Origin of the sequence: Mesobacillus subterraneus (assembly GCF_003937825.1) — a bacterium.
GTDB classification, from domain to species: domain Bacteria; phylum Bacillota; class Bacilli; order Bacillales; family Cytobacillaceae; genus Mesobacillus; species Mesobacillus subterraneus.
Map to the genome: position 1 here is coordinate 1 of NZ_RSFW01000006.1, position 230,686 is coordinate 230,686.

Annotated in this window: 249 protein-coding genes, 1 tRNA gene, 6 pseudogenes and 3 riboswitches (1 of these 259 cut by a window edge); of the genes and pseudogenes, 56 read left to right on the top strand and 200 right to left on the bottom strand. The window is 40.9% G+C overall.

What is annotated here, in order from left to right; all coding sequences use genetic code 11:
* The first annotated feature begins 140 nt into the window (after positions 1-140).
* The 3 genes from EJA10_RS03055 (at position 141) to EJA10_RS03065 (ending at position 3,393) form a co-directional block, all read left to right on the top strand.
* On the top strand, positions 141-977 hold the full coding sequence (locus EJA10_RS03055) for a hypothetical protein (protein ID WP_246017662.1): 837 nt from the start codon (positions 141-143) through the stop codon (positions 975-977).
* Positions 978-1,028: 51 nt separating this feature from the next.
* Complete coding sequence (locus EJA10_RS03060) at positions 1,029-2,024, top strand: DUF3231 family protein (protein ID WP_125478544.1); 996 nt, start codon at positions 1,029-1,031, stop codon at positions 2,022-2,024.
* A 178-nt stretch (positions 2,025-2,202) separates the two neighbouring features.
* Positions 2,203-3,393 (top strand): thermonuclease family protein, encoded by a 1,191-nt coding sequence (locus EJA10_RS03065; RefSeq protein ID WP_125478545.1) that lies wholly within the window; start codon positions 2,203-2,205, stop codon positions 3,391-3,393.
* A gap of 177 nt (positions 3,394-3,570) precedes the next feature.
* On the opposite strand, the gene EJA10_RS03070 is transcribed toward EJA10_RS03065, so the two are convergent.
* Entirely contained in the window at positions 3,571-4,968 is a 1,398-nt protein-coding gene (locus EJA10_RS03070) for an LVIVD repeat-containing protein (RefSeq protein WP_125478546.1), read from the bottom strand.
* Positions 4,969-5,213: 245 nt separating this feature from the next.
* On the bottom strand, positions 5,214-6,173 hold the full coding sequence (locus EJA10_RS03075; protein ID WP_125478547.1) for a tetratricopeptide repeat protein: 960 nt from the start codon (positions 6,171-6,173) through the stop codon (positions 5,214-5,216).
* Positions 6,174-6,294: 121 nt separating this feature from the next.
* On the opposite strand from EJA10_RS03075, the gene EJA10_RS03080 reads away from it, so the two are divergent.
* Positions 6,295-7,578: a M20/M25/M40 family metallo-hydrolase gene (locus tag EJA10_RS03080; protein WP_125478548.1), complete on the top strand. Its 1,284-nt coding sequence runs from the start codon at positions 6,295-6,297 to the stop codon at positions 7,576-7,578.
* An 81-nt stretch (positions 7,579-7,659) separates the two neighbouring features.
* On the opposite strand, the gene EJA10_RS03085 is transcribed toward EJA10_RS03080, so the two are convergent.
* Both EJA10_RS03085 and EJA10_RS24010 read right to left on the bottom strand, forming a co-directional pair.
* Positions 7,660-8,142 (bottom strand): hypothetical protein, encoded by a 483-nt coding sequence (locus EJA10_RS03085; RefSeq protein ID WP_125478549.1) that lies wholly within the window; start codon positions 8,140-8,142, stop codon positions 7,660-7,662.
* Between the two features lie 14 nt (positions 8,143-8,156).
* Positions 8,157-8,999: a nucleoside triphosphate pyrophosphohydrolase gene (locus tag EJA10_RS24010; protein WP_342773873.1), complete on the bottom strand. Its 843-nt coding sequence runs from the start codon at positions 8,997-8,999 to the stop codon at positions 8,157-8,159.
* A 90-nt stretch (positions 9,000-9,089) separates the two neighbouring features.
* On the opposite strand from EJA10_RS24010, the gene EJA10_RS03100 reads away from it, so the two are divergent.
* On the top strand, positions 9,090-9,326 hold the full coding sequence (locus tag EJA10_RS03100; protein WP_125478550.1) for a hypothetical protein: 237 nt from the start codon (positions 9,090-9,092) through the stop codon (positions 9,324-9,326).
* Between the two features lie 48 nt (positions 9,327-9,374).
* Here the strand turns inward: EJA10_RS03100 and EJA10_RS03105 are convergent, their stop codons facing one another.
* From EJA10_RS03105 to EJA10_RS03195, 18 genes and pseudogenes are all read right to left on the bottom strand, one after another.
* On the bottom strand, positions 9,375-11,849 hold the full coding sequence (locus tag EJA10_RS03105; protein WP_125478829.1) for a restriction endonuclease-like protein: 2,475 nt from the start codon (positions 11,847-11,849) through the stop codon (positions 9,375-9,377).
* Complete coding sequence (locus tag EJA10_RS03110) at positions 11,821-14,409, bottom strand: McrB family protein (RefSeq protein ID WP_246017663.1); 2,589 nt, start codon at positions 14,407-14,409, stop codon at positions 11,821-11,823. The genes EJA10_RS03105 and EJA10_RS03110 overlap by 29 nt, the downstream gene beginning before the upstream one ends.
* 491 nt (positions 14,410-14,900) lie before the next feature.
* The gene (locus EJA10_RS03115) at positions 14,901-16,193 is read right to left on the bottom strand and encodes a hypothetical protein (protein WP_246017664.1); all 1,293 of its coding nucleotides are present in this window, start codon (positions 16,191-16,193) and stop codon (positions 14,901-14,903) included.
* 191 nt (positions 16,194-16,384) lie between these two features.
* Positions 16,385-19,840, bottom strand: coding sequence for a DUF6079 family protein (locus tag EJA10_RS03120; RefSeq protein ID WP_125478551.1), 3,456 nt, complete (start codon positions 19,838-19,840; stop codon positions 16,385-16,387).
* 14 nt (positions 19,841-19,854) lie between these two features.
* Positions 19,855-20,715 (bottom strand): DUF4007 family protein, encoded by an 861-nt coding sequence (locus tag EJA10_RS03125; protein ID WP_125478552.1) that lies wholly within the window; start codon positions 20,713-20,715, stop codon positions 19,855-19,857.
* Positions 20,716-20,894: 179 nt separating this feature from the next.
* Positions 20,895-25,124: a hypothetical protein gene (locus EJA10_RS03130; RefSeq protein ID WP_125478553.1), complete on the bottom strand. Its 4,230-nt coding sequence runs from the start codon at positions 25,122-25,124 to the stop codon at positions 20,895-20,897.
* Positions 25,125-25,182: 58 nt separating this feature from the next.
* Positions 25,183-26,019 (bottom strand): DUF4007 family protein, encoded by an 837-nt coding sequence (locus EJA10_RS03135; RefSeq protein WP_125478554.1) that lies wholly within the window; start codon positions 26,017-26,019, stop codon positions 25,183-25,185.
* The gene (locus EJA10_RS03140; protein ID WP_125478555.1) at positions 26,016-31,256 is read right to left on the bottom strand and encodes an ATP-binding protein; all 5,241 of its coding nucleotides are present in this window, start codon (positions 31,254-31,256) and stop codon (positions 26,016-26,018) included. Before EJA10_RS03140 ends, EJA10_RS03135 begins: the two co-directional genes overlap by 4 nt.
* Positions 31,257-31,260: 4 nt before the next feature.
* Entirely contained in the window at positions 31,261-32,766 is a 1,506-nt protein-coding gene (locus EJA10_RS03145) for a hypothetical protein (RefSeq protein ID WP_125478556.1), read from the bottom strand.
* A gap of 13 nt (positions 32,767-32,779) precedes the next feature.
* On the bottom strand, positions 32,780-34,036 hold the full coding sequence (locus tag EJA10_RS03150; RefSeq protein ID WP_125478557.1) for a hypothetical protein: 1,257 nt from the start codon (positions 34,034-34,036) through the stop codon (positions 32,780-32,782).
* A gap of 74 nt (positions 34,037-34,110) precedes the next feature.
* The gene (locus EJA10_RS03155) at positions 34,111-34,536 is read right to left on the bottom strand and encodes a hypothetical protein (protein WP_125478558.1); all 426 of its coding nucleotides are present in this window, start codon (positions 34,534-34,536) and stop codon (positions 34,111-34,113) included.
* A 353-nt stretch (positions 34,537-34,889) separates the two neighbouring features.
* On the bottom strand, positions 34,890-35,153 hold the full coding sequence (locus EJA10_RS03160; protein ID WP_125478559.1) for a hypothetical protein: 264 nt from the start codon (positions 35,151-35,153) through the stop codon (positions 34,890-34,892).
* Positions 35,154-35,179: 26 nt separating this feature from the next.
* Positions 35,180-35,488, bottom strand: coding sequence for a helix-turn-helix domain-containing protein (locus EJA10_RS03165; protein ID WP_246017665.1), 309 nt, complete (start codon positions 35,486-35,488; stop codon positions 35,180-35,182).
* Positions 35,489-35,683: 195 nt separating this feature from the next.
* The gene (locus EJA10_RS03170; protein ID WP_125478560.1) at positions 35,684-36,352 is read right to left on the bottom strand and encodes a DUF6946 family protein; all 669 of its coding nucleotides are present in this window, start codon (positions 36,350-36,352) and stop codon (positions 35,684-35,686) included.
* 23 nt (positions 36,353-36,375) lie between these two features.
* On the bottom strand, positions 36,376-36,720 hold the full coding sequence (locus EJA10_RS03175) for a hypothetical protein (protein WP_125478561.1): 345 nt from the start codon (positions 36,718-36,720) through the stop codon (positions 36,376-36,378).
* 444 nt (positions 36,721-37,164) lie between these two features.
* Positions 37,165-37,344: a hypothetical protein gene (locus tag EJA10_RS03180; protein WP_125478562.1), complete on the bottom strand. Its 180-nt coding sequence runs from the start codon at positions 37,342-37,344 to the stop codon at positions 37,165-37,167.
* A 660-nt stretch (positions 37,345-38,004) separates the two neighbouring features.
* Entirely contained in the window at positions 38,005-38,943 is a 939-nt protein-coding gene (locus tag EJA10_RS03190) for a DNA/RNA non-specific endonuclease (RefSeq protein WP_211340523.1), read from the bottom strand.
* 304 nt (positions 38,944-39,247) lie between these two features.
* Positions 39,248-39,376: pseudogene (locus EJA10_RS03195) on the bottom strand (excalibur calcium-binding domain-containing protein); the annotation flags it as partial.
* Between the two features lie 243 nt (positions 39,377-39,619).
* Between EJA10_RS03195 and cspC the strand changes: the two are divergent.
* Positions 39,620-39,820: a cold shock protein CspC gene (cspC, locus tag EJA10_RS03200; protein WP_044394619.1), complete on the top strand. Its 201-nt coding sequence runs from the start codon at positions 39,620-39,622 to the stop codon at positions 39,818-39,820.
* A gap of 350 nt (positions 39,821-40,170) precedes the next feature.
* On the opposite strand, the gene EJA10_RS03205 is transcribed toward cspC, so the two are convergent.
* The 4 genes from EJA10_RS03205 to EJA10_RS03220 form a co-directional block, all read right to left on the bottom strand.
* Positions 40,171-41,034, bottom strand: coding sequence for a nitroreductase family protein (locus EJA10_RS03205; RefSeq protein ID WP_125478563.1), 864 nt, complete (start codon positions 41,032-41,034; stop codon positions 40,171-40,173).
* 325 nt (positions 41,035-41,359) lie between these two features.
* Positions 41,360-41,902: a GNAT family N-acetyltransferase gene (locus EJA10_RS03210; protein WP_125478564.1), complete on the bottom strand. Its 543-nt coding sequence runs from the start codon at positions 41,900-41,902 to the stop codon at positions 41,360-41,362.
* A 38-nt stretch (positions 41,903-41,940) separates the two neighbouring features.
* Positions 41,941-42,579, bottom strand: coding sequence for a PAQR family membrane homeostasis protein TrhA (gene trhA / locus EJA10_RS03215; RefSeq protein WP_125478565.1), 639 nt, complete (start codon positions 42,577-42,579; stop codon positions 41,941-41,943).
* A gap of 201 nt (positions 42,580-42,780) precedes the next feature.
* The gene (locus EJA10_RS03220; RefSeq protein ID WP_246017666.1) at positions 42,781-43,044 is read right to left on the bottom strand and encodes a hypothetical protein; all 264 of its coding nucleotides are present in this window, start codon (positions 43,042-43,044) and stop codon (positions 42,781-42,783) included.
* 777 nt (positions 43,045-43,821) lie between these two features.
* On the opposite strand from EJA10_RS03220, the gene EJA10_RS03225 reads away from it, so the two are divergent.
* Positions 43,822-44,172 (top strand): DUF2200 domain-containing protein, encoded by a 351-nt coding sequence (locus tag EJA10_RS03225; RefSeq protein WP_125478566.1) that lies wholly within the window; start codon positions 43,822-43,824, stop codon positions 44,170-44,172.
* A gap of 56 nt (positions 44,173-44,228) precedes the next feature.
* Here the strand turns inward: EJA10_RS03225 and EJA10_RS03230 are convergent, their stop codons facing one another.
* Together EJA10_RS03230 and EJA10_RS03235 are read right to left on the bottom strand one after the other, a co-directional pair.
* Positions 44,229-44,648 (bottom strand): hypothetical protein, encoded by a 420-nt coding sequence (locus EJA10_RS03230; protein WP_125478567.1) that lies wholly within the window; start codon positions 44,646-44,648, stop codon positions 44,229-44,231.
* A gap of 97 nt (positions 44,649-44,745) precedes the next feature.
* Positions 44,746-45,186: a DUF4275 family protein gene (locus EJA10_RS03235; protein WP_125478568.1), complete on the bottom strand. Its 441-nt coding sequence runs from the start codon at positions 45,184-45,186 to the stop codon at positions 44,746-44,748.
* Positions 45,187-45,460: 274 nt separating this feature from the next.
* Here EJA10_RS03235 and EJA10_RS03240 point away from each other — a divergent pair, with 274 nt between their 5' ends.
* The 9 genes from EJA10_RS03240 to EJA10_RS03280 all read left to right on the top strand — a co-directional run bounded on the left by EJA10_RS03240 (position 45,461) and on the right by EJA10_RS03280 (position 56,903).
* Positions 45,461-47,611 (top strand): MMPL family transporter, encoded by a 2,151-nt coding sequence (locus EJA10_RS03240; RefSeq protein WP_125478569.1) that lies wholly within the window; start codon positions 45,461-45,463, stop codon positions 47,609-47,611.
* Between the two features lie 41 nt (positions 47,612-47,652).
* The gene (locus tag EJA10_RS03245; RefSeq protein WP_125478570.1) at positions 47,653-48,324 is read left to right on the top strand and encodes a response regulator transcription factor; all 672 of its coding nucleotides are present in this window, start codon (positions 47,653-47,655) and stop codon (positions 48,322-48,324) included.
* Positions 48,321-49,715, top strand: coding sequence for a sensor histidine kinase (locus tag EJA10_RS03250; protein ID WP_125478571.1), 1,395 nt, complete (start codon positions 48,321-48,323; stop codon positions 49,713-49,715). Before EJA10_RS03245 ends, EJA10_RS03250 begins: the two co-directional genes overlap by 4 nt.
* Before the next feature lie 4 nt (positions 49,716-49,719).
* Positions 49,720-50,112 carry a hypothetical protein gene (locus EJA10_RS03255; RefSeq protein WP_125478572.1) on the top strand — a complete coding sequence of 131 codons (393 nt, stop codon included), beginning with the start codon at positions 49,720-49,722 and terminating at the stop codon, positions 50,110-50,112.
* 405 nt (positions 50,113-50,517) lie between these two features.
* Positions 50,518-50,685 carry a DUF4083 family protein gene (locus EJA10_RS03260; RefSeq protein ID WP_246017667.1) on the top strand — a complete coding sequence of 56 codons (168 nt, stop codon included), beginning with the start codon at positions 50,518-50,520 and terminating at the stop codon, positions 50,683-50,685.
* A gap of 358 nt (positions 50,686-51,043) precedes the next feature.
* Positions 51,044-52,705 carry a sigma-54 interaction domain-containing protein gene (locus EJA10_RS03265; protein WP_246017668.1) on the top strand — a complete coding sequence of 554 codons (1,662 nt, stop codon included), beginning with the start codon at positions 51,044-51,046 and terminating at the stop codon, positions 52,703-52,705.
* Positions 52,706-52,873: 168 nt separating this feature from the next.
* Entirely contained in the window at positions 52,874-54,025 is a 1,152-nt protein-coding gene (locus tag EJA10_RS03270; RefSeq protein ID WP_125478573.1) for an iron-containing alcohol dehydrogenase, read from the top strand.
* Between the two features lie 17 nt (positions 54,026-54,042).
* Positions 54,043-55,434 (top strand): hypothetical protein, encoded by a 1,392-nt coding sequence (locus tag EJA10_RS03275; RefSeq protein ID WP_125478574.1) that lies wholly within the window; start codon positions 54,043-54,045, stop codon positions 55,432-55,434.
* Between the two features lie 50 nt (positions 55,435-55,484).
* Positions 55,485-56,903, top strand: a complete 1,419-nt coding sequence (locus tag EJA10_RS03280; protein WP_125478575.1) for an NAD-dependent succinate-semialdehyde dehydrogenase — start codon at positions 55,485-55,487, stop codon at positions 56,901-56,903.
* A 133-nt stretch (positions 56,904-57,036) separates the two neighbouring features.
* On the opposite strand, the gene EJA10_RS03285 is transcribed toward EJA10_RS03280, so the two are convergent.
* Positions 57,037-57,786: a phosphatase PAP2 family protein gene (locus EJA10_RS03285; RefSeq protein WP_125478576.1), complete on the bottom strand. Its 750-nt coding sequence runs from the start codon at positions 57,784-57,786 to the stop codon at positions 57,037-57,039.
* A 174-nt stretch (positions 57,787-57,960) separates the two neighbouring features.
* On the opposite strand from EJA10_RS03285, the gene EJA10_RS03290 reads away from it, so the two are divergent.
* The 3 genes from EJA10_RS03290 to EJA10_RS03300 all read left to right on the top strand — a co-directional run bounded on the left by EJA10_RS03290 (position 57,961) and on the right by EJA10_RS03300 (position 60,285).
* Positions 57,961-58,770, top strand: a complete 810-nt coding sequence (locus tag EJA10_RS03290) for a leucine-rich repeat domain-containing protein (RefSeq protein ID WP_125478577.1) — start codon at positions 57,961-57,963, stop codon at positions 58,768-58,770.
* Positions 58,771-58,917: 147 nt separating this feature from the next.
* The gene (locus EJA10_RS03295; RefSeq protein ID WP_125478578.1) at positions 58,918-59,301 is read left to right on the top strand and encodes a hypothetical protein; all 384 of its coding nucleotides are present in this window, start codon (positions 58,918-58,920) and stop codon (positions 59,299-59,301) included.
* Between the two features lie 417 nt (positions 59,302-59,718).
* Positions 59,719-60,285, top strand: a complete 567-nt coding sequence (locus EJA10_RS03300; protein WP_125478579.1) for a dihydrofolate reductase family protein — start codon at positions 59,719-59,721, stop codon at positions 60,283-60,285.
* Between the two features lie 55 nt (positions 60,286-60,340).
* On the opposite strand, the gene EJA10_RS03305 is transcribed toward EJA10_RS03300, so the two are convergent.
* The 13 genes from EJA10_RS03305 to EJA10_RS03360 form a co-directional block, all read right to left on the bottom strand.
* Complete coding sequence (locus EJA10_RS03305) at positions 60,341-61,171, bottom strand: STAS domain-containing protein (protein ID WP_170169050.1); 831 nt, start codon at positions 61,169-61,171, stop codon at positions 60,341-60,343.
* Between the two features lie 136 nt (positions 61,172-61,307).
* Positions 61,308-61,754, bottom strand: a complete 447-nt coding sequence (locus tag EJA10_RS03310) for a DMT family transporter (protein WP_125478581.1) — start codon at positions 61,752-61,754, stop codon at positions 61,308-61,310.
* A gap of 27 nt (positions 61,755-61,781) precedes the next feature.
* Positions 61,782-62,480, bottom strand: a complete 699-nt coding sequence (locus EJA10_RS03315; protein WP_125478582.1) for a Crp/Fnr family transcriptional regulator — start codon at positions 62,478-62,480, stop codon at positions 61,782-61,784.
* A gap of 22 nt (positions 62,481-62,502) precedes the next feature.
* Positions 62,503-62,931, bottom strand: coding sequence for a DMT family transporter (locus tag EJA10_RS03320; RefSeq protein ID WP_125478583.1), 429 nt, complete (start codon positions 62,929-62,931; stop codon positions 62,503-62,505).
* 223 nt (positions 62,932-63,154) lie between these two features.
* Positions 63,155-64,174, bottom strand: coding sequence for an STAS domain-containing protein (locus EJA10_RS03325; RefSeq protein ID WP_125478584.1), 1,020 nt, complete (start codon positions 64,172-64,174; stop codon positions 63,155-63,157).
* A 147-nt stretch (positions 64,175-64,321) separates the two neighbouring features.
* The gene (locus EJA10_RS03330; RefSeq protein ID WP_246017669.1) at positions 64,322-64,504 is read right to left on the bottom strand and encodes a hypothetical protein; all 183 of its coding nucleotides are present in this window, start codon (positions 64,502-64,504) and stop codon (positions 64,322-64,324) included.
* A 134-nt stretch (positions 64,505-64,638) separates the two neighbouring features.
* Entirely contained in the window at positions 64,639-69,531 is a 4,893-nt protein-coding gene (locus tag EJA10_RS03335; protein ID WP_170169051.1) for a DUF4132 domain-containing protein, read from the bottom strand.
* An 18-nt stretch (positions 69,532-69,549) separates the two neighbouring features.
* Complete coding sequence (locus EJA10_RS03340) at positions 69,550-69,972, bottom strand: hypothetical protein (protein WP_246017670.1); 423 nt, start codon at positions 69,970-69,972, stop codon at positions 69,550-69,552.
* 188 nt (positions 69,973-70,160) lie between these two features.
* Positions 70,161-71,516, bottom strand: a complete 1,356-nt coding sequence (locus tag EJA10_RS03345; protein WP_246017671.1) for a vanadium-dependent haloperoxidase — start codon at positions 71,514-71,516, stop codon at positions 70,161-70,163.
* A gap of 3 nt (positions 71,517-71,519) precedes the next feature.
* Positions 71,520-71,684 carry a hypothetical protein gene (locus tag EJA10_RS23710; RefSeq protein WP_246017672.1) on the bottom strand — a complete coding sequence of 55 codons (165 nt, stop codon included), beginning with the start codon at positions 71,682-71,684 and terminating at the stop codon, positions 71,520-71,522.
* 278 nt (positions 71,685-71,962) lie between these two features.
* Positions 71,963-72,805, bottom strand: a complete 843-nt coding sequence (locus tag EJA10_RS03350; RefSeq protein WP_125478586.1) for an STAS domain-containing protein — start codon at positions 72,803-72,805, stop codon at positions 71,963-71,965.
* 466 nt (positions 72,806-73,271) lie between these two features.
* The gene (locus EJA10_RS03355) at positions 73,272-73,511 is read right to left on the bottom strand and encodes a hypothetical protein (protein WP_125478587.1); all 240 of its coding nucleotides are present in this window, start codon (positions 73,509-73,511) and stop codon (positions 73,272-73,274) included.
* Between the two features lie 68 nt (positions 73,512-73,579).
* Positions 73,580-75,073 (bottom strand): PstS family phosphate ABC transporter substrate-binding protein, encoded by a 1,494-nt coding sequence (locus tag EJA10_RS03360; protein ID WP_170169052.1) that lies wholly within the window; start codon positions 75,071-75,073, stop codon positions 73,580-73,582.
* 216 nt (positions 75,074-75,289) lie between these two features.
* Here EJA10_RS03360 and EJA10_RS03365 point away from each other — a divergent pair, with 216 nt between their 5' ends.
* The 4 genes from EJA10_RS03365 (at position 75,290) to EJA10_RS03375 (ending at position 77,443) form a co-directional block, all read left to right on the top strand.
* Positions 75,290-75,535 carry a DUF2164 domain-containing protein gene (locus EJA10_RS03365; protein WP_125478589.1) on the top strand — a complete coding sequence of 82 codons (246 nt, stop codon included), beginning with the start codon at positions 75,290-75,292 and terminating at the stop codon, positions 75,533-75,535.
* Positions 75,536-75,707: 172 nt separating this feature from the next.
* Complete coding sequence (locus EJA10_RS23220) at positions 75,708-75,851, top strand: hypothetical protein (protein WP_170169053.1); 144 nt, start codon at positions 75,708-75,710, stop codon at positions 75,849-75,851.
* Between the two features lie 13 nt (positions 75,852-75,864).
* Positions 75,865-76,044 (top strand): hypothetical protein, encoded by a 180-nt coding sequence (locus EJA10_RS03370; RefSeq protein WP_125478590.1) that lies wholly within the window; start codon positions 75,865-75,867, stop codon positions 76,042-76,044.
* Complete coding sequence (locus EJA10_RS03375; RefSeq protein WP_125478591.1) at positions 76,037-77,443, top strand: amidase; 1,407 nt, start codon at positions 76,037-76,039, stop codon at positions 77,441-77,443. Before EJA10_RS03370 ends, EJA10_RS03375 begins: the two co-directional genes overlap by 8 nt.
* Positions 77,444-78,119: 676 nt before the next feature.
* Here EJA10_RS03375 and EJA10_RS03380 read toward each other — a convergent pair.
* The 3 genes from EJA10_RS03380 to EJA10_RS03390 form a co-directional block, all read right to left on the bottom strand.
* Positions 78,120-80,711: a polynucleotide kinase-phosphatase gene (locus tag EJA10_RS03380; RefSeq protein ID WP_125478592.1), complete on the bottom strand. Its 2,592-nt coding sequence runs from the start codon at positions 80,709-80,711 to the stop codon at positions 78,120-78,122.
* A gap of 3 nt (positions 80,712-80,714) precedes the next feature.
* On the bottom strand, positions 80,715-82,061 hold the full coding sequence (locus EJA10_RS03385) for a 3' terminal RNA ribose 2'-O-methyltransferase Hen1 (protein ID WP_125478593.1): 1,347 nt from the start codon (positions 82,059-82,061) through the stop codon (positions 80,715-80,717).
* 240 nt (positions 82,062-82,301) lie between these two features.
* Positions 82,302-82,898 carry a YdcF family protein gene (locus EJA10_RS03390; RefSeq protein WP_125478594.1) on the bottom strand — a complete coding sequence of 199 codons (597 nt, stop codon included), beginning with the start codon at positions 82,896-82,898 and terminating at the stop codon, positions 82,302-82,304.
* A gap of 190 nt (positions 82,899-83,088) precedes the next feature.
* Between EJA10_RS03390 and EJA10_RS03395 the strand changes: the two genes are divergently transcribed.
* The gene (locus EJA10_RS03395) at positions 83,089-83,415 is read left to right on the top strand and encodes a hypothetical protein (protein WP_125478595.1); all 327 of its coding nucleotides are present in this window, start codon (positions 83,089-83,091) and stop codon (positions 83,413-83,415) included.
* Between the two features lie 77 nt (positions 83,416-83,492).
* On the opposite strand, the gene EJA10_RS03400 is transcribed toward EJA10_RS03395, so the two are convergent.
* From EJA10_RS03400 to EJA10_RS03415, 4 genes are all read right to left on the bottom strand, one after another.
* On the bottom strand, positions 83,493-83,942 hold the full coding sequence (locus EJA10_RS03400) for a hypothetical protein (RefSeq protein WP_125478596.1): 450 nt from the start codon (positions 83,940-83,942) through the stop codon (positions 83,493-83,495).
* Positions 83,943-84,013: 71 nt separating this feature from the next.
* Positions 84,014-84,229 (bottom strand): hypothetical protein, encoded by a 216-nt coding sequence (locus EJA10_RS03405; protein ID WP_125478597.1) that lies wholly within the window; start codon positions 84,227-84,229, stop codon positions 84,014-84,016.
* Between the two features lie 64 nt (positions 84,230-84,293).
* Positions 84,294-84,725, bottom strand: a complete 432-nt coding sequence (locus EJA10_RS03410; protein ID WP_125478598.1) for a DUF4829 domain-containing protein — start codon at positions 84,723-84,725, stop codon at positions 84,294-84,296.
* A gap of 53 nt (positions 84,726-84,778) precedes the next feature.
* Positions 84,779-85,213 (bottom strand): hypothetical protein, encoded by a 435-nt coding sequence (locus EJA10_RS03415; protein ID WP_125478599.1) that lies wholly within the window; start codon positions 85,211-85,213, stop codon positions 84,779-84,781.
* A 330-nt stretch (positions 85,214-85,543) separates the two neighbouring features.
* Between EJA10_RS03415 and EJA10_RS03420 the strand changes: the two genes are divergently transcribed.
* Positions 85,544-86,956, top strand: coding sequence for a PQQ-dependent sugar dehydrogenase (locus EJA10_RS03420; protein ID WP_125478600.1), 1,413 nt, complete (start codon positions 85,544-85,546; stop codon positions 86,954-86,956).
* Positions 86,957-86,982: 26 nt separating this feature from the next.
* On the opposite strand, the gene EJA10_RS03425 is transcribed toward EJA10_RS03420, so the two are convergent.
* From EJA10_RS03425 to EJA10_RS03490, 15 genes and pseudogenes are all read right to left on the bottom strand, one after another.
* The gene (locus EJA10_RS03425; protein WP_125478601.1) at positions 86,983-87,546 is read right to left on the bottom strand and encodes a hypothetical protein; all 564 of its coding nucleotides are present in this window, start codon (positions 87,544-87,546) and stop codon (positions 86,983-86,985) included.
* A 199-nt stretch (positions 87,547-87,745) separates the two neighbouring features.
* Complete coding sequence (locus tag EJA10_RS03430; RefSeq protein WP_125478602.1) at positions 87,746-88,123, bottom strand: cupredoxin domain-containing protein; 378 nt, start codon at positions 88,121-88,123, stop codon at positions 87,746-87,748.
* Between the two features lie 216 nt (positions 88,124-88,339).
* Complete coding sequence (locus EJA10_RS03435) at positions 88,340-89,434, bottom strand: MBL fold metallo-hydrolase (RefSeq protein WP_125478603.1); 1,095 nt, start codon at positions 89,432-89,434, stop codon at positions 88,340-88,342.
* Between the two features lie 77 nt (positions 89,435-89,511).
* Positions 89,512-90,108: a class I SAM-dependent methyltransferase gene (locus EJA10_RS03440; protein WP_125478604.1), complete on the bottom strand. Its 597-nt coding sequence runs from the start codon at positions 90,106-90,108 to the stop codon at positions 89,512-89,514.
* Between the two features lie 187 nt (positions 90,109-90,295).
* The gene (locus EJA10_RS23640) at positions 90,296-90,634 is read right to left on the bottom strand and encodes a DUF1048 domain-containing protein (protein ID WP_211340529.1); all 339 of its coding nucleotides are present in this window, start codon (positions 90,632-90,634) and stop codon (positions 90,296-90,298) included.
* Between the two features lie 6 nt (positions 90,635-90,640).
* Positions 90,641-90,973: pseudogene (locus tag EJA10_RS23645) on the bottom strand (PadR family transcriptional regulator); the annotation flags it as partial.
* A gap of 253 nt (positions 90,974-91,226) precedes the next feature.
* The gene (gene ilvA, locus EJA10_RS03450; protein ID WP_125478606.1) at positions 91,227-92,435 is read right to left on the bottom strand and encodes a threonine ammonia-lyase; all 1,209 of its coding nucleotides are present in this window, start codon (positions 92,433-92,435) and stop codon (positions 91,227-91,229) included.
* Positions 92,436-92,571: 136 nt separating this feature from the next.
* Positions 92,572-93,591, bottom strand: a complete 1,020-nt coding sequence (locus EJA10_RS03455) for a thiazole biosynthesis adenylyltransferase ThiF (RefSeq protein WP_125478607.1) — start codon at positions 93,589-93,591, stop codon at positions 92,572-92,574.
* Positions 93,588-94,355 carry a thiazole synthase gene (locus EJA10_RS03460; RefSeq protein ID WP_125478608.1) on the bottom strand — a complete coding sequence of 256 codons (768 nt, stop codon included), beginning with the start codon at positions 94,353-94,355 and terminating at the stop codon, positions 93,588-93,590. Before EJA10_RS03460 ends, EJA10_RS03455 begins: the two co-directional genes overlap by 4 nt.
* Position 94,356: 1 nt before the next feature.
* Positions 94,357-94,560, bottom strand: coding sequence for a sulfur carrier protein ThiS (gene thiS, locus EJA10_RS03465; RefSeq protein WP_125478609.1), 204 nt, complete (start codon positions 94,558-94,560; stop codon positions 94,357-94,359).
* Positions 94,557-95,687 (bottom strand): glycine oxidase ThiO, encoded by a 1,131-nt coding sequence (gene thiO, locus EJA10_RS03470; protein WP_125478610.1) that lies wholly within the window; start codon positions 95,685-95,687, stop codon positions 94,557-94,559. Before thiO ends, thiS begins: the two co-directional genes overlap by 4 nt.
* Positions 95,688-95,689: 2 nt before the next feature.
* On the bottom strand, positions 95,690-96,295 hold the full coding sequence (locus tag EJA10_RS03475; protein ID WP_125478611.1) for a thiamine phosphate synthase: 606 nt from the start codon (positions 96,293-96,295) through the stop codon (positions 95,690-95,692).
* 92 nt (positions 96,296-96,387) lie between these two features.
* Positions 96,388-98,174 (bottom strand): annotated as a pseudogene (gene thiC, locus EJA10_RS03480) (phosphomethylpyrimidine synthase ThiC).
* Positions 98,175-98,299: 125 nt separating this feature from the next.
* Positions 98,300-98,414: riboswitch (TPP riboswitch) on the bottom strand.
* Positions 98,415-98,799: 385 nt separating this feature from the next.
* On the bottom strand, positions 98,800-99,369 hold the full coding sequence (locus EJA10_RS03485) for a hypothetical protein (RefSeq protein WP_125478612.1): 570 nt from the start codon (positions 99,367-99,369) through the stop codon (positions 98,800-98,802).
* A gap of 715 nt (positions 99,370-100,084) precedes the next feature.
* A complete protein-coding gene (locus tag EJA10_RS03490) occupies positions 100,085-100,579 on the bottom strand; it encodes a CBO0543 family protein (protein ID WP_125478613.1) in 495 nt (164 codons plus the stop codon).
* 209 nt (positions 100,580-100,788) lie between these two features.
* Between EJA10_RS03490 and EJA10_RS03495 the strand changes: the two genes are divergently transcribed.
* The gene (locus EJA10_RS03495; protein WP_125478614.1) at positions 100,789-101,349 is read left to right on the top strand and encodes a CBO0543 family protein; all 561 of its coding nucleotides are present in this window, start codon (positions 100,789-100,791) and stop codon (positions 101,347-101,349) included.
* Between the two features lie 112 nt (positions 101,350-101,461).
* Here the strand turns inward: EJA10_RS03495 and EJA10_RS03500 are convergent, their stop codons facing one another.
* The 8 genes from EJA10_RS03500 to EJA10_RS03535 all read right to left on the bottom strand — a co-directional run bounded on the left by EJA10_RS03500 (position 101,462) and on the right by EJA10_RS03535 (position 107,761).
* Complete coding sequence (locus tag EJA10_RS03500) at positions 101,462-101,869, bottom strand: SMI1/KNR4 family protein (protein ID WP_170169054.1); 408 nt, start codon at positions 101,867-101,869, stop codon at positions 101,462-101,464.
* Between the two features lie 262 nt (positions 101,870-102,131).
* On the bottom strand, positions 102,132-102,659 hold the full coding sequence (locus tag EJA10_RS03505) for a P-loop nucleotide/nucleoside kinase family protein (RefSeq protein WP_125478616.1): 528 nt from the start codon (positions 102,657-102,659) through the stop codon (positions 102,132-102,134).
* A gap of 440 nt (positions 102,660-103,099) precedes the next feature.
* Positions 103,100-104,107, bottom strand: a complete 1,008-nt coding sequence (locus EJA10_RS03510) for a DUF3231 family protein (protein ID WP_125478617.1) — start codon at positions 104,105-104,107, stop codon at positions 103,100-103,102.
* Positions 104,108-104,378: 271 nt separating this feature from the next.
* Positions 104,379-104,588, bottom strand: coding sequence for a helix-turn-helix domain-containing protein (locus EJA10_RS03515; protein WP_125478618.1), 210 nt, complete (start codon positions 104,586-104,588; stop codon positions 104,379-104,381).
* Between the two features lie 10 nt (positions 104,589-104,598).
* Positions 104,599-105,078, bottom strand: a complete 480-nt coding sequence (locus EJA10_RS03520; RefSeq protein ID WP_125478619.1) for a DUF2975 domain-containing protein — start codon at positions 105,076-105,078, stop codon at positions 104,599-104,601.
* 263 nt (positions 105,079-105,341) lie between these two features.
* A complete protein-coding gene (locus EJA10_RS03525) occupies positions 105,342-106,265 on the bottom strand; it encodes an AEC family transporter (protein WP_125478620.1) in 924 nt (307 codons plus the stop codon).
* 126 nt (positions 106,266-106,391) lie between these two features.
* Complete coding sequence (locus EJA10_RS03530) at positions 106,392-107,264, bottom strand: LysR family transcriptional regulator (RefSeq protein WP_125478621.1); 873 nt, start codon at positions 107,262-107,264, stop codon at positions 106,392-106,394.
* A 170-nt stretch (positions 107,265-107,434) separates the two neighbouring features.
* On the bottom strand, positions 107,435-107,761 hold the full coding sequence (locus EJA10_RS03535; protein WP_125478622.1) for a hypothetical protein: 327 nt from the start codon (positions 107,759-107,761) through the stop codon (positions 107,435-107,437).
* Between the two features lie 211 nt (positions 107,762-107,972).
* Between EJA10_RS03535 and EJA10_RS03540 the strand changes: the two genes are divergently transcribed.
* The 3 genes from EJA10_RS03540 (at position 107,973) to EJA10_RS03550 (ending at position 109,442) form a co-directional block, all read left to right on the top strand.
* Positions 107,973-108,125, top strand: coding sequence for an aspartyl-phosphate phosphatase Spo0E family protein (locus EJA10_RS03540; RefSeq protein WP_125478623.1), 153 nt, complete (start codon positions 107,973-107,975; stop codon positions 108,123-108,125).
* Between the two features lie 71 nt (positions 108,126-108,196).
* Positions 108,197-108,712, top strand: a complete 516-nt coding sequence (locus tag EJA10_RS03545) for a hypothetical protein (RefSeq protein ID WP_125478624.1) — start codon at positions 108,197-108,199, stop codon at positions 108,710-108,712.
* Between the two features lie 406 nt (positions 108,713-109,118).
* On the top strand, positions 109,119-109,442 hold the full coding sequence (locus EJA10_RS03550; RefSeq protein WP_125478625.1) for a hypothetical protein: 324 nt from the start codon (positions 109,119-109,121) through the stop codon (positions 109,440-109,442).
* Positions 109,443-109,452: 10 nt separating this feature from the next.
* On the opposite strand, the gene EJA10_RS03555 is transcribed toward EJA10_RS03550, so the two are convergent.
* Entirely contained in the window at positions 109,453-110,142 is a 690-nt protein-coding gene (locus EJA10_RS03555) for a DUF421 domain-containing protein (RefSeq protein ID WP_125478626.1), read from the bottom strand.
* Between the two features lie 130 nt (positions 110,143-110,272).
* Here EJA10_RS03555 and EJA10_RS03560 point away from each other — a divergent pair, with 130 nt between their 5' ends.
* Positions 110,273-110,851, top strand: a complete 579-nt coding sequence (locus EJA10_RS03560) for a CBO0543 family protein (protein WP_246017673.1) — start codon at positions 110,273-110,275, stop codon at positions 110,849-110,851.
* 165 nt (positions 110,852-111,016) lie between these two features.
* Entirely contained in the window at positions 111,017-112,015 is a 999-nt protein-coding gene (locus EJA10_RS03565) for a DUF3231 family protein (RefSeq protein ID WP_125478627.1), read from the top strand.
* A 106-nt stretch (positions 112,016-112,121) separates the two neighbouring features.
* On the opposite strand, the gene EJA10_RS03570 is transcribed toward EJA10_RS03565, so the two are convergent.
* The 4 genes from EJA10_RS03570 to spxA are packed head-to-tail and all read right to left on the bottom strand — an operon-like array spanning position 112,122 to position 113,547.
* On the bottom strand, positions 112,122-112,451 hold the full coding sequence (locus EJA10_RS03570; protein WP_125478628.1) for an IDEAL domain-containing protein: 330 nt from the start codon (positions 112,449-112,451) through the stop codon (positions 112,122-112,124).
* A gap of 60 nt (positions 112,452-112,511) precedes the next feature.
* Positions 112,512-112,925: an RrF2 family transcriptional regulator gene (locus tag EJA10_RS03575; protein WP_125478629.1), complete on the bottom strand. Its 414-nt coding sequence runs from the start codon at positions 112,923-112,925 to the stop codon at positions 112,512-112,514.
* Between the two features lie 48 nt (positions 112,926-112,973).
* Entirely contained in the window at positions 112,974-113,129 is a 156-nt protein-coding gene (locus EJA10_RS03580) for a BA3454 family stress response protein (protein WP_125478630.1), read from the bottom strand.
* Positions 113,130-113,151: 22 nt separating this feature from the next.
* Positions 113,152-113,547, bottom strand: a complete 396-nt coding sequence (spxA, locus tag EJA10_RS03585; RefSeq protein WP_125478631.1) for a transcriptional regulator SpxA — start codon at positions 113,545-113,547, stop codon at positions 113,152-113,154.
* Between the two features lie 247 nt (positions 113,548-113,794).
* Here spxA and EJA10_RS03590 point away from each other — a divergent pair, with 247 nt between their 5' ends.
* The 3 genes from EJA10_RS03590 to EJA10_RS03600 all read left to right on the top strand — a co-directional run bounded on the left by EJA10_RS03590 (position 113,795) and on the right by EJA10_RS03600 (position 116,133).
* Entirely contained in the window at positions 113,795-114,511 is a 717-nt protein-coding gene (locus EJA10_RS03590) for a 3-ketoacyl-ACP reductase (protein WP_125478632.1), read from the top strand.
* Between the two features lie 72 nt (positions 114,512-114,583).
* Positions 114,584-115,171 (top strand): HAD-IA family hydrolase, encoded by a 588-nt coding sequence (locus EJA10_RS03595; RefSeq protein ID WP_125478633.1) that lies wholly within the window; start codon positions 114,584-114,586, stop codon positions 115,169-115,171.
* A gap of 83 nt (positions 115,172-115,254) precedes the next feature.
* Positions 115,255-116,133, top strand: a complete 879-nt coding sequence (locus EJA10_RS03600) for a LysM peptidoglycan-binding domain-containing protein (protein ID WP_125478634.1) — start codon at positions 115,255-115,257, stop codon at positions 116,131-116,133.
* A 379-nt stretch (positions 116,134-116,512) separates the two neighbouring features.
* Here EJA10_RS03600 and EJA10_RS03605 read toward each other — a convergent pair whose 3' ends face one another.
* The 5 genes from EJA10_RS03605 to EJA10_RS03625 all read right to left on the bottom strand — a co-directional run bounded on the left by EJA10_RS03605 (position 116,513) and on the right by EJA10_RS03625 (position 119,860).
* Entirely contained in the window at positions 116,513-116,707 is a 195-nt protein-coding gene (locus tag EJA10_RS03605) for a hypothetical protein (RefSeq protein WP_125478635.1), read from the bottom strand.
* 163 nt (positions 116,708-116,870) lie between these two features.
* A complete protein-coding gene (locus EJA10_RS03610) occupies positions 116,871-117,371 on the bottom strand; it encodes a GreA/GreB family elongation factor (RefSeq protein WP_125478636.1) in 501 nt (166 codons plus the stop codon).
* A gap of 150 nt (positions 117,372-117,521) precedes the next feature.
* A complete protein-coding gene (locus EJA10_RS03615; RefSeq protein ID WP_281274472.1) occupies positions 117,522-118,859 on the bottom strand; it encodes a TrkH family potassium uptake protein in 1,338 nt (445 codons plus the stop codon).
* A gap of 92 nt (positions 118,860-118,951) precedes the next feature.
* A riboswitch (cyclic di-AMP (ydaO/yuaA leader) is annotated at positions 118,952-119,103 on the bottom strand.
* 110 nt (positions 119,104-119,213) lie between these two features.
* Positions 119,214-119,477 (bottom strand): hypothetical protein, encoded by a 264-nt coding sequence (locus EJA10_RS03620; RefSeq protein ID WP_125478638.1) that lies wholly within the window; start codon positions 119,475-119,477, stop codon positions 119,214-119,216.
* 14 nt (positions 119,478-119,491) lie between these two features.
* On the bottom strand, positions 119,492-119,860 hold the full coding sequence (locus EJA10_RS03625) for a YhfM domain-containing protein (RefSeq protein WP_125478639.1): 369 nt from the start codon (positions 119,858-119,860) through the stop codon (positions 119,492-119,494).
* Between the two features lie 113 nt (positions 119,861-119,973).
* Between EJA10_RS03625 and EJA10_RS03630 the strand changes: the two genes are divergently transcribed.
* A complete protein-coding gene (locus tag EJA10_RS03630) occupies positions 119,974-120,615 on the top strand; it encodes a glycosyltransferase (RefSeq protein WP_125478640.1) in 642 nt (213 codons plus the stop codon).
* Between the two features lie 39 nt (positions 120,616-120,654).
* Here EJA10_RS03630 and EJA10_RS03635 read toward each other — a convergent pair whose 3' ends face one another.
* From EJA10_RS03635 to EJA10_RS03730, 20 genes and pseudogenes are all read right to left on the bottom strand, one after another.
* Positions 120,655-121,902, bottom strand: coding sequence for a cysteine desulfurase-like protein (locus EJA10_RS03635; RefSeq protein WP_125478840.1), 1,248 nt, complete (start codon positions 121,900-121,902; stop codon positions 120,655-120,657).
* Positions 121,903-122,463: 561 nt separating this feature from the next.
* Positions 122,464-122,718 carry a hypothetical protein gene (locus tag EJA10_RS03640; protein WP_125478641.1) on the bottom strand — a complete coding sequence of 85 codons (255 nt, stop codon included), beginning with the start codon at positions 122,716-122,718 and terminating at the stop codon, positions 122,464-122,466.
* Between the two features lie 100 nt (positions 122,719-122,818).
* Positions 122,819-123,571, bottom strand: a complete 753-nt coding sequence (locus tag EJA10_RS03645) for an alpha/beta hydrolase (protein WP_125478642.1) — start codon at positions 123,569-123,571, stop codon at positions 122,819-122,821.
* Between the two features lie 197 nt (positions 123,572-123,768).
* The gene (locus tag EJA10_RS03650) at positions 123,769-124,734 is read right to left on the bottom strand and encodes a quinone oxidoreductase family protein (RefSeq protein ID WP_125478643.1); all 966 of its coding nucleotides are present in this window, start codon (positions 124,732-124,734) and stop codon (positions 123,769-123,771) included.
* A 367-nt stretch (positions 124,735-125,101) separates the two neighbouring features.
* The gene (locus EJA10_RS03655; protein WP_125478644.1) at positions 125,102-125,857 is read right to left on the bottom strand and encodes a hypothetical protein; all 756 of its coding nucleotides are present in this window, start codon (positions 125,855-125,857) and stop codon (positions 125,102-125,104) included.
* Complete coding sequence (locus EJA10_RS03660) at positions 125,841-126,368, bottom strand: RNA polymerase sigma factor (protein ID WP_125478645.1); 528 nt, start codon at positions 126,366-126,368, stop codon at positions 125,841-125,843. The genes EJA10_RS03655 and EJA10_RS03660 overlap by 17 nt, the downstream gene beginning before the upstream one ends.
* Positions 126,369-126,528: 160 nt before the next feature.
* On the bottom strand, positions 126,529-126,990 hold the full coding sequence (locus EJA10_RS03665) for a hypothetical protein (RefSeq protein ID WP_125478646.1): 462 nt from the start codon (positions 126,988-126,990) through the stop codon (positions 126,529-126,531).
* A gap of 131 nt (positions 126,991-127,121) precedes the next feature.
* Positions 127,122-127,454, bottom strand: a complete 333-nt coding sequence (locus EJA10_RS03670; protein WP_125478647.1) for a hypothetical protein — start codon at positions 127,452-127,454, stop codon at positions 127,122-127,124.
* Between the two features lie 121 nt (positions 127,455-127,575).
* Positions 127,576-127,941: a hypothetical protein gene (locus EJA10_RS03675; protein WP_125478648.1), complete on the bottom strand. Its 366-nt coding sequence runs from the start codon at positions 127,939-127,941 to the stop codon at positions 127,576-127,578.
* A gap of 651 nt (positions 127,942-128,592) precedes the next feature.
* Positions 128,593-128,937 (bottom strand): hypothetical protein, encoded by a 345-nt coding sequence (locus EJA10_RS03680; RefSeq protein WP_125478649.1) that lies wholly within the window; start codon positions 128,935-128,937, stop codon positions 128,593-128,595.
* Between the two features lie 173 nt (positions 128,938-129,110).
* On the bottom strand, positions 129,111-129,368 hold the full coding sequence (locus EJA10_RS03685; RefSeq protein ID WP_125478650.1) for a hypothetical protein: 258 nt from the start codon (positions 129,366-129,368) through the stop codon (positions 129,111-129,113).
* A 505-nt stretch (positions 129,369-129,873) separates the two neighbouring features.
* Positions 129,874-130,122, bottom strand: coding sequence for a hypothetical protein (locus tag EJA10_RS23225; protein ID WP_125478651.1), 249 nt, complete (start codon positions 130,120-130,122; stop codon positions 129,874-129,876).
* A gap of 134 nt (positions 130,123-130,256) precedes the next feature.
* A pseudogene (locus EJA10_RS03695) lies at positions 130,257-130,418 on the bottom strand (GNAT family N-acetyltransferase); the annotation flags it as partial.
* 95 nt (positions 130,419-130,513) lie between these two features.
* Positions 130,514-130,612: a preprotein translocase subunit Sec61beta gene (locus EJA10_RS03700; protein WP_170169055.1), complete on the bottom strand. Its 99-nt coding sequence runs from the start codon at positions 130,610-130,612 to the stop codon at positions 130,514-130,516.
* A 121-nt stretch (positions 130,613-130,733) separates the two neighbouring features.
* Positions 130,734-130,997, bottom strand: a complete 264-nt coding sequence (locus EJA10_RS03705; RefSeq protein WP_125478653.1) for a hypothetical protein — start codon at positions 130,995-130,997, stop codon at positions 130,734-130,736.
* A 68-nt stretch (positions 130,998-131,065) separates the two neighbouring features.
* Complete coding sequence (locus EJA10_RS03710; protein WP_125478654.1) at positions 131,066-131,419, bottom strand: hypothetical protein; 354 nt, start codon at positions 131,417-131,419, stop codon at positions 131,066-131,068.
* Between the two features lie 704 nt (positions 131,420-132,123).
* A complete protein-coding gene (locus EJA10_RS03715) occupies positions 132,124-133,665 on the bottom strand; it encodes a SagB family peptide dehydrogenase (RefSeq protein WP_125478655.1) in 1,542 nt (513 codons plus the stop codon).
* Positions 133,666-133,676: 11 nt separating this feature from the next.
* Complete coding sequence (locus EJA10_RS03720; RefSeq protein ID WP_125478656.1) at positions 133,677-135,623, bottom strand: TOMM precursor leader peptide-binding protein; 1,947 nt, start codon at positions 135,621-135,623, stop codon at positions 133,677-133,679.
* Positions 135,620-137,500 (bottom strand): putative thiazole-containing bacteriocin maturation protein, encoded by a 1,881-nt coding sequence (locus EJA10_RS03725; protein WP_125478657.1) that lies wholly within the window; start codon positions 137,498-137,500, stop codon positions 135,620-135,622. Before EJA10_RS03725 ends, EJA10_RS03720 begins: the two co-directional genes overlap by 4 nt.
* Positions 137,501-137,651: 151 nt before the next feature.
* Positions 137,652-137,939: a heterocycloanthracin/sonorensin family bacteriocin gene (locus EJA10_RS03730; protein ID WP_342773878.1), complete on the bottom strand. Its 288-nt coding sequence runs from the start codon at positions 137,937-137,939 to the stop codon at positions 137,652-137,654.
* A 367-nt stretch (positions 137,940-138,306) separates the two neighbouring features.
* Here EJA10_RS03730 and EJA10_RS03735 point away from each other — a divergent pair, with 367 nt between their 5' ends.
* Positions 138,307-138,567 (top strand): hypothetical protein, encoded by a 261-nt coding sequence (locus EJA10_RS03735; protein ID WP_125478658.1) that lies wholly within the window; start codon positions 138,307-138,309, stop codon positions 138,565-138,567.
* A 344-nt stretch (positions 138,568-138,911) separates the two neighbouring features.
* Positions 138,912-139,331, top strand: coding sequence for a hypothetical protein (locus EJA10_RS03740; RefSeq protein ID WP_125478659.1), 420 nt, complete (start codon positions 138,912-138,914; stop codon positions 139,329-139,331).
* Positions 139,332-139,477: 146 nt separating this feature from the next.
* Here EJA10_RS03740 and EJA10_RS03745 read toward each other — a convergent pair whose 3' ends face one another.
* The 6 genes and pseudogenes from EJA10_RS03745 to EJA10_RS23715 form a co-directional block, all read right to left on the bottom strand.
* Positions 139,478-140,776, bottom strand: a complete 1,299-nt coding sequence (locus EJA10_RS03745) for an FtsW/RodA/SpoVE family cell cycle protein (protein ID WP_125478660.1) — start codon at positions 140,774-140,776, stop codon at positions 139,478-139,480.
* A gap of 7 nt (positions 140,777-140,783) precedes the next feature.
* The gene (locus EJA10_RS03750; protein WP_125478661.1) at positions 140,784-141,191 is read right to left on the bottom strand and encodes a PadR family transcriptional regulator; all 408 of its coding nucleotides are present in this window, start codon (positions 141,189-141,191) and stop codon (positions 140,784-140,786) included.
* Positions 141,192-141,728: a sigma-70 family RNA polymerase sigma factor gene (locus tag EJA10_RS03755; RefSeq protein WP_125478662.1), complete on the bottom strand. Its 537-nt coding sequence runs from the start codon at positions 141,726-141,728 to the stop codon at positions 141,192-141,194.
* Positions 141,729-141,875: 147 nt separating this feature from the next.
* Positions 141,876-142,085 (bottom strand): hypothetical protein, encoded by a 210-nt coding sequence (locus EJA10_RS03760; protein ID WP_125478663.1) that lies wholly within the window; start codon positions 142,083-142,085, stop codon positions 141,876-141,878.
* Between the two features lie 61 nt (positions 142,086-142,146).
* The gene (locus tag EJA10_RS03765) at positions 142,147-143,163 is read right to left on the bottom strand and encodes an STAS domain-containing protein (protein ID WP_125478664.1); all 1,017 of its coding nucleotides are present in this window, start codon (positions 143,161-143,163) and stop codon (positions 142,147-142,149) included.
* A 109-nt stretch (positions 143,164-143,272) separates the two neighbouring features.
* A pseudogene (locus EJA10_RS23715) lies at positions 143,273-143,597 on the bottom strand (SDR family NAD(P)-dependent oxidoreductase); the annotation flags it as partial.
* Between the two features lie 102 nt (positions 143,598-143,699).
* Between EJA10_RS23715 and EJA10_RS03775 the strand changes: the two are divergent.
* Positions 143,700-144,212, top strand: a complete 513-nt coding sequence (locus EJA10_RS03775; protein ID WP_125478665.1) for a hypothetical protein — start codon at positions 143,700-143,702, stop codon at positions 144,210-144,212.
* Positions 144,213-144,222: 10 nt separating this feature from the next.
* Here the strand turns inward: EJA10_RS03775 and EJA10_RS03780 are convergent, their stop codons facing one another.
* From EJA10_RS03780 to EJA10_RS03800, 5 genes are all read right to left on the bottom strand, one after another.
* Positions 144,223-145,149: a GNAT family N-acetyltransferase gene (locus tag EJA10_RS03780; RefSeq protein ID WP_125478666.1), complete on the bottom strand. Its 927-nt coding sequence runs from the start codon at positions 145,147-145,149 to the stop codon at positions 144,223-144,225.
* A 186-nt stretch (positions 145,150-145,335) separates the two neighbouring features.
* Positions 145,336-146,352: a gamma-glutamylcyclotransferase family protein gene (locus EJA10_RS03785; protein WP_125478667.1), complete on the bottom strand. Its 1,017-nt coding sequence runs from the start codon at positions 146,350-146,352 to the stop codon at positions 145,336-145,338.
* Between the two features lie 92 nt (positions 146,353-146,444).
* Positions 146,445-146,993 carry a signal peptidase I gene (gene lepB / locus EJA10_RS03790; RefSeq protein ID WP_125478668.1) on the bottom strand — a complete coding sequence of 183 codons (549 nt, stop codon included), beginning with the start codon at positions 146,991-146,993 and terminating at the stop codon, positions 146,445-146,447.
* 84 nt (positions 146,994-147,077) lie between these two features.
* Entirely contained in the window at positions 147,078-147,623 is a 546-nt protein-coding gene (locus tag EJA10_RS03795) for a hypothetical protein (RefSeq protein WP_125478669.1), read from the bottom strand.
* 123 nt (positions 147,624-147,746) lie between these two features.
* On the bottom strand, positions 147,747-147,989 hold the full coding sequence (locus EJA10_RS03800; protein ID WP_125478670.1) for a hypothetical protein: 243 nt from the start codon (positions 147,987-147,989) through the stop codon (positions 147,747-147,749).
* Positions 147,990-148,128: 139 nt separating this feature from the next.
* Between EJA10_RS03800 and EJA10_RS03805 the strand changes: the two genes are divergently transcribed.
* Both EJA10_RS03805 and EJA10_RS03810 read left to right on the top strand, forming a co-directional pair.
* Positions 148,129-149,001 (top strand): patatin-like phospholipase family protein, encoded by an 873-nt coding sequence (locus EJA10_RS03805; RefSeq protein WP_125478671.1) that lies wholly within the window; start codon positions 148,129-148,131, stop codon positions 148,999-149,001.
* A complete protein-coding gene (locus EJA10_RS03810) occupies positions 148,988-149,743 on the top strand; it encodes a nucleotidyltransferase domain-containing protein (RefSeq protein ID WP_125478672.1) in 756 nt (251 codons plus the stop codon). The genes EJA10_RS03805 and EJA10_RS03810 overlap by 14 nt, the downstream gene beginning before the upstream one ends.
* 19 nt (positions 149,744-149,762) lie before the next feature.
* Here the strand turns inward: EJA10_RS03810 and EJA10_RS03815 are convergent, their stop codons facing one another.
* The 4 genes from EJA10_RS03815 to EJA10_RS03835 form a co-directional block, all read right to left on the bottom strand.
* A complete protein-coding gene (locus tag EJA10_RS03815) occupies positions 149,763-149,945 on the bottom strand; it encodes a hypothetical protein (protein WP_125478673.1) in 183 nt (60 codons plus the stop codon).
* A gap of 103 nt (positions 149,946-150,048) precedes the next feature.
* Positions 150,049-150,825, bottom strand: coding sequence for a TerC family protein (locus tag EJA10_RS03820; protein WP_125478674.1), 777 nt, complete (start codon positions 150,823-150,825; stop codon positions 150,049-150,051).
* Between the two features lie 651 nt (positions 150,826-151,476).
* On the bottom strand, positions 151,477-151,824 hold the full coding sequence (locus EJA10_RS03830) for a hypothetical protein (protein ID WP_125478676.1): 348 nt from the start codon (positions 151,822-151,824) through the stop codon (positions 151,477-151,479).
* Between the two features lie 141 nt (positions 151,825-151,965).
* The gene (locus EJA10_RS03835; protein WP_125478677.1) at positions 151,966-152,199 is read right to left on the bottom strand and encodes a hypothetical protein; all 234 of its coding nucleotides are present in this window, start codon (positions 152,197-152,199) and stop codon (positions 151,966-151,968) included.
* 205 nt (positions 152,200-152,404) lie between these two features.
* Here EJA10_RS03835 and EJA10_RS03840 point away from each other — a divergent pair, with 205 nt between their 5' ends.
* Both EJA10_RS03840 and EJA10_RS03845 read left to right on the top strand, forming a co-directional pair.
* Positions 152,405-153,700: a DPP IV N-terminal domain-containing protein gene (locus EJA10_RS03840; RefSeq protein WP_125478678.1), complete on the top strand. Its 1,296-nt coding sequence runs from the start codon at positions 152,405-152,407 to the stop codon at positions 153,698-153,700.
* Entirely contained in the window at positions 153,693-153,989 is a 297-nt protein-coding gene (locus EJA10_RS03845; RefSeq protein ID WP_125478679.1) for a hypothetical protein, read from the top strand. Before EJA10_RS03840 ends, EJA10_RS03845 begins: the two co-directional genes overlap by 8 nt.
* A 33-nt stretch (positions 153,990-154,022) precedes the next feature.
* On the opposite strand, the gene EJA10_RS03850 is transcribed toward EJA10_RS03845, so the two are convergent.
* Entirely contained in the window at positions 154,023-154,574 is a 552-nt protein-coding gene (locus EJA10_RS03850; RefSeq protein ID WP_125478680.1) for a DUF3231 family protein, read from the bottom strand.
* Positions 154,575-154,676: 102 nt separating this feature from the next.
* Positions 154,677-154,868 (bottom strand): twin-arginine translocase TatA/TatE family subunit, encoded by a 192-nt coding sequence (gene tatA, locus EJA10_RS03855; protein WP_125478681.1) that lies wholly within the window; start codon positions 154,866-154,868, stop codon positions 154,677-154,679.
* A 138-nt stretch (positions 154,869-155,006) separates the two neighbouring features.
* On the opposite strand from tatA, the gene EJA10_RS03860 reads away from it, so the two are divergent.
* Positions 155,007-155,528: a ferritin-like domain-containing protein gene (locus tag EJA10_RS03860; protein ID WP_125478682.1), complete on the top strand. Its 522-nt coding sequence runs from the start codon at positions 155,007-155,009 to the stop codon at positions 155,526-155,528.
* 537 nt (positions 155,529-156,065) lie between these two features.
* Here the strand turns inward: EJA10_RS03860 and EJA10_RS03865 are convergent.
* Entirely contained in the window at positions 156,066-156,539 is a 474-nt protein-coding gene (locus EJA10_RS03865) for a hypothetical protein (protein WP_125478683.1), read from the bottom strand.
* A 147-nt stretch (positions 156,540-156,686) separates the two neighbouring features.
* Here EJA10_RS03865 and EJA10_RS03870 point away from each other — a divergent pair, with 147 nt between their 5' ends.
* Positions 156,687-157,496 (top strand): DODA-type extradiol aromatic ring-opening family dioxygenase, encoded by an 810-nt coding sequence (locus EJA10_RS03870; protein ID WP_125478684.1) that lies wholly within the window; start codon positions 156,687-156,689, stop codon positions 157,494-157,496.
* Positions 157,497-157,548: 52 nt separating this feature from the next.
* On the opposite strand, the gene EJA10_RS03875 is transcribed toward EJA10_RS03870, so the two are convergent.
* From EJA10_RS03875 to EJA10_RS03890, 4 genes are all read right to left on the bottom strand, one after another.
* Positions 157,549-157,776, bottom strand: a complete 228-nt coding sequence (locus EJA10_RS03875) for a hypothetical protein (RefSeq protein WP_125478685.1) — start codon at positions 157,774-157,776, stop codon at positions 157,549-157,551.
* Positions 157,777-158,121: 345 nt separating this feature from the next.
* Entirely contained in the window at positions 158,122-158,493 is a 372-nt protein-coding gene (locus EJA10_RS03880) for a hypothetical protein (RefSeq protein ID WP_125478686.1), read from the bottom strand.
* Between the two features lie 406 nt (positions 158,494-158,899).
* Positions 158,900-159,829 (bottom strand): DMT family transporter, encoded by a 930-nt coding sequence (locus tag EJA10_RS03885; RefSeq protein ID WP_125478687.1) that lies wholly within the window; start codon positions 159,827-159,829, stop codon positions 158,900-158,902.
* Positions 159,830-159,887: 58 nt separating this feature from the next.
* Entirely contained in the window at positions 159,888-160,076 is a 189-nt protein-coding gene (locus tag EJA10_RS03890) for a hypothetical protein (RefSeq protein WP_125478688.1), read from the bottom strand.
* A 181-nt stretch (positions 160,077-160,257) separates the two neighbouring features.
* On the opposite strand from EJA10_RS03890, the gene EJA10_RS03895 reads away from it, so the two are divergent.
* Positions 160,258-161,574: a DUF3238 domain-containing protein gene (locus EJA10_RS03895; RefSeq protein WP_125478689.1), complete on the top strand. Its 1,317-nt coding sequence runs from the start codon at positions 160,258-160,260 to the stop codon at positions 161,572-161,574.
* A gap of 44 nt (positions 161,575-161,618) precedes the next feature.
* On the opposite strand, the gene EJA10_RS03900 is transcribed toward EJA10_RS03895, so the two are convergent.
* Positions 161,619-162,008, bottom strand: a complete 390-nt coding sequence (locus EJA10_RS03900; protein ID WP_125478690.1) for a thiol-disulfide oxidoreductase DCC family protein — start codon at positions 162,006-162,008, stop codon at positions 161,619-161,621.
* Positions 162,009-162,164: 156 nt separating this feature from the next.
* Here EJA10_RS03900 and EJA10_RS03905 point away from each other — a divergent pair, with 156 nt between their 5' ends.
* The gene (locus EJA10_RS03905; RefSeq protein ID WP_425462061.1) at positions 162,165-162,917 is read left to right on the top strand and encodes a YqcI/YcgG family protein; all 753 of its coding nucleotides are present in this window, start codon (positions 162,165-162,167) and stop codon (positions 162,915-162,917) included.
* Positions 162,918-162,946: 29 nt separating this feature from the next.
* On the opposite strand, the gene EJA10_RS03910 is transcribed toward EJA10_RS03905, so the two are convergent.
* Positions 162,947-163,519 (bottom strand): isochorismatase family protein, encoded by a 573-nt coding sequence (locus EJA10_RS03910; protein WP_125478691.1) that lies wholly within the window; start codon positions 163,517-163,519, stop codon positions 162,947-162,949.
* A 147-nt stretch (positions 163,520-163,666) separates the two neighbouring features.
* Here EJA10_RS03910 and EJA10_RS03915 point away from each other — a divergent pair, with 147 nt between their 5' ends.
* Positions 163,667-165,079: a vWA domain-containing protein gene (locus EJA10_RS03915; protein WP_125478692.1), complete on the top strand. Its 1,413-nt coding sequence runs from the start codon at positions 163,667-163,669 to the stop codon at positions 165,077-165,079.
* A gap of 57 nt (positions 165,080-165,136) precedes the next feature.
* On the opposite strand, the gene EJA10_RS03920 is transcribed toward EJA10_RS03915, so the two are convergent.
* The 27 genes and pseudogenes from EJA10_RS03920 to EJA10_RS04045 all read right to left on the bottom strand — a co-directional run bounded on the left by EJA10_RS03920 (position 165,137) and on the right by EJA10_RS04045 (position 187,279).
* On the bottom strand, positions 165,137-165,508 hold the full coding sequence (locus tag EJA10_RS03920; protein WP_125478693.1) for a hypothetical protein: 372 nt from the start codon (positions 165,506-165,508) through the stop codon (positions 165,137-165,139).
* Positions 165,509-165,622: 114 nt separating this feature from the next.
* On the bottom strand, positions 165,623-166,600 hold the full coding sequence (locus EJA10_RS03925) for a DUF4179 domain-containing protein (RefSeq protein WP_125478694.1): 978 nt from the start codon (positions 166,598-166,600) through the stop codon (positions 165,623-165,625).
* 5 nt (positions 166,601-166,605) lie between these two features.
* Positions 166,606-167,136: a sigma factor-like helix-turn-helix DNA-binding protein gene (locus EJA10_RS03930; protein ID WP_125478695.1), complete on the bottom strand. Its 531-nt coding sequence runs from the start codon at positions 167,134-167,136 to the stop codon at positions 166,606-166,608.
* Positions 167,137-167,306: 170 nt separating this feature from the next.
* Positions 167,307-167,600 carry a hypothetical protein gene (locus EJA10_RS03935; protein WP_125478696.1) on the bottom strand — a complete coding sequence of 98 codons (294 nt, stop codon included), beginning with the start codon at positions 167,598-167,600 and terminating at the stop codon, positions 167,307-167,309.
* Positions 167,601-167,680: 80 nt separating this feature from the next.
* Positions 167,681-168,226 (bottom strand): hypothetical protein, encoded by a 546-nt coding sequence (locus tag EJA10_RS03940; RefSeq protein WP_125478697.1) that lies wholly within the window; start codon positions 168,224-168,226, stop codon positions 167,681-167,683.
* A 531-nt stretch (positions 168,227-168,757) separates the two neighbouring features.
* A complete protein-coding gene (locus EJA10_RS03945; RefSeq protein ID WP_125478698.1) occupies positions 168,758-169,765 on the bottom strand; it encodes an ATP-grasp domain-containing protein in 1,008 nt (335 codons plus the stop codon).
* A gap of 67 nt (positions 169,766-169,832) precedes the next feature.
* Positions 169,833-170,882: an LLM class flavin-dependent oxidoreductase gene (locus EJA10_RS03950; protein WP_125478699.1), complete on the bottom strand. Its 1,050-nt coding sequence runs from the start codon at positions 170,880-170,882 to the stop codon at positions 169,833-169,835.
* A 142-nt stretch (positions 170,883-171,024) separates the two neighbouring features.
* A riboswitch (SAM riboswitch) is annotated at positions 171,025-171,131 on the bottom strand.
* An 83-nt stretch (positions 171,132-171,214) separates the two neighbouring features.
* Positions 171,215-172,396, bottom strand: a complete 1,182-nt coding sequence (locus EJA10_RS03955; RefSeq protein WP_125478700.1) for an LL-diaminopimelate aminotransferase — start codon at positions 172,394-172,396, stop codon at positions 171,215-171,217.
* Positions 172,397-172,542: 146 nt separating this feature from the next.
* Positions 172,543-173,814, bottom strand: a complete 1,272-nt coding sequence (locus tag EJA10_RS03960; protein WP_125478843.1) for a YjiH family protein — start codon at positions 173,812-173,814, stop codon at positions 172,543-172,545.
* 191 nt (positions 173,815-174,005) lie between these two features.
* Positions 174,006-174,239, bottom strand: a complete 234-nt coding sequence (locus tag EJA10_RS03965; protein ID WP_170169056.1) for a hypothetical protein — start codon at positions 174,237-174,239, stop codon at positions 174,006-174,008.
* Complete coding sequence (gene clpP / locus EJA10_RS03970; protein ID WP_125478702.1) at positions 174,214-174,795, bottom strand: ATP-dependent Clp endopeptidase proteolytic subunit ClpP; 582 nt, start codon at positions 174,793-174,795, stop codon at positions 174,214-174,216. The genes EJA10_RS03965 and clpP overlap by 26 nt, the downstream gene beginning before the upstream one ends.
* A gap of 20 nt (positions 174,796-174,815) precedes the next feature.
* A complete protein-coding gene (locus EJA10_RS03975) occupies positions 174,816-175,478 on the bottom strand; it encodes a sigma-70 family RNA polymerase sigma factor (protein ID WP_125478703.1) in 663 nt (220 codons plus the stop codon).
* A 115-nt stretch (positions 175,479-175,593) separates the two neighbouring features.
* The gene (locus EJA10_RS03980; protein ID WP_125478704.1) at positions 175,594-176,307 is read right to left on the bottom strand and encodes a hypothetical protein; all 714 of its coding nucleotides are present in this window, start codon (positions 176,305-176,307) and stop codon (positions 175,594-175,596) included.
* 112 nt (positions 176,308-176,419) lie between these two features.
* Positions 176,420-176,884 (bottom strand): DUF5381 family protein, encoded by a 465-nt coding sequence (locus EJA10_RS03985; protein WP_281274468.1) that lies wholly within the window; start codon positions 176,882-176,884, stop codon positions 176,420-176,422.
* Between the two features lie 115 nt (positions 176,885-176,999).
* Positions 177,000-177,518 carry a DUF5381 family protein gene (locus EJA10_RS03990; protein WP_125478706.1) on the bottom strand — a complete coding sequence of 173 codons (519 nt, stop codon included), beginning with the start codon at positions 177,516-177,518 and terminating at the stop codon, positions 177,000-177,002.
* Positions 177,508-178,179, bottom strand: coding sequence for a hypothetical protein (locus EJA10_RS03995; protein WP_125478707.1), 672 nt, complete (start codon positions 178,177-178,179; stop codon positions 177,508-177,510). Before EJA10_RS03995 ends, EJA10_RS03990 begins: the two co-directional genes overlap by 11 nt.
* Before the next feature lie 125 nt (positions 178,180-178,304).
* Complete coding sequence (locus EJA10_RS04000; protein ID WP_125478708.1) at positions 178,305-179,543, bottom strand: glycine zipper domain-containing protein; 1,239 nt, start codon at positions 179,541-179,543, stop codon at positions 178,305-178,307.
* Between the two features lie 237 nt (positions 179,544-179,780).
* Positions 179,781-181,571, bottom strand: coding sequence for a gamma-glutamyltransferase (gene ggt, locus EJA10_RS04005; RefSeq protein ID WP_125478709.1), 1,791 nt, complete (start codon positions 181,569-181,571; stop codon positions 179,781-179,783).
* A 159-nt stretch (positions 181,572-181,730) separates the two neighbouring features.
* Entirely contained in the window at positions 181,731-182,627 is an 897-nt protein-coding gene (locus EJA10_RS04010; RefSeq protein ID WP_281274469.1) for a DMT family transporter, read from the bottom strand.
* Between the two features lie 77 nt (positions 182,628-182,704).
* Complete coding sequence (locus EJA10_RS04015; protein ID WP_125478710.1) at positions 182,705-183,499, bottom strand: aminoglycoside 6-adenylyltransferase; 795 nt, start codon at positions 183,497-183,499, stop codon at positions 182,705-182,707.
* Between the two features lie 52 nt (positions 183,500-183,551).
* Entirely contained in the window at positions 183,552-183,968 is a 417-nt protein-coding gene (locus tag EJA10_RS04020; protein WP_125478711.1) for a hypothetical protein, read from the bottom strand.
* Positions 183,947-184,126, bottom strand: coding sequence for a hypothetical protein (locus EJA10_RS23230; protein ID WP_170169057.1), 180 nt, complete (start codon positions 184,124-184,126; stop codon positions 183,947-183,949). The genes EJA10_RS04020 and EJA10_RS23230 overlap by 22 nt, the downstream gene beginning before the upstream one ends.
* A gap of 148 nt (positions 184,127-184,274) precedes the next feature.
* Complete coding sequence (locus EJA10_RS04025) at positions 184,275-184,799, bottom strand: cysteine hydrolase family protein (RefSeq protein WP_125478712.1); 525 nt, start codon at positions 184,797-184,799, stop codon at positions 184,275-184,277.
* A gap of 15 nt (positions 184,800-184,814) precedes the next feature.
* Positions 184,815-185,506: pseudogene (locus EJA10_RS24045) on the bottom strand (AlkZ-related protein).
* A 92-nt stretch (positions 185,507-185,598) separates the two neighbouring features.
* A complete protein-coding gene (gene rpiA / locus EJA10_RS04035) occupies positions 185,599-186,264 on the bottom strand; it encodes a ribose-5-phosphate isomerase RpiA (protein WP_125478713.1) in 666 nt (221 codons plus the stop codon).
* A gap of 173 nt (positions 186,265-186,437) precedes the next feature.
* Positions 186,438-186,797: a YolD-like family protein gene (locus tag EJA10_RS04040; RefSeq protein WP_125478714.1), complete on the bottom strand. Its 360-nt coding sequence runs from the start codon at positions 186,795-186,797 to the stop codon at positions 186,438-186,440.
* Between the two features lie 113 nt (positions 186,798-186,910).
* Entirely contained in the window at positions 186,911-187,279 is a 369-nt protein-coding gene (locus EJA10_RS04045) for a hypothetical protein (RefSeq protein ID WP_125478715.1), read from the bottom strand.
* Between the two features lie 171 nt (positions 187,280-187,450).
* Between EJA10_RS04045 and EJA10_RS04050 the strand changes: the two genes are divergently transcribed.
* A complete protein-coding gene (locus tag EJA10_RS04050) occupies positions 187,451-188,863 on the top strand; it encodes a glycoside hydrolase family 18 protein (protein ID WP_125478716.1) in 1,413 nt (470 codons plus the stop codon).
* 35 nt (positions 188,864-188,898) lie between these two features.
* On the opposite strand, the gene EJA10_RS04055 is transcribed toward EJA10_RS04050, so the two are convergent.
* The 6 genes from EJA10_RS04055 to EJA10_RS04085 all read right to left on the bottom strand — a co-directional run bounded on the left by EJA10_RS04055 (position 188,899) and on the right by EJA10_RS04085 (position 193,456).
* Positions 188,899-189,075 carry a hypothetical protein gene (locus EJA10_RS04055; protein ID WP_246017679.1) on the bottom strand — a complete coding sequence of 59 codons (177 nt, stop codon included), beginning with the start codon at positions 189,073-189,075 and terminating at the stop codon, positions 188,899-188,901.
* A 567-nt stretch (positions 189,076-189,642) separates the two neighbouring features.
* Positions 189,643-190,623, bottom strand: a complete 981-nt coding sequence (locus EJA10_RS04065; RefSeq protein WP_125478718.1) for an ABC transporter permease subunit — start codon at positions 190,621-190,623, stop codon at positions 189,643-189,645.
* Positions 190,616-191,527 carry an ABC transporter ATP-binding protein gene (locus EJA10_RS04070; RefSeq protein ID WP_125478719.1) on the bottom strand — a complete coding sequence of 304 codons (912 nt, stop codon included), beginning with the start codon at positions 191,525-191,527 and terminating at the stop codon, positions 190,616-190,618. Before EJA10_RS04070 ends, EJA10_RS04065 begins: the two co-directional genes overlap by 8 nt.
* Positions 191,528-191,539: 12 nt before the next feature.
* Positions 191,540-192,316, bottom strand: coding sequence for an SGNH/GDSL hydrolase family protein (locus EJA10_RS04075; protein WP_125478720.1), 777 nt, complete (start codon positions 192,314-192,316; stop codon positions 191,540-191,542).
* Positions 192,317-192,469: 153 nt separating this feature from the next.
* Positions 192,470-192,979, bottom strand: coding sequence for a cell wall hydrolase (locus EJA10_RS04080; RefSeq protein WP_125478721.1), 510 nt, complete (start codon positions 192,977-192,979; stop codon positions 192,470-192,472).
* Between the two features lie 129 nt (positions 192,980-193,108).
* Positions 193,109-193,456, bottom strand: a complete 348-nt coding sequence (locus tag EJA10_RS04085) for a hypothetical protein (protein ID WP_125478722.1) — start codon at positions 193,454-193,456, stop codon at positions 193,109-193,111.
* A gap of 139 nt (positions 193,457-193,595) precedes the next feature.
* Between EJA10_RS04085 and EJA10_RS04090 the strand changes: the two genes are divergently transcribed.
* Positions 193,596-194,561 carry a M20/M25/M40 family metallo-hydrolase gene (locus EJA10_RS04090; RefSeq protein ID WP_125478723.1) on the top strand — a complete coding sequence of 322 codons (966 nt, stop codon included), beginning with the start codon at positions 193,596-193,598 and terminating at the stop codon, positions 194,559-194,561.
* 35 nt (positions 194,562-194,596) lie between these two features.
* Here the strand turns inward: EJA10_RS04090 and EJA10_RS04095 are convergent, their stop codons facing one another.
* A complete protein-coding gene (locus EJA10_RS04095; RefSeq protein WP_246017680.1) occupies positions 194,597-194,866 on the bottom strand; it encodes a DUF1450 domain-containing protein in 270 nt (89 codons plus the stop codon).
* On the bottom strand, positions 194,866-195,171 hold the full coding sequence (locus EJA10_RS04100; protein WP_170169058.1) for a DUF3817 domain-containing protein: 306 nt from the start codon (positions 195,169-195,171) through the stop codon (positions 194,866-194,868). Before EJA10_RS04100 ends, EJA10_RS04095 begins: the two co-directional genes overlap by 1 nt.
* A 120-nt stretch (positions 195,172-195,291) precedes the next feature.
* Here EJA10_RS04100 and EJA10_RS04105 point away from each other — a divergent pair, with 120 nt between their 5' ends.
* Positions 195,292-196,059, top strand: coding sequence for a DUF3891 family protein (locus EJA10_RS04105; protein ID WP_170169059.1), 768 nt, complete (start codon positions 195,292-195,294; stop codon positions 196,057-196,059).
* 256 nt (positions 196,060-196,315) lie between these two features.
* Positions 196,316-197,173, top strand: coding sequence for an LCP family protein (locus EJA10_RS04110; protein WP_425462064.1), 858 nt, complete (start codon positions 196,316-196,318; stop codon positions 197,171-197,173).
* A 129-nt stretch (positions 197,174-197,302) separates the two neighbouring features.
* Here the strand turns inward: EJA10_RS04110 and EJA10_RS04115 are convergent, their stop codons facing one another.
* From EJA10_RS04115 to EJA10_RS23235, 4 genes are all read right to left on the bottom strand, one after another.
* A complete protein-coding gene (locus EJA10_RS04115; protein WP_211340524.1) occupies positions 197,303-199,693 on the bottom strand; it encodes a M14 family metallopeptidase in 2,391 nt (796 codons plus the stop codon).
* Positions 199,694-200,166: 473 nt separating this feature from the next.
* A complete protein-coding gene (locus EJA10_RS04120; RefSeq protein ID WP_125478726.1) occupies positions 200,167-201,285 on the bottom strand; it encodes a DUF4362 domain-containing protein in 1,119 nt (372 codons plus the stop codon).
* A 284-nt stretch (positions 201,286-201,569) separates the two neighbouring features.
* Positions 201,570-202,382, bottom strand: a complete 813-nt coding sequence (locus EJA10_RS04125; protein WP_125478727.1) for a VOC family protein — start codon at positions 202,380-202,382, stop codon at positions 201,570-201,572.
* 360 nt (positions 202,383-202,742) lie between these two features.
* A tRNA-Sec gene (locus EJA10_RS23235) sits at positions 202,743-202,839 on the bottom strand.
* A 138-nt stretch (positions 202,840-202,977) separates the two neighbouring features.
* Here EJA10_RS23235 and EJA10_RS04130 point away from each other — a divergent pair.
* Positions 202,978-203,409 (top strand): DUF2621 domain-containing protein, encoded by a 432-nt coding sequence (locus EJA10_RS04130; RefSeq protein WP_125478728.1) that lies wholly within the window; start codon positions 202,978-202,980, stop codon positions 203,407-203,409.
* A gap of 38 nt (positions 203,410-203,447) precedes the next feature.
* On the opposite strand, the gene EJA10_RS04135 is transcribed toward EJA10_RS04130, so the two are convergent.
* The 6 genes from EJA10_RS04135 to EJA10_RS23240 form a co-directional block, all read right to left on the bottom strand.
* Positions 203,448-204,167 (bottom strand): DUF421 domain-containing protein, encoded by a 720-nt coding sequence (locus tag EJA10_RS04135; protein WP_125478729.1) that lies wholly within the window; start codon positions 204,165-204,167, stop codon positions 203,448-203,450.
* Positions 204,155-204,865 (bottom strand): LbetaH domain-containing protein, encoded by a 711-nt coding sequence (locus EJA10_RS04140; protein WP_125478730.1) that lies wholly within the window; start codon positions 204,863-204,865, stop codon positions 204,155-204,157. The genes EJA10_RS04135 and EJA10_RS04140 overlap by 13 nt, the downstream gene beginning before the upstream one ends.
* Positions 204,866-204,950: 85 nt before the next feature.
* Positions 204,951-205,469 carry a YhcN/YlaJ family sporulation lipoprotein gene (locus EJA10_RS04145; protein ID WP_125478731.1) on the bottom strand — a complete coding sequence of 173 codons (519 nt, stop codon included), beginning with the start codon at positions 205,467-205,469 and terminating at the stop codon, positions 204,951-204,953.
* A gap of 66 nt (positions 205,470-205,535) precedes the next feature.
* Positions 205,536-205,958, bottom strand: coding sequence for a FosM family fosfomycin resistance protein (fosM, locus tag EJA10_RS04150; protein ID WP_125478732.1), 423 nt, complete (start codon positions 205,956-205,958; stop codon positions 205,536-205,538).
* A gap of 50 nt (positions 205,959-206,008) precedes the next feature.
* Positions 206,009-206,527: a P-loop NTPase family protein gene (locus EJA10_RS04155; protein WP_125478733.1), complete on the bottom strand. Its 519-nt coding sequence runs from the start codon at positions 206,525-206,527 to the stop codon at positions 206,009-206,011.
* A gap of 11 nt (positions 206,528-206,538) precedes the next feature.
* On the bottom strand, positions 206,539-206,715 hold the full coding sequence (locus tag EJA10_RS23240) for a hypothetical protein (RefSeq protein WP_170169060.1): 177 nt from the start codon (positions 206,713-206,715) through the stop codon (positions 206,539-206,541).
* Positions 206,716-206,785: 70 nt separating this feature from the next.
* Here EJA10_RS23240 and EJA10_RS04160 point away from each other — a divergent pair, with 70 nt between their 5' ends.
* Positions 206,786-207,076 (top strand): hypothetical protein, encoded by a 291-nt coding sequence (locus tag EJA10_RS04160; protein WP_125478734.1) that lies wholly within the window; start codon positions 206,786-206,788, stop codon positions 207,074-207,076.
* A 29-nt stretch (positions 207,077-207,105) separates the two neighbouring features.
* Here the strand turns inward: EJA10_RS04160 and EJA10_RS04165 are convergent, their stop codons facing one another.
* The 15 genes from EJA10_RS04165 to EJA10_RS04235 all read right to left on the bottom strand — a co-directional run bounded on the left by EJA10_RS04165 (position 207,106) and on the right by EJA10_RS04235 (position 217,958).
* Positions 207,106-207,327: a hypothetical protein gene (locus tag EJA10_RS04165; protein WP_125478735.1), complete on the bottom strand. Its 222-nt coding sequence runs from the start codon at positions 207,325-207,327 to the stop codon at positions 207,106-207,108.
* Between the two features lie 560 nt (positions 207,328-207,887).
* Positions 207,888-208,619 carry a class I SAM-dependent methyltransferase gene (locus tag EJA10_RS04170; RefSeq protein ID WP_425462062.1) on the bottom strand — a complete coding sequence of 244 codons (732 nt, stop codon included), beginning with the start codon at positions 208,617-208,619 and terminating at the stop codon, positions 207,888-207,890.
* Between the two features lie 33 nt (positions 208,620-208,652).
* Positions 208,653-210,830: a PAS domain-containing protein gene (locus tag EJA10_RS04175; protein ID WP_170169061.1), complete on the bottom strand. Its 2,178-nt coding sequence runs from the start codon at positions 210,828-210,830 to the stop codon at positions 208,653-208,655.
* 87 nt (positions 210,831-210,917) lie between these two features.
* A complete protein-coding gene (locus tag EJA10_RS04180; RefSeq protein WP_125478737.1) occupies positions 210,918-211,349 on the bottom strand; it encodes a GyrI-like domain-containing protein in 432 nt (143 codons plus the stop codon).
* 19 nt (positions 211,350-211,368) lie between these two features.
* A complete protein-coding gene (locus EJA10_RS04185) occupies positions 211,369-212,124 on the bottom strand; it encodes a phosphotransferase (RefSeq protein ID WP_125478738.1) in 756 nt (251 codons plus the stop codon).
* A gap of 14 nt (positions 212,125-212,138) precedes the next feature.
* Complete coding sequence (locus EJA10_RS04190) at positions 212,139-212,699, bottom strand: AAA family ATPase (protein WP_125478739.1); 561 nt, start codon at positions 212,697-212,699, stop codon at positions 212,139-212,141.
* An 11-nt stretch (positions 212,700-212,710) separates the two neighbouring features.
* Complete coding sequence (locus tag EJA10_RS04195; RefSeq protein ID WP_211340525.1) at positions 212,711-213,136, bottom strand: hypothetical protein; 426 nt, start codon at positions 213,134-213,136, stop codon at positions 212,711-212,713.
* Entirely contained in the window at positions 213,133-213,537 is a 405-nt protein-coding gene (locus EJA10_RS04200) for a VOC family protein (protein WP_125478740.1), read from the bottom strand. The genes EJA10_RS04195 and EJA10_RS04200 overlap by 4 nt, the downstream gene beginning before the upstream one ends.
* Before the next feature lie 103 nt (positions 213,538-213,640).
* Positions 213,641-214,909, bottom strand: coding sequence for a histidine--tRNA ligase (locus EJA10_RS04205; protein WP_125478741.1), 1,269 nt, complete (start codon positions 214,907-214,909; stop codon positions 213,641-213,643).
* Positions 214,910-215,134: 225 nt separating this feature from the next.
* Positions 215,135-215,575 (bottom strand): hypothetical protein, encoded by a 441-nt coding sequence (locus tag EJA10_RS04210; RefSeq protein ID WP_125478742.1) that lies wholly within the window; start codon positions 215,573-215,575, stop codon positions 215,135-215,137.
* Between the two features lie 52 nt (positions 215,576-215,627).
* Complete coding sequence (locus EJA10_RS04215; RefSeq protein ID WP_125478743.1) at positions 215,628-215,942, bottom strand: hypothetical protein; 315 nt, start codon at positions 215,940-215,942, stop codon at positions 215,628-215,630.
* 83 nt (positions 215,943-216,025) lie between these two features.
* Positions 216,026-216,394: a DUF2500 domain-containing protein gene (locus EJA10_RS04220; protein WP_125478744.1), complete on the bottom strand. Its 369-nt coding sequence runs from the start codon at positions 216,392-216,394 to the stop codon at positions 216,026-216,028.
* 102 nt (positions 216,395-216,496) lie between these two features.
* Positions 216,497-216,955, bottom strand: coding sequence for a GyrI-like domain-containing protein (locus tag EJA10_RS04225; protein ID WP_125478745.1), 459 nt, complete (start codon positions 216,953-216,955; stop codon positions 216,497-216,499).
* 31 nt (positions 216,956-216,986) lie between these two features.
* On the bottom strand, positions 216,987-217,481 hold the full coding sequence (locus EJA10_RS04230) for a GNAT family N-acetyltransferase (RefSeq protein ID WP_125478746.1): 495 nt from the start codon (positions 217,479-217,481) through the stop codon (positions 216,987-216,989).
* Positions 217,482-217,493: 12 nt separating this feature from the next.
* Positions 217,494-217,958 (bottom strand): 8-oxo-dGTP diphosphatase, encoded by a 465-nt coding sequence (locus EJA10_RS04235; protein ID WP_211340526.1) that lies wholly within the window; start codon positions 217,956-217,958, stop codon positions 217,494-217,496.
* A gap of 203 nt (positions 217,959-218,161) precedes the next feature.
* On the opposite strand from EJA10_RS04235, the gene EJA10_RS04240 reads away from it, so the two are divergent.
* Positions 218,162-218,638, top strand: a complete 477-nt coding sequence (locus EJA10_RS04240) for a hypothetical protein (RefSeq protein ID WP_425462063.1) — start codon at positions 218,162-218,164, stop codon at positions 218,636-218,638.
* A gap of 89 nt (positions 218,639-218,727) precedes the next feature.
* On the opposite strand, the gene EJA10_RS04245 is transcribed toward EJA10_RS04240, so the two are convergent.
* The 5 genes from EJA10_RS04245 to EJA10_RS04265 form a co-directional block, all read right to left on the bottom strand.
* Positions 218,728-218,964, bottom strand: coding sequence for a DUF3977 family protein (locus tag EJA10_RS04245; RefSeq protein WP_125478748.1), 237 nt, complete (start codon positions 218,962-218,964; stop codon positions 218,728-218,730).
* Positions 218,951-219,364, bottom strand: a complete 414-nt coding sequence (locus EJA10_RS04250; protein WP_125478749.1) for a VOC family protein — start codon at positions 219,362-219,364, stop codon at positions 218,951-218,953. Before EJA10_RS04250 ends, EJA10_RS04245 begins: the two co-directional genes overlap by 14 nt.
* A 92-nt stretch (positions 219,365-219,456) precedes the next feature.
* The gene (locus tag EJA10_RS04255; RefSeq protein WP_125478750.1) at positions 219,457-220,023 is read right to left on the bottom strand and encodes an MEDS domain-containing protein; all 567 of its coding nucleotides are present in this window, start codon (positions 220,021-220,023) and stop codon (positions 219,457-219,459) included.
* A 67-nt stretch (positions 220,024-220,090) separates the two neighbouring features.
* On the bottom strand, positions 220,091-220,669 hold the full coding sequence (locus EJA10_RS04260) for an NUDIX hydrolase (RefSeq protein WP_125478751.1): 579 nt from the start codon (positions 220,667-220,669) through the stop codon (positions 220,091-220,093).
* Positions 220,670-220,769: 100 nt separating this feature from the next.
* Positions 220,770-221,930, bottom strand: coding sequence for an FAD-dependent monooxygenase (locus EJA10_RS04265; protein WP_125478752.1), 1,161 nt, complete (start codon positions 221,928-221,930; stop codon positions 220,770-220,772).
* 111 nt (positions 221,931-222,041) lie between these two features.
* Here EJA10_RS04265 and EJA10_RS04270 point away from each other — a divergent pair, with 111 nt between their 5' ends.
* The gene (locus EJA10_RS04270) at positions 222,042-222,530 is read left to right on the top strand and encodes an NUDIX domain-containing protein (RefSeq protein ID WP_125478753.1); all 489 of its coding nucleotides are present in this window, start codon (positions 222,042-222,044) and stop codon (positions 222,528-222,530) included.
* A gap of 277 nt (positions 222,531-222,807) precedes the next feature.
* Here the strand turns inward: EJA10_RS04270 and EJA10_RS04275 are convergent, their stop codons facing one another.
* From EJA10_RS04275 to EJA10_RS04305, 7 genes are all read right to left on the bottom strand, one after another.
* Complete coding sequence (locus EJA10_RS04275) at positions 222,808-223,290, bottom strand: NUDIX hydrolase (protein ID WP_125478754.1); 483 nt, start codon at positions 223,288-223,290, stop codon at positions 222,808-222,810.
* Positions 223,290-223,736 (bottom strand): NUDIX hydrolase, encoded by a 447-nt coding sequence (locus EJA10_RS04280; RefSeq protein ID WP_125478755.1) that lies wholly within the window; start codon positions 223,734-223,736, stop codon positions 223,290-223,292. Before EJA10_RS04280 ends, EJA10_RS04275 begins: the two co-directional genes overlap by 1 nt.
* 194 nt (positions 223,737-223,930) lie before the next feature.
* Positions 223,931-224,467 carry a hypothetical protein gene (locus EJA10_RS04285; protein WP_125478756.1) on the bottom strand — a complete coding sequence of 179 codons (537 nt, stop codon included), beginning with the start codon at positions 224,465-224,467 and terminating at the stop codon, positions 223,931-223,933.
* A 28-nt stretch (positions 224,468-224,495) separates the two neighbouring features.
* On the bottom strand, positions 224,496-225,155 hold the full coding sequence (locus EJA10_RS04290; protein ID WP_125478757.1) for a class I SAM-dependent methyltransferase: 660 nt from the start codon (positions 225,153-225,155) through the stop codon (positions 224,496-224,498).
* 178 nt (positions 225,156-225,333) lie between these two features.
* Positions 225,334-225,825: a CcdC family protein gene (locus EJA10_RS04295; RefSeq protein ID WP_125478758.1), complete on the bottom strand. Its 492-nt coding sequence runs from the start codon at positions 225,823-225,825 to the stop codon at positions 225,334-225,336.
* A 109-nt stretch (positions 225,826-225,934) separates the two neighbouring features.
* Positions 225,935-226,294: a response regulator gene (locus tag EJA10_RS04300; RefSeq protein ID WP_125478759.1), complete on the bottom strand. Its 360-nt coding sequence runs from the start codon at positions 226,292-226,294 to the stop codon at positions 225,935-225,937.
* A gap of 162 nt (positions 226,295-226,456) precedes the next feature.
* Positions 226,457-227,164 (bottom strand): cytochrome c biogenesis CcdA family protein, encoded by a 708-nt coding sequence (locus tag EJA10_RS04305; RefSeq protein WP_125478760.1) that lies wholly within the window; start codon positions 227,162-227,164, stop codon positions 226,457-226,459.
* 291 nt (positions 227,165-227,455) lie between these two features.
* Between EJA10_RS04305 and EJA10_RS04310 the strand changes: the two genes are divergently transcribed.
* On the top strand, positions 227,456-227,626 hold the full coding sequence (locus EJA10_RS04310; protein WP_125478761.1) for an aspartyl-phosphate phosphatase Spo0E family protein: 171 nt from the start codon (positions 227,456-227,458) through the stop codon (positions 227,624-227,626).
* A gap of 48 nt (positions 227,627-227,674) precedes the next feature.
* On the opposite strand, the gene EJA10_RS04315 is transcribed toward EJA10_RS04310, so the two are convergent.
* Together EJA10_RS04315 and EJA10_RS04320 are read right to left on the bottom strand one after the other, a co-directional pair.
* On the bottom strand, positions 227,675-229,468 hold the full coding sequence (locus EJA10_RS04315; protein ID WP_125478762.1) for an ABC transporter ATP-binding protein: 1,794 nt from the start codon (positions 229,466-229,468) through the stop codon (positions 227,675-227,677).
* Positions 229,469-229,471: 3 nt separating this feature from the next.
* Positions 229,472-230,686 carry the 3' portion of an ABC transporter ATP-binding protein gene (locus tag EJA10_RS04320; RefSeq protein WP_125478763.1) on the bottom strand. 534 nt of this gene lie beyond the right edge of the window, so only the last 1,215 of its 1,749 coding nucleotides appear in the window; its start codon lies beyond the right edge, outside the window; its stop codon occupies positions 229,472-229,474.

Consider the following 230,686-nt stretch of genomic DNA (forward strand, 5'->3'; position numbering starts at 1 on the left):
TCGTGTGCGATTTAATCGTAACAGATTCAATAGCTACTTGCAAAAATAACACATGACACAAAACAGACACAACATACCCTGCCCTACCCTGCCCCTTTTGCCCGCCCTTCTGTATATAGACAGTGAAAGGGTGGTGCAAAATGATGACAATCAGATCTGGGGTCATTGAAAATTTTGAAGGGTATTCACAGTTCATTTCGCTGGAGGAATTCAATACGCATTTGGAGATGTGGCTATCGCTGCATAAGCATGATTTTACAAAAGGTGAGGTAGTCGGTTTGAAGCGGCTGGCTCGTTTTGCTGCGAAAATACCAGGTGTAAGCAACGCTAAAATCGGTACTGTGCTAAAAGCGATTCATGAGGAGTACAACGAGCTGGGCATCTCCCGCTCTACTTTTAAAAGAATGATCATGAAGGCAAGCGGTCTTGGCATTTTCACGGTGCATGAAACAGAACGAAAGAACGGCTCACAGTCCAGCAATCTCTATGTATTCAATCGGTTTCACCAAAATGAGCCACCGAAAAGGGAAATACTGAACCACCATAATAAAACTATCATTCCTTCTAAAACAAACATTATAAAGAATAATAAACGTGAAGATATGGCTACTGGTTCAACAAATTTTGAAGAAGCACCTGAAGACCATCTGTTTGTCAGCGACAGGATTCCAAAGCCATTCGTACAGTTAGCGAAATACTTCTTTCCTGACGCAAAAGCCATTGAGGAATTCTGGAGAATGACGATCATTTCTGCCTATAAAAACAACCAGGAAACGAACCAGGACGCGATGCTGGCCGTCTCCCTGGATTCTTTTAAACAGCTTGTCCGCAAGCTTAAGTCAATGGTAGCTGTCAAAAATCCGATCGCGTATTATACAGGTATTCTAAATAAGAAGTTCCAGGAGCTTTATTTTAGCCAGTTATTTGAAATGGGCTTCTGTACACGCCCTGAAAATGCAGACATGCTAATGGAATAAAATTGTACATTCTTCACACCCTAACTCTAAAAAGATTAGGGAGGATTACAAATGCCTGAGAAAGCTCCGATCACATCATCCGAATTAGCAACGTTATGGCTCACCTATCAGGAAAAGACGATGAAACTGCGCATTCTGGAATACTTTATCGAGAAGGCGGATGACACTGAAGCCAGGGACATTATGACTAGCTTACATGTTGAAATTGAAGGTTTCGTCGGCAAGATCGTGGAAATCTTTGAACAGGAAGGTGCTGTCGTTCCTGCTGGATATTCAGCACAGGATGTAAACAAGGAAGTCCCGAAATTATACGATAACGGCTTTGATATCATGTTTGTCCGCTTATTAGCAGAAATCAGTATGGGTTTGCATGCTTTGAATTTAACAATGACATTCCGGGATGACATCAATATCTTATTAACTGACTTCACGGCCCTTTCCCAGAAGTATTTCAGGATTTGTTCGCAATATTTACTTGAAAAAGGACTCCTGGTTCGCACACCTTATGTTTCGATGCCAAAAACAGTGGAGTTCGTTAAGGACAATGAATATTTAGGCGGTCTCGCCATCAATCCGTTTAACCAGAAAAGGACACTGAATACGGTAGAGGTAGCCCATCTGCATAAGGGGATGGAGTCGAACCTTACTGGCTTGCAAATGATTTTAGGCTTCGCGCAGAGTGCCCATGACCAAGAAGTTAAGAAGTTCTTCTATGAAGGTGCGGAGCTTGCAAAAGGGATCATAAAAGAAATAAGTGAATTAATGATTCAGGATAGCCTCCCGATTCCCCAAACACCTGGAGGAAATGTTACTGAATCAACCCTGGCTCCATTTTCAGATAAGCTGATGATGTATTGTACCAGTCTATTTTGCAGCTTTTCACTGGGCAGCAACTCACTCGGAACAGCTTTCAGTCTACGGAATGATCTGCCTTTAAAAATGACCATCTTTACAAAGGATGTATTTGAGTATGCTCATAAAGGTGCGAAAATCCTGATTAAAAATGGCTGGATGGAAGAGCCCCCGCAAGTGGCCGAACATAAATAAATGGTGTAAAGCCGGTATAATCCGTTTTTTTGGGTCTCTCCTTCTCACTCAAAAGCAACTCGCTTTCCTGCTCGATGGTTTTTAATTTTCTGTGTTTGGACGAAATCTCAATTTTCGCCCCCTAATTCCCAATAAACTGGTATACTTGTTTTGGGAAAATATAAGGGGGAAAGAAAAAATGAGAATCATCAAGCTTATACTTATGGTCGCAGTGCTTTTGCTGATGTTGATCCTTTCAATAGCTGCACCAATCGCTTTGATCGGTGTCGCGATTTTTGCTGTCGGCATGTGGCTGTCAAACCAAAAATATAAAGGCAAGAGCTATAAAGAGAAGCCATGGATGTTCCTGACAGCCGGATTCATCACGACCTTTGTCTTGTTCGGCATTTTCGTTGAGGACGTTCCAGAAGACACAGCCTCAGACGTAAAAACAGAGCAGCAAGCCAAAAAAGAAGCTGAAAAAATCAAGAACGAGCAAATAGAGAAAGAGAAGAAAGAAAAAGAATTAGCTGAGCAAAAAGCCAAAGAGGAAGCTGAAGAAAAGGCGAAATTAGAGGCTGAGGAAAAAGCAAAGGCTGAGGCTGAGGCGAAGGCGAAAGCTGAAGAAGAGGCAAAAGCGAAAGCCGAAGCGGAACAAAAAGCATCAGAAGAAGCGCTTATTTCCAGCCTTGGACTTGAATCGGTAACGGTTGGCCGTGTCGTCGATGGCGATACGATTGAAACAACAGATGGCCGTAAAATCCGTCTGATCGGGGTGAACACACCTGAATCTACTACGCGAAAAGAAACGTATGGCAAGGAAGCCAGCAACTACACTACTTCCAAGCTCAACGGCAAGAAAGTCTGGATGCAAAAAGACGTCAGCGACACTGACCGCTACGACCGTCAGCTGCGCATCATCTGGCTGGCAATCCCGACAGATGACATGAACGAAAGCGAAATCCGATCCAAGATGTTCAATGCTGAATTGGTGCTGAATGGCTATGCCGAACCATCCACCTTCCCGCCTGACGTAAAATACAGCGAATACTTCACAAAATTCGCAAGAGAAGCGCGCGAAGCAGGCACCGGTCTCTGGGCATTCGGCGTAAACGGAACAACAAAAGGCGATCTCGATCCAAAAGAGACCGCCCAAAAACCGGCTTCAACAAGCACCAGCAAACCAGCAAGCACCACAACAAGCAAACCAGCAGCTAGCACATCACAACCAGCACCAAGCACATCCGCACCAGCAAGCAGCGGACAAACAGAAAACTTCGCAAACTGCACAGAACTAAGAAAAGTATATCCAAACGGAGTTCCATCCACCCACCCGGCGTACCAGTCCAAGATGGACCGGGATAAGGATAACTTTGCTTGTGAGAGATGATGAAAAGAGCCTGTTATGTGCAGGCTCTTTTTTGTCTAGTTAGATGCTTAATTTCCCTGTTATTTGTATTTGATAGAATTACATCTATTACTAATAACCACTGCAGAACTACTTGATTCAGCTGGATCCCAAATAAAAAAGCAGTATAGCCATTAAAGCCATACTGCTTCTCCCACTTTATCTCAATCCGCTTCCAACCTTCTGAAGAACCTTCAATCCCTGACCCATATCTGAAGCAAGGATATAATTCCGGTCTACGAATACTCCCCAAACATTTGCCTTATCGGATACATAAGAACCGACTTCAACTGGGTTGCTTGGATCGGTAAGGTCGACCATTCGGATACCATCTGAGTAATGAGACAGGTAAAGGGTGTTTCCTCTAACTTTTGGATCGTGAACTGTATAGGTTCCTGGCTGTCTTTCGCCTGCCTTAATTTGGACAGCTGAATTTAACGTACGGAATGTGCTGAGCAAGACCGGGTTGCTCTTATCCTTAATATCATAAACCCTGACATAGCCCCATCCTCTTTCGAATGCTGGATCATGTGGATCAGGATTGAATACTTCCCTTGTTTCGATGAGAATATTTCCTCCATGGGCAAGTGCTGCTGAATGAGCCGCTCCCTGGACATCGCGTTCGAATTTGGTACGGCCAACAAATTTTGGATTTGCTGGATCTTCAATATTTAAAATGATCGTTCCCAAATCCCAATAAGACAGATACGCATATTTACCGGTTTCGTCAGCAATTACACTATGAAGGAATGCAGTCCGGGAGGCTCCTGTTTCATCCTTATATGTATAATTGCCATCAAAGGCACCCCCTACCTCAGTTGGGTCCCAATTGGCCAAATCTTTCGGCTGAGATGGATCCGTTACATCCACAATGGAGAAATCATTCACTTCTACTCCCTGCTCTTTATATCTTGCGGCTTGATAGTTGGTTGCGAGCAGCAACAAACGATTGTTTTGTTTAGTCAGCCAGAATTCATGCGTACCAGTCGGCAGCTCTGAAGGAGTTTTCCAGAAACCTAATTTCTTTGGTGAGGCAGGGTTTGTCACATCATAAAAGACTACACCGCCATTTGGAGAAGTTTCCCCTTCATAGCCATATCGTTCCTTATCAACCCTTTGAACACTGATTGCAGCAATATCTCCTTTGAAAGATGGAGTACTGACAGATTGTACAATGACTTTCTCCTGCCAGGTTCCCGGAATATCATTTCCGATGACAGCTACTTCCTTAGGATTAGCCGGGTCCTTCAAGTCAAAAATCCTGACACCCTCGTTTGTCATCTGTCCCCTGTGGGTACCAAGATAGGCAAATCCTTTATGGGCAAAAACGTCAGCAGTGGTCGCCGGAGATCCCTTCAATTCCTTTAAAGACACGGCAGCTGTTTCCTGCAAATTCATGAAGTTTTTGGTGCCTTTCACAAGAGGAATTCCCCCAAACGTGGAAGCCCCAGCTTCAATATAACTCTTCTGCCCATCCTCGCAGGCCCAGGCAATACTTGTTCCTGCCAGAGTAATAGCAAGAGTTCCGGCAAGAACTTTTGACGATAATTTAAACATAGTAAAAACCTCCTTTTCTTATCTATTTACTAAGAATATAGTAGAATTAGAGGCTGGAAAAGTTTACAAAGAACTAATTTGATTATTTTGTAAAATTAGGAAACCTCTCCTAAAAATCGATTTAATGAACTTTAAACAATTCAATTTGACTTATTTTTATTGGGAAATTTGAAAACTAGTTTTTAGCTATGTCGTTTAACGGTTATTCACCTCAATTAGTAATTCGTCGCCTATAACAGATTCTATTAGTACTCCCCCGGCAGAACTTCATCCCCTCTGCATAAAATGCATGAACTGAATCCTTCCACCAATTTAAAAGCAACCACTTGCCTGTTGGTATCAGGATTAACTACTCGAGTAGAATCGATGATTTGGTTCCATACGGGGATACTCCTGGAGAGTCGGCTGATAATTTGACGGATATAGTCTTCGTTAACTTCCATTTCACTCCACAGCTGGATTTTGACTTTTATGTCACGGTATGTCAAAGGGATATCAGTCGATAAAAAGGCATAGAACATGTAAAATGCAACAGGGTTCAAATCATAATTCAAACCACCAGGAAGAATCAATTCTCTTCCTTTGTCGGAGATTTTCAATAATACTTGTTTACCCTCTGGGTGGTATGTCCCAAATTCTATATCATTTATCCTTGTCTCTACCCCATCCTCAATTTTTTTATAAAACATCCTTTCAAAAATACCCTCGTCTAATACAAGTACTTCTTTCCGATACTTTTCTATCCTTTCCTGCTCTAGGTCGGAGTAGAAGTTCTCTTCAATACTTTGTACTTCCTGAATCGATTCCTTTGCAATTCTGATCCCGCAATTCACCAAAAACATATTGGCCAGCAGAGCTTGTGTATCATTTAAGCCTTCAGTTTCGGATCCGTCGAGTGCCCGTTCAAAATGAAGAATGGCTCTGGCAAACTCCTTATTACGATAAAATAAATAACCTAGCCGATAGTTCGCTACAGGATGGTCAACCTGGATACGAACAGCTTTTTGGAGATATTTCATAGCAATGTACGGATCGGGCTTTTCCGCCATTTTGAAGTATTCAGCCTGGGAAACATAGAGCTTAACCAGTTTGCCCTCAATGATGCGCTGCTTATCACGATCCCTGTTATTCCTGGCTTTTGTTAATTCATCTCTTAGCCTTCTTTCCTCATCTGCAGGATACAAATCCCTTTCTCTTATCTCCACAGTGAATCACCTCAATAAAAGTTTCAACTTCCTTCCCCAAAATCCCTCTTTTTGTACTGTGACACCGAGTCACGACACTCTTGCTAAAATTAGCTTACCAAAACAAAGGGAGATGATTTAGATGGAAAACAACATTTTATTAGCAAGACACGGTTTACAAAAGGAAGATTGCATTACTTCACCTCGAGGGAATGCTGCACAATTGTTGTTCAGACTGACTCCTGGCTCATTAGAAAATGATTTATCATTGGTGAAAGGTATAAACGAGGCTAGCCAAGAAATAAACTCACCTGGACCTGGTATGTTGATTGATCCCATTAAAGGTGATTTGCCACTATCTGATATAGACCCTTACATTCGTGGTGCAGTTCGCTGGCTGAACGAGTTAGGAATTTATACTTTTGGTTCTTGTGATGGGCACGGAAAAAGGTCTGCATTCATTTTCTTAAAGAAATATCCAAACAGCAAACAAATTGAACTAATTAAAGCGGCAGTCCCAGCTAGTATAAAATGCAGGATTGAAGGTAAGAATTTCCGCCTTGCCTATGCGCAAGAAAACCAGAGGGTACTTCTGGAGTTCGCTGAAAATTTATATCAAGTCTATAAGAATCCTGGTTACCTAAAGAATCTTCAAGCAGAAAACTTTAAGTCTTCTTTAATAGAGTTGCTCAATATTCCCGGTGTAAGCACAGATGAAAGAGCCGTTCGCTTAAGTTTAAGGAATAAGGTAAACCGCCTGCTTGACCACTCCTTCATTGATAGAAAAGGAAACTTGCTTGGTTTTATGGAATGCGGTACCGGTCCAACCATCCTCCTTTCAGCCCATATGGATACTGTTGAAGAGATTGTTGCTGGCCGCAAAATCATAGAGGAAGGCACCAATTTAAGAAGCTCTGAAGGAATCCTGGGAGCAGATGACCGCGCGGGAATTGCTGCAATCCTTTCTATACTAAAAAGAATCCGTAAGACCTCTTTCAACGGCACAATTAAGGTCGCTTTTACAGTAGAAGAAGAAATTGGCTGCCGCGGATCACGTGAAATCGACAAGGATTTTCTAGAAGATGTAGATGCAGCAATCGTAATAGACCGCAGAGGAAAAAGAGATATTGTCACTTCAAATGGAGGGTTCTCCTTCTGTCCTGAAGAATTCGGTATGCTCTTTGAACAAGCAGGAAGACTAGCTGGCATGGAGGATTGGCGAATCACACCAGGAGGGTTAAGTGATGCCAAAGTTTTTGCACAACACGCAATTCCTTCTGTTAATCTTTCAGCTGGGTATCAAAATGAGCATACTGATTTTGAAACAGTTGACTATTTGGCTACGTTTGAGACAATTCTTTTGGTGGAAGCATTATTGCATCATAACTTAATTCAAAAGAAATTCACAACCAACTTAGCAATTTAAAAGTTTTTAAAAAAACTATAGCTTTCATCCTTACACCAGAGGAAAAGAGGAAGCACAGAAAAAATTTTTCTGTGCTCCTTTCTAAAGTTCCTCTGCCCACTTAATGAATTTGGTTTTATTTCTCTCATACCAATCGTTACAAACGAGATATTTTTCATTGTTGATTGTAATTGGGTTCGCCCAGAAACGGGAATAGCCATTCACCAATCTTTGTTCTAACAGAGAAGATCCATTTGTTACTTTTTTAAGCAAAGGATAATTGATGTCAAATAGATTTTTGCAGTGTCGTGCGTCCTGCAAAACACGGACCCTATCAGAATTAAGTAATTGTTTACGAATAATCTTGTCTAAAGTTGTTCTTACCAATTCTCCTACCTTTTTTGAATTATCTAGAGGTGTAGTATGATCGGTAGTTTGTGGTTTTTCCAAGGTGGTTTGTTCTAACTGCTCATATTCTTTGATCCATTTTTTCATATACTTTATTTTCTTTTCATTTGGGATCCCATCCACCTGTTCCTCTAACAATCTATTAAAACTTGTTTTAAAGGTTCTCTTATCCATCATTCCTGCCCCTTGTCCTATTCCTCAACATTTATCAAATAAATCTTGTCTTTAAAACCGCCTCTATCCAATTCCTTTTGCTTTCGAATTTCTTCAATCTCACTAAAAGAATAGCCATGAATTTCTGCTAACGAGTACATTACCTCTAGCAAGTCCGCCAGTTCTTCCCCTGCTTCTCCCCTGGTAGTACTGTTCTTAAATTCATTCAGTTCTTCTTCCGCTTTATTTTTCAGTTCCTTTATGTATTCCTCATTGGTCAATTGCCTGATCGTTAGTGTTTTCCCTGACTCCCTGATGATCTCAGGAATCCGATCTCTAACTAACTTATTATAAACTATTGATTTCCCTGTCTTTGGGCCATTAACCCAATCTCTTAAGAAATCCCAATCTCGAACAGTTCCATCCTCATTCAAAACACCAAGGTACGTACCATCTCCCTTTCCTACCTGCCAAATAGCCTGGGCGGAATTGAGTTTATCAGTGATATTGCTTTTCATTACATATTCAATAAACGCCTGCTTCCCTGGCTTAATGTTTTCAGCAACATAGGCAACCAGGTAGATATCCATGCAGCTTGCACCGAAATCTGTGGGTTCACCATTTAAAATATGCTGTTTAATTAGCTTTACCCTGGCTTCTTTGGTAGGAGCATTCATCAGTTCAAGTTTAATCTTACTAATTTGATAGGCCGTATAACTCCGTTTCTCCCATTGTTTTAATTGATTGAGGTCTCCCTCTGCCATTATTAGTTTATCGATCATATTCTTAAGGTTCGACACTGTAGGGATCACATTGTTATGTATACTTCTGCCTCTCACATTTCTTGGCAATTCAAATTTCCCCTGAGTTAAAGCTGGCATTTCTTTTCCCTCTATTCAGATTATTTTAGTTAAATTATACCATTTAGGGATCGATGGTGATATATTCATAGAAAAAGGGAGGTTTATTATATGGCAATTAAGATGTTTGCTGAATTGCTAAAGTATCCTTATGTCGTTGTTTATGATTATGCAACCGGAAATAAACTTCACAGAACCAGCTGTTCCTATGTGACAAAGAAGAACTTTGATCTGAAAGTCCTCATTAATGCCGAGAAAAATGGATACTATCAGCCAATCGAGATTCTTGATGAAGTGACTGATCCAACTGTGGTGCCTTGTAAGATATGTAAGCCGGACACAAGGTAATACATAAAGAAGGCAGACCTGTAACTGATGGTCTGCCCTCTTAATTGATTAGGTTTGAAGTAACTTCATAAGTTTTTTAAATACTCCGGATGGATTTTCCTCTAAGTCCGTAACAGGGAGAGCTTCTTCTTTCTCGCCCTTTGAAAAAGTAACACTTCTTTCAGCGTGGTTCATAACAACCTTTATATCTTTAATATTGTATTCCGCTACTCCGCTTGCATGGTTAAGGTCCTGATTATCAAGGTTAATCTTAATGCGGTCTGACACCCGTCTTAGCATCCTCCAGATGACCATTTCTTCTTTAGATTTCATAAATAACTCCGGAAGCTCTTTTGCTTCCTTCATGGTGTTCAAGGTGGTCAAAATATAGCTTGATATTCCGTAATGCACTGGCTTAATGACTTGTGGTACATTTCTCCAGGACTCGACTTTGAAACGCATATATTCTTTAGAAACATCGAGATATGGTTTTACCTCTTGGATCTTTCCGTACCAATGAACACCATTGTTCCTCCCTAATGAGCTGTTCCCATATAGTGCAATATATTTTGCCTGCTGCCATCCGTTTCTTAATTGACTGACAGGAATGTCATATACTCCTTCGCTCATAAACAGAGTAAATTCGTCCTGATGAGAAACCAGGCCTACAAAAACCATTTCATCTAAGCTGGATTGCCACTCTTTTTCTGCACCCCTTGGCAGGATTCCTTCCTTTTGAATTTCTTCTGGACTTTTATCAATCAGTCTTTCGACAAAGCGTTCCACCAGCGTTGTAGCATTTGGAAGAAACGGCAATCCGCCTATATTCACCTTATCAATACTTTTGTAAAATGGATGCTTTTTGTAACTGTCTTCATCAAACCAGGGAAACAATACATACGCTCCGAATGATTTCCTCTCATAAAGCTTATCATTTGCAGCAACAATTGAATCACGATATCGATGCATCGTATTGATGTCATCTTCCATCGGTCCAGGTGTTTTGTAACGGTTCTTGTAGTAGCTGTCATTCTGAGCATAATCAATTCGATACTTTGCATCAAAAATATAATGGTATTTATAGTCCTTACCCTTCTTTTCAATACTGAGCATCGTATCAGGCATTTGCGAAACTGTCGGCAGGTTATCCTCTTTTTTCTGATAAGCTAATATAATCTCCTCATTGGTAACAGGATGTTTAAAAATCCGTTTCGCCATTTTGTTCGCTTCCAGGTTAACAAATAACCCTTCTCGATTTACTCGCACAATATCCTGGCTGATCAATTTATATTTTTTCCCGAGGATCTGGCCAAGTTTTAAAAAGGTCCAGTATTCATAAAGCGTAGCTACATCTTTTACAGACATTCGATACAGTTTTCCCTGTAGCATAAGACCCTTTGAAACCGTTAGAAAGATTTGAAACGCATCACGGTATCCAGGAGCCATTTGAAGGACCAGGCTCATAACAGAACGATCGAGTTTGCCGACGGTTCTCCAGAATGAACTTCGCAGTTTGGATGTTAACTGCTTGGTCATAGATTCGATCTTTTCGACTAAATCGTAATCAGGCTTCTCTCTGGACCAGCGATTTTGGCTAACGACTGAATTCAGCAGGTCATCAAGCTTTGTGATCAAACGCTGCATCATCCATTTAACATACCGATTTTCTAGTGTATCAAATGTCAGCTCTTTTTTAATCCGCAAACCTTCAGTAGGCATGACGGTTCTTCCCTGGATGGAAATGCCTTTCGCTACATCTGCAAACACGTTTGCCTTTTTGCGCAAATAACTTCTGCTCGTGGAATCAAGCTTTCTTAACTGATCTCCTCTGGTTTGTTCATAAGTCTTCTCCAGCTTATGATGAGGCTGATATTCAATTCTTGTAACTGCCTGAAGGAACTGGTTAAAATGCTCACTGATCAATCGGTAAAACTCCGCTTTAGTCGGATTCCCTTCAAGCTTTAATTTTGCTCCATGATAGGTTTTCCGGATAAAGTGAAAGGCCAGATTATAGATTTCATCATTAACCTCTTCTAACAGCTTTTGATAATCCTGTTTGTAATCCAGCTTAACAGGGAAAATCTCCAGCGTTACTTCCAGCATCACCTTGTCATTTGATCGTATTTCAAAAGTCGTATAGCCTACCTCGTTCTGGAAGTGAAGATTTCCCATGAGGATCCTCTGGCTGCCGATTAGTACCGGTGAAACAGCATTTCTTAATAGAGGATACTCATGATAAAAAGTTAACTCCGCCTCATTCTTCGGTACGACGATCAATTGATAGACGCCATTTTCAAAAAAGATCGGACGCTGGTTTGTTGGCTGTACCATTTCCTTTATGGAAATATCATAGACATGAATGTCTTGAATGCCCTCTCCGTTCACGGAAAAATCCATGACATCATGCCGGTCCATTGCTCTGTATTGCATGAGACCTTCATACCGCACGTGATAAGGTTTGCCCTTGATTACCAGTGACAAATCATTGGTTTCAATCTTTACTAGTTCAACATCCTCACGAGATCCAGAAGGAAGTAAAGCCATCACTACTTAACCTCCCAAGCATTTCAGCAACCTTAGCAGCACTTCGAGGGTATTTAACTCCATTCACGTCAGAGAGATTCTGCCCTTCTACGAATTCTCTGTTCGTAAATTGACGATAGAGCCCCTGAAGCAATTGTTCAACTCTAGAATCACTTCCCGCGATACGAGGGAGGATTTTTTGAAGGATGCAATGATCAAAAGCAGCATCAAAAGAAAGTAATTTCGATTCCTCATTATATGCAAGGTAAAAACAAATCTCATCACGTACACGATATCCCACATGGGCATTCAACAATTGAAGTGAATGATTGATATTTACCAGCTCAGCCGTAGCCTTATTAACCAAGTCCCCATGCTTACTATAAACATCTTTAAGATGAAGGTATGTTGAGGCAAATTGATCTTGATGGATTCGTTTCGGTTCCACCTCTTCCAGGTCAGTTAAGAAGGCAAGATTGCCTAAGTTCACCCGGTTAAACTCGATCGTATTCGCACGGTCCAAAACCTTTTTACTAAACGGATGAGTCGTCTCGTCCATGTTAACCGTTCCGATAATATAAAGATTATTCGGGAGGGTAAGCTCCTCACCCAAAATGTCACTGGAAAGAAGAGAAGAAGAAACAATTTCGCCGTTAACACGTTTACGGCTTTCCATCACACTCAAAATATCACTAAAATAATACTCTACACGAGCAAGGTTCATTTCATCCAAAAGGACAAAATGCGGCAACTCCGGATTCTGTTTTGCGTTCTTAATCACTTTCGTTAAAGGCCCTTCTTTAAAATCTCCCTTAATATCAACATAACCAAGCAAATCAGAGCCATCATTCCAGTCAGGGCGGATTGGGATTAAACTAAATTGCCCATTTTCTTCTGTTGCTCCTACACTCTCAGCAAACCATTGAACAATTTTCGTTTTCCCGGTTCCGGAAATACCAGAGATGATGACGAAGGGCTTGGTTTTAAGGGATAGGAAAAGGTTGATGATTTCTTCTTTTTCGTAGTAGAAGCCTTTACTTTTAATGTAATGATCAATATAGTCAATAATTTGTTTCGAAGATAAATACTCAGGTTTCTTCTCATTCACTGTCATCGCATTCGTATTACTGACATAACTACTCAAGATACCATTTACCTCCATAGGAACTCTCTCTTCAAACCTTTTTAAAAGTTCATAAGCAAATTGTTCAGTAACTGAGAAAAAATACCCTTGCTTCAAATTGCCATTAACATCAAACGGACCACTTTCGTTTCGTCTCCATTCTTCAGGTATTTCTTCTTTTTCGATTGGAGGAACAAAATCGTAATAAGAAAGCTTTAATAAATAGCCTTCTTCCTGCCATTCATGGTTTGCCATTTCAGTTGGTTTAGGTGCTTCAATAGCTGCTTCCTGAACGACCCCGATAGATTTTAATTCTCTTGCTGAATAGCAAAAAACTATATCTCCAGGTTTCGAATTGACCAAATTAACATGGTGGGCCAGAGGTCTTCCTAGCTTTGATTTCTGAGGAGCCCAAAGAAAACTACCTTCTTTCTCTTGCTTGTATGTCTGGCCTTGATTCACCCACCAAAACTTTTTAACCTGTTCTTCAAGACCATTAATAAAGAGATTTTCCCTATATTCTTTATCAAAAACTGCTCTGGCTAATTGATCGTTGCTACTATCTTTATATTGAGATTTAAGCTGATTTTCGAATCTACGTTTAATAAATTCGAGCGTTCTGTCTAAAACCTGCCAGACTTCTTCATTTTCCATTAATTTTTTATATTCAAAAGTTACGGTAAAGACTTCTAATTCATCATCATTCTTTTTAGTAAACGCTTGCTTGGATAAATAATCAAATTCATTAAGTGTCTCAACAAAAGTGCCAAGCAAAGGGATTCTGTATTTTAACCCTCCTCCTTCTGAACGGTAAAAACCTAATATAATCCAGCCACCAAAATTAATATGTAGGCCTTTCATGTCTTTACGATAAGTAATTGAGAACCTTTCATCTTTTGATTTTTCAACACCTAGCTTATTTAATGTAGTACTAATAAAATCGAAAGCTTGATTAGCAGCTTCGAAAGTATTGAATATTTTTTTAAAAGGTTCCGCGAGAATCTTTTCATTTATTGGTTTTAATACTACTCGATATACAAAAGGTTTGTCCGTTTCATAGAATTCCATATACTCAGCTTCATTGTCAGGAAGAGTAACTGTCTTATTATCGTTGTTAATCCTGAAATTGAAAATAAAATTATAGGTGTATTTAAAAGTATCGTGAAGTAAATCTTTTAGTCCTTTATTACTGTCATATCGTATCTGTAAATAATCTGATTGCCCTTGTTTTCGATCAATATTAACTAGACGAGCATCATATAATTTATCATCTATTACCAGAGTTACATTACGTTTCTCTCCCTTTGATAAATGCTTTCCATGATTAGCTCTTATAAAATCCTCGTGTAACTCAAAAGGTATAGGTGTACCGTTTGAGAAAATAGACCAGTCCACCTTTTTAATACCTATTAACCCAGGTTTATTTACTTTTGACCAACTATGGATTTTTGTTTGCATATTATCTCCTATCTACTATCCTTACGAGTTTAAAAAACATTTAAGTAAAAATAACGGTGAATCCAATATAAACAACTTAAAAGGAATTTTTTAGTTTTATATTTGGATTAGGACTAAATATAATTTTCATTAGCTTTCTTCATGTAAAATTATACTATAAATGGATATTGCCTAGAAGGCATTAGCTGATTATCTTCTATTTGAAGCCTTAATTAATGATTATGAAAATATTGCAACATAATGTTAAAAAACAAAATGGTATTAATTTATTTATAAAAAAAAAGCTGCCACTGGCAGCTATAATTCAGTTAAAAATCATTGTAGGAAAGAACACCTTTTATTCATTTTATCTTAAGTCATTTTCCTTCATTTTTCTAAGTCTAAAGTGAAAGCAGGAATACATGATATTTTGGTCCAAAAGTACAATTAATGCATTAAAACATTTTTTTACTTATGACTTTTTATTTTTCCATGCTCTATAAAAATATTTTTCAGGAGAACGAACATACACATGGAATCGTATCGTCTGATTGGAATAGATACTTCTCTACGCCATCGGCTTCCATATCTTCACGATATTGTTTTAAGGTATATGAGCCACCATTTTTTTTTAAGATTGAAACATTTTTGTCAAAATGCTCACGGAATCGCCTTTCCATATCTTCTTGTTCTCTATACTGATCTGGCCAAATAGCATAAAGTGTTGCATAGTGTTGGAATCCACCTCGTACACATCGACCTCCACAGTTTGCATGTGAGAATCCATTAATACCTCTCGCTACGAGTTTTTGTGCTAATACATTTTCTTCTAATTTAGCAGCTTCTATTGCAGCTGTGTACATTCGAGGCAACTTTATACCCCATTCATATTGAATAATCCCTTTCGCATTAATATCTTCACGTAATGTTTCAATAAGTGGGAAACGGGTTTCAATTGGCTCTATTGGAAAATGAGCATAAAATGACCGAATACCCGCTGCCTTACGAATATTCATATCTGCACTATTTTCTTCTATATTATTTTCACGACGTTTAACATGACTATCATCTCTACGATGCTTTTCATGTGGTGCGATACCAAAATAAAGGATTGGTTCTACTTTTTCATTGTCCCGCAATTCTTCTAAATAGATTAGTGTTTGTCTAACTTTTAATTCTTCTGAGCATTTCGCTAGTCGAGAGTTACCTAGGTATCTCATATCATAGAATACTTCTTCAGGAGTACGACCATCTAAAATTTCAGTGATTTCTAATCCAATATATTCAGATACTTCATCCATGAAACGCAAGTTATCTTCGTCTTCCCATAATGTATTAGTGAAAAATAATTTACAGTTTTCTTTGCCATATGCCTGAACCATATAATAAGATACATAAGCACTACCTGCACCACCGGAGAACATTGCAATATGAACACGTTTACGTTCAGACCGTGGCAATTCAAGTTCCCATTCTTCTTGAATTGTCTCCTTAATGTTTTCTTCAGCTAAATCTTCAAGAGAAAAAACTACATTTATCTGTGGTAGAAGTTTTTCAATTAACACTCTTACTTCATACGTATCTGCCCATTCATTTTCTATGCTTTCGACACAAATTTTATTTTGACCTTTTAAACAGAGAGGTGTTGCTGGAAAATGGATGGTAACCTTAGATAAATCTCCATACATTTTGGACACTTGTTCTGCAAGACTGGTTAATTTTAAAGCGATATTATCCTCTATAATAGTATCTATATTTTTTTCAAAGTTATTAGATATATCCACATTAACTAATTCTACGTCCAATTTCGATGCTACATCGATCATAAATTGAGCATTATTTAAATACAGCGGCTCATCCGATACATCACTAAATAAATCTACAAAAAATAATTTAATTGCTTCTGGTGGGATATTTTTTTCAGCTCGTGAACAGTGTAGGCACTATAAATACCTCCAAATCCCACCACAATATGTTGTTCCATCATTTCACCTCATTATTCAACGTAATCTTGCATTAATAGAAGTATCATATACTCGATTTCGTTTTTGGGGATATTACGTCCTGCATTTTTCAAAATACGGTCGATATTTGAATACACCGTTTTAGATTTAACTGAGAATTCGGTTTTCGCAATTGTCTTTGTTTGATTACCGATCTTAATTGATACTATATTACTTTGATTAGCTACCTCTTCATCTAACAAAACCTCTGTTAATTCTCGTATGCTATCTTCTAGTTCACCAACAAATTTGTCAAAGGTTTTGTCTGACCAGTCTTCAAAACGCACACCTGTAAATAATTCTAAGAACTCGTTAAACCACTCATTGTTATCTTGCGAAGAATTTAATGCTTTAACTAAGTCATTTGTTTTCTTAAATGATTCATACTGCTGTAGCCATGTTATTAACTGTACTTTCGAGGTTAAAGATGTTACACGTTTGAACTCTTCATATGCTTGTTGTCTCTTTATATCAATCAAAGTTTCTGCGTATTCTTTTACTGAATGAAGTGCTTCAATATTGTAGCCAAAAGTGTCATATAAATTATTTAAACTTTGTTGAGGTTTTACTTCTGTTTGTTTAATTAAGGTTCTTAGTGTTTCAAACTCTAATGATACTTGCCGTGTAATTTGTATATAACGTGGTAATGAACGTAACCATTTTACTAAAGTACCACACGTTTGAATCAATCGAGAAACATTTTGTCCTTCTAAACGCTCTTCCGTAAAATCTGCAAACACTGAATCAAGTTGGTTATAAAATTTCAAGTGATTGTCAGCAATTTTTTCATAAGTATAGCGGTAGTTTTCAGCGCCTTCTTCTTCTAAAATCTCATATAACTTTTCACCGTTAATTCCTGGCACGAATATATCATTACGATATAGCATAAATTCGCTCCACCGATCTCTCAGCAAGGCTACCAGTAGCAACGGCACAACGGGTAGACGGATACCATAGGGTGAAGCAGTAAAGATACGGATTAAGTCTGCAAAGCTACCTGTAGGTTTACGTTCTAAAAGTGTAAGGATTTCTTGTCGTAACATAGCATATGGTTGATAAATGATATTTTCATAATCCATCATATGAATATTTTCTTCAAAATGCTCATTATTTTTAAAGACAGCTGCATAAATGGCATAGGCTGGTCCTGTACCAGAAATACCAAATTGTTCTTCTTTTGGATGTTCTAATATGGCATCAATAACTTGCTTTGAACCAGCTTTTTGTTGTGAGGATAAGTTCATACGGTTAAATGAGTCATTCACAATCTTTGGTGTTTGTGGATATAACCTCTCGCAAATCCTTGAAAGCCATGTTGATATCTCCTTTTCGGACTGTGGCTGTTGTGCGCCATCTACGTGATACCATAGTAAATCTTTATCTAATCGCTGCAACTTATTAATATACTTAGCGATTGCAAAAGCAGTTTCACTTTGTAAAATTTTAATTTCTTCTAAAATACCTTTATCTTCTGCTAACAAGTTTTTATCAGCCATAAACTCTTTTAGTATTGCAGCATTTATTAGGTGAGACTTAATAACCTTTACAGTCTGTGGATGGACTACAAAAACTTCTTTGGTAGAACTTTGTTTATTTGAAATGTATTCTAATATCTTTTTCGGACTAGAATTTTCTGCAATAATATAGTAAATATTCATATCATATCGACTGTTTTTCAGCCGAAACTGATTTAAGTGTTTTAACTGCGACTCTAGTACAAGGGTTACTTTAGCAAAACGAGTCATTTCATGTTCATCATTAAAGTAGTTCGGGAAAAAATATTTCGCTTTAAAATCTGATAATAATACTTTACATACTACTTCAGGACTTAATACATAAGATTTTTTCTGCTTTTCAATTTTTTGTTGTAAATCTACAATACTACCAGTATGAATTTCCCAATCATTTGTTAAGGGATTAAACCGAATAGCTTTAGCATCCGTTAATTTTTTTAACGTAAATGCAAGTACGTCATCTTCTAGTATTAATGCAAACTGTATAAAATCAGTTGTCAATTTTTGATGAATTGATAAGTTACAAATTTTCCATATGGAAATTAATTTTAATATCGATTCCGCTACATCCAAATCAACTTCCTTTGTATTTACACGAGTTAAGGCTTTTCGATAAAGTACAAATTCCTCCGAGACAGAACCACTAATTTCCGTATCTTCCATACTTGTGAAGAAATAATCGAATAATTTATACGGCAAATAGTAGTCATTTGTTTTAGAAATATGGTTTTGAAGTCCACCTGTTTCATTACTTTCTAAAAACGTAAACAATGTCCGTTCATTCTGTCCAAATACGCTAGAAAGTTTAGGCAATAGATATACTGTGGCTGGATGCACAGGATACAAAGATTCAATAATAACTCGTTGACGATCTTCTACATTTAGTATTGGGAACATTGGGAACGTTTGAATCCCTTTTGTCATCCCAGGTATTAGCTTTGGATCGATGCATGGCTTATGCTCTAAATTTTCTGTTAAAATCACTTGAGCAATTTTTAAGAATGTAGCTTGGTCACTCGAAATATTATATTGACGCAGACGCTTTTCAACACGTTGGAATTCCTTCGCTATTTCGTCATTATAGCCGACAAAGTACTGGCGTAAATTTTTATGTGTAATTAACATAAAATGTAATGATGTTTCACGATCAGCTATTTCCGCTAAATCTTGAATGTCTTGCATAGTTTCATTCATTAAATCACTCGGCAACCCTTGTAAGAATCGACCAAATTCATCATAAATTATAATTAAAACTTTTTTATGCTCACTAGCGGCTTTTAATAAAAGTTCTATTTTAAATAGAAAATTATCACTATAGTCCATTTCAAACTGAGCACCTGAAGTTAATCTTGGATAAATTCTCTGAAACCATTCAATTGATCCTTCATCTTCTTCCACTATCTTCGCTTGAAAGCCTTCTAACTCGAAGTTTGCTTCTTCCGCTAACGCTTTGAATTGCTCAAATGTTTGTGGGAAAGATTCTTTCCACAAAGTAATTGTCTCAATAATCTTGTGTGCTACACCAGGTAGAATGATCTCTACCCCTTCATTACGTAATGCTTGCAGTAATGCTTTAATAATCGATTTACGAAAACGTCCTTCGTTACCACTTAGAGCGATTGGCAGGTATTTCTTTTCGGTTCCACTTACCTGCTGAATCTTTTCTGCGATTTCATCATCAAAATGACGAAATTTATTACTTAACTTTTCAATACACTTGGACTGATTAGACATTAGGGTACTGACGACAGTTGCTAATAAGGATTTACCTGTACCATATGCCCCAACAATAATATGAGAACGATTCCCTGATCCTACGAAACCATCTAATAAACCATTTAAAGCCTCGGTATGTGAGGGTGTCGGAATATAACGATTAATAAATTCTTCTTTACCAATATCAAATCTAATATTTACACTCGTTTTAAATGTCATTCTTTCCACCTAATTCATCGGTAATTGTGTTTTAAAAATTGCAGCTCTGTAATTTGAGGTATCTTTACGTTATCTAAATTATTTGTACGCACATACTCAATCGGGTATTTTCTATGTGAAGTTAAACTATTCAAAATATCAATCGCCTCTGTTTTAGATAAATTAAATACTTTACCCCACAATGTATCATGTGTCAAAATTTCATCTAATTGAACATATTCTACTTTTTCTTGTTTAGCATAACGAATCAATGTGTAATAAAAAGCAGTTAAATCTCCACTTTCGTAATATATTGAATTCTTACGAATAGTGTCACTTTTATCTCCTGAACGTTCCTCCTTAAGTAAATGCAGGGTAGTAAATGGACTGAAAATTGTATCTTCTGGGTCGCTTTCAATAGCTTCTTTAGTATACAGTTGAACTAATACATCGATATCTCGATTAAGTGATCTATCCGATACACCTTTTGGCTCTTTTATATTAACCCATTCTTTAAAGGCTGCTCTTAATTCTGCTTTTGTTGAGATAGTTTCATTATATTTAGTAAAAAACCAATTAAATACCGTTGCTGTATCTCCTTTATTTAACAGTAGCTCTGAATGTAGAATTGCTACAGTAGATGGTCTTTCTAGCAATCGATCTTTATTAAAAATAATTTCACCTAAGGGAGTTAATGTATGTTTTTTATTATTTTCTTCTATTAAGTTTAAGGCTGTTAGCCAAAAACGTAAGGAACGGACCATGTTTTTACCTAGACCAATTTTTTCAAAATTATCTTTATCATAAAAGAAATTATTATTATTTGAAACATACCTAAGCCCTTTACTTATCCATTTATTTCTTAAATAGAAACTTTCATGTCTACCGTAAGCCAAATATATCTAACCCCCATATTCACTTCTGGTTAACTTACCCAGAAGAGTAAAACTACTAATTTATGAATTATAATTTCCTTCTGGTGGTACTCTCCAATGAACATTATATCAATAGTGCACGTCTTTAGCGAATATATATTCGCAAAAAAAATGCACTTTTTATAAAGTGCAGTGAGGAATTACAATAAGTTTTTCATTTTTTCTATTGCTTCGACTTTTTCTTCCCCTGATAAATCGTTAAACAAACTTATTACTGCTTCTATATTCAATTCTTTCATGCGGTTATGAATAAGGTTTTTAAAACCCGATAAGACTTGTAGGTTTTTATCAGTTAAATAACTTGGTGCGTTTTTAACCTGATTTAACCATGTAGTACATTGTTGTGCAGACCATGTTTTTAATACGCTGCTCTCAACTATAAATGCTTTTAACCATTCTTGTTCTTTTTGATTTAAGCGATCTAGGATTTCATTTTCATAATTCTCAATGATTTGAATGAAATCAACCTCTGATTCAATTTCTGTCCACTTATCTTTTAATAACAGGAGTTCTTGTCTTAATTCAAATCGATTATCCTGCTTCGCTTTAATTGCTGGAATATCATTTAAGAAGTTTTGCACGTGGTTAGCCGCTTCCTCGATACCTTCACGATCATTTTCTTTAATGTCCTTCGCTAAGATCATCTTTACTCTCATGAAGAACTTCTGGCAATCAGTTAGTGTCTTAATATCATATATCGCATCGTAGATTTCCATCACTTCATCTGTTAAAACTTTTAGAGCTGCTCTAGTTTGTTCTAATACCATATTAACTTGCTTTTCATTGGCTAATTTGTCTTTTTCATTTAGCTTGCTATGGGCAATGAGTGGTAATAGTTTCTCACCATTTTCCTTGATTTGTATAAGCTTAGAATAACCAAGGGTTGGTCCAGGGGAAGCCTTTGTAACGTACTCATTCACTTTATCTTGAACCGGATCTAAGTTATCTAAAATTTCTTCGACTTTAGTTATTAGCGCTTTTGCTTCTTTCTTATATCCATATCGATTCATTGAATCAATTAACTTTCTACACCATCTCTCAAAAGCAGTAGCTTGACTCCTAGATTGACATTTTAATGATCTTAAAAAAATAGAGAAAGTATCTTCAAAATATTTATGAGCTGCTTCTTCAATTCTACGAGCTTCAATTAAATGTGATTCATTATAAATGTATTTATCTGAGCTTCCAACTACGTTTTGAATTGTTTTAGTAATATCTAAAATTTCAAATACTCCACGTAAATCGTCAGTTTTACGTTTTGTTTCTGATAATTTTTGTTTTAAAGAACCGAATAATTTCACAGTTTCATCGTATAGTCTATAACCTTCTTTCAAGAGTATTTCCATATTGGTTACTTTATCTTCTAATTCTTCAGGAATGTCCTCTTCTAATTTTAAATCTTGAAACTGAGAATATAAATCTCTAGCGACATTAACATCGCTATTCTGTGTAACCTTTTTATATAAATTTAAATATTTGTTTGCTGATTCTTCAGGCTTTACTTGAACAACTTTAGTAGCAAACATCTCTTTTAAGTTTATATTTTTGTCAGTATACACTTTTGTCGACCATTCTTCTAAACGTATGCGTTGATTATTAAGTTGTGTTTTTGTTTCCTCTCGACGTGAAGCCAAGTATACCGCTACTAATAAAGAAAGCGCATAGTCATTAATTCCGTAGGGTACTTTTTGATATTTATCGAACAATGTTTGAATATCAAATTCACCATTTTTCTCTAATAACTGATCCCACTCGCTAAAAATGGATTGGACTTTTGGATTTTTTGGAGCAATTAAGTTGTATTCCTCGTTTAAAACAGCCCAAGACTCTACCGACTTTTGATATAAAATCGATTCTATACGTCCTTTAATATCGGCACTCTCAGAATGTAATGTTTGATAAATAACATTGGAAAGAACAATACGACTAATTCTTGAAAGCCCTTTTTTTGCTTTACCTAAAGTAGCATTAGCAAACTCTGTATAAGAAAACGGTATTACTCTCGTATATAGTCGCTCAAATGTTTCATTTGTAAACATTATCAATCTACTTGAAACTTTATCAATTGTAGCACTAGTAATTAACAAACGTTTTGCTGCTAAGTCGCGATATACATCTAACAGGACAGAATGAGCTTTTTCTTGAAAATCCGCAATAAATCGTCGATATTTATCAATCTCTTGTTGTGTAAAGTTTTGAGATACCCGATAATCCACAATAGCTTCATAAAATTTATCTTCTTTATCGTCTAAAATAAAAAATGCTATTGGTAAATCATCAAACCTTTCGTTTTTCAGAAGTTGCTGAATCACTTTGAATTTTTCAGGTTCGTAATCACTTGGTACATACAACCAGAATATTTGACCCTTTGCTTTGTCAGGTTCTAGCGCTTCTAAATGATCTATTTTAATTTGGGCTAATTTTCGAGGTGTTAAATCACTAATATGCAAGATAGTTTGAGTGAATTTCCATTCACGCGTCTTAATAAAATGACGCTTACCGAATGCGGGCTCAATATCACCTAGTTGCAGCTCGTCACTTAAACCCATATCTAAAATAACTGCCATATCAATTTCGAGATTCCGCTTTTTCTTCCTCATTAACACCTTAAAATCGTTCACACCTATTGCGTCTGCAACAAAATCAAAAACATTAGCTACTTCATCGTAACTTAAAACACCAAATTGATCTTCGAGCTGTCTAATTGCTATTTCAACTTCTTTGACGGAGAGGCCAGCAGCATTTGCTATTAGCTCAACTGATTCAACTCTATTATGTGTTTTAAAGCGACCAATACGACTAATTAAGATTGCTGCTAGAGTTTCCTTTGAACGCTCATCAAATTTATCACCATATTTAGTTAAGATTTGATTGTATAAAATACAATACTCACTTTGTTTACGGCCTTCTTGTTCAGCAGCTAATAATTCATTAAAGAATTCAGTTCGAATTATACTTGTCGCTGGCACTAACAATAAGTCCCCAAATTCATTAACATGCTGATCTGCTAATTCATTAATTTGCCTTTCTAAAAATGTTAGCGCAGACCGTTGTTGTAACCAAGAAGATAGGTTTGATAAAATCCACGAAGTAAGCGGATGAAGAGGGTATATCCCTTCCAAAATTACTTTTTTGAAATGTTCATAGTTACTCCAAACACTTGAATTATCCGCTTCAGGTGCCCATCTCATTAACTTTTTGTGGAACTGTTTCCACTCATTATCATTCTTTTCGATTTTATTAGTGATTAAATCTTTGAACGCCTTTACATCTTTCCGTTCAACTAAATTCGCGAAAATTGTTTCTAAGTTTGAAGATAAGTGTACTTTTTCACTGGATTCATAACGCCCAACATAGCGATTAATATTTGCTGTACGATCGACTCGGGTTAAATATGACTTTAAATCTGATTGGATAAATCCAAGGAACACTATTTTATCATCAGCATTTTGCACCGCTTCATATATTTGTTGTAATGCTGCATCAGAAGCTTTGGTTGGATTGCTTGAAGCAAATTCAATATAACGACCGAATTCGTCAAAGAACAGAACTATTTTATTAAATGGTTCTCGTTCACCACAAAGCTTATCTGCAATTCTTTCTAATACATCACCAGCAGATACACCCTCATCCCAACGAATATATGTACCATTTATATCTTTATATACTTTATTAATTACTTCAAATACTTCAGCGTCATTCAAAATATTTTTAATCAAATAGTGCTTCAAGTTAGCGTCAGCATCTGTCTTAGTTAACATATCACCATGTTTTATATATAATTCTTGAAAATTATCAAATGTGTTCTCGACAAACACACGTGCAATATCATACGACTTAGTCAATTCTTTCAAAAACTCTGAATCGACATTGTGGGCTTTTAAAGATTTTTGGGTTGCATTTAATATTTCATAATTCAAGTTGAAATCGCGCATGCCATTTAATATAAGCACTAAGTTTGGTTTTAAGTCATGTTTAGAGACTTGTTGTTCAATATTTGCATCCACAGATTTTAAATTTCTCAAAACTGCTTGTTGAGCTTTAATATTCCCACTCAAAAAGCTAGCTAGTGTAACAGATAGATGCGACTTACCGGTACCATACGGAGCAATTGTTAAGAAGAAATTCGATAATGGGCTTTCCCCATAGATCTTATCTACTAACATATTTGTAAATGAAGCAGTATCTAATAAACGATGACTCTTAAAAGTAATTTCATTTTTTGCTACTCCAAAGTATTCCGGGCCATGAAAAACAAAACTACTTGCTACATCATACTGCTTCTCATCATTGTAAAACCAATCAACCTGCACCGCTCCATTAAAATATAACTCCTTTTTAAATCGAATTATATCTCGAAACTTATACATACTTTTCAACTCACTTTCAACCACTGTTGTGTTTCATTAATCAATTATTTGTTAGGAACTAAATTAAAAGTGAAAACATCTTATCTAAGCAATGGGAAGAGTTCTGATTTTTAATAATTGTTATTGGTGACAATTGTGCATTAACTTTTATCAGACCAGCATCTTGCATCAAATCCAATGCATCTCGCAACTGTCGCTCTCTCCATAAAAAAGGCTTACCAAAAGATAAGATATCTGCAATCTCATTAAATGTAATCTCTGATCGATCTGCTAAAATTTCTTCCCATTTTATAAATAATAGATACCCATACACATACACATTTTCTCTGGATATACGATGTGGTTCAACTTCATAGCCTTTACCTTCTAATCTAATTAACCCTATTTCACCTAATGAAAGATCACTGTTATAACAAGTTCTAAAAGGTGTTAGATTAACATTAGAAGAAAATTTTCGTTCTATAGCATTTTGAATAAGTTCATCATTAAAATTTGGCATTACCTTAGGAATAAATTCATTAAACAAATATGACCACAAAGTAGCCGCAGAATATTTATCAGCTAAAAAAGCATGCAATAATAATTTTGAAATATTCTCTACTAAATAAGGATCCTCTAAAAAAACCTTTCTGCCTAGTGATGTTAGTTTACATTCATACTTCTTATCTACTTTTTCAAAAGTAACCAACCTCATCGCTGCCGTATAATAAATATGGGGCTCTACTTTTCCAGAACTTTTGCCCGTGGGTATCATTGTTTTCTCTGAAATCTCTTCTTTCGTTAAAAAACCCGCATCTGAATCGGCCAAGCTCACGATACGTGAGATGGCCTCTAATTCAGGCGCAAAACTTTGATGAAAGTTAAGGTGATATGTTATTAACTCTTTATTACTCATTTAACTCTTTTCCTTTCATGCAACGGTGTTACGTCAATAACGTGCTTAGATTTAGGTCCTAATTTTCCATCTGGTAATCGATTCGAACCAACAACCACACATTGTCCTTTTGACAACTTTGAGAGTTTTGTTGCCCATGTTTTCTGTTCATCACTCTCCGGACTTAAGAAGCTAGCAATATTCTTATTATCACCCTCTGGTGGTAAGAAGTGTACTTTTTGACTAGCATTTTGAAAACGAGTAATCGCATCTTTAGTAATTGGGTACTGAAGCGTTTGTGTAGCGAATAAACCGGACCAACCAAACTTACGTCCTTCAGTTAAGATTCGCGCACTCGGTGAGGTTTCTGATTGATCTAAATTCTGCGCTTCATCAAGAATCACTGGGAAAGGCACTTCAACTGAACCGTGTGATAAATTATAGCTCCAAATATCCCATAAGATAAATTCAGTTAATAGGACTTGTGTATCACGGTTAAACCCTGTTAATTGAACAATAAAGACTTTTCCCGCTTCACGACGCAATTCTTCCCAATCGAACAGATTCTCAGTAGCAAATGGTTTGCGGTCAATTAACGGATCGATTTTAGATAATACTGTTTTTGCACTACCTTTATCTAAGCTTTCAAGTTCACTACGTAAATAATCTAGACTCATCTTATCGCCATATTTTTGCAATCCACTAACAGTTGCTTTGTAGATCGCGTTTTTCTGTTGATCCCCTATACCATTCTTTTTATATACAGAATAAAAGATTCCTGCAATCCGCTCTGCCACGTCAATCTCAGATTCTAAATCGTATTCATCTTCGTCATACTCTTTTAAGTTTCTCTTAAATGGATTTATCGGAAACCCTTCGCGTTGTACATTAAATTGAATTATCTTGCCTTCCATAGCTTCTTTGAAGTCAACGTTTAATTGGCTTTTCTTGAAGCCATCAGTATAATCAAAAATCAGTGTTGAAACATTATTATTTGCTAGCTCTAACAATAGGCATTGCATAAAATATGTTTTGCCAACCCCTGATGTACCTGTAATTAGTAGGTGGCGGTTTTCTAATTTAGGATGTCCGTACTCCCAATAAATTTCTTTATTAGTACGCTGTTCTCTACCTAATAGGATCCTTACATCTTGTAGTTTTGATGGCTCCCCATCTACCTCTGGTTCTATTACTACCGACGGAGAAACTGGATCTTCCCGATCTGGATCTAAAATAATTACTGTATCCGGCTTTGAAGCAGGATCACCCTTTTCCTTAATTGTTTTATCACTTGGTGGTTTAGAAACAGTAGGAGCAATTGGTGGTTTTGTTTCAGCAACTAGTGGCGGATATTCAATCACCGGATTACCAACTGGATCATCTACTAATTCATCTTCTATCTGACGATTTATTTCTTTGGCAATTTCTTTGAAAGTTCTTTCGTCATCTGCAAAATTTTCATATTCTTTATTTGACGCATCTTCAAACTGTACAGCAGTACGCTCAGCTTCAGGCAACAATTGTTTTTGAATATATAACTGTCCATAGGGATGATGATTTACTTGAATACCTTCCTGGCCGAAAAAGTTATGTGTTATAACCTCTAGCTCTTCAGCATTATAGTCTAGCCAATAGGTTAAAAGTGTTAATTTCCAATTAATTGTAAATTCACCGTTTAAAATTTTATTCAGATCACTGTTTAAACGTTCACGCTCAAATTCATCACTCGTTAAATAGATAGGCGAAAAAGCTAACAGGCGATACAATTGTGCAAACCAGTATCTGCGATCATGCTCTTTTGAGTCTGGTGAAAACACGCTTGAAAGGAATTTATAACTGTTCTCTAGTTGTGTCATCCCCTTTTCTATGTGTATTGGATTTTCTTTACCCATTTTGCATTCTACTAAGTTCGCATTAATGTATAGTAAATTGTCATTTTCATTTCGGACAATTTCCAATTCTAATAGATCTGGACGGTTTGGTTCATCGTTAAACCAATGATCATATGAGTCCAATGAAATAAAGCTCTTCAGTAGTGTTTCTTCCTTTATTTCAGTAACGTTTAATGATTGAACGGCTAATAGACTTGATAAATAACTATGGATTTCGTAATCATATGGGTTTAAAGCTCTTAGAATTTTAATGCCGTCTAATATGACTGAGTCTCCTAAGCAATATTCTGCAGCTTGCTTATACATTTCAGGCAGCCATGATGGAAATAGCTTTCGTAATCGCATTTCTAATCGTGCTTGAATATCCTTTTTCATTTCTATTGAAGCTGAAATCGCAACATTTAATTCCCCGTAAATTCCTTCTCCAGTTGAAAAGCTAATGATATTTTCTGGATCAAAAATTTGCTTATCGAGCCCAGTATCAATACTAACAACCCAACGGGCTTTCTCATGGAAGATATCTAATAGATCCATAATGCCTTTTTGGATTGATAGGACTTTCTCTACTCGGTAAAACTCGTTTTCTTTCGCATAAGCATTTTGTGTCCAGAAAACTAATTGAGAATGGGCAAAAGATGCTTCGAATTGCATCTGACTTATTGAAACACTACGTTCATCTTTATTTTCAGGTGCCGGAATAGGGTTGAATACCATTGGGAATTTTGTTTCGCTCGGTGCAATTTTCTTCCCAACATTCGTTTTGTATTTAATATCACTTGTGTATAATAAATTATCAATAAATGCTAAGTCATACGCTTTATATTCTAAAAACTCATTTAACTTAGCTATGTCTGCATTTTTGTAAGTGTTGAATTGAATGTTCAACTCAATATCGTCGTCTACGTTAAACGTTTGATCTAACCACAGCTTCACATAATTTTGCGCTTTATAATTTACTTTAGACGTCAAAATATCCAGTTCTAAACTAAATTTCCCAGCTTGTTTTTGCTGGACTTTGATGAAATTTTTAATTCCTTCAATAATCGGATATAAATGGTCAAAATTAATGAAACATAGCGACAATGCATCTATATTGGATGGGAATGTTTTAATATATTCCGCGATATGAGATTGGATTATAAATGCTTTTGATGAACTCGTCCTAAGTTCATTATTTTCATCTAAATCATCCTCGTAGTCTGTTTCGATTAGGTAAGAACTATCAATGATTTGTGTATGGTTTGACTCGCCATGCAACGCATAATATCCTAAAACATGTGTCGGTGCGCGATTCACTTCATTCTGTGTAATTAAACAATCGACACCAGATAAAATAGCAGATTGATTTTCAACTTTAGATAACCTTTGTAGGCAATCTGACAACTTAACATTTTCAAAGTTTTGTACCAAGTCCGTTAGCACATCTACCAAACCTTGGCGAATAAAAGCATGCTGAGCCTCTATTTTTTCTAACATAGCAGGATGAATTGGCGGTATGATAGCTCCTTGCACAATATTATTTCGCTCTTTCCAATCCTTTTCTTCTATTATTGAAAATAAATTTGAAATTAAATAAAAATGTTCTTTTTCAAAGTTAGGGTACTTACTATATGATGTCCATAAGTCATTGTAGATCGTTACATAAGTATTTATTAATTCTGCAGTAACCAATGTTTTTTGAACATTAATTGCATTGTAAAAACCGTTATTATTGATTTCCATGACGAATTTCATAAATGGATTAATTAAACGATAAAGTTTGTTTACTACTTTCCTTTCATCAAAGTTACCGTTCGTGCTAGATTCTTTAAAAATCTTAAGAGTATTATGCAAAACGATTTCATAATTTGTTAACTGGTAGTGGAATGAGGAAATATCAGTACTCGTTAATAAATTTCCTAACTGCTTGCACGTAAAGATCGGCAGCTTATCTTCATTATTTAATGCAAGCTGCTGTTCAATATAAGGTATTAAATTAAATGACTGTAGCCAATAATCAAAGGGACTAAATGACCATTCAAAGAACCACTTAGTTTTTTCATCACTAGCCAATTTAACTTCAAAATAAATCTTTGAAAGTGCGTTAGGTGTTTTTATAAAGTCTAAACTTACTGCTGCTTTATTTTTTAAGGCAAATGGGTCTTCGTTATTAAAATATTCAACTGTCACAACATTTTGTACGCTTACATTCAGATAATCAACTAGCCCTCCTAAAGAGAGGCATATTTCATTCCACCGATTTGTACGATCCTCCTCTAGAATCCCTTCTGCTAACTTAGCAGCAGTTACATTTATTACAACTTTATCTGAGGATTGTACTGGCTCTGGCAATTGGGTTAGCACTTCCAAGATCATCTGTGAATACGCGTGTATTGGTTCGCCTGTTAATTTATTCACTCGGTCTTTAATTGGAGTTTCCCCTTCAGTCTTAACGCCTAGAATTTCTATGGTTATCGCTTGGTCAAATTCTGCTAGTTTTGGACGTAACTTATCTAAATTCCCACCCTTGGCAAAGTCTATAATATCCTCGCAATATTTTTCATAAGATCCAAATGTGGAATTAATGCTTGCTTCATACTCGATAAACTTTTCATTTTGTTCTTTAAACTTGTTGAATTTTTCACGTAATTTTTTTTCAGCACTATTACTAAATCCGCTTTTATACGTCTCGCGCTTAATAAACTTCTCACCGTTTTCTAGTAATTTGAACGTTTTGCCTTTATGCAATTCGCTAAGCAATTTATTATTTACGGTAAGAATATTAGGTAATCCAAATTTAACCCATAAGTTTTTTAAAACGTATTCAACAATTTCTTCAACTTGATACAAATTTTGTTCAGATACACTATCAGCAATCTCGCTCACTTTAAAAAGATCTAATGGAACATGTTTAAAGATACTAGCAAAAAGATGATTGATTATAGCAATAGCTCGTTGATCATCAATGTCTAAAGTAGCAAAAAACTCTGCATATCTCCCTTTATATAATGTATTAATATCAGCTGGAGAAATAGAATAGAAGTCTGCCAAGCCGCCCTTATCCTGTACACTTTCTGTAGCTAATAAAACTACAGATTTTTTAGTTTCTCCAAACTCATTACGAAGCTTTGTGAAGCGTTGATCTATGCTGACGAATCCTAATTTTCGCATTTCTTCTATTTCTGTTGTATATTCATCTTTCCAAATATTGTACTTTTCTTCAGAAAGTTGAACCTCTATACTGTCAAAACGAGAAGTCAAGAATTTTGCTACCTCTAAATAAATTGTTGGATGATTAAAATAATCTAGACGAATGAATGTTGCTTGGTCAGTACTATTAATTTTATCTTCAATATATGCACTTAATTTTTCAATATAAGCTTTCATTTAATCACCTCTTAAATGGATTTTCTACAATAGAAGTAGCATCCGATAAGTTTCGTAAAAAACCACTGTTTCGTAATATTTCTAAGAAAATATGCTCATTTTCATTAAAATCATTTAAAAAAGATATATCTTCAAAATGTCTTTCTGCCTCTTTAGGACCAATCACAATATTGTAGTGTTCATAGCATAACCTTAAAAATGTCGTGAATAATAGGCGTTCCCCAGGTTTTATAAGCGTTAACACAAGGATTTTTACTAGATTTTCATTTAAGGACATGCGCATAGAACCTCCTGTAGGAGGAATGACCAAGCCAATATCCTTTCCTAACTTGCGAATTAACAGGCTCGTATCTTTGGCAGCATCTTGTAATATATTCTTTTTTGTTTTAGCCATCTCTTCATCATAAACTCTATAAATTGCTCTAAAAACATTTTCTTCTAGTTGCTGATAGCCCTGAACAGCCTTTTTGCGTATAGAACCTTGGGTGTTCTTGGTTAAATCGATTATCCAAGCTTGTCTATCTTTTAAGTTTAAAACAGTTGTAGAGCGGTAAGTCATCATACGAATAATCTGAATGGCTATTAAATTTCCTACTAGTTCCACCTTTTCAAAAGCATCCAATTCACTAGATAGTAAATTATTCAGTTCTTCGACTGTATAATGCGCTACATTTTCGTAGTCTTTTGGAATAACTTCCATTTTCTTGTCGATATAATGAAACCGTTGCTGGATAACAGGAGCATCTACAACTTCTTCCCATTCACCTTGAATGTAGTTAGCGAGCGCACTCAATTGCGGTATGGAAATAATCATCTCTTTTAGCTTTTTAGATAAATGATTTCGGTAATCATTGCCTAATTTATTTAACCCTTGTAAAACGTGTAAATAATAGACCTCGCCACCTCGAGCCATAAACATATGTTGAGAAAAATTGAATTCACGATCAATATTTAAGAAAGTATCTTCCTTGGATAGATTTTCTGTTCGTGTTTTCTTATTGCCTATTGATTCACTAAAAATAATTTCGGGTGTTAAGGGCAATAATGATTGTGCAAACCAAGATCGTTTTCCGCTAATAGCGGTATAACCGTAGAATAAATCTTGTAATATGTCTAACGCGAAATCCTTATCATAGTTGGAACCTTCTATTTGAATTGTTTGTTTTAAATGTTCGCGATGATGTTCTAAAGCATAGCGGTCAATTTCAAATCGTTTTTCCTGATCACTTCTGTTGAAGAAAATAAAGCGTTTTAACCCCATTTTAGGAGCTGGATAATAATGTAGCCTTTTTGTCTCATCTTCAATTTTGTTGAAATAAAAACCATCTGATTTTATTTCTAGGTAGTCCTTTTGGCCCTCGCTTTTAGGTGATATAAATACTAATAAAAATTCCAATAAATATTCGAATAACGTTTGGTCTTTATAAATACGATGACCATAAATTTGAATTTGAGGATTTTGTGAATTAATATCATATCCTTCATATTTAGGAAAGAATTCTAATGTCATCTTAGTCTATCTCCTAGTCAAAATATATTTTTTTATTGTCCATATCTAACTCAATATCTATAATTTTTGGTCCTTGTAATGTTTGAATTAACAACTTGATTACTTCTTCACCATCGGCAAATTTATATTCTTTATATAACTGCGCTTTTAAACGGTGAATCCCATGAGATAGCACTGGATTCAACTTTGTTGAAAGAGACCCATTTGCAATTTGATAGAAATAATCAAGAATAGGTAAGGGCAATGAATAGGTCTGTGGTAACCGATTAAACTTCATATATATATTATAAGTAGGTTCATCCGAAATTGTATTTTTGATTTGCTCCGAATCTACTACTAAGCTATCAAAATCAATCTTACCTATTAATAGATAGACATTTTGATTACTGAGTCCGTTACGTTTTAATGGCAAATACAGTACACTATCAGAGTTAACTTCGCTACTCTCCCCCAAAATAATGACTTGTAATGCCTTAAAAACTATTTCTTTCAGTTGGCGCTTTGAGCGGGAGCGAATGCCGTTTTTACGATATGATAAATATCTTGGATATATTGGCGAATATAAAAGACCAAATAACTGATCAGCTTGCTGTTCATCCATCTCAGAGAATAAAATCGCCATACGACGCATTGCTTTCCGTATTAAAAATGGTTCTTTTCCATAAAGTAATTGTTCGGTAGTGTAAAGCCTGCGACGCATAAAATGATCCCATGTATTTTTTGTAATCGCCCGGACTTCTTCAACTAATATATCGAAGTTCTCCTTCACAAAAAGATCTTGATCGTATATTAATTTCTTTTCATCTAACTTCAACTTTTGAATTTCAATGATTGATTTAATTTTTAATGCATCTCTATTTTCAGTGAAACCTACATAGCCAAAGAACAAGTTGCTAATATGATAATCAAATAATATGGTTTGACGGTTAATTACATTTAATTTATTGCATTGTAAGTTTCCTGTAATCGCATATGAAAGATGTGAGAGAATTTGCCGTATTGTCAATCTCATGTCATTATCAGCTAACCAGCGATAATAATTTATTGCAAACCGTTTAAATTGTTCTTGATGTTTTTTCAAAGTCAAAAAATTGTTGTGTACCGGACATGATAAACCTAATTCACATGTTTCAGAACCTTCCCAAAGTTCTTCATTTAATAAATTATCTATCAAAAATGGCACAATGTCAGTATTATCTAATAATGCTAGGTTTATTACTAAGACAGATATGTCACCTATAAATCCTTCTTTAAATGAATTTTCATCCATTAATTTAAGGATGTCCATCTCTATTTCATTTTCATGTAAAGTTGATTCTGAATAATAATTTTTAAAAGCTTCAATTAAAGGGCCTGTATTAGAAACAATGATACTTGAACCCTCATTGTTAATAGTTGTGAGCCCCTGTTGGATACATTTTTTTGTTTGTCACTCACCAACTCACTCATATCTTTTACATAATATAATAGGTTTCCAGTCATCCGATTTTGAACAGTGTCTTCTTCTTTTAGCTGTTCTTCAGCTGGGATTGCATCAACTTGACGTAAAATTTGATGTAATAAGCTAGTTTTTCCATCACCAGCATGACCAGTTAATATTATAAATGATGGCTTCTCTTTAATTTTTTTTATTAGGTAACTGCCAATCTTTCTCTCCACACGGATTTTTTCATAAAAAGGGCTAGAAAACTGAGATTCTGCTATTGAATTGTCATTTGAACTATTAGCGTTGTTCATGGACTGTAAATATCTGATATATTCTATATGCATATTAACACCTCTATTTATTTCGTTATAATTATTTTAACATTATTTGTAAAGTTAATTGTGGGATTTTCAATACTATCTGAAAAAATCAGAAAAATTTTTTATATCTTTTTTAGGAAGCCATGAAAACGCACTCTTTTATATGGATTCCGGTTTTCTTAATTATTATTTTTAATTTTATATGTACCCAATTTGCACTGCCTATCTGAGCCAACTCGATTAGCCTCCAGAAATTATAACGTATTCTAGACTTAATTAACTACCCTCTCTTTTTAAATAATTTCTATTTGTTTTGCAATAATCTGCAAATAGCTTCTTACTTGGAATATTAAAAAGGGTATTAACCAAAATTTTGGTCAATACCCTTTTAGTACATCTTTATGAAAAAGCTGTGGATAGGCGTCTATGTACAACCCGTTCAAAGCCTTCCTAGCAGCCCGCCTCCCACTCCACCTATCCACCCCAACCCCAATAAAATCCTTATAAGGCGGTTCTTCCTGGCAAATAGTCACAACCACTTTATAGTGATCATGATACTTTATGACTTCCATCTCAATTTCATCTAAGTACTCGTTGGTGAATTGAGAAACGCTCCGATCAATATAATTTATTGAAGACATATGTGTCCCTCCGTTAATTCAATCACCTAGTTAGAGTTTTTACTCTTTTTATGTACGGACTTTGTCTCTTTAACTTCAGCTAAAAATTGATTATAGTATCGGGCGTTTTCATCAACTTCTTCTATTTCTTTCACCAACTCTGATGGCTTTATTTCCAATGCAGCGGCTAATTTGAAAATGGTCAATAGTGTTGGTCCATATTGGTTTGTTTCTAGATCACTTATTGTTCTACGGTCTTTTTGACTAAAATACGCAAGATCTTCCTGACTGAGCAATTGCTTTTTTCGCAGCTTTTCAATGATTTTACCAACGAGAATCGTCTCTTCGTTACCCAATGGAAAGACTCCTTTTTACAACCATTAGATAACTATTGAATATTTTGGAACACGTATATATGACGGCATTTGTTTCCCTTGTACAACTTTTGAAATAATAAAAGCGACAGTCAAATAACTGCCGCTACCGTTCTATTGACATATTCCTTTGGAATCCCTAAAAATCAGCTTCTTCGGGAAATTTTTTGATTAAACTTATTTACCAGTAACCCAAGCGAAATAAAGATCGATTCTATTAATATTTATCGGACCTACAAGTCCATCTTTAATAGCTACAAGGTTATACAACTCTACAAACTGAGCATAATCCTCAAACCATTTTCCTTCCTTACTAAATGAGTGGACAAGCATTAGGGCGTTTTTCGCATTGACTTTCTTTGCCTCTATTATTACAGAGGCAGTTCGATGAAGTAACTGGTATCTAGTGTGTAGGGCATCTTCTTCTTTTAATTTTAAAAGGTCCAGAAGATACTCCAGCCTCTTCCGTCTTCCTTCACTAGGTACTTCTCCCTTCCAAGTGATAATTTTTTCACCAAATGGTTCAGCTACCTTGCCTTCCACCATGATTGTCAATAGATCACCATTAGCTTTAGCTAGCAGGTAAAGGTCATTTTGAGACTTAGCCCCTCCACCCGGCAAACCTATCTTGTATTCCGGAAATCCATATAAAATTTGTACATCTTGAAACAGGGAGATTCCGCTTTTCTTAAAAACATTATTCACAGACCCAGGCAAGCTTTCTGCCCCCTCCCAGCAATTCGCCAGTTCATATGCAGAATAAGTTTCTTTCCAATGCTTATCTTGGTCAGCCAGCAGTTCCCTCCAGGATGCTGCACCTTTAGATGGCACAAAGTATTTACCCATAGTTACCCCCTAATATAAAAAAATTATTTTAAAACCGGATTTGTGTCATTCGCTAGATGTTTAATAAGTGAGAAGTAATATACTTGATTTACAGTAATAGAAGTAACCTCCTGACTCACAGATTCTCCTTTTTCCCGTCTCAAATATAGAGGATAAACCTTTTTAAACGTGCTGTAATTTAATTTTCTTTGTGCTGATAACTTACTAGAAGGGACATGTTCGGTTGCCTTGTCTATATAGATGTTATTTCCATCTGTGCTTGCAGAGAACCATACAGGGGTCTTGTTGATCTTCGGAACAGAAGGAAATTCGTTGTTATTTCCAGTTAACTGAGACACAATCGCATTCCAGGCTTGTTTTTCATCCATACTTATCACCTTTCTTTAATTTATAATTGTTAATTTTCAACAAATGAACTTTACTTCCCTGCCATTTTTAGGCATAGCTCTTAGAAAATTTTTAGAATCATTTTCACTATTTATCCACCATATATTTTTCTTTATAAAGGAGTTATCAGTATAGAAAATGAGGAGTGATGGAATTGGCAAATTGGAGTTAAAGGGAAGAAAGTTATTTATTAAACGTAATATCTCAATATCGACAAAAAATTGAGAAATTAAGTCATATAGTGCAGGAAATCCTGATGGGAAAGCATACGGAGTAGACAATCATAATGACGCCTTCATTGGATACAGGATTTTTGTTGATGGATGTCATCTGGGACCGTGCAAAACTGTGATGCTTTCTCCATCTTCTTTCCTTGAAAATTTACATTCATAATAGAATTTACCGTTGTCATAACCTTCCGGAAATTATTCAGCCGCGGAATTTTCGATTTGTGCGGAGACTTGGGCGACCGCTACACCATTAAACAATTCCACTCCGTAGATACTGGCATTATTGATGATTTCTTTACCGGTTTGTTCGTGGTTGACTCCATACAGGATGACAAAATCATCATTTGATGTTAATTGAAAGTTTTCTGACCTCAAATAAGCAGCGTCTCTGTTATCCCCAATCGTATCCTAATTCATTACTGTTGCTACATATCCTTCGAAGATCCAAAGGTCTGTTTCCAAATCGACAATGTTGTATTCTGGACTGCCGTACTTCTTAATGATCTCATTGCTTAGAGGTGTCATCTCATTCCTTGCATTAGGTAAGAATCTCGAATTCTGTGGTACTTGTTTCTCTGCGTTTCAGATCTGGGATCGTCCAGGGCTGAAGGATCGTGACAGGAGTGTTCGGTGTTATACGGAATACCTTTAAAAAGACAAACAAAAAAGCGACAGTAAATAGTAACTGCCGCTTTCAGTTCTAATACCTAGAAAATATAAAATTGTGGCAACAAACTCAAAACGGCAAAAAAGTGTCTGACCGTTCCGGCTAATACAAAAAAAATGTCAGATTGCACGGTGGTAATGGAACCCGGGCCAGACGTAAAAATCGCTCCTACAGTATATAATACTCCTCCGATTACCAGGAACAGCAGCCCATAGTGAAGGACAAATATATTTTCACCATACTAATTTAGATGATATGACCATTAAATTCAGTTGTTCCTATACACACTCATTCGCAAATTCGTTGTTAATCGGCCAACAAGAAAATGTTCATCGTTCATTTATACTGCCTTAAAGTTGTTTCGTGTCTTACTCACCTACCATACCGTCATTATCACGATCGTCCATATATGGGTATAACCAATGATCACTCGTGATTGGCATGCTGAAACCTGCGTCTTTTGCTTCTTTAATCGTCACCTGTCCATTACCGTTTGTATCAACGCTTGAAATATCACCGTTTGTGTTTGAACTGGTTGAATCGGAAGGCTCACTTCCTGTTGAACCGGTTGATTTATTTACTACCTCAGGGTCCAGATTGTCAAATTCATCAACGATCTCGTTACCCAATATAGTATAAGTATACTTATAGCTTGAAGGAATCTGCGTTTGTTTATTCGGATAGGTGATAATTGCTTCAAAATGAGTGGCTCCGCCTGCTTTACGGATCACTTCTTCCATATATGCTTGATCACCATGTCGGTTGAGCGCACTATCTTGTGGGGTAATATTATAAGCATTCGATACCCCTCCGAGAGAATCAGCAATCACATGTCCTTCATCTAAAACGTCACTTACGACACCGGGAACCTTTGCTTCATCAGAGTAGTATCTGCCAGAAGATAATACAGGTTCGTTACGGTCATCTTGTAGAATGATTTCGTCAGCTACGACACGTACTAGTTGCCCGTATTCATTGGTAAATGCCCAATATTCTCGGTCCCCATAACCAATGTCTACGACCACGTTAGCTTCACGATATCCAGACAAATCACCGCCATCAACTTCAATAAGTTTGTATCCTGAGAACAGTTCATTATTTTGTTGGGTTGGTGTTTCTTCTACTACTGGTTCTTCAACCACTGTAGTGTTCGTTTCTTCTTTATCACTATCTTCATTTGTGTTAACTGTAGTAACTTCTTGTGGATCTGTTTCCCTATCTGTAATGGAAGCATCTTCTACGTTGGTACAACCAACCATAAAGATGATCGTTGAAAGTAAAATTATATAGTTCATTATCTTTTTCATTTTATGACTCTCCTACAATAGTTTCATAACCTAGATTAACATTGTTAACCTATTGATAATAGTACATTCCGAAATCACCTTAATTCAGTATATACATTGTTCGATGTGTGTAGTAATAAATTTCAATAAATGCTTGTACAGTTTCAGTTTGCAACTCGAACTTTTTTAGCACTTACAGCTCAATCTACCCTCAATTAGTAATTAGGGTTAAGAATTGATAAGAAAAAAATAATCCCATCTCCTTATTTGAGAGGGGATTATTCATAACTCAATACATTAGAAAGGTCTAGTAATTGATAATACACTATCTTTCACATGCAAAATTATCATTATCTCTATCCATTTTAGTCCGATAGGCTGGATGATCTGAGGGAACGCCATTCGAGTATTTCTTCCTCAGTTCAGTACAATTGGCAAAGATCTCTGGTCCTCCACTTGAAGCTGCAGCTGCTGTAGCTTCTGCTTCTGCCTTCGTCTTGTCATGGTCAGCGTTAATAGTGTGCTATTTTAGTTGAGGCAGAAATGTTTTGCTATATCTTCCCTTTCCTGTTATGATGAATAAGAATTATTTTTGTTCGGTGTAAAGGATTGTATAAGTATCAACTTTTCGTCTTGATGATCACTTTGGGCAAGGATAGTAATACGTTGTGCGATAACGCACTAGGAGGCAACAAAAATGGAACAAGGTACAGTTAAATGGTTTAATGCAGAAAAAGGCTTCGGATTCATCGAGCGCGAAGGTGGAGACGATGTATTCGTACACTTCTCAGCTATCCAAAGTGAAGGTTTCAAATCTTTAGACGAAGGTCAAAAAGTTACATTTGACGTTGAGCAAGGTGCTCGTGGAGCTCAAGCTGCTAACGTTCAAAAAGCTTAATCTTAAATCATTTATACAAACAGGCTCTTTATATAGAGCCTGTTTTTTTATATTTCCTAAAATAAAATAAAAAACCCTGCTCAAAATTTGAGCAGGGAGATGGAACGGTAATGTAAAAAGGTTTAAACATAAAAAGGTTTGTTTCCAGTATAACATACTAAATTGACTCTAGGCTGATTTTATCCAATTATTTTTCACTACTAAATAGCTAAAAGGAGATACAGGGCCGGTTCTTGTGTATCATTATCGAATCAAATCATTTCAATTATTTCTCTGTGACTTCATCAGCACAATTTTTACTGATTGTGCTGCAATGATTTCGTGGTAAATCCTGGCCAGTAAAGGTATTATTAAACCTGTATCCAGCTAACCATATACTCTGTCAGACCGTTCGGGAGTTCTAGTCCCGGGTCTGCAACTTCCCAGCGACCCTTAATTTCCAGTTCACTGCATGCTAACTCAAACTGAGCCATAGCAATGCCAATATCGAGTATTTGCATGTCATATCCTAGCCTTGTACTGTAATTCGGGGTATGTTCAATATAAAAGTGGCACTTTTGCCGATCTTCAGACAATACTAGTCTCCATGGCTGTTTGTTTGATGCTGAAGGCCCAAGCCTCACCATCTCGATGGGAATCTCAAAACGTAAGGCATTTGCTTTATCAAGCGGATCTGCAAAACTCCCGTAAAAAAACAACTGATCCCACGGTTTTTTATTATCGGCTTTCACTACATAACGAAGCGCTTTATCAAATACTCTTTGCTTTTGTTGAGGATAGCCTGATGGCGTGATACATGGAATAAACTCTCCTTCTGCAAGCTGAATTTCTCTTTCAAAGGAATTCCTGCTGAAGGTGCCGCCCATCCAGCAGGTTCCCAGTCCAAGCTCTGTCAAATAAATCACCAGCTTATGAAATGTAAAGGCGAATTCCAGCAAAGAGTATTTCTTATTTTCACACAGACCGACCAGATAAACCTGCGGATTTTTAATAAATCCATACGTTCCAAGCTTGATTCCTTTTTCTGATACATTGTTCGTAATCTGAATAAGCTCAATTCGTCCTTTATTGCCAAAAGGTCCTATTAAATTGTCTTCAGTTGCTATGTATTCTATGATCTTTTTGTAATCAATTTCAGAAAGCTTTCTTGTATCATATGCTCTGATCGATTGACGATATTTCATCGTTTCAATAGCCGATTTATTATTACTCATTATGCACCTCTTTCAAAGTAAGCAAAGGGACGTCCTAATGCTTCCAAACGGAATAACAGCAGGGCTTCCTTACCATGTTCCACTGAAGGTTTACATAGTGAAACAAGATGCATAGGTTACGTCCCGCTGCTTCTTTCCATATTCCTCTCAATCCACCGCAATTATTTTCGCCACCAAACTCTTCAAAACGAGGTTCAAGATTTGTGGGCGTTCTGCTAGCCTTCTCATAAAATATATTCCGACAGATAAGTTTGAATTCCAGATGCTATCTGGCTTCCGTACAGCTATGCAACATGAACTATGCAAGCGGCCTTCAATATAAATCCTATTCTTGCTCCCTGATTTTTATTTTCCAAATCATATGGTCAAAGTTTTTGCCCCAATAGTCTTTTAATAGAATATCTGGTTCTCCAAATTTCTTTTTCCATACAAGTTGTGCACTTTTATATCCACTATCTAGGCAAAACTCTTTTATCCCGTTATTTCGTAATGTCTCATACATTGCCTTCAATAGTAAATTCCCTACTCCACTCCTTTGGAAATCAGGATGGACAAATACTGTACCTACCTCGACAAGTCCTTCAAAGGCAGGATTTGAAACATTTCTTATGATTTCATTTGCTGGGCCAAATTCAATTGAACCAATAATTTTATTCCCAAAGACTGCTATTAAAAAATATCTTTCCTCACCAGTGCTTTCAAAATCACTGGTTAAGTATCTTTTCTTTGTTTCAATCTCTTCATTGAGATCATTTAATTGGTTTCCAATACCTTCTTTAATAAATGTATCGATGATTACCGTTCTAAAAAAATCGTTCAACTTTTCTCGATCTTCAGGGGTCGGTCTTCTAATATTCACATGAAGCATTCAATACGCCTCCAAACACCCACGGAATTTTTGTGATTTCATGGCAACAAACTCATAACCGCAAAAAAGTGCATGATCGATCCGGCTAATACAAAAACATGCCAAATCGCATGGTGGTAATGGAACCCACGCCATACGTAGAAGACGGCTCCTACAGTATACAAGACTCCTCCGATCACCAGGAACAGCAGTCCTTGTGAGGATACATTCTGTGTCAGTGGTCCCCAGGCAAAGACGATCAGCCAACCCATGACTACGTATAGTGCTGTTGAAGTATGCAGGAATCGTTTGACGAAAAGGGATTTGAAGACTGTTCCTGCGATGGAAAGCCCCCATACAATTCCGAACAGCGTCCATCCTAATGCTCCTTTTACCGCGATGAACAGGAATGGTGTATAGGTGCCGGCGATGAAGAAATAGATAGATGAGTGGTCCATAACTTCAAAGACGTCCTTTGCTTTTCCGGGCGGGAAGCTGTGGACGAGTGTTGATGATGTATATAACAGAACCATGGTCGCCCCAAATAAGGTGAAACTCACGACATGCCATGCTGTTCCGTATAGGGAAGCGAACACGATCAGGATGACGAGGGCTGCGATGCTTAACAGTCCGCCGATACCATGGATGATTGCGTTGGCGATTTCTTCTCTCTTAGTGAATATATGTACATTTGCCATGCTAATAACTCCTTTACTCAATATGAGTCTGTTTATCCTTTTCTATCATTATATTTGAAAATGAGTATATCATTAATGAAAGTAAAGGTGAATTTTAGAGACTAAGCTAGATGATGCCTTCTGCTTTTTCTACTCTCATTCATATTCAGCTAGCACATTTTAAAGAGAAGCAAAGGGGGTCCCTTTGCTTCATACTGCCTATTAAGTCGCTAAACTCATACCTGTCGTTACGCAAAATGCTTGGAAATTGTCTGTAAAGGTAAGTTCTCCTTCAAGAGTGAAAGGGACTCTGATGGTAAGGTCCGTATTAACAGGATTAAAATCAACAGCAAGGCTGCAAGCTTCCCCCTCTTTGCAGTTAACACATGAAACGAAAGAATCTTTAACCTTTTGAGAACTCACATTGTAGATAATCGTTAAACAAACATCCTGAGTCAAACCCGGAATCACACACGGCATCTTCATTACACCCCCTTTTCTATTAACTACTATTAGAAAATGAAAAAAGGACAAGACCCGTTACGGCAAATGCATACATTCAGCAAAATATGTTAAAACACAGGGACGGTTCTCCTGTTTTTCCCAAAACAGGAGAACCGTCCCTCTGTGATACAACATTCATCTATAAACCTTCTCATAAGTTTTTCAAGGTAGAACTTTATTCAGCAGTAACAGAGTTGCAGTTAATGAACGAGTTAGTATTTGTCTGTTGGATGCATCCGGGGTAGTATTTATAGAATCTTTAAAAAGAAAATGTTTTTCAATTGTAATTGAGGCGGACTATGGGCCATGCTTCCCTTCTATTGCAATATAATTACTTTTAACTTCTTCTCCCTCTCCAAATACCCAACTGAAAAACAATCCCTGTATAAGTAATAAAAATCGCAGAGGCAATGATGATTTGCTTATGATTAGACCAAATATGCATAATGGTCTTTTGAAGGTTGCCTGCAAGATAAAGAAAGTAGATATACACCAATAAGAAGGAGAGAAATAATAAGAAGGCAAAGCGGAGCATGCGAAAGAAAGAGCTTCCTTCGAAATAGGAAATGGTGTTTTTACTCCCTTTATTGGTGAACACTGACTTAACCATCAACCCACCTCTTTTTTTCAAAATCATATTCTTTATTATTCTTTCCATTAGGGTTAGTTTCCTTTGATTCATGAAATAAAAAAACACGTTTGTACCCGCCTAATTCTTCATTTTATAATGAAGTAAACCTTTATAAGGGAGTAGGTACTTTGAGCAAACATAAAATCTATACAATGAGTTTCGCAAGTGTATATCCACATTATGTAAATAAGGCAGAAAGAAAAGGACGTACGAAAACAGAAGTTGATGAAATCATCAGCTGGCTGACTGGGTATAGCCAGGATGAATTGGAATCGATACTGGAAAAACAGACAGACTTTGAGACCTTCTTTGCAGAAGCTCCCCAGATGAATCCTTCGAGAGATTTGATTAAAGGGGTAGTATGCGGTGTTAGAGTGGAAGACATCGAAGAACCAACCATGAGAGAAATTCGTTACCTGGACAAGCTGATCGATGAGTTGGCAAAGGGAAAAGCAATGGAAAAGATACTACGGAAGTAATATAATCACAGGGACGGTTCTCCTGTTTTTCCCAAAACAGGAGAACCGTCCCTCTGTTATATCCTCAAATCTCCAATTCTCTTAAATACTCCAAGGCATTTCCCTCTGATCCTTTTGCTTTTCATTAGTTCGTCAAAGCACCAAAAGATGAAGGATGATATGACGGCACTCAGCAGGAAGAACGCGTTGCTCCATAAACCGGTTAGCAGGTTTCCTTGTTCAATAAAGGTTGGGATGGCGACGAATAGCGCAGCTGGGAATATATGTATTAAGGCAGCTGTGGCCATTCGCGGATACCCACTTGATCGCATGGTGAGCATATCTGATAAGATGGAAGCTGGGATTCCGTAGATTAGCAGAATTGGCAGCAGGTACATGCCAAAAAACAGGCCTAGCCCAATGCTTTCAGGTAGTGAATATAAGATAACCATAATCACAGTAGTGAGTAATGCCGATACGATTTTTCGAATTAACATTTCGATTCCCCCTTTTTGGCAAAACACAGGGACGGTTCTACTGTATTTCCAAAAACAGGAGAACCGTCCCCCTGTTTTCAAAACCACCCCTGTGTTTCTATCGCCTGCAGAAAAATGGTCCGATCCAGCCTCTTTCGTGGGTTACGATGTATGTCCATTTAAACTCCTGGTCGACTATGTATAAATCGGCGTACTCGCCTTCTGCCAGTATAAGGTCTTTTGCCTTCAAATCGGAGGCTTCTTCCACGAGTAGTACTTCATCAGAGTGCTGGAAGAAGATCAGGCAAGTGTTTTTGTATTGCTTGTCAAATGCCAGATCTGCATCTTCCTCCTTCTTGCAATCTCTCTTTTCATAACTGAACAGATGCCACAGATATCCGTTCGCTCCTTTATAATTGTGAAGGTGAATTTGCCTTTTTTCCAATGCTGTTAAATGTGCGGCGAATACTTCCTCCCACTTCTTCCGCAATTGGTCTCCGCTCGCATCCGAACTGCTGACTTTAATTTTTTTGCTTGCTAGTTTATGTACAAACTCCATGACGAATCTCCTTTAATGCTTGCCTTCCTATTCATTCTCCATTTGAATGGTCTTTTCCTTTGTTTCTGATTCTCTTAAGTTGAAAACGAGGGGACGGTTCTTCTGTTTTTCCAAAAACAGGAGAACCGTCCCCCTGTTTCTTAAATTGTAACTGAAAGTTGAGGTTGTGTTTATTTTCATCGTTTATGATGTTCATTGTCTAGGGCGCAGTTTTTAAATAGAACGTGCCTGAGGGTTACAAATACATCATTTTTTTATCATAGGAGGCTTATTCATGAAGAAAATGCTTTATTCCATCACGGACCGGGTTTCAACCAAACGCGGGATGTGGATTACGCTGATCGCCTGGCTGGTCTTGATGGTCGGCTTAAGTGCTGGTCCTAAGCTTGCCGATTATAAGGTGACCAACTTCCAGTCGTTGCCGGATGAAGCAGCGTCGGTCATCGCGCAAAATAAAACGGAGGATTTATTTCCGAATGAACAGGGTACGCCAGGTATTCTTGTCTTTCACAATAAGAATGGCGAAATCAATCTCGATGAAGTGAATCAAATCCTTGATGGAATCATTTCTGAAAACATTGAAGGGATTGAAAACATCGTTGACACTCGTGCACTGCCTCCACAGGCGTTGGGCTCGTTCATCTCTGAGGATCAGTCGACGATGATTGTCCCGATGGAGCTTGAACAAGGCCTCGGAAACGATGCTTATGCTGAAATCAATGATCACGCAACCGAGATTGGGACAGCTATTGCTGACAAGCTTGAAAGCACTTCATTCTATATTACAGGTCCTGCCGGTATTTCCGGTGATACAATCAAGCTTTTCGAACGTGCTGATTTCGTGCTGTTAATGGCAACAGTCGGCATCATCCTGGTCCTTCTGATTGTCATTTACCGCTCACCGCTGTTGGCCATCATCCCATTAATGGCAACGATGATTGTCTATCAAGTTGTCAACCAGAGTGTCGCCCTCATGGGAGCGGGCGGGCTTGAAATCAATAATCAGACGACTTCGATCATGGGAATCCTTTTGTTCGCAGCAGTCATTGATTATTCGTTGTTTGTATTCTCACGCTTCCGTGAAGAGCTGAACATCCATGAAAGTAAGTTTGAAGCGATGAAGCATGCGATGCGCGCGACGGGCGAGCCTGTTTTCTTCGCTGGCGGAACTGTTTTGGCTGCGATGCTTGTGCTCCTGTTCGCGGATTTCCGTGATTACCAGAACTTTGCTCCGGTATTCGGGCTGGCGATGTTCTTCATCATGCTTGCTTCCGTTACCCTGGTGCCCGCATTGTTCACCTTATTCGGTCGCAAGGCGTTTTGGCCCAAGGTACCGAAGTACGGTGTTGAAAAAGAGGTCAAGCATGGTGTGTGGGGACCGATTGCCAAATTTGTTGTCAACAAGCCTGGCATTTCCGGCGGAATTGTCGCCGTGTTCCTGGTCCTTTCCGCGCTGAACATTTTCAATATGAATTATGAATTCGACATGGTCAAAAGCTTCCCGGAGGATTTGCCTTCCCGGGTTGGATATGAAATAGTAGAACAGAGATATGATAAGGGGGAACTTGCCCCTACTACCCTATTAATTGAAAGCGAAAATCCATTAACAGAAGAAGATACCATGAAGATTACGGAAAAACTGAAAGCTGAAAAGGAAATCGCTTCTGTCCGCCTGGCCGGATTAACCAATGATCAGGAGGCAGCCAAATTCAGTATCGCGCTCGCTATGAATCCATACACAGTAGAAGCAATGGACTATATTCAGGAGCTGCAAACAAAAGCTTCAAAGTTCATCGATGATCTGGGCGTTGATGCTACCACCTATTTTAGCGGCGTCACTCCGAAACTGGTGGATGAGCGTGACTACAACAATAGCGACATCATAAAGATCGCTTTGCTGGAAACGGTGCTGATTCTTGGGTTGCTCGTCGTTTTGACCCGACAGTGGAAAATGCCGATTTATATGATGGCAACCATCTTGCTTTCCTATGCCTCTGCCCTTGGACTTGGTGTATATCTGATCGACGTGATATACGGATATGACGCCATCAGTACCCGGGTACCAGTCTATGCATTCATCTTCCTGGTCGCACTGGGAATCGATTATAATATTATCCTGGCATCTCGTTTTATCGAAGAACGTTCTAAGCATAAGGTGAAGGATGCCCTGGAAATTGCCATCCGCAACACAGGCGGAGTGATTTCATCCGCAGGTGTCATATTAGCAGCTACGTTCGCTGCCTTGACAACAATGCCGATCGCTGACTTGTTCATATTTGGTTTCATGGTCGCTATCGGAATCCTGATTGACACTTTCCTCGTCCGCGGCATGCTATTGCCTGCCCTGATTCTTTTCTTTGAAAAAGATAAGGAAACGAACGTCGATAGTGAAAAAGAAAAACAATCAAGCGTCGAGATTCAATAAGGGTGAAGGCTCTCCTTTTTACCCTTAAGGAGGCGTAAAAAATGAGAATACTTGTTGTTGATGATGATGTAAATATTCAAAGACTTGTGACCATCCATTTGACCCAGGAGGGATATCAGGTCTTCAAGTCCAATGATGCCGAGGAGGCCTTGTCCCTGCTTGAAAGTCAAAACGTCGATCTCGCAGTTGTCGATGTGATGATGCCAGGAATGAATGGATTCGAGCTGACGAAAATTCTGACCGATGATTATGAGATACCTGTCATCCTCCTCACTGCGAAGGGCCAGTTGAGCGATAAGGAGGAAGGCTTCCTGTCGGGCAGCGAAGATTATATTGTGAAGCCTTTCGAAGTAAAGGAGCTTTTGTTCAGGGTTGCGGTCGTATTAAGGAGGATGCAGAAGGTCATCGATTCGGTCATCCAGGCTGGCAATATGAGGATCGACCGCAACAGTTTTGAAGTTGAGATCAATCAGGAGACCATTCTGTTTCCCTTGAAGGAATTCGAGCTGCTGAGCATCCTTGCATCAAGGATGAATAAGACCACTCCCCGTGCGATATTGATTGAACAGGCGTGGGGAGCCGACTACGAAGGCAGCGAACAAACGCTTAACACCCATATCAACAGGATCCGTGACCGTTTGAAGAAGCATCAGGCAACATTAGAAATCCAGACCATCCGCGGGATCGGTTACAGACTTGAGGAATTGAAATGAGAACATTGTACAGGAAATTCATCACTGCCACCCTGCTCATTCTGGGAATCAGCATTCTGATTGCCTTTATACTGGCCAATGTCGTCTATATGAATTCGACAAGAGGCAAGATTGATCAGCAGAATGTTGCCATTGCCCAAGAGGTGGCCTCAAGTCTTGAACAAATGCATTCGACCACCCATTTAAGCTTCGAGGCTTATCTTGATTCGGTCAGTAAACTTGGCTACCAGATTTATGTTTTGAGCGAAAACGGCGAGGAATTCGATTTTGGGGAACCTTTTTCGAAAAAGAACCTGCCAGTTGAGGCACTGAATGTGATTGAGGAGAAGGAAGTCTATCACGGGATGGACCATTCACCTTCTCCATGGCTGATGATGAGCCATTTTTCCAATCAGCTTGATAATACCGTTGGCGTCCCCTTCACGATTGGCGATCAGGACTTCGGCTTATACCTGAGACCGAATAATAAAATGCTTTTTTCTGATGTACATGTTATTTTCGCCTGGTTCTTTGTCGCAGTTTCAATCGTGAGCGTCAGCGGAGTGATTTGGTTTGCCAAACATTTGATCAAGCCCATCACCAAGCTGACGGAAGCGACCAGGGAAATCACAAGAGAAAATTTCACCTTCCCTTTGAACATCCGTCGGAAGGATGAAATCGGCCAGCTTGCCGAGAGCTTCAGCATCATGCAGACTCAATTGCAGCACAATGATGAAGCGCGAAAAAGTTTCATAAATAACGTTTCCCATGATTTTCAGTCCCCGTTGATGAATATTCAGGGATATGCTGAGCTGTTGAAAACGCAGCAGCTTGACGACGAGCATCGGGAATATGTTGAAATCATTGACCAGGAGTCCAAGAGGCTGTCCAATTTGACGAAGCAATTGCTGCTGCTAACCTCCCTGGACCAAAAATCGTATCCGATGAAGCTATCGGTCATCAGGGTTGACTCGCAAATCAAGGATACAGTCAGAAGGCATCAATGGCGACTGGAGGAAAAGGAAATTGAAATCTCCTACCACCTCCCCCCTGCCCCGATTTTGGCAGATCCGGAATTATTGATGACGGTCTGGGACAACCTGCTGACAAATGCGATTAAATATAATCAGGCTGACGGCAGTATTTTTATCCAACTGACTCAAAACGATGGATGGGTCACCATTACCTTTTCGGATACCGGAATCGGCATGAACGCGGAACAAGCCTCAAAGGCTTTCGAACGCTTTTACCGGGTCGATGCCGCCCGTAAGAAAGACGGAACAGGTTTGGGCCTGTCCATCGTCAAACATATCATTGAATTACACAACGGAACTATTGAAGTGGAGAGTGAGATTCAAAAAGGAACAACTTTTACCATAAAGCTCCCGATAGAAAAACAAACGGAGGAATAAAAAAATGGAACAAACTTGGAGTATTCGACTTATACGATTTTCAGCAGTCTTCGGACTAATCGGAACTTTCCTGGGCTCCCACATGGCCGGCGCAATGGATTACGCCATGCGCCCCATCCACGCCCACATCCTGTTAGTCGGCTGGCTATCCGTATTCGCCTGGGGAATCTTTTACAAAAACTATCAAATCAAATACAAAAAACTAGTCGCCATACACAGCATCCTAGGCATGATCGGCTCATTAGGACTCACCATCGGAATGTGGATGTACAACCTAAACCCATTCAACCTAGACGACACCATCACCATGATCCTATTCATCGCCGGAGGCTCCCTCCTCCTGCTAGCCTTCATCCTATTCGTATTCGTAACCTTCTTTATCGAAAAGAGCAGGTAAACAGAGGGACGGTTCTCCTGTTTTTACCAGGAAAACATAGAAAAGATGACCTACTCACATTTGAGAGTAGGTCATCTTTTGGATTAGATATTATATCAGAGATATGTGCTATAGAACGAATAACATATGATAGAATAGTAGAAGCGGAGGTTCGGTAAATAATGGAAGGGACAAAGTTTCATCCATTGATATTAATAAGTCTTTCTATCAATGCGATCGCAATGGGAATCATTGCTTGTGAAAATTACAGCCAGAATAATATAGGTTTTACTGTGACTTATACTATTTTATTTCTATTTATAATCGCTCTTACAATTTACGGAGTAGTAAGAAATAGAAAAATAAAAAGGAACAGTAGTTAATTAACAATAAATTGTATAATACATTCCCCCCGAGGTGATAGAAATGTTGAACATTGGAGACATTATTTTTCAGTTATTTACACTATTAATTCCATTCAGCCTGATTGCAGCCATTATTTACTTTGTTCGTTCCTCCAAGAAAAGAAAAGAACAGTTAGATCGAATCGAAGAAAAATTGGATCGCGCAGCCAGACAACAACCAAAAGAATGATTAAAACACAGGGACGGTTCTACTGTTTCACTCCGCATATGGAATGAAAACACAAGAACCGTCCCTCTGTTTCTACCTCTGTTTCTACTCGTTAGATAATTGTTTTTGCAATTATACCTCTAGAATAGAATCTCCATATTTCAGTTGCGAGAATGGTTTTCTGATTCGCCTTTGGCTCGAAGAACCTACTTCTTTAACCTTTTTTAATTTTAATCCGACCATGAACTGCGCCCACTTTCCCCTCTACAGTAGTAGTAAAAAAATCCATACAAAACTTAATGTATCTCCACTCCCATAATATGAATGAAAACACAAGAACCGTCCCCCTGTTTCAGTGCCTTTGCCAGCAGGCGGGTTCTTGTCTACAATAAGGACATCTATATTAATTCAATTAATGAAGTTGGTGAACGGAATGAATCTGAAAATGACGGATCGTGTGCAGCAGGCGATGCAATTGTTTATCTCTTCTGGCAGAGATTTTCTGGAGGTTGTGGACGAACACGTTGAAGCCAAAGGTTACTTTACAATAACTAATTTGCATGAAGCTATTGAAAAAGGCAGAATCAATGAAGAAATATCTGGCTTAATGAGTACTTCCACATTAAGCCGGGTTCAACCAGAACTTCCGAATAGTTCAGATTCTGAATATACCCGAATTATATCCAGTGATGCCTTTACCGAAATTATTAATTCATCCTATGATGGAATTTATATAACGGATGGGAATGGAATTACCCTCAAAGTGAATAAAGCATATGAACGGATTACAGGAATTGAACAGGAGCAGCTTGTAGGATTCCACATGGATGATCTTGTAAAGGCGGGTTATATCTCTAAATCCGTGTCGACCCAGGTTATTAAAGAAAAACGGCCCATCACGATGATGCAAACACTTCATAATAAAAGGAATGTCATTGTTTCCGGGACGCCGATTTACGATAAAAACAAAAAAGTACTGTATGTCATCAACAACGTCAGGGACATTACCGAACTTATTCATTTAAAACATGAAATTGAGGATCTGCAGGAAATCAGGAATTTGCAGCAGTCTTCCAGGGTCCTGAATAGTGATGGCTATGATCTCGATTCCATCATACAAACTGACGAAACAAAGAAGGTTTACGAACTGGCGATGCATGTCGCTAAAACAGATGTAAAAGTCCTCCTCTTTGGAGAAACCGGTGTTGGAAAGACCTTGATTGCAAAATATATTCATAAAAACAGCACCCGCTCAACCGGAAGTTTTATCGAAGTGAACTGTGGCGCATTCCCCGCTAACCTGATAGAAGCTGAGCTTTTTGGTTATGAACCAGGAGCCTTTACCGGAGCCTCAGCTAAAGGCAAAAAAGGGTTATTGGAAATCGCCGATCAAGGAACTTTATTTCTCGATGAAATCGGGGACCTTCCGCTTGAGCTGCAGGTAAAGCTGTTAAAGGTAATCGATGAGCAGAAATTCATTCCGGTTGGTTCGACGAAAACAAAGGAAGTAGATGTAAGGTTTATTGCGGCAACTCATAAGGATCTTAAGCAGATGGTCAAAGAAGGAACCTTCAGAGAAGACCTTTTTTACCGTTTGAGTGTTGTACCAATCACGATCCCTGCTCTCAGGGAACGGAAAAAGGAATTAATCCCGTTAATTGATCACTACTTAAGGCTTTTCAACCAAAAATATGAATATGAAAAAACGATATCGATTGAAGCTCTAGATTCTTTAGTGGAATATAAATGGCCGGGAAACATCCGGCAATTGATGAATATCATCGAAAGGCTGGTCGTGACGACGATGCCGGATGAGATTGGTATCCGGGATCTACCCGAGGAATTAAGAGATCTTCCTCCTCACACTCCTGTTACTAGAACGTATATTATGCCATTAAGAACAGCTGTCGAGCATTTGGAGAGGGATTTAATTAAACGGGCACTGAAAAAGTATCGAACAACCAGAAAGGCAGCTGATGCTCTGCAAGTTAGCCAGGGAACCATCGTCCAAAAAATGAAGAAATGGAATTTGTCTGATTAGAATTGTATTCAAAAACACCACTTTGATTATTTTTATAATCGCATGTGATAAATATGTGAACTTTTTGCAGCCTTAAAATATGTCTATTTTAAGGCTTTTTTCTGATTATTTGAATATTGGCACGGAACTTGCATCCTATTTCATTATATTGAAAGGAGAGATTTCAACATGAATGCGGTCTCAACATTTAAAATTGCAAACAAATTGATTACAGGAAACGGAGCTACCACCCGACTCCGAGAAGAAGCAGTAAGACTGCATATGAAAAACCCCTTAATCGTAACAGATGACATTCTGGTAAAAATCGGTGTGACTGAAAAAGCCATCAATCTATTGGAAGGGCTTTCTTACGGGATGTATACTGGAGTGAAGCCCGAACCGGAGCTTGCTCTCGTCCAGGAGTGCAAGGATGTGTATGTTGATGGACAACACGATGGCCTGATTGCACTTGGCGGTGGCAGTGCAATCGATATTGCGAAGGCCGTTTCAGCTTATGCTGGGTTTAATGGAACTCTTCAGGACTTAATCGGAACCGATCTCGTCCCGGAAAAAGGCGCTCCTATAATCGCCATCCCCACTACCGCGGGAACAGGTTCAGAGGTGACGAATATTGCAATTTTATCAGACACAGAAGCACAATTAAAAAAAGGAATTGTAAGCGATTACCTTCTTCCTGATGTAGCGATCGTCTCACCTGAAATGACACTTACCATGCCAAAATCAGTGACAGCAGCAAGCGGAATCGATTCGCTTGTACATGCAATCGAAGCATATATTTCAAACAATGCTTCGCCGATCACAGACGCATTGGCAATCGGGGCGATGAAAATGATTGCAAAGGATCTGCCCAAAGCCTACGCAAATCCAAATAATATCCAGGCCAGAGAAAGTATGGCGACCGCAAGCTTAATGGCAGGCATGGCTTTTGGCAACGCCGGGGTCGCAGCGGTTCACGCTCTTGCCTATCCTCTTGGCGGCAGGTATCATATTCCTCATGGTGTAAGCAATGCCCTTCTTCTTCCCTTTGTGATGGAGTGGAACAAAATTGCTTGTCCTGAGCGCTTCCGCGATATTGCAGAAGCACTTGGAGAGAATACGGCGGGGCTTAGCGATACAGATGCAGCCAACTTAGCTGTACAGAAAATGCGTCAATTATGCGAAATAGTCAATATTCCAAATGGCATGAGAGCATTTGACATACCTGAGGAAGATATCCGTTCCATGGCAGAGGACGCCACTGAAATTACAAGACTATTAAAAAATAACCCAAGAGTTTTATCAACAGATGATATCGAAGCTATCTATCGTTCCGCCTATTAAACTTACAAGGAGAATCAATTATGTGGAAAAATCGTGAAGATATGCAAGAATCACCATATATCCCATTAGGGCCTTTTAAACTCAGGCTTCCATTTATTCACTATCGTTTTGAATGGCCGGATTATGTACAAGGGTTATTATTGTGTGCTGTTGATTTAGCAGCTATCCCTTTGATGACCGAACTGCTCGGAATGCCGTTTGAAGTAGCTCTTGCAGTGGTTATGTTGAATGGATTGCTCTACCTTACCCATCATCTACTGGGCGACCCAGTGGTACCTGGATGGATCACACCTGCTATACCACTAATTATGACTTATGTATCTACTTTCCCTGAAGGAAATGAGCGAGTCTATGCCCTTATTGGATTCCAGTTGACACTGGGGCTCTTTTCAATCCTGTTAGGTGTTACAGGAATGGCGAAAAAAGTGGTCAGTCTTGTTCCTCCTGCTCTGAAATCCGGCATAATCATGGGAGCTGGATTTGCAGCTGTCATTTCAGTATTCCAAGTTGGGGGCAGGTTTGAGTCATTCCCGTGGACGATTTCAATTGCAATCGGTATTGCATTTTATCTAATTTTTTCTCAGCATTTTCAGCAACTTAAATTACGCAATAAATTCTGGATGTTCTTTTCAAAGCTAGGGATATTTCCAATCATTGCTTTAGCTATTATCCTCGCACCTATCTTTAGAGAAGCTCCTTGGCCGAAAATTGAATGGGGGATCAGCAAACCTGATTTTGCCACCCTTTGGAATGAGTATACCGTCTTTGGATTAGGCTTCCCTCCTTTGATGATGTTCCTGACAGGTTTGCCAACCGTCCTTGCCACTTATATTGTTCTTTTCGGTGATGTCCTTCAAAGCAAGGCATTGGTAGATGAAGCAGCAGAGAACCGAAAAGATGAAAAGATTGATTATAATCCAAACAGGGCTCATTTAATCTTTGGTGGCCGTAATGCATTGATGAGTATCCTCGGACCTGATGTTACGATGTGCGGACCGATGTGGGCTGCCATGCAGGTTGTCATTGTCGAGCGTTTTAAGGAAGGTAAAAAAGCCATGAACTCTATTTTCGGAGGCTCTGGTTCGTTCCGCTGGGGTACAAATACTGGGCTGTTATTACTTCCGATTGTCAGCTTAGTCCAGCCTATACTTGGCGTTGCACTTGCATTGACATTGTTAATCCAGGGATATGTCAGCGTCAAGATTGGTATTCTTGAGGCCCGCAGTCAGCGTGACCTCGGTATCGCCGGTGTTACTGGTGCCGTACTGGCTACTAAAGGTGCTACATGGGCGTTTGCTGTTGGAATCCTTTTATGTCTGCTCATCTATGGTAAGCGCTTCTTCATTGGAGAAAACGATCAGACTTTTACGAAGGATAATAGAGAAACAGATTTGAAGAATGTTTCATAAACCTTTTTACGACTCTAGTACACCTAACAAAGCTTTAAGGAGGCATTACCTTGGAAAACTATTCATTATTCATAAATGGAGAATGGACCGGATCAGAACTCGAAACTTTTGACGTTGTAAATCCTGCTACATTGGAAAAAATCGCAACCGTCCCTAATGGTGGTGCTGAGGAAGCAAGACAGGCTGTCGATGCTGCTCATACAGCCTTCAAAGTATGGTCAGCATACTCAGCATACGAAAGAGCTGAACTCATTTGGAAATGGCATCACTTGATCAACGAGAATAAGGAAGACCTTGCAAGAACACTTACCATGGAACAAGGAAAGCCTTTCAATGAAGCGCTTGGCGAAATCGCGTATGCCAATGGATTCTTTTCCTGGTACGCAGAAGAAGGAAAGAGAATTTATGGAGAAACCATCCCTGCTACTGGAAGAAACAAGCGCCTGTTTGTCCAAAAGCAGCCGGTTGGTGTTGTGGCAGCCATTACTCCTTGGAATTTCCCTGCTGCCATGATTACCAGAAAGGTCGGACCTGCTTTAGCTGCAGGATGCACCGTTGTAGTAAAACCGGCAGAACAAAGTCCCCTCACCGCCTTCAAGCTTGCCGAACTCGCGGAGAAAGCAGGATTTCCTAAGGGAGTCATAAATATTGTCACTGGGAACGCTCAGGAGATCGGCAAGATATGGCTTGAGGATACCCGAGTCAGAAAGCTTACGTTTACAGGCTCAACAGAAGTAGGCAAACTGTTGATGCGAGGATCAGCAGATACAGTTAAGAAGGTATCACTTGAACTGGGTGGTCATGCCCCTGTTATCATCATGGACGACGCAAATATTGAAAAGGCCGTTGACGGAGTCATCGCTGCTAAATTCAGGAATGCCGGACAGACCTGTGTCTGCTCGAACAGAATTTATGTACACGAGAGTATAGCCGACGCATTCACAAGCAAGTTCATTGAAAAAGTTGAGCAGCTTCGAGTGGGCAACGGTCTTGAAGAGGGTGTCCATATAGGTCCACTCATCGATGATTCAGCCGTTGATAAGGTCCAAAGACATATTCAGGATGCCATTGAAAAAGGAGCTAATGTAGCGACTGGCGGCGACCTGGTCAAAGACCAATTCTTTGCCCCTACCGTCATTACCAACGTAAATGATGAAATGCTTTGTATGACAGAAGAAACTTTCGGACCAGTCGCACCTGTTACAACCTTCAAATCGGAAGAGGAAGCGATTGAACGTGCCAACGACTCAATCTTCGGCCTTGCTGCATATGTCTTTACGGAGAACATATCAAGAGGAATCCGAATCACCGAAGCACTTGAATATGGAATCATCGGCCTAAATGACGGCCTCCCTTCAACACCGCAAGTACCATTCGGTGGCTTCAAACAGAGCGGTCTCGGACGCGAAGGCGGACATTACGGGATCGAAGAATTCTTGGAAGTGAAATACATTTCATTAGGTTTATAAAAAGAAGGCCAGTCATGTATACCATTGACTGGCCTTTCTTTTACTCTATGAAGTAACCTTTCACAAGCCGATTTGCAACCCCTTTACAAATGGACAATAATCATTACAGTACATTAAAAGAAACGAGGCTATGTCACTTTGTTTTCGTTTTCATCTTTCTTTCCAACTGCTGTCCAATGAACTTCTTGAATGCTTTGATCGGCTTTATTGATGAAGCACTCCTCCACTTTACATACTCCAGCGCGAGGATACAGAGGATCAGCCAGATTCCGCCTGCCAGATAGCCGGCGATGACGTCGCTTGGATAATGTGCCCCAAGATAGATCCTGCTGATGCCAATGAACATAATCATTACCCCACCTATGTACAGCGCCGCCCATTTGAATGTTTTTTTCAGACCGGAGCGAATCAGGAAATAGCACAAGAAACCGTAGAAAATTAAAGAGCCCATCGCATGGCCGCTTGGAAAGCTGTAGCCGATTGCATCAATGGTTTCATTAATGGATGGTCGTTCCCTGCCGAAATAGTATTTTAACAGCTTAGTCAAGATGCCTCCCCCTCCGATGCCAATGAGGAAAAAGAGGATGCTCCATTTGTCTTTCTTTTTTACCCAAAGAGTGGCTATGATGATGATTGAAAAGATTGTCAGGAACCAGACCGAACCGAGTTCAGTAAAAATAAACAGGATGACATCTAATGTATCTGAACTTACCTGCTTGAAGAATTGAATGATACTGTCATCAAATCTCTTAACCTCCGATTCCAGCATTTCTTCCGCAAGCTCTGCAAATAGGTAGAGAAAAGCCATGGACGTTCCCAGCCCTATCGCGACCAAAAGAATCGGAAGGATCACGTTTTTAGCTTTCGTTTGTTTTTCACACATATCCCCTCGGTTCCTCCCTTCTCCTATATACATAATAGGAATTCCCTTTAGGAAAATGATGCAAACCCCAAAAAACAGAGGGACGGTTCTACTGTTTCACAAAACAGTAGAACCGTCCCCGTGTTTTCATTCTTGGTATAATTGATATTAGATATTCGGTGTGGAGGCGAAAGTATGTTAAAAAATCATCCTCAATTTATATTTCGTATTGATGAACGACCGGAATTCGTGAATGATTTAGCCGATGTCGATGTACATTCGACTGAGTTGTTAATCCGTGGTAAAACTAAAAATATCGAAAAGTTGAAGTCTTTTTCTAAACTGACGAAATTGTGGATTTATACAGTTAACCAAAATGAATTCAATACGATTCTGAGCTTAGTGAATCCCAAGATGCTCTATGTCTATGAAATGAGAGTACATGATTTATCCATAATAAGCACTCTTGAAAACCTTGAAGTTTTGGCCCTCGAATGGAATACTAAAACCCTAAGTTTATGGGATGTATCAAAAAACACTTCTTTAAAAGCATTATCAATAGTAGACTTTTCAAAGTTAAATGACATAAGTCCCCTCCAGGAAAGCAGTTTAGAACTGTTGCAGTTATCAGGAGGGATTTGGAATTCATTAAATTTACATACTCTTCATCCTTTACGTTACCTCAAAGATTTAAAATACCTGGGATTAACAAATCTAAAAGTGAAAGACGAGTCTTTAGAGCCAATAGCGGAATTAACGGGGCTAAAGGAACTTGAAATTTCCAACCAGTTCCCGACAGAAGAATATGCCAGATTATCCGTTGCCCTCCCAAATACCCAATGTGATTACTTCCGACCCTACATCTTTTTATCGGATCCAATTGATGAAAAAGATGTGATGGTGATAGGAAAACGAAAACCCTTCTTAAACTCAAAAGCAGATGTAAAAAAGCTGCATAAATACGAAGAGCAATTCAAAGCCTTCCAGGAAAAGTTTCAAGGCTAAGCAAAACAGAGGGACGGTTCTCCTGTTTTACCAAAAACAGGAGAACCGTCCCCGTGTTTTACCGTGTATTATGTTAGAATTCTAAGTGAGATTATTTCACAATCGAGGCACTAATCTTTAATTAAAATAATGAAAAGGGTGGTGTTCTTGGATTTACTTCCTTATTACCTAGTAACACTGTTAATTATTACTGCGGTTTCGTATTTTTTATTTTTAGTTATTAAGAAGCTGCGTTTTAGAAAATTACTGTCAGGTTTTTTTGTCTATCTTTTAGGAAGTTTTATTATATCTGGTATCTTAATTTACGCTTACTTCTTTTCTAATGGAGCATATGTAAATAGAGGGATTGCTGGTGCATATATAACAGTGCTCTTTGTTTTAATTGGTAATGGAATAGCTTTTGGGTTAACCCATTTCTTAGGGGTAAAAAAATATCAAACTTTTTCTGGGATGTTTTATATTTCCTTACCCTTAACAGGATTGCTTTCCATTGCTGCTTTTCTCATGATTGCAACTATCTTTAATTTATAAAGCTTCAATATTGATTGCTTAACTTGGTAAAGAATTACATCCTTGTTCAGCTGACGAAGCTGCAACACCTAAATAAGATCATAGATGAGTTGGGGGATTGTGTGAGCCTTTTTAAGTTTTTTGTCTATCAAATCGTTATTTCTATGTTAGGCATAGCGAATAATTATTTTTTTAAGGATCTTATGTATGAACAATTCCAAATCAGTAATAAATTAGTGGTTTCAATGATTAAAACACCTATTGATTTGGTATTAGTTTATTTTACCTTTAAATTATATTCCTTTTTAAAAGTTAAGTTGAGATATAAGATCCTTATTCACGTAAGTGCATTTATTGTTGGGTTTATAATTTTAGGATTGATACTTAATCAAATAGTTTTGTAAAAACAAAAGCATTTGAGTTAAAGGAGAATTGATTATGGCCATTTCCGAAAGACCAAGAAGAATACTATTAGATTTAGCAGTTACTTTAGATGGATTTATCGAAGGTCCTAATGGGGAAATTGACTGGTGCATAATGGATCCTGATATGGACTTCAAAAATTTCTTGAATCATATCGATACAATTTTATATGGTAGAAAAAGTTATGATTTATGGGGGCACTATACACCTGATAATGGACTTTCTGATACAGAAAAAGAAATTTGGGAATTAGTACATAGCAAAGAGAAATATGTGTTTTCTAAAACACAAAACAGGTCAGAAAATAACGTTACTTTTATAAATGAGGATATTAAGGATGAAGTCATTAAATTAAAGAATAAGCCTGGCAAAGATATCTGGCTTTATGGTGGAGCGAGTCTAATTACTACCTTTGTAAACTTAGGTCTTGTCGATGAATTCAGATTATCTGTTCACCCTATTGTTTTGGGAGAAGGAAAACCCATGTTTATTGACATTAAACAAAGGGTGAATCTTAAACTCGTTGAAACAAAAACGTTTGCTTCTGGTGTGGTTCAACTATGCTATCATCTAAATGATTGAAAACAGAGGGACGGTTCTCCTGTTTTTCCAAAAACAGGAGAACCGTCCCCGTGTTTTAATTCCCGTTTGAAAGGATTGCCTGTTGCACTGTTCCATACGTTTTTAATTTTGAGAAGTCAATTCCGGTATTGATGACGTCGATTGCCATTTCAGCTCGTATTCCTGTTAACAGCGTTTCGATTCCGATCAGCTTCAGGACTTTGTGGATATTGAAGACCCTGGCGGCAATCTCACCGTCAATCGTGGCGATCCCTGAGAAGTCGATGATCAGCGTCTTTATTCTCAATTCGCTGATTTTCGGGATGACATGTGTCATGATATAGTCGCTGCGTTCGAAATCGAATTCCCCGATCAGCGGCAAGATTGCCATGTCTTTTTCGATTGGAACGATCGGCGAGGAAAGCTCAGTGATGATTCTCTGATTCTTCCTGTTTAGTTCTTTTGTCCGCCTTTCTCGCTCAATCACCGTTTGGGTGATGCTCAAATCTAGCAGGTAGCTCAGTCGGTTATTGACATGGACTACTTCTTCAGTAGTAAGGCACTCGGCAACCGATACCTTCGTCAGCATTTCAATCAGCTGCAAGCGAGTTTCCGCATAAGGTTTCATGATGTTTTCAAGCTCTTCCGCAACATATTGAAATCGCTTTTGCTTCAACTGCTTTTCATCATGCCACCTTATGAACCTCTCAGCCACCTCCTCGTTTGAGAGATTAAGTGTCTCGCCCAAAAATTGCAGAAATTCTATATTTGTCTTGATCGACTCAGCAATCAAATCAGCCGGCAGCTCAATATCAAGCTTGCTCAAGTTATAATCCGTAATCTCCCTGCTAATCCTTTCCGCATTTTCAATAAGGTATTTAGAAAATCTCTCGATTGGATTCACCATGTCAGCTCCTATAAACAATCCCATATTTTCTTTTTTTAAGATTATAACACGTTTGAATTGCTAACTAGAAATTTAAACAAAAACAGAGGGACGGTTCTACTGTTTCAAGTTAAAACAGTAGAACCGTCCCCGTGTTTTAAGTTGCTTTTCTTTCACTCCACTTGAATAGTATGACTCCGCCTAGGATGATTAGTACTCCGATGAATTGTTGTTGTGTGAATGGTACTTTTTCTAGTCCCATCCAACCGAGTGAGTCCCATAGGACGGCGAAGCCTAATTGTGAGGTTAGGACAATGGAAATGGCAAAGGTCGGACCTAAGTACTTAATTGCCTGAACGATGCCGGTAACGACGCCAATTCCTAATAATCCACTGAACCAATACCACCACTTCATTTGTGAAAAATTGAATACCTGGCCACCCTCAAAAGCCAGTCCCAGAACTAAAGAAGCAGCGAATCCCAGACCCAGCACTAATGAAGTCGTCGCCCAGGACCCTGCCTTTTCGTTGACCTTACTGTTGAATATATTTTGCAGGCTGACAAGTGCCCCGGCAACGATGGCAAATAGTAACCCAAAAACCATAGATACTCCTCCTAGATGTCAAACTTTTCACTCATAGAGATTTTCTTTTGCCAGTATCTTAAGCCCTTCCAGGTCTTTAATGATGAGCGTCCCTTTATTACGTTCCACCAATCCAGTTAAGCAGAATTCCTTTATGACACGATTCAGGTGCCTGTAGCTGGTACCAATCAGATTGGCGATGTCAGTGAGGTTCGACGTACTTACCATCCCATTGACCAGGGCGTCATTTTCATCATAGGCAACCGATACTAGATAGCTGGCTAACCGAGTCTCTACGGGGTATAAAATGTTATGACGCATAAATTGTGATTTAATATGGAATTTCCTTGTAATGATTTCTAACATAAATTGCAGGAAGGATGGATGATTCTTTAAGAATTTTCTCACCACACTTTGGCGTACCCCTATCATGACGACGGAAGAAACAGCCTCAACGGTATTGATTGTAGGAATTTCTTGTACATATTCAATATCCCCGATTACCTCGAGTGGTGTTTTAAATGATAAGATTAATGTCTTCCCATCTTCGGAAGTGGTGAAAATCTTCACTTTCCCCTTGACCAGAATATATAAAAACTCAGCAGCCTCCCCTTGAGAGCAAATCACTTCGCCTTTTTCGAAATGGTAAAGTGATAAATACGGTAAGATTTCTTCAGTAAATAAATGCGCAATCTCGTAGGATTGTATATATGATTCAAGCTGCTCAATCGTTTTGCTTTGTTTCATGTGCATTACGTCCCCTTTTTCATTACATGCCCAGGATCATCACGCCTGCTACCATCATGGTAATACCAAGTAGCTGCGGCAGCTTTATTTTTTGCTTTTTTAAGTTGAACCATCCGTTCCTGTCAATCATGACAGTCATACCCAACTGGGCTATCAGCATGGCAGAAACCGTGAGTGTAACGCCAATGAAATGGATGGCCGTAACATTACTGAAAACAACAATCGCTCCGAACGTCCCTCCGATTAAATAAAGAGGCTGGACCTTCTTCAGCTCTTGCCAACTCCCGCGACCACCGGCAACCACCAAAATCAAGAACGCCATCAAAAACCCCGTCAATTGAGTAATCGTCGCCGTCTGCCAAGTACCAACATCCTGGCTGATCCGCGAATTAGCAACCCCCTGCAAAGTAATAAACCCCCCACCCAATATCGCAAAAACAAGACCCTTCATAAAACCTCTCCTCATCCCTAACTTAACGTATACTCCTATTAAAGAACAGAACGAGGAAAGCCAGAAAGGACATATGTCCTAAAACAGAGGGACGGTTCTCCTGTTTTTTCCAAAAGCAAACACAAAAAAATGGGAATGTTCACCCTTAGGCTGAAATCAAAACACAAGAACCGTCCCCGTGTTTCAAGAAAAAAAGGCTGAACATTTTAGTTCAGCCTGAAATTTATTTCTTTTTAACTAGTTCGTATCCGTTCTGCTGGATGGAGTATTCGACTCCTTGCTGCAGGCTTGAGAATGATTTAATGCCTTCAAGTTTTACATGCGAATGTAAAATTTGGATGCTCAGTTCTGCTGAGACTCCGACAAGGAAACATTGGCCACCAATAAGGCGGATGGACTGGATTAACTTTTGAATCCCATGAATGGTATATGGATCCACCTGCTTGATTCCCGTCAGGTCGATTAATAAGTATCTGGCCTTCAGCCTGGTCAGTTCTACCAGGGCTTTTTCAATCATATTTCTAAGCCGCTCATCATTATATTTGCCAATCAACGGGATGACAAGAATATCCTTTAGGACCGGTATGACTGGAGAGGAAAGCTCTTGTACCAATGTGGATAGCTCTTGGGTACGTTCCTCTACTTTCTTCTCGAGTTCGATGATGCTTTCCGATTCCTTCTTTCTCGCCAATTCATGGATGTTTTGCGAAATGGTCAAGGTAGATGGAAAAATCTCAATCTCATCGTAATCATGCCCTTCCAACTGGCTTTTCACCATCTTATACCACATGTCTTGTCTGAATAGCCCACTGAAAATCCCGGCCCAATGGCTTGGAAGCAAAACTCCTGCTTCATTTTTATCAGCAAGCTTGAAAATGCGATGTTCCCAGCTGTTGCGTATTCTCACAACGGCCTTTTTTTCCTCATAAGAATACTCATGAATCTCAAAGACACCCCAGCCAGCACTTTTGTAAATTTCGGCATATTCTTCCAGCAGTTCGGCCACATCCGTTCTGCCTTCATAATAAGAGCTCACCAGTTGACCCATGCGGAAACCCGTTACTTCATAAACAGTCTTTGAAACGTCACTGCCAGAAATTTCTTCAATCGTATTCAGGAACAGCTCAATCGCCGAATCCCAGAATAGCAAAGCAGGAGCACCATCAAACGTCAGCTCGCCCTCCTCGCCCTTCCATCTAAACTCATTTTTATTAACCTTAATCTCGTAAGAGGAATTTCCCATTAATATACTCCCTAAAATTGTGAATTAATACAATTCTATCTCAAACAAAAGAAAATTTCCAAGAAAACAGAGGGACGGTTCTTCTGTTTTCAAACAAAACACAAGAACCGTCCCCCTGTTTTACCCCTGTTTTACCCCTGTTTTACCTCATTTCAGCTGAATGAAATTCCTGGTTAGCTCTGATTCACTAATGGATATTCTCTCTGATAAATCTTCGGTGCGCAGGACGAACTCTTTAACACCGATAAATTCAGATTCGACAATAATATAGAATTGCGTACCTTTTTTAAACTCCCTAAAATTATTCTTTAGCCGATATTTCTTCATCATCCCGCCTGGCAACTCCCATGATGTTTTTTACTATTTTAACACAAAGGGACGGTTCTACTGTTTCAAATGAAAACACGAGAACCGTCCCTCTTTTTCACGAAACACAAGAACCGTCCCTGTGTTTTAACCGTGTGTTACTTGATTTGTTCTAATATATGCGGGTCTTTTATTTTTGTGTCGTTGGCGAGCAGGATGGTTTTGGATAGGATTTCGGCTGTTTTTGGGTCTTCGTCCATGAATGGCAGGAAGATTCGGCCTCGGTGTTGTGAGTGTACTGGCAGGATGTTGATGGCTCCTGCTGCTTGTTTGAACACGGTTCCGCTTCCTAAATGGATATTATACTCTCCCAGCTGGCCTGATATATGTGCGAAGCTTCCTTCTATTCTCCCATTCTCGATCTTCATTAATCTTAAAGATTCGAGGAGGATTGCTTTACGCATTTCAATTGTTGTCAGGCTGGCTTCTGGGTCGACTCCTCCTGCGTGGGCGACACTGACAACCAGGTCTACGTCTCTCATGGTTTCTGAGAATAAGACTTTCGGAATCTCGCTCAGTTCGAGAGATTTATAGGTATGCCGATCAAAAAACTCGACCGTCTCAATGGTTGGATTCTCGATATCTGAAGGTGAGAACCAATCAGCCATGGCATGGATGGAGGCAATGATATTTTCTTTATAAAACACCTTTTGCAATCCTTCATCATAGTTCACAGTCCAGAGGCGATTCTTCAAGAGGGCCAAAGCTTTTCTTGGCTGGACCTGATGCCCGGCATATCTCCTTGAAACGGTCCCGGCAGCCAGTTCATCAGCATTGAGCTGATAAAATTCGCGGAACACCTGCTTGAACGGCTGTTTGATTTGGTGATCAAACAAATGCCTTTGATATGAACTCCACTTACCGCTTTCAAAAAGATGGACTGGATGGGCAATGATGATTTCATCCGATGGCTGAATCCGATAATCTTCCCCATCTGGCGTCTGAAGTAAATCCCCCACCACAAAACCAAGATGTTCCTCCACCTTAAACACCAATGTCTTAACCAATGGCGCAATAACAGGATTTTTCATCATATTCATAAGCTCATGCAGTCGGAATGGCGTTTCCATTTCCATCGAACGTTCTAGTTCGATTTTTGCCCTGCTGTATTGCTCTTTAAAGGTCTTGTTTATTTCCTTAAGCTGAACGATTGTTTCTTGCTTCTTGTATTTTGCCGGCACTGACTTCAAGTGCTTTCCGTTTTTAACAACAGACAAGTTACTTCTTCCGAATTCATCAATCACTAGCTGCACTGTCAGATCATCCAAGGTAATTGGCTGTAAAAATGGTGCCAGCTCCTCCATTTGTCTCGCTTCCATCTCCCAGCGAAGTCGCGTCACATCCTTATAACCCGCATTCCTCGCGAGGTTATCAAGCGCAATGTTGACAACCTTCGCTTCACTTTCCCTGCGCTGCGCTCCGAATTGTTTGCTTTCCTTCAGAAACTGCTGGATGAATTCATAGCGCTCCAGCACAGCCTTCGGGTTATTTTTCTCAAGAGGAATTAAGCTGTAACACAATAAATGGTCTTTGTTCCGCTTCGTCTGGGCGGAAAGCTTCATATCATCCAGCTCCAGCTTTCCAACCACGGCATCTGCGAAAAGTTGGGAACGACGATGATTGCCTCCAGATGAAATGTACTTCGCACACTCATATAAAATCCTGAACTTTTCTTCCCCTAAGGCCTCATACGCCTGATTGAACCAGTCAATATCAAATGCGCCATCCCTGAATTCCTCTGGGGTGATCGGCGAATAATGGGCGACGATCGTTTCCTTTTCTGCCGACATCGTCTCATTAACATGGGCATGGAAATACCAAGCTCCGGAACGCAAGCCATCCCATTTTAAATACCCAGCGACCAGATCAATCCATTGCGGAGCATACATTGCCGCTTCGAGTAGCCGCTTTTCGCTGATTTTTTTCGCTTTGACTAGCGCCACAAATTCCTCCTGGGTTTCCCCGGGTTTCGGATGGCAAACCCTGAGCAAGTGGCTCAACGCTTCCTTCTTCGTGATTGACTCGTGATCGTAATGATAAATATAACCGCGGACAAATGCTTCTTTTTCCAGGGCCGCTAATATGGTCATCAAGTATGGCATGCCCTCAAAATGCTGAATCTCCATGGCAAGGGTAGAAACTTCCGTCGCCATTTCCCCGCGTTGAAGTTCAATCTCCAGAATCCTCGAAACCGTCTTTTGCTTGATTGGCACAATAGAAGGATATTTCCGCTCAATAGATTCTTTGGTGTAGGTGAGCTCAAACACCCGCCTTGGACTCTCCTCTCTTCCCAACAGCTCAAGGTAAAAATCATTCTCTGTCAGCAGCTTCAAGTCATATGCATGGGCCAGTTCTTCCAGTGAAGGTGGGAACTCTTTGAAACTGGTATAGGCGTACAATTTATACAAACCAGTGAAGTATGCCGCATAGGCAGCATCATCATGAATGGATTCCTTGCACCACTCATGCCACGGCTCAACCAAAACTTGATATAAATCCCGATCTTTCTTGCGCTTGTCCTCCGGAATGACTTCAATCATTGAATAAAACATTTTGCAGGCAAAATCGAACACATCCTTTTGATCTGCATCCTCCATGTAGGCGTACAGGATTTCCCTCACCTGCTCACCGTATGGAAGCTTTTCGATAAAATTAGAGACTTTCTCTATTTTTTCAAAAGGATAGAGCTCTTCCAGCAATTCCTGGCGCCAGTCATTTACCCGCTTGAGCCCGTTCCGTTCCCAGTATTCAAGCTTGCCAGAGTAATAACGGTAAACATAGTCCAATTTTAAAAGCAGAACTAACTCCATCAATTCTCTGACAGTAACATTGGCACTTGAAAATTGCTCAGTCCACACCTTCGGAAGCGGAAGGCTGCTGATTCCCTTTTTGCGTTCTTCATCATAATTATCATCTCTTCTTAAATCTGTGCCGAGTAATAATGTTTCCCTTGTTCCATACCAGTTCGATTCATATTCAAAATCCCTGTACTCATGGACCGTTTCTGACAGTCTGGTGAGGATTTCCTGAATCCGGTCTTCTGACATCGTAAAATAGTCACTCAACGGGATGCGTTCGAACTCGTTCTGTGTGGCAAGCAGCGACGGTGTGGCTTTCGGATCATATAGATTGAAACCATTTTTCAAGCTGTGTGCCTCGCGTACGGCGAGTTTATCGATCAACAGCTGTTCTTTGGGAGTTGGACTTTTGATCAACTGCCACTTGTTCTGCATCTTTTTAAATTTTCCAGACTGTGTTTCTTTTAGCTCATGGATGATATCGAGCGCGCCGACGTGCTGCCACTCGCTTTTGCTTGTCAGCAAAGAATCCAGGGAGGCTTCCAGTTTTTCTTCATCCAGGGCAAGCAGAACCCTAATTGCCTGCTGCCTCAAGCTGCCGCTTTTCAGTTTTAATAGTTCCTCGACCCGTTTGATTTCATCGGCGGCAAGAGACATCTTCATGATCTTTGTTAGCGCTTTTTCCCGGTTAGTCATACTCCTGTCAGACAGACACGCAAAAATAAAATCACGCTGCTCTTTGATGTTTTCCGAAATAAAGCAATCTAGTAAATTGCCTTTTGTTTCAGGACCTAGCTGGTCTTTATACTCCAAAAGGATGGAAAGCATTTGCGGATCCATATCATATGCAAACAGATACATCATTTTCTGAGCAATTAAATCCGCTGAGTAAGGAACCTCAACGTCCTTGAACACTTTTAGCGGAACGTTGGTTGCTTTTTTCGGTGCCTCATCCAGCATTTGCTTGAAAAGGGAGAACTGGCGCAGCCGTTCATTCTTATCTGCAAGGGCTGGAATTTTTTGAATCGACATCTTTGTAATCGTTTGATTCGTTTTCCTGTTGAAGTTCCAGGTATAGTTACACTCATACGGATAGTTCTCCAGGATCAGCGCGCGAAGCTCATGGTTGGTTTCACCCAGGATGCTGGAACTGACTTCATATTTAACCTGCTCATTCTGGCTCTGGGTAAGGGCAAACAAGGCCACTTCCTTTTGATACCTTTTGCCGTTTCTTGCAATGGCCGCAATCTTCTCCTGGGCAGTTTCCTCCTCTATGACCGCTGAAGCCCAGAGGCTGATATAAAGCTGATTGGCATCTTCGCTCTCTAGCCACTCTTCCCTGATGGATTCATGTTCGAGACACTGATGCATCATCTCGATGACTTGCTTCGCGACTCTTGTACTGGTAGCTGCAAGGGTCATGCCGGTCCAAACATCCATCGCCCGGACGATCGAGCTGTAGCGAACGAGGTTTTCGTCGATGATGACCTTCATTAGATATGTGGTTGCGGCAAGGCATCCCTCATCCATCGTTTCAACGATGCTCTGGCGAAGGCCTTCCTGGAGCCTCGCTGCCACGAGTAGATCCCCCACGAGTTTGTAGAGATCCTCCCTGTGGCTCAACATAATCCCTTTTAAAATATCCCGGTTCAGCCAGGCAACGCTGTTATCACCGTAAATGCTATTTTTCACAAATTCCTCTGCCTGCTCATTCCCGTTGTCCAGCTCATAAGCAAGAAGATCAGGTAGCACTGTCGTGTCGAGCTCATGAACCTGGGTTGACAGCAGGCTGTAAATCGGGTTTTGAACCCGGGCCAAATCAAACAGCGACACACATTTTTCAAGAAACCGTTCCCAATGCCTGTCCCAATTTTTCGAGCGGTAAGGCCTTCGGTCATAACCCTCGCTATATGGATACTCTGGTGCATGGGTGAGGAAATATGCCAAAATATCCGAGCGGCTGGAACCCAGCAAATGTTGCGTAATGTCTATCAGATGCTTAATTTTCTGTTGCGTGTTTTCCGCTGAATCTCTGATCAGTTTATAAAATAACGAATAGTGCCTGTCCCTGTCATAATAATCGCTCTGGACAATTTTCAGTAATCGATTAGCAAGAGGCTGCAAGGTGACATCAAGACTCTTTACTTTTTCCAGAAGCTCTTTTTCAAAATGTTGATTGATGTACAAGACCATTTCGACCATCCTCCAAAATTACCACATTCTCCCCGCCAGCATCGTGAGACGGATCAATGCCACTTCATCTCCATCAGCCATGTTTAGGGGTGCATCCAAGTCCTCGATTTGTTCACTGTTAATGAACACCAAAAACAACCCATCCTCGAAAGCCTGGATAGCGGTATGAATCGCAGCGTTAAGATCCGGCTTACTATTATTATAGATAGCTCCAAACCCCACTTTCCCGCTGGAAGCCTGCTGATTAATCTCCCCTTCAGTCAGGTAACTCACCAAAGGCTTCTCCTCTTCCTTCCCCACAAACTCCCGAACATTCACCGTAACCAATTCCGTTAACAACACCCTTAAAGAACCAGGCGTACCCTGCAACTTTACCCTCTGCTTAGAAACCACATCTCTCCGCTTCCCCACACTCTTCACCAAAACATAAATAAACATCATAAAACCCTCTTCATTTTTCAGAAAATTTCACTTCCCATTAAAAATACAATAAGACAAAACAGTAAATATGTATACAAAAACAGGGGGACGGTTCTCCTGTTTTTTCCAATCCAAAAACAGAGGGACGGTTCTCCTGTTTTAATCTTCACTCACCTGACAGACTAAAACACAAGAACCGTCCCCGTGTTTTAAATAGTAATCCTTACACCATCAAATCTCTCTAATGAGAAGCCTTGAAATTTTTCGTTATAGGTTGTCTTGTAGTCTCTTAAGATACTGATTGCTACTTTTTCTCCTAATTTCAGGCCTTCGATTGCGTCTGTACACCAGTGTACTCCGGCGGTGTTCCGTCCAATAGCTATATTTGAAGCTAGTTTATTCAGTTCTCCTCCGACTGTCAGTGCTGCTCCGGTGTATGGTTCTAATAATGTCCCGTCTGCGTTTGGTTTGATAGGATCGCTAATCACAAACGCCTCATTATAGAAGGCTTTTAGAATCGTAATCCCCGCGCCTGCAATACAGGCATGTCCTGATGGATAGGCAGGATGTGTAGGTGCGCCTTCTGGATAGGCTAACGGCAGCAAATACGTACCGTTTTTCTGAAAAACATGAGAATGAACCTGTGATTTTAAAAGGTCTTCGTGAATCGGATAACATGCTGCTCCTGTCATATGATTATGGAGATGGCCGCCAAATTCCTCCGGACGCAGCCTTCGATGCACGAGGAATTTTTGAAACCAGGCTGCTTCCAATGCGGCTCTTCCTGACCTCGCGACAAAATCTAAAATATGCGGGCCGCCAAAGGTAACAAACCCACCTTGGGTCAGCGAACCATTATAAGGATTAGCCGGGTCTAGCGCCTCTTTTCCATAGGTCAGCAAGATCAAACACGCAGACATCGCAGCTTGGAATGAAAAATCAATATGAACATATTCTCCTAAATCACGGCCATTGCGAATATAACGCGGAACTGGGTCAAGTTGCAGTGATGATGAAGGAGAACCGTTCTCGATCTTCAGCCAGTCATTGTATTTGGTCAGGTAATCTGCACCCGCAACCGGTGTACGATACTTTTGTACGATTGTCGTAGATCCATAGGGTATGTCCTTCCAAAGGAATTGCGATATATAAGGTCCCGTAAGATCTCCTTTTGCCTCTCCCCTAAACAAAGTTTTCGGAGTCACCACACCATTGACTTTGGGCCCGCGAAAATCAGTAAACTTCGATAAATCCTGTGCGGCCTTTTTGATTAACGGATCTGTTCCATATTGGTCAAAAGGTATATCGCGCGTCACTGCCTGCCAATACACCTCTGCCATTTCACTTGCTTCCCACGCACTGCTAAAAGCTGGAGGTGCCGCCAGCTCCAAACTGTGACAGTCATCGCCAACAAGATCGAAAACATAAGCTCCTTGCGGGTTGGCTTGTTTCACCGTCCCTCCCATTGGAATCGACTCAAAATCCTCCCACTTCCCAGAATCCAGGGCATTAATCAACTTCTGATAAGCCGTGGAATCAACCTGGCCAAGGGAATTATGCGGCAAACCCTATGTATAACTCCCTATCTTCGTTTCAAATAATTCTTCATCACCATTGCACCGGTGTCTCGCAATCGATGTTTTCATGCGTTTCGCCGCCTGCAGCCTAAGATCATACGCCTTCATCCGACGCTGATAACTACCCAAAGGACCAATCAAACACTCCTTCTTCACCTTCAACCTTCTCCGTCTCATCCAATCACCTTTTACTCAAAAATTCACCCCGTCATTCAAAAGACAAGGCCTCCGTTCATCATATTCAAGTAAAAGAATAAAGTATGGTTACTTGTCTAAAACAGAGGGACGGTTCTCCTGTTTTACCAAAAACAGGAGAACCGTTCCCGTGTTATTTCAATAGAAAAGGACAAAATCTCATGAGATTTCATCCTTCAATTTATGCGTTATATCAAATTTTCTCCACAACCACTGAATCCGTTCCCTGTTTAGATTAATTACCTGCCCATCTTCTTCAGAGCTTGCTGCAATGTGTTAAACGTGTCGATTCCTTTTAAATCAATGCCAAGCTGGACAGATGTCATCGCCACTTCAGGCCTAATGCCTGAAAGGGCCGTTTGGATGCCAAGAAGGGATAACGTCTGAATGATGGAATAAATCTGCTGCGCAACCATGGTATCGACCATGGGGACACCTGATAGATCAATGCATATCTTGTTCACTTGCTTCTCTATGCATTTGGCTGGCACAGTTTCCATTATCCTTTTTGCCCGTTCCGTATCAATGTCCCCGATCAGCGGCACGACCGCAGTCGTATCTCCTATTGGAATGACGGGCGCTCCTAACTCGGCGATTAAATCATACTGTGCTTTCATTCGCTCCCTTGTGATTTGATAGTACTTTTTTGAAAATTCCTGTATTAAAAAATCCATTGCAGAGTGAATAGAATGATTCCACTGCAGGATATGCTGTTTGGAAATGGCTTCTTCCTGCGCCGCAACATATTTATCTAAAAAATCCATAATAACTGTCCGGAATCGATGAACCGCTTCAAGCACTTCATAAATAGGAGTACCCAAATCTGCACGGCTCTGCGCTACTATCGATACCCATTGTTCCTGGTTCTCATGATATTCTTTCTTATCCTCCAATAACGAGCTGGCAATGGTTTTTGTGGTCAAAGCATTCTGCTTCCTTAAAAGCTGCTCATACTTTTCATCAGCATCAACAGAGTAAATGGAGTTTGGCCTCTTCTCTCTCATCAGTAACCATTGATCAGCCAAAGCCGTTTTATTCTCAATCAATGCTTTATATAATTCTTCATTCAAATCTTCTGCCATTGCTAACCCCTTTCCTCCTGGTTGATGTTGAAAATAGAATTCCGATTTGTCTAGGAATCATCTAAATAGACTCGGGACAGTCTATTTACGCACTTTTCTATTTAAAATCATCCATCTGAGTTTGCAAAATATGAACAGGAACACTTTTTCACACTAATTGTGGATTTTCCATTATTCAATCACAGACACCAAGTTATGGTAATTTCACCTAATTTGATTTTACTTGATAAGGTAGCTGGTGTCTAATTAAGCGGATAGTTAGCAAGCACAAATATCATATGGTCCGGGCGGTTCTTTATACGGCCCCAGCACGAACTTGCACTCCTTTTGAAATTATCACCTGCACAGCTTGAGTTAAACAACAAAAGGCGGTTAATCCTTCATGGACCACCGCCGCTCATTCGTTAACGCATTGTAATTATATAATTAGTAATCAGCATCCCAGAACTTATCCTTTTTCATATCCTCAACCCTTGCCTTTGGTCTTTTTCACTCTAGACAGTCTACGTTCTAAATAACCTAAATCATATTTGTATCTGCTCAAGGTATCCTCAACGGCATCCATTACTATACTTGGATATTCACCGTTTAACTCTTTTTCCAATTCCTTAATATCAATTTTTATCAGTCGAATTGCTTCTACAATTTCGTCCTTGTTTATTATCCGATAAATCGGTCGAATCCTTTGCGATGGTTTAAAGTTCACTTATTTACACATCCAAATATCATTTTGTATATTTTAAATTTGTTCCACTCAAAAACAGAGGGACGGTTCTACTGTTTTACCAAAAACAGGAGAACCGTCCCCGTGTTTCTCAATGGTATATACCCTATTTCTTCAACAATTTTCTGTCCTTGTGGTCCTTGCATCCATTCTAGCATTGGCTTGATGGTCTGCTTCTGATTGTCTTTGATCGTAATGGCATAAAGATTGACTACATATGGATACTTGCCGGATGCGATGTTTTCGGCTGATGGTTCTACTCCATCCAGTGAAACAAGCTTGATGTTTTCATTTGGGTTCATCCCGGTTGTGAAAAATCGGAAGGAATATCCCAATGAGTTGTTGTAATTCCGGTAGCTCGCGACTTCTTCCATCAAATTTCCCATACCTGCGACTTCTTCTTTTAAAGCCGGCATTAAAGCAATGTCTCCCATGAATTTCTCCATGATCGTCTGGCTGCCGGAATCTGCAGGCCGCTGGAACGCAAGGATTTTCGCATCTGTACCGCCAATTTCATTCCAGTTTGTCGTCTTTCCGGAATAAATCGACTTGATCTGTTCAGAAGAAAGATTATCGATTGAATTTTTTTCATTTACAAAAAACACAAATGCTTCCTTCCCAATCGGTGTGAGCTCGAGTTCCTTCCCGCTGCTTTCCGCCAATCGCTTTTGTGCCTCAGACGGCTGCGCTCCAAAAAAGATATCGACCTCGCCAGATACAAGCCTTTCAAAGGCATAAATCGTATTTGTAAAAGAAACAATCTCTTCACCGGTAGGCGTAGTATTTTGATAACCTATATTTTGATAGACTTCATTGGCAAACGCGGAATATACCGGATACGCGGCCTCGGCTCCATCGAGGACCGGCATATCGCTTTGTTTTTCAATTGTAAAAGTGGCCGGTTCACCCAGCTTGGGCAGCTGATTGCTCGGATTCGTCACATTGTACACCTCAAGATCGACGCTGGAATATCCATTCCCATGATCGAAACCATATGATGGCGGAAGGACATGCTTGCTCCGCTCAATGTAAATAGCCCCACTTAGCGACAATAACACTACCAACATCCCAGCTCCGACTGCGACAGGAAGTTTGCCCATCTGGACCTTTGTCTTCGTTCTTCTTTCTCCTAGTAAAAATCCAATCAAAAATAGCAGATAGTAAGCAAATGGGGCGGCAAAAGCATAAAGAAATTGCCCCATCAATGCTGACATGAAGGTATTTGGCAAAAACGGGAAAAGACCAAAAACAAAGATGACCCAAATCTGGTGCCCAAAGAACCCTTTTGATACGACCATACCAATCCCGGCAATAAGGACAGTGATAAGTAACGGAACATATACAGGAAGATATTTTTCATAAAACGAACTAGCCCGCGCTCTGCTCCCAAAGCGGAAACCTGTTATAGCCGCAACGATTGAAATGACCAGCAAAAGAATCAGTGGCCCATACTTCTCGACCGGCAACAAAGCCAAACTCATGAAAGATAAAAACAGCGGAACCACAACTATGTAAACAAACAAAAAACCAGCATCTTTCCTCATTTCCATATCCCCTTCACCATCTATTTGGTGTAATTTTACACTAAATGAAAGTTTTAGTAAATATAAAAAGGTGTGTTATGGAAAAAATTATTTAAAAATCAACATTCGGCCATATCGCTTACCATTGACATAAACATTCAAAAAAATAAAGACTACAAATGATATTAAAAAGAAGATAAAGTGTTTCTTGTATGAATTCGAGAGGAGTGTTCTGCCTTGTTTTATAAGTTAAAAAAAGAGCAACAGCAAGAGATGATTTCCGATATCCAGAGGTTTTTTTCAGAGGAAAGGGATGAAGAAATTTCAGAATTCGCAGCTGAAAGAGTACTAGATTTCATAAAAGAATCACTTGGTCCACATTTTTACAACGCTGCCGTCTTGGATGCCATCCACGTTGTTAAGCAACAATATTCTTCAATGGAAGATGAAATTTTGACACTGGAGCAGCCTGTACGAAAATAGCATTTTGAACCCGGTCATGGAGAACCGGGTTTTCTTTATAAAGAAGGGCTAGCGATATAAAAAGTTGCTTTGGCTAACTATTGCAGTACTGCCCCAAAGGTTTTACCGGCAAGCATACGACCGGACCCCACGCATATAGTAATATAAGCATTTTAAAAAGGAGGGCTTTGCCTTGAATCAAACATTATGGTGGGATAGCTGGTATCTGCGCGGAAATCAACCGTCTTCCGGATACCCGTTGGTGAATTGGTGTCTGCCGCCATATCCCCTGGCCGCTAAATCTTTGAAACCAGAAATCTATTATTCTTTAAAATAAGGAGATGGAACGGATGTCAGTGAAATATGCCTTGTATTGCAAAGGGATCACTCCATTTGATGCGGATCTTCCCTATATTGAATATGTGCTGAAGACTATCCAGCATGCCCAAAGGGCCCTGGCTCCCGAATACGAATTGTACAAAGAAGTTCCATTTGTTGTCGTGGACAAAGGAGTATTAAAAGATGACTGAACTAGCATTCCTGACTGCTTCTGAACTCGTACCCCTCTTCAAATCGAAAAAGGTTTCGCCTGTGGAAGTGATAAAAGCTGTCTTCAGAAGAATTGAAAAGCTTGATCCGACCTATCGATCCTACATCACTACCCTTCCTGAAGATGCATTAAAACAAGCCCAGCAGGCTGAAGCAGCAATCATGAGAAATGAAGACCTTGGTCCCCTGCATGGAATTCCCGTCGGGATCAAGGATTTATATCATACAAAGGGCATACGAACGACATCAGGTTCAGCGATGCTTCGTAACTTCATCCCCAAGATAAATGCTACAACTGTAGAGAAACTGCATAAAGCTGGCATGGTCATGACAGGAAAATTGAATACTCATGAGATGGCTGGCGGTGTATCAAGCATTAATCCGTTCTATGGCTCCAGCCGGAACCCATGGAACCCGAATTACCTGACAGGCGGATCAAGCGGCGGAAGCGGAGCTGCATTGGCAGCAGGGCTCGCGACACTTGCAACCGGTTCGGATACCTTTGGCTCGATTCGGGTTCCTGCCTCCATGTGTGGTGTCTATGGAATTAAACCAACCTACGGGCTCATAAGTCCACATGGGATTACCCCATTGGCTGCATCTTTGGATCATCCCGGCCCAATGGCCCGTTCAGTTTCAGACCTCGCTTTAATGCTGGGTTTGATGGCTGGATATGATGAGAAGTCCCCCGTTTCGTTAAAAGTGAAGGTTCCGGATTATACAAAAAGCCTCAATAAAGAAATCAAGGGGCTGCGAATAGGTGTCCCGGGTTATTTTCTACAAGGTTTGGATCCGGAAGTGAAAGAATTATTCATGAATGCGCTCAATACATTTTCTACAATGGGGGCAATCGTGACCGAAGTCCAGCTACCTGAGTTGTCGATGTCCACTTTCGCTGGATATGTTGTTTTGACGGTTGAATCAGGCAACTATCATTACGACATGCTCCGCACCAACCCTGCAGGCTTTGGTAATGATGTCCGCATCCTATTCGAATCCGGCCTGCTTCTTGATCACACGCATTACATACGCGCCCAGCAAGCCCGCCGGAAAATCGCCGATGCATTAAAAAAATCGTTTGAGGAAGTCGATATCCTTGCAGCTCCTGCCATACCAATCACAGTTCCACGCTTTCAGGAGAATTGGATCCTCCAAAGCACCGAACTCACAAACCGCTGCATGCCATTCACAGCACCCGCCAACTCAGCCGGAATACCAAGCCTCTCAGCACCAATCGGCTTCTCCTCAAACGGCTTGCCCGTAGGAATGCAGCTAATGGACAACCACCTCCGTGAAGACCTGCTATTCCAAGCCGGAGACGCCTGGGAAAAAGCTTATAAAGCAAGCCCCTTGCATAAACCATATCCCGATGAACAGTGAAACAGAGGCAGTGAAACAGAGGGACGGTTCTCCTGTTTTTTACAACTGCATGTTCATCGGGAACGATTGAGACAAATGATCTTCGTACTACAATGTCTGGCGCTCTTTTATTGCGTCAGGCATTTTCATTGGTTTCGGAACCCACTTTAAAGTCCAGGTAAATCAACTTTCACAAGTAGATTCGTGTTGTCATATTTCAGTTTCAAAAATAATTCTGGAGGTTCAATGCCAGATTCATCACTTTTAATGCTAGTTTGGTAACTTTTAACTTTAGATTCACATTTTTTATTCCATCTTCATAGTTCTTAATCCTGAATCGCAACTCTAATGTTACGGCTACTAGTCTTTATCATCGGTTACAAACTGTTATCTCCAGTTTCAACCTTTTTTTCTCCAGTTGCACCGTTTTTATCTCCAGTTATATTCGTTTTATCTCCAGTTTCAATCTTTTTATCTCCGGTTACCCCTTTTATTCACTGTCACCAGACTTTTATTAACGATTGACTCTCTTTTATTAACGGTTACTAGACTTTTATTAACGGTTGGCTTTATTATATTCACGGTTACCCAATTTATATTAACGGTTGCGTTCATTTAATTCACGGTGTATAGTATTACCCTCCCTAAAGACACGAAACCAAAAAGGCTGAACCGCCTCGGTTCAGCCTCCTCATTTCTATAATCGCGGATCGACAGGGTCTTGTTCCATCGCCAGGGTGGCAAGGACGCATTCGTGTACTCTTTCAATCGATTCTCCATTCACGAAGCGCCGGATACCTTCGATTCCTAGTGCAAATTCCTTTAACGCCAGCTTCTGTTTTTTGCCGGTATTTCGCTTTTTCAAACGTTTCAGGTTTTCAGGCTTCAGATAGTCCATGCCATAAATGATTTTCAGGTATTTGCTGCCCCTCACCTTGATTGCTGGCTGGAGGAGTTTCCCTTTGCTTCGTGCAATATAGTGCTCGGGCTTTATGACGATGCCTTCATGGCCTTCCCGGGTCATTTCTTCCCACCATTTGATGACTTCGGCCTCGCTGCTCGAATCGGTAATCACTTTGTATTCTGTCGCGACAAACAGGCTCGAGCAGGTTGCGAACTGATGGTTCATCTTCATATGCCATTCATGTGTTTCATCAAAGAACGTCCTGTTGCTGTGGGCCAGCACGTGGAACGGAGCGATCTGAATGTCATCCAGGCAGATTACATCCCAGCAATATCTTTGAAAAACTTCAGCAAACTCCTTTGCATTCAATAGTTTTTCATTATACTCATCCAGCCATGGAGTTAGTGCCTCATTTGTTTCGGCCGCTTGCGCTAATTTTTCCTGCATAAACGAACGGTCCATGATCGCATTCTCGGCAACATGGGCGTATTGCTTGCTGATTAGTTCCTTCGCCTTCAGATTCCATGGCATAATTTCTGCATCAAGCAACACAAAATCCGTTTCATGCTCGCTAAAATAATCATGCTTGTGCAAGTCATCCGTCAATTTCCGGACGATCTCTTTCTCCAACTCCTTGTCAAAAAACCTCCGGCCGCCACGCGTGTAAATGACACCGAGCGTCACGTTCCCCACATATTTCTTTGCGACAGCCTCGTCCTTGAATAACAACAAAATTCCACGGCTGCCCATATGCTTTTTTTCAGCGACCATTCTATCAACCCCGTGGCTCCGATAATATTGAATGGCCTCCAAAGGGTGCTCCAAAAAGGTTTCCAGCGAAGATGGCTCTGGAGTCGGGCTCATCGTCGGCGGTATATAAATCAACTGTTCAATCGGAATCGTATGGTGTGATACAGCATCAATCGCTGGCTTGACCGTCTCCCCAGGAACAAAAATCTCGCCGAATTCCTCGGTAAGAACCGTATAGCCATTCAGGAAGTTTCCGATGTTCGGCTGATTCAGGCGTTTCTTTTCCCATTCCACCAATGGATTTTCAGGTGCTCCAGAGTAATCCTCTTTCGCCTGTACAGACACAATTTGAGATTCCGGGTAGCGGAAAGCCGTCAATTTGCCGCCAAAGACTACACCCTGGTCGATATTTAGCGTCTGATTGATTTTCAGCGGTTGTGGTTTTGGATCATGTCCCCAGACAATCAACTGACTTGTCTTATGACCGATGAACCAATCTTTCCTGACCGGTTTTCCTTTTTCATCAAAACCGTCCGTATCCCCGTAGCGGCTAAAATCACTTACATCACGCGATTGTTTGCCAATGTACTCATCTTTGATTCCTGCATGTGCGCAGACAACCGAAGGAATGCAGTTCTTTTTCAAAATATAATGAGATGGCGCGTCGAGGAGGAAATCCTTCAGCTTGCTCTTCCACTCTTCTGCCTTCTCGGAACCGTGCTCTTGTTCGTACTGCACAAATTCCTGTTCGACCTTTTCATCTCCATGGGCTAACGTCACTTTTTTCCCATCAAGCCATCTTGCAATTTTCCAGCCATGGTTACTGTCGATCATGTAGGCCAAGCCATTTTCCACATGCCGGTAAAAGAACATCATTGTCTTCAGCGACTCAGGACCGCGGCTCATTACATCGCCAATCGACAGAAACTTTCTGCCTTCAGGATGACGGTAAAAATCGTCATTATCTTTTTTATATCCGAGCTTAGCCAGCAGCTCAATCATTTCATCATAACAGCCATGGATATCCCCGATGATGTCAATTCCACCATCCGCCTCGATCTCAAGCGGATTACTTCTCCTCGTAAGCTCGAGCCCCTCAATATCCTTCAAAAAGTATAAGGAGCGGATGCCTTCTTTTTTCATAAAACGCTTTTCGCGAGTAAACACCTGGAATTGCTGTTTAATCCTCCGTTTGCCACGAGGCTGATCACGTTTTTCATCCCGTTCCAGCAGTACTTTTTCAGGCACATCAAGGACGATTGAAATGATTGGGACATGGTTTTCCCTCGCCATCGCAATATACCGCTTGCGGTCATCAGGCTGAAGGTGAGTCGCATCGACAAATGTCAGCTTATTCAGCCTGCACCTTGCCTGAATCATCTTATCCATCATGTCAAAAGCTTCTTTCGAAATCTGGCTGTATTCATCGAAGAGGATGTCCGCTGCTTCCTTCGGCCTGTTAGCCCAGTCAATGAACTCTTTATCACTCACAAGAATCCGGAATTGATCGGAGCTGACCACCTCGGATTCAGATATGAGCCCTTCCGCCTGCCATTTTTTCAGCAAGGTCGTTTTGCCGCTATTCGAAGGTCCAACCAGAAGAACAATTCCTGCGTAAGGCAACACAATTCTCATGAGTTAAACCTCCTTCCTTTTAAAAATACACATCTGTGTCGGGAAGCCCAGCTGTTCATGCTCCTCGCCAATCCCGTCAAAAAGCAGTTCGTAGTCTTCACTGTTATTCCTGTCCCTGCACCAGCTCTCAAACTCTGCTCTTGTCCATTCGAATCGATGATCCCCATGGCGGAATTCAGTGTCCATCTCATAGATTGCATTGTACTCTTTGTTTGGAGTAGTGACTAATAGATTTTTCGGACGATATTCATTCAGGATCGTTTCAATAGCCTTAGGCAGCCGCTCTTCATCGATATGTTCAATGACTTCACATAAAATAATGATGTCCTTGCCCTTCAACCGCTCATCATAATAGAAAAGGGAGCCCCATAGCTGGGTTGGCTTCATAAAACCGACCTTTCCTTCGGCTTGATTGAAGCGTTCCAGCGCTCTTAATGTGGCCTCTTCGGAAGGTTCAACAGCGAGTATCTCTTTCACACCGCTGACAAAACCGAGCCTGACACTAAGCTTTCCCTCACCTGAACCGAGATCGACCACACTTTCCTTGTGATCCATCGCTCTGACTGTATCCACAATTTTTTCATAGCGAAGATCATTCAGACGAACCTTTTTCTCATCCTTCTCACGGGTTTCTTTTTCAGGCTTTTCCACCAGTTCATAAACATTTTTAAAACGAAGGGCCTGTTTCAGGATAAAACTCTTTTGAGGGTGTTCATCCAGCCAGCCTTCTCCATAGCGCTCCAGTTTTTCAATTTCCTTTTCATCGACATAATAATGCTTATAGTTGTCCATTACAGGGATCAGAACAAAAATCTGTCTTAACGCTTTTTGCAGTGTCGTGTTTCCTTTTAGCGTGATGAACCTGGCTGTGCTTTTTGATTTGAGGGCAAAAGTATATTGAATCTCCGGGGTGACGATCCCCACCTCAAATCCAAGCGGCTCGAACAAATCCTGTATTTGCTGATCCGAAAGACCAGAAGCCACCGGTCCCAAAAAAAACTCCAAGTCAAACCGGTGCCCTACCCAATCCATGTACTCTTCCTTTGGCTGCCCGTTCAGAGCTGTGCCAAGCGCATTCCTGATCAAAGACAAAAAAATACTGCTCACCGCAAACTCACGGTCATTTATATAATGAGTAATATCATATTGATTCCCCTGATTCTTAACCAGTTCCAAAGAATCAGGCGCAACAAACACCGTCGCCTCAACCTCAGACTCAGCAAACCGGCTAAAAAACAACCGCACCAAATGCCCCTTCAGCGACCTCTCATAAACATTATGCGGATTCTTCGCCAACAAATGCGAAACCACCCCAACACCCTCACCCACAGCCCGAATCGTTAACTGCATCCTGCACCCCATTTCCGAAAACAGAGGGACGGTTCTCCTGTTTTTACCAATTCCCCTATAAAACAGAGGGACGGTTCTACTGTTTTCACTAAACTCTAATTCTTTATATTGTAAAGCCCAATTCCTGAACATACTATACCATTTTCACAGGCAGACTGAAAACAGAGGGACGGTTCTTATGTTTTACATCCTTTGACACCGAATGATTAAAACACAAGAACCGTCCCCGTGTTTTGGTCACTACCTAAAAGGAAGACTCAAAATATATCCGACATAGAAAAACACCTCTCTTAGAAAGAAGGGTATTTTGCTCTTCCATGTTTTATAAACGGATGTTTGTGTTGGTGATGCGTAAGCTTTCATGCCAGTGTCTTTCGCCATAACAATGGCTCTTTTCATATGCAACGGATCGCTTACGATTGTGAATGTCCTGAAATGATTATTGGCGGCCAACTCATAAGCATACTTTAGGTTTTCTTCTGTAATTCTAGATTTCGTTTCCATCAGGATATTTTCAGAATGAACATTGTTTTTAATAGCATACTCTCTTGCAACCTCAGATTCTGCCCACTGACCCCCTTTGCCCTTCCCGCCTGTAAAAATAATTTTGTCTACATAACCATTCTCATATAGCCAAATTGCATGATTAATCCTCTCCCGTAAAACAGGAGATGGCTCATCACCCCAGGCAGCAGCACCAAGCACCACTGCTACATCCGTTTTAACCAATTGAACCTCATCACCAAAAGTCCAAATATCAAAAGCCGAATAAATAATGAAAATCAAGAAAACAACCATTATAGAAGTAATCAACCTAAACCCAATCTTTTTGTTCATTTCCTATCACCCTTTTAAAACAGAGGGACGGTTCTACTGTTTTCACAATCTAATTGATCCCGAATGAATTAAACACGAGAACCGTCCCTCTGATTCGCAAAACACAAGAACCGTCCCCGTGTTTTGGTTATATTCCTCAATGGACAGGCATATGGTTTAAGTGTGACTACAATTAAAGGGGTAAATCATTTTGAAGCGAATAATTGGTTTTGTCATCTTGATGTTATTGTGTGTGTATTTGGTATATAACAATGCTGCCATTTCTCAGACTAACTCTAAAATGGATTATATTGAAACAGATGCTGGTGTACAAACGGAATCCGAAAGTGCGGAAGACGTTTTGGAGCTCATCGTCCCTGAGTTGGAATACGTTCATGACGAAGACCTAGACGAGGAAGTCGACGGTTATATCGTCGAAACTCACCAGGAATATGAAGTTTACAGGGATCAAAACGGAAAAATCATCAAACAGGTGCCTACCTCGAACTTTGATTATATTCGTTATAAAAAATACTAATATGACAATGGGAATTCGAACTTTCAGATGTATTTCTGAATTCGACTTCCCTCTTTTGTTCTTTCAGGCATTTCTTTTCACTGCCCATACTTCTTATTCCATTCCTCACTCCATTCTTCCAACTTATCCCCCTGCACTTCTTCAGCTGTTTTACCCTCAAGTGAATAACCCCAGCCGCCCATGGTATCATCATCTGGATAGGAAGTACCGCCAATTATTTTCCCATCAACAATGAATACTCTTACCTCGACCTTTTTGCCATAAATTTTGCTTACTGGATGATTCTTCACAATAAAAATTTCCTGAATGATTTCTTTTCCTATGTACGGATCTGGCTGAACGGTTTGCCTGGCCCAGATCGATTTATGCGGCATATCAACAAGTTCATGCTTTTCAAATGAATAAACCTGACTTCCTTCATAAGATTTTAATGAATAACCTTGGTCCACAAGATACTGCCGTGCCAACTCACCAGTAGAATCCGGCTCTAATTTTGGTCCGCAGCCAACAAGCAACAAGAATAGCATAAGAAACATGGTGTGTTTGATAAAAATCCCTCACCTATCATTCATTTATGAGCTGCAACACTTAAGCTAAATCATTTCATTATGTTTTTATCAATTCCAAGCACAGTTTTTAAAATATCTTTTATCAAAGGGACACCACAAACTACAAATAAAATGAAACCTAAATAATCGAATGCAGCATCAACTACGTCTGAAACGTCTCTCCAGAAAAAAAACATTGGTATAGGTAATACCATTAATGTTGCTCCTATGATAAAGCCATAAAATAAAATTCTCTGTCTGTCCACTTTGTTTACCCCTTAACACGATGATTTTATGTTCTTGCTATTCAGGGAAAATCTTACTCTTCTATCAATACCCCCATCCATCAAGCTTCCAGCGATCCAATTTATGATCCCTAACCAATATCCATTTCCAATCTGTCTGAGTTGAATTTGGCTCAAAGCTTCCATCCCCACCGGACGAATCGACATCAAAATTAGATAAAAGCACCATGACATTTTCTGCTTTTACACCAGTTTCGGAGCCACGTCCATACTTTATATAATCTTCAGCCAGTTCATTTGATTTATCTTCTGAATACCAGATTTTCGTGAGATTACATCCATTAAACTCTAAAAATTTCAGTTTAACACGACTTACGGCATCGTTTATTTCCTCTTCGGAAAACTTGGTCGATTTCCCAATACTCACCTCAGCACCATGCGCTTTACCTAGCTGTGTATATATCAGGCCCGCGAAGATCACAACCACTAATCCAATATACAAGATTCTTTTTTTCATATAATACCCCTCTTAAATAATCTCTTCTTTCCCTGCAAATTATTTCATTCTGTTCAATCTTGCGAGAGAAACACCAAATCCTTTAAATTCACAGATGATAGTTCGTATTGTGAGTTCACTAATATAAGCATCTTTTGATAAAATCCGATGTCCTCCTCTGTGGGCATTTCCAGAAAAATACCTTTATCTACTTTGTAGTTAAAAATCGTGGCACAAAAATCTTTCGTATCTACCAAATCATTAGCGAATTCCTCAAATACAACTGCATCTTCCTTGTTCAATTCCTCATCCGTAAGAAAATCTACTTTTATAATATTCTGGTAGACTCCGATGTCTTCTTCTGTCATATAGATGAATGTGTTGAGATCATCACGATTCAATGGTCTTCTTAAATCTTCAATGATCAAGTACCCTAACGAAATGTTGTTCCTATAAAGCAGAAAAATTTCTAAATCTCTTAGTCTTAACTTTCTTTTAAAAGAAATCACAGAGTTCTCCTTTAGTACAATTTAATTAAAATTAGATGTTTCATGTAATTCTAATTTCTATAAATTGGTCAATTATCCCTCTAATTTTCCAATTAATTAGGCTGAATTTATTTACAAAGATAGAAAATGCCGCCCAGGCAGGGAGCAAATTGAAACAGGAGAACATCAATTCATCCTTAGCTCATCAAGAGTGCCATTCTTTGTTTAGTTTAATTAAGGTCCGGAAACTGGTCCAATGGCTTATCAAATTTGCCAGCCTAATTTTGTACTATTAGGCTGTTCTAATCATATTTTTAATTAAGAACACGATTAGAAGGAGTGCAAAGTCAGTTGAGAAAAGTCAAGGTTGGTTTACGGCCCATTGTAAGCAACATCAATTTGCCCACTGTTCTAAAAACAGCTTTACTTCCAGGTGACTCGATTGAAAGATTATTTATTGCCACCCAGGTAGGAGAAATCTTTTATGTAGGAAACGGAGATATTAGGACTTTTTTAGATATTCGCCAAAATATTATCAAACTGGGGGCTTCTAGTGGCGGATATGATGAGCGGGGATTGCTGGGGCTTGCATTCCATCCTGAATTTTATAAGAACGGTCTTTTCTATCTTCATTATTCAGCAGCTGGCACACAAGGACCAGGTGCTCTTCCTGAATCTTTTCAGCCTGACCCGTGTGATCCTCAAACTTTAAACTTAAAATGGTTAAATAGAGAAAATCAATATGACCATATTGATACAGTTGAAGAATGGGTTTTGCAATCGAATGGTCAACCGCAAAAGCGTCGGACATTACTTAACTTAAGAAGACCCTTTTCCAATCATAATGGCTTCAATAGTTTAAACTTCTCACCTGAAACAGGAAAACTTGTTTTAACAACAGGAGATGGCGGATCAGCCAATGATCCATTTAACTTAAGCCAGGACGATTTGGAAATCGCAGGTAAAATAATTGAAATTGATGTAGCCAAGAATACATACATCAATAACCCACCCACTGTCACGCGTTTTAATGAACTTCCCGCATCTATTCAGGAAACACTCACGGTAATGGCCAAAGGGGTTCGCAATATACCAGGCATTTCTTTTCAGAGGTTTTATAATCAATATATTAAATATGCCGGAAATGTCGGCCAGGATTTGGTCGAGTCGATTTTTTCATTTGTCCATTATCAACCAATCCCGGTTACTCAGCTTACTCAAGCTTCTCTCATGAATTCTCTACCTGGCAAAGATGGATTTATAAACTTTGGCTGGCGAGGTTGGGAAGGTGCTTTTCCTGCTTCAATAATAAGAGGCTGCAATTCAACTCCGACTTTGGATGAAAAACTATTTGCTTTTTACAATGAAGCAGTAACACTTTCAGGAAGTCGTCTCCAGCCATTAACTAGTTATTTCCATAAAGATCCCAGACCCGATAAATTTGGAGGAACTGCTCTAACAGGAGTTCAGCCATATATGGGGAACCAAATTCCTGGTTTGACAGGAAGTGTTGTGTTTACCGATCTTGCCCGGAAAGAATCTCAACCTGAGGTTAGAGGGGTTTTAGCTTACACCTTCGTAAGACCAGATGGTAAGCAAAATGATTTTAGTGTGATCCAAACCGATTATGATTTTGGCTCTCAATCAGCCTATTATGTCAATTTGGGAACGAATCTAAATCAAACCAGATTATATTTAGGGGTTTATGCCTCTATGAAAGTGACTGATCTTAACCAAGGCACTATTTTTGAGATCGTTCCATGAATCATTTCCACTGTTGATAAGGGGAATCACAATATTATTATCACTTTTAACCTTTTATAAATAATTAAAGCAATTTCAACCCATAACCAGCTGTAAAGGAATGTAAATAAAAAGATACCTCCCGCTGAAAAAAATGAAAAAGAACCAGAGACGGCTGGACCTAAAACCGGAAAGTTAAAAATTACTATTAGACTCATAATCCCTAACATTAAAAGAATTGCACCCGAAGCAATAATACTTAATCTCTTCCTAAAAAAGTAAAAAGCTGCTCCGATGCCAAGCCCTAACAATCCTGTTGTAAAAGGAAATACAATTAGTTCACTTGGCTGCAGGATGAATAATAACATTATCGTCAGAACGTAGGTCATTACTCCGAATGGGATCGATAACATGGAACATAACAGAATAGGTGCTGTGGTAAGCGGACTTACTAAATATCCGACACCTGGAAAAAAGCCGGCAGCTGCCTGTAGGATAGCAGCTATACAGGCAAAAAAAGACACTAACATGAGCTTCAGCGTTCTTTTATATTTCTTGAATATTAATTGAGATAAACGAACCTCTTCCGAAATAGGTTTCAAAAAATACACCTTTCCACCTCATTCTAAATGGTTTATACAATACAATACATTATATTTTCCAGTTATTAGAGGTGGAACTACTATTAATAATCCAAATCAAAGATCCTGTGTAATGAAGAATAACAGTGTGTGGAGGAAAGTTAGCTGTCATGCTGAAGTCTGGGTTATTTTTGCCTATAAAAAAAGCAAGGCCCTATTGGCCCGCTCTTTATTGGACTATTACTTTACCAGTCATTCCTTGCTGGACATGGTACCGGCATATCAGTTCATATGTACCGGCCTGTTCCGGTTTCACTGTAATGGTTTTTTCTTTTCCTGGCTGGACCTCGGCGTCTATTCCGAGCTTTTCCACTGTGAAGGTGTGCTCCTTTGTACCTTTATTTTTCAATATCAGAGTTGTGGTTGTTCCATTTGGAATAGTGATGACTTTCGGGTTAAAGTAATCATCGTTCAACTCGACCTCAATCGATTTCACCGTTGTTAACTCACCGGATTTTGCTATAACGCCGAGTGAACCTTGAGCTGCAACAACCATAACCATTGTTAATACAACGGCTAATCCTTTTACCCACTTTTTCACAGACATTCGTACTCCCTCCTTTCCTAATACTATTTTTTTCAGATTCCTAAAATATTATCACTATAAATTTGGTAACCAAAAAAAGAAGAAGATCACCTCTTAGGAAGATCTTCTTTCTTACAATATCTCGATCAGCAACTGATCATGGAGACCAATTGCATTTGCTCTGCACCTGCTATATATCTGCCTCTAAGTCTAAATCTTTGTCTGCTTGTCTCTTCCTCATTCCACCCATGATGAAACGGGGACAGAAATCTCTCTGGTTAAAAGTACTGTTTCGCCAATTTCAGGACCGATGAGGTTAACTTTTTCTTTTTCGGCCTCAACCACGGCACGTTCTATTGGTTCTGTCCATCCATGGTAAGCAAGGGTAAAAGATCCCCAATGTATTAACATCATAATCTTTCCATTCACATCCAAATGGGCCTTCACAGCTTCTTCGGGTGTCATATGAACCCATGACCATCGCCGGTCATATTGACCGCCTTCTATTAAAGTGATATCAAAGGGTCCATATTTTTCCCCAATTTCCTTGAAATGTTGATCGTAGCCACCATCTCCACTGGTATAGAAACGTGTTTGTTTTCCAAGAATGACCCATCCGCCCCAAAGAGTACTATTTCGATTAAAAGGACCTCTTCCAGAGAAATGTTTGGATGGAGTCAGTGCAATAGTCAGACCCTTGAACTCCGTTTCCTCCCACCAATTCAGGTCTGTGATTTTATCTTCTGCAACGCCCCATCGAATTAAGTGCGTACTCACTCCGTAAGGAACGAAAAAGTGACCGACCTTATCTTTCAGCTTTCGTATGGATGGATAATCTAAATGATCATAATGATCATGGGTAATAAAGACCGCGTCAATAGGCGGCATTTCATTAATGATATGCAAAAGACCTCCAGTGTATCGTTTGCTTCCGGCAAATGAAACAGGTGAAGCAACTGGACCCAGCATTGGGTCTACAAGAATCTTATTATGATCGATGCTCAGCAAAAAAGCAGAATGCCCAAACCAGGTCAAACTATCTTTATCACTATTAATTTTGTCCCAATTAATCTCAGAAATAGGAATTTGACCCACAGGAGACCGCTCTTTATCACCTGAAAAAAAGTCCTTCATCATGGAGAAACTGTCGGTAAAACTCATATTCATACTTGTTGGAACTTGATTGACAAACCTGCCGTTAACATAATGATCAAGATTCTTATATTCAACCTCATGTTTTTCGCTTGGGTTTCCGCCGAATACTGGATGCAGATTCAAAAACAATGTTACAGCAACACTTACTACTATTAAAAAAACCAATAAATAAATCATTTATTATGATTCCTTTCTTAGCCTTCTGTGCGGAATTTTTGATGATTTTCCGTTCAGCCGTATTATTGAACGTTACATCATTTTGTACAGCTTAATCTAAACATGGCTGCATCCTGATTCATGAAGATCCGTTTTCCATGATAAAACGTCTTCATTTCAATGGACTTGAACCCAACTTCAGATAATATTTTCGTGAGTTCTTCATGTGAAAAACCGTTATGTACTTTTGGGTGACTTATTTTATCGTTTTTGTCAAAGTCTATAATAATGAGCTTTCCGTCATCATTTAAAATATTGAACAATTCTTCAAGGATTTTTTTAGTATCCGGAATATGAAGAAGAACCAATGACAGTAAAACGACGTCTGACTTGAGTTCAGGGGTTTCTTGAGTGAAATCAGAATAAAGTACTTTTGCGTTTGTGATTCCTTTATGAGAAATTTTTGCCTTCGCAACCTCCAGCATTTGTTTTGACGAATCCACCAGCAAAATGGTATCAACCAAATCGGCTAACTCTAAACTAACTAGACCTGTTCCACTTCCATAATCTATTAATGATTTCGTCTTACTGGCTCGTAATTCTTGCCTTACTTCCTTCACAATCACTTTAGCCAATTCCATTCTCTCTTCAGTATCGTATCGGTTTGCCATCTGTTCAAAAACGTTAATGTCCATATTCCAAATCCCCTATTAAAAAAATTAAGACTTCGTAGTCGTCATTATAGCAAAATGCAAAACCTAAGGCACCTTTCTTAGCTGAAACCTCCAGCAATTAAATAAAGGTCTAATTCGATAAGAATCAGACCCCCTAATTGTCCCCTGTTTATTTGTCGGAGCTGGCGCATCGACTAAAGCTTCACAATTATCCACGACCAATCGTATCGTTCAACTTCGCGCGATATTTATCCTTCCAGGTTTCCGAGTCCTTCACTAATTCGTCACAGAAAGCAGCCACGTCCTCACCGGTGAGTTCAGTGACCTTTTTCCCGTCCGCTGCACCTTCCTCGAACAGGTCGATAAGGCCATTAAAGATACGGCTGACATCCTTCCAATCAGTGGGACCACCAGTCGTCCACATATATTTTTGGATGGCGTTGTAGGCGTTGCGGTATTCACTTGGAAGTGTCTTCGCACGCGCCTCCATCGCTCTCCATTCCCGCTTGTCATCAAGACTTCCGATTATTTTTTCAAATATATTCATGTGATTTCTCCTTTTAATTTTTTTTGTTTTTAGTTCGTTCATTCTACTAGAGACAAATTCCCATCTTGCCCAAAAGTTTATGAGCTGCTCCTGACCTTGTGCGTTGAGTGTGTAAAATTTTCTGGGCGGTCCCATAGTGGATGGCTTTTTCTCTATATCAACCAGCTTGTTTTTCTCAAGCCTTATTGTAATCGTATAAACTGTGCCTTCCACCACATCAGTGAAGCCAAGTTCTCGCAGTTGCTGCGTAATTTCATAGCCGTAGGTTTCGCCACGGCTGATAATCTCAAGCACGCAGCCCTGGAGCACCCCTTTTAGCATTTCCGTGATATTCTCCAAATTCCCACCTCCATTTGCCCCTATATTATCTCCGTATTTTTTTCACAAGTATTTTGTATAACCGATATTCTGTATTACTTAGTACTGGTATATAGTAACACCGAATAGCATCTTTCGTCAAGGCAAACAATTTAGGTAAAAAAGCTCTTTTCAAAAAATCGATCCCTTTACCACAGTATTTTTAGCCGACCATGATGAAAAAATAAAAACAGGAGAACAGCAAAGTCCTCCTTAACTTAATCAGGAGGATATTTCATTCCTCCAATTTTATGTGAAAACCTTTGATTTGCAGCAAATTATATAACTGCTCAATATGTTCTTGGTTCTTCGTTTCCACGGAAAGTTCAAGCTGAACATAGCCGGGATAGATATGCTTGCCCATACGGTGAAGGTTAACCGTTTGGATATTCGCTTCTAGTTCCGTAATGTAACTCAGCACCTTTTGCAGCTCACCTGATTTATCTTTTAAGGTAAGTGTAAACTGTGCGTACCTTCCAGACTCTACTAATCCACGCTCAATAATCCGCGAAATGAAATTTACATCGACGTTGCCGCCACTTAACACAACAGCTATCTTCTTGTTTTTAAGGTTTGTTTTTTCATTATTTAACAGTGCTGCCAGAGGACTTGCGCCTGAACCCTCGACTAGAAGCTTATTCCTTTCCAGAAGCATCAGCATTGTCCGGGCAATCTCCATTTCATCTACACAAAAGAGATCGTCCACATAATCCCTGATGATTTTAAAAGTCTCCTGGCCAGGTTTCTGAACGGCAATTCCGTCTGCCATAGTCGGAGCTGCTTGAACCGCCACTGGCTGATTTTGTTCCAGCGAGTGCTTCATGCTTGGGCAAGCAAGTGTTTGAACACCATAAACCTTAATATCAGGCTTTTTCTTTTTTACGGCCAGTGCAACTCCTGCAATCAGTCCTCCCCCACCGACAGGGCATATGATTGCGTCAACGTCCGGCAGCTGCTCGAGAATCTCAAGCCCGACTGTTCCCTGCCCCGCAATGACTGCATGGTCATCAAAGGCATGAATGAAAGTTGCTCCCATTTGATCTTTCAGCTGCTGAGCATGGGACAAGGCCTCATCAAAAACGGCTCCTTCGAGGATGACTTCAGCTCCATACCTCCTTGTCGCAAGTACCTTGCTCAGCGGTGCTCCCTTCGGCATAACAATCGTGCACGGAATCCCAAGCATTTTGCTCGAATAGGCCACCCCCTGGGCATGATTTCCGGCAGAAGCTGCCACCACCCCTTTTTTCAATTCATCTTCTGATAATGAATTGAGCTTATTATACGACCCTCGAACCTTAAAAGAACCCGTCTTTTGCAGATTTTCAAGCTTCAAATAAACCTCATTACCCGAAAGCGAACTAAACGTTTGAGAAAAATCCAGCGGCGTCATATGGACAATCCCCTTCATCCTCTCCCTCGCAATCACCACATCATCAAGATTCATCTACGTACCCCCAATCCAAACCCATTTTCCATTAGGTTGTACAGTGAAGGCGAAAAAAAAACAGAGGGACGGTTCTCCTGTTTTTTCAAAAAAAGTAAATGAATCCCACAAAAAACACAAGAACCGTCCCTGTGTTTCACCCCAGATAGCGATAATATAGGTTTTTGGCCTGAAGTGTGTCAGTGACTCCGTGTACGAGGACTCTTCCGTCTTTGAAGATGACTAATCGGGTTTGGTCGATTGTGAAGGTGAGCAAATATGGGTTCCGTTCGACCTGGATGCCTTGGGATTGCAGTGATGTTTCCAGCTTTGAAAGGTCCAGGTTCTGCAATGCTGATGGCCTGATTTGAACCGTTTCCCTTCCGCATAGCAGAACGGTTTTGGTTTGATTTTTATAGTCGAGAAAGGGATAAGCTGGAGCCACACCGCATGATTTGCACTCCTGATTTTTTAAGGACGACACTTCAATAGAACTAAACTGATTTTTCCAAAGATCAAATGATACCAGTGCTCTGCGTAGAGATTCAAAGTCTTCGACCAAAATCTTCAATGCTTCAGCGGACTGCTTAGATGCGACCAATTGTATAGCAGGCTGGATGACTCCAACAGTATCGCAGGTGACTCCGCCGAGAGGCAATTTTTCCATCAGGCATTTCAGGCACGGTGACACACCGGGCAATACGGTAAAACTCACCCCATAGCTGCCAACACAGCCTCCATAAATCCACGGAATTCCATGCTTTTGTGCAAGATCATTAATGATAAAACGAATATCAAAATTATCTGTTGCGTCAATCATTACATCAACGCCCTCCACCAATTCCTCTAATTCCTGCACGCCCACATCGAGAACAACGGGGTGAATCTGCACATCTGAATTGATCGCATTCAATCGGTTGGCTGCCGCAATCGCTTTTGGTGTTTTTCGGATTGCATCTTCTTCACTATAAAGCTGCTGACGCTGCAAATTGCTCCATTCGACATAGTCACGATCCGCGATAGTGATCGTTCCGACTCCAGCCCTTGTGAGCGTTTCGGCATTTGCAGACCCTAACGCGCCAGCTCCGATAATCAGGACATGTTTGTCCCTGAGCTTCGTCTGTCCTTCAATGCCAATTGGTGAAAATAAAATCTGTCGGGAGTAGCGTTCATTCAACTAAAAACCATTCCTTCCTCCGGGCTGCTGGCTGATGCATAACGTCTTCGCGGCATCTTCCCTGCTTCATATCCCAACCGGCCAGCTTCAACTGCCAGTTTCATGGCTTTGGCCATTTTAACTGGATCTTTCGCAGCGGAAACTGCTGTATTCAACAAAACTCCTTCAGCGCCCAGCTCCATCGCCAGTGCTGCATCAGCAGGGCTTCCTATTCCCGCATCCACAATTACTGGTACATTCGCCTGCTCCGTAATGAATTGGAGATTCATTGGATTGATGATTCCCTGTCCTGTTCCAATTGGCGAAGCACAAGGCATTACCGCATGGCAGCCGAGTTCTTCTATTTTTCTGGCAAGCACCACATCATCTGAAATATACGGCAGCACAATAAAGCCTTCTTCTAAAAGGATCTCCGCCGCTTTAAGTGTTTCAACAGGATCGGGTAGAAGCGTTTTGCTGCAGCCAATCACCTCCACCTTGATCATGTCGCAAAGCCCGGAAGCCTTGGAAAGTCTGGCAATTCGCACCGCTTCCTCGGCTGTCTTTGCTCCTGCCGTATTGGGCAAAAGTTTATATTTTTCTAAATCCAACTTCTCCAAAAAGTTTGGCTGGTCCGCATCAAAAATGTTCATCCGCCTGACAGCAAAGGTAAGCACTTCTGATCCAGAAGCATCTACTGCTGCTTTTTGAACATCAAAGCTGGGATATTTCCCTGTTCCAAGCAACAAACGTGATTTGAATTTATAAGGTCCAATTTCCAACATCTCATCCGCCTCCTACAAAATGTACGATTTCAATCCGGTCCCCATCTGACAGTATGGTTTCAGCATGCAAGTTTTTATCGATAATTTGCTGGTTCTGCTCAATAATGACGACCTTCTCCTCCAAATTGAAATGCTCAAGCAGAAGGGAAACCAGATTGACAGTGTCCGGAAGCTCCATAGCATTTCCGTTTATCACTACTTTCATAAAAGCACCCCTTTTTCACTAGATTGAAGTCGGGCCAGCCCAAACGGGTTCGGCTGGTCGGTTTTTCCCTCTAAAAGATCTGCAATTAAAACTCCTGTGACTGGGGCAAGCAGGATTCCATTACGAAAATGACCGGTGGCAATATATAATCCCTTATAATCAGGATGTTCTCCTAAAAATGGCTGTCCATCAGCTGATTGCGGCCGGACCCCTGCCCATCCACGGTCCCATTCTGCCTTTCCTATGTCAGGAAGCAGGGTCTGGGCCTTTTCCATCAGAGATGATAACCCTTCAACAGTCACTCTCTCATCGAATGAGTTGGCCTTTACGGTGGCTCCAACTAAGACTCTTCCTGAACGCTTCGGGACGATATAGCATCCATGTGAAAAAATTGTCCCTTGTATAAGCTGTTTTTCAGGGATAACCGTGAAACACTCCCCTTTTACCGGAATGATTGGAAGGGTAAGACCCGTCCTCTCTAGAACCTCCCTGCTCCAGGCACCAGAAGCGACGATCACAGAATCAGCAAGGATTTCCCCCATTATCGTTTTAACCCCAAGAGCCTTTCCATCTTTTAAAATAAAATCTATTACATTAGTAAACTCAAAAACTTCAGCTCCAAGGGTAACGGAAGCTTTCGCAAAGGCAAGAGACAATTCATTAGCCTCGAGCTGCCCATCTTTTGGGATAAACATGGCACCACGCAATTCTCTTGATACGGAGGGCTCCCGTTCGATTAGCTCTTCAATCGTAAGCCACTCGGCCTGTTCTCCTAAGCCCACCTGTCTTTCTATTAATCTTTTCAGTTCACTCTCCTGGTCTTGATCGACTGCCACCTTGTACGTTCCGTTATTTCGGCAGCCTATATGCAACTGCGACAAATCTTCCAGTTCTGGTATCAAGGTTTGGTACATCGAGCGGCTTTTGCATGCCAGCCGGAAAAGCGGTCCGTCCTCTGTAAGCTCCGTTTGCGTCCCTAAAATTCCTGCAGCGGCTCCGGAGGCCTTTCCTGCTATTTTCCCTTTCTCTAAAACCGCCACTTTATATCCTCGTTTCGCAAGCTGAAAAGCGATAGAACTACCGATGATTCCTCCTCCAATAATTAAGGAATCAAAATGCTTTCTCATACCTATGCCTCCCCGTTCAGTTTCTCTGCAAAAATCTTTGCCGCCTCCAGAGGATCCGCTGCCTGTAAAATCCCTGACATGACAGCAATCCCATCAGCTCCAGCACTTATAACCTCATGAACATTTTCTGGTTTGATACCGCCAATCGCAAGGACCGGGATTCCGATTCCCTTTTTTACAGTCTTAAGAGCTTCCGTGCCCCTTGGCGGAATTCCCTTCTTGGTTTGCGTATCAAATAAATGGCCAAACAGGAGATAGTCGGCCCCCTGTTTGGCCGCTGCCCGCGCATCTTCAGGAGAATGAACGGAACAGCCAATCGTTAAGTCAGGAAAATGCTTTTTGACAACATGGACGGGAAGGCTGTGAAAAGCAAGCTGCACTCCTGTTTTACATGCCCATGCCACATCCACCCGGTCATTGATCACGATTTTATGAAGGGGGACTCCTTTTTTCACCAGCAGTTCAACACCTTCAAAAATTTCTTTTGAAGTCCGATGTTTTTCCCTTAGGTGAAACTTGTCTGCGAAGGGTTCCACTTTCCCTGCAATTCCAGCAAAAGCCCTTAGAGAAAGTCTTCCATCAGAAATGACATGCAGCTGTTTCCTCATTCAGGCAACACTCCTTTTAAAAGTAAGCAGAACCACCTTTTGAATAGAAGCGGTTCTTAAACTCACTTTCAACTAAGTAGATTATCTTCTAATTATTGATAAATGCTTCCTCCGGCTTTTTTAAATTCCTCGGCTTTTTCAACGAGCCCTCTCTCAATTGCTTCATCTGTGCCGAGCTTATGCTCTTTTGCATAATTTCTGATATCGTGAGAAATTCTCATGCTGCAAAATTTAGGTCCGCACATGGAACAGAAGTGAGCGGTTTTAGCACCTTCAGCAGGCAATGTTTCATCATGGTACTCCAATGCGCGCTCAGGATCCAAGGAAAGATTGAATTGATCTCTCCAGCGGAATTCAAAACGTGCTTTTGACAAGGCATTATCCCTCTTTTGGGCACCTGGATGGCCTTTTGCCAGATCAGCGGCATGGGCGGCAATTTTATAAGTGATCACACCCTCGCGCACATCATCTTTGTTCGGCAGCCCCAAATGTTCTTTTGGTGTTACGTAGCAAAGCATGGCTGTACCATACCAGCCAATCATCGCAGCACCAATTGCAGAGGTAATATGATCATATCCTGGAGCGATATCTGTCGTAAGCGGGCCAAGTGTATAAAAAGGCGCTTCCTGGCAAATTTCCAGCTGCTTATCCATGTTCTCCTTGATTAAGTGCATCGGAACATGTCCCGGGCCCTCAACCATTACCTGTACATCGTGTTCCCATGCAATCTTCGTCAGCTCCCCAAGTGTTTCGAGCTCCGCAAATTGAGCCTCGTCATTGGCATCCGCAATCGATCCCGGCCTCAGCCCATCTCCTAATGAGAATGCGACATCGTAGGTTTTCATGATTTCGCAGACTTCTTCAAAATGTGTATATAAGAAGTTCTCTTTATGATGATGCAGACACCATTGAGCCATGATAGAGCCGCCACGCGATACAATTCCAGTCAATCGTTTGGCTGTAAGCGGAACATATCTCAACAGGACGCCAGCATGAATGGTAAAATAGTCAACCCCTTGCTCCGCTTGTTCGATAAGGGTATCCCTGAACACTTCCCAGGTAAGATCCTCGGCAATGCCATTGACCTTTTCAAGCGCTTGGTAAATCGGAACAGTACCAACCGGAACAGCTGAGTTACGGATAATCCATTCGCGTGTTGTATGAATATTTTTTCCTGTAGAAAGATCCATAATTGTATCTGCACCCCACCGGGTAGCCCAGGTCATTTTCTCTACCTCTTCTTCAATCGAGGAGGAAACAGCCGAGTTCCCAATGTTCGCATTGATTTTTACATGAAAATTCCTGCCGATGATCATCGGTTCAGTCTCTGGGTGATTGATATTAGAAGGAATGATGGCCCTGCCCCTTGCTACTTCAGAACGAACAAATTCCGGATTCATATTCTCGCGAATGGCTATGAACTCCATCTCTGGCGTAATGATCCCCTTTTTGCATAGTGAAGCTGGGTGACATTCAACCCTTTTTTCGCCCTCAAAGGCTTGCGGGATAAGCCGGGAAAAACTTTATCATTTGCACGAGGGTCATCTTCACTTCGGTAGCCATTATCCTCTGGCTTTATTTTCCGTCCATCATACTCTTCAACATCCCCTCGCTCTTGAATCCAGCGATTTCTCAGCGCAGGAAGGCCTTTTCTAAGATTTACTGTATAAGCAGGATCAGTATAAGGTCCGCTCGTATCATACACACGAACCGGCTCATTGATTTCCTCTCCAAAAGAACCGCTGGTCGGGCTTAATCCAATCTCCCGCATCGGAACCCGTATATCCGGCTGCGATCCCTCAACATAGACTTTTTTGCTTCCAGAAAAGCTTGCCATAATCGAAATGCTGTCCTGATTTAAAGAATTTGCTGTTTTCATGATTATCTCTCCCTTTTTTAATGGTGGGACGAGATCTGGCACCAAGGAAGTTCCATAGTATGTAAAAAAGCCGGTCCACATAAAGATGGACCGGCTTAACCGCGAATGTTTTTGGCACAAAAAAATCTTGCACATCTTAACTTCCCCACGCTGGTATGATCCAGATCAGGTCCAAAGAGTCAAGGAACTTTAACGCGTTCCTTTCTCAGCCCAAGCCATTGGGCACCCCTAGTTATTGCTATTCAGTTCCCTTATAGTATACATAATTCAGAAAAAAAAGAAAGGTTTTTTTACAAAACAGAGGGACGGTTCTCCTGTTTCTTCAAAAAAAGTAAATGAATCCCACCAACACACAAGAACCGTCCCTGTGTTTCCACTATAAAATGAAGATTTATCAGGAAGGAAGTTAATCCTTTGGCTCAATGCCCATTATTTTTCACAAAAAAACCTGCTAATGTAGTAATGAACCCTATTGCCATTAAAATTTGGACAACATTTGAAGGCCCTGATTCACAGCTTGAAGTATTTTGAATAAATAAAGCTAACTAGATAATGGATATCCCTAATAGCATTATTTTTACAGGCTCTCTCACAAGATGCACCTCTCTCTTTTAATTCACTACTCTCATCCCATATCAATTAACAATAAATTAAGTTCATCCTTAAGTGATGTACCATTTTGTTTCTTAGTAATTTCAAAAGGTTTATTATAAAGACATGCATGTTTTAGAGCTAAAAATCCATCGAGAGGGAAAGTATGAGTCTGCCACTCCTGGCGATATCCTAATATCCCCCTTTGTTTGATCACCCGATCCAACTCTTTTACTACGCACAAAGTGAATTCATTAAAGTTACATTTTGTTTTTAATACTGTTCTAGGTAAATTAGGATTCTTCTTTCGATCTACGTCTAGATTTTGATTTTCTGTGACTATAATTTCTAGGGTTTCAAAGTCACGCTTAAATTCCCAACGCAATAAATAAGCGTCCGTACACCAATTAATACCTCCATTTATTTTGTGAAAAGCACCTTCTTTCCAACTTAATTTGCATAAAGGATGTATCGATGCTAGGTATGAAACGAAATCTCCAAGAGCATCTGAATGGAATGAAGGATAAAACTCATACTTTTGTCCGTTAATCTCTAAAATGCAAGTTGAATTACCACTCTTAATATCTACATATGAAAACCTCAAATTTGATTACCCCCACAGAATCTGAAAGCCGATAGTATATATTTCTTTAACTATATATCTTTATCCTTCTACTATTTTTATGCGCCTATTGGTTACGTCCATTCTATGCTAAAAACCTAGTTTCTTCTCACTTCAGGACTAATGTACATAAAAACGGACTTAAAACATCACGCAGACTTACATTTAGAATGAATCCAAATATTTCGTGGAAAGCCAGCTACTAGTCAAGGGATAATTAGGAACTTTTCATTTGCCAAATATTTGATCAATCACATAATAAAGAGAATCCTGAAACATGCATTTAAAGGAGAAAATCTCGATGGTATCAAAATGACGGAAAAATTAGTTCAGGATAGGTCTTGATGAGAAAAAGCCTCAAGTTGTTCATAAAATCCTTGATAAATAAAGAGTGCATGTCGATTATTTACAATCCGAATTGCACTAAAAGATATACTTATTTGATATAAGGAATAAATCATCTTCCTAAAGACCGGGAAAAGCTTGTTCCCAGCCTTTTATTGTGCAGTTCCCTTCTTATGTAACTTATAAGCCCTATATGAGATTCAACAAAAATAAGCATTAACCCTTCTTGTACTACACCTCAATTGTTAGACAACTCTAACTGAAAGGATACAGCACATTTTAAGGATCAACGCTCATAAAAATTGTTCCATTATATGTGTCTTCCTCACCTGGAAGGACTTAAATTTTCCATCTAATGGTCAGCAATTCCCTCATTGCCCTTTGCTTTAATCTTATCCAAAAATTTTATAAAACCTACGAATCCTCTGATTGTAAATAAAGTGAAATTAACACTCACAAAAGTGTGCAAAGGTGACCATTGATTCCATTTAAACAATCTTGTGTTTTTTTCCATAAACCACTGAGCTAAACTCATAGGCACACTAAAGATCAAGCTTTTCAATAAAATTTTCACGAAATGATCATTGTACGATATTTTCACCCAGATAACACTTAAAATCGGGAAAAATAAGATGTCATAAATTATATTCGTTTTAAAGACTTTAGGAAAAGGACGAACTGGGTATTCCACTCTTTTTGTTCCAACTACATAAGCATCAATAAGCGTAGAAAGAACCCCTTTAGAAAAAAGAATGAGCAGATTTTCTCTCATTTTCTCCCCTTTAAATAAAAACGGCAAAGTAATAAAACATAGAGAGGTAAGTAAATTCAACAGTTTTTTCTCCATAAAAACACCCTTCTCATGTGTTCTTGACTGACCTTCTTACATTTACCTTAGTCAGGAAACATTATTCATTAGTGCTTTTATTTATTGCATACAAGGATTAACTGGACAAAATGAATGCTTATCTTCAAATCTGTCAATAAAACGATACATAAATTTCCTTTATTAATGAAAAATTAAAATAACTAACACGTTTTTAAGGAGCCTAATCAATGTCATTTAAGCAAGGACTAACTGATTCCGAGAGAGCTTATGATCAATTTACTGACAGCAGTTCGCTATTTGCAAAAATAGTGATGGAAGATTTTTTATTTACATGGCAGTGGTGGTTTGGCATAGCCCTCTTTGTCATACCATGGATTATGTGGTTTGCATTTAGAAAAAAGGAAAGTACGGGGCGTTTACTTTTAGGTGGACTATTGACAATCGTATTATCACTTACGATAGACCTCGCTGCACTATCATTAGGGCTTTGGTCTTACCCAGTGGTTCTTATACCATTAGCTCCCTTTTTATTTTTGCCCTATCATTTTTCTTTAGCTCCTGTAGGAATAATGTTTGCCCTGCAAATCAAACCTAATATGAACTCCTTTTTAAAAGGTGTGATTTTTTCAGCGGCTGCTGCTTTTTTAGGTATGAATTTCTTTAATGCAATTGAATTTTATAACCCTAAGAGTTGGTCGACCTTATATGACTTTTGTATATTTCTTTTTCTTTATTATGCCGCGTATACCGTAGTAAAACTAGATAGCTTTAAGAGAATAGAACCTTAATTTAACACTAGGAAGCAGTTTTGCTTCCTTTTTCAACTACTTTAAAATCATATTTATTTATTTTTATATGCAAATCTTCTTTCACTAACCAGCTCAGTATGGAATACTGACTCTAATCATTGTAAAGGTAGTCAATAAAGTCAAAGAAGTTATTTGTACTGTAATTTGGAGTATCTATATTTAATCCAATAAAACTGACCTCAACCAATTTGGGAATATCATTACGGAAATCATACCCATACACAGTTCCGCCACCATCTGATCCTATAACTACAAATCCAGGAGCGTACTCACTTACTTCATAATCTTCATTACTTTCTGCTAATTCTTCAATCTTCCAAATTCGAAGATAACTGACTTCGCCAATTGTACCTTCTCCACCGTTTGTTTTTTGCATAAAGTCGAGATAATCCCGAGGAAATTTCACATTTAATTCTTTTTCAACTTCTATAATTTCTTTTTCCGATACAGGAGTATTAAAAGTAAACTTTTCGAACATCGGATTCTTTTTTTCAAACATTCTTTTTCTCCAGACTCTATTATTATAGTTTTGAAGACTCCTTATTACGAGGAATTGCATTAGGTTCCATTTATAAGTAATAACTGCTTGTTGTTTATTTACCCCCAGCTTAATAAAAACATCGAGGATAACCATCCCGGGTCGACGCTTTCCAATACGTCCAATTACCATTTTACCGTTCGGAAAAACAGAGGGACGGTTCTCCTGTTTTTACAAGAATAGTAAACGAGTTCCAGCAAAACACAAGAACCGTCCCCGTGTCTTAATTTTCTATGACAATTTCACCTTCACCATTTGGTATTTCGAAACCTTTTAGGTAGGCAGTTAGGAGTTCTTCTGTAACAGGGAACGCATTTGCATCTAACCGTTTATTACGTAACTTCAGTCGTTCGCGCAATTCATCTGGATGCGTTTTTATATAAACCAGGATCCATTTCCCGCCTGAATCCTCAATCATTTTTTTATATTGGTTTCTTGTTGCACGGCTCCAGAAACTGAAGTCAATCACCACGTGTTGCTTACTCGCAATTAACTTGATTAAACTATTTTGAACTTTTCTTTCTGCATCGATTTTGTATTCCTCAATTTTATCCATAGGAAAATCAATCCCATAGCGGCCATGAGTCGCCCATATTTCTTCATCAATGGATAGGCGTTCAAACCCTTCCTTTTCCAACTCTTGCGAAAAAGTGGTTTTACCAGAACCAGCTACACCGCACATCATTACAACTATAGGAGCGAAACGATTTGCTTCACGAAAAATTAAATCGAAATTAAACTTTTCGAACATTGTCTCCCCCAGTTTTAAGACTTATCACCCTAAAGAGATATCCTTCATTTCTTTAAATGCCAATTCCTCTGAAATCGCAGCTTTCATTATCGTTCCACATTTTTCACTGCAAAGCGGAAATATTCCATCACTGCATTCATTTTCGCTTCCATTTCTGAGAAATCAATTTCATCAGCAAACTTAACACTCAAACCAAAACTGGCTTATCCCCTTTAATCTTCTTCATACACCACGCACGTCTCAACGTACTTTACACCTCTATTAAGAAATCCTTCCATTAAACATTCAACAAAAAAGTGCACGAACCCTTTTGGGGTCATGCACTTTTGGTAAAAAACAGAGGGACGGTTCTACTGTTTTAATAACTAGTCAGCGACTGCGACCAAAACAGAAGAACCGTCCCCGTGTTTTACCCGTGTTTTACAGAAAAAGAGCATGAATTAATTCTTTGATAAGCCTTCATGGTCAGTAGCGAGTGGAGGTTGTTCCATCCAGCCCTTATTTATCAAAAGATTCATACCATCTTCTGCTAATATCCCAATGTCAGCTATCATTGTGGCATAGCTGACAGCTAAATCTCTCCGTTGGCACAAAGCCAAGGCTTCTCCATAATATCCGATAGCAGATGAAAGAAGGGTTGAAACATGAAATAGCATGAGCTTATCTGAAAATGGAGGGATTGTTGAATCGGTAACCTCCGATTCAAATGTTCTTGGGAGATGCAAATTGTCTTCCTTCAACATTAATGAAAGGATTTCATAATGTTTTATGCAAATTTGCCTTCCCCTCTCCATAAATTTTTTTACTTCCTTTGATTGGGAAACCTGCCCGAATGCTAATTCCAAGATAATTTTAACCATTGTTTTCTGTAAGTTTAGATATGTACCACTGACTTCCACTGCATTTATTGGCCTGCGTTTTCCAAACCATCCTGTTATAAAGCTTTGTTTTTTGATAAACTCTACCTTTTGTTGATTGTTAAATGTAGGGGGTTTACTAATAATCCCTTTAGTTGAAAGTACCGCAGTTGCTTTATTAAAGAGTTCCAGCGATTCAATCATAACTTGACTAAAGTATTGCCGCTGTTCATCCTTCACTATATTCCCAATTGCCCCGGCATATCTGGTTAAACCATGTATAGCCATGATTTGTGTATAAACTATCATGAAAGTATCTGTAAATAATCGCGGGGCTTCAACTGTAACATCCTGAGCGGTAAAACCCATTGGCTTAGGATATCCTTCTTTTGTTAGAAATCCCTCGATCTTTCCTAGGTGACTCTCCGATAATTCAAGGGCGTATTGGAGCACTTCCCGAATATTTTGATCCTCAACATGGTATAGAAAATGCTGAAAAATACATCGTGCCAGGCTATCATTTATATACTGCATCCAAAGATTTGCAAGCTCCGATGATGTTATTTTGGTATCATGATATTGACTCTCCATATATGTACCATACCTCCGAGTATTTTATCTAGGTTAGTATAACCAGGTGTTCCATTTTTATAAAATTCCAGCTGGATATTCCTACTAGCTCTGATATCGATATCGAAAAGCTTAGGTTTCGCTTCTTAGTGTACGCCTGCTTCATTTATTTATATCCGATGTTATTCAACTACCTTTTTCTCATCCCCTAAAACAAACACAGAGGGACGGTTCTACTGTTTTAATAATTTGTCAGCGACTGCTATCAAAACACAAGAACCGTCCCCGTGTTTTACTCGTCACTTCTATATTCCAATATATCTCCGGGCTGACAGTCTAGGGCTTTGCATATTCCTTCTAATGTGGAGAAGCGAATTGCTTTTGCTTTGCCGTTTTTTAATATGGACAGGTTGGCCATGGTGATGCCGACTTTCTCTGACAGTTCGGTGACGCTCATTTTCCTTTTTGCCAACATTACATCAACGTTAATTATAATCGCCATGTTTTTCACCTCAGACCGTAAGATCATTTTCTGATTTTATATGGATGGCTGTTTTTAAAAGCTTCTGGAGAACAGCGGCAAAGACTGCGATCACCATGCACCCGAAAATGATGACCATTCCGATCAAGATCATTCCTGGTGCATCATCCATCTCGGCCATCAGATAGATCAACGGCATAAAAATCACGAATAGTCCGCCGATGATGATGCCGCAGTTCCTAATTTTTTTCAATGCATTCACAGACAAATCCGAAAACGCCTCGTTCTTGTCAATATAGGTTAAGAGTTTGAATGTCTGGAAAAGAGCTCCGTAAAATACAGCCGCGGCTGCATACAATCCAAGCAAAAATGGATATTGTAAAAAATCCAACGTAGGATTTAACTCCGCAAAAAACTCAGCGATCTCCGGCAACACAAAGATTGCTAAAGCTAAAACAGGAAGACCCATTAAAAACAACACGATTTTTAAAAAGAATGTTTCTTTTTTCATCCTTCACACCTCGAATGTAAATTTATAATTTGATTGTAATAGATTATTTATCGTTTTTCAATAAATTTTTATTGAATTTTACATTCAGCGATCAATCGACTTATTTCCCTTTATTTGGACGAACGTGCAATTAAGCAGCCTGAGTAAGAAATTCCATTCGTTTTTCGTGCAATTATTGTAGGGTTTTGTGCAATTAAACCAACTGATTACGCAATTATCACGGATTATTAAGAGAATAATTTTTCCTGCAGCACTCATCTCCATTAAAATAAAAACTCAGACAAATAAATCACCGACGTAACCGTCAACATGCTGAATATCGTCGAAAATAACACCGCCTGAGCGGCATACTCCGGATGATTTCCATACTCCAGCGCTAAAAGAGAGCTGTTTCTGGAAGTCGGGAACGAGCTGGCGATTAACAGCGCCTGTGCAACAGTACCTTCCAGGCCTAAAAGTAAGATGGAAACGAAAGCAATGGCAGGTGCCACCACCAGCCTGCCCAATAAAGTGAGTACCAGCGGCGTAGAAAAGCGATGGAATTTTATAAATGCGCTCTGTGCCCCCAGCGTGATCAGAGCAATCGCCAAAAATGCATTTGACGTGTTTTCTATTGGGGTCCAGATAAATTCGGGGATGGTAATGGAAGTTACCCGAAGGAACACCCCTAACAATAAAGCATAAATGACCGGGTTTTTAAAAAATATCTTCAGCGCCTGGAGGCCCTTACTCTGAACGGATACTGAATTAAAGATCCCGTATGTAAAGGTAAGCAGATTTTGAAAAATCATCACCACAATTTGGATCGATAAACCGATCGGATTGTGCTGAAAAACCAGTTGGCTTACAGGCAATCCGAAGTTGCCAGAGTTGATCAGGACGACACTATTTTTAAAAGTAGCCGATAACCCTTTTTCGAATTTAAGTAACTTGGCAATGCCGGTACTCAAACCGATCAGAAAGAAATTTTGTACAGCCAGGAATCCAATAATATAGACAACAATGGTTCCTCCTAAACTGCTTTCATAGATATTGGCGAAGCTTACAGCCGGCATGAGCAAATAATTATTCAACTTGGACAGTGTCCCCATATCAAACTTAAATTTCCGATGAAGGAATGCACCGACAGCAATCAGGAAGAACACCGGCATAATCACTTTCATTAAAATAAGAAATAAAACTTCCATACACTCACCTCTTTTCCATTTAAATTATAAGGAGCTTTTAGGCATCGTTAAAATTCAAAAAAGCTATGAAGAGCCATTCGAAAAACGAATAAAAAAAAGCATGGGTCATGAGAACCCATGCATGAATCAAATATCATTTTTAACATCCAATGCCTTGATAAAATCAACAAATTCCTTCACGACTCGAAGGTCCATGGATTCCTCGTGATACAGCATCCACGTTTTCCTAACAAGTGGTACCCCATTTCGATCAAGCAACGGAATGGAATGCAGGTTCGGTTCATTACCGACAAGTTCACTCGGCAGAATCCCATATCCCAATCCATTCTTCACCATTTCCTTGCATGTGTCCGCTTTATCGACCTCCATCCCAATCAATGGAGGTTCGGGGAATGTGCTCGTCCACCAATTATCGATCAATGCCTTAAAGGCATGGTCCGTATCATATTGTACTCTCGGCAATGCCGGTAAGTCCTTAAGATCGATTTTCCCCTTCGAGGTGACGCAGATATTCTCTTCAAACAGGAGATGCCTGGCTCCACCCCAATCATAATCGCCTCTGACAAATCCTATATGGACTTCGCGATTGTAAACGCGATCCAGCGCTTCATAACTCCACCCTGTTGTTACCTTATAGTTCACCTTGGGAAATTGTTCACGAAACAGTTTTAACAAGCCCGGCAGCTTGTGCCTTGTGATGTAATTGGAAACTCCGAGCCGTAAAGTTCCGTTAATCTCATTGTCCATGTTTTGAACGGTTTCTTTGATTTGAATAATCCTGGCAAGCATTTCGTCCGCACATTTCACAAGATATTCTCCCTGCGGCGTGAACTGGACTCCCTTTGCCCCTCGAATAATGAGCTGCTGGTCGTATTCCTTTTCCATCTGCTGGATTCTCTTCGTCAAAGTAGGCTGGGATATGTACAAGCTTTGAGCTGTTTTCGTGATATTCTTCTTTTCATGTAAAACTTTTAAGATTTGCCAATCCCGTTCATCCATGCTGTCCTCCAAGCCCTCTAGTTAATATTTTTGATGACCCTGGCAGGGTTCCCAGCCCCCCCATGTTGCTTCATGGCTCATTTTAAAAATTCTAACCCACCGCCTAGCCTGTGCTTCATATAAAGAACCAGCCTTATCTTCTTGCACCAGGGGACTAAACCGTAACGAACTTACTCTTCCCACCGAGGAATAAATCTTCCTAAATACTTCTTATTTATATTTAATAGAAAAGCTAAACAAATGGCACCTAATAGACTTGCGCCCAGTATCAGGACAAATGGATGAGGATTATACCAGTGCTCCACTTGCCCGATTGAAATGATGAGGACCCCGACTGCCATAAAAACTGTTCCCGTTTGATTCAGGTATTTTGGTAAATCATCAGCAGATAAACTACTTTTAATCGCCTTGTTAATGTTATGGTTCGTTTTGCTTGATCGATTTCGTAAAAAGCCCCAAATCAGATAATAAGATCCAGCTAATAACGGTGTTATCATCTGCTCCTCCTATTCCTCTTCATCTTCCTTAAATAAATTCTACAAATGAGCACGAATCCCTTCTAGATGGGATTCGTGCATACTGAAAGCGCTTCTATCACCATATAAATCTCATAAAAATGCACTTACATTTAATTCAAAGTGCTGGTAAAATAAGTCTTACGTACATCTTTATTAAACTATAGTTAAAACAAGGATAGAGGCAAGCCTAATGCATACTGAAAAAGAACTCCTTCGTAAAAAAATTGAAGATTGCCGCAGGAAACTGATCAAGGTTGCGACCGCCCAAGGTTTTAATAGTTCTGAAACCATCCGCCTGAGCCAGAATCTTGATAAACTCATCTTAAAATATCAGAAATCCTGACAAATATTTGTGCCCTTTTTCAAGAATATGGTATTCTATTACCACATATCCCCAATCAAAGGAGATTACCCGTGAATAAAATAACACTAGCTGAAGCAGTAAAGCTGAAAAGTGTACTGGCTAAGAGAATTCGTGAGCTTGAAGATGAAATGGATCGCGTTGCTTTTGTGACGATTGAAAAAGACAGTGCGCTTCCCAAGCAATCTAGGACTCTCGCAGACGTTGAGCGGGAGATGGATGAGGTGCGGAAGGATTTCCGTCTTCTGGACAAACTCGTGTATCGTGCCAATATCGATCACGAAGTTCCTTTTAACAATGAGACGTTAACAATAGTCGAGGCAATTGAACTGGCTACACAGCTCCGCGCAAAGGCCCGGAAGCTGAAGGAGTTCGCCATGGCACCTAAGGAAGAGACTGCTTACCTTTTTAATGAGACTGTGCTGATGATGCGCGTCGCAACATTTGAACCTGAAGCATACAGGGTAAAAGCACTCGAAGCCGAGCGCCAGGCAAACAAGCTTTCCAACCTGATCAATGCCAAGAATTACACAGTAGAATTAGATTTTGACAGCGATAAATATTTCTGATCCTTGGAGGGGTGAGACTCCCTTCCAAGGGATAGAAGGAGACCTCTTATTCAAATCTAATAGTAGATTAGGAATGGCCAATGGCAAACCAATGAACATTGCCCCATCACTTCTTCACCTGTAACCTATAACCTACTATGGCGAATGGAAGGTCGCTGACCGATAGTCCTTATGTACTCCTTCTATCAGCAGGACGGTCCCTGTCTTCGGGACCGTCCACACAAAGAAGCTGAACCTGCAGCTTGCTGGTTCAGCTTTTTTGAGGTTAATTCCGGGTGGCATCGATTTAATACCAGTTGAGAATGATTTAATACCAGTTGAGAATGATTTAATACCAGATGAGGATGCTTAAATCCAGTTGCCGACACTTTCCTACCCGTTTTAAATCCTATAAAAGGAGATGCCTATGTATACATATGAAACATTTTTATCAGACGGAGTTTTTACATTATTAAGGCCTGTTTTTTTCACTCTATTGCTAGTTTCGATCATTCTGCTGCTGTTGATTCTTTATCCCAGGACCCGGCAGCGAATGCTGAATACATTCAGTGTGATCAGTTTGTCTGCCATCTTTGGAATTATTACCGTTCAGGTGATCTATTATGATGCTATTATAGTCGATGAGCTTAGCTTTGGAGGAGATCCAACCAGCACGACAACAGCCCTGGCTGTCATGGTATTCACCATAATAAACCCAATCCTATTTTTTGCGTTAAAATCAAAAGGCTGAACTCCTTCGTTCAGCCTTTTTTCTCATAACCAAGCACATAAAGCGGCTCGTTCTCCATGTATTCCGCGAACAGCACATCATCAACGTGATGGATTTTTTGCTTCTCCAACTCCCTCTTCAGCCACTGCTCATCGACCCCTGCTTCCTTGAGATTCTCGGAAACGACCTTCCCATCAAGTATCATATTGACTGGAATGCTAGGGTCCTGTGCTTTTATTTTCATATCACTGTTTTTAGGCGTGTCGTACTTTGCTTTTGGCAGGACACTGACCATTCCGTTCGTTTCGATGATTGCATATTCAACTTCCCTAAGCGAAAAATAGCCCTGCTGCCGTACTAACCCTTGCAGCTGATTGATATCCAGTTTTGCTTTTTTCAACGCTTCGAATTTGATTTTCCCCTTGCGTACAACAATATTCGGCTCACCCTCAAGCAATTTTCGCGATCCCAGGAATTTCTGAGTCACGATTTCGGTCACATATACAAGCACACCCCACAACGCGACCGCAAAAGCGATTTCGCCAATCTTCACCTCATGGTCATAAATGGCATTCCCCACCAATTCACCAAGGATGATCGCCGAAATAAAGTCGAACGGGGTGATTTGGGAAAACTGAGTCTTCCCCTGCATTTTCGTCATGATGAATAAGAAGACAAACCCGCTTGTTAACTCCAATGCTATTGATAAATAATGATTCAAGACTCCCACTCCTTCGTTACCCATTATGGGAAAAAGCGAAGAACTTGAACCCCTGATTTTAGAAAAATATGCATAAAAAAATTCTGGAATAAAAAACTATGAGTTAGTATCTTACATAGGAGTGTTTGGAATGACCTTTCAGGAAGCCTTGGACCAAGTCGAAAAAGCCAACAAGATTATTGTCGATGCCAATAAAATGATAGCGGATGCTTCCTTTCAAGGATTTGCTTATACAACTAGCTGGTGGGTCGCCCTATGCATGCTGACTGTTCCATGGGTCCTGTGGGCAATTTTCCGAAAAAAAGACAGTACAGCCCGTTTGCTTTCTGCTGCCCTGGTCGTCATTTTTCTGTCATCGATTTTGGATGCCTATGGAGTGGACCGAGGGAAATGGTCATACCCAGTAAAGGTAATACCGTTGCCAACTATTAGCTACTCCTTCCGCTACTCGGTCGTCCCGGTCACCATCATGTTCCTGATTCAATATAAGCAAAATATACACCCGGTCATTAAAGGGATTCTTTTTGGCGGAGTCAGTGCATACATCGGAATGCCCATCATGGAACAGCTTCACTTGTACAAACAAATAGACTGGAAATACACATACTCCTTTTTGATGCTGGCCATCATGTATTTAATCGCCGACTGGTTCAGCAAACGTGAAAGCTTCAGGAGAATTGAAGATAAGATTGAGAACAACGCAGATTAAGTACGGCTCCTTGCCAGCCGAAGAACATGTGCATCTTATTGGCTAAGACTTTTCTTCAGTTCCTTAGTATGGTACTGCAACCTTTTTTGATAATAATTCAATTTACAATCACAACTTATCAATATTTTATCCGCAGTAAGGAATACTACTTATCGAGGTGAAAATATGGATCAGGAAAAATTAAAACTAACTTCTTCTGAAATAGGGTCATTGTGGGGAGAATATGTTAACGGGACGATGACAGATGTTGTAAATCGGTATATGTACACCATCATTGAAGACGACGCAATAAAAGCCATTTTTGAGGAAGCAATTAACATATTTGAACGACAAAAGAAACAAATCGCTATTTTTTTTGAAGACGAAGGATTCCCAGTACCTATTGGCTTTAATGAAACCGACCTAAATAAAGGTGCCGAGCGGCTTTTTACAGACACTTTTTGCTTGAATTATTTACATATTATGACTTTGCATGGTTTGGTAGGCCACACCACTGCATTAGGGGTTTCTGTCCGGAAAGATTTAAGGGATTTTTATGACTCATGTGACAATGACGCGAAAAAAATGTACCACCAGACGATTGAACTACTGCTGGCAAAAGGCATTTTTCAGAGAGATCCATTATTTTATCCTGCAGCGAACCCGGAATTTATTGAAAGCGAAGACTTCATAGATGGATTATTTGGCAGAGGCAGAAATTTATCAGCCACAGAGATTATTAGCATTTCTTTCAATCTAAAGAAGACCATAATGGCGAAAACTCTTTCAATTGCATTCAGTCAGGTTGCAAAATCAAGTGAAGTGAGAAAGTTTTTATCGGATTCGGAGAAAACAGCTGACCAACAAATTCAAACTTTTTCCAAAATCATGCATAACGATAACTTACCTGTTCCATCCTCCTGGGAAACAGAAGTAACAACATCTACTGTATCTCCATTTTCCGATAAGTTAATGTTGTATCATACGGGTTTCTTGTACCAGGCCGCTCAGGTTTATCACGGGACAGGTTTGGCTTCAGCTATGAGAACAGATCTAATCACAACGTATGAAAGTATCATTTTAAAAAATTTAATGGTGACAAAATCATGGTTTGACATTATGGAGAAAAACAGATGGTTAGAACAACCACCTCTAGCACCCAATAGAAAAGAAATCGCAGAGTAATTAAGCACAGCTGATAATACGGTCAATTTCCGAGCTTTCAATTTTCTTAATTGCCTATATACAAACCAACGGTCCTTCTTTTTCACAAAGGAGGACCGTCTTCTGCTTATACACCTTTCACAAGTTCCCTCATCGAGTTGAGCTTTTCAGAGAGTTCCATGAACCACGCTTCATCCCCGGTTGCAAGCGCAAGGTCAATCAGGTAGTGAATTTGTTCTTTATTTTTCACATGGGGGTCAGGCAGTTTTTTCACATCAGTTTGTAAAAGAGGGATTGTTTTACCAGCCAAAGCGTCATGGTCACTCTTTGTGACTGTCACACCGACCAGGTTTTCGAGGATATTAAATGATTCGACATAACCAATGATTAATTCTCCGTCCCTTGAGTTCCCTTTGATCCAATCCCCCACTTTTAAAATGTCATTATGATTGGACATATGCTTTTCACCTCTTAAACTGTAAAATTTTTTATTACATTTATATCAAGAAGAGCCATCCTACTTCTCGTGCTTAATCAGATCGACTACTTCTTTTATAGAATAGTTTTTCAAAAATTCTCCCAGATGTTCCTCAGCTCCAAGGAAAATCGCAAACAAAACCTTGTGCATATTCGCCCCGACAAGACAACGTTCATTTGAGTCCGGACATTTCGGCTGAAGAGCACCTTCTGAGGTTAACTTGTAGATGTCCCAAAGATTCACGTTTTCGAGCTCGGCTGCAAAAATGAATCCGCCTCCGGTGCCTTCTTTGGAAACAATGAATCCGTGTTTTTTTAATAAACTTAACACTTTGCGGATACGCACTGGATGCACGCCAGCACTCTCCGAGATCGCGTCGCTCGTAGACATACGGTCCGGCTGCAACGCAAGATAGGTTAAACTGTGAATGGCTAGGGTAAAATCACTATTCATTGCCTGCCTCCTAACCTCTATTTATACTGTAATAATATACGTTACAGATTAGGCAGTCAAATTAAAAGCCCTTTTGCTCCACTGCTTCTCCACTTGGGCTTCCGCCACCCGGTGGATTTCTTCCCATGAAATCCCTTTATCGACAATCACATTGGTGTGATAATTTTTCCCTTTGTATGCGATCGTCAGGAATACTTCCATCATATCCCTTCCTCCCTTCTCGTTATTAATTGGCCAGTCTCTCCTCGTCGAGTCCATGAAATGCGCGAAGCTTACGAGGCAGGAAACTGCGAATTTCTTCATCGTTATAGCCAACCTGCAGTCTTTTATGATCCTGGATAATCGGACGGCGCAGCATTTGCGGATTTTTAATGATCAATTCATATAATTGATTCAGCGGCAAAGAGTCGATATCCAAGTCCAATTGCTGAAACTTCTTCGAATTCTTTGAAATGATATCTTCTGTTCCGTCCTCTGTCATGCGAAGAATCGACTTGATCTCACTGACGGTCAGAGGGTCATTCACGATATTTCTTTCGATAAAATCAATCTGATGCTCCTGCAGCCACGCTTTCGCTTTCCGGCAAGAACCACAGCTTGATGTGATATACAAAGTTACCATTCTACATCGTCCCCTTTGAACTCGTACTGTAATTTCATTTATTACAGTTGTTTTAATACTGTAACCTGATCCATTACAGTTAGGTAATACTGTAATAATAAACTTTACAGTTCATTTCGTCAATAAGGAATTTAACTCCCGAATCAAAATGTATGACAAGCAGGCTGATCTTGAATAATAATAGAGGATAACTGGAGAGGACTTCAGGTGTTTACTCGTAAAAAATCTAATGATAAGGAATGATCTCATGATTTCTCTTAAAGGAAAAACAGCAATCGTTACTGGAGCAGGCCGTGGGATTGGCCGTGCGACCGCGATTGCCCTGGCTAAAGAAGGCGTCAATCTTGGGTTGATCGGATTGAACTTGTCCAATCTAGAAAAAGTGGCTGAAAAGCTTGAACAATATGATGTGAACATTTCAGCAGCTTCTGCGGATGTATCCGACCTAGAAGCCGTTCAGCATGCGGTTGAACATATCAAATCCGACCTCGGCCAGATCGATATTTTGATTAATAATGCCGGTACAGCGAAATTTGGCGGCTTCATGGATCTGACTCCTGAAGAATGGGAGCATATCGTCCGCGTCAACCTGATGGGTGTCTACAATGTGACCCGTGCAGTTTTACCTGAAATGGTCGAAAGAAAGTCAGGAGACATTGTGAACATCTCCTCTACTGCAGGCCAAAAAGGTGCGCCTGTCACAAGTGCATACTCCGCTTCCAAATTCGCAGTCTTAGGGCTGACAGAATCCCTAATGCTCGAGGTCAGAAAGCACAATGTCCGTGTGACAGCCTTAACGCCGAGCACAGTCGTCACGGATTTGGCAGTCGAAAGCAATTTGATCAGCGGCAACCCTGAGAATGTCATGCAGCCTGAGGATCTTGCTGATTTAATCGTATCAGGATTGAAGCTGCACCCTCGGGTCCTTGTTAAAACGGCTGGATTATGGTCCACTAATCCATAAAAAGAAAATTTCAAACTGCACCCTTGAACTTCAGGCGGTGCAGTTTTGTACTTTATATGAAGGAGGCAGAAAATGAATATATTATGGGATTTCGATGGCACTCTTTTTGACACGTATCCAGCGCTGGTAGAGGGATTTGTTGAATTGAGCGGCAAAGACCTGTATCGTGAGGAAGTACTGAATTGGCTGAAAAAAGATTCAAAAACGGCATTCAAACATTATGGCATCGATGAATCACAACGGGGAGAATATACGAAATTACATAATCACTACGCAAAAACAATCAGCAACCCCTTCAACCATCTGGAGGAAGTCTTATCACAGGTGGGTGATAATATCATCGTCACACACAGGGATCAGGAATCGACCATTTATCTCCTGGAGAAGTTTAACCTGAGGAACTATTTTAAAGAAGTCGTTGCAGTTGAAGAGCAGGGATTTGCCAGGAAACCAGATAGCGCGTCCTATGAGTATGTGCTAAAAAGTCACCACATCGATCTTGTCGTAGGCGACCGGGAGCTGGACCTCATTCCCGCACGGAAACTGAACATCAAGACCGCCGCTTTCAAGAACAAGGGGATCGAAGCCGATTACCATTTTGAAAGCTTCGCTGATTTCATTCCCTTGGTCCTTAACCCGCTTCAGCAATCGAAAAAGTAATTCCGCTCACATTTTCAAAAAACGGGCTTATCCTTTCGCAACAAAGCCTGAATCATCTCGTCAGAATATATGAGGTGATTAGAATGAAAAAAATCAAAGTGTTCATGTTGCTAGGTATTACGGCTTTATTGACGTTCTCCCTGTTGTTCTTTGCCAATGGTTTCGGATTTGCTGAAGGGAATGCAGTCACCGTGAAAAAAGGTGATACATTGTACAGCCTTTCAAAGAAATATAACCTGACCGTCCAGGAGCTGAAAGACTACAACGGATTGAAGAACAACACCATCTATATCGGCCAGAAGCTCCAACTCCCCGCTTCCGACATTGAGCCCATGTATGTCGTAGTTGGCGGTTCTTTTGCCAAGAAAGACAATGCCGACCAGCAAGTTTCCTTTTGGAAAAAGAAAGGGATTGAAGCGATTGTTGTAAAAAAGGTAATCAATGGAAAACATTATTATCGGATACAGGCTGGTGTTTTTTCAAAGAAAGACAACGCCGAGAAGCAAAAAGACATCTTGAAAAAACATGGGATCAAAGATGCCTATGTCCTGACAGAAAAGCCGCTTCACATTAATGGTGTCCAAATTGAATCCACCTATCAACACCTTCTGTGGCAGTTCGGAAAACCTGCAAAAACAGAGGATCAATTGAACATCCGCTCGCTTTATTATAAGAATGACGGAGCTGGTGTCCGGGTTAACTTCAATATGGAAAACGGATCCGTTTTCGGGCTGCAGGTTTACCCTGAATATTTAGGAAGTCACACTTTGCCTAAAAACAAAACCCAAATTCTGAATGTTTACGGATATCCGAATGAAGTTAAATCAGTCTCCTGTTACGAAAGCGCCAAATGCGAACAGTACATCTATTCATTCAACAAGCAGAAGCTGATTGTTCAATTTGACCGTGATTTGAAGACAGTTCAATATTTGGATTTAAGCTCAGCGTTCCGAAATAAGTAAGTCGCACTTTTGCTATATTTTGTAAAAAGTAGTGTAAAGGCCGAATTTCGTAGTGAAAAGGTGTTATTTCGAAGTGAAAAGTTCCGTTTTCTTAGTGAAAAACACAAATTCCGTAGTGGATCACCTCCATTTCGTAGTGAAAATTTGACCGACGGCTTTTAATCAAGCCTTATCCACTGCATGAACCAAGCCAACAACTCAGAAATTTGCAATGGCTCAGTTGGAACAACGCAAACATGCTAGTAATCAGTAACATTTTTTATTGATAACTGGTGATACCTGCTAAAATGCGGTAATTAACGTACCTCACACAACTCCAACCATGCTTCACCCTTTATAAAATAAAATGGACCAGCTTTTGCTGGTCCATTTTTCAACACTATGCAAACCATCGAATGTAAATCCCAACAGCGACAAAGGATAACACGATTACCACAATATAAATCAAAGAAAGATTGACAGTATTTCTCCTGGTTGACTCGCTGTACTCCTTCTCCCCTCTGCCGGCCAGCAGCAGGGTTGCTACTAGAGCGGCAACGACCACTATCCCAACTAAAAAAAGCCCAAGCGTCATTTCATCACCTCAAATCATTTTACCAACGTGCTAGTTTGTCTCAACATCATCCCATGAACCATACATTTCAGAAGCTAGTTTCCTCCACTTCATCCCACGAACCATACATTTTCAGGTGCTAGTTTTTTTCCACTTCATCCCACGAACCATACATTTTCAGATGCTAGTTTTTCTCCACTTCATCCCACGAACCATACATCTTCAAAATCCTGCATTTCACTTTTCCTGAAGGCACAATCATAACCGTCTCCTCGCCAACTCTTAAACCGAGCAGCTTCATGGCCACCGGTGTGCCGTAAAACAGTTTGTTCTCCTCAATATTGGATTCTCCGTAGCCGACAATTTCATACACTTCTTCTTCGGTAAAATCCGGATACTCCATCAAGCACTTGACAATCGAGCCAATCTCAACCACTTCTTTGTTACGCTCAACAAACTCAATCTTTTCTGCTGTTTTCAACACATGCTGAAAATCACGGATGCGTTCCTCCAGCTGGCGTTCATCCTGCTCGAGTTTATGAAAATTAGGATTGGCCAGCTTGTCGTCCCCGCAAGCATTAAAGGCAATATTCTTATCAATCCTTACCTGCTTCAATTCTTGCTCGAGATCAGCTATTTGCTGAAGAATCAATCGCTCTCCATTAGGTGTGATTTTTACTGACATATTCTTCTCCTTATTCAAAAAGAACTGATTCTTTTATTATACCCTTCCCGTCACCGACTTGGTCTAAATTTGCTTTACAAAGGCTCCCTTTTGAAAAAAAGAGCATTGACCCACACAGGATCAACGCTCATTTCTAAAACAAATTTTCCATTATCCAACAATCAATCTCTCTTTTGGATAATGGCATTTCGGCTCGATTTCTCCGCGGTTGAACAGGAAGATGAATGAGAGGATTCCAATCCTTCCAATGAACATCAGCAAGATGATGATTGTTTTACCAATCGGACTCAATTCTGGTGTAATCCCCATTGATAATCCTGTTGTCCCGAAGGCAGAACTTACTTCAAACATGATTTCCATTGTAGTGAAGTTTTCCGTAGAAGTTAGAATGGTCGTCGCTGCGAAGCAGAGAATGATCGCTAAAAAGCTGACAACAACTGATTTCCTTATATCTTCCTCGTGGATTTCACGACCGAAAATTTTGATTGAGTTATGACCTTTCGAGAACGTATAAATCAATAAAATAATCACAGCGAATGTCGTCGTCCTGATTCCGCCACCTACAGAGCTTGGCGAGGCCCCAATAAACATCAAGAAGATCAGCAGAAATAACGTTGGATCTGTGAAGTCGCTGACATTCATCGTTGCCAGACCGCCATTTCGTGTGGTCGAGGATTGAAACCATGCGTAAAAGAAGGACTCGTGCCAGCTTAACTCTTTGAAAAAATGATTAAATTCAAACAGCAAAATCATGATCGTGCCAAAAAACATAAGGAAAAAGAATGTCAAGGTCGTCAACTTCGTATATAACGAAAAATGAGCCCGCTTTTTTGTTTTTCGATTAAAAATGAATTCCTTTGTTTCAATTAACACAGGAAATCCGATTGCTCCTAAAGTTAATAAAAGGATATTCACCGTTTGAACAAAGTAATCATTAGCAAAAGGGATCAGTGAACTGCCTGTGATATCGAAACCGGCATTGGTCGTCGCACTTACCGCAGCAAACATGCCTTGTAAATACGCTTCCTGCCATGTTGGAAAATAGGCGAGAAAATAGGTCCCCAAAATGATCGCTCCGAAAAACTCGATTACCAGGATGATGGACAATATTTGTCTCATTAGTTTGACTAATCCAGACAGATGGGACTGGTTTTGGTCCGTCATAATCAGCTGGCGATCCTTCAGCCCGATTTTCCTTCTTAGCAATAACCAGAAAAATGTCCCGAGCGTCATAATTCCGATTCCACCAAACTGAAGGATGAATATCAAGATAAAAATTCCTGGTGTACTAAACGTATCAGGTGTTGATACAACGGTCAGACCAGTAACGCTAACGGCACTCACCGCGGTAAACACAACATCGAGAAATGACAAATGCACTCCAGGCTTATGTGCGATAGGCAAACTCAAAAGGCTGGCTGATAAAAAAACAGCAACCACATAAAATAACACAATAATTTGTGCAGGCTTTAACCGGTCCTTGAATATTTTTCCCAAGAGAGATAACCCCTTTAAACTTTCCGCCTTTTCGCAAAACAAAAAACCATTCCAAATAAAAGAATGGTCAATGGCTGCATTAACCCTTCTCTCAGAAATTAGGCTTACGGAGTTAGCTGTCGGATTAGGGATTGAGAGCATCCCCTTTTAGCGTACCTGCTAAAATTCACCCCAAGATCAAATACATCGATCAAAATTGGTTCCCCCGCTCATCATGATTCAGCAAAAAGGCTTTGTTATGAAATTAATAAATTTAAAATACTCCTATAGTTTTACTATGTCAATTCCTTTTTAAAAAATGATGCTTGTACATCACAAAAAAATGCCGCCTTTAAAGGGCAGCAATCATTTTGAATCCAGCATTTTATACGATGCCATTAACAACACCAGAAGACCTAACCCAAACAATATACCTCCGGCGATCTGGAAGTTGTGAATATAAGTTTCGACCATGATGTGATAAAAACCTGTATCTGCGCCACCCCTGTCCGCCAGCCAGGAATCAGCGAAAGACGATCCAAAGTCTGTGCTAAAAAAAATCATAATAAACCCGACAAGCCCCACGCCAATTCCACTTAGAGTAAAAGTCTTCATTTTTTCGTTGTTCAATTTTATTCTCCCCCTTATTTCTCCATAATCGTTTTATACAGAATTCCTGCCGACCTCTTTGAAAGTGTGTAGATCGTGTTGGTGTCCTCCATATTCATGATGGTTCCATGATCATCTTCAAGCCATAAAAAATACGTTTCATCTCCAAGTTCAACTTTGTAATCTGGATCGGCCATATTTACTACACCCGGTTCCTTATGAGCAGCATTAAAGGCCTTTATAAAAGCATTAATAACTTTTGAATCGGTATACTTAACCAGGATGTCCATATCCGTTTCACTAAAGCTTTTCATTTTGTAGACATTCACTTCTTCAATTGGCTCTGAAGAACAGCCAACGATAAAGGCAACTACCATCACAAGAATAAAAGTAAGCTTTTTCACACTGCACCTCCGATTATTTATACGATTTTTATCACAAGAAGTTTCAATGGTATAAAAATTAATTAGATATGAATACTAAGTGAGGATATTTTTAACATAAAGGAGAAGATCGTATGAAAAAATCATTGTTGTTGGCATTCATTCTTGTCCTCTCGCTCAATATCGCTGGACAAATGGATGCATATGCTAAAGGACATCATCATCGGGTCAGTCATCCAGCTATAAAATTCAAAAATGATTTCCGCAGACTTTGGGTTGATCATGTTTTATGGACAAGCAATTATATTACCAGTGCCACCACCGCCGGGGCTGAGGACCAAAAGGATGTGCTTAAAAGACTGCTCAGGAACCAGGAGGATATCGGCAATGCAATCAAGCCGGTATATGGCGACGAAGCGGGAAATCAACTGACGGAATTGCTTAAAGAGCATATTGTCATTGCCGGTGACCTTGTTGAAGCCGCTAAAAATGGCAACACCACCGAGGTAAACAGGCTGAACAAAGAATGGTACCGGAATGCTGATGACATTTCCGCCTTCCTGAGCAAAGCCAATCCAAATTTAAAAGAAGCTGATGTAAAAGAAATGATGTATATGCATCTAAAACTGGTGACGGATGATTTATCGGCAAGCTTGTCAAAAAACTGGGAAGCTAGAATTGTTTCGATTGATGACGGGCTTACCCATATCATCATGATGTCCGATGCTATTGCGAATGCCGTGATAAAACAGTTTCCTGAGAAATTTGAAAAATAACTCAAAGAAAGTCCAGCATAATAATGCCGGACTTTCTTTTTATATAACGGCTTTCCTGCAATGCTGCTCGATATATGCTGTCAGAGCTTGCTTAAATTGTTGAATTTCTTCAATCGAATTGTAAGGTGCCAGCCCAATGCGAACCCATCCTCCGGTGTTATACACATCGAGGACCTCAGCCATGTTCGAAGCATAAAAATCTCCATCGGCTACACACATATTGTATTGATCAGCCAGCCAGGCCGTGACATCACGAGAGTTCTGTCCCTCGATCGTAAAAGCAAAGGTCGGTGTCCTGCGACAAGAAACTGCACGAAATAATTTCACTTCTGGAAGGCTGAGCAAAAAGTTCTCCACTTCAGCTGCCAGTTCATTCTCATACTCCTCGATGACTAACATTGCCGATTGAAGCCGTTTCCTTCTTGTTTCACCATAACCAAGTTCCTCGATAAACCTGATAGCGCCGATTACACCGGCAATACCCTCATGATTTTGCGTACCCGTTTCCAGCTTGTAAGGAATTTCATTTGGGGCCGGCTGCAGCTTATAAACAGGAAGCTTCTCAAACAGTTTTTCCCTGACTACAGCAATTCCCACATGCGGACCGAAAAACTTGTAAGCAGAGCATAAAAGAATATCGCATCCTAGATCTTCTACATCAATCGCCAGATGGGGAACGCCGTGGACAGCATCCACAACGGTCATAGCCCCAACCTCTTTGGCACGGTTTACGACCGTTTTGACATCCGTCATCGTTCCAGTGACATTGGATGACATGCCGACAGCTACAAGCTTTGTTTTCGAGGTGATCACCTCATCCAGCTCATCCAATTTCAATGTGAAAGTCTCTGGATCCAGCTTGATGAACGTAACGGTTGCTCCCCTGTCTTTCGCCAGTGTTATCCACGGATCCACATTGGCACGATGATCAAGTTCTGTGACAACAATTTCATCACCTTCATTGATAAAACCGGCAAGGCTGCGCGCAATCGCAAACGCATGCGTAGTCATATTCGCTCCAAACGCGACCTCTTTCGCCTGACACCCGAGTAGATCCGCTACCGCCTCCCTCGCTTCATCCAGCATAGCATCCGTATCCTTACTCGAATGAAAAGTCCCATGGAGGTTCGCCATTCCATTCCGTATGTACCGGTACATCGATTCAATCGCATGATCAGCCATCTGCGTACCACCAGGACCATCAAAGAAAATCACCTGTTGCTCATGATCCATTCGATTCAAAGCAGGAAACCTCTCTCTAACACGCTCAATCGGAAACTCTTTCACCAACCAGATCCACCCCTTTTAGGAATTCTCCATTCTATTATGTCATAATTTTCAAATAACTTGAAGCGTGAAGTGATCCAGTAAATTCAGTTTGAGCCCTGAATGTATGGGTGTGTCCAACAACGGGCGCCTATACACCCTATTGCGGTGATCCGAACTTCGGCAAAGGCTCCATTTTCTCCTATTGGTTACCAAGTTTTCGTCTTTTCCTCAAAACAGGGCGCCAATCACCCCTATTGGTGACCTAATTTTCGACTCTTTACCAAAACAGGGCACCCATACACCTTATTGGTGACCTAAATTCCAGCTGCTACGTAAAACAGGGCGCCAATGGTGCCTTTTGGTGACCTATTTTTTGGCTACACCGCAAAAAAGGGCACCAATCACCCTTGTTGGTGACCTATTTTTTGGCTACACCGCAAAAAAAAGACACCAATCACCCTTGTTGGTGACCTAAGTTCCCTAAATCGAGAAAAGTAGGGCACCAATAGAACATTATGATCCTAAGATTCCCGTTTAAAACGACTATTTAAAAAAGCATGAGAATCATCTCATGCTCGCTCAATCGTTATCAAAATGACAAATTATAAAGCAATTATCTTCTTCATCACAGACAATATCACAATCGGTAAAGGCTTCATCAGCACCAAAACACGCTAAATAGCAAATCGGCCCGACACAAACCAAAGTGCAGTCATCAGGAATATCTCTTACAGGAATGACCTTTAACTTCGGAAACGGAACAGACCTGAGATTAGGATTGCACAATAGGTCGGAAATATCGTTCTTAGGCTGTTTTTTTCTCTCCCTCGGCATCTTCCTCTCACCTCCTTTATTACAAGGTATTCAAGGAGGAAGACAAGGGTATGGTTACATGTCCTACAAATGGAAGAAACAGGAGAACCGTCCCCCTGTTTCAGCTTATTAGATAGTTCATAACTTCTGGAAATCGCTTTTTAAAGTCGGAGTAATGATGTTTTGCGTCTTGGATGGTTTTGAATTCTGTTTGTATTCCTTTTTGTTTGATAAGTTCATAGATGTCTATATTTGATTGCAGGAATCCTGGAGCGATCTGTTTTCCGCCTTCCATTGTGCCACAATCTAGATATACTTTATCAAGGTGTGAGAGATTAGACTCTTTTAGTAGAGCAGTGATTCCTTCGTAGTTTCGGAAGTATGCCGATGAAAGTCCTGCAATCCTCTTGAACACCTGGGGATACACGCATACGGCATATGTTGTGATCAGCGAACCTAGAGAAATCCCGGCCATGTAAGTTTCAGCCCGATCAGTGCGATACTGCTCATCAATGAAAGGTTTTAACTCCTCCGCAACCCATTTAATATATTCCTTTCCCTTTCCGCCGTCAGAGCACTGTTCGCCAGTGAGCTTTGCACTGTACTCCCCGATTTCCCACGGACAATATTCATTCATCCGTTCCTCGCTCTTCTGATCAATCGCCACCACAATCAGGTTCACTTTATTGTCATCCAAATATTCATGCAGTTCAAGCGAAATTCCGCCTATGGCATCCTCACTCCCAAAAACATTCTGGCCATCATGCATGTACAGGACAGGATACTGCTTACTGCCACCAGCATAGTCAGCCGGCAGATAAACCCTGATTTTTCGCTCCTCACCGAACAGAGGTAAAGTTAAATTCTCTATCATTCTATTCCCTCATTTCCCCATAAATATTACCTAATGTTGATGATAAATGACCATAAAATAAGGACCCAAATTTGGAGTTTTTGTCTTAGATCCTTATTGAAGATTAGCACCCGATAGTTTAAGTGCGATCTTTCATAAATTATTATTTATTTTCTGTTGTTCTTGATAACAGTAATCTTAAATTGAGCTTTTATTATTTAAACTTTTATTAACACTTTACCTTCATAATTACGGCTTTCAACTAATTTATGAGCAAGTGCTACATCACATAAATTGAATACTCGTGCTATGGAAAGAGTCAATATCTTGGAGGCAAATAGTTCTAAAACTTTTTCTGCGACAGGAGCTAATCTCTCTGGATAATGTTTTCTCGTTGTCCCTAAGCTAAAACCTTTAATATTTCTACAACTACTATGGACATCGCTCGTTTTAAAAGCACCAGTTTTTCCACTACTATTGCCAAATTGAACAAGTGTCCCATATATCGCTAAACATTCTAAGCTCTTACTAGAGACATCACCAGCAACAGAATCAAAGATAATATTTGCTCCCAAATTATTTGTTTCCTTTAAAACTTTCTCTACAAATGTATCATAGGTACATACGATATTGGCCCCTAATGTTTTCACATAATTTTCTTTATCTAGATTTCCAACGGTACATATAATTTTTTGAACACCAACTAACTTTGCCAATTGCACAAGCATAGAACCTACGCCACCAGCGGCACTATGAATAACAATAGTATCTGTTTTTTGGACTTGCCCAATTTCAAAAAGAAGTACATAAGATAAAATAGAAACCGTTGGCATTGTTGCAGCTTGTTCAAATGATAGACTATCTGGAATTTTAAATACTAATTGCTCATTTGCTACTACATATTCTGCATAGGTGCCAGCTTTTGGGAAAGCTATAACCCTTTCACCTTTTGAAAAGTTTGAATTAGGAGAGACCTCTTCAATTGTCCCCGCAACATCCAATCCAAGTGTTAAAGGAAAATTACCTTTACCTTTATTTCCTTTACGTTGTTTAATATCCGCATAGTTAACACTCGTATAAGCCACTTTTATTAAAACTTCTTTTTCGCCTATTTTCGGCAAATCAATATCTGTGTATGTAAGGACACTAGCATCACCAAATTCTTTTTGAATTATTGCTTTCATACTATCTCTCCTTCCCATTCAATTTAAGCCTATCACGTTTAAAGTGATTTAAAAATTCGAATAATTTTATCGAAAGTTATAACAATATCTAATCATATAAATTAACCGATATAGACAAAGAAATCTTTCTCCTATTTAACAAAATTCGAATCTATTATTAGTATTTCTTATATCAATCCAGAATCCATTTTATACTAACCTCCCTTTAGCTCAATAAGGAATTTAACAAAAAGGGCCTTAATGCTTCTTGGAGCAAAGCACCCTTGCCTTAAATTATAACGGTTCACTTAACTCACTGAATTTAATTATTCCCCCAATTTATGCAACGGCAATTATATAGGTAGGTTATAATTCTAAAATCCAATCTTTATCTTTCAACCTCAAAGTTAAACAAGTTGGCAAGTTCGATTAACTCCCCAGAATCACCCTTCTGCTTATCTATCAACCCCTGATTAGTCATATAATATACATACTTTTTAGTAACGATATATAGCGCAGCTGTTCCATATTCTGTTGTTGGTTCATGTAGAAATGCCCGTTGCCCTGAAACATTTATTTCCGTGACTTTTGTTCCGTAGAGGGGATATTCGGGTAAAAAATATCTACTCATTTCTTCAACTGATCCCGTTTCATTCATTGAATAATGTACTGAAATAAACCTTCCTTCTGAAGTCGGGTAAATCGCCTGTGTATATATTTGTTCTTTACTACCTATTTTTCCAACAGATACGCCAAGAAATGGTTCTCCTGAGATTGTATTGATCTCCTTGTGGGCATCCATTGGATAAACAACATATTCCATCCCTTTTTCGGTTAAAACCGGTCTCTCTATCCCGTCAATTACTTCCATTGTATACAGCTTTTCTTCTTTTGATAGCATCCCTGAAACAAATGAATCTCCATTTCCCAATTGAATAACAAGCAAAAAAAGGAGAGAAAAAGTGATACTTATAGTCGATACGTATCCAAAAATTTTGAAAGCACGAGACTTAACCTTTTCCTTATAAATTTGCCTCTCCAGTTTTCTCCTGACTAAATCGGCTTGCTCCTGACTCCATTCCAAATCATATTCTACTTTCTGAAGAGCACGATTATAAGTGTTCAATTCACTTTGTATGTTCATTTAACCCCGACTCCTTAATTAATCTTTTTTCCAAAGCTAACATCCCACGATGCAATGTGGACTTTACTTTACTTTCCGAACAATTCAATATCTCCGCTGTTTCGGTAATTGAAAAACCCTTGATCTTTCTAAGGATGATAACTTCCCGGTGCGAATGTTTAAGTGCACTTAATGCTTCGTGAATTTCCTTTGAGCTTTCTTTAAGCTGGACCACATTTTCCGGCAATAGTTTAATGTCAATTTGAGGTTGGAAGAACTCTTTAAAAAAGCGAATTGGCTTTTGTTTTCTCATGTGGTCAACAGTCACATTATGAGCGATACTGAACAACCATGTTTTTTCGCTAGAATCCCCTTTGAAAGTATGATGGTATTTATAGGCCTTAAAAAATGTTTCCTGAGTTAAATCCTCAGCTTGCTGATAATCTTTTGTAAGCATAAAAATAAATTTAAAAATTGTTTGATGATACAGATTGTACCACTCATGAATATCCTCTTCCCTGTAGTCAGCCATCTAATTTCTCTCCTTGTTAATTCACTTAATTCTTAGACGTGTGGGTTCGAAAAAGGTTTTGGTTTGTTTTATTATTTTTCTTTATATTTTTATCGGCTCCTATAGCAAAAAGAAGGAGCTGGCATAGCAACTCCTTCTTAAATATAACTTTATTGATAGTTTAATTACTTTGAAAATAACGTTCGAGTGACAATGTTAAGTCTTTAAGTTCAGCTATCTCTTCGCTGCTCCACTTATTTCTTTCAACAGCTCTTAGAACCTTTTTTGAAGCTATAAGCAGACTGTTCCCCAGCTCCTCTAATTTGCAAATTGCGGTGAATTCCAATACCCTTTTTCCCTTTTCAAATTCGAACGATAATTCAATACGAGATGGACATACTTTTTTCCCGAGAATAATAGGAGTTCCATCCATAAAGTCAAACTTGAATGTTCGGCCTATAGAAGAAACTAACAATCCTTTAAATGATTTAATCCACCAAGATAAAATAATTACTACAAAATCAGACCATCCTTCATCGGGAAAATAACGATGGTAATCAACAACAAAAGAAATGTTCCCAATAATATTTTGGTTGAACTCTAGTGAATCTACTTCTACCTCTATAGAAATGGTTTGTTCCATTTATATCATTCCCTTATCATAAGGATACCGATAATATTCGACTCCTTACGATGTCAATCCTTCTTGAACATTACTGCATCTATACTTCAATAAGAAAAGAAGCCCTTCCCCATTCTGAACATTGCTTTATTTTAATTATTTAAGATAAAAAAATCCTCTGGATACATGAACCCTTTTATTACCAGCCTCTTTGCACCGTTTTTAACAATATGGACCTGTAAATTATCACTTGTTCTACCAATTTGTTTTCCTATTTCAAGCCTTTCATAAAATTCTGAGTTGATATATTGTTCGGGCTCAGAAATATACGTTTTATCTTTATAACTTAATCTATGAATCGCAAATTCCATATCATCAATTTCAATGATATTGATGTTTTTATCCAAAATATATGTTGGTAAATCATTGTTGCAACCGGTTAGTAAAAGTAAAGCGGCAATAAATAATCCTATGTATACCCTCAAATTTCCGTTCACTTCCTTAACAGTATCTTCAACCTGCTTCGTTTATTCAATATGGAATTCAACAAAAAAGGCGGTTAATCCTTCCTGGATTAACACACCCATTAGCTTTTTTTTCAGAATTTTAGTTTCGCTTTCCGCACTGTTTAAGACTTTCCTTTTCGGGAATTCCTTTTTCTAATCTAACTTGATTGATAACAACACCCTTTTCTGGAGTGTCAGTCAGTGTGAAATGAATTCTATCGTAGGGGATATCTCCATGATGACCATCGTAATCTAAACCACTTGCGTTAACAGTATGTCTACGGATATCACCATCTATTCTTTCAATTTTATCTATTTTGGGACACAGAATAAAATCTGAATAGGTTTGTTCGAGATAAGAATGGTATCTACTATATAATGTTTCTTCAAGCAATTCATTTTTGGGAATTCCATTCCATCCAACTAATAGTAATCCAACAACAAACATCATGATTATTTTCTTCACGAATTATCACCACCTCAAGATTATTTTTCCTTAGTGATAATTCCTTTATTCTACTAACCCTGCCACGTTTGTTTAATAATGAATTCTCCATAAAAAAGTGAATATAATTAAATCTCACTTAACCTTTAAATAAAAAGATGGATATACATATTGCTAAAAAGGATTGAACCGGAATTATTATAATTTTTTTCTGTCGATTAAGTTTATTTATTTTTTTTGTCGTAACACCTGCCAGCCAGGCCGACACAAGCGGTACGATCGAGATACCCAGGAACATAAAGATTACCATTGCTTTATCTTCATCTACATTCATAGAGAGAGCAAGAAAAATTGGTGACGTAATTAGCAATGCCCAATAAATAATAAAATTTGATATGCCGCATATAATAATGATCGCCAATTTTATCAATTTCCCCACACCCTGACTATTTAATTTGTATACTTTTTCTTCAATGAGACTGTAGGATTTTCCTTCTTCAGGTATACTGCTTCACTGTGTGTCAAAATTGGACAATCACTAATTGCTATCTAATCCAACTTTTTAAAAACCTTACTCGGCATTTGATTTCCACCTTTGACTTATATAAAATATATCAGAATTAATTCCTGTCTTATTAAGCTAACCTCCCCGATAGTTGAACAAGCGAGTATTTAATTTAAAGGTCCATAAAGGTCAATCAATTTACCAGTAGTTGCATCAAAAACAACAGTTGGTTCATTCCCTTTAAATTTTATTGTGACCTCCCATTGCTTCCTATTTAAAAGTCTATACCAAAGCTCCTCCCTTATATTTAGTGTTGCGTTAACGTTATCAGGTCCTAATCCTTTTAACTCGCTCAAATCCATCGGAGAAATGGAAATTCCCCATTCTTCTGATGGTTTTTGCATAAGTTCAACTGAGTGGACTACTGCTTCTCCTGTAACCATAGGATTCTGTTGATAGATATAAACAACCGATATAAGAACAATTAAAATAGGGACTATTAACTTTTTCATAAAACTCTCTCCAATTTGTAATTAATACAATAACCTTTGTTCAACATTACTCCCTCAATAAATGAAGCTGCCCCGTTTGGTTAATAAGGAATTCAATAAAAAAGGTGCTTAATCCTTCCTGGATTAAAGCACCATTTAAATTAATTACAGTTTTTCAAAACTATCTTTCTCTGTTAGGTTTGTTCATCAAATACTTCAATCACATCAAAGTTTTTTAGGAAAATGGTACACCCATCAAGTGTTTCAGATGCCAAAAAACTATCTGTAAACCTATCCCACTTTGAAGCTATGCTCCCTAGAAACTCACCCATTTGTTCTTCTGATAGTTCAGTTCCACTCAGTTCTACTTGAAAACTATCATTAAATTTCCAGTACGGCTCAAAATTTGTAACTGTTAACTTTATATTTAATTGTTCTGCTAAGCTTAACATATCATTTAAGTAATTATGTGCTACTTCTCTCGTCTTTGCTTTAATAAAAGTTCTTATAAATAAAATCCCACCTCATAAAAGTCCTTATTCTTCAACATTTTGCATCTTTAGTTGAAGAAGAATGATATTAACAGTTGGACACCAAAAGCAAAAAGAGTAGTTATAATAATATCTAAAATGATATAACTCTTTTTCTTCTCTTTGTATTTTGTGTCAAAGAAGAACCTTATTAAATAAAAAGCAGTAAAGATAGCAAGTAATTCGATGAAGTTCAAATTCAGTATTTCAACTCCTTCTCATAATTATTCTTTATTCTTAGTTAAACTAAACACATCGTCAGAACAAGAAGAGTTTAAACAAAAGTGCTTTCCTATTTCTCGGACTGAATCAATACTTTTTTCATAAATAGGTTTTTATTTAATCAGGTCCTTACAAAATTTTTCAATTTCTGGAGCATCATCAAGAAACCTAAACTCTGTCCCATTAGCTCTTAGATCATTTCTACTTATATAAATCTTGTCATTAGAAAATTTAAAACTATTATGGCTCCTATATCAGTATCTATGAATAATTGTGCTTCTGAAGGTGGAACTTCCTCTTCTGCAACTCTGTTAGATTTATATTCCTTAAACCATTCTATTACTTTAATATAACTACTTGTTGATACCTTTTTCATTTCATTTCCTTTTTTCCAAACATGAATAGCATTCACTTTAATTATTTGAATTGGCTGGTGGTGTAGCAAATTCTCCATATATTCTTTTTCTTGTTTCTGCCACTAAAGTATTGTAATAACTAATATACTAAGAAATAAACCTATGAAAATTATTCTTTTATTAATTACCCCCTCTCTTGGCGTTTAGATATTTAATTGAACTGGAGGGGTATCTTTGTCCAATGGTCAAAAAATGCGTCCTTATCACTGCGGTCTTTAGTTGTAAATGCTGCCATATGGTTCGCCGTTGAATCAAGTTGTTGTTCGAAAAAGACAGGAAGATCTTCATCTATGATATCTCGCAACATCACTTCGCTTTTGCTTATGGATTCCATATAATTCACATGCTCACAAACATATTTATGGATATAAACTCTGCCAAGTTTAGCTCATTTCCTTCTTCCACAAACCGCTTCGTTTGTTTAGTAAACTACATGACTTGCCAAATAACATAAGCAATTATAGCTAAACTAATTGCAATTACTACTAAACTTCCGACCTTTATATATTCTAATTTTTCTTTATTCAACCTTTTATCCTCCTGCTCTTGTTCACCATGAATAACACCTTATGTTCTATAATGAATTCAACAAAAAAGGCTGCCAATCCTCCTTGGGTCTGCGCACCCGTTTATGAAGAAGATTATTGTTTTAGTTGCAATAATTCACATTTTCTTTATTTATAACTTTACCAGTATTCTTCTCAACAACAACTTGTATCCCCTTACAAATGGTTGTATCCCTTTCATCAATTATATCTACCACATAAGTCTCAGATGTTTCTTTCACGTTCTTCATCTCGTAAGGTGTTAAATGTAGCTTCACTGGATGTGTCCAGTTACCAGCAAGGTAACGCTGTGATATAGTAATCGCTAATTGTTCATTGACGGGTAAATTAGATTGATCAATATCCAATATACGAGCATCGTGATAAAGTATTGTACCTACGATGAAAAAAATCAATACTTTGTTAAATATAGTAGCTATAACATAAACAAAGAAATCAGGATGACTATCCCCCCAGAAATCGTCAAAATATCATCCATTTTTCTTTCATTCTTACTCCTATTTTCTTCTTTAACATGCTGATGAAGCTTCTGATGCAGATGCTCATCAGGTGGAAGGATATGTGATTGTACCCCCATCATTCCCCTGCCGCCAAAATAAATTATTTTCCATAAAGGCAAGATTGAGATCAAAAGCAGGAAGCCCGCCAGCAAACCACCCATACCGATGAAATCCCGATCGATCTGACTTAACAGGATGAAGGACAAAATTGAAATAGTGGTATAAATCGAGATCACTATTAAAAAGCTTAAAACAAGTTTTCTTTTCATAATGGCACCTCAAATTGGACATTAAACTAAAACAAACACCTCTGGAGATTAAGAGAATTAAACTCTCTCAATTTATTTAATTTTACTTAATACGGCCATTATTTTCCACATGCACTGTCCAACTAAAAAAGAAGATTAATCAAAGGTAATAAAAATCCAATTCAAACCAATTCGCTTATACATCAGTCTTTTCCCAATGATTTTCGAACCATATTAAAGAATATATAAATTTATGCTAACATTAAAAGAAAATACAAGTCTTAGAGAGAGCTGGGGATTAATCATGAAGAAGGGAATTTTGCTGATTTTATTTTGGATTATGTTGATCTTTTTCGTTATCGCACAGGTGTCAGACAATTTTATTTATTGGTTAAATCCTAATGCCGTTTCACTTATAGACGAAAGAATGACCTTTACATTTGTTCCAATGTTGATTAATTACTTTCTTTTATTTTTATTTAGGAAAGTAGGAATTAGCAAATTATATTACCGCCTCTATCTTTTACTCAATACAGTTCTTTTTCTATATTTCATTTATTATCAATATGGGGATATGGGGCTCGGGAAATTCAGATAATATGACAGAACGCTTGGCAAAAGCCAAGCGTTTGTTTGCTTAATTAATATCACTGGAATTCAGCTGACTTTTAATGATTTTCCACTTCGAAATCATCTATTAAATTAAAGCTCAATCTCCCTTTTCCCTAACTCCGCAAACTCCCCTTCAGCCATGCCCGAGGTCGATACGGTCCAATCGGCACCTGGATCAGACTCGTTTTCCCTTTCTCTTTCAGTCCGTAAATTTCATCCGCCAGGTTCGCGTTAAACCCTAGCAGCGGATGGCTCCCCAGTCCCACGTTTGAGGCAGCCAGCAGCATTCTTTGCAGCAAAATTCCTGCTTCCACCTGCAGTATTCGGTATCCTCTGTACCCCAGTTCTTTTTTATAAAAATCGCTGTTTCCGACCAGATGCACGCAGATCGGTACTTGCATCATGTTTACATTGTCCATCGACAAGCCTGACTGTAAAACCAGCCGTTGATCGCCTTTACGGATTTCTCTTAATGCATGCTCGGCATGATCATAATAATAGGCGCCATTTGGTATTCCTTCGACATTATAGAGACACGCATAGATGGAAACGGGTGCATGCTGGTTTACATCATTCCGGTAAAAGAGTGAGGACATTGTATCCTGCAAAATCGCTGCCAACTGCTGCTGGCTTACCTTTCCCATGATAAAATCCATTTCAGGAGAAAACCGGTTTTCACTCGCCTTCACCAGGTCATAGGATGCTGGTTCGATTTCAGGCAGTTTGAACTGTGCCTCTTTAAATTCAATGTCAAGCTCATCTCGACACCTTTGAAAGGAAAAAACAGATTCCAGTTTCGCAGCTTGATTGGCCTCTATTAACCTCGGAAACTCCAGTACTCTTTTTGAGCGTTCGAATTTCTGGCTATATATCGGCTGTATTTCCCTTTTCAACTCATCTGAAGTCAGATTTTCTTCCTGTCGGGATGATACCCAATTCGTCGGCTCCACTGTCAGCGGAATGACCGAATATACACTCTCCTCCTCATCCATTCCGAGGAGATGATTAACCGCTGAATCCAAAAATTGATGGTACACACCTGTTGCATAGCCGAATCGTTTTGAGGTTTCCAGCATTTGGCCCACCATAACGCCTGCGTCCAATCCTTGCAGGCGGTAGGAGAAGTTATTGTATTTAAAAAAGTTTTTCCAGAATCTTGTTGAAACAAAAGCCGTTCCAAAGCAAGTGGCAACATCACATCTGTCGCCAAGCGCACGTGAAATATAGGAATCGAAGTTCCCTTCCCGCAGCAGAACGAGACGGTGGTGCGCGGGATTATAATGATAGATTCCATCTTTCAGACCGTCTATTTTTAAATACATATACAGTTCGTTCGGATACAATGCTCCGCCGGATGGTGCAAACCTGCGAAAGGATTGATATGGATCTGCTTCTTCATCAGGAAAAACCTGCTGGCTTACTTGTGAGATTCCAAACACATACCAGAGAAAGTGTCCAATCCGTTCAAGGTCAGGCTTAACGGGGTGCTCGTTTTCCTCAAGGGTCAGCGGGACCTCAGAGGACAGCGGCACCACAGGCAACCCTCGGTACAATTTGTAGGGCAATGGTGCATCATCCCAGTCCGGCTCCCAGTTAGGCTGATTGGCCCGTTCAATATCAAATTGAAGATTATTCAGAAACTCTTCCAGACTCATCCTGCTACCTCCTACGGGAACGGATGCGGATCATGATTGAGTTGTTCAAAGGTCAATGGCTCTGCGACATAGCCGAGCTTCGCCGGTACAATCAGCACCCGGTCAAGTCCTTTCAGGCGGGTCAGATGGTGTCCAAATGTCATTGGCAGCATGCCAGGGATCAATACTTTTACACAATACAGCCCATTTCTCCGCGTTTCCGGTGTCGTTTGATCCACCACGATCACCTCAAGTCCATGCCTGTGGAATTCCTCTAGTATGTCCTTAAGGTCGTCCGTCAGGTCATCATGCGTCGTGCGTCGTTTAAATTCCTCTTGAAAACTTCTCATTGGGTCATTGTTTTCCAGCAAAAAGCTTAACCGTTCCTCTGCCTGTGGCAATCCGTACAGCATCCCGTGATCATCCATCTGCCTAACCAGCGAAGGATCCTTCAACATCTGTTCATACTTCTCTTTGTTCCCCTCCAGCTTATCATCAAGGTTGAGCATCATGCCTGCAAGCTCCTGCACTGCACTTTTAGCAGCCCTGACCGGATCCAGGTGCGCACCTGCCGCACAGATGATATTCAACCCATGATCTTTCCTGTTTTTCGCCAACGCCCAGACACTTGGAATACCGTTTTCCATCGTGGCATTATACAAATATAAATCGTAGCCTGCGACTGCCTGCATCCGCTCTACCATCAGCTGCAACTCTTCATCACCCGCCTTTTGCGGATGGAGGCGCGGCAAGTTCAGCTTCGCATACCAGGTCAACAGGAAGGAATCGCGTTCAACCACTTCCATGATGCCGTAAAAAATGGCCTCCTCCCTGCTTCCGCCAAGCGCGCAGCCGTTAGAAGTTTCATAGACAAAACCAGCCGAACCGCAGCCCAGGCTGTAATAAGCTAAAAGCTCGGGTACGAGAACCGGCCGCTCCTCTGTCAAAGAGTAGCCCCATACCCAATCAATCGGAGTGTCAGGGTCGAATTTTTGAAAAGGAAAACCAGGCTTCTCATATTGTTCGTCTGCGTGCACCCCAACCTTCAGAGGATGGAGTGCCTGACCCTCCAGGTTCCGGTAACTGTCATGAACGACAGTGCGTTTCCCTCTCGGCTCCAGTCCGCAATGCCGCTCAAGGCCCTCGAGAATAGCTGTCAGTTCACTATCACCATAGCATTGTGTGCGACCCGCTGTCCCTTCATCCCCCGACATCATCGGCAGATTGACACTCGCATCGGCGAACGGTGTGATCAAATCATACATTTTGCTGTTGAAGAGCCCGGTCCGATTGTCCAGGTAATCATCCGTCAGCACGGTTTTCAAATCAGAAAGCGGTGTACACCGGTAGCTGCCTTCACTGATTTTCCGGCTGGGCTCCAATGATATTCGTGCCAGTTCCGGTGAGTCATCAGGAATTTGGCTGCAGACCGGGCACAAAGAGTCTGGCAGGAAGGAATGCCAGGAGCCATTCAATGTTTTTAAATCCGTTAAAAACATTCGGCCTTCAGAATAAGCCTGTTTTTCCGCAAGGATTCGTTCTGTTTCAGCGACAATCACGTTAGCCATTTGTAAAAGTCCAGTTTTAGACGCCCAAGGATCGATCGATCTATGTTCTGTCGCTGCCAGCTTCTGCCGTACTTGCTGCATTTCGCTTCGTTCCTGACCTCCAAGGAGGCGCCTCAGATCTCCGCACTGTGAGCATCCCGGTGTATTCGGCCGGACAAGAGGGCCGATTACTCCCTCACCAAATGAAACAAATCCCCGGAGCCAGGGACTGCCGGTCTGTTTTATCACTTCTTCCGCCTGTTGGTGTGCACGTGGATCCCAGCTGTCATGCAGGACCAGCATCAGATCTGCATTTCCGGGTATTCCATATTCAAAATCAGATCGCCTGAACACATGGCAGCGCGCTGATAATTCTTCGTACACCCTGTCAGCCAGCAATCCATCTCCTATGATGACGATGAAGGAACTCAATACACTCCCTCCTCTCGCAGCAAGACCCCGAACACTCCCTCAAGTTCCTGTTTTAAAAACGGTTCTACACTTAATTCGCATACAAATACTTGTTTTCCGTTACTTTTCAATACCTTAAAAGCTTCCTGGAGGTTTTCCTGGGCTGTTTCTGGGATGTTCAGTTTCTGTTGGTTTCTTTCGTTGAACTGAATGGCTGATTCTGCCAAGACACAGGCATTTGGAGCATCCAATTGGTTCTGATTTTTAAAGAGGGCATGCTGCAAAGCTTTTCTTAGAGCCCGGGTTTCGTTTAAATCGACGGCTCCATACCACCCATCCTGTGTACCGACCCAAAATACAGGAAAACCGGAGAGATCCCTACCCAACCCTAATCTTGGAGTACCCTGAATCGTTGTCAAAGCATTTAAGTAAAAACGGCATGTTTCATCCCCGACCGAATCCAATCCCACAAGGCTGATGAAATCCTCATGCCGCTGACTCTTCAACTCCTCGTCCAGGCATTTCTGCAGTCCCCTGCTAACGGCCTCACCGTAGCTGACTCCTGCTCCCACGCCAATGAATTCATCATATTGTTCCAATCCAGCTAATGATGCAGCGTACATTTCAATACCAGTTAGTGCCGCTTCCCTTCGTGCTTCATCATGTGTGAAAGAACAGCAAACCTGTTCCGCTAATAATCCAGCCGGCCCCTCTGTCTGCGGATCAACTGCCTGAACCCGGCACTGTGCCAATGGAAGCTGTTTTAAATCCCCCTCCTCCCACATATGCAAAATCCCTGTCTCCTTTGAAGTCACCAGGCTGAAAAAAGTCAGGAGTTTTTCAGGTTCCGTTCCTCTTATATCCGGTTCTAGCCTGCTCTCAAGGTCTTCCAGCCATTCCAGTTCCGGTTCTCCATTTGGATGCGCAAGCACAGAATGCCAGCTGCCATCAAGCGTCTCGACATCCAGTAGAAAGATGCGGTTTTTCTGGTCCGCTTGTGTCAGTCCCGCTTCATCTTTGAAAAATTCAAATGCAATGACATTCGCCAGCAATGCTGCTGTCGTCGCAGATGCTCCTGGTACTTGTGTTTCTTTTTCAAATACAGTCGAATGCAATCGCCGCCATGCAGTTTCCCACGTCACCTCAGAATCTGTTTCCACCAGCGGTCCAGCTATGCCGACCTGTTCGAGAAGGATGGCCGGAATGAACGTTTTCTGCTCTTCTATGCAGACAGAATGAAGCTGCCTCAGCTCCGCTAAATCCTGAGAAACACACAAAACGCTATCAAATGGCCGGATGACTTCAGACCAGTCTTGCTCATTCACTTCTAATTCGAGTAATTCTACCTCAGGATCTGTTTTACGAGCATGGTTCACCAACTCACGCAGGCGATTCCGATTAGTCGTACCATCAGCTGTAATGGCGACGTTCACTCTGGCAAGACCAGATTCAAGCAATGACGACACCAGTGAATTTAAAAAAGGACCAGAACCCACTGCCAGCACATTAGACTCACGGAAGCACTGGAACCGGTACGCGCCAGAGCCAGCCAGATTGTCAGCAAACTCAATTTGGGATGCGAATTTTTTTAGGACCTGTTCAGTCAGCTGGTGGGGATGATCCTCGCTGACATCACGGACAAAGCCATTCTGAAACAGTACCTCTGCAATTTCAAACACCCGATTCCGATGTGGATCCTGCAATCCTTCTGTTATTTTTCCAAGTGAATACTCACCATTGAACATCGGCAACAGCTTTTCAACCCAGAGATCCAGGCCGCTTCCCTCAAGACGAAATGACACCGAATTGTTCCTTAAGTACACACCCCTGTTCGGTTCAGGGACATAAAACGTATCTCTTTTCACCTTCAAACGCATAGAAGGGTCCATTCTTCCCATCTCAATCCTCCTCAATCCTGATTGACCTATCCTTAACCGCCACTATCATCGTATGTAGTTCAATTTGTCCCATATGTCTTTTCCATAAGAAGAAGAAACCCCTGCAGCAACCATCCGCAGGGGCCATACATTTTCTAAAGATATAGCCTTACTACCCTCGGTGGCAGCGTCCACCGCAGCCGCCGCAGCCACCGCAACGACCACATCCGCCGCATCTGAAGCAGCCTCCTCCGCACCTGAAGCAACCTCCACATCTGAAACAGCCGAAACAGCCAAAGCAGCTAAAAAACCCAAAGCAGCCCCCAAATCCGCCAAGACCAAGGAAAATACGCTCATCACCAGCATTGTAATACTGGCTCTGATCCCAACTAACCGGCTGAGAAGCCTGGAAATCACCTACATGCAAACTTTGAAGATCATGTTGAAAATCATTCATCATCTGTATAACCTCCTCCAGTAATAACACAGTCCAAAAAACAAGAAACAACCAACAAACGAGCCTTCCACAAAAAAAAGTACAATAACCAAAGTGGAAAAATTATCAAATCAGAATACTCCCCACCAATTTATGTAAACCACCCAGACGTTGCGACTAATACAAAAGCCTAATTCTTCATCCATAAAGAAAATGGGCTGAAACAGAGGGACGGTTCTCCTGTTTCTGGAAATTACATGGTCGGCACTTAACGAATGAAAAAAATGGTCAATAATGTACTTTACTTTCAGAACATTCGTTCTTTATAATAATAGAAAGGAAGACTTTTCCTTCAATAGATTCACTAATAAACCTACAAGGGGTGATTGATGTGAAGAAACAAGTCGCTGAGTCACAAAGGTCCTTTATCTACATGGAATTGGACGAGCTTTACGCCCTATCAAACCTTCCAGAGCCTCATAAACAACAAATCTATCAGGAATTCAGGAACTTCCTTGAGGATGTCACCGATACTTCTGCGCTAGCGGATCTTACAGATGCCATATATGAACTTGGCGCGTATGAAGGTGATCCCTTCTCTAACCTGCTTTCATTAATGGAATCCTACATAGAAAAACCTCAGCTTGTCTGATCACCATAAAATTAACGCTTCCTTACACCATTGCTGCAAATGGCCGTCCCAGCAAGACAGCCAGGTTGCAGTTTCTTTTTTTCATGGTTCTATGACGCATGAAATAAATTCTATAGACATTTTGACTAGGCATTGATCTTAAAATGTGTATTAAGTCATTTTTAATAGATATTTTAAAAACAATCGTCTTGAAATGTCTATTAAACCATTTTTAATAGACTTATTAACCACCCTATCATTTCAAAATGTCTATTAAATCAATTCCATCCCCGACGAAAGGAAGGCCACTTGCTCTTTGATTCAATATAGTGAATATCAAGGATCTCATTTTAGGGGGTGATTGTTTGAAGAAACTCATCAGTATTATGTTGGTTGCGATCGTCCTTGTGATTGGGATTACCTTAGCTTTTCAATATATAATCCTCCATGGAGAATTTAAAAAATGGAGTCACGCGACCATGGATGAGGACTATTTTAAAGGGAAGACGATGTATTTAGGCTACGATTTTACCTGGAAAGGAATCGGCAGCCCCATGATTGAAAAGGTAGAGTTTATAAAGAAAGATGGCACCATTTTAGCGAAAGATGAAGATGGATTCCGTAATCATCCCTATTTTATGAAGTCAAATTCAATTGGTATACTCGATGAGGAATCGGTCTTAAAAGATGGGTTGATGGAAGAGTTGTTCGAGATAAAAGGCCAGAAGGTCGATAAGGATTTTAGACTCGTCCTGGCAGTGGAATACAATAGAACGAATCATTAAAATGACATCAATCTGGTACGAATCACGTATAAAAAATTCTGGGTAACGCAGCACCGGGAGATTCCTTTTGATGATGGAGTATTTTCAAATGAATAAAGCACAGGGTACGTCCCTGTGCTTACCTTATTCCCACTCCCTAAAAAACCTCAACCAACCACCCGATTTGAAATCAAGTCCTTTCTGCGATACACACTCAGCACGATTCCCATGATGAAAGCATTGAAAAGCAATTGGGTAAAACCATAGCTGATGAAAGGCAATGAAATTGAAGTTATTGGCAATAAACCTACAATCATGCCGATGTTATAGACAAATTGGACAAGATAGAGGGTTATTCCGCCAACAAGCAGAAGCTTTCCATAATGAGTGTTAACGTTGGTAGTGATCATATACATTCTTGCCGCAAACAATGATAAGATCAGCAGCAGAACGATTGCGAACAGGTAGCCATATTGATAGGTTAACCCGGCAAAAACCAGATCGGTATGTTCCTCTACTAAAAAAACTGAATGCTCCTTAGCTAATGGTGCCCTTTCACCAAAGCTTCCAAACCAGCCTGCCGCTGATAACTTCTCTTTTAACCGCAGGTACATATAGCCCCACGTACTTGGACTTTCCTCAGGGTAAAGGAAGCCCCATATCCTTGCAAGTTGATACGGCTTTGCGGTGAACAACGCCATACCGATAAAACTGAAGACTGAAACGGCTGAAACCGCAGTAATCCACTTCAGTGTTTTTTTACTAATCCTGCTCCACCACATCATCACGAAAACCATAATTATATAAATAAAAATCCCGGTAATATTAGGTACGCCCATAAAAAGAAGAACTGGCAAGGCGAATAACAAAAGCTGGTGCCATACCTTCAGCTTGGCATGATTGAAAAATGAAGCCCAGGCAAGAAACAAGAATGGCAGGGCCATGAAGCTGTCAAATTTATGAGCACCTATCCTAATGATTGAAACACCGTTTATCATCTCTGTCGCAAATTTCACGAGTGCAAACAATATCCCGTTTCCAATCAGATAAAAAGTCCATCTAAGCCGCTCCAACCGCCGGTAATCCAAGAACATCATGACTGCAACAACGATTAATCCCAATGCTACATGAATCATTTTATTCACAAAAAGGATATCTGCCATGGGGTGATCAAGCGAAATCACCGGCAAAAAGCTCAACCCCATCGTAATGACCAGCAATCCGATCAGCCACCAATCAATTTTCGGCTTATGGAGCTTATTCATGTCAGCACCAAGCTTTGCCGGGCTTCCCATCTGACTGACCGCTCTTTCCTCCGCTTCTTCTTCACTTAACCCTTTTCCCACCCATTCCTTCTTAACTTCATTAAGATGAAAATCCAGTTCCGATGCGACAAACTGCTTCGCTTCCTTTGAGCGGATGTGGTTTGTGACTTCGCTTAAAAAATGGTCTCGTTTGTTCTTCATTCCCTGCTCACTCCTCCACCAATCCCTTCATCACAACCCGGCCAACTGACGCATTCTTCTCCTGTTTTCGAAGAAACTTCATCCCCTTGTTGCGTATCTTGTAATACTTCGCACCTTGGTCATTCCAACTAGCTTCTATATATCGTTTCTGTTCGAGAGTGTGCAGCTTGGTATAAAGCGAACCTTCGTTTCCTTCAATCTTGCCAAAACCGCGAGAACGCAAAAGGCCTGTCAATTCATAGCCCGTTTTTTCCTGTTGAAGGAGCTGGAGAATAGCGATTGTCAACCATTCCTCATTTTCCTCGGGGGGGTTGATATTTTTATGAACTTCTTTTCTGATTCTCTCGGAAAAGCTTAACTCTTTAAAAGTGGAATTCTCCATTGATTTTCTGAGTTTTTTCAAACGTTCTTCCATTTAGTTTGCCTCCAATCTTTCCTTGAGAAGCTCTTTCGCTCGCCTCATCCGCGTCTTCACTGTGTTCTCTTTAACCTCGGTCACCACAGCTATTTCCTTGATTGACATTTCCTCGAAATAATACAGATAGATCACTTCCCGGTAATTGACAGGCAACTCCATGACCGCCGCGGCCAGCTGGCCATCCTCCTCATCCTGAATCACCGTTTGCTCCACACTGCCCGTTTGGAGCGAATCATAAATAGGCTGATAATCAGTTGTAAAAACATTTCGGTTGTACCAGCTTTTCAAATAATCCCGACAATGGTTGGAAGCAATCCTCCAAAGCCAGGTACGGAATTTCGCCTTTCCCTGATATGTATGAAGCGACTTATAGCATTTCACAAAAATCTCCTGAGTCAGGTCATCCGCAATCTCTTTATTTTTCACATAGGAAAAAGCAAGCTGTAAAATTTCCTGACCATATGTATTCATGATCTCATCCATCAGCTCTTCGGCGTTCTCGATATCAAAGATCCCTGCTGTTAATTCATCCACAACCTTTCCCCCTTCATAGTTATAGACGATGCATCACAAAATAAGTTTGGAGAAAAAATTTATTGTTTTTTCGTGGGAATGTATTGTCAAAGAAAAAGCATAACACAAAAAAAGAGACTGGAATTTCCAATCTCTTGTGATAGCCTGTTATCCTCCATAAAATCCAATTACATTCAGCAAGAAAACGCCAATGAGTATAACCGACAGTCCGGTAATGGCCGCAATCCCCACCGTTCTCTTATTTTTCGAGTCAAACCAGACTGTAAAAGCTACAATGATCGTAAAAATGATTCCAAAGAAAATTGCTGCATAAGGATTTGTCGGTGTAATCCAGTCATACCAGTTCAAAAAGTCCATATGGTACCTCCACTGTCATTATTTTCCAATTATATGAATAACTGGATAAAATGTTTCATATTTATACGATTCTTTTCCCGCTCTTCCCAAGTGCGTAATAGATTCCATGCTGCAGAGATTGCAAGCATTCATATTTTTTCAGGCCAGTCAATGTTTGTGAAATCACCATTGCAAGATCAGCTGAAATTCCCACTAGGATGACTTCAACTCCTAATAATCTGGCAGCGGACCCTAATTTGTCGATCAACTCTGCGGTATAAGGGGAAATCTCTTTGTTCAGCCCCGTAAGATCAAGCAAAACGAAGCGAGCCTGATATTTCGGCAAGTTCGTTAAGGTATTCATAATCAGATCTTCGGCTCGATCCTCATCATATCTTCCGATTAACGGTACAACCACAATGCCGTCAAGTACCGGGATTAATGGGGAGGATAATTCTTTCACCAATTTCTGCAGCATCCTTGTTTTATCTTCCACAAGGCCTTCTAGCTCCTGGATGTGCATTTGCTCTTGTTTTCTTGCGAGTTCCCGGATATTTTGCTGGACATTCACTTCGGACGGGAAATATTCCACCACTGTATATGGGCTTGTCTCACTTTGATACTCGAGAATGTTATACCAGAAGTTCTCCTCAAATAATCCTGTAAAAACACCGGCATAGTGGGAAGGCACGAAAATCCCCTTTTTATCCCGGCTGCCCAGTTGATTCATTTTGTATTCCCAATCGTCTTTAATGAACAAAGTGAAGCGGTTGGATTCAACGTCCATATTTTCTATTTTCACATAACCCCATCCGGCGGGTACGTATGTATTGGAAAGCCAATCCACTACATTAGATGTATTGATATCCTTCATGCCCTTGAAGCCTTCCCCGACTATGACGCCCTGCCTGAAGCCTGTAGTTTCAAGCACGAGATTGGTGGCCTCTTCCCCGGAAATTTCCTGGATCGTATCGAAAAAGGTTTTCATGGCTGACACCCAGAAGAAGACCACATCTCCCCCCTCGAACAACACTTCCCCGGTAGACAGGTCCCACTTCAGCTCTACTCCTCCAACCGTAATTTCCTTCTTCATCTCCATTTGAACTCACCCACTAGTATATGATTATGTAAAAAATGATCGTTTTCAATTTTGATTAGTTCGACAATAATAAGTATTTTCCCTTCCTGGAATTTCTTAATCCTTTCCATCAAAAAAGCATGAGATATTTGTCCCATACTTTATGAACCCCATTACTGCAATAAACATGCAGGGGCTGTCCTATTACAAACCGTGAATCATCCGATGCCAGGTAAACATAGGTTGGAGCTTTTTCAAGCCTTGGCAGCACTGTAGTCAATCAGCTGTTCGTGTCCATGATATGCGACTGCAGAGGCCGTGTTTATGATCGAGTTTAAATGTAGAAGAACATCTCTTGTTTAGTAAAAATGCGAGTAAATATTCACTTTGAAGGTGTCATCGAATTGCTTATCGGTCATATCCAAGAGGTCATTCTGCTGGAACTGGATTCGGACCCTGAATACAGAGGACGTGCGGGACGGTTTATCATCGTCCCTTTTTTAAAATAAGTAACTATTTCATTCGGAATCCGTCTAATTTTAAAAGGGGGAGCCAAAATGATTAAAAAATTCCTGTTCCTGATCTTGTTCATCGGGGGAAACCTGGCCGGCTGCAGCAACGAATCCAGCATGCCATCGGAAATGCCCGACGACTTCCAGTTCTCGCTAAAATATGGCGTACAGGCGTTAAATGAAATCGACACCTTTAACCATACATATACCAAAGATCTTATTATGGACGGAACAATCACGACGGACTTGGAGCTGACAAAAGATAATCTTCAAGCAATCTATCAAGGAATGAAGGAAATCGAGATCGTAGACACAGTGAAGAATGCCAAATATGAAGGTCCATTCGGTGAGGAAGTGCATGTAGAGCCATTGGGAGAATACCAACTCAAACTGCAACTGAACGGGGAAAAACACAATCTGTCGTGGACAGAAAATATCTACGATGAAGACACACGAAATGAACTGGCTGAATTTGTTTATCGGTTTTTACACGAAGGAATTATTATGAAAAAAGAGGAATACAAGGCCTTGCCACAAGCATCAGGCGGGTATGAATGACGAGCGATGGTTATCGCCCGATATTTTTTTGCAATCCATAGATTCCAGGTTCCTGCTGGTATCCTAATTTTTTGTTAACAGCCAGCATGGATGCATTTCTGGAATCATTATGAGTTCGGATATATTTTATATTTTTTTGTAGCGCATATTCAATCGCCTTCCGTTTTATTGCCTGCGCCAAGCCCCTTCCACGGTAATCCCGACTGACCCCAGTCATGGAATTATAACACGCCTCCTCTGATTCCTTGATGACAATAGACAATGCCACCCACCGATCATCTTCGACAGCCAAGATAAATCCTTGCTTATCAAAATCCTTCGTCAGGTTTAGCATATATTCAAGGTCAGGCTGCGGCTTCCCTTCCATACCGGGAACATCTGATACGAGCTCCCACCAAAAATCCCAAAAACGTTTGTAGTAGTCATTGGTTTGGGGATAATCAGCAAGCGTCGTAAAACGAATCCCCCTTGGCTTCAGATCCGAATGATGTCCAATCATACATCCTGTTAGTTCCAACCGAGATTCAAAGGTGTGCCAAGTTTTCATAAATCCCTGCTTTTCCGCCCAGCGAAGATCCTTATCGTTTGTATCTTGAATACCCGTCAGCAGAACCTCAACCATATTTTTATGGGCGAAACGCTCAATCTCCTGTAGAATTAAACTCCCTACACCTCTGTTCCGCCAATCTGAAGCTACCCTGATTGTAACCTGAGCGGTTCCCGGCTTTAAAACCGGATCCCATGCACCAGTGGCAAACTCGCCGAATCCTACTAAATCACCGTTCGGGGTCACAACACCCCAATGACTTAAAATTGTATCACCTGTCGCTTTTTTTTCCAGCCTATTCAGAGCATCTGAATCAGGCAGTTCCGTATTTTTCTTCAGGACCACCCTCGAAAAATTGTTCGAGGTTAACCTTATAATTTTTAAATCCATTGCAGCCAACTCTTTCTTTAAAATTTATTAATTATTAAGTTCTTTCCCTTCAATCACGTGACAATCACTACGAAATAAAGGATTTTCACTACGATTTTTAGCTTTATCACTACGAAATTGACCTCTTTCGCTACGAAAAGTGGATTTTCCACTACGTTTTTCGCCTAATACACTACTTTTTCCATCTTATGGGTAAAAAACGCCCTCCATATACGCTATAACCGGAATTTGATCCCGCATTCTGACCTGGTAATCATCCTCGAATTCAGCGGCCACAGCAATAATAGTAGAATCTGTATAATAGACCTTAGAATACGCATATTGAATTTCATTAACATTGACATCCGTTCTCACCCCACCACCTGCCAACCTCTGAATATCCTGTTCCTTCAACTCAACTTGTGAAAAAATTACTGTTCCTATTTTTCCATTCAGCTTTAGATTATATGATGCAAGCCATTCTTCCATCGGGGCTGCCGGGGCTGTTTGTTCCTGGGAAACATGGACATTTCCTAATTCAAAGGTTGAAAGAACTGCAGCTGGAAGAGCAATGGTCACAATCGCCCTACCATCAGGTTGTAAACGAATAAATACCGGACACTTCTGAATGGGTGAAGAATGTTCATTGACGACCATCAAATCCGCCATGCCCAATGAACTCCTTGAGTGAGAGTCAGGATATTGCCTAATAAAGTCATCGGAAAAACCGTCATGTAAACGAAAATTACCTAGCGCAGCGTGAATTGTACAAGGAAGCAAAAGATAAACATCAGCAAAAGGCAGGCGTTCGGTTCCATCAAGCCTTTCCCGAAAAAGCCTGGCAGTTGCAAGATCCGTCTCTTTGGAGTGTCCTGATAAGCCAGGATTCAGGACCGGTGTTCCCTCACTTCCTGGCCGGACATAAATATACACATTCTCAACAAGCTGTCCCTTGCTTTCCACGGTGACCTTCATTCTCGTATAGGAGGGGATATCCTCCCATTGATCGATCACCCAGAACTGCTCTTTCGTCAAATCCAATATGCACCCGCCTACCTGATAGCCAGCCTCAGGCTTGATAAAATAATACTGATCCACATCCTCATATAAACGCCAATCAGGCAGTGTCGCAGCCCTCATCTTAACATCTGTTCCGAGCAGGATCTTCTGGATTTCTTTTTGCTTTAACGTTCCATACGAAAAAAGATATTTCTTGTTTTCCATGCCTCTTCCCCTCAAACTTTTTATACTCTTCGCTACCCCTTATCAGCAAAAAAATACGTTAATTCAGATCCTGAATTAACGTAGTGTTAAAATTAGTTTCCTAGAATCTTCATTTCATCCAATGGATAAAAAATCACCTTTGTTGTTCCGATTATGCTTTCAAACGGGACGGCACCAAAACTCCGGCTGTCCTTGCTGTGCCTTCTGTTGTCCCCTAATACGAACAAATGCCCCTCAGGAACCACATCACTGTTGACAGGCGTGTCTTTCAATGTGAAAGTGCCCGTTAACCAGCCAAATGCTAAACTCTTCTTACTATCTTCCAAATATGGTTCATCATAAGCTTTACCGTTAATATATAAAACATCCTCTATGTATTCGATCCGATCCCCTGGCAAGCCAATCACACGCTTGATATAATCCTTGTCCTCTACAGGCGAATGAAAAACAATAATATCAAACCGCTTTGGCTGCCCAACTTTCGTGACAATCATCCGCTCGTTTTCCTGCAAGGTCGGTTCCATCGACTGACCCTTCACTTCAATCGGCGTCAAAAAAATCACTCGTACTGCAAATGCCAGCAGAATGGCAATCGCAATCGTTTTAACCCAATCCCAAATTTCATTTTTATTTAAGGTCATATTCCAGTCCCCTTTTTCTGTCGTTAGGAATATATTTCCACAAACTTCCCAAAATTCCTTCTACTAAATTTCAATAGTTGAATTTTAATTTCTTAATCGATCAGACAGGCCATTGTCATTCCCATAATGGAACTTCTCGATTTTCCCTTCCTCTTTCTCTGAGAACAGAACGTAGCCTTCTACTTCAACGGTTTCCTCTTTTCCGTCCTCTTTCTGATATCCTACTTCAGCAACAAAATCATAACGGTTTGCTATCGAGCCGTGTTTTTCAACTGCTGCACCCTTATAGGTCAACTTATAATCAAAGTTATAGGCATAAACCTGATAAGAATTCGCGAACACAGGGACAAAGAATTCAAGGCCGCGTCCCGTAAAATAAGCTCCGTATAACTCATCCATATACTGATCGAATTCCTGGTTTTCTTCCACACCATCTTTTACTGTCCTATACTTCGGATTTTCGATTAAGTCCATTAACTTCTCATCAGGACCAGAAAATTGCAGCTTCAAAACTTCCTCAACCACTTTCCCATTTATTTCTTTAGCCTCCGTTTTTGAACAGCCAGTGACGACAGCCCAAGAAAAGATGATGGCAACACTCAAAATGACGTACTTCCTTAATTGCATCATGACAATTCCCCCTTTAAAAGTAGTACGAATCATTTTGTAAAAATATTCAAAATATACATTTTTCTGTAAAATTTAATCCTAGCTATTTCTTTTTCATTTCTTTTTATCTTTTAAAAATTCCCTTTATGCCATGGCACTAGTCAAATGTTCAGGTAAATGCTCGAGCACCTGTTCCTTTTGAATCTGTTCTCCTTTTCCGAGCATTAATCTTGATAGCTTTTTATGCAAAGAATTCAATAGAAATACGCCTCTGAACAGGCACCCGGCAATGATCCCAAATGCGATCACTCCACCAGCTAGAGGCCCCATTATCAAAAGAAAATAACCTAATACAATGCTCAATATGATGGATAACAACAAATACATATTAACCCTCCCTATTTTGAGGATAACTTTTCTTACAACTTTAACATAAATATCCAAATGTTAATCTTATATTTACACAAAATTCCTTTCTTTGTGATAGACTGTTTTTTAAACATCAAAAATAAAAGGGGGAATTGCAGTGTACGAAAGTGGCCTGATTTTAGAAGGCGGCGGAATGAGAGGCGCCTATACTGCAGGGGTTCTGGATTATTTCTTAGAGAAAGAGCTGTTTTTGCCGTATGTCATCGGGGTGTCAGCTGGCGCCTGTCAGGGTTCATCGTATGTGTCGAGGCAGCCTGGGCGAAATAAGCAGGTTACCGTTGACTATGTAAGTCATCCTGAATATATTTCCTACCGCAACCTGTTCTTAAAGAAAGAACTATTTGGAATGGATTTCATTTTTGACAAGCTTCCGAATGAACTCGTTCCGTTTGATTTCAAAACGTTCAATTCCGCTACTGAAAAATTCCTTGTCGGGACGACAGATTGCCTGACAGGTGAGCCAGTTTACTTTGAAAAAAATGAGGTTCCTGATGATTTCCTGAAAATTATCAGGGCATCGAGCACCTTGCCGTTTATGGCTCCAGCCATTCCGTTCGGAAACCGGATCCTGATGGACGGCGGGATTGCTGATCCGATCCCAATCCGAAAGGCTCAAAGCGATATGGTTAAAAAGAATGTCATTGTCCTGACCAAGCCAAAGGGATACCGCAAAAAGAAATCTTCCTTTTCCTGGCTTCCCCGCTACGTTTACAAGGAATATACCGGTCTGAATCAGGCACTTGCGACAAGGTACAAAATCTATAATGAGACCCTTGACTACATTGAGGAACTCGAAGCCAAGCAGGAGGTGTTTGTAATCCGGCCATCCCAGGACCTCAAAGTCGGCCGTGTCGAGCGGAATCCTTCAAAGCTGACCCAGCTTTATGATTTAGGTTATGAAGACGCCAAAAAGGATTTTGCCTGCCTCGCTGACTGGTTGTCAGGAGAGATATCCTATGCAGCTAAATGAAGCACTGGAAACCATCTCAAATAGCCTAATACAGGATTCGCGAGTCAAGGCGATCTTCGTCAAAGGGTCTGTCGGACGTGGTGAGCATGACGAGCATTCGGATCTTGATTTGTATTGTCTAGTAGAAGACTGTGAACTTGAGGGATTCCTGAAAGACCGTATTCGCCATCTGGAGTCCTATAATCAATTGCTCTTCCATGATGACATTTACATTATTGCGCCACAAATCCTGGCTGTTTATGAAAATATGGTCCATGTGGATTTATTTACGGTCACACCCGATACCTTCGTGGAAAAGGATTATTATAAAGTTATCCATGATCCGCAGCAGCGATTGATTCAATATGAACCAAAGCAAAGCCTGCGATTGTCTGCTGGTGAATTCCAGGATGCCGTCGATGATGTTGCCTGGTTCCTTTTTCAATATAGAAAGGCATCAGCCCGCTCGAACGATCTTTGGGCGGTGAATTTGCTGAACAATGTCATCACAAACCTTTCAAGAGTCCTTCTCCATCGCTACAGGCCCGAACGCGCGCAGCTTGGACTGAAAACTCTTAAGACATCCCTGCCTGAGGCGATTTTGGCAGAGGTCAAGAAGATACAGGAACACACAACTCCTGGAAAACATCAAGCAGCGGTGGTACTTCTCATCGAGCTGCTGAAAGGACAAACAGAATGGATTTTTAAAGAAGTCCCCGACTCTGATAAAATCAAGCCTTTATGGAATCGGATGATTGGCTGAACGGTTTCGTTCAGCCAACTTATTTTCGAAACTTGCCAGGATTCTCAATACGAATGGAAGCAACTTCCCCGCACTTTAAGCAAAATGTGTAGATCTTAATGGAGCCAGTGGTGAATTTTTTATCCAACGGCCTGATCGCCGTGTAATCTGTTCCTTCTGCAAATTCCGTGCCTCCACATTTTGTGCAATTGGTTTCAGTCAATTTTGTTTCCCCTTTCCATAAACGTGTACATACATTACGTTTGCATATGGAAAAAGTTTCAAAAAAAGTGCGTCGATCATTACGACCGACGCACTCTCTCAAGTTATTCTTCAAGTTCTCTTGCCGCGGCTTTATTTTTCGGTGCGAACCAGCCGGCTAGGGCGATTGCAATTAATACTCCGTAGAATATAATCGTCCACAACGTGCTATGCGGGAAGTCATGATCTAGAATCGCGATATCATCATGTGCAAGTGTGATTACGACTAGCTTGACACCGACCCAGGCAACAATAGCGTATGCTGTAGTCTCCAAAGCAGGTCTTTTTGCGAGAAGCTTAACAAACCATGATGCTGCGAACTTAATTAAGATCAATCCAGCAATTCCGCCAAGGACAACGACGATGAACTGCCCGCCATCCATTCCGCCAAAGTCATCAAGTGGGGAATCCGGTAGACCGAGGGCAAGTGCTACTGCCGCAAGAATCGAGTCAATGGCAAAGGCCAGGTCCGCCAATGCAATTTTCCCTACTGTAGGCCAGAACCCCTTTCCCGCTGCTTCTTTCGCTTCATCCTTGCGTATGTTTTCATTTTCCTTACCGAAACGCGCCTTAATGACATGCTTCAATCCAAGGTAAAGCAAGTACGCTGCTCCAAGCGCTTGTATCTGCCAGACATTTGCAATAAAGGAAATACCAAATAGAGCACCAAATCGGAAGACGAAAGCCATGATGATTCCGTAATTGATTGCTTTTTTCTTCTGATCGTCAGGTAAATGTTTTGCAATAACCGCCAGTACGAGTGCATTATCAGCTGATAAAAGGCCTTCCAGACCAATCAAAATCAATAATGCCCATAAATACTCGAGCCAAATGGATTCCATCCGCCTCTCTCCTTCCAAATAACAAACTTATGTAAAGGTCATTAACAATAGAATGACCAAATAAGGCACGGGTCATGTGCCCTGGTAAAATTCTTTGTCGACCTTTTACGATATAACCTTATACCATTAAAATGTTTAGGCTAAACTCCTTCGGAAAGAGGCGTGAATTCTTACATTTTAGATTGAGAAGTTCTTATGTTTTGTTTTATGGCAAAAATCAAAGCAAAAAGCAGCAAAGTGAAATGTAAAGCATAAAAGATTAAAGAGTAGTTGGATTGTAAAACAAGGCCCACCAAAACAGCTGAACTTGATAACAAAATCATCCCGACAATAGCTTGCCGTCCTTCATCTCGTCTTCTAAAAACCCAAATACTGTATATTCGTTCAGATGCCTAACACTGACTGGTTAGGTGACAAACATGAGCATATACGATTTTCCCTCCACCATGTCTTCTTCCTCAATGTACCGACAAAAATGCGAGCATAAACAGGAATACAAAGGTTACGCTAAAAGCGGTGCCAAGTACGATTTGGTTGTGGATGTCCCTTCTATTGTGCAGATTCCTTAACAGCACAATCAAATTGTAAAACCAAACCCCTCCTAGTACAGGCAAGCCAAAAAAATATAGGTATTCCAACTATAAACTCCTCCTAAAACAAATTCTCTTCTATTTTCATTTGAATTGTCCCGTCCGGATTAACTTTCTCCAGCAGAATGATCGCCTCTCCATAGTATCCTTGCTCGAAATATCCGATTACCGTTTCTTCTCGTTGCTGATTCATGCGATCATTATAATAAAGGATCATGCTATTTTCGCCGAACTCTTCTTCTGGCGTGATGGTTAATTCGTATGTTCCGCCAGCAGGTATGGTTGGAATTTTAATATCCGCGACGATTTCATTGTATGTAATAGTCAGGCCAGAAACGTCTTCATTTGTTTGATTCTTAATTGTAATATCAAAGCCAGCTTCCCCTATACCGAAACAAAATGAAAGCATGACAATGACCATCAACGTGATAAAAGTGCCAACCAGCTTCCTAATATCTATCCCTCCACTTATTATCTATTTCTTTACTAAACAGACGATTCCTCCCCTGCTTCAGTTTCCAATAAAAAAAGCTGCTTAAATTGAAGCAGCTCAATCGTATTCTTGATGAACATTATTCGCCAGCCTTTTTTTCAACTTCGATTTCCTGCTGCTATTCATGCTGACGCCCCTTGGGAAGTTTAAGGAATTCAGTTTTTTTTCCTTTGACCAGTCATGGTCATCGTCTTCAAATTCATATAAGAAATGGGAAGAGCGCATTTCATTTCTAGCGGTGATCACTCTTTTGGAAAGCAGCCGACCTCGTTGAGAATTTCGCGGAACCATCTCATCACCCCTCTAAAAGAGATACTCCTTACTTTTATTTTACCATTTCTATACAAGTCCTATTTTGACTAAAATAAGTTTTTTCATCTGCCTCTTGCTTCCTTCTTTTAGAAAAAATTTCTACTTTTCCCTGAAAAACTCTTTCAATTAGTGTAAATTTACACTATATTGTATATTAAGTAAATAGTCCAGAGGAGGGGGAAACATGACTCAAAGGAAGGGGTTATTAAGTGTCATTGGAATCGTCACTGTATTGATGGCTGCGAGCATCTTTTATCTGCTTTTTGCAGATGGAGATGATTATAGATATCATACCGGGCTTGGTCATAGCCTTGCCTTATCTCCTAATGACAAGGTGATTGCTTTTTCTTTTTACCAAAATGGAACGGAAGCTATCTACACATCGGCACTGGATGGTACAGAAGTTAAAAAGGTAAGCAATCCTGATCGTGAGAATCACAGGCAACCTGTTTTTTCAGCTGACGGGAGCAGGCTGCTGTATTTATCGCAAAATCAAGATGGCATCCAATCGCTTTACATAGCAAATATTGATGGTGCCAATCCAGAGAAACTTTCCAAAGATGCACAGCATGTATCTGGAGCTGTTTTTTCAGAGGACGGCAATACTATTTTTTACGCGAGTACGCCTGCAAAAGAATTCATGAAATCGGAAGGTGAGTCACAAGAGGGTTTTCATTTATTTTCGGTGGAACATGACGGAAACAATCTGCAGCGTCTCACAGACCAAGACTTAATCACGATACACAGTCTAATCCATTTGGATGAAACGAAGGAAATCTTATTTCAGGATGATCAGGACGTTCTGGCTTTTGATCTAGAGGAAAAACGGATCTACCAATCCGGGTTCAGCAGCAAGCTTCCGAATGACTTCTTTTACCTGACCTATTCACCGTCAAGAAATATGGCCGCCTACACTGCCGTTTCCAATGAATCGAAGGATTCCTCTCTTTTCAAGTATGAATTGTTTCTTCGTGATTTCACGAAAGACCACACCAAGAGGCTGACTGATTTGAATACGGCAGTGGTATCGCCAGTATTTTTTCATCAACAGGAGAACATTCTTTTCCTCGAGAATGTGAACTGGCCAAATGTCCCTGAAGAATACAAATTGATGAATATTGATTTGAAAACCAAAGAAATGAATGAAATCAATCTGGGTATAACTTCGTCACAGTCCAGAAACCCGGTCATGAAAGCGATTAATTATACCGTGAACGGCTGGACCGTTGGGCTTTTATATACCTTGCTGCTCCTTCTGCTGACTGTTTATGTAAAAAAAGTTTATTTGCCCTCGCTCATCAGCCTGGCAATCGCCCTCCTATCCGTTGCAGCCAGCTTCATTGTAGCTGCGGCAATTGACCCATGGGCTGGCATTGGTGTTGGGATGCTGGCGGCAGGCATGTTGGCTTGCACTATTGTCGCCTTCATCTTTGCCTTTGTATGGAAGTTTATCAGAAAAGGGGAAAATAAAAATGTCTGAACCAGTCGGAATGATTATCACGATTCTAGTCAATATTGCCCTGTTTGGTTTGGCAAACTACTTTGCCATTAAACATTCCGTTCAAAATGTAAAAAAACGAATTGCTGCAGGAATCATCTTTCTTCTGTGCACACCAGCAGTCTTTTTCATCACGCTGTATATCGGCGCTCTTTGGGACGATTCCGGCTGGGGAGCGGGCATTGTTACTGTCATTGCCTCTGGTTTATATATATTGAACGGACTCGGAATGCTGTTATCTTCAATCCACATCCACTTCAGTAAAACATAACAAAAAACCAACTCCACGTTGAGTTGGTTTTTGTCATTGTGGTGATCCAGGCGGATAATAATATGGCGGAACTTTAAGCCAGCCCCTTTTGCGCATCAATGTCTTTAATGTCGTTCCGAACGCAGACCACTCAAGGTAGAATTGCAGCCACATCCGGCCTACATCGTCTCGGACAGCATCTGCCTGTCCTTTTGAACACGCCTGCATACAAGTGACCAACTTAAATGCAACACCATTCGCCAGTTCATCATCTGTTAACTTAACACCAAGGGGAATATCATTTGGATCCGAATTCGGTTTTGCCGCAGTTGTATCCGGTAAAGGAAGTCCTTCTTTTTTCATAAAATCATTCAAGCTTCGCACTTGTGCCTCACATATCCTAATAAGATCATTAAGCATTTCCTTGACTTCATCATCCGTCGTCGTGTTCAAGCCCGCTTCCTCATAACGAATGAATTCAACCATTAAGGTCAGATAAGTCCAGCAATCTCCCGCTTCAATGATATGCATAGGTGATTTTGGTTCATTCGCAGTATCAACAGATATTTTCAGCATACTCCAAATCGCTTCGAAAGGATTAGACATTTTACACCTCCTCCCCCTTATCATTTCAAATAATGAGAGAAAACATGCAGAAACAGAGGGACGGTTCTTGTGTTTTCAAAACACAAGAACCGTCCCCCTGTTTTACTTACTGTCGTTTTTATCTTCCCTGATTTCCTTCTTGACCTCATCTGTGAGGCCTTCGGTTGCTTTTTTGAATTCTCTCATTGACTTCCCTACTGCTCGTCCGATCTCCGGCAACTTGTTTGGTCCGAAGATGATCAGCGCAATCACCAGAATCAGGATTAATCCTGGAAACCCTATATTTGAAAGCATTACATCGTCTCCTATTGAAAAGATACGTCCATTATAGCGAAAAGTTGAAAGGATTTAAACCCATTGGTTTTTAGCGTATCATTACGATTCTTTAGATAAAAATAAGTTTGAAGAATCATCATGAAGGAGTGAATCATCATGAAGTTTAAATTCGGATTGTTAATGGTATGTCTAATCCTCAGTTATGGATTATCAGGGAATGCTTCTGCCCAGACCCCGGTTCCGCCAGATTTTGGAGCAAAAGGAGCACTCCAGGACTCTTCGATTACCCTCGAAGAAGCACTGGTGTACGCTATTCAGGATGAGTACCTGGCACAGGCCCGATATGATGCGATCATTGGCAAATTCGGCAATGTCCGTACTTTTACCAATATTAAGGCTGCTGAGCAGCGCCACATCAGTGCCCTGGTCAACCTTTTCCAAAAATACAATATTAAGATTCCAGACAACAACGCCAGCCAATATGTGACCGCCCCTGAAACCCTTAAGGATGCATATAAACAAGGCGTGGACGGCGAGATTGAAAATATCGCGATGTATGACAAGCTAAAAGGCATTCCCTCCTTACCGGAGGATGTGAAGGCTGTGTTCACACAGCTGGGCAACGCATCGAAAAATCACCTCGAGGCATTCCGTCGTGGATTGGGTCGTGGGCATTAATAACCACAATCGCTTGGTTTATAGCCAAGCGATATTATTGTACAGTCCAGTGATAAGATAATGCCTTTAGCTTCTTTTTTACAAAATGAAAAAACAAGAGCAATAATATAGCTGACGCTGGATATACCGGGATGGAATAAAGGATTTTCCAGCCGGTGTAAACAAGGGCTTTGTTTATGACACAGATCCATTCATAAAAGACGGCAAACACCGTCCAAAAAAGGATATACCAGGCTGTTTTTTTACCATAAAGTTCGAACTTATCGTAGATATATAAGAATACCAAGGATGCACAAGGATACATGAAAAAATGAAACAATGCACCTGAAAGTTCATATGTGGGATTATCGCCAAAATAATATAGCTTAAAAGGTGTTGCGATTAAGAAATAATCTATTGAAGAAACGAGTGACAGATTGTAAATCCAAATCAATAACACCATTACAGGGGGAAAATATCTTCGTATAGGCCAAAACGCTAGCAATGCAGCCGTTGAAGAAATTAGGAAGAACCATTCATTCCAATCATAGGTTACATTCATTTGTACTCCCCTCCCCTGAACAACAAAATGCGAAAAATTTTCATGAAACCAAGCAAGCTCGCCAGCCCGCCAAACCAGATAGCCGGGGACCACCAGAATTGCCAATTTACATGAATCAGAACGCCTAGAAAATGATTCACCCATTCAATACTCGTCAAAATAGCCACAAAAACAACTGTTAAGATTGATTTCTTAAACCAGGTACTCGAGGTTAGGTAGTAATCAACAAATAGAACCATCACCAGCGGATATATGGTATTCCGACTTAAAAAGTGCGAAAGTTCATGTGTTAAGATTTCAGGAATATGCAGCGTCTTGAAATTCATATAGCATAAAGCTGAAAAATTCTCCCCGATGTATGACCCCACCATCCAATAGGCGATGATTTCAAGGATATGGAGATTCTTCTTTTTCTTGATGAAAAACAGTAATATGATGCCATTCAGGATGAGATAAAATAACAAGACCATGCTGGCTTCTCCTCTATTCAAACTTTTACCATGGGAATATTGTTCCCAATTGGAAGTTTTCCTCTCATTAAATTGCTTTCTCGTTAAAAGGATTTTTAACCGCCGCTATCTAATTATCTATATAAACAATTTAAGGTGGTCTAAAAGATGAATCCATTCGTATTTGCCTGCATTGCCCCCCATGGCGGCGAGGTTATCCCTGAATTACAAGGACCGGATCCCGGCAGAATGGCCGTTACCAGAGAAAGCATGTTCAAACTAGGGCGCTATATGACAGAGGCAAAACCTGATTGCATCATTGTTCTCACTCCTCATGGAACAAGAATCAATGGCCGGTTTTCTATTGCTGATTCTGAAAGGATGCAAGGCTGCTGGGAAGATAATGGCGCTGCCTTTATGATGGAAAAGCGTGTACAGCGTGATTTGGCGAGATTGATTAATGAGGAAGTTCTTAATGACGGATTGCCGTCTTCAACAATCAATTTTGGCACCGCAGAAGGACCGATTTCCTGCTTGCCACTTGATTGGGGAGCAATTGTGCCGCTCAGGTTCATGCCAGACGTCCCGATTGTGGTCATAACACCTTCCAGAGAGCTCAGTTTCCAGCAGCATATCGATTTCGGTGTTTCTCTTCGTGAGGCCGGCGCAAAATCTGGCCAACGTGTGGGCCTGATAGCCAGCTGCGACTGGTCCCATGCACATGGTGACAACGGACCATATGGATTCCACCCGGATGCCGGTAAACTAGATCAGCAAGTGGCCGGACTGATTACATCCAACCGATTAGAAAGCATGATGGAATTTGACGCAGAATACATCGAAAATGCCAAGCCAGACGGGATATGGCAAACTCTAATCCTTGCAGGTGCCATATTTCCTGAAGAAAGAAATGTGGAGTTCCTATCATATGAAGCCCCTACTTATTTCGGGATGATCTGTGCAGCCTACCATTCCTAAGGCTTTAACATGTAAGAAGAACCTTTCAAAAGAAAAAATCTAGTCGCTGTGACTAGATTTTCTTTTTGATATCCTCCCTGAGTCCATCGATGACATTATGAGGCAAATTCGCAGGAAGCGATGAGCCATCCTGCAGAATCCAGGCATTCATCAATTCCAAATCTGATTTTTGAAACGTTATGATGTACTGATCATCCTCATACGTAAATTCTACAGTCACATGCTCCTCATCGTAGGACTCTACATCAATTATCATGTTTTGAATGGTATATTCTTTCACAGACCATCTTCCCTTTTCAGCAATATGGTCGTTAGGATGAACAGAGAATATGTTTTTTATGTAAGGGTTATTGAAATTGATAGAAATGTATGTGAAATTGAGTTCTCAACCTGCTATCACCTCTGTATAATGAAAACATATCACTAAGCCTCTGTAGCTCTAGAAGGGAAGAGCGCCGGAAAACATTGTAGCGACCGGGTCGCAAGGTGAGGGTTTCAGAAGCACCGAAAAGCAAATCAGCTGAGGCAGGTGGAATTCCTGCCGGTGAAATTCCGTAGGGAAGCGTGTTCTCCCCTAACCTATGCTTACGCAAGGAGTGCGGGTTCGAATCCCGTCAGAGGCATTTTATTCAGTTAGATGGTCCTTAAAAATCACCTTGAACCGCGGCTTGAAAACCACTTCTACTGTTTGCAGAAGGTCTTCCTCCTGTCTGGTCATGAGGATACTTGAACAGTCCCTTCGATCCGCAGTAATCTCATATTTTTCTACACGCTTCAAATCCAGCTGCATCATCAAGTTATGCGAATCCAGCTCTTTCACCTCAATCCTCACTTCGCCATATGAAGGTGAAATCGTGACCGAAAACTCCTCAACCCCATTCGTAAATTTGTAGTTGGCTTCGTTATAATAGAATGGAAAATCCTTTGACTTATCAAATAAAGTTGGTTCACATTCAAATAATGAAAGAAGATCAGTTTCGTCTGGAAAAATAGGCATATTACCACCCCTGTTTGAAAATATGTTTACATAAAGTTATCGGTATCCCTTTTAATAATAATTAACCTATACTCGTTAAAATCACGCCATATAATCATAAATTATCTGCTTTTTCTCTTTTTGTGGCTTGCAAAGGCTTTCTTTTTACCAGTTCTGCTTCTTTTCATCTTTTTCTGGCAATGTAGCCGCTCTTCATTTAATGTTTGGACCAATTTATAACCACTATTGAGAATATATTGACCACATTTTTGAATATATCAGCGGATTTTTAAATATATCGACCACATTTTTCATTATATCGGCGAATTTCCAAATATATCGACCACATTTACAATTATATCGACCAACTCCCGAAATCCTTCGATTGGTACGAAAAAAAAACCGCCAACTAGGCGGCTATGAACAGTCAACTATTATTCTGTGAAGCAACCCTGCCCTCAACAGTTGCTTTCTTGTCGCCGATTGACAGCCATGTCACGAAAATCAGCATGATCATCGCCCCCATAAGCTGGACGCTTTGAAGCATGGTACCGAACCAGATAACCGAAATCACCATGACGGTTAAGGGTTCAACGCTCGATAATATGCTCGTTTCGACTGCACTGATATAATTCAGGCTTCCAAGGAATAAAAGGAAGGCCAATGTGCCAAAGACAATCAGGATTGCCAAGATCAAGATCATCTGTGGCTGAGCAAGAATTTGCCATTCTTCAGACAGCCAGACACGGTTGACCAGACCGAGAACGATTCCGCCAAGCAGCATGCTCCATCCCACAATCATCAATACGCTCCATTCCTTCATCAGCCGTGCAGGATATAAGGTATAGAAAGCAAACGTCAGGCCGACCGCAACTCCCCAAATCAGCGCCTCCCTGCTGACAAGCAGACTCCTCACTGACCCATTCGTTAACAGCAGGAACAAGCCAATCAAAGTACCGGCAATCCCCAGCATTTGATAGCGCGGCGGCCATTTTTTGTGAGAGAACGAAACATAGAGCACGACAAAGATTGGCGCTGAGAATTGAAGCAAGGTCGCTACAATCGCATTGCTTGTCTCAATCGCCATTGTAAAAGTAAACTGCAGTCCGACCATTCCAATAATGCTGAAAATGATTAATTGGTTCCGCCAATAAGGTGTCTTCATGACTGTAAAAATGTCTGCTCTTTTGATTGCCAGGTACGTCAGGATACTCCCTCCTGCAATCATCATCCGAATCGTCAGAATAAAAGGCACTGTCAAAGCCGTGTTCGCTAGCACCCATTCCGTGATCGATCCCGTCATTCCCCACAGCATCGCCCCGGTGACGATCATAAGTATTCCCTTTAGCCGCAACATGATTGGTACACTCCTAAATGGTCAATTATGTAAAAATACACCTCTATTAAGTTAGATTCTAGGATTCAATTTCCTCATCTGCCTTAGCGCTGAAAAAGTCCTCCATCAACCGGTCATATAGCTTGGAGTTTTTCGGAATCGTGTACAATTCTTTATTACCGTCAAACTTAATTCGCAGCGACCCCGTTTCTGTATCAAGCCAAAATCGATAATGACCTTCTTTATATAAATGCTTGCTCGTTTCCATCCTTCGTCCCCTCCATTTCTATTTAAATATTATTCTACCATAAAAATCCCAACAACTATCCTGCATGCGAAGAGCTCCTGCAAGAAATCACCTATAATTACCATCATGTTCCCGCTATTGTCGGGTTTATTGTGGGGTAAATAAAACCTATGCAAGGAAAATTCATGAAGGTGGTGGATTGATGAATACTGTACTACAAATAAATAAGAATTCACGCAAAGGAATGATTTTGCCGCTTGCTGCCATAGGCATTGCCGGCACCCTGTATGCGGTCACCTGGAACCGCCGGCGGAAAACGGCAGAATCTTCTCAAACTCGAATGCTAGAACAGATTGAGCACCAGCAAGGAAGCCTTTTTCTCGCCTGGAAGCCGAATGGAACCAGTTACCGGGCATTCAGGGACAAAGAGCTAGTTTACGAGGGACCTGAACCAAAACTGGTAGACCAAAACCTTGTTTCCGGTACCCTTTATACCTACTGCATTGAAACACTGGATGAAGATGGAGACGTAACGAAAAGGATGCGTGTCCAGACAACTGCTTCCCATGATTCCAAGGAAAAAGAAAACATTTTGCAGGATATGCTGCTGACCACTATTATCAGCACCGGTCAGGTAAGCTTTGATTGGGAACCAATCGAGGGTGTCTCGGAATATACGGTTTTCAGGAATGGAATCAAGCTTGATACGATTAAGCGCTGTACTTTTACCGACAGCGGTCTGAATGACGAAGAGGAGTACATCTACCGTATCAAAGCAAAAAGGCCCCTGCAGCGATCAGAACAAATAAAATCAGAAATCAAGTCACTCGTAGCCAATGCAGTTGGGATCATCAAGAAAGATTCGTCCACAGAAATGGCCGCTGCCGAAGAATTCTCGATCATAAAAAAGATCGGTCCGATTAAAAACCTGTTAAAATCACCGATGGAGAGCCAATCTGCAAACGGGAACTGGCATCTCCGCTATACCACTTTTTTAAAAGAAACGTGCCTTACAAACCCCAATGCTGCTTCAGCGGATCATTATTTTAAAGGAGATGGCCGCATGTTCGATCCGGAATCAAGCAATTTCCGGACTAGAGCAGATGTGTTCATCGATACCGAAAACCTATCAGCGCTTTTAAGCAAAGACACCGGGGTCACGGACGCATTCAGCAAGGATAACGAACAGATAGAAACTGGTCAAGCATCCGATGAGGGAATTCAGCTTGAAAAAGTACTTACCGACGATGAAATGGTGAAATTCCAGTTGAAGCATGCCGTCAGCAATCCGCTAGTCGTCTCCCCTGCGATAGACTACCTGGTCTGCGGTACCTTTTACAAAAACGGGGATTTCGATCTCGTCGGAGCCCATGACCAGGCACCTGAGCATGAGGTTTACCTCAAGGAGCCCGGAGCCGGCAATTGGGAAGTCATCCACCAGGCAGAAAGCAAGGGTCTTGAAATGATGGCAGCACCTATGGCCGATCATTATTGGCGCTACTCGACATTTACACAATAAAAAAACGGAAAAGCTGATTTGTCGGCTTTTCCGTTTTCTTTGATTTACAAAAATCGTTTCCGGACATTTGGCGGAGGAAGCATACAGCTTTCCTTTTGGCCGAACCATTTGTATCGATTTTTAGCTAGAATATCGTAGGCAATATTCCGGATCGGTGCAGGAACAATCATCAGGGCATACAGCAGCTTCCATGCTCCCTTCAGATGGCGGCTGATTCTCAAAGCGGCGGACGATTTATAATAGACTTTATCATTTTCAATTAAAATCATGCTGTCCACGTCGTCGGATACATTGTACTTTCGCAGCAGCTCCTGCCCAGCCTCACTTTGAAGCGAGGCAAAATGGAACGTCTCTTTTGGATCGCGCTCCAGTATGAACTGGACACTGGCATCACAAAAATTACAAACTCCGTCAAACAAGATCACAGGGTGCATAGCCATCCCTCCTCCTCTGGACTCTGTCTTTATTTTATCATTTATCCTTAATCACAAATATAAAACATGCCAATCTCTCCCGCCCATTTGTCCCGGGACATCTCCCCTCATTCCCAAGCTTTGAATATAGTGTAGAAGTTACTGGAGGTGATGCTGGTGAGAGGATTGTATACGCATGGCTCCTCATCGCAAGATCAGTTGGAGGATTGGGAACAAGAAGCGCTGGCAAAATTCTTTGCCAAAATGAGCGACAAAGAGAAGCCGTTTCCCTGCATCCCGGCAACGATCGGATTTTCAAAGAATCAGCTAAGATACGGGTTTATAGACGATCCGTCAGCTCCCTCTACCATTCTCGAACTTGCCGGACTATTGAAAAATTACACTGAGAGTTCTATTAATTTCGGCCAATATACTTCCCTGATTGTTTTTTATAAAACTCCACAAGAATTGAAAGAAACCTATACAGTGGAAGATTATGAGCAGTTATTCTGGAATCATTTAAGCGGGTTATCTGAGATCGATGAAATCGAATGGCCGGAGGATATTCCGACCGACCCACATGATCCGATATGGGAGTTTTGTTTTCATGGAGAAAAGTATTTTATGTATTGCGCCACACCTGACCATAAAAACCGCCAGAGCAGGCATTTTGATGTGATGATGCTAGCCATTACGCCTAGATGGGTCCTGCAGGAGTTCAATAAATCCCCGGGCTTTGCGGCAAACATCAGGAAAATGGTTCGTAAAAGACTTTCGAGCTATGATACAATTCCCATCCACCCTGACCTGAATACGTACGGCAAAGACGACAATTTTGAGTGGCGACAATATTTCCTGCGCGATGATGAGTCTTCTTTATCGAAGTGTCCCTACCATAAGGCACTGAAATTTCTTGGCATCCAAAAATAACAGCGCAGGGTTTGGGTCCCTGCGCTTTGTTATTGTGACAATAACTGACCCAGGATCTCGTCGGTTGTCACAACCGTTGCAAACTCCTTATGCAGCATCGCCAATTCCAATGCCTGAATGGAATCTGGATGATGGTATACCCCATTTTGGTCCGTAATGCCAAATGCCGCGATCGCATCAGATACCAGAAAAGTATTAAAGCCAAGGTTTCCGCTCATCCTTGTAGTCGTAGAAACACAATGCTGAGTGGATAGCCCTGTAATGACAACAGATTTCACTTGTTTCTGTTTTAAGTAAGACTCAAGCTCAGTACCTATGAAACCGCTATTCACATTTTTCGTAAAAACGACCTCACTGACCAGCGGCTTGATGATTTCCTTAAATTCGGTACCAAGTTGGTTCCGGTGATGCAATGGTGAAGCTGGATCAACGGATAAATGTTTTGTGTAAATAATAGGTCCATTCCTATTTCTCCATTCATTCAAAAGGCGGGCGATGTTTTCCTCCGCTTGTAAGTTGTTCCTTTCGCCCCAATGCGGATCATCAAAACCTTTCTGTACATCCAATATCAGCAGGGCTGGCAGCTCACGTAAACCGGGCATGTTTCTACCTCCTCACACTTCACATTCCTAGTCTTTCTCATTTTTTCAACATAAACCACAGGAAATCACTACAAAACACATCATGTATCATGGTAAACTCTATGGAGATGTTTACATAAGGAAAAAAGGTGATGAGGAGGATTATTTTTGAAACGACATTCGCTCTTATTCCTATTATTCGTTTCGCTCGCACTCACTGGATGCAGTGACGACCCCGAGGAAGCCACTGCCGAAACACCCACAAAAGAAGAAGTGAAGGAAGAAAAGGCAACCGAAAGCATGCTGAACCATTTAAAGGATATAAGTTTAGAAGTGACAGAGGAAAGCTTAATGAAATCGGAGCCTGGGTCGATGATGGAGGACCTTGACTACGAGGAGGACATTGAGGATTTGGGCTTCAATACACCTGAACTGGATTCAGGGCTGAAAAGCCAACTTCCGGAAAAGCTTGAAGAATTAACAACAGAAACTGATGATTTGGAGACCATCAAAAAAGGACTTGTTTCGCTTCTGGCCAGCCCGCACTATCAGCAAATCATACAAGGTGCGAAAAGCTATGAGCCTCATTTTGAAGAGCCCTTCCTTCCAGACCCAACGAGGATGGAAAACGAAGAAGAAACAAAGGCTTCCGACAAGGCCATCATCCTGCTTGATGCCAGCTCCAGCATGCTGCAGCAAACAGACGGCCGTGTGAAAATGGAAATTGCCAAGGATGCTGTAAAAAGCTTTGCAAAAACCATCGGGCAAACCAGCGAAGTCTCCCTCGTCGTGTATGGACACCAGGGCTCCGATTCAAATGCTGAAAAGGGTGCGTCTTGTTCCGGAATTGAAGAGGTTTACCCAATGGCCAAATACGATAAGGAATCGTTCCACACAGCCGTCGATTCTTTTGAAAGCAAAGGCTGGACACCACTCGCCGGTGCGATAAAAAAAGCAGCAGAGATGAGCAGCAGAGATGACGGCACCACGACCATCTACATCGTCAGTGACGGCGCCGAAACATGTGATGGTGACCCTGTCCAGGCAAGCAAGGACCTGATCGCACTCAATTCCGGCCATGCCGTCAATATCATTGGCTTTGATGTTGACAGCGAAGCTGAGAATCAGTTAAAAGCTGTTGCCGAAGCTGGGAACGGTGAATACTTTAAAGCGGATAATCCCGAAGAACTAAAGAATACGATTCAGTATGAGTGGCTCCCTTCTGCCCTTGACCTGGCCTTCGCCTTCACAATGGCCCCGGACGGATGGGACATGGTTGCCGAGTACAAGAACGCTGACCGATACCCGCTGGAACTTTGGACAGTTGGCAGAAAAGAAGCACACCGGATCATCGAAGCCGCCGCGATTATGTCAGAAAACGAATGGATTACGGCCGAGCAATACTCCGAGTTAAGAGACTGGAGCTTTCAACGAAGCGAAGCGATGAAAGAACTTCACTACACCATGTCGAAAACCAATCGTGAGAAAGCAGACGCCAAAAGCCAGGAAATCAGGCAAAGAGTCGACGACTGGGTAGCAAAGATGAAAGAACTGAGAAAAGAACGCGGAGATTTGTGGTAAAATCCTCCGTAAAGGAAGCAGAGATCCTGTGAAAACGGTCTCTGCTTCTTTATGTAATCAATCTGCTTTAATCTCATATTCGTTTACCCTATCATTATTATCAAACCAAATAACGAGCCATTCACTATCAATACTGATGAAGCCCCGCTCATCACCTAAGTAGTAAACAAAATTGTTCTCTTCTTTAAAGTACCCCTCTTCCTCTGTCTCCCCTAATAAACTGATGATCTTCTCCCTGGACATCCCCTTTAACTGAACCTCAGCAAGAAGATTGTCTACCATTTCCACCCTTTCTGCTGGTTGAGATAACCATTGTTCTTGATCAAATTTTTCGGATGAAAACAGCAAATAAAGGCCCAATAACAAACCACCAAACATCAAAATCAATGCTAGCAGAGTCCATGACACCACTTTAAATGATTTTTTCATAAGAGAATCTCCGTTTTATAAAATTTTATTTGTATATAATTCAACATTACTTCCTTAAGTTCCTTTTAAAAAAAACAGCGGCTATTGCAGATCAGCCGCTGTTCTTCAAATCGATTATTCAATTGGAATGGGAGTCTCGCTTAGTACATTCCCCTCCGAATCCTGAGTAATTAATACATAATTACCTTCTTGCAGAGCTACTCCGTTGAACCTTGCAACCGAAACATCTCCGACTGTGTTGGAAGTAAAAGCTGAGGTGTAGACATGTTTTGTTCCATCCTCACCCAGGATATGAAAATAAATATCCTCACTATTTGATTTTGACAGGTCATAGTAAACCGCAGTCGACATTGGGGTGGTTACCACTTTTTGAATCGTGATCGATTCTCCGTTTACTAAAGTGATGGTTCTATCCATACTGAAGGTTTTCTTCTCCTTCAATAGCTTCTCCTGAGATACAGCCACATTGAAGACCCAAGGCTGCTCAATCTCTTTTTCGAAATCCCAATTCTCATAACTAATTTCAATATTCAAGTCACTTGTATCAATAGATTTTTTTAAGTTTATATCGTTATAAACAGTAAACATTTGATTATTGATTTCTATTGATTCTCCGCCTGCCGTATCTGTATAATCCTCGCCATTGATCGTAACTTTTGGAAAAATAACAGTCTTGTAATCGAAATCGACATGATCTGCTGGTTCGAATGTCGCGCTTAAGAACAATTGGCGGTCATCTACCATCACTTCATTTAATGTTAACTTTCCATATTGATTTTCTGCTGTTTCGCCAATCGCCGTTTTATAAGATGAATAATCAAGTTTTTCATTAGGCTTTATATATTTTTCAATGACTTCGCCAACAAATGGCATACTGGCAACCGTTTCTTTATCAAGGGTAAGAGATAAACTCAGAATACAGACAGCAGCAACAGCAAGCCCAGCACTAACCCACTTTTTTTTGGACTTTTTCGTTTGGATTTGAGAAGTTACTTTTTTCATAATTCGCATTTGCTCGTTTTTTGAAAGAGGAATTTCTTCAATTTCACTCACATCTATTTTTAAGTCATTGAGTTCCTTGTAAACTGACATTCTCGTTACACCTCATTGTTTAATAGAATATTTTTCAGTTTTCTTCTGCCTCTAGAGAGCTTGTTATGTACCCAGGATTCTTTAGCATGAAATTGATTCGCAATTTCTTTTGTCGGTACACCCTCCAGGTAATACTTCTCGAAAATGGCCCTTTCTTCAGTAGATAGCCTACTCAATATACTGTCAGCATCAAATCCGCCAGGCTGTTGGCCGGAGCCTATCCCTTCGTTCATTTTTAGGCTGCTAACACTTTTCTTCTCTCTCTCCGTTTTTCGTACATAATCGATTGCACGATACTTCGCGATAGCGGCAATCCACTGCTTGAATTCATTTCTTTCCTGGTCAAAAGAATGAATATGAAACCAGATAGACACCAGCACATCAGCCAGGCACTCCTCAATATCTTGCTGGTTTGCATGCAAATATTTTCGAATGACTGCATTTAGCAAACCACCATATCGATCAAGAACAAAGGCCATGCTTTCTTCATTTTTCAACATGATCTGTTCGACCACATTCTCATCGGAAACTAGCAACTCCTTGGCCTCCTTTCTTGTTTTTTTGTTATTCGTTTATTAATACGTTCATTTGTCTCCATTCCTATCACGAACTATAAATTTATATAAACTTTAGCATATTCTTCCTGATAAAATAACAAAAAGCAGTGGAATCCACTGCTTTAACTTCATTAATGTAATAATTTTACTTATTCAATGAGGTTTCCATGCTTGGTGCGGCTAACCTTGACTTCCGTTTCTAATTCTACCCCATCATATTGACCTTTGCTGATCACAAACCTTTCGTTATTCACTGTCATCCAATATTCTTTTTCCTCTATAAAATTCCCATATGTATTCTTGATCTTTTTTACTACCCCTTTATCCATCACTACGCCCTTGCTCGTTTGCACATAGAACTCCGAGAGCAAATAATCCTCATAGGCAAAAGATAACAAACCAATACAGCCTATCCACAGGATCCCTTTTAGAATCTTTTTCATTTTTTATCACCCATGGGTAGTTTATGGGAAAAAGAAAAAGTTACTCATCTATAGAAAAAGAACGCAGAATTTGCGTTCTTTTACAGCAGCTGATTGGCAATATCAATGGTTTCTTCCTTTTGCTGCTCTGCTGAAATATTTGGGTTGCTATACCCTACGCTATAAATGATTCCGTCTTTTTCAAAAACCAATGATCCTCTTATATAATCTGCGGCCGTCCCATCTGCTAACTTTACTTCCTCACCTGGTCCTTCCCCAAATTCGACTTTGAAATTATGGGCAGTGATAATTAAAATGATACTGTCATCTCTCTTCTTGGAAACGCTCTCGAGATTAACAACTAACTCCTTACCATCATGCTTAAAATCCTCGATTGTCATTTTGAGTGGTTCGGCATCAAAAGGCAGGTCTTCCGGAACCTTCAATTCAAATGGTAATGCTTCCAGCCCTGCTTTTAGTGTTGGTGCATGATACTGTATAGGGATGCTCTTCAATTGTTCTTCGGTGGCATTCCCTCTTACTTCTTCCTTTTCTAGTTCACTCGTGTCGAGCGTTCCATTTTGTTTCTGAGTGCAGCCAATTAGTATGAGTACCAGGATCATGGGTATAAACCAAAATTTCTTCATACGCTTCTCCCCCTTTGATCAATAATACGGGGGAGTTGGACTAAAGTTTCAAAAATTACCCAGATATTCAAAAACCAAACAAATTACCTAAACGGTCACTAAGTCACAAGATGGCATGACTTCGGACAAAATTTCATGGATCTGTCGTGAAAATGTCCGAAGGCGGCTTCACTTCGGACAAAATCGCAAGCAAACTCCCTCAAAATGTCCGAAGTTGCCATGACTTCGGACAAAACCACAAGCAATTGCCATCAAAATGTCCGAAGTTGCCATGTCTTCGGACAAAACCATAAGCAATAGCCATCAAAATGTCCGAAGTTGCCATGTCTTCGGACAAAACCACAAGCAATAGCCATCAAAATGTCCGAAGTTGCCATGACTTCGGACAAAACCATAAGCAATAGCCATCAAAATGTCCGAAGTTGCCATGTCTTCGGACAAAACCACAAGCAATTGCCATCAAAATGGCCGAAGTTGCCATGTCTTCGGACAAAACCACAAGCAATTGCCATCAAAATGTCCGAAGTTGCCCTAACTTCGGACAAAGTCACGCGGAGAAGCCCTGAAATTGTCCGAAGATGGCAAGACTTCTGTCTTCGCGTCGGTATATGCATGTAACTCCTCTTTCAAAGCCTTTGCCAGCTCAAGCATGCCAAATTTTCCTGAGCTAGCCTCAGCATCCGAATTATAATTCGTATTTGTATTAATATCGTAAGTAAAGATTTCCCCTTGCTGGTTTTGGATGAATTCTATTCCTGCAATATAAATGTTATTTGCCTCTAGCACTCTTTTGTATTTTTCAATGATAGGATCTGAGAATCCTTCAATGACCTGGAATTTTGGTTTCTGCTCTACCTCTTCACCGACGGGGCAGAATAAGTCACCGATCTGGCATGCGTCAGCAGGGCATAATTCAAAACCTTCTGAGGTGTCGACCCTTACTGCATATAAAAATTCGCCGCCGACAAACTCGCATCTAGTAATATAGCTTTCAGGGGACTGAATGTACTCCTGGATTAGCGTGATTCCATCGACCGGTTCTTCGAAGCTTGGACCATTTACATACGACTTCAGCGCTTCTACGGAATGAAACAGCTGGACTCCCAGCCCTTTCCCGGCACGATTGTGTTTTGTGATAAAAGGGTTCCCTTCAAATTCTTCTGCAGCCTTTACAATGTTATGTTTCCCGACAGCTGCGATTGTTTTAGGTGTCTTCACTCCATGCTTATTCAGTTCCAAGTACTGCTTAACCTTGCTGACCTCCAGTTCCAGCGCCCTGGATCCATTGAATACCTTCCGGCCGTGAGCCTCCAGCCAGCCTAAAACCTGAGCCGTATATTCTGCAGCAAAACGGTGGCCCCTCGTATGCGACGAAGCACTCATCCTGCTGTAAAAAATTCCTTCAGGCGGCTCATGGGTCAGATCCAGCACCCCTTCATCCAGATGCCACTCCTCATAAGGCACCTCCAGCTCCTCTAGCCGCTTTGTCAAATGAACTGTCCATTCACTATTTTCATGAATGATATAAACCTTGCTCATCTTCATTTCACTCCCAACTATTTGTCTGCATTTATGTTCTGTCACCCTCCAAAAGCCTGTGATTCTATTAAACTAAAACTTGCTTCCTCTTCTCCTCTACAAGCGGCATAACCTGTTTTGCGAAACGCTCCATTTCTTCAAGCTGTGGTGAGAATTGCAACAGCAGAAGTCCTAATCCTGCATCTTCATACTGTAAAATCCTTTCTGCGATTTGTTCAGGCGTGCCGATCAGATTTGGTCTCAATCCCCGGTTTGATACCGAATAATCCTGTAGCTGGATCTGTTGTTCCAGCTGGGATTTACTTGTAAAATCCTTGAAGCCAGCATAAGCGCTTGATTCTTTTACTGTCGTGATTCGCTCTAGTTCGGCTAACGCCTCTTCCTCACTATCCCGGCAAATAACATAAGCAGCCATTCCGAATTCCGCCAGTTCAGGTTTGGAAGTGTTCGCTCTGCGATTTTTCATATCCGCTATTTTCTGTTCTATTTCTTCAACAGTCCCACCATGCATGACGTATGCGTCGCATTTTTCAACGATTGTTTGTTTTCCCTTCTCACTTTCACCGCCGGCATACAAAATCGGATTGGGACGTTGTACTGGTTTCGGGAACAGCTTTGTATCCTTCAGCTGATAAAACTCTCCTTCATAAGAAAAACTGTCCTTACTCCAAAGTCCCTTCAGTACATCAATGAATTCAACAGTACGATCATATCGCTGATCATGCTCGGTAAAAATTCCTCCGTATTGGCGAGCTTCTTCCTCCCACCATGCAGACACGACATTGAGGGTAAAACGGCCATTGCTCAATTGGTCAATATTTGCAGCCATCTTTGCTGTAATCGCGGGATTGTGAAAACCAGGTCTTACTGCAGACATGATTTCGATTTTTTCTGTAACGGATGCCAATGCTGCAGCAGTTGTCCAGGCTTCAAGAGAATCCTGCTCCGGACCTTTAATATCATTCAAATAGAGTTCAGCTATGAGAGTGGTTGAATAACCCCATTCTTCTGCGGATTGAATCACCTTTTTCGCGTAATCGAATGTAGGCGGCATTTTTTCATCATCCACATTCCTCAACCATCCGCCAAAAATCGGCAGCCAAAATCCATATTTCATCGTCATCTCTCCCTGTACAAATAATTTCTACTTTCCCAACCTGTTAAGTTGGTTTTAAAAAGAAAACAAAGAGACTTATCAAATAAGCCTCCTTAAAAACAAAAGCTCCCTTCATTAAGAAGAGAGCCAGAATCATACTCTCTTCTCATCTTTCAGACAGAAATTGTCCGCAGGAATTGGCACAGTATTCGTTTCGAACCTGTTGCCGAGGTTTCATAGGGCCTATCCCTCCACCTCTCTTGATAAGAAGATCTCACATATTGAATTTTAGTTCACTAAAGTGATAATATTCTAAATTAAGTAAAAAGTCAATTCGTTTTTCGAAATAATTTTTATATCCCAACCGGCAGCTGAGACAAGAATTGATTAATCCGCTGTGCTGCCTCTTTTAACCGTTCCGGTGGCTGTACCATCGCAATCCGCACATAGCCCTCACCCTGCTTGCCAAACGCATCTCCCGGAACAACGGCCACTCCTTCCTCCTCGATTAGCTTGAAGGCAAAATCACGGGATTTCCAGCCTGATGGGATTTTCGCCCAGACAAACATCGTTGCCGGTGAATCTGCCACTTGCCAGCCGCTGTTTCTTAGTCCTGTGATCAGCGCATCCCGCCGTGCTTGATACTGTTGAAGCTGTTCCTGCAGGAATGAGTAATCAGAAGTCAGGGCCGCAATGGCTGCTTTCTGGATCGGATAAAAAATTCCATAGTCGATATGTGATTTAAAGGCTGCCAAAAGATTAATAACTTGAGCATTACCAGCCACATAGCCAATCCGGCACCCAGCCATATTAAACGTTTTAGAAAGCGAATTAAACTCTACACCTACTTCCTTGGCACCGGGCACGGATAAGAAACTGATTTGCGGATTTCCGTCATATATCAATTCAGAATAGGCAAAATCATGGACAACCAAAATGTTATGTAACTTTGCAAACTGCACCACTTCTTCAAAAAAGCTCCGATCTGCCAGGGCGGTTACCGGATTACCTGGATAGCTCAAAATCATCATTTTTGTCTTTTGTAAAATGTCTGCAGGGACTTCATGCAGCTGAGGAAGAAAGTTGTTTTCCTCAAGCAAAGGCATTGGAAAGATTTTTCCGCCTGCAATGGTGACACTGGCTTCATAGATCGGATAACCGGGATCTGGTACAAGCACATAATCTCCCGGGTCAATCATCGCTGTAGCCAGGTGTGCAAGCCCATCCTGCGAACCCATCAACTGGAGGACCTCTGTTTGATCATTAAGCTCCACCGAATAACGCTGCTGATAAAAATATTGGACGGCCGTATTAAATTCGCTGATCCCTTTAAGCGTATACCCATACTTTCCTGGACCCTTTGTGTATTCAACGAGAGTATCAATGACAAATGAAGGCGGAGGGAAATCAGGACTCCCGATGCTCAGATCGATGACATCTTTCCCGTTCATCAATGCAGCCTGCTTCCGGTCCACCACTTCCTGAAAAATACTGGATGTTAGCTTTTTCATCTTTTCTGATCCATAGAGATTCATGTACATTCCCCTTTGCAGTTTATTTTCTTCATGTTATCTAATTCGAAATTTTTAAAATATAAATTCGATTATAACAGTGTCGTGTTTTCAGTTCTAGAAAAAAATAAAAAAATGGGCTGCAGGCAGCCCATAAAATACGAGTTTTATCAAAACAAAAGATGAGCGATTGGCGCAACAATAATTAGCGTCAGGATGGTTCTCTGGATCCAGATGACCACCAATTTCCGTAAACTGATTGGAATTTCTGTCGACATGATGCTTGGAATTAACGCAGAGAAAAAGATGATGGCCGAAACAGAAACTACTCCGATCACAAACTTTGTAATCATTGGGGCATCTGCAACAAGCAGTGCAGGCAGGAACATTTCAGCGATCTCAATTGCGGATGCCTTTGCAGCCAGCATTGGTTCTGGAATTTGAAGGATCAAGGTAAAAGGATAGAAAATGTAGCCAATTAGATCAAACACCGGTGTGAATTCTGCCAGCACAAGCCCCAACAAACCTACAGACAAAATCGATGGTAATATTCCCATCGTCATGACGAATCCATCTCTTAAGTTATCCACAATATTTTTACCTAAGGAAGGTGCTTTTTGCGATGCGTTCATAGCTTCTGCCCATGCTGTTTTCAGACGATTTTCTGTTACTGGCTCCTCAGGTACACCTTTGCCCTCATAGTATTCATCGCTCACAGTGCGCAAAGGACGCAACCTGACTGTGATAGCGGTTACAAGGAATGTAACGAAAAGTGTCGTCCAGAAATACGTGTTCCACACCTCCATTAATCCTAACGTTTTGGCGACGACAATCATGAAAGTAGCAGACACGGTAGAAAAGCCTGTGGCGATAATGGTGGCTTCTTTGATCGTATACTTGCCTTCCTTGAATACCCGGTTGGTAATCAAAAGCCCGATTGAGTAACTGCCTACAAAGGATGCTACTGCATCAATTGCCGCACGTCCTGGTGTCTTCCAGACTGGCCGCATGATTGGCTGCAGCAATACACCTAAAAACTCTAGCAGCCCGTAGCCAACAAGCAACGCTAAAAATACGGAACCAATCGGCACCAGGACCCCAACTGGTATGACCAGCTTTTCATATAGGAAAGGTCCCATGCCAGGTTCAAAGAGCCATGCTGGCCCTATCTTCGTCAGCAACATCAACGCCACGACTACTCCAAGTACTTTTAACCACGAAAAAACCATCGTCGTCGAATTCTTGTTCCACGTCTTTTTGTAAAATGGATAAATGGCACCTAATAAGATAACGATGAATGCATAATACGGGACGGCTGCAGATAAGGTGGTATTAATCCAGGTAACCAGGTGGTCGAGCGGGATGGATGACTTTTCACCAACCGTGATTGGAACAAAAAACATGAAGATCCCAATCGCACTAAAGATGAAAAACTTCAACATACTTACGGGTGAAGAGGTTAGTTCCGGCTGTTTGCCGGTGTTCACTTCAGGTGTGTTCTGCACATGATTTCCTCCTTTGTTAGACTATTCAGATTATCCGTAAGAGAGGAGCGTCTTTCGCTCTTCTAGTTACCGAAAGAAGTTGTACCTTTATTAAACATTATTCAAAGTACCATGAAATTAGAGTCTTTTTAATTATTTTTAATCCTTTCATTTACTTTCGACTTGAACTTATGGAATTCCTCTACGTTTACCAAAACCTTGTAGTCAGCTCTGCGAATCACACCAGTTGCCGATGATTTAATACCACTTGGACACGTTTTAATACCATTTGGGCAACCGGGCAGTAATTCTCTTTTTTCTCCATACGAAAAAAAAGCTGCCAGGGGCAGCTCTCCATTAAGTTCGTGTGATAATCTTGTCAATGATCCCATACTCCAAGGCTTCCTGGGCGCTCATAAAGTAATCACGGTCCGTGTCTTTTTCAATTCTCTCCACTGGCTGGCCGGTCCGCTCGGAAATGATTTGGTTTATATGGCCGCGCAGCTTAAGGATTCTTTTGGCCGAAATTTCAATTTCGGTTGCCTGCCCTCTTGCACCTCCAAGTGGCTGATGAATCATGATTTCACTGTTAGGCAAGGCAAAACGCTTACCTTTTGTACCTGCAAGCAGCAGCATCGCGCCAAATGAAGCGGCCATTCCAATGCAAATCGTGCTGATGTCCGGCTTGATGTATTGCATCGTATCGAAGATTGCAAAACCAGCTGTTGTCGATCCTCCAGGACTGTTGATATAGATGGAAATATCCTTGTCAGGATTATCTGCCTCAAGAAATAATAGTTGAGCAATAACGCTATTCGCCACCTGGTCATTGATTTCGTCGCCAAGCAGAATGATCCGGTCCTTTAACAGTCGGGAATAGATATCATAGGAACGCTCTCCCCGATTGGATTGTTCGATGACATAAGGAATCGTACTCATTATGTGCCTCCCTTTCCTGCCTAAGCAGCCATTTTGAATGTAGAGAGAGGTGAACAGGAGCGCATTGACATTTCCGGTGAGCATGGAGCTAGCGACGGGATTGCGTGGATATTTTCCAGTAAGACAGTCGGATCCTCAGACTGGAGCGATTCGCAAAGCAACTCTGACAGTCGCTCTTCTGCTTCTTCATCCAGTTCCTGATTGGCTTCACGCAGGCTCTCTTCCCGCTCAAGACGTTTCCGGGCACGATGCAGCGCTGCTTTAACAGCCATATCCGTTGACCCCATCAGCTCAGCGATCTCACGAGATTGAAAGCGAAACGCTTCCTTCAGGATAAAAATCACCGCCTGCTTCGGCGTCAATTTGGCCATCACCATCTCGACCGTATCCCTTACGTTTCTCTGAGTGGATGATGAAAGATTTTCTGGTATCCCCGTAATCTCACGGCTTTGTTTTCGAATCGTATCCACCCAGTGATGGTAAGCGATTTTTTTCAGTAAAGCCGAACTGATCTGGGACGGTTCATAATGGCGCATCGCCTTCACCGTGACTTCCTGGACGAGGTCGTCGCCATCCCAGCTGCTTTGGGTAAGAAAACGGCAATATTGCTGCAGGCTATGATAATGCCCCATGACTCCTGAATCCTCTGCTCTGATAATACTCCTGAGTTTATCGATCGACATCCTGTTCACTCCTTTGAACCTCTCTATACCTTAAACGGATTTGGGGTGGAGAAAAGATACGGCCTTAAAAAAAATTCTTCTCGATGCTTGCAGTATATGCACGAATGAATGCATCCTATCCATTCATTGACCGTTTTTGCCTTTTTAGAAAGATTAAGCCGCCAATAAAGAGAATGACACCCATTCCGCCAAACAAATAGGGGAGCCTGCTTTCACTTTCCCCATTAAATTCATCATGGAAATTACTTTTCAAATGCTGCTGGACAAAAGCAATAAATTCCGTTTTCGTGACTCCTTCCGGATCCAGACCATTCTCGTTAAAATACTTGGTCGAACTATCTCCCATTGGCCGAACCCTATTCTTCGAGGAGGAGTAAGCAAAATCGAATTCAAATGGCCTGCTGTGAAGATAGTATTCATCATCCTCTAATTGGGAAACACCATCTGTTAACCAATATGAAGAGCCAGTCCCTGCAATCTCATACTTACCTTCGGAAGGTTCCCAAATAACAATGACATTCTTCACCTCACCGCTTTGATACACAGGTGCAATCCACTGAGTTGGAGCTTCAACGGAGATATTCAGATTTTTGTCAATTACGAGTCTATTTTCAGGAATTAACTTACCAAGTGCCAGATCCTTATCTCCTCTTGTAAAATTAAACCTAGCTGCATTGCTGTCATTAATAATTCTAAGGATGAAATCCCGATAATTTTCTTCCGCTATCCTCTCCGCTAAAGCAGGAGCCTGATTTTCCATTTCACTTTGGTCAAAACCCATCAGTACGATTGATACAACAGCAAGGAATAAAAAGCGTAATTTTTTCACAGGAAAGGCTCCTTCATAAGTTAGATAGATAACTATCTTTCCCAAATTATACCACTAGCCACCCTTTTTCCATACCAAATAAAAATGCCTGGGTTATGTTATCACCTAAGCACTATAAACTGCCATATCTATTTTTCCAGTTAGCCTTTAAATCATTGTTTCCATTTGGAATGAGGTATTGTTTTATGACTTGTTGAACCTTATCTTCATCGACCAGGTTATAAGTAGACAGCTTCATTTTCTTGTTGCTCTTTGTTTTTATGACAAGGTATTTCAAACTGCTCCCTGCCCACTCTATATCGGTTATTTCCTCGATTGGAACCTCGTTTTTCTGCCCTGCTAAGCGGCCCTTTTCAATGCGCAACAAAACACGGCCCCTTAGTAATACAGCGAGAAGCTTTAACAAAATCATGCCGCAAAACAACAAGCCCACTAGCCCAATGACAAAGATAAAAAAGCCTCTTAAGATCCCGGAGTCTGGGGCCACGATGAAGAGGACGAACGCCGAAAGCAACGTGCCAAAAAGAGCTGAAGAAACCATGCAGCCCGCAGCGGGGGAGGTATAAAGAACCTCCACTTTGTCTTATGATATTTTAATATTGTGTTCTTCCATTAGGAATCACCTTTCCCATCGATTATTAACACAAAAAGCTTGCAGAGCAAGAACACTAACTCTACAAGCAATTTGAAGGTTAAGCACCTTTATCGCCCCTGCGCTTTTCCCAATTCGCTTTGAATTCAGGGGTACCCTGAGGGATGACATATTCGGTTATCACCTGATTCACCTTCTCCTCATTCACAAGGTTATAGGAGGACAGCTTGACTGTTTTATTGTTTTCGGTCATGACCGCAAGATATTTCAAAGACTTTCCTGCCCACTCCATATCTTTAATTTCACTAATCCGAACGGCATGCTTTTTTCCTTTGAAATACCCATCCTGGACAGTATATACTGCCTTTCCTGTTAGTACCGCTCCTAACACCTTAAGCAGCATCGTTCCAAAAAACAATAAACCAATCACACCAATGATTATTCCAATGAAGGCTCTGACAACATTCGAATCTGGAACTATGTAAAATAAAATAAATAGGGCAGTCAATGTCATGGTAATACCAGAAAAAAGCAAGCATCCCACTCCACCACTTGTGTAGACTACTTCGACACGATCATCATAAACTTTTATATTATGCTCTTCGATTTTATTTTCCATATTTCACCTTTTCCAATGACTCTATGACATTTTCTCTGATTAATTGTTCAACTTTTATGCTGGTACCATGATTGATTTGAAAGACATCATCAACCTTTTCAATAATCCAATTGTTCTTGTTGTCATTTGTGAATAACACAACATTTTTCGCCACCGGCTCTTTTTGCTCCGTGAATTCCATGAAAAGCAGCGTATTTACAAGCCCCTTCGTTCTTTTTAAAGTTTCATAGAATTCCTGTTTTTCACCGTGCATCACAGGGAGTTCAAAAAGCTGCTGATTATTTTCCAGCGAGTCCAGCAGCTGTTCCAATTCCGCCTGGCTAAGTTCAAATCCCCTCCGACTTCCATTATTATTATTACTCAGTCGGTAAAAATCAGAAATGAGCTCTGCCACTGCTTCTCCTGAGACTTGTTCAAAAACATGCACCTGCTCATCGTAAAGTAAAGAATGCTGAAGTATCTTATCCCCCTCAAAATGGAAAGATACTGACTCCTCACTACCATTAAATCCGTGACGTGAGGCTTTGATGGATTGTTCAGAGTAATTGAGCATAGATATGATTTCCGCCAGCTCTTTCACCAACATAAATTTGTGATTTTCATATACTAGCAGGTTTTTAGAAAGAAGTGAACGCGTCGTGATTTGCAGCAGAAGATCCATTTTTTCATCGTCCAGATCCCCAAAATATACCTGCTTCAAGGCATTTCCATGTTCAAAATATCCTTCATTGTAAAAGCAATAAATTAATTCCTCAATCGAAAGTGAAATTTTATTCATGTTTTCTCCTAACCCCCAAAACCAAGGATTGATTTAGCTCCGCCCAATAAATTCGAAGCATGAGCTTTTACATCATTAAAGCCATCCTTCACCTTGCTCACACCTGAAGCAATTGCCTCTGTTCCACTATGGATGCCATCTTTAAAGTGTAATGCAGCCTTATCGACAAATGCAGGTGTTTTCTCTGTAAGTTTGTCGCCGACCCAACTCCCGACAAAACCGCCGATTGATGCGCCAATCACTGTTCCTACAGGTCCGAATGCACTTCCGACTACTCCACCTGCGACAGCCCCAGCGACAGACGTCGCAGATACAACAGTCGTTTTATAGACTGCCCTGCCTACCACTTTTGCGTTTTCTTCTTTTAACTTTTCGCCGGTATACAAATTATAGTTTTCGGTAATTTTGATTCCTGCGCCAATTGTCTCGGCTCCTGCTGTAATCAATACGGCAAGGGCTGCATTTGATTTTCCGAGTCTCAACCCGTTCTTCAAAACACTCCCCGCATGATTTTTCACCGCATTGACCATCGTCCCGCCTTTAGCATCGGCAAGCAATTTTTGAACGCTATTACTTAGACCTGCGATATCCTTGGGAAAATAATTAGCTGCCCGCTTGTATATTAGTTCAGAAAGCGTTTTTTTGCTGAAGGCCCTGGTTGGATTAACCATCAATCTAGCAAGCATATTCAATTTTGAACTTTCGATTTTATGGACCAGACTAGCTACAGGCAGACGCATCTTTCCCAGTAAGACATCATCGACTACCTGGAACTTGCGCAATACTCCATCGATATCGGTAAACCTGAATCCAAGGAGATGCATGAGCCCTGCACCGGCAGCATATTGTGCACCATGCAGGAAGTCCACCCATCTACCATAGGTATTATTATAAGTCTCATACAAATTACTGGCGAAACGCTCATCGATTTGTTTCCGCGCTGCATCGATCGCCTTATTGACCGCGTCGGCCTGGCGGTTCACCCGCTGGTCGGAATTGGCGTATCGTTCAGCAGAATTGGCAGTGAACGTTTTAAGCTGGTTCATCTTCATTTCGATTCGGTCAAATGAAGCTGCCGCCCGTCTGAATTGGCCATCAACACCGCTTCGACCAAGAATCCGAGGATCCACACTGTATCTGACCCCCGCCACATTATTCTGGATGCTCTGCAACCGTGAGATTGTTTGCCCTAAGCCTGTTACCGAACTGTTGACCTCATTGATGTTGAATTTAATTTTTGACGACAAGAATAATCACTTCCTGTAAAAAATTCATTTAACAACACCAGTAGGTGGTGAAGTTTTCCATACCATTCATTATATTTGAGAAAGATTATTAATTAAATATTTTTACCTGAATATAGGTTTAAAGGTTTATTTATCCAATTGTTACTCAGGTCTTATTACCCTCATTTTCCAAGAATAAACAAGGTCAGTCAAAAACCCAAAGAAAAGGAGCGGACGAATCCGCTCCCTTCCTTATGATTATTTTCGATTGCCTTTCAAGGTGATTCCGATGGCCGCACCGTTCCGGCTTGAGTCGGCGACTCCCTTGAACATTCCGTTATCACGATCGATCAGGATGCTTTGGACATTGCCGATTGTCGTCGGGCTAGGTCCAAATCTATGACCCATGGCGTTCAGTTCGCTAATTGTATCCAAACTGATGCCGTCTTCATAGCGATAAGAATTAAGATTGTTGGTATAGATTCTTGGCTCCTCAACTGCATCTTTGAGTTCCATATCAAACTCAATTGCATGAAGGATGGTTTGCAGTACAGAGGTAATGATGGTTGGTCCTCCCGGAGATCCTACCGTCAGGACTGGTTCGCCATCTTTGTAAACAATGGTCGGTGTCATACTGCTCAATGGACGTTTGTTTGGCTGAACTTCATTCGCACCGCCAGGGACTGCATCAAAGTCAGTCAACTCATTGTTGAGCATGAATCCATATTCAGGCACCATGATGCCCGTTCCAAAAACCTGTTCAATTGTGGTCGTGTAGGAGACAACATTTCCCCATCTGTCTGTCACGGTAAAGTGGGTTGTTTCTCCATATTGCCTGTCATTTGGCTGGCTTGTGGCTGAATAGTTCGACTTGGAAGTTTCGTATTTCCAAGGGTCCCCGGCTGTTGGATTTTGATTGACAGAATCCAAATTGATCAGCTCTTGTCGCTCTTTGATGTAATCTGGATGCAGCAGACCTTTCACGGGAACATTGACAAATTCAGGATCCCCAGCGTATGCTGCACGATCAGCATAGGCAAGGTGCATGGCTTCTGCCAGAAGATGATACTTCTCAGCAGACTTTACATCATATTGGGACAAATTGAAATCGTCGAGGATTTTCAGCATTTGCAACAGGAAGACACCGCCCGAGCTTGGCGGAGGCATGCTGCCAATTTCGTAGCCCTGATAGTCTCCCCAAACCGGCTCATCAACGGTTACATCATACTTGGCCAGATCCGCAGGAGTCATAGAACCACCGAAATCCTGGACGACTTCTGCAACTGCTTCTGCGATTTCTCCTTTATAAAACGCGTCAGTACCTTTCGAACGGATCAGCTTAAAGGTTTTTGCCAGATCGTCCTGCACCAGGGTATCTCCCTCCTTAAGCGGTTCCCCGCCAGGCAGAAAAACATCACCGGCTGCTGATCTCGATAGCTTTCCCTTGTTATCGGCAATGGCATCAGCCAGGACCGAATCGATTGGGAATCCCTTGTCAGCAAGCTTAATGGAAGGACCAATCAACTGCTGAAGCGGACGCGTTCCCCACATTTCAAGAGCTGTTTCAAGCCCTTTCAGTGTGCCAGGCACTCCCACTGCAGTGCCTCCAGTTGACCGCTCAGAAAAAGGAATAGGGTTCCCGTTCTCATCCAGGAACATATCTGGCGTCGCGCCTTTTGGAGCGCGTTCACGACTGTTCACAATCTTGGTTTCTTTTGTTTCACCATCATACACCATCATGAATCCGCCGCCGCCGATTCCGGACATCATTGGTTCAACAACCGTAAGTGCAAACTGGATGGCCACAGCTGCATCAATCGCATTCCCGCCCTTGCGAAGGACCTCGGCACCAATTTCAGATGCAAGCGGGTGAGCTGTCGCAACCATGCCGTCCTCGCCCACATCGACCTGGCTGTACTGGTCATAGCTGAATTTAGGTTTTTGCGCTTGTCCAGCAGCAGGCAGTGTACCCGCTAGCAACAGCACACTTATCAGAGCAAACAGCCCGGTTCGTAAGAATTTTTTCAAAAGAATCCCTCCTGTTCCCATTTTGATTTCATTATTATGGTAGGGGAAAAGAGAGATTGATAGCAAATCATTTGCTGAATTTTCTTAATTTTAAAACTATAATACTAGTTACTTTGAGCCCTATGGTAATTATGGTACAGAAATGGATAGGCCAAAAGATTGACAGAACTTGAATAAGGACTAACCATTCTCCGTGAGTGACAAGCTTACCCTTTCTTTAAACGTCCAGTTTACCAGGAAGATCCCCATAAAAATCAGCGCGCCGCCCACATATACATACCATTGCACGACTTCCCCGAGAAGGACCCAGCCTGTCAGAACACCGAAAAATGGAGCGAGGAACAGGAATGCACTCGTCTTACCTGGATCACCTTGATTAATCAGATAAAACCATATCGCAAACTGGACAATAGAAGCCATAATTGCCAGCCATAAAATAATAAAAATCGAAAACGGTGTGATTGATAGCTTGGGTGTTTCGAGGGTGAGTCCCATAAACAACAGGAAAACGCCTCCGAAAAGCATTTGATAAGCGGTCAGCACCCAGACATTGAAGCGGTGTCCCCATTGTTTAATCAGGATCGTCCCAATTGACCAAAACACAGCTGCACCCAGGCCGAAAAGCGTTCCAATAGTCAGCTGCAGATGGAAACCCAATGTGATGAAAACACCAATAAACCCTACAATCGCGCCAATCCATTGAACAAGCCTGTAACGGATCCCAAGGAACACTGTCCCCATCATTACCACCATTAACGGGTTGGTAAAGGTTAAAATCGAGGACTCCCCTGCGGTGATCGTCCGCAGACTGAGGAAAATACAGCCCATGACGCCAGCTGTCTGCACCAGCCCAATTGTGAGAATCCTCCCCCAGTCAGCCAGCTTGCCCGGTTTCAGCTTTTTCCTGACGAGTACCGCCATCAGCAGCCCGGCAATCGTGAATCTTAAACCCACCAGTAATAATGGAGAGACATAGTTCAATCCAAATTTTCCGACTGTAAAAGAAGAGCCCATGAGAAACGTGGTAACAACGACAAGCAGTATAAACTTGAATGGATGAAGATTTGTTTTTTCCAAACCGGCCCCTCCTTTTTACAGAACTATATTCTGCTTAATGGCCGAAATTCCCTTTATAAAAAGCTTACAGATCTTCTCTAAGCCTCTGTATGCTCTGCTAATCTCATAAGGTTATTTAAGTCTTCATTCAAAGTAAATATAGGGCTTTGTTTGACTGTTTTTATAAAAAGCTCCTTTAATTTCTTTGTAGATTCTCCCAGATTCATAGCATCTATTTTATTTGGGTAGGTTGAAAGATATGCTTCAATAAACTTCGGATTCAATGTATCGTAGGCCTTAAACTGGTGAAGCTTCTTCCCCTCGTTCAATGCCTGTACTTGCAATACAACGTCCCTCATCATCTCAAGCATCTTAAGTGCGTAGATTAAATTGTTGCGCCGAAGCTCTTTCTCCATTCTCAACGCGCAATAAACAAATTCAAATACAGCATCCTCATTAACATCGTATTGAACCGCTCGGTCCTGGAACTTGGCATCCTCCCTGTTCATTCTCTCGGAAACTAACCCTGATTTATCGGTAATTACTTTCCATAAAGGTGATTTGACTTTCAATGACTCCCTTGGCACGATTGAGATATTGAATTCCAGCGAATTCTCCATGAAAACAATCAACAGATAGACATTCTCCCTTAATTGTTTTTCTTTGATGTAGAGCGGGTGAAATTCACTGACGAGTGTGTCCCGGACAAAATCCCTGGTTTCTTCCACAGTTTCGGGTTTCGTCGCCGCTACCATTAAATCGATGTCCGAGAGCTCATCCTTATATCCAATAACGCCAGACCCGAGTTGGATAATGCCCTCTATGTAATTGGAAGCCTTCAATCTTTCAACCGTCGTTTCAAAAAATGCATTCCGCTCCTCAGCCGTGTACATTCAGTTTCTCCCCTAAAAAATATCGCATGTTTTTTCCGATTTAATCTCTTATTCAATATAACCCTTGTAATTCATCTATCTCTTCATTGATCATTTTACGAAGTTCTTCTGCCAGGCGGTCTAATTGTGCCATCTCTGTCAGGATGTAAAAATGGGCAATCATTCTTTCAGGCAATTCCATCCTGTTATCCACCTGGATTTCTATGCCTACAATCCCTCTCTTGTTATGCAAAAAGAACTTCATCGACAAAAACGGGGCGGTCTCAGAATCGCTTCCTATTTTCCAAGTGAAAGCACTCTTGCCCATATTAGTGGGAAAACGCTCCAGCCCTCGCCTGAGTTCCTCTAACTGCCTATTATCCATATAAGAATCAAGCCTTATGCGGCAATCGTTTCCGGTCAATTCGAGATTAACCTCAAAGAAGTCAGCATCAGTCCAGAATTTATTCATTTGTAATCTTGGTTCCATTTTGAACAGTCCTCTTGTTCTTTCATCTTATACTGAATTTGCTCTACCTTTTCTTCACCAGCCAAATGTATCTTAATGAGTTCCATTAAGGTTTCTTCATGTTCTATTTCACTTGTTTTTTTAGCTCTATTAAATTTGGCTGTTGATTTCCATTCCATGCACTTCTCTTTCCGCGGGGCTGGCGCTGAGCCCGCAGGAGTCTACGTGCCTTCCACTACAATCAAAAGGAGATAAAATCAACATCGAGCTATAACAGAGCCTTTTATAAAAGAAATCGATTCTACTTCCTCATTCAATTGCCTCTTGCTAAACAAATTGAATATTTTCACTGGACTGCACATCTGCAAACCAGCGCAAAGTACCGTTGTGATGGTTGATGATTTGCTGGGCGCTTAAGTCATTTCCAGGCCATGTGCTATGTAAATCCGAAACTAAAGTAAGTTTATATCCTTTGCCGAATGCGCTTCGGCACGTGGTATCCACACAAACCTCTGTTTGAATGCCGACGATATAAAGATGCACAACGCTCTGTTCTTTTAACTCTTGGTCTAAGGTTGTCTTCAAAAAGGAATCCGGCGTAGTTTTTTGAATAATAACATCACCTTCCTCCGGACTTATTTCTGAATGGATCTCCCAGCCTTGTGTTCCGTTCTCCAAAGGGTAACCAGCTGTTTCATTGTGCTGGATGTAGATGACCGGAATCTTGGCTGAGCGGGCCTGCTTAATCAAATTCTTTATCCCTTGCAACAGACTAGCCCCATTAAAAACTTCTTCTCCTTCGACGAACATAGCGTTTTGAACATCAATGACGAGTAATGCTTTTTTATTCATGATCATTCTCCCGTTTTATAAAAGTAGTTTCTCCAGTTTTTTAACCGCGTTATCGCTTGCTATGCCATAAAAATGATCTAATAAAAATTCTCTTGCCTTTTGCTTTTCAATAGCTATAAATTCAATATTATTTCTGCCTGCCCAGGAATCGTAAGTTTCAAATGATGTGCTGCTCCATCCATTCTTCTCGCCTTCTGCGTTTCTTTTTTCCTTGATTCCCGATATGACGATATCCATTGCACCTTGAAGCTCAACTAAGGCTCCTTCAAATGCTTTCTTGTGTTCTTTATCCCTTAAGCCCGCTAGAGTCCGTAATTCTCTCGTATCGATAATCCCTTCATCACTAATGATTCGATAAATACTTAACGCTTCTCTTGATACAAGTCCCTTCTTGTACCTGTCTTCAACCGCGTCAAAACTGCCAAGAACCGCCTTAAAAAGGGCAATAATTCACGCGAAATCAGGATGGACTTTTTCTTCATGAATTTCCCATAACCAGCTACGCCATCAACAGAGAACTTTGTCCTCCACTTCCACGGATCAAATTCGGTATCCGAATGCCAGGACTCTGGTGCAGTAATCGTATTCAACGCGGGGTATTCAGGCACCAAAGGCGCCAGCGGGAGCAAGCCAACCTCTTCAATTACCTGGATGGCTTCATTATATGTGTTAATTTTGTAATCCTTCAATCCAGACAGCTCCTTCAACTAATGTCTACAATGTAATTCGATAACTTGGCACAAATCCCCTCTATGCCAAAAGAAAAACGGCCCTTCATCGAGAAGCACCGCCCTAGAACTTAACGTGTTTCTTCAACTAATACACCATTTTTAATCGTGATCAGACTTTCAGCCATATTCACAAACAACCCGTTTTCAACGACGCCAGGAATCATATTCAACTGACTCTCCAGCTCCTCAGGGGATTGGATCTCTTGAAAATCACAATCGATTATATAGTTTCCATTGTCTGTGATATATGCCTGGTTTCCATCTACTCTTATTCTCGGTTCACAGCCAAGCCCAGCAATTTTCTGCAACGTCATATCGGCTCCGAACTTCACGATTTCAACCGGCAGCGGAAAACCTCCCAATTTCTTCACTGCTTTGGATGAATCTGCAATGACAATAAAGGCAGAAGCAGCATTTGCGATAATTTTTTCCCTGAGCAGTGCTCCGCCCCCGCCTTTAATCAAGTTCAAATCAGCATCAAACTCATCCGCTCCGTCAATCGCAATATCAATTTGTTTCACATTTTTAAAATCTACCAGTGTGATTCCATGCTCTGAAGCAAGCGCGGCCGTTTGCTTTGAAGTGGGAATTCCTTTGATATTCAGACCCTCTTGTACTAACTTCCCTAACTTTTTGATCATATAATAAGCGGTGGACCCCGTTCCTAGTCCCACCACCATTCCATCCTTTATATATTCAACAGCCTTTTCACCAACAAGTTGCTTTTCATTCATACCGATCACTCCTGCTTCTTCCTGCGATTCATCTAACGCCGATATTCTACCCAAAAAAGGAGTCGCTAATCTTCTTTTTTGATGAAAAACTGGCTTCAACAAATAGGAATTAAAAACTCACTTTTTTCCTGTTTTTTTGTAGATGGTGCTTTTCATATAGACCCATTTGGAACTTATTGATTTCTCTCCTTTCCGCCTTCAACCACTTCAACCGCAACAATATCCTCAAACTTTAAAGTCACTGCACTCCCGTCTGCTGTGATCATTCGTACCTCCTTCCTGATTGGATCGAGATAATGGACGTGCCCTCTTTCTTCATATGTAAATCCATCATGCCACTTGGAGATCTTGACTGGGTATGTATATTCCATGGCATAGCACACCCTGTTTTCAAGCTCTTCCAGTTCATATTCGTCGAGCAGCGGCCTGGGTTGCCGGAGTTCATCACGGGCGAGTTCCCGCAGCAGAGCCCGATGTTCCGGCATGAAGTGTGCAGGCATGAACTTGATTTTTCCTCTGTCTCTGATTCTCATGCTGACCATCCTTTCGGGAGTAGTTACAGCTATTATATCCCGAACAGATGTTCGTAAACTATACAATTTTTATTTTTTCGTAAAAAAAAGACCAGCTCCATCAGCCAGTCCGGTCACGCAATAACCTCATGATATTTAAAATAAGTCGACAGTTTGGAATCAACGTGATCTTTCCAACCGTCTAAAGGAACATTCAATTCCTTCAAGATTTTATAAGCATGGACCCATGCACTCATTTCAGCTGTGATCCTGTAAGACCAGTCATTCAGCCACTTTTCGTATTCTAGATCGTCGTTGACAAAATCAATTAAATGGCCGATTTCGTGAGCAAATGCATAGATATTCTCCAGTGTCGTAGATAACGGTATCGTAATGGTCATATTGGGATTAAAATTGATTTTCTTCTTCGAGTCGTAAATCACTTTGCAATTCAACCTTTCCGCCTCTTCTACTAATCGTAAAAAAGTACCATACGTAACCATCCATTTTCCCCTTTGTTTAATAGTTTTTCTCTCTATTATATACATTTTTTCAAAAAGGTATACCCTTTATTCTAAATATTAAAAAATCTTTGAGAGGGAAAAATTCATATAGTACAAGCTTTGCCAGCATAACATGATAAAAGGTATCATGACATGGGAGATGATGAACCAATGAGAATACATGTTGTAAAGCCTGGGGAGTCATTGTGGAGGATTTCTCAGAATTACCCGACAACCATCGATCAAATTGTTTTAGCGAATGAGCTTGATGACCCGAATGTCCTTGTTGTGGGTCAATCACTCGTAATCCCTGAAACAGGCAGGGACCATGTCGTACAGCGCGGAGACAGTCTATGGGTAATCGCCTCCCGTTACGGGGTAACTGTCCAGGAGCTCGCAAGCTACAATAATATCGCCAATCCTTCCTTGATTTTTGTCGGCCAAATGCTTCAGATTCCTTATTTTTCACATACGATCCAGCAAGGGGAAACGCTCTGGTTGATTGCACAGCGTTACGGGGTCACCGTTAATCAAATTTCAGAGGCCAATGGAATATCGAACCCCGCTCTCATTTATCCAGGCAGGGTGTTGAGAATACCTGCTCCCACTAAGCCAACCATTGAAGTCAATGCATATATCACAAGGATGAACGAACAAGGACGGCAAATTGCCCTCACACATGGCTCGCAATTCACCTATCTTGCTCCCTTCTCTTATGAAGCTGGTGCGGACGGCTCACTTGTCACCCTTCAGGATTCGCTCGTTCTCCAGGCAGCTGGACCAACCAATACAGCACCATTATTGACGATTACAAACATTGCAGACGGTTCGTTCAGTTCCGACCGGGCAGCAGCCATTTTAAGGAACCCGTCCGTGCAGGATACCTTACTCACCAACATCCTCGCAAAAATGAAGGAAAAAGGTTATACCGGACTGAATATCGATTTTGAATATGTCTATCCTGAGGACCGTGAAAACTATAATAATTTTTTGCGCAAAGCAGTTGCCAAGATGCATCCTGATGGTTTTACCGTCTCGACAGCTCTTGCCCCTAAACAGAGGGCAGATCAGGAAGGATTGTTATATGAGGCCCACGATTATAAAGCGCATGGTGAGATTGTCGATTTCGTCATCATCATGACCTATGAATGGGGCTGGTCCGGAGGCAGACCGTGGGCGATCGCTCCGCTGAATGAGGTCAGGAAGGTCCTGGATTATGCTGTTACGGCCATCCCTCCTGAAAAAATCATGATGGGTGTACCGCTATATGGCAGAGACTGGCGGATTCCATGGGTACAGGGGACCTCCGCTCGTACGGTAAGTCCAAAAGCGGCCGTCAATCTTGCGGCGCAATACGGTGTGGACATCCAGTTCCATGAAACATACCAGTCACCATTTTTCCGTTATACAGACAGTGAAGGCCAGCAGCATGAAGTCTGGTACGAAGACGCACGAAGCGTCCAGGCAAAGTACAATACCGTAAAAGAATACGGGTTGCGCGGTGTGAGCTTCTGGGTGCTCGGCGTCTCCTTCCCGCAAAACTGGCCCGTGCTCCAGAATAATTTCAGAATTAAAAAGCTATAAAATATTAAAATCCTGCGGTAGTGCCGCAGGATTTTTTAAATACCATCAAACACCGACCTCAGGAGGAACCTGAACAAAAAGAAAAGCACCCGGAACGGAAAAATAATCAACTCCGGAATCCAAAACAGCACATCAAACACAAAATCCCAAAAATTATAGCTTCCATCCTGCTTTTTCTTCCTTCTCTTTTCTGCCCGCTTTTCAACAAACATTGTCAGACTCCCCCCGCGAGTAAAGATTACTTATTATAACACTCTTCACAGATTATTTTTCCTTCATTCTGAAGAAACGCTTTAATCTCCGTCATACCCCGAGTTTCCGGATACCTCATCTTTCATTGCTTTGAATTTCTTTCTTACATACCGAACATTGCGGCTTGATTTTAAACATGAAACTCACCTCGGTTTTACATACGTTTTAAAAACGTAATTGTTTCAGTTTTCAGACGAGAATTTCGGTCCGCCCAGCCTGCATAGTGTTCAACTGGAATTATGCTGGATTGATCTCAAATAATTTTTGCTACTAATTATTATGACGCAAAGTACTTCTGCAACTGGAGATATATTTGCCTCAACTGGAGATAAATTCGCCGTAACTGGAGATATTTCTTCCAATCAGGTATTTTACATGCTGCACTGTCTTAATTTTTACTTCAATTTGAGATTATTATTACAGAACGTGGGTTTACATCGCGAAAATCATCTGTTCCCGCCTCTCTAATAACCATTTCCTAACCATTAATAAAAACCCTGACCAAATTGGCCAGGGTTTTGTAAAACTCAATAAATATCCTGCCTAATAAATACCGCAAACGACACAATCAAGGCGGCGATTCCCCATAGGGTCAGCACCAGCAGCGAAAACCCAAGTGTCATCCCTTCAATCGGCGGTGCCTGTCCGGATAGATACCCGGTCAGATTCAAGTTAATCATGAACAGGTACTTGGCTGAATCCCAGGACGAAACCATATTGCTTAGAATCGCTCCTGAAATTAGCGCGGCGAGCATGACGCCCATTCCTGCTGGTGTGTTACGGATTAAAACCGACAACATGAATGTGATTGTACCAACAATCAATGCCACGAACCAGACGAGGCTGAATTCCATCAAAAGATACTGCCACTGTGGAATCATCTGGATTGCATTTGTTTGCAGTTCATTTCCTTCCACGCTGAATCCAGTCAAAACCGGTGCCGACCATCCTTGATAGCCAAAGATCAAGCCGGAAATTAGAAACGACAGCACCCCGAATAGAACAACAATGAATGATACGGATAAAATCAAGGTAAGATATTTACTCATTAATATTTTCCAGCGCTTCACCGGTCTTGTCAGCAGTAATTTGACCGTGCCGGCACTCCGCTCGGAGGAAACGATATCAGCTGCCACGACCATGATCATTAGTGGAATGAACAGATTGATCGAGTGCTCCGCAAATACCCTGGCAAACGTTGGTGCGCCCGGTTCCATCGGATTGACATTGTTATCAAGGTAGTATTGCTGCTGCTGAATACGCAGCTGCAGCTCGCTTTTCCATTCATCGGAAATGCCGCTGCTCGTGATTCTGTTCTGAGTATCGATGATTTGCTGCTGGAGGGTAGTCCTCCAGTCAACATCCCCAAAACGCTCCAGCCTTCTCTCAATTTCCCTGAACTGCGAATACGTAAAAAGAGCAACAAGCACCGCGATGATTCCGGCTACAACCAGGATCCTCTTTTTACGGACGATTTTCAGCATTTCGTTTCTCACTAGGTTAATCAATCGTCTCACCCCCGGTCAATTCCAGGAATAGATCCTCAAGCGCAGGCAGCTTCCTGTTCATTTCTTTTATCTCGACGCCTTTCTCTACGAGAGCCCGATTCCAGCCTGCCGTTTCCCCCTCGATATAAGGGGTGATCAGCGCCCCATCCACACCGTCGGTTACACTTGTAAAACCGGCCAAAATCTCTTTCGCGACATCACGCGGCTCCGCCTGCCAAATGACCCTTTCCTGCATGGCCAGAAGGTTTTCTACATAGTCAACTTTAATGACGCTTCCCTTCGAAATGATTGCCACCCGGTCACACATCAACTGAATTTCACTTAGGAGGTGACTTGAAACAAGGACCGTCAGCCCTTCTTCTTCCGCCAAATACCGGATGAAGTTACGCATCTCCCTGATTCCCATCGGATCGAGACCGTTCGTTGGCTCATCAAGGATCAGCACCTTCGGCTTTCCAAGCAACGCCTGTGCAATCCCAAGCCGCTGCCTCATCCCAAGGGAATAAGTTTTGACCTGGTCATGTATCCGTTCATCCAAACGGACAAGCTCAACAACATACTTCATATGGTTCCGGTCCACTTCCGGCAGCATCCTCGCAAAGTGCTCAAGATTCTCCCATCCTGTTAAAAACGAATAAAGCTCAGGATTCTCCACAATGCAGCCCATTTGCGACATTGCTTCTGTAAAATGCTTGCGGACATTGTAGCCGCCGATTTCAATAGACCCTGAACTTGGTTTGATCAATCCAACCAGCATCCGAATTGTCGTCGTTTTCCCGGCGCCATTGGGACCCAGGAACCCAAATACTTCGCCTCTTTTCAAATCAAAGTCAATGCCTTTGATGATTTCTTTTTTGCCAATCGTCTTCTTAAGCCCTTTGACAGAAAGCGTGATTTCACTCATCGTTCTCCCCCCTTACCATGTGATCAAGGATGCCACCCGTTCGGCAATCAGCCTGTAGCCTTCTGCGTTCGGATGGAATTTATCTGTGTATAAAAAGTCGTTCACACTAAGCTGGAATAAATCGAATGTCGGCACATAGACGGCCTGCGCCTGCTGATCAAGCAGCTTATTCGTTTCATAGTTCCAGTCCCGGACAACCTTCGTCGTCAGCTCTGAATCATTCAAATCAATAAATGGATTATACAGACCAATATGAAAAATCACTGCTGAATCATTTAAAGTCCGAAGCTCGCTCAAAATTCCCTGCAGGTTTTTCAAATAACTCTCCCTTGCCTGGACGATTTTTTCCTCATTCATCTCCAAAAATGTTTGGCCGCTCTGGAATAAATCGTTGCCGCCGATCGTAATCAGTATGTAATCCGCATCCTTGATCTTTCTCTGGACCTCTCCCTGCTTTAGCTGTTCCAGCAGCTGGTTCGAACGATAACCCTTCACTCCGTAATTATGGATCGTGATTTTTTCCTCAGACTTCTCTTCAAGCTCGTCCACTAAATACCCAATATATCCTTTGCCGCTGTCATCCCCAGTCCCCCGGGTAAGCGAATCGCCAAGAGCCACGACCACTTTCCCTTCTTTTTCAGTCTGTTCCTCTGGCTGGGTTTGCTCCACTATTCCAGCTGTACCATTGCTGAAGAATTGGTTCTGGATTGTCCATCCAAGACCAAACAGCATCAATACTAATGAAAGCACTGAAATCATCATCGTCAATTGCACTGTATACTTTCTCACCTGACCACCCCGCATTCCACTAATTGGTAAGCTTTATTTTATAATAATTTCCCAGCAATGAAAAATGATAATACTATGACAATGTGCTTAAGGGATTATTTTTGCGAAAAAACAACAAAAAAGCGCGCAGCTTTTAATAGCTGTACGCGCTTCTTAGATCGCAAATGAGTGATTTCCGATTTTTTTAATTACATCCCTGGTGAAAATCCAGTCACTTGTCGCAGTGTCCGGGTTGTAGAAATAAAGGAATTCGTGATTTGTTTCAGTTTCAAGTGCTTCCTCAACTGCTTGGACTGCCTCTTCGCTTGCAGGCTTATTGATCGCACCATTTTGGACCGGTTGGAATGCGTTCTTCTGGTAAATCACTTCTTTTACCGTATCAGGAAATTGCTCGTTCTCCACACGATTCAGAACGACCTCTGCGACCGCTACTTTGCCTTCATACGGCTCTCCCTTTGCTTCAGCATGCACAAGACGGGCCAGCAGCTTCACTTCTTCTTCCTTAATGAAGCGTTTATCGGTAACGGAAGATTCCTTTGTGTTCACATCGACTTTCTTTGTTTTCAGAGTCTCAGCCTGATTGGTTTTCGTTGATTCGGCATAAACTGTATATGAACCAATTACTAATGTAAGAATGGAAACTAGCATAAGAATTTTTTTCATTGTAAACCTCCTGTTTTTGTTGTTTAGACTGAACAGGCCCTATATTAGGCTAACAGGTTTACATATGCTTTACACTAGTTAATCACTGGGAGGTTATTAAACTAATCCCATCCCGGGCAAAAATTGTAATTAATCTAATTTGATAAAAAATCCACTTAAGTTTTTCAGCGTATGCGTTCTTCCCGAAAGAAAAAACAGATCATCCAAGTTCGTTTCCACATAATCCTCAATGATACAGAACCCTTTCCAAAAGCGTTCAACCAGCAAGAGAGTGTATTTTCCATCCCATTCATACATATTGATCCTTAAAAGCTCATCAGCCAGAGAACGGAATTTATACTCCTCTACCCAGAGTTTCACCTGGTACAGTTTATCATGATTCAAAAACAAGCCTGTTTTTTCGTTATTTTTTATAAAATCAACAAAACCCTTGATATTCTCCGCCAGCAGGTTTGCTTTTTGCATTTCGAAGTTCATTTTAACACCCCCCCTACATAAAATATGTATTAAGGCAGTCTATTAATACCAATCTAGGACTTTAGCCATTTACATAACTATGAACTTTATATTATAATTATACACATTGTTGTATTTTTATATATAAGGAGGAAATAAAATGAAAAAGTCAATCTGGCTATCAATGCTGGCCGTACTTGCATTATTAATCTCAACAGTGGGAAGCGCGTCCGCCTACTCTTCATCTTTGGTACATAAGGATGGCGCGTTGGCTTATGAACATACCAAGTATTTATCTGAGGTAATTGGGAGCCGTGTCTACGGAACAGAAGGAGAAGTTAAGGCAAAAGGATACATTGCCGAGCAATTTGAACGGATGGGATACACTCCCCAGGAGCAAGACTTTTCTTTTGTAAGGAGAGGTGTAACCTATAAGTCTGCAAATGTGATCGCATACAAGCAAGGAAAATCAGACCAACAAATCATTGTCGGTGCCCACTACGACTCTGTAGCTACTGGAAAAGGCGCAGACGATAACGCTTCAGGTGTTGGTGTCATGCTTGAGGTCGCTGAGGTGCTGAAAAAAGTATCGACCCCTTACTCCATTCTTTTCATAGCCTTCGGAGCTGAGGAAGGCGGACTGAACGGATCAAATTACTACGCAAAGCAAATGACTGCAGATGAGATCAGCAATACAGTCGGAATGATCAACCTCGACAGCTTAGCTGTTGGCGATAAAATGTATGTCCACGGCAGTGCGGGTGAAGCTGGCTTTCTCCGCGAACAGGCCTTGAACATCGCTGAAAAAAAGAAGCTTGATATCGGCATTAACCCTGGCTTGAACGCAGATTATCCTGCCGGCACAACAGGTGACTGGAGTGACCACGCACCATTTAATGCGCTGGGCATCCCATTTGCTTACTTTGAATCGACCAACTGGGAAATTGGCGATTTGGACGGATATGAACAAACAGAAGAATACGGTGGTGTATGGCATACCAGAAATGACTCCCTTGAGTTCATCGAAAATGCCTACCCTGGCCGTATCGAGGAGCGTCTGTCCACCTATAGCCAGGTGCTGACAGAATTGCTCAAGTTTTTCGGGAAAACAAGCACATCCAAGTAAAAAGAAAACCGCTCTGGCATGGACCTGGAGCGGTTTTACTCTATATACTTTGCCATCTTTTTCAGCAGCTCGGCAGAATCCTTCGCCTCGACAAACTCCCCGTTCACGACCGCATACGGAGACATCCGGCATTCCTTGCACCTGCTCTGGCATTCAAATTCTTTATAGGTAACATTTTTCCGGTTCATGAATTCATTGTAATCAGCATAATTCTCTTCCTGTAAAAACTGCTCCAAATTCCGCTGGCAGAATTCAATTTTCGCTTTCTTTTGTTTTGCAAAAAGCTTCTGAATCAAACTCATCATTATACTTCCTTTGCTATAAAAGTCCGCGGTAAAAACCTGTCCAAAATCATATTGCCAAATGGAATGAACGCGACCACAAACGCACTCACTGCCCAGAAAAGTGACCATCGGATTTTAAAAGTAGTATAGACAATCATCAGCACATACAGTATGAAAAAGAAACCATGCAAAGAACCAACCAGCCTTACTGCCTCCGGAATGCCAGCCCAGTACTTGAGCGGCATTGCTATAAATACCAGGACCAGCAACGATCCACCCTCGATTAAACCCATCATGCGAAAACGTTCTATCACTTTTTCATTCATTTTTTACACCAACCTTCTAATCTAAAAAATTATAACATTTTTGATACACCGCATTAAACATTTAAATTCTAGAAGTTTCACGATTGATTCTGGTAATCTTTATGTAAGGGGGTTATGAAAATGATCGTTTATGAGAGAATAGACGAGTTCGTCATGGTGGCCCAGCATGATCACGCAGCGGTATCACAGGATGCAGCTCTAGCGTGGAGAGATGATTATTTTACAGGCATTGAAAGAAAAAAGGAAGTCGTTCTTGCTGTGCGGGAACACGACCGCTGCTGGATTGAGCCAGACAAAACACCCTTATGGAATAAAAAAAAACAGCAGCCCTACTCCTTTATGGATTACCCTGGGCGTCCCAAGCTCCATTTTTATAAAGAAGGAATTGACGAAACAGTTCATATTAACCAATACGCCGGCCTTTTATGCAGTCTGCACTACGCCTCCTTCCTGAAAGACGCCACAAGTGAAATCGGAAAGAATTTCTGGAACGAGGAAAATAGCAAACAAGCGAAGCTGATTATAGACCTGGGCATAAAAAACGATCAGGAAGCACTGGAAGAACTCAACTTCCATCTGGATTTGCTGAAATTTTGCGACAACCTCTCTCTTTACATCTGCCTGAACGAACCCGGAACCCCAAAGCAGCATGAGCACTACTTTTACAAGAATGGAATTCCGCAGAAGTTCTCATTCGCCCATAACAAGCCGATCATGCCAGTATGGGTTGACCAAAAAACTGTCTCCCTATCGGTATCTCCTTTTGTAAATTCGCTTCATGTCTCACTGCCCTATAGAGCAGTAAAAAAAGAACTCATCCAGAAATACGGTTTGGTTGCTGCATATAAAGCTAGCCCGGTTTTGATGAGAGAAGTGACATTTATATAACCAAAACCGCACGAGCTAAATGGCCGTGCGGTTTTCTATTGGCTGAACCTCACTTAAACTAATCCTCTAAAGATTTCAACCTTGTTAACAGAATTTTAAATAACTGTAACCTAATCTTCCTTTAGCTGAAATCTGTTTATGGGATAATGGCCCTTCTGGTAGAACAATCTGGGTGGTGTTAGTAATGTCAAAAAAGAGGGGCAAAAAAATAAGATGGAAAAGAGTGATTGGTGCCCTGCTTTTCCTTGGGATCTTTATGGTCGGTGTTTTAACCATATTTCAGTACATAGAAGGAACGTTGAAAGCATTGAATCAACCATTAAAAAAGGCCGAAGCAAATTCGTTTCAAGGAGAGAAAAACAAACTTAATGAAGTGAATGTACTGCTGCTGGGGAGTGACTCACGTGAAGACAACAGTGCAAGGACAGATTCCATCATGGTGGCTCATTACAATTCGGAAACGCAACAGATCAAGCTGATTTCTCTCATGCGGGATATGTATGTTTCAATACCCGGACATGGGATGCAAAAATTGAACACTGCCTATTCATATGGAGGTCCCGAATTACTTAGGAAAACGATTAAATCGAATCTCGGGATGGATATCCATCATTATGCCATCGTAGACTTTGAAGGCTTCGAAAAAGCAGTCGATCTGATTGCACCAAACGGAATCAAAGTAGATATTCCATATGAAATGTCTGACGGGATCGACATGACCTTAGATAAAGGAACACAACAGCTGAATGGCAACGAACTGCTCGGCTATGTCCGTTTCCGCCAGGACCGCCTAAGTGACTTCGGCCGAGTCCAAAGACAACAAGAAGTCGTCTCAAAATTAAAAGAAGAAGCAATAAGCCTTAACAGTGTGTCAAAGCTTCCTGAGCTATTAGATCTTTTAAAATCATACGTCGACACAAATATTGAAACTTCCACCATTCTGACAATCGGAAAAGATCTATTGACAAACAAAAACAGTGAAATACAAACAATTCGCATCCCTGAAGACGGCAGCTTCCAAAATGAGCGCTATGAAGGAATTGGCGAAGTGCTGGAAGTAGATTTAGAGCATAATAAAGGTGCCTTGGAAAAATTTTTACGGGAGGAAAAATAGTATAATAGGATCCCCCCTTGTTTAATAGGCACATAAATCCCGCGAAACGCAAACAGCATGTAAAACAACTGAATTAGAAATGGAGCCTGGCACCATCAGTTTATCGATGATGCCAGGCTCCTTTTTATTTTACTTGATTGTAACAGTCACAGAATTGAAGTTTTTGGAATTTGTTAATGGATTATAGTTTTTCTCGATATTTCCTGCAGCATCCACCGCAAACCAGTTGATTGTTGTTGTCTTATCAATCGTCAAGACTTCAGCAGGCTCACGAGTACCGGCCAGGCGGATATGAGCTGATTCAAATGTTGGCTTGCTTCCATCAAGAGTATAATAGATGGTCGCAGCTTCACTTGTTTCAAATGCAACCTTCACAGGACCTGAGTACTTGCCGTTTCCAGGCACGGCTTTTGTGGAAGGCGGCTGCTTATCCTTTGCTTGGTTGTAAGCAACTTTGATTAATCCGATTAATCCGTTGGCAAATTCCATTGCTTCCTCATGCCCCTCTTCATATGGCGGCTGGAAGCCAACTGAAACCCATCTGTTCGTGTCCTTATTCCAAAGCTGTGCACCTACTTCAAAGTTCCATGCGTAAATTCCCTTTTCATACCATAGGTAGTCAGCAGAGTTACCAGCGGCTGAATATAATACATCAGGAATTGGGCCTGTACGGCTTGGTTTAATAACCGTTCCTCGGTGTTCTTTAATATCCGTTAATATTTCATTTGACGCTGCCCAGTAGAATGCTTCCTGGCCAGCAGTAGGACGAGGCAATGTTACACGGTTTGGATCATAAGCACCAGGTGACCACATAAAGTATCCACCATGGCTATGGATATTCATTGCAAACTTGATATTTGGATTTTGATCCGCTAACCAAACCAGGTTTTTGGCTTCTGGCTCTGAATTAATAGCAGGTCCTGCAAAAGTGTCACTTCTACAATTGGTTGTAGAAGCTCCAACGAATCCATTATAGGCTGAACCAGCTGAGTGGTTGCGGTTGAGGTCAACTCCCCAATTATTTCTATATCCAGGATCAGATTCATTTGGACCGCAGTGATTTGTCATATTTCTTCGCTGCATATTGTAATCATAAAAGCTATAATGACCCCCATCCGGGTTCACTGAAGGAATTAAGAATATATCAAGATTGTTGACAAGCTGCTTCGTTTCGCCGTCATGCGCATAGTTTCTTAGCAAACGTTCAGCTGTTTCAATTGTAACCAGCGGCGTTACCCACTCACGAGCATGTTCTTGTGCATATCCCAGTACCCCTGGTTTAGATCCGTCACGGTGCTTTCCGATACGGATTGCTTTGACCGTTTGCGGTTCTCGTGAAATATGCTCTGGTGCATTAAGATTATCTGTTAACTTTCCCGTAACAGGTGTTACTGTGCCAGTACCAGCATTACCACGATATGTAGTAGCTGTCACTAAACTACTTGCTTGGCTATTCAATGCATCTACAACCTGCCTTGCAGTACTTACTGCTGCTCCACTCGCATTGGTTGCTAACTCGACAGTAATTTTCTTTCCATCAACCTTTACGGAAAGAGGTGCACTTGCCACTCCCGGATTTTTAAATTCAACAGAAATATCATTTCCGCCTTCATGACCCCATGCTTTTGAAGAAACTACGACTGCGGTATTGGTGAAACCACCCATTGTTGCTTGAGCTAAACGGCGGTATCCGTTTGTTTTATTAGGCATTTCAACGATTTCAACTAAATCAGGAAATTCCTTTGCAAGCTGCTCAGCTCTTTCATATAACTCAGTTGGATCCATATAGTGGTCAACAAAGTTCGTTACATAATGTTTCTTCGGATTACCTGCTTTCCTATCTCCCAACCACTCTGTTACATCATTATTTGCTGTTCCACCCTGGTTACTATTGATCGTTACTGATTCAGGTACCGCTGTAACTGGAACCTCAAACCAGTGGTACATGTACTCACCATAATCAACAAACCTGGACATCGTCACAGTCTTTTCCTCTCCACCTTCATCCCACTTTGCAGTAAGGGCCGTGCTGGCAGAGGTACCTGCACTGGATTTTGCTTCAACATAAAGGAAAGTACCCGATTGGTTTGTGTAAAAATTTGCCCTTAGAACCTTTATCGTGTCCTCTGCTGCAGCACCACTTGCTTGAATCTGCATGGCTTCATTTCTTTCAGCAACATTTCGGTTGAACTGCCCCTCATTTAAGAGCGTGTCCTTAACATTGATTCCATTTTCCTTTAACATCGCAATTTGTGATGGTGTTGCGACAACCTCAACCTCAAATTCTTCCCCATGCTGATGGATTCCGTGATCAAAGGTGATCCCTAGTTCTGCTAGCTTGTCCAATGCCTCCCTATTTGGCACCTCAAGCTCTACAATAGAGATTGACTCCTCTACTGGAATTGGGTCCCCCTTGTCCTTTTCAGCCCCTGCAAAACCTGGGGCAAGTGTTGAAATGACCAACCCGGTCAGCGCACTGGCCATTACCAACCCCTGAATTATTGTTTTCCGTTTCTTCAAACTCCCACACCTCCTAATGTGTTCCACTATAGTGGACAAAATAATTGTATATATAGTTTTTGAAATATTTTGTCAAATTGTAGTAGGGAGTATCTTTCATGAATTCACAGTTAATACCAAACTAGGGACCTATATAAACATCAATAAAAGATAATATCTGGAAGATAATTTCATATTTTAATGACATAGTGCTCAAAAAACTTTGTCCTATTTTGTATGTCTTTGCGGAAAAAATATTTCGAGAATCTTAATTTTTATTAGTGAAAGGTAGCATTTTGAGCTTTTTGAAGTATATTATGACCTAAGCACAGTACGTACCAAAGAAAAAAGGTACTTTTCATTACCAAGTTGCATTGAACAGCAATTCTGTATAAAATAAAACGCCCAGTATACTGAGCGATTACCAGCTTATGAAAATTGGCGGGACTATGTGGGAATTGAACCAAGCTTAGTAATGGAACATTGCATTACCACTAGTTTATTTTTTTGATTTCCTTCACTTTAGCTCTTCCTGGCTTCGATCCACTGATGTAACCGTCTATTGTTGCTCGGATTTTATCACCAGGTTGGTACTCTTCAACAGGAACTCCTTCTAATTCGGTAAAATCATATATAAATGAATTCATGTCCACCTGGTCTATTTCGCTTTTTATCCATTCATACTCCAGCTTATTTAATTCTTCTCCAATTAACAGAGTGCTGCTTTTCCGTTCTAGCACATAGCCTTGAACGATTACTTCTTGTTTTTCCGTTTGATCCTGCTCAGATTGCTCTATAATGTAATTGGCAATCTTTGTAAACGTCACCCCATGTTGGCTCTCATCACAATCCATCCAGCTGATTTCCTGCTGACCTCCATTTATATACACCTTTAAATTGTACTTTATGGCGTTAGGAAGATCACATGACTCAACCATCTCTTTTTCATCCAAGTAATTTGCAAAGACTAGCCTTTTATACAGCTCTTGCTTTACATGATCCGCCATTTGAAACGGTTCAGCCTTACCGGTTTCTTTTCTGATCTCACCGGTTTTTGTATTTATTTCGTTCTCTAGGTTTTCTCCATGCTTCAGGTTAATTTCAAAAAAATCCTGTTGTCTCACGTTATACTCGATTACTAAGATTTCCTCCATGCCGTATTGAACTTCTTTACAACCTGTTGCTATGTAAGATGTATTGGTTGGATTCACTTCTTCAACCAATTGGCTGCAGTTAATCGTTTGTATTCCCCCGCTGCCATATGCATCCCTGGTTGAATCATTCTTTACCTCAAGAGATTTGCCATTGTATTTCAAATCTTTTACAATCGGATCCCCTTCAATTGTGTAGAAAACGATTCTTAAATCAGATGGGACCCCATTCTTCATATCTTTATAGAAACTCTGCAACCTTTCAATTCCTTCAATGCCTCCATGTGTATTCAAGACATCAACATTCCCTACCTTCTCCACAAAAGGTTTTTGGCTTGCTTTGCCTGTTGATTGAGATTCCCCATCTGCATTTGAGATACCATTTTTGTTAACTTGAGCATTACAGGAAACTAGTAAAAAGACGAAAATAAAATAAAAGAGGAATTTTGACATTCTTTTCATTGACCCGCACATCCATTCAATTATTTTGGATAAAAATTACATCCTTTACTAAATAGACGAATGTATTGGGAAAACGTCACACTCTGTATTTATTTATTCGGTCAGAGCGTGGAGGGTGCACAATTTGAACCGTTTAAAAAATATTAAAAGTGCCTGTCACTACCCTGTACCTATCCAATTGAACACCTAGACAAATTAAGAGTAGTATCAGGCACCTTTTGCAATCTATAAAAGGATCAGATTCAATTTCAATCTGTGATTTACTATTTAATGATTTTAATATATTACTGGAACCTCCAATAACCATCCAACATTTCAAAAAAGTGACCTTGATTCGTGTCAGTAAGGTTCACTAAAAAAGGACCCTCCCTTTTTTCTTTTAATACCTTAGCAGCCGGACCATCTCCAATAGGTGTAACAAATAATAAATTAGTGTTGCTCAATTTTAAAATTCTACAACGTGCATTGATTTCCGTATCGATATACTCCTCGCCTTGTTCAAGGCAAAACAATTTTCTCCAAATTTCTAATGCTTCATCTAATTCATTCACGACAATACCAATACTTTCCAACTTCGGTTGACCTAATATGTGTGACCCTATGAGTCTTTGTTCCTCTAATTCCGAATACCTTTCTTCATCCGATTTTTCCCATTGAATAAAAAATGGTAGAGAAACCTTGTTTTCTGCGTATTCAGGGAATAACAATGACCATCTGATTACTTGACCATCAGCACGAACTCTCTCCCCAGTTAACGGCCCATATACTGTAAGTCCTTCTGCTTTAAGTTTTATTCCTAGTTCTTCAATTTGATTAGTTCGGATCGCTAATTTCGCAGGACCTTCCCGACTTTCTTTTGCTAGCGTTTCAACGATTTGCGTAATCAATCGATTTTCACTATGTTTTTCAGCTATTGATAAATTTTCAATTCCTAAAAATTCAATATAACTTAAGCCAAAATATGTTAGGGTATTATATGTTCCCCAAGATTCATGACGGCCCCCCTTGACAACATTTAGCCCTCTTTGTTTTAATGGTAGAATTGCTTTCTCTGGTTCCTTAAAGAACCAAACTAGGTGATCAAATAAAAAATCCATTATAGTACTTCCTTTCACTCGATATTGTGCGTTCACATGGCTTCGATACTGATGCTAATCTAATTATGGTTTCTCTGCTGCGGCCAAACCTGAATCACGCCGCAGTTGGATCAGAGTGGTCCGGAGCTTACACCGCCACTTTCTTGTAGTAAGACTACATCCTTAATTATAACCAGAGAACCTTCTTGATTAGCAGCCAGCTTATAAGGTAAAAAAACCTATAACTTATTTGTTCTGTTCAACCATACAAAAAACTCCTTTGATATCTGGGGGGAACCCAAACATTAGCAAAGGAGGTTACACGATCTATGAGGAAAACCATTAAATTTCCATATTATAACCAAATCGTTAAAAATATTTTGGCGGGACCGCCTGGGAATCGAACCCAGCTAACCTGGCACGCAGGTCACAAGCGGTTTTGAAGACCGTGGAGGGCACCAGCACCCCAATCAGCCCCGTTTTGAAGAACAAGGTCTATTATACTGACAACCTGTCTTTTTTACAAGAGAGTTACTCAAATTGTCACAGGACTTGTCTTCTTTTGTTGGCTGATACTATAATAAGGACAGATATTAGAATGTGTGGGTGAAGGGTTATGTATGAGCTTGAAGGCTGGTTTTTGTGGTTTATTATGTTTTGGGTTGTTGTATTGGTTGGGCTATTCGCGATCGGCGGATTTTTCATGTTCCGGAAGTTTTTGAAGAAGCTTCCGAAGGAGGATGGAAAATCGGATATGGATTGGGAAGAGTATTATGTGAATAAAACCCGGCATTTATGGCCTGATGATCAGAAGGCTCTGCTGGAGGATTTGGTCAGCCCGGTCCCTGAATTGTTCAGGGATGTGGCGAGGCACAAGATTGCCGGCAAGATCGGTGAGCTGGCATTGAAGGAAAACGCGGACATGATTACGCAGGAGCTGGTGATTCGCGGATATATCCTTGCGACTCCAAAGCGGGATCATAAGTTTTTGCGCAAAAAACTGTCTGACCTGCAGATTAGCACAACTCCATATGAAAGCTTATTCTAAAAATTTGAGATGCCATCATTAACGATGAGCATCTCTTTTTAATGGTTGATTTCAGGAGTGAATTTCTTAGTGCCGTTTTTGAGGGATACGTGCAATTCATTCTGAGCGTTGACGGAGCCGAAAAAGATATCCGACAGCTGCAGGCCTTTCTTCTGAAGCTCTTCCCTAAGCCATTTTTCACTCAGTTCCAGCTGCGATAAGACGGTTTGATCCACCTTCCCTTCGACGATAACCGGATAGGCAATCGTTGAAGAAATTTTTTTCAGGCCCAGATCCTCTTTGGTGACCATAGCTTTTTGCGGCTTCTTACTCACAGTCAGTTTTCCGTTTTGCTCGACAATCGCCATTTCCACCTCACTGACATCGAACACGTCCTTCTCCCTGAGCATCTGCAGGATATTATCAAGAGAATACCTGATTTTTTTCATATTCCCCATTAAAAACGTGCCGTCCCTAACCACGATGGTTGGCTCAAACGTAATCAATTTTCCAAAACGTCGATGGCTTAGTTTTGATTTAGAGACTATGATTTGCAGCAGCCCAATGGCGGATATCGATAAAAAAGTATATAAGTGCGGAATATCCGGGTCTGCGATATCAGCCCCCGCGACCGCTCCCAGCACAATGATAATCAGGAAATCGAATACCGGCACCTCGCCAATTGATCTTTTACCCATAAAAAGGGTCACAATCAGCAGCCAGGGGATGACCGTCACGATTCTTCCATATACCTTTAAAATCTCCATCAATGTTTCCATTCTTTTTGATCCCCTTTGTATCCAAGAGCAAGTTCCCTGTTCGTATCGACCAGCTTCTCATTCAGTTCAAAGTATCGATTTTTCCCATTTAAAACAGGAAGCTGATCCGCCTCTTCCTGTGTTGTGACAACCATGCCTGCTGGCACGTATCTGTTTTTAGGAATCGTCACCCCGATCACCTTGGCACCCGGCTCAAGCACGACATTTTCCTGAACAAATGAATCGAACACAAGGCACTGCATACCAATCCACACATTGGAATCCAATCTGGCTGGACCGTGGATTTGGCTTTGAGGTGACAGTGTGCAGCTCTCACTTATATGTACAGAATACGGAAAACGGTCCTTGAATACCGTATTCTGCACAACATTGCTTCCCAACTCAAAATTTTTCAAACCATGGATGACGACACCATCCTGGATACTGCAAAACTTGCCAATATGTATTTTCAGCCCTTCGTCCCCTCGGATAGAGGCAAAAGGGGCGACGAAAACTTCTTCCTTAATCTCCACGCTGCCTATGACCGAAGCGAAGTGATGGATATATGATCTTTCGGAAATGACTGGTGTATCTTTGTACAGATTGAATGTGGTTTCTGTGTTCGGACTTACGTTGTCCTTCGTTTTCATGTTCTCCATGACCTTCCCCGCGAAAGAAGATGCAATCAGGCCAAGAGCCAATTTATTTTTCATTTTCATAAAATCCACCACCTTTCCTCTTAGCATGCCAATGGCCAAGGGTTTTTATGAATAGAAAAAGGGAACCTGTCAGGCTCCCTTCATATCAGCGGGCATTAGGAAATATTCTCTCAACCATTTCGCCAAATTCCTCGAACAAGCCGCGCACCGGTCTGCCGCCCTGAAGCTGGTCACCATAGCCTCTCATTCGCTCAACAAATTCAGGATTGCTTGATACGTACACATTTTGGATATCCTGGTCAGTTGATTTCACCTGATCAGAGATTTTTTCTTCGATATCTCTTCTAACCTCACCACGTTCGCCATTTTCCAAAACAACAGCAACGTAAGCATTCCTGTTTGTCACAATGACATTAGCGCTTCTTACTTCATCCATCGCTACGATTTTGTCCTGTGCTTTGTCAGCAACACGCATCCTAGAATCGTTGTCCGTATTCTGGACCCTTGCACCATTGTTGTTCATTCTGTTTCCATCATAGTTTTGAACAGTCGCGTTGTTATTGTCACGATTGTTCGCACCTTCTCTTGCCCCATTGCTCATCGTACAACCAGTGATTAACGCGATTCCCACCAACAAAAATGACAAACGTTGAAAAAGCTTCATCCTTTGACCTCCTAATAAAAGTTTCGTCATTAGGATGTTCAAATCAATGAAATTTATGTACATGAATTAATCAAAAAACTCCATATATGTTTTTTCTTGTTTGTAATAGTCCATTCGATCTTTAAGTGTTCCGGTGTGGAACTCAAATTTATGTCCATCTGGATCTGTAAAATAAATCGACTTTTTGTCTTTTTCATTCCGTTCCCGTCCAGGTAATATGTTTACTTCCAACTCTTTTAACCTGGCATTCATTTTGTCCCAATCGCCTTCATCGATTGTAAAAGCTATATGTGTGTATGACTGATGTATTTCTTGACGAGGTATGTCTTTCTCGACATTAAGTGCGAGCCACATACCGTTCAAATCGAAGTAAGCGGTACTTTTCCCTTTTACTAATAACTTCGCATCAAAAACATTCCTGTAAAAATCAATCGATCTTTCTAAATCAGATACAGAAAATAAAAAATGGTTAATCCCCTTAATAGTCATCTTCCACCTCATTAGTATTCATAAAAAAACACGAGTGAACTCCACTCGCATTAAGAGACCTTTTTTCTCTTTCGAAAAAGCTTGAATACATCATCATTTTTGGTCAGGATGATGACCTTGTCTCTATACGGTTTCATCAGTTTGATCGCATTGACCAAATTTGAGCCGTCGTATTGATGATTCCATTTTAGCAAGTCAATCAGTGACTTGATATTTTCTTTCCTTGATACAGGTGCCAGCTTTATTTTTCGTAAAATAAAGCGCTTGATGATTCGCCAGTCCCTGACATAAACACTCGTCTTCAGGATAAAAATATAATCAGCCTGCCGGAAACTTTCCTCCAGCCAGCTGAAATAAACGCCCTCAATGATCCACTTTTCCTGCACCAGCACAGCTGCAAGCTTTTCCGCCCTTTTAGCAGGTGGGGTTTGGGATCCGTAATATTCAGACTCATTGTCCCAAAATAGGTTGTCCAGGTCGTGCGCCGGCACCTTCAGCATTTTTGCAAGTTTCCCTGCAATGTAGGATTTCCCGCTCCCAGGACCGCCGATAATATGTATTTTTGTCACTGTTTTTCACCTTAATTCTTATCTAAATCATCATCAAAAGCTGATGGTGGTCGCTCTTCCTTGATTCCAAGCTTCGCTTTAATGATTGCCAAATCTTTCATGATGATTCTCGTATTCAGCCAGGCGCAGATTGCCGCCAGTACGGCTGCCGCTAAAATAACCGTCAACCAAATATTGATAACTACCACATGATCACCTCATGCCAATTTTACCACAATCTAACAACTTTCTGATAGAATAACTTGGGAGGTGTTTTACATGAGTGAAATCTGGCTTTGGGTCGTTTTTTATTTGTTTTTAATGATTCTGTTTATCATAGCAATCATCAGTGTGATCAAGAAAAGAAGGATCGCAATGTCGATGATTGCCATCCTTCTTATTATTTCTGTTCCGATGGTCAGTTTGATTAATAGTATCGGCAGGCCGATGGAAATGAATGAATTCGAATTTTTAGCGAGGGAGTTCATGCAAGGAGCGCTGTGGGCGATTTTCGCCATTGCGGGCTATCTTTACTTGCTGGTATGGTTCATTTTAACCTTGAAAAAGTAACGAGTTTCAATCGCTGGAACTCGTTTTTATCATTTCCCCTCTTTTTTTCCGTCAAAATTAGCACCTGCACGCATCGCTTTCGCTTCAAAAACATTCCCTATGATCAGCAGAATCACCCCAAGGACAATCAACGAAATCATCGTCGCAGCAGAGATCGTCGCAATATATCCCATACCTTTCATAAAAAGGGGCACAAGGAACACGGCTAGACCTAAAGCTTTCAGTAAAATTGCATAATGCTTTTGAGACATACCTTCACCTCCTGACTGAAATTTGGTGGTTTTATCATTGTATTGGCGAAGGCTAGGCAATATTCTCAATAAATTCACTATTTTTAAGATAAGAAGATAGTACTGCTACTTATGCTGAAAGGAAGAAGTCTAGAGCTTTCAAAGAAGAGAAGAGATAGCATTAATGCAGTTATGGGAAGAAGAGGTATTCTTCTGAAAAAGATGAATAGAGCTGCCAAAACCAAAAAAACAACCGGCCCCACCTTCGCCGATTGCCATGATAGCCACACTTGCTATCCATCCTAGTATTTATAATAAAAGAAAAAGATTGAGTACATTGCCGAAATTTGTTAAAGCTTTTTTGTTAAAGTAGATAGAAGTGGGTACAGACCAATAAGAAATTTATGAAGACTTTGTAAACCATCGTCAACACTCCTTATTTTAAGAGTCCCTTACATCTTCACTTTAACATAGCAATGTAAAGCTAGATTAAAAGAAAATCGTCTATTTTGTAAACTTTCCCATGATATTCCCTGTAGAAATAAGGCAAAAGTATCCCAGAAAAAATCCAGCCAAAACTATTACTTCCCGCAAGAAAACACCAGCACCAACGGAATCCTCTTACGCCTTTCGTACTCGTCCGGACTGCTGAAAAGCGAGGGGTTCGGTGTTCCCTCCCGCAAATCCTCCACCTTAAAGCCAGCCTCCCGCAGCAATCGGAAGTATTCTTCTATCGTCCGGTGATATTTAATCACTTTCTTCCCGATCCATGGCTCCACGCGCTCTCCAACATCAAAATAATCATCGACGATCCAGTCTGACCTCTTGCCGGAAGCTTCGGCACTTTTTGCAGAAGCTGTCAGGATGGGATGCTGAACGCTGAAAACAAACTTCCCGCCAGGCGCCAGTGCTGCATGAACTTTCTTAATAACACTTCTTAAATCAGCCAGGTAGTGCAGTGACATCCGCGAAATGACGATATCATATTCTTCAGCCGAAGGGGCCCATTCCTCCATCGAAACCCGCAGCACTTTTCCAGTTGTACCAGATAATTTCTCCGCTGCAGCCTGTGCCATATTTTCGGAGCCCTCCACTCCACAATATTCCCCGCATCCTTTTTCCAGCAGCTCCACACCAATCTCAGCGTCACCGCAGCCTAAATCCGCAATCTTCATACCTGCCACATTCCCCATCAATTCTTCCAAGACAGGTTTTTCTATCACGTTATTTGGGCTTTCTGCCCGGTTCCTTCTTTTCATGAAATTCTCGAAAAACTGTGTGTCCTCATATGCTGAAGAGCCTCTATATTCCAAAGAATACTTCCTCCATCCCTAAAAAAAGGGAGTCTATCTAGACTCCACTGGCAATATTATTTCAACCTTGGTCCCCTGGCCTGTATCACTAAAAAATTCGATCTTGCCTTTATGGTCGTGAGTGATTTTAAAGCAGCGCATCAATCCTAGGCCCGTTCCCTTCTCCTTGATCGAGTAATAAGGTTCTCCCAGATGCTTAAGCCGCTCAGGGCTAATCCCTTTCCCGTCATCCACCACGCTGATCTTCAAGGCTTCGCTATTCTTCTCAATCTTCACATCAAGCCTTCCGCCCAACTCCATCGCTTCAACTGCATTTTTAAAAAGATTGATAAACAGTTGCTTAAGCTGCTCTTCCACTCCCCATAACTTAGCAGGACCATCAGCAATTCTTTCAATCGAAACCTGAATCTGATTAAACTCCAGCTCGGTTTTCAGGAATTCCAAAGCTGCGCCAATCGAACCCTCCAAATCCACATCTGTCCACACTGGATCCTTCGGCAGCGACAGCTCAATGAATTCTTCGGTAATCCGATGAATGTGGTTCAATTCATGCTTGATAACTGGCAAATAGTCAACAAGCTTTTCTTTTTCCGTGCTCTCATCGATCAGCTTCAGGAATCCCATTATTCCCGTAAGAGGGTTGCGGATTTCGTGCGCGATTCCTGACGCCAGCTGTCCGATGACAGCAAGCTTTTCTGATTGCTGCAGCAGGAAATCCATCTCTTTCTTTTCAGTGATATCATGAAAAGTCGAAAGGACATATTCTACTTTTCCAGAGTTGTTCAATTCAAAGATTGGACGAGTATCCATGAGAATCAGTCTCTGCTCATTCCTGGCCGGATTATAAATCGCCAGTTCCAAATTGTTGATGGCCTCCCCTGTCCGCAATGTACTAATTGCTGGGTGTTCCACATCCAGCAGCTTGTCTTCACTGTCATTAGCTTTGTTCCACTGATCATTGACCGAGTACATCCCAACCAATTCGTCTTCTGGATATCCTAAAATGTCGGCTGCATTTTTATTTGCGATTACGATTCGGCCACTCTGGTCACGGACCAATACACCACTGGTAACGGCTTCGTAAATCCTTTTCTGGTGCTCCTCCAACTTTTTCTTATCCGTTATATTTCGGGTAACGCTGACTATTTCATTAATTACATTATTTTTTAATATGATAGGTGACAGAATGCTGTGAAAATAATGCGTCCTGCCCTCTAGATTCAATTCCCATTCAAATTCCGCAGATTCACCAGCGAGCGTTTTCATGCATTGTTCTTCCTGGAGATTCGTATCTATAAAGATCTCGCCAACCTTTTTTCCTTCAAAGGTTTCCTTTGTGAATCCGTTCGTTTCCATCCACTTCCCAAACGCGCTTGTAATAGTCAAGGACTGATCAATAGTAAAAACAAGATCATCCATCGAAGATACGAGTGTACGGTACTTTTCCTTGCTTCTTTCCAGGGCGTTATAGGACCGAACCTGCTCAGTTATATCCGTTCCTGTAGAGATAATATAATCCGTATGGACAACACTCTTCCATTTGATATAACGCTTTTGGCCATCCTTCATAATCCAGTAGTTTTCATATTCACTTGGAATATAGCCTTGCTTATAGCTAGAAACGATCCGTTCCCGCTCTTCCTCCTCCAAAAGGAATTCCCAGAATGGCCTGCACTGTACCTCCTCCAAAGAATAACCGGTCATTTCTTCTGCATATTCGTTCCAATTATAGATCCTGCCCTCTTGATCCAGGATGACAACCAGTGATTGGACAGTATTGAAAATGGTATGCAAATAAGCATTTTCCTCTGAAAGCATTTCATGGAAACAGCAAGGCTCCTTATACCTTTTCAGCATACAAAAAATGAACTGTCTCTCTCCTTGCCTATTCAAAGAGCAATTCATTTCAACTGTTACCATTTGATTGTTCCTATCAGGCAACTCAAGAATGGTGGAAAATTCTCCGTCAGAGAAAAGCAGATTCTTGATCCTTTTTCTCACTTTCGCACTAATTTTCTTTAAAAAGAACTGAATATCCTTCTTCAGCAACTCTTCTTTTGAAAAATCCAGAAGTTTGCACGCGGCCTCGTTCATGTCATTAAATCGGTATTCGCCTCGTTTTTGATCGACTACTTCCAACAAAATAACAGGATAAGTTATATTCAAAAAAAGGTTTTTGTAGAGTGATGATTCATCCATAACAATCTCCATGTGAACCCTCCTGGCTGGCACTAATACTCTAATTTTAGTCATAGGTTCATAGTAAGTCCACTTCGAGTTTTGGGAGATTTTGTAGAATCATGCATTTTCTATAGGTATGTAAATTTCAACCAGCTCTTCTGGATGATAGACTTCAATAATAAAATTATTGTTTCTCGTATATTTTTGAGCTTCTATCCACCCATCCAACTGAGAATATAATTTCCCCATATCGGATTCCTTGCCTTTAATTGTTGCATAAGAGTACTGAAACTCAAGAAATTCCATCCCTTCCGGGGGGCTTGCCACCCTTTCGTTGACCAGTATGCCTACATAAAATGTTCCCTCTTTATGGGTCTCATCCCTTTTTGGCTCATAAACGGTCACTTCTATCCCTGTACTGTTCTCGATTTCATCTGCGCGCTGTAAAAATTGTCGCGCTGCCTCTGGAACTAGCTGTGCATACTCTACAAAAGCGCCGTACTTTTTCGCACCTACGATTTTAAATTCCTTCGTCAACACCTGGCACATAAAACACATTCCTTCCTACTTAAAAGAATTCATAGAGTCCATCATTAAAATACTCTAATTCTGCTTGAGTGATTTTATAGCGGGTATAGCCCTCATAAAAAGCAGACATCCATTCACTATTTCCGGTAAATCTGCCAATTGCAAGCGCCTCATCATAACGCGGATCACCAACCGTCATGCCAGCTACGTCAATGAACATACGGACTTCGCCATCGGTTACCAATACATTATCCGTCGTACAATCGCCATGAATCATCGTTTGTTTGACAGCTGCCGGTCTACTGGATTTCAATTGTTCCAATAATTCAAGATTGCCGTCCGATTGACCGCTCTCCGCGTAAACCTGCGCTCTCGCCAGCTGTCGGTCAAGCCAGTCACCTTCACATTGAAAAATCAGCTCCCCTTCATGAAGCTTTTGAAGCAATCGCCCAAAACTGCGAATCAGGCTTATTTTTTCTGTTTGTGTTTCAGCAGCTCTCAATGCTGCAGTCAAGGTCACTCCTTGTTCAAAAGACATGATTAAGTGACTGCTCTCCTTCTCTTCATAAAAACCGTGATATTCCGGTACAGGAATTAACTTTTCAGACAGGTTTTGCAGCACAGCGGCCTCGGCCTTCAGCCATTCACGATACTTCTGCTTAAAAGCGCTTTTCAGCAAATAGGTACCACTTTCGGTAACAACCCTGCTCACTTCGGAGGTGCAGCCTTGCTCAGGCAATTTTTCAATACTGACAACCTCTCCCAATACGTCCTCTAGCGCCATCTGTTTATTCATCCCAACCCTCCTCACTACAGCTTAAAATGCTCTTTAATTCTCTGTGCAACATCTGCTGCACTCATACTTGTATTATTAATCCGAAGATAGTTTTCTCGCGTAATCTCCCCTTCTAAAGAGTTCAACCGGTATCGGCCCATGGAAGACACCAATTCCCGCTCCGACCAATCAACGTTTCTCTTTGAAGGTTTATGTTCCAGACGGTGTTGGCTTTTGTTCCTTTCAAGCCTTTCCTCTAAATCCGCTTCGAGCTCAACGAAGTACACCGTACCACCCTGAGTTTCAAATATATCGCAAACTCTGTCCACATAATCCCAGTCTGCCTTTAGATCGAATGCCCAGACAAAGGTAAAAATCAATCCGTACTGATCGCTTTTGGCCATCGCTTCAAAAATTTCCTGGCGAAACAATCCCACCAGTCTCTTTCCTTCCTTCGTACCATAGTCGAAGAAAGGATTCACCAGTTCGATCGTCATATGGTTGTGAAACAGCTTTAACTCTGTGATTTTCTCCAGCTCGTGCCCGACTGTCATTTTGCCGACAGCCTGCGGGCCAAATAGTAGAACAAACTTCATGACATCCTCCATTATTGCTTTTTCTTTTTTTTAGGGCAGACGGCCCACATAAACACGGCAAGACCGACCATTAGCAGGAACGGAATCGTAAATGGGTGATACCTGGGGCCGAAGCTTTTCCCATCCCAAGTCGCTTTCCGATATTTGCCGTTATCTTCGACCGCGATCGCTTCATCCGTACTGATACCTTTTATTGAGTAATAGTTCGTTCCTTCTGGATAGAAATTGGAAAAATCCCCGTAATAATCGTGACTTTCATCATCAGAATACATGGTGACTTTCCCAATATTCCGCTCAACTTCGGTAACATATTCATCACTGAGCATATAACGGTTCCCATCATAGACAACAAAACCTCCAGCCGGCTTTCCATACGCTATATCGGGGAAATTGAACAGAAGGAATAATGTGATAAGAACATAGTTCAATATTTTCATACAGGCTGTCTATAATCCTTGCTAAGTTCACTCCAGACATCAAACTTGTTGCCGTCCAGGTCGCAAAAGACAAAGTTCCGTCCAGCATGCCCTCGGTTTTCAATTTCTCCAACCTTTACTCCGTGCTCTTTTAATTCTGCTTGCAGAGAACGCAAGGCGCCCAAACCGTTGACTTCATAAGTAAGCACAAATCGTTCCACCCCTTCTGCGTCAAAAAAATTGGAGCTTTGATCCGCTGACTTCACCAAAAAAATGCTGATATCCGCTATATCCAAAATGGCTTTTTCCTCGTCCAGGAAATTCAATTTTGCGCCTAACTTCCCCTTATACCACTCTGCCGAAAGAGCTGGGTCGCTTACAGGTATGTAAACTGTTCCCACCCTGATCAATTGATTTTTCAAAACTGCTTCACCCCTTTCATAATAGAAATTCTCTATTCGTTTTATTTACCCTTCTTTTTATCTATTTTTTTCCATTTATTTCTCGAAATTCACAAAGCATTTGCTAGTCAAATGCCAAATAGGATTCTTCCCCCGTCGCCATGTTTTTCACCTTATATTGCTTCTGCCTTACCTCTTGTTCACCAATGATGATGAGGTTCGGAAATCCTTCTTTGTTTGCTTTTTCCATGGCTTTGCCAAGCTTCTTTTTTCCCAATTCCACTTCTACTTTGTACCCCTTTTTCCGTAGTGTCTGAGCTACTGCCAGTGATTGCTTTTCGGTATTGAGTGGGACGATATAATAATCCGTTTCAGCTTTCGTGCTGATTTTTTTCTGCTCCATTGCCGTATAGATCACATCGAGTCCGAACGATATCCCAACCGTGGAAAAGCTTTCACCGGTACCAATCAGGCCGCCAATCGCATTATCGTATCTGCCTCCACTGCCGATGCTTGATTTTATCGTTTGATCTGCCAGGAATATTTCATAAATTGTTCCTGTGTAGATTTCCAATCCTCTCGCCAAAAAAGGATTGAAAATGCATTTTTCACTGATTCCAAGGAATCTCAAATATTCATCAAGCTCCTTTAATTCTGCCAACCCTTGTTTTACCTGTTCATTTTCTGCAAACGGCTCGTAATAAGCGAAGTTCCTATTTTTCTCATCAGTGAGGAATTGTTTTATGAACTCAACTGTCGACTTCTCCAGCCCCTGCCCAGACAGTTCATCGACAACAGCTTTCAGGCCAATTTTTTCAAGCTTATCAAGGATCAGCACGACTTTGTTCAGCTTCTCACCAAGGGTACTAAATACATCAAGCATGCCCGTCAGCAATTTCCGATTGTTATACTGGATTCTTACCTCCACGCTTAGCTTTGAAAAAGCGTCCAGCGCCATCATCATTAATTCCGCTTCGGCAATCTGTGATTCGACCCCGACAATATCGACATCACATTGTGTAAACTCCCTGAACCTGCCAGCCTTGATCGGTCCATCTCTGAACACCTTGCCGATTTCATACCTTTTGAATGGCATCCTCAAAGTTGGATTCATCGCTACTACTTTTGCAAACGGGATCGTGAGGTCATACCTCAAAGCCAAATCTCTCCCGCCTCGATCGGATAAAGTGTACATTTCTTCGAGTATTTCCGCCCCGCCTGCATACTTTGAAGCCATTAGCTCCGTATAATTTAGAATCGGGGTCTCTAAAGGCTTGCAGCCATATTGGATAAACACATCCTCCAAAGTCCTTCTGATTTTCCTCCTGGTCATTTCCGCTTCTGGCAAATAATCCTGAGTCCCTCTTACATTCTGGTAATCCATTTTCTTCATTGTTTAGTCCTCCATTTTTTAAAAAATAAAAAACCGCATAGATTGAAGTTAGTAAACTTAATCCATACGGTTCATGAAAAATAGCCTTCCTATTTGCGATTTTAAAATCGAATAGCAAGGCTGTTTAATGATGATGTAATTGTGAGAACGAATTGCTCATAACCTGAAAATCCATAATTATCCACTCCTGATTGCCATTAAATGTATCACACAACTCGAAGAATCTCAAGACCCTTTTCTTAAGAAGAATAAGTGCCACCTCACAAAAAGAAGAGCGCCAATATAGAACACAACGGAGTACCCAAGATGCCATCCTGTGTAATTTAAGAATTTCACACTGACCATCATTAATTCGAATAGAATGATGATAACCATCCAGAATGCGGAGTAAATAAGGAACGGCCGCAGCTGTTTTGGCATGAAGTTCAGGAAGATGATCCCAAAAGAAGCTCCAAGGGTTAATTCAATAATATGCACTGAGAGCTGGACCCCAGGTTCCCCTAATTCGTATAATTTTAGATACAAATCAAAAAGAACATCAGTACTTAAATTTACTAATGCTATCACGAACCAAGTGACATAGATTTCTTTCTTCGTCAGACGCTTTGGCATAAACCAGATAATAAGAAGGTTTATAACCAGAGCGAGGTACGGCGCCCAATACATACTGCTAACCACCTAATTTCTTCCCCTATTTTCTATGGTGCATTTTTGCGAATCATTTCCCTTTAATTTTTTCACGAAGGCTTTCCAACTCCTCGATCGACAATTCCCCGAGTGCATTCGTAATTTCTTCCTCTATCTTTTTCCTGTTCCTCTCGCGATATTGGTCCCACCATTCCCGCAAACCCTCTGTGTTTTCGAGTAAGTACTCAATATCAATGACCTCTACCTCGTCATCTGAGAGATACTCCAAAACAGCTGCTAACAAACGGTTCAGCCTTTCTACCTCATTTTCTTTATCAGGTGATTCTTTCTTCTCAACTTCCGTATCTTCCGTTCCTTCAGGAGCTGCTGCTGACTTCCGTGGCAAAGTCTCACCTACTTTTTTAACTTAGTATTGCCCCAAAATATGAAATTTGCCCATAAAAAAAAGAACTGCGGATACAGTTCTTCTTACTCTCCTAAACAAAAACGGGTGAAGCCCAAATAGCGGGTTCCCTGAAATTGCAATTCGCCATGATCGCCTTCAACGAGTTGTCCGTATTCCCGCCCATTGACTTGAAGCTCTAAACGATCCCCGCTGTCAAATTCAAAGGTAACATAATAGGAATTATGAGCGTGCGTCTCCCCTCCGCCGTGTATACTCGTTCGTTTTGTGACTACTCTCGCATTTGCATTTACCCTTGGAGCCTGATTGTTACTGCTCCACGTCCCAATTCCTTTAATAATGGAAAAAATAATCATACCGAATACAATTACGAATATCACAACCATAAAAATAGGACCTATCGTGAACATAAAATCCCCTGGCGCTTCGACCATACTGAACCTCCCTCTTCTCAATGCCTCTTTAAATCATTGAGCTCCCTTTAATTTATGTAATCATGATTACGTTTGAGATAGCAGAAAAGATTCAAACTATTCTTACTGTGCAACTGTATCCCAAAGCTCAACATCTAGATTTTCTGGATCGGACCATGACCGGAAAATTTCCATATGCCATTTATCCATTAATCTTTTATGCTTTTGTTCTTTCATCCACTTGTGCAGTTCCTCATAAGAATCCCTTATCTTGTGGTTTGCTCCTTTGTGTCTGCATACAGCGTACGTTTGTGCAGGTATGATTAGCTTGTCAAAACTGGCAGGGACCTCATCAAAATCTGAAACTTCAGCGCAAACCCAATACCCATCCTCCTCCTCAGAATGGGCATCTACAATAAATGCTCCATACTGAAACGAGGGATTGACCACATTTTTTATTTCACTAAGGCGATCGGCCAATCGAAGCGAAGCTTTAGGAATTTCTTCAATATATTGCTCTCCTGGACATAAGACCCGGAAACCCACTAACTTTACTTCTGGAAGCTGTTTTATTTCCGCCATTATAGTTAGAATCTCCTTTCGTCATTAAACTTTATCTTAAATCAATATGATAAATGAACATTTCTCCCTGGCTGCCCATAACCCTGTTGCCTTGATCAACAAAGCCAGCTTTTTTGTATAGATTTTGGGCGATCATATTGCCATGATTTACAGCTAAAATGATTTCATTTATTTTTTCAAAGTGCTGTTTCACAAAAGAAGGCAGTAATCTGATTGATTCAGTCCCAATTCCCTTCCCCTGAAACTCAGTATTAATGGAATAGGCTCTTAATAGGATAGCGTTTTTATTTTCACTGAATTCTTTTACTCCATCCCAGCCATGAAGTACAAAGAAACCAGCAAGCTGTTCTCCATATAAAATAAGGATTGGATGGCGATCTGGCTCCGTCTCACATTTTTCCAGTGCTGCTATCGGAAGCGCGGTGTACTTCATCTGTTCCTCTAGCAAACTGTAAGTGGATAACTTACTTTTATCATCAGACTCGTAAAAACGTAATGACACAGCTTCTCTTTCTGACACCGTCATGAGTCAGCACCCCTATGTTTCTTTAATTGAGACGTTTCCCTCTTTATTTTCTTCATTATTCCATGTAACCTGAATCTCGAAGCTCCCCTCTTCAAAAAATAGAGGGAACCTTCTTCTAATTGATTCCTGCATCGGAAGTTTACAGGCATCGTTAATTTTGACCCAAACTGCTTTTCCTTCGGGAGCATCCTGGATTAGTTCGCCATCAAAATCTGTTGTTATGTAATTGAAAATCATATAACGGTCATTCATAACGGGATTTATGTACTCATAAAGACCTTTATACTTTAAATTCCAAACATCCAGCCCGGTCTCCTCTTTAACCTCCCGGATTGCACTATCCGTAATGCTTTCCGGAAAGTTCACTTTCCCACCAGGCGGAATATATCCCTTAAAGTGATCGTGCTGTCGATCCAGAAGCAAAACCTCATCACCCTTTTGAATCATGCATAAAGTCCAAATTTTATAATTTATCATTCATATACCTCTATAATACTTTTTCAAGAACAATCTTAAGTTCACCACTTCGGTCGATGTATGTGTCGTAATATCAAAACCAATTTTCAAGTTAAGAACCAGCATGCTCCGCCACTTATTCATGGCTGCATTCCCCATTTCCTCTTTTTATGCATATACTTCTTATTAGGCTATGACCCTTATTTTACCAAGAAGGAGAGATTGTGTTGCAATATAGACAGAATTCACAGGGAGTTTTACCAATACCTTCGCGCTGGGGAATCGATGCTGATATTGCGGGCAGACCAATCGTAAGAGGTACCATTACCATCAATTCCATTACAGGCAATACCATAATCGGAACCGCTGATTTCCGTGGAACACCGATACCGATTCAGGGGACCTGGGATGAAAACAGTAATCAAATTATGTTCGATTCACCGTATGCTTCATTTACAGGCAGCTTAACCATCTATGATGATGCAGCCATCAGAGTCCGCCACTTGGTGTTGAGTGGGCGCTTTACCATGAAACCACCATCACTGCAGGCTGGAGAATCAGGGAACTGGATTGCCACAACTGATACCTTTCTGACAGGCCAGCCTGTTAACACCACTGCCATACCGCCTGCGGGTGTCTTTTTAACATCAGACTTGCTTTATAACAGCCAGCGCAGAACTTCACGCAGTATTTACTGGTGATAGGTGATAGGTGATAGGTGATAGTGAACGATAATCTTCAGGTTGAACGTGTCTGAAGATTATCCGTAACATGATTTCGGACAAACTGCTTACTTGCTGACGATGCCAATGATGAATTTCCATTTTCGCCTGCGTTTCTTCATTTTCTTGAAACCATCTTTGGTATCCATTATGAAAACCGTCTGACTCAGCCAAATTCTTATGTAAAAAGATTGAAAATCGATTGGTCCTTTGATTCCTTTTTCTTCATACTCCGCACCTTCTTCCAACTCGAATTCAGTACGAACTGGCCAAGTATTACCTATTCCAAACTCAATAAATTTCATTTCTACCCAAAACAACATCCTGTACCATATTTATCTTCTGATCCATTTCCTCAGCATCTAAATACTCAAAGAATCCAATTCGATTCCCCCACGGATCGGAGAACGTTGTCCATCTCACCGGAACTTCTTCTCTCGAAAATATTTCAAACTGTTCCATATTCAGTTCTTGGACCATCCTGGCTATCTCATCCTCAATGGACTGAACACCTAACCGAAGCGGCCCGCTCCCTTCAGTTGGCGTTCCTTCCGCTACCTGCAGCCAGCATCCCGGCAGAATTTCCCACTCAGCAAATCCAGCATGAGGCTGGAACTTCGGTTCGCACTGGAAGAGAGCCGTATACCACTTAAGACCCTCTGCAAAATCACCCACTCTTACCTGATACGTCATTTCGTAAATCATTATGAACACCCCTCTAATCCCATAATTCTAAACAACACCAATAAATTCCTGCCTAACGGTGAAAAGCTGCCGAAAAGGCAGCTTTTCAATAGTTATATTGAATGGCTTTCGAGGTATACATATTGATCGTCAGTCATCATGATTTCATGGCATCTCATTAGTATTTCTTTCATTTTTTCAGGAGTTCGTTTAGCATCATAGGCACAGACAGAAATTATCCCCTTCTCCCTCACAAACTGGTCAAACTCCTGTTCATATTTCTCGATGTTAGCCGTTATATTCTTTTCATCCGACCACTCTACAAGTCCCCAAGTACAAATAGGTACATTCGTATCCAATAACGGCTCAATATTTTTTTTGAAATAACTAAGAATCGTTTCGGCGTGGAAATCCCTATTTGAGTAGTAGAAATCGAAATTGTTCAATATGTGCAGCCTCTTCCATTGATCCTCGTTTAGCTGCTTGTTCAGCTGCTCCTGCAAAAGCAGTAAATTACGGTCATTCTCAACCAGCATGATGTGTGAACCACTGTTAATAACTGATACGATAAAAGTAAAAGCATTTTGAATGTATGACTCTTTATCGTTGAAATAGTAAAAAATATGTCCCTGCTTTTTCTTCTGTAAATCATATATTAGTTCTTCTAAGAAGTTTTCCATCTCTAACTCCCCTCCAAAAAGCACTTACACCATAACCGAATCAATTTTCTAACTTAATCCAGATTGATTAAATTCCCCCAGTAAAAAATTCCTCCATTAAGTCCGATTCTTTTTCCAAGAGCTCACCTAAAAATAACAACTGAGGAAAAGGTTCAAGCAGAAGTTCACCATTTAAATCATTTTTGAGAACGCCCCTGCCTCCTTGTTCCATGAAATTATTCAAAGTAAATTTATTTGAACATAGAAATCGTATGTCTTCAGGTGTCAGCAATAAAAGCCCGTTCGTTTCGTTTGATGGTACTGGCTCGGTATCTGCATATGCTAGATACATAGCTGTTGAAGAGGCTGGGTCACTTCCTTTTATAAGGATGGGAGCAATCTCTTCATTCACTAGTATTTTTACAGCAGGCTCATTCCAATTCCTTTTAAAATATGTGGTGGGTGAACTCACGATCCTTATGTCCATAGCGGCTTCTTCAAGGACTTCCCGAATAGCCGTTTCGGGGGCAGTTTCATCCTTCTCCCGGTGTCCCCCCAACCTGACAATCCCAAGCTTGTCCCCTTTTCTCGTCGGACCAACCTGGAAGGGGAAATATCCATTGAATAAAATATAAGCACCAGATGTACGAACATGTTTAGTATCCATTTGACGCCCTCCGCCTTTTAAAACTCATTCTACATAAATTGGATATTCTCCTTCTTTTCAAGGGTATAGATATCTGTTTGCCGATCACCAGTTTAGACCACTACACTTCATGACCTAAAATCCAGTCCAGTCTTTTCATTTTTATCTTGTCAGGCATTACCCGCATAAGTTGATTTCTTGCAGTGATGGCCAGCGGATTTTCCAGCTGCATAATCCTGGCCATCATCCTTGATCCCTTCACAATCTTGTTCACCCTATGGACTCTTAATTGTTCATATAGTGACATTGCAAAATCCAGATTGCCAGGAAACTGTTTAATACAGCGAGAAAGTACATAAGCATCTTCCATAGCCTGTGCCCCTCCCTGCCCCAAATTCGGCAGCATCGGATGAGCCGCATCACCGAGCAAAACAGCTCCTCCTTTATGCCAGCACTTGATTGGGGTTCGGTCAAGTATTTCATGAACGAGAATTTGGGAATCCTCTGTCGCCTGGATGACTCCTTCAATCGGCCCCCACCACCCCTTGAAATGCTTCAGAACAGATCTTTTTGGCTGTTCCGGCTTACTGAGGCTCCCCTTCGGAGAATTGATCGCTGCAAACCAAAACACCTTACCCTTCCCAAGATGTGAAAAGCCAAATCGTGTTCCCTTTCCCCACGCTTCAAACCCGCCGCCAAGTTCAACTGGAAATCGGTCATCCTCAAAAAGGGCAATTCCACGGAAGGCAGTAAATCCAGAATATACAAGCGGGGAACTTCCGGCTACATATTCCCTTACGCTCGAGTTGGCTCCATCCGCACCGATTACGAGCTTTGACTCCACTGACTCAACGTTTTCAAAAATGGCTGTGAGGCTTTCAGATTTCTGTTCCAGCTTTATAAACTTTTTGGCCAGCTTTATTTTTTCGGGTCCAGCTTGCTCAAATAAAATTCTCTGCAACTCAGGACGATAGATTAAATAACTGTATGTACCATATCGTTTCGCCTGTTCGTGTACCGGCATACTGCCAAGGAGTTTCCCGTCCCATGTCCTGATTTCTGCCTTTTTCACTGGTGCTCCCGCCTGGCGCACTTGCTCCGCGACACCGAGCTTTTCCAGCACCTTCATCGCATTCGCAGCAAGCACAATCCCTGCCCCCATCTCCTTCAGTTCAGCTGCTCGCTCATAAACCGTTACCTCATGGCCGATTTGTTGTAAAGCAATTGCTGCTGCAAGACCACCGATTCCAGCACCGATAATGATTGTGTCTGTATTCTCCATTTTTCTCTCCTTTCAAAGTAAATTATGGTAAACTATTCCAAGGGGAAGTGATATCGCATTAAGCAAAGACCTAGAGCATTTGCTGCCATTTTAAAAGACCAACAAATCCTGATGACCAAACATGTTTGCCCAGATAAAACTTTCTGGACACTCCCAGGTGGAGGCCTGGAAAAAGGGGAATCATTCGAAGAAGCAGTTGTAAGAGCAGTAAAAGAAGAAGTAGGATTAGATGTCGACGTCGTTGAACATCTATTTACCGGCCAATACCCTGGCGGCGAAGAACGATGCTTTTTAGTACGCTTGCTGAATGATCAAGAACCATCGCTCGGATTCGCCCCCGAACTCGGAAGCCATCAAACACTCACCGAAGTTGAAATGGCACCCGCTCGAACAAATGAAGGACGACCTGCATGTAACCCGGGTTTTAGAAGCTTTGAAAATAATAGTTTGAGCAGTTACAGAGAGATTCGAATACGCCAATTTGCTTTATTGGTGACCTATTTCTCTTCAGCCCACGATTTTAGGTCACCAATCGGCCTCATTGGTGACCTGTTTTTCTCCATCCAACGATTTTTGGGCAACCATCGGCTCTATTGGTGACCTTTTTTTTCTCCATTCAACGATTTTTGGGCACCCATCGGCTCTATTGGTGACCTGTTTTTCTCCATCCAACGATTTTTGGGCGCCAATCGGCCTCATTGGTGACCTGTTTTTCTCCATCTAACGATTTTTGGGCTCTCATCGGCTCTATTGGTGACCTGTTTTTCTTGTTTTCCTGTATCCCGGTAACCACTATACATTCTAAACATATTCTTAATCACTTCTATATCAAAAAATAGTCACTTATAGTAGTGATACGAAAGACATTACCTTTTCCTTATTTTTTGATGCTATATTTTCGTATTACCAGATGCTGCTGTGTCTCCGGCAATTCTGCCAGTGAGGTCCTGACAAACTCTGGATAGAGCTGGATATTTTCCAACTTGCTGATTGGCACCCATTGATATACAAGTCGGTCTCCTTCTTCACCGAAGAATTCTTCTGTTTTAAAGGCGAAGCTCCCACTCACAGGAGAAACCTTATAATACAATCCAATCTCATGATAATCTTTATTGTTATAACCGAAAAAATTCTCGGTGAACCAGAGCAGCCGATCTACCTTTATCTCTATTCCTAACTCTTCTTTCATTTCCCTCACAATACTCGTCTGGGAATCTTCCAGAATTTCGACTCTTCCGCCAGGCAGCGCCCAGTGTTGTTCATGTGCCTGTCTATGAATCAGAACGTGGTCGTCTACTATCATAATAGCGGCCACCCTGTAATTAAACACCGCTTTTTCCATGCGAAATGTCGCATCCATTATTTATCCCTCTCTTTTAAAATCAAATTTTTAATAATAGGATTAAGTCTATCAGGCAATTCCTGAACTGAGAAAAATCTTGCTTCAGTTGTTTCAACTCCATCTGCCCTAAGTTCTCCGCCTATTATCTCTTTTGTTATGTATGCGACGGTTACTGGGAAAAATTCATCCCCGTTCTTCAATTTTACATAATGCTGCTTACCCGAAAACACACCCACCAGATCCAGCTTACCGATTTCAAGTCCTGTTTCCTCCAAAACTTCCCGTCTGCCAGCTTCCTCAGTGGATTCACCTAACTCGATAAACCCACCAGGAACACCCCATTGGCCATCCATACGCTTCTGCAATAAAATGTCACCTTGTTCATTTATGACTGCTACTGCGACACCGACTAAAATTAAAGGCTGATTACCAACCACCTTGCGCAAATCCTCTATGTACCCCATAATATCCTCCTGAATTTTGCTAGAAGAACATAATTTCGACAACACTTCATGATATCCCTTTTTTTACTAGAAAAAGAGCGTCTCCATTAATAGAGACGCTCTCAATACGGATATACTTAGATCATCTGCGCTTATGGTGTCCTCAAAATGGTCATGACGGTCACTTATCTTGCCATTCCCGCTTTTCCTGTCCGTCATCTCCTGGATTTATTAATCAAATAGAATACAGCGGCAACTAATAGAAGCGACACTGGTAGCCAAATAAACATGTACCTAAAGCTAGAATCTTCAAATTCTTTTTCCAGATTCACTTCCTCTTTTGGAGCCATTCCTGCTCCCAGGTGGGTTAAGTCGTCCTGTGCGTTGCCTATTTCCTTTGTCCGGTCGCATATATTGGTCGTCAATTCACCTTTATAATCAATATAAGCATAAACCAGATATGACTCCCCTTCACTGAAATCAAGGGAACAACTGGACACCTCATCATAGAGTATGATCTGGGTCTTCGAATCTCCCTTCCATGTCTCCTCGATTTCGAACAAGATTTTCCGATAGTCATTCTCATTTTTTATACGAGTGATTTCCCCTGAAAAAACTGCGTCGGATCTTTTAAGTTCTTCCTCGACGCTCGGCGGCCATTCGCATTTACAAGCATGACTGATGGTGGGAAAAGAGGTAACGCATATAAAAAGAAACAGAATCAACGTGAAAAATCCTTTTTTATTGCTCAACTGTTACCTCCTCCTTTATAAACACTATCTATTTCTGTGTAAGCTCTATTACTCCACCGCAATGTGAAATCGCTTCATATTTACAGTAACAGATTCCGCTCAACATTGATTCAAGCTCTTCGAACACAAAATAAAACTCATCATGATCCCAAAATTCCAGGCTATTAGTCCTGCAAGCCTCCAGTTCCTGTCTCGTACGAAAAGCGATGTCGCCTATCAGGATTTCCCCATCTTCAGCAAGCAACGGCAGCAGTTCCTTGATAAACTCAACTTTTGCTTCATCGGTTAAGTGGTGCAAAGCATACGTACTGATGATGAAGTCGTATCCCGCAATTTTCAATTCTTCTGGAAGTCCGTCCGCAATTTTCAATTCTTCTGGAAGTCCGTCAGCAATATCGCCTTCCACCAGATTTGCCATCGGCATTTTCTCCCTGGCCAGCTCGATCATTCTAGTGGAGAAATCTACACCATTTATCAAATGGCCGTTTTCATAGAGTTTCGAGGTTAATACACCTGTCCCGAACCCAATATCCAGCACCCTTGCTGCATCTCTTTCCATCACTTTATTAAAAATAGTATTGAGAATCAATCGGTACCCCGCAAAGGGATATTGGTTATTCTCCTCACTGATTTGGACTGTTTTGTCATAACCATCTGCCCATAAATCAAAGCCTTGTTTGTTTAACATACTTACCCCCTGTTTTCCACAATCCATTTTGCTTTTCACCTTGTAGGTTAATAGCTTAGCTAAACGTCCCCCATCACAGCCCCACTACAACTCATCATACCATTCAACAAATCACATTAATATCCATTTTTACCAATAAAAGAAAACCCCCTCACCAGACTGGCTAGGGGGTTTGCACTTAATTCATATTTGGATTAACGGTGTCTCCATGTAATTCTTTTTTCAGCTTATTGAACTGCATATACATGGCGATCCTCCATGGGACGATCATGCCAAATGCAAGAATCCAGAACATTCCGCTTAGCTCGCCGAAATCAATTGTACTGCTTAGCACAAGTTTGGCAACGACTCGTACAGCCAACAGACCAAACAGGATGAAGACAAATGCTTTCGACCTTTTCAAATAGATGTCCTCGCCGCGGATTTCGAATTTGGAGGTTTTAATCAGAAGGATGGAAAACAGGATTCCTACGATCAATGCCTCAATGATTTGTAAAAAATGTACTCGAAACATTGGGAAAAGGAACATGAGCGCACCTGTGCTCATGAAGATAGGCGGTAAAATGATTTTCTTGGCGGATGCTGGTTTCTTGGCGGCTTTCATTCGCATGATTGTCACAAAAATCGCCATGCCGACTGCTCCAACAGTTGATGCCAGAACATAGTTCATTTCTTTTTCATCCCTTATTTTAGATTTCCACTACCATTATAATTAAAACGAGCCATTTAAGATAGACTTAAATGGCGTTTTTCATCTTGGTTTATAGCTTCTGTAAATTTTATCTCAACACTCTTGATACGGAATCGACTACTTGCGAGTCATCAAAAGGTTTGACAATGAAGTCCTTTGCGCCCGCTTCTATTGCGTCCACGACCATCTTCTGCTGGCCCATAGCCGAGCACATGATGATTTTTGCATCCTTGAAATCCTTTTTGATTTCCTTTACGGCATCCAGACCGCTCATTTCTGGCATTGTGATGTCCATTGTCACTAAATCGGGTTTCAATTCGCGATACAGCTCGACTGCCTCACGTCCGTTTTCAGCTTCCCCTACGATTTCGTGATTCGCTTTCTTCAGAATATTGGTTAAGGTGATCCTCATAAATTTTGCGTCGTCCACTATCAAAATTCTGGCCATCGCTGTATCCTCCCCGACAATCACAAACAAGTATAAATTTGTTAATTTTTCCCCTATATTACAATATAACTATATTTCTATTATATTTTCAATGTTAAGACACCGACAAAATTCTCATTTCTTAAAATAATCCTCGTATATGACTTTGTATCCTTATAAGCTTTAAAATCCTGTAAAGTCTCCGAAGAAAATGGATAAAATGGAAATCAGCTTGGTCATCCAGTCAAAGAACAGCATGATTCCGACGACAATCATGATATAGCCGCCTGCCTTGACAATTTTGACATTATGCTTGCGAATCCACTGCATTCTCCCGATAAAGAAAGAAAGGATGAAGAACGGGATGGCAAAGCCCAGTGTATAGGCGATCATATACAGCATTCCTGATCCTGGATTGGAGCTTGCCAGAAGGATAACGGATGCGAGGATCGGCCCAGTACATGGTGTCCAGCCGGCTGCGAAGGCCATTCCGATTAAAGACGACCCAAAGTATCCGGATGGACGGTTTTTAAACTCAATTTTCCTGTCTTTCATCAGGAATTCAGGCTTGAAGAAACCGATGACCACCAATCCGAATGCTACGATGAAAATGGCTCCGAGCTGACGGATTAAGTCCTGGTACTGGATAAAAAATTGGCCGACGAATGATGTGCCAAAGCCAATCGCAATGAAAATGACCGAAAAGCCGAGCAAGAAGAAAAGGGTGTGCAACAGGCTCCTTCGTTGCAGCATGGCATTCTCACTCTTCAACTCCCCGACGGACATCCCTGTAATATAGGAAAGGAATGCCGGGTAGAGCGGCAGGCAGCATGGTGAGATAAAGCTGAGGAACCCCGCTCCTAACGCTAGAAAAATATTTACATCTGTCATGATTCCCACTCCAGTTCGTATTCGATAGTCCCATTCTAACAAACCTGATCTCTTTATTTAATATATAAGCTGTGAACAATTTATTAATTCTGTAGAAATGATGTTTAAGTTATAAAATACAGGGTAATATACTTTGGTGTATTATTTTTACAGGAAAATTTTTTACAAATGTTTCTTTTGAAATTTGTCAGTAAATGCTATATACTAATATAGCACTTGAAATAATTTCTAGATTTATAACCATTTTACATAAATGCAGGTTAATAGATTTCAAGAGAAAGGATTTTCACATTGTCTAAAGAGCAGCTGATTACCCTTATCGAAAAAAAGCGGGAGGAATTGATCCAAATTGCTTCCAAGAATGGCCTGAGCTCAACGATTGCGATTCATTATAGTCAGGAGCTCGATGAACTATTAAATGAATACAACCGGGAATACATAAAAAAGGTCCCAGCCCACTAAAAAACAGCTAAACGCATCTAAGCGTTGTAGCTGTTTTTATTTTTGCTTTTAACCAACCACATCCTCAAGCCGCTCAACTGTCCCATTCTGGAGCAGGTACATTTTGTGGTACAGGCCCTGCTGCGCAAGAAGCTCCTGATGTGTACCCCGTTCGATAATTTCACCATGATGCAAAACGATGATCTGATCGGCATCCTGGATGGTCGACAACCGGTGGGCAATGGCGATGGTCGTCCTGCCCTTCCGCATTTTGGCCAGTGCTGTCTGGATGGCTTCTTCCGTTTCCGTATCTATATTCGCAGTTGCTTCATCAAGGACAAGAATCTTCGGATTTGCAGCGATGGTTCTCGCAAATGCAATCAGCTGCCTTTGTCCGCTTGAAAAAGTCGAACCTCGTTCTGTCACCTTCTGGGCATATCCGTCCTCCAGTTTATCGATGAAAGAATCTGCCTGGACAAATTCAGCCGCCTTCTTGATATCCTCATCTGTCAAGCTGGTGTTATGCAGCCGGATATTATCGCCGACTGTCCCATAGAACAGGAATGGATCCTGAAGGACAAGCCCCATTTTATCACGCAACTCTTTTGCAGGATAATTTTTGATCGATTGGTCATCAATCAGGATTTCACCGCGTTCGAATTCATAGAAACGCATCAGCAAATTGATGATTGAGCTCTTTCCGCTTCCTGTGTGGCCGACAAACGCGAGAGTCTCCCCAGGTTTCACGGTAAAGCTGATATTCTTTAACACATCTCTTTTTCCATCATATGAAAAGCTGACATCCTTAAATTCGATTTTTCCTTCACTGATTTCTTTCTGTTCCGTTCCTGATTGGCCTGGTGCAATTTCTTCCTCATCTAGCAATTTAAACACTCGTGACGCTGCGACGATTGCCTGCTGATACATGGAAAGGCGCATCATCATATTGTTCACCGGCTCGAAAAAACGGTCCAGATAGTTGATGAACGCATACAGCACACCAATTTCTATTGGACTGTCGAAAGAGGTGATTCCAAAGAAGCTTAATACGATAATCAATGCAAGAACATAAACCAGGTCAACGGCCGGGCGCAGCAGCAATCCGTCCGCCTTGATATTCCTCATTCCAGCTTCATAATGCTTATCATTGATAGCTCCGAATTCACTTTTCAGCCTCTCTTCCTGGCGGAACATCTGGATGATCGCCATCCCCTGGATCGATTCGCTTAGCTTTGCGTTCAACTGGCTCAGGCGCTCGCGCAAATCCTGATAAAACTTCGAACTCAGCTTACGATACAAGCTCATGATGAAGACAATCAGCGGCAAAATCAGCATCGTGAACAATGCGAGCTTGACATTCAGGATAAACATGGCCACGAAAATCCCGAACAATAAGAAGCCACTCTGGATGAAGGTCGCAATGACACTGACGAACATATCCTTTAAGGCCTCGGTATCATTCGTTACTCTCGAAACCAAAGACCCGGCTGGCGTTTTATCGAAGAATCTCAGTCCAAGCTGTTGAACTTTCGTAAAAACATCGATCCGCATTTGCTGGATGATCTTTAGCGCGATCTCTTGAAACTTCAGCAGCTGAAAGTAAGATACCAGCACATTGAGGATGTGGATACCGATATAGGCGGACCCTAACATCAGCAGAGGTGTAAATGGCAGGTTGCCCTGGCTCAGATAATCATCAATGAAGATCTTCACCAAAATCGGTCCGAGCACGTCGCCAATCGTTGCGACCATCAGGAGACCAAATGCGGCAAAGATCATTTTCATGTGCGGCTTAGCATAAGCTAGAAGCCGGAACAGCACGGAACGCTGCTCTTTCGCGTTTAATACTGGCGTTTTTTCCATTGGTCACCCTCCCTGCTCGACAAGTTCTTCAAGCTGCTGCCTCAAATACATATCTTTATACCAGCCATCATGCTCCATCAACTGGTCGTGTGTGCCGCGTTCAGCGATGCGACCACCTTCAAGGACCAGGATCAGATCAGCATGATGGATCGCACTCAGGCGGTGAGCAGTGATGATTGTTGTCTTATCTCTTCTGTTTTCTTTTAATGCCGATAAAATCTGCTCTTCTGTCTTCGCATCTACTGCTGACAATGAATCATCGAGAATCAGGATTTCAGGATTCATCACCAGTGCACGGGCAATCGAGATTCGCTGTTTCTGCCCTCCGGATAATGAAACCCCACGTTCGCCAACGACCGTTCCATAACCATCGCTGAATTCAAGAATGTCATCATGAATGTTTGCCACTTTTGCTGCAGTAAAGATGATTTCGTCGTCAACTGCCGGATTCGCGAAGGCAATATTCTCTTTTACCGTTGCGGAAAAAAGAAAATGGTCCTGGGGAACATAGCCAATTGCTTCTCTTAAGCGGTCCATCTTATAATCCTGAATGTTCCGGCCGCCAATACTGATACTTCCATCTGAAAGGTCGAATTCCCTGATCAACAGTTTGAGCAAAGTCGTTTTACCGGCACCTGTTTTTCCTACAATGCCCAGCGTCTGCCCTTTTCCCAGCTCAAACTTCAAATCCTTCACGATTGGTTCCGAGTCGTTAGGATAGGTAAATGAACGGATCTCATAGGCAATGCTGCCTTCGGGTACGATATCAAGTGCATCCGGCTTATCCTGGATATCGATTTTTTCATCGAGCAATGCAGCTACACGGTCATAAGAAGCCCTGCCCCGTTCCACAATATTGAAAAACCAGCCAAAAGCAAGCATCGGCCAAATCAACAGGCCAAGATAGGACGTAAAGGAAACGAGCTGGCCGATTGACAGTTCTCCATTCAGTACATATCTGGAACCAAAAGCAATCGATAAGAAAAAGGAGATGCCGACGATGATTGAAATGGTTGGATCAAATAAAGCATCTACCTTAGCTACCGATATATTCTTATTTACTACATCCTCAGACTGTTTGCGGAAGTCTTCTATATCTTCTTTTTCCTGACCAAAGGTTTTAATCACTTTGATTCCGGTGATGCTTTCCTGTGTTTTATCATTCAAGCTTGAAAAAGCCTCCTGGGCCTTATGGAACCTTTTATGAAGCATGGTACC

Bases quoted from the DNA above. Each gene is read 5' to 3' on its own strand.
- EJA10_RS04185 (WP_125478738.1), bottom strand. From the start codon at position 212,124: ATGAATAAACAGATGGCGCTAGAGGACGTATTGGGAGAGGTTGTCAGT.
- EJA10_RS04080 (WP_125478721.1), bottom strand. From the start codon at position 192,979: ATGAAAAAAATTCTTATGCTAGTTTCCATTCTTACATTAGTAATTGGT.
- EJA10_RS03910 (WP_125478691.1), bottom strand. From the start codon at position 163,519: ATGCCCGGTTTACGTGAGCTGCCAGCCCTGCTGATATTGGATGTACAG.
- EJA10_RS04260 (WP_125478751.1), bottom strand. From the start codon at position 220,669: ATGGATACTAAACATGTTCGTACATCTGGTGCTTATATTTTATTCAAT.
- EJA10_RS04195 (WP_211340525.1), bottom strand. From the start codon at position 213,136: ATGAAAATATTGAACTATGTTCTTATCACATTATTCCTTCTGTTCAAT.
- EJA10_RS04210 (WP_125478742.1), bottom strand. From the start codon at position 215,575: ATGTATTGGGCGCCGTACCTCGCTCTGGTTATAAACCTTCTTATTATC.
- EJA10_RS03475 (WP_125478611.1), bottom strand. From the start codon at position 96,295: ATGAGGAAACAGCTGCATGTCATTTCTGATGGAAGACTTTCTCTAAGG.
- EJA10_RS03840 (WP_125478678.1), top strand. From the start codon at position 152,405: ATGACTCAAAGGAAGGGGTTATTAAGTGTCATTGGAATCGTCACTGTA.
- EJA10_RS04275 (WP_125478754.1), bottom strand. From the start codon at position 223,290: ATGGATGCGACATTTCGCATGGAAAAAGCGGTGTTTAATTACAGGGTG.
- EJA10_RS03920 (WP_125478693.1), bottom strand. From the start codon at position 165,508: ATGAAAAAATCATTTAAAGTGGTGTCATGGACTCTGCTAGCATTGATT.
- EJA10_RS04290 (WP_125478757.1), bottom strand. From the start codon at position 225,155: ATGTTAAACAAACAAGGCTTTGATTTATGGGCAGATGGTTATGACAAA.
- EJA10_RS03715 (WP_125478655.1), bottom strand. From the start codon at position 133,665: ATGAGTCTGGAAGAGTTTCTGAATAATCTTCAATTTGATATTGAACGG.
- EJA10_RS03235 (WP_125478568.1), bottom strand. From the start codon at position 45,186: ATGGAGTTTGTACATAAACTAGCAAGCAAAAAAATTAAAGTCAGCAGT.
- EJA10_RS03170 (WP_125478560.1), bottom strand. From the start codon at position 36,352: ATGGGTAAATACTTTGTGCCATCTAAAGGTGCAGCATCCTGGAGGGAA.
- spxA (WP_125478631.1), bottom strand. From the start codon at position 113,547: ATGGTAACTTTGTATATCACATCAAGCTGTGGTTCTTGCCGGAAAGCG.
- EJA10_RS04230 (WP_125478746.1), bottom strand. From the start codon at position 217,481: ATGACGGTGTCAGAAAGAGAAGCTGTGTCATTACGTTTTTACGAGTCT.
- EJA10_RS03810 (WP_125478672.1), top strand. From the start codon at position 148,988: ATGCAGCTAAATGAAGCACTGGAAACCATCTCAAATAGCCTAATACAG.
- EJA10_RS03685 (WP_125478650.1), bottom strand. From the start codon at position 129,368: ATGTTAAGCTTAGCAGAACAATTAAATATAAAGTTAACAGTTACAAAT.
- EJA10_RS03925 (WP_125478694.1), bottom strand. From the start codon at position 166,600: ATGTCAGTTTACAAGGAACTCAATGACTTAAAAATAGATGTGAGTGAA.
- EJA10_RS03270 (WP_125478573.1), top strand. From the start codon at position 52,874: ATGAATGCGGTCTCAACATTTAAAATTGCAAACAAATTGATTACAGGA.
- EJA10_RS03630 (WP_125478640.1), top strand. From the start codon at position 119,974: ATGAAAAAATCATTGTTGTTGGCATTCATTCTTGTCCTCTCGCTCAAT.
- EJA10_RS03995 (WP_125478707.1), bottom strand. From the start codon at position 178,179: ATGGATCTTCTGCTGCAAATCACGACGCGTTCACTTCTTTCTAAAAAC.
- lepB (WP_125478668.1), bottom strand. From the start codon at position 146,993: ATGACCTTAAATAAAAATGAAATTTGGGATTGGGTTAAAACGATTGCG.
- EJA10_RS04095 (WP_246017680.1), bottom strand. From the start codon at position 194,866: ATGATGAGTTTGATTCAGAAGCTTTTTGCAAAACAAAAGAAAGCGAAA.
- EJA10_RS03955 (WP_125478700.1), bottom strand. From the start codon at position 172,396: ATGAATCTCTATGGATCAGAAAAGATGAAAAAGCTAACATCCAGTATT.
- EJA10_RS03730 (WP_342773878.1), bottom strand. From the start codon at position 137,939: ATGATGAATGATTTTCAACATGATCTTCAAAGTTTGCATGTAGGTGAT.
- EJA10_RS03250 (WP_125478571.1), top strand. From the start codon at position 48,321: ATGAGAACATTGTACAGGAAATTCATCACTGCCACCCTGCTCATTCTG.
- EJA10_RS03940 (WP_125478697.1), bottom strand. From the start codon at position 168,226: ATGAAGAAATTTTGGTTTATACCCATGATCCTGGTACTCATACTAATT.
- EJA10_RS03835 (WP_125478677.1), bottom strand. From the start codon at position 152,199: ATGGTTCCGCGAAATTCTCAACGAGGTCGGCTGCTTTCCAAAAGAGTG.
- EJA10_RS03530 (WP_125478621.1), bottom strand. From the start codon at position 107,264: ATGGATGAACGGGATTGGCAAATCTTAAAAGTTTTACATGAAAAGAAG.
- EJA10_RS23230 (WP_170169057.1), bottom strand. From the start codon at position 184,126: ATGGAATGGAAATCAACAGCCAAATTTAATAGAGCTAAAAAAACAAGT.
- EJA10_RS04085 (WP_125478722.1), bottom strand. From the start codon at position 193,456: ATGAACTTCGAAATGCAAAAAGCAAACCTGCTGGCGGAGAATATCAAG.
- EJA10_RS03655 (WP_125478644.1), bottom strand. From the start codon at position 125,857: ATGAACATACAAAGTGAATTGAACACTTATAATCGTGCTCTTCAGAAA.
- EJA10_RS03760 (WP_125478663.1), bottom strand. From the start codon at position 142,085: ATGGACTTTTTGAACTGGTATGACTGGATTACACCGACAAATCCTTAT.
- EJA10_RS03570 (WP_125478628.1), bottom strand. From the start codon at position 112,451: ATGTCCAATCATAATGACATTTTAAAAGTGGGGGATTGGATCAAAGGG.
- EJA10_RS04235 (WP_211340526.1), bottom strand. From the start codon at position 217,958: ATGATAAATTATAAAATTTGGACTTTATGCATGATTCAAAAGGGTGAT.
- EJA10_RS03960 (WP_125478843.1), bottom strand. From the start codon at position 173,814: ATGTTGAAGTTTTTCATCTTTAGTGCGATTGGGATCTTCATGTTTTTT.
- EJA10_RS04110 (WP_425462064.1), top strand. From the start codon at position 196,316: ATGGTCGGTGTTTTAACCATATTTCAGTACATAGAAGGAACGTTGAAA.
- EJA10_RS03550 (WP_125478625.1), top strand. From the start codon at position 109,119: ATGTATACATATGAAACATTTTTATCAGACGGAGTTTTTACATTATTA.
- ggt (WP_125478709.1), bottom strand. From the start codon at position 181,571: ATGGGAACAGGAGGGATTCTTTTGAAAAAATTCTTACGAACCGGGCTG.
- EJA10_RS24010 (WP_342773873.1), bottom strand. From the start codon at position 8,999: ATGCCAGCTTTAACTCAGGGGAAATTTGAATTGCCAAGAAATGTGAGA.
- rpiA (WP_125478713.1), bottom strand. From the start codon at position 186,264: ATGAATGAAAAGCAACTTGTTGGTGAAAAGGCTGTTGAATATATAAAG.
- EJA10_RS03290 (WP_125478577.1), top strand. From the start codon at position 57,961: ATGTTAAAAAATCATCCTCAATTTATATTTCGTATTGATGAACGACCG.
- EJA10_RS03330 (WP_246017669.1), bottom strand. From the start codon at position 64,504: ATGATGAAGAAATATCGGCTAAAGAATAATTTTAGGGAGTTTAAAAAA.
- clpP (WP_125478702.1), bottom strand. From the start codon at position 174,795: ATGAGTACGATTCCTTATGTCATCGAACAATCCAATCGGGGAGAGCGT.
- trhA (WP_125478565.1), bottom strand. From the start codon at position 42,579: ATGGCAAATGTACATATATTCACTAAGAGAGAAGAAATCGCCAACGCA.
- EJA10_RS04050 (WP_125478716.1), top strand. From the start codon at position 187,451: ATGAGAATACATGTTGTAAAGCCTGGGGAGTCATTGTGGAGGATTTCT.
- EJA10_RS03190 (WP_211340523.1), bottom strand. From the start codon at position 38,943: ATGAAAAAGATAATGAACTATATAATTTTACTTTCAACGATCATCTTT.
- EJA10_RS03155 (WP_125478558.1), bottom strand. From the start codon at position 34,536: ATGCATATAGAATATATCAGATATTTACAGTCCATGAACAACGCTAAT.
- EJA10_RS03160 (WP_125478559.1), bottom strand. From the start codon at position 35,153: ATGTCTTCAATAAATTATATTGATCGGAGCGTTTCTCAATTCACCAAC.
- EJA10_RS03070 (WP_125478546.1), bottom strand. From the start codon at position 4,968: ATGTTTAAATTATCGTCAAAAGTTCTTGCCGGAACTCTTGCTATTACT.
- EJA10_RS03380 (WP_125478592.1), bottom strand. From the start codon at position 80,711: ATGAGAATTGTGTTGCCTTACGCAGGAATTGTTCTTCTGGTTGGACCT.
- EJA10_RS03710 (WP_125478654.1), bottom strand. From the start codon at position 131,419: ATGAAAAGAAAACTTGTTTTAAGCTTTTTAATAGTGATCTCGATTTAT.
- EJA10_RS03440 (WP_125478604.1), bottom strand. From the start codon at position 90,108: ATGGACATTAACGTTTTTGAACAGATGGCAAACCGATACGATACTGAA.
- EJA10_RS03150 (WP_125478557.1), bottom strand. From the start codon at position 34,036: ATGGATGAAAATTCATTTAAAGAAGGATTTATAGGTGACATATCTGTC.
- EJA10_RS04040 (WP_125478714.1), bottom strand. From the start codon at position 186,797: ATGAGAATCAGAGACAGAGGAAAAATCAAGTTCATGCCTGCACACTTC.
- EJA10_RS03175 (WP_125478561.1), bottom strand. From the start codon at position 36,720: ATGGATGAAAAACAAGCCTGGAATGCGATTGTGTCTCAGTTAACTGGA.
- EJA10_RS03580 (WP_125478630.1), bottom strand. From the start codon at position 113,129: ATGATGGAAGTATTCCTGACGATCGCATACAAAGGGAAAAATTATCAC.
- EJA10_RS03120 (WP_125478551.1), bottom strand. From the start codon at position 19,840: ATGACATTTAAAACGAGTGTAAATATTAGATTTGATATTGGTAAAGAA.
- EJA10_RS04315 (WP_125478762.1), bottom strand. From the start codon at position 229,468: ATGGAAAAAACGCCAGTATTAAACGCGAAAGAGCAGCGTTCCGTGCTG.
- EJA10_RS04250 (WP_125478749.1), bottom strand. From the start codon at position 219,364: ATGATTTACGAAATGACGTATCAGGTAAGAGTGGGTGATTTTGCAGAG.
- EJA10_RS03205 (WP_125478563.1), bottom strand. From the start codon at position 41,034: ATGAGTAATAATAAATCGGCTATTGAAACGATGAAATATCGTCAATCG.
- EJA10_RS03375 (WP_125478591.1), top strand. From the start codon at position 76,037: ATGACTGAACTAGCATTCCTGACTGCTTCTGAACTCGTACCCCTCTTC.
- EJA10_RS03305 (WP_170169050.1), bottom strand. From the start codon at position 61,171: ATGGTGAATCCAATCGAGAGATTTTCTAAATACCTTATTGAAAATGCG.
- EJA10_RS03490 (WP_125478613.1), bottom strand. From the start codon at position 100,579: ATGGAGAAAAAACTGTTGAATTTACTTACCTCTCTATGTTTTATTACT.
- EJA10_RS04130 (WP_125478728.1), top strand. From the start codon at position 202,978: ATGTATGAGCTTGAAGGCTGGTTTTTGTGGTTTATTATGTTTTGGGTT.
- EJA10_RS23640 (WP_211340529.1), bottom strand. From the start codon at position 90,634: ATGAATATATTTGAAAAAATAATCGGAAGTCTTGATGACAAGCGGGAA.
- EJA10_RS03510 (WP_125478617.1), bottom strand. From the start codon at position 104,107: ATGGAGAGTCAATATCATGATACCAAAATAACATCATCGGAGCTTGCA.
- EJA10_RS04225 (WP_125478745.1), bottom strand. From the start codon at position 216,955: ATGGCGGAAATAAAACAGCTTCCAGAAGTAAAGTTAGTGGGTTTCCGG.
- EJA10_RS03435 (WP_125478603.1), bottom strand. From the start codon at position 89,434: ATGATTTATTTATTGGTTTTTTTAATAGTAGTAAGTGTTGCTGTAACA.
- EJA10_RS03820 (WP_125478674.1), bottom strand. From the start codon at position 150,825: ATGGAATCCATTTGGCTCGAGTATTTATGGGCATTATTGATTTTGATT.
- EJA10_RS03800 (WP_125478670.1), bottom strand. From the start codon at position 147,989: ATGTATTTGTTGTTATCCATCATATTGAGCATTGTATTAGGTTATTTT.
- EJA10_RS04100 (WP_170169058.1), bottom strand. From the start codon at position 195,171: ATGAATGAAAAAGTGATAGAACGTTTTCGCATGATGGGTTTAATCGAG.
- EJA10_RS03300 (WP_125478579.1), top strand. From the start codon at position 59,719: ATGGCCATTTCCGAAAGACCAAGAAGAATACTATTAGATTTAGCAGTT.
- tatA (WP_125478681.1), bottom strand. From the start codon at position 154,868: ATGCTTTCAAATATAGGGTTTCCAGGATTAATCCTGATTCTGGTGATT.
- EJA10_RS04090 (WP_125478723.1), top strand. From the start codon at position 193,596: ATGAAAAAGTCAATCTGGCTATCAATGCTGGCCGTACTTGCATTATTA.
- EJA10_RS03130 (WP_125478553.1), bottom strand. From the start codon at position 25,124: ATGTATAAGTTTCGAGATATAATTCGATTTAAAAAGGAGTTATATTTT.
- EJA10_RS03515 (WP_125478618.1), bottom strand. From the start codon at position 104,588: ATGGCGATTATAATTAACGTTGATGTAATGTTGGCAAAAAGGAAAATG.
- EJA10_RS03340 (WP_246017670.1), bottom strand. From the start codon at position 69,972: ATGATGTTTATTTATGTTTTGGTGAAGAGTGTGGGGAAGCGGAGAGAT.
- EJA10_RS03890 (WP_125478688.1), bottom strand. From the start codon at position 160,076: ATGGAAACGAGCAAGCATTTATATAAAGAAGGTCATTATCGATTTTGG.
- EJA10_RS03885 (WP_125478687.1), bottom strand. From the start codon at position 159,829: ATGTTGCGGCTAAAGGGAATACTTATGATCGTCACCGGGGCGATGCTG.
- thiS (WP_125478609.1), bottom strand. From the start codon at position 94,560: ATGAAAGTAGTGATAAACGGAAATGCTATGGAGCTTCCGGACACTGTC.
- EJA10_RS03105 (WP_125478829.1), bottom strand. From the start codon at position 11,849: ATGGCTTTACTTCCTTCTGGATCTCGTGAGGATGTTGAACTAGTAAAG.
- EJA10_RS03975 (WP_125478703.1), bottom strand. From the start codon at position 175,478: ATGTCGATCGATAAACTCAGGAGTATTATCAGAGCAGAGGATTCAGGA.
- EJA10_RS03350 (WP_125478586.1), bottom strand. From the start codon at position 72,805: ATGGCAGAAGATTTGAATGAAGAATTATATAAAGCATTGATTGAGAAT.
- EJA10_RS04280 (WP_125478755.1), bottom strand. From the start codon at position 223,736: ATGGGGTACATAGAGGATTTGCGCAAGGTGGTTGGTAATCAGCCTTTA.
- EJA10_RS03370 (WP_125478590.1), top strand. From the start codon at position 75,865: ATGTCAGTGAAATATGCCTTGTATTGCAAAGGGATCACTCCATTTGAT.
- EJA10_RS04125 (WP_125478727.1), bottom strand. From the start codon at position 202,382: ATGGATTTTTTATTTGATCACCTAGTTTGGTTCTTTAAGGAACCAGAG.
- EJA10_RS03085 (WP_125478549.1), bottom strand. From the start codon at position 8,142: ATGATGGATAAGAGAACCTTTAAAACAAGTTTTAATAGATTGTTAGAG.
- EJA10_RS03610 (WP_125478636.1), bottom strand. From the start codon at position 117,371: ATGTCAGTAAAAATCACACCTAATGGAGAGCGATTGATTCTTCAGCAA.
- EJA10_RS03725 (WP_125478657.1), bottom strand. From the start codon at position 137,500: ATGGGAAGAATGGACCCTTCTATGCGTTTGAAGGTGAAAAGAGATACG.
- EJA10_RS03845 (WP_125478679.1), top strand. From the start codon at position 153,693: ATGTCTGAACCAGTCGGAATGATTATCACGATTCTAGTCAATATTGCC.
- EJA10_RS03065 (WP_125478545.1), top strand. From the start codon at position 2,203: ATGAGAATCATCAAGCTTATACTTATGGTCGCAGTGCTTTTGCTGATG.
- EJA10_RS03765 (WP_125478664.1), bottom strand. From the start codon at position 143,163: ATGGAGATGAAGAAGGAAATTACGGTTGGAGGAGTAGAGCTGAAGTGG.
- EJA10_RS04140 (WP_125478730.1), bottom strand. From the start codon at position 204,865: ATGAAAATGAAAAATAAATTGGCTCTTGGCCTGATTGCATCTTCTTTC.
- EJA10_RS04205 (WP_125478741.1), bottom strand. From the start codon at position 214,909: ATGAAGAAAATGGATTACCAGAATGTAAGAGGGACTCAGGATTATTTG.
- EJA10_RS03145 (WP_125478556.1), bottom strand. From the start codon at position 32,766: ATGACATTAGAATTCTTTCCTAAATATGAAGGATATGATATTAATTCA.
- EJA10_RS03310 (WP_125478581.1), bottom strand. From the start codon at position 61,754: ATGGTTTTTGGGTTACTATTTGCCATCGTTGCCGGGGCACTTGTCAGC.
- EJA10_RS03785 (WP_125478667.1), bottom strand. From the start codon at position 146,352: ATGGAAAACAAGAAATATCTTTTTTCGTATGGAACGTTAAAGCAAAAA.
- EJA10_RS03895 (WP_125478689.1), top strand. From the start codon at position 160,258: ATGAATACTGTACTACAAATAAATAAGAATTCACGCAAAGGAATGATT.
- EJA10_RS03315 (WP_125478582.1), bottom strand. From the start codon at position 62,480: ATGAAACAAAGCAAAACGATTGAGCAGCTTGAATCATATATACAATCC.
- EJA10_RS03390 (WP_125478594.1), bottom strand. From the start codon at position 82,898: ATGAACAAAAAGATTGGGTTTAGGTTGATTACTTCTATAATGGTTGTT.
- EJA10_RS03400 (WP_125478596.1), bottom strand. From the start codon at position 83,942: ATGCTATTCTTGTTGCTTGTTGGCTGCGGACCAAAATTAGAGCCGGAT.
- EJA10_RS03505 (WP_125478616.1), bottom strand. From the start codon at position 102,659: ATGTTCGAAAAGTTTAATTTCGATTTAATTTTTCGTGAAGCAAATCGT.
- EJA10_RS04105 (WP_170169059.1), top strand. From the start codon at position 195,292: ATGATCGTTTATGAGAGAATAGACGAGTTCGTCATGGTGGCCCAGCAT.
- EJA10_RS04175 (WP_170169061.1), bottom strand. From the start codon at position 210,830: ATGGAGATTGTTATGGATGAATCATCACTCTACAAAAACCTTTTTTTG.
- EJA10_RS04135 (WP_125478729.1), bottom strand. From the start codon at position 204,167: ATGGAAACATTGATGGAGATTTTAAAGGTATATGGAAGAATCGTGACG.
- EJA10_RS04055 (WP_246017679.1), bottom strand. From the start codon at position 189,075: ATGTTTGTTGAAAAGCGGGCAGAAAAGAGAAGGAAGAAAAAGCAGGAT.
- EJA10_RS03900 (WP_125478690.1), bottom strand. From the start codon at position 162,008: ATGCACCCTGTGATCTTGTTTGACGGAGTTTGTAATTTTTGTGATGCC.
- EJA10_RS03220 (WP_246017666.1), bottom strand. From the start codon at position 43,044: ATGAAGATGCCGTGTGTGATTCCGGGTTTGACTCAGGATGTTTGTTTA.
- EJA10_RS03750 (WP_125478661.1), bottom strand. From the start codon at position 141,191: ATGGAAGAACGTTTGAAAAAACTCAGAAAATCAATGGAGAATTCCACT.
- EJA10_RS03325 (WP_125478584.1), bottom strand. From the start codon at position 64,174: ATGGGAAATTCCTCTTACGAGATTAAGGTTAATAAAAATGAGTTTAGA.
- EJA10_RS03540 (WP_125478623.1), top strand. From the start codon at position 107,973: ATGCATACTGAAAAAGAACTCCTTCGTAAAAAAATTGAAGATTGCCGC.
- EJA10_RS03520 (WP_125478619.1), bottom strand. From the start codon at position 105,078: ATGAAAAAAGAAACATTCTTTTTAAAAATCGTGTTGTTTTTAATGGGT.
- EJA10_RS04165 (WP_125478735.1), bottom strand. From the start codon at position 207,327: ATGTCTCAAAAGCATTATGCAATTTTACTGAAAGCTTTAGGTCTAGCC.
- EJA10_RS03870 (WP_125478684.1), top strand. From the start codon at position 156,687: ATGAATCCATTCGTATTTGCCTGCATTGCCCCCCATGGCGGCGAGGTT.
- EJA10_RS03880 (WP_125478686.1), bottom strand. From the start codon at position 158,493: ATGCCTATTTTTCCAGACGAAACTGATCTTCTTTCATTATTTGAATGT.
- EJA10_RS04025 (WP_125478712.1), bottom strand. From the start codon at position 184,799: ATGAATAAAAAAGCATTACTCGTCATTGATGTTCAAAACGCTATGTTC.
- EJA10_RS03110 (WP_246017663.1), bottom strand. From the start codon at position 14,409: ATGCAAACAAAAATCCATAGTTGGTCAAAAGTAAATAAACCTGGGTTA.
- EJA10_RS03565 (WP_125478627.1), top strand. From the start codon at position 111,017: ATGGATCAGGAAAAATTAAAACTAACTTCTTCTGAAATAGGGTCATTG.
- EJA10_RS03210 (WP_125478564.1), bottom strand. From the start codon at position 41,902: ATGCTTCATGTGAATATTAGAAGACCGACCCCTGAAGATCGAGAAAAG.
- EJA10_RS03360 (WP_170169052.1), bottom strand. From the start codon at position 75,073: ATGAGGAAAGATGCTGGTTTTTTGTTTGTTTACATAGTTGTGGTTCCG.
- EJA10_RS03780 (WP_125478666.1), bottom strand. From the start codon at position 145,149: ATGGATTTAAAAATTATAAGGTTAACCTCGAACAATTTTTCGAGGGTG.
- EJA10_RS03950 (WP_125478699.1), bottom strand. From the start codon at position 170,882: ATGAAATATGGATTTTGGCTGCCGATTTTTGGCGGATGGTTGAGGAAT.
- fosM (WP_125478732.1), bottom strand. From the start codon at position 205,958: ATGACTATTAAGGGGATTAACCATTTTTTATTTTCTGTATCTGATTTA.
- EJA10_RS03055 (WP_246017662.1), top strand. From the start codon at position 141: ATGATGACAATCAGATCTGGGGTCATTGAAAATTTTGAAGGGTATTCA.
- EJA10_RS03590 (WP_125478632.1), top strand. From the start codon at position 113,795: ATGATTTCTCTTAAAGGAAAAACAGCAATCGTTACTGGAGCAGGCCGT.
- EJA10_RS03830 (WP_125478676.1), bottom strand. From the start codon at position 151,824: ATGCTTTCATTTTGTTTCGGTATAGGGGAAGCTGGCTTTGATATTACA.
- EJA10_RS03060 (WP_125478544.1), top strand. From the start codon at position 1,029: ATGCCTGAGAAAGCTCCGATCACATCATCCGAATTAGCAACGTTATGG.
- EJA10_RS03745 (WP_125478660.1), bottom strand. From the start codon at position 140,776: ATGAAGAACAAACGAGACCATTTTTTAAGCGAAGTCACAAACCACATC.
- EJA10_RS03795 (WP_125478669.1), bottom strand. From the start codon at position 147,623: ATGATGCAATTAAGGAAGTACGTCATTTTGAGTGTTGCCATCATCTTT.
- EJA10_RS04295 (WP_125478758.1), bottom strand. From the start codon at position 225,825: ATGAACTATGTTCTGGCATCAACTGTTGGAGCAGTCGGCATGGCGATT.
- EJA10_RS03605 (WP_125478635.1), bottom strand. From the start codon at position 116,707: ATGACGCTTGGGCTTTTTTTAGTTGGGATAGTGGTCGTTGCCGCTCTA.
- EJA10_RS03945 (WP_125478698.1), bottom strand. From the start codon at position 169,765: ATGAGCAAGGTTTATATCATTCATGAAAATAGTGAATGGACAGTTCAT.
- EJA10_RS04120 (WP_125478726.1), bottom strand. From the start codon at position 201,285: ATGAAAAGAATGTCAAAATTCCTCTTTTATTTTATTTTCGTCTTTTTA.
- EJA10_RS03600 (WP_125478634.1), top strand. From the start codon at position 115,255: ATGAAAAAAATCAAAGTGTTCATGTTGCTAGGTATTACGGCTTTATTG.
- EJA10_RS03935 (WP_125478696.1), bottom strand. From the start codon at position 167,600: ATGAAAAAGATTCTAAAAGGGATCCTGTGGATAGGCTGTATTGGTTTG.
- EJA10_RS03850 (WP_125478680.1), bottom strand. From the start codon at position 154,574: ATGTCTAATCCTTTCGAAGCGATTTGGAGTATGCTGAAAATATCTGTT.
- EJA10_RS03430 (WP_125478602.1), bottom strand. From the start codon at position 88,123: ATGTCTGTGAAAAAGTGGGTAAAAGGATTAGCCGTTGTATTAACAATG.
- EJA10_RS03410 (WP_125478598.1), bottom strand. From the start codon at position 84,725: ATGAAAAAAAGAATCTTGTATATTGGATTAGTGGTTGTGATCTTCGCG.
- EJA10_RS03460 (WP_125478608.1), bottom strand. From the start codon at position 94,355: ATGTTGGAAATTGGACCTTATAAATTCAAATCACGTTTGTTGCTTGGA.
- EJA10_RS03575 (WP_125478629.1), bottom strand. From the start codon at position 112,925: ATGAATAGTGATTTTACCCTAGCCATTCACAGTTTAACCTATCTTGCG.
- EJA10_RS03660 (WP_125478645.1), bottom strand. From the start codon at position 126,368: ATGGCTGACTACAGGGAAGAGGATATTCATGAGTGGTACAATCTGTAT.
- EJA10_RS04070 (WP_125478719.1), bottom strand. From the start codon at position 191,527: ATGAGTGAAATCACGCTTTCTGTCAAAGGGCTTAAGAAGACGATTGGC.
- EJA10_RS03525 (WP_125478620.1), bottom strand. From the start codon at position 106,265: ATGGAAGTTTTATTTCTTATTTTAATGAAAGTGATTATGCCGGTGTTC.
- EJA10_RS03595 (WP_125478633.1), top strand. From the start codon at position 114,584: ATGAATATATTATGGGATTTCGATGGCACTCTTTTTGACACGTATCCA.
- EJA10_RS03495 (WP_125478614.1), top strand. From the start codon at position 100,789: ATGTCATTTAAGCAAGGACTAACTGATTCCGAGAGAGCTTATGATCAA.
- EJA10_RS03665 (WP_125478646.1), bottom strand. From the start codon at position 126,990: ATGGAACAAACCATTTCTATAGAGGTAGAAGTAGATTCACTAGAGTTC.
- EJA10_RS04305 (WP_125478760.1), bottom strand. From the start codon at position 227,164: ATGACAGATGTAAATATTTTTCTAGCGTTAGGAGCGGGGTTCCTCAGC.
- EJA10_RS03645 (WP_125478642.1), bottom strand. From the start codon at position 123,571: ATGATAGAGAATTTAACTTTACCTCTGTTCGGTGAGGAGCGAAAAATC.
- EJA10_RS04265 (WP_125478752.1), bottom strand. From the start codon at position 221,930: ATGGAGAATACAGACACAATCATTATCGGTGCTGGAATCGGTGGTCTT.
- EJA10_RS03385 (WP_125478593.1), bottom strand. From the start codon at position 82,061: ATGCAGTTAACGATTCGGGCTGTGGGTGAGGGTGTTGGGGTGGTTTCG.
- EJA10_RS23225 (WP_125478651.1), bottom strand. From the start codon at position 130,122: ATGGAGAATTTGCTACACCACCAGCCAATTCAAATAATTAAAGTGAAT.
- EJA10_RS04270 (WP_125478753.1), top strand. From the start codon at position 222,042: ATGACCAAACATGTTTGCCCAGATAAAACTTTCTGGACACTCCCAGGT.
- EJA10_RS04160 (WP_125478734.1), top strand. From the start codon at position 206,786: ATGAGTGAAATCTGGCTTTGGGTCGTTTTTTATTTGTTTTTAATGATT.
- EJA10_RS03335 (WP_170169051.1), bottom strand. From the start codon at position 69,531: ATGGTCTTGTACATCAATCAACATTTTGAAAAAGAGCTTCTGGAAAAA.
- EJA10_RS03535 (WP_125478622.1), bottom strand. From the start codon at position 107,761: ATGATAACACCGTTATTAGCTGGATCTTATTATCTGATTTGGGGCTTT.
- EJA10_RS03285 (WP_125478576.1), bottom strand. From the start codon at position 57,786: ATGTGTGAAAAACAAACGAAAGCTAAAAACGTGATCCTTCCGATTCTT.
- EJA10_RS03500 (WP_170169054.1), bottom strand. From the start codon at position 101,869: ATGTTTGAAAAAAAGAATCCGATGTTCGAAAAGTTTACTTTTAATACT.
- EJA10_RS04180 (WP_125478737.1), bottom strand. From the start codon at position 211,349: ATGTGCCAGGTGTTGACGAAGGAATTTAAAATCGTAGGTGCGAAAAAG.
- EJA10_RS03680 (WP_125478649.1), bottom strand. From the start codon at position 128,937: ATGAAAAAGTTAATAGTCCCTATTTTAATTGTTCTTATATCGGTTGTT.
- EJA10_RS03860 (WP_125478682.1), top strand. From the start codon at position 155,007: ATGAAGTTTAAATTCGGATTGTTAATGGTATGTCTAATCCTCAGTTAT.
- EJA10_RS03320 (WP_125478583.1), bottom strand. From the start codon at position 62,931: ATGAAGGGTCTTGTTTTTGCGATATTGGGTGGGGGGTTTATTACTTTG.
- EJA10_RS04015 (WP_125478710.1), bottom strand. From the start codon at position 183,499: ATGTACACGGCTGAGGAGCGGAATGCATTTTTTGAAACGACGGTTGAA.
- EJA10_RS03260 (WP_246017667.1), top strand. From the start codon at position 50,518: ATGTTGAACATTGGAGACATTATTTTTCAGTTATTTACACTATTAATT.
- EJA10_RS03240 (WP_125478569.1), top strand. From the start codon at position 45,461: ATGAAGAAAATGCTTTATTCCATCACGGACCGGGTTTCAACCAAACGC.
- EJA10_RS03230 (WP_125478567.1), bottom strand. From the start codon at position 44,648: ATGTTAATTCGAAAAATCGTATCGGCATTACTCACTACTGTGATTATG.
- EJA10_RS03775 (WP_125478665.1), top strand. From the start codon at position 143,700: ATGATTAAAAAATTCCTGTTCCTGATCTTGTTCATCGGGGGAAACCTG.
- EJA10_RS03990 (WP_125478706.1), bottom strand. From the start codon at position 177,518: ATGGAAAATAAAATCGAAGAGCATAATATAAAAGTTTATGATGATCGT.
- EJA10_RS04020 (WP_125478711.1), bottom strand. From the start codon at position 183,968: ATGGAACCAAGATTACAAATGAATAAATTCTGGACTGATGCTGACTTC.
- EJA10_RS04190 (WP_125478739.1), bottom strand. From the start codon at position 212,699: ATGAAGTTTGTTCTACTATTTGGCCCGCAGGCTGTCGGCAAAATGACA.
- EJA10_RS03100 (WP_125478550.1), top strand. From the start codon at position 9,090: ATGGCAATTAAGATGTTTGCTGAATTGCTAAAGTATCCTTATGTCGTT.
- EJA10_RS03650 (WP_125478643.1), bottom strand. From the start codon at position 124,734: ATGAAAGCAATAATTCAAAAAGAATTTGGTGATGCTAGTGTCCTTACA.
- EJA10_RS03135 (WP_125478554.1), bottom strand. From the start codon at position 26,019: ATGAGTAATAAAGAGTTAATAACATATCACCTTAACTTTCATCAAAGT.
- EJA10_RS04245 (WP_125478748.1), bottom strand. From the start codon at position 218,964: ATGAAATTTATTGAGTTTGGAATAGGTAATACTTGGCCAGTTCGTACT.
- EJA10_RS03140 (WP_125478555.1), bottom strand. From the start codon at position 31,256: ATGAAAGCTTATATTGAAAAATTAAGTGCATATATTGAAGATAAAATT.
- EJA10_RS04300 (WP_125478759.1), bottom strand. From the start codon at position 226,294: ATGGCCAGAATTTTGATAGTGGACGACGCAAAATTTATGAGGATCACC.
- EJA10_RS03080 (WP_125478548.1), top strand. From the start codon at position 6,295: ATGGAAAACAACATTTTATTAGCAAGACACGGTTTACAAAAGGAAGAT.
- EJA10_RS04220 (WP_125478744.1), bottom strand. From the start codon at position 216,394: ATGGTCGAAGCGCCAGGGGATTTTATGTTCACGATAGGTCCTATTTTT.
- thiO (WP_125478610.1), bottom strand. From the start codon at position 95,687: ATGAGAAAGCATTTTGATTCCTTAATTATTGGAGGAGGAATCATCGGT.
- EJA10_RS03255 (WP_125478572.1), top strand. From the start codon at position 49,720: ATGGAACAAACTTGGAGTATTCGACTTATACGATTTTCAGCAGTCTTC.
- EJA10_RS04255 (WP_125478750.1), bottom strand. From the start codon at position 220,023: ATGGAAAACTTCTTAGAAGAACTAATATATGATTTACAGAAGAAAAAG.
- ilvA (WP_125478606.1), bottom strand. From the start codon at position 92,435: ATGAATCTTGATGATGTGGTGATTGCGAGGGAGAGGATGAAGGGGATT.
- EJA10_RS03560 (WP_246017673.1), top strand. From the start codon at position 110,273: ATGACCTTTCAGGAAGCCTTGGACCAAGTCGAAAAAGCCAACAAGATT.
- EJA10_RS03865 (WP_125478683.1), bottom strand. From the start codon at position 156,539: ATGGTCTTGTTATTTTATCTCATCCTGAATGGCATCATATTACTGTTT.
- EJA10_RS04145 (WP_125478731.1), bottom strand. From the start codon at position 205,469: ATGAAGCTTTTTCAACGTTTGTCATTTTTGTTGGTGGGAATCGCGTTA.
- EJA10_RS04045 (WP_125478715.1), bottom strand. From the start codon at position 187,279: ATGGTTACGTATGGTACTTTTTTACGATTAGTAGAAGAGGCGGAAAGG.
- EJA10_RS03245 (WP_125478570.1), top strand. From the start codon at position 47,653: ATGAGAATACTTGTTGTTGATGATGATGTAAATATTCAAAGACTTGTG.
- EJA10_RS03640 (WP_125478641.1), bottom strand. From the start codon at position 122,718: ATGCCGAGGGAGAGAAAAAAACAGCCTAAGAACGATATTTCCGACCTA.
- cspC (WP_044394619.1), top strand. From the start codon at position 39,620: ATGGAACAAGGTACAGTTAAATGGTTTAATGCAGAAAAAGGCTTCGGA.